The 230,686-nt window shown below is 56.1% G+C and carries 196 protein-coding genes, 4 tRNA genes, 1 other RNA gene and 1 pseudogene (1 of these 202 only partly in view); 87 read left to right on the top strand and 115 right to left on the bottom strand.

The window, feature by feature from the left end:
* Window positions 1-63 precede the first annotated feature (63 nt).
* Entirely contained in the window at window positions 64-1,269 is a 1,206-nt protein-coding gene (gene csdA, locus JOE09_RS13085) for a cysteine desulfurase CsdA (protein WP_205066064.1), read from the top strand.
* Between the two features lie 3 nt (window positions 1,270-1,272).
* Window positions 1,273-1,713 (top strand): cysteine desulfurase sulfur acceptor subunit CsdE, encoded by a 441-nt coding sequence (gene csdE / locus JOE09_RS13080; RefSeq protein WP_205066063.1) that lies wholly within the window; start codon window positions 1,273-1,275, stop codon window positions 1,711-1,713.
* Between the two features lie 85 nt (window positions 1,714-1,798).
* Here csdE and tcdA read toward each other — a convergent pair whose 3' ends face one another.
* Entirely contained in the window at window positions 1,799-2,602 is an 804-nt protein-coding gene (tcdA, locus tag JOE09_RS13075) for a tRNA cyclic N6-threonylcarbamoyladenosine(37) synthase TcdA (RefSeq protein ID WP_205066062.1), read from the bottom strand.
* A 51-nt stretch (window positions 2,603-2,653) separates the two neighbouring features.
* Complete coding sequence (gene mltA, locus JOE09_RS13070) at window positions 2,654-3,802, bottom strand: murein transglycosylase A (RefSeq protein WP_200547055.1); 1,149 nt, start codon at window positions 3,800-3,802, stop codon at window positions 2,654-2,656.
* Window positions 3,803-4,006: 204 nt separating this feature from the next.
* Between mltA and JOE09_RS13065 the strand changes: the two genes are divergently transcribed.
* The 3 genes from JOE09_RS13065 (at window position 4,007) to JOE09_RS13055 (ending at window position 4,358) form a co-directional block, all read left to right on the top strand.
* Window positions 4,007-4,083, top strand: a tRNA-Met gene (locus tag JOE09_RS13065).
* Between the two features lie 62 nt (window positions 4,084-4,145).
* Window positions 4,146-4,222: transfer RNA gene (locus JOE09_RS13060), tRNA-Met, on the top strand.
* 59 nt (window positions 4,223-4,281) lie between these two features.
* A tRNA-Met gene (locus tag JOE09_RS13055) sits at window positions 4,282-4,358 on the top strand.
* Between the two features lie 81 nt (window positions 4,359-4,439).
* On the opposite strand, the gene amiC is transcribed toward JOE09_RS13055, so the two are convergent.
* Window positions 4,440-5,684 carry an N-acetylmuramoyl-L-alanine amidase AmiC gene (amiC, locus tag JOE09_RS13050; protein ID WP_205066061.1) on the bottom strand — a complete coding sequence of 415 codons (1,245 nt, stop codon included), beginning with the start codon at window positions 5,682-5,684 and terminating at the stop codon, window positions 4,440-4,442.
* A gap of 213 nt (window positions 5,685-5,897) precedes the next feature.
* Here amiC and argA point away from each other — a divergent pair, with 213 nt between their 5' ends.
* Window positions 5,898-7,271, top strand: a complete 1,374-nt coding sequence (gene argA, locus JOE09_RS13045; RefSeq protein WP_200547057.1) for an amino-acid N-acetyltransferase — start codon at window positions 5,898-5,900, stop codon at window positions 7,269-7,271.
* Window positions 7,272-7,288: 17 nt separating this feature from the next.
* On the opposite strand, the gene recD is transcribed toward argA, so the two are convergent.
* From recD to JOE09_RS13005, 8 genes are all read right to left on the bottom strand, one after another.
* Window positions 7,289-9,118 carry an exodeoxyribonuclease V subunit alpha gene (gene recD, locus JOE09_RS13040; protein WP_205066060.1) on the bottom strand — a complete coding sequence of 610 codons (1,830 nt, stop codon included), beginning with the start codon at window positions 9,116-9,118 and terminating at the stop codon, window positions 7,289-7,291.
* Window positions 9,115-12,651: an exodeoxyribonuclease V subunit beta gene (gene recB, locus JOE09_RS13035; RefSeq protein WP_205066059.1), complete on the bottom strand. Its 3,537-nt coding sequence runs from the start codon at window positions 12,649-12,651 to the stop codon at window positions 9,115-9,117. Before recB ends, recD begins: the two co-directional genes overlap by 4 nt.
* Window positions 12,648-15,533 carry a pitrilysin gene (gene ptrA, locus JOE09_RS13030; RefSeq protein ID WP_205066058.1) on the bottom strand — a complete coding sequence of 962 codons (2,886 nt, stop codon included), beginning with the start codon at window positions 15,531-15,533 and terminating at the stop codon, window positions 12,648-12,650. Before ptrA ends, recB begins: the two co-directional genes overlap by 4 nt.
* Window positions 15,534-15,653: 120 nt before the next feature.
* Window positions 15,654-19,022, bottom strand: a complete 3,369-nt coding sequence (recC, locus tag JOE09_RS13025) for an exodeoxyribonuclease V subunit gamma (protein ID WP_205066057.1) — start codon at window positions 19,020-19,022, stop codon at window positions 15,654-15,656.
* A 91-nt stretch (window positions 19,023-19,113) separates the two neighbouring features.
* On the bottom strand, window positions 19,114-19,434 hold the full coding sequence (locus JOE09_RS13020) for a prepilin-type N-terminal cleavage/methylation domain-containing protein (protein ID WP_205066056.1): 321 nt from the start codon (window positions 19,432-19,434) through the stop codon (window positions 19,114-19,116).
* The gene (locus JOE09_RS13015) at window positions 19,415-19,837 is read right to left on the bottom strand and encodes a DUF2509 family protein (RefSeq protein WP_205066055.1); all 423 of its coding nucleotides are present in this window, start codon (window positions 19,835-19,837) and stop codon (window positions 19,415-19,417) included. The genes JOE09_RS13020 and JOE09_RS13015 overlap by 20 nt, the downstream gene beginning before the upstream one ends.
* Window positions 19,837-20,385, bottom strand: coding sequence for a prepilin peptidase-dependent protein (locus JOE09_RS13010; RefSeq protein ID WP_420830640.1), 549 nt, complete (start codon window positions 20,383-20,385; stop codon window positions 19,837-19,839). Before JOE09_RS13010 ends, JOE09_RS13015 begins: the two co-directional genes overlap by 1 nt.
* Window positions 20,376-20,843 (bottom strand): prepilin peptidase-dependent protein, encoded by a 468-nt coding sequence (locus tag JOE09_RS13005; RefSeq protein WP_205066053.1) that lies wholly within the window; start codon window positions 20,841-20,843, stop codon window positions 20,376-20,378. The genes JOE09_RS13010 and JOE09_RS13005 overlap by 10 nt, the downstream gene beginning before the upstream one ends.
* A 271-nt stretch (window positions 20,844-21,114) precedes the next feature.
* Here JOE09_RS13005 and ddpX point away from each other — a divergent pair, with 271 nt between their 5' ends.
* Window positions 21,115-21,684 carry a D-alanyl-D-alanine dipeptidase gene (gene ddpX / locus JOE09_RS13000; protein WP_205066052.1) on the top strand — a complete coding sequence of 190 codons (570 nt, stop codon included), beginning with the start codon at window positions 21,115-21,117 and terminating at the stop codon, window positions 21,682-21,684.
* A 38-nt stretch (window positions 21,685-21,722) separates the two neighbouring features.
* Here the strand turns inward: ddpX and thyA are convergent, their stop codons facing one another.
* The 4 genes from thyA to rppH all read right to left on the bottom strand — a co-directional run bounded on the left by thyA (window position 21,723) and on the right by rppH (window position 26,336).
* Complete coding sequence (gene thyA / locus JOE09_RS12995) at window positions 21,723-22,517, bottom strand: thymidylate synthase (RefSeq protein ID WP_105593898.1); 795 nt, start codon at window positions 22,515-22,517, stop codon at window positions 21,723-21,725.
* Window positions 22,514-23,392 (bottom strand): prolipoprotein diacylglyceryl transferase, encoded by an 879-nt coding sequence (gene lgt / locus JOE09_RS12990; RefSeq protein ID WP_200547066.1) that lies wholly within the window; start codon window positions 23,390-23,392, stop codon window positions 22,514-22,516. The genes thyA and lgt overlap by 4 nt, the downstream gene beginning before the upstream one ends.
* Before the next feature lie 157 nt (window positions 23,393-23,549).
* Window positions 23,550-25,796, bottom strand: coding sequence for a phosphoenolpyruvate--protein phosphotransferase (gene ptsP, locus JOE09_RS12985; protein WP_205066051.1), 2,247 nt, complete (start codon window positions 25,794-25,796; stop codon window positions 23,550-23,552).
* 12 nt (window positions 25,797-25,808) lie between these two features.
* The gene (gene rppH / locus JOE09_RS12980; protein WP_105593895.1) at window positions 25,809-26,336 is read right to left on the bottom strand and encodes an RNA pyrophosphohydrolase; all 528 of its coding nucleotides are present in this window, start codon (window positions 26,334-26,336) and stop codon (window positions 25,809-25,811) included.
* Between the two features lie 684 nt (window positions 26,337-27,020).
* On the opposite strand from rppH, the gene mutH reads away from it, so the two are divergent.
* From mutH to JOE09_RS12965, 3 genes are all read left to right on the top strand, one after another.
* A complete protein-coding gene (gene mutH, locus JOE09_RS12975) occupies window positions 27,021-27,707 on the top strand; it encodes a DNA mismatch repair endonuclease MutH (RefSeq protein WP_205066050.1) in 687 nt (228 codons plus the stop codon).
* 145 nt (window positions 27,708-27,852) lie between these two features.
* Window positions 27,853-28,068, top strand: coding sequence for a YgdI/YgdR family lipoprotein (locus JOE09_RS12970; RefSeq protein ID WP_205066049.1), 216 nt, complete (start codon window positions 27,853-27,855; stop codon window positions 28,066-28,068).
* Between the two features lie 220 nt (window positions 28,069-28,288).
* The gene (locus JOE09_RS12965; protein WP_105593892.1) at window positions 28,289-29,329 is read left to right on the top strand and encodes an NADP(H)-dependent aldo-keto reductase; all 1,041 of its coding nucleotides are present in this window, start codon (window positions 28,289-28,291) and stop codon (window positions 29,327-29,329) included.
* 116 nt (window positions 29,330-29,445) lie between these two features.
* Here JOE09_RS12965 and lplT read toward each other — a convergent pair whose 3' ends face one another.
* On the bottom strand, window positions 29,446-30,660 hold the full coding sequence (gene lplT, locus JOE09_RS12960) for a lysophospholipid transporter LplT (protein ID WP_205066048.1): 1,215 nt from the start codon (window positions 30,658-30,660) through the stop codon (window positions 29,446-29,448).
* Window positions 30,653-32,809, bottom strand: a complete 2,157-nt coding sequence (gene aas / locus JOE09_RS12955) for a bifunctional acyl-ACP--phospholipid O-acyltransferase/long-chain-fatty-acid--ACP ligase (protein WP_205066047.1) — start codon at window positions 32,807-32,809, stop codon at window positions 30,653-30,655. The genes lplT and aas overlap by 8 nt, the downstream gene beginning before the upstream one ends.
* A 477-nt stretch (window positions 32,810-33,286) precedes the next feature.
* On the opposite strand from aas, the gene JOE09_RS12950 reads away from it, so the two are divergent.
* Both JOE09_RS12950 and JOE09_RS12945 read left to right on the top strand, forming a co-directional pair.
* Window positions 33,287-33,538, top strand: a complete 252-nt coding sequence (locus JOE09_RS12950) for a hypothetical protein (protein WP_205066046.1) — start codon at window positions 33,287-33,289, stop codon at window positions 33,536-33,538.
* Window positions 33,539-33,814: 276 nt separating this feature from the next.
* Window positions 33,815-34,069: a hypothetical protein gene (locus JOE09_RS12945; RefSeq protein WP_205066045.1), complete on the top strand. Its 255-nt coding sequence runs from the start codon at window positions 33,815-33,817 to the stop codon at window positions 34,067-34,069.
* 123 nt (window positions 34,070-34,192) lie between these two features.
* Here JOE09_RS12945 and JOE09_RS12940 read toward each other — a convergent pair whose 3' ends face one another.
* From JOE09_RS12940 to JOE09_RS12920, 6 genes are all read right to left on the bottom strand, one after another.
* Window positions 34,193-35,596, bottom strand: coding sequence for an efflux transporter outer membrane subunit (locus tag JOE09_RS12940; RefSeq protein ID WP_205066044.1), 1,404 nt, complete (start codon window positions 35,594-35,596; stop codon window positions 34,193-34,195).
* A complete protein-coding gene (locus JOE09_RS12935) occupies window positions 35,586-38,711 on the bottom strand; it encodes an efflux RND transporter permease subunit (RefSeq protein WP_205066043.1) in 3,126 nt (1,041 codons plus the stop codon). Before JOE09_RS12935 ends, JOE09_RS12940 begins: the two co-directional genes overlap by 11 nt.
* A gap of 9 nt (window positions 38,712-38,720) precedes the next feature.
* Window positions 38,721-39,845 (bottom strand): efflux RND transporter periplasmic adaptor subunit, encoded by a 1,125-nt coding sequence (locus JOE09_RS12930; protein ID WP_205066042.1) that lies wholly within the window; start codon window positions 39,843-39,845, stop codon window positions 38,721-38,723.
* 212 nt (window positions 39,846-40,057) lie between these two features.
* Complete coding sequence (locus tag JOE09_RS26130) at window positions 40,058-40,246, bottom strand: toxin-antitoxin system HicB family antitoxin (RefSeq protein ID WP_123331027.1); 189 nt, start codon at window positions 40,244-40,246, stop codon at window positions 40,058-40,060.
* Between the two features lie 439 nt (window positions 40,247-40,685).
* Window positions 40,686-42,401 carry a penicillin-binding transpeptidase domain-containing protein gene (locus JOE09_RS12925; RefSeq protein ID WP_205066041.1) on the bottom strand — a complete coding sequence of 572 codons (1,716 nt, stop codon included), beginning with the start codon at window positions 42,399-42,401 and terminating at the stop codon, window positions 40,686-40,688.
* 397 nt (window positions 42,402-42,798) lie between these two features.
* Window positions 42,799-45,072, bottom strand: a complete 2,274-nt coding sequence (locus JOE09_RS12920; RefSeq protein ID WP_205066040.1) for a molybdopterin guanine dinucleotide-containing S/N-oxide reductase — start codon at window positions 45,070-45,072, stop codon at window positions 42,799-42,801.
* A gap of 229 nt (window positions 45,073-45,301) precedes the next feature.
* On the opposite strand from JOE09_RS12920, the gene galR reads away from it, so the two are divergent.
* On the top strand, window positions 45,302-46,303 hold the full coding sequence (gene galR / locus JOE09_RS12915; protein WP_205066039.1) for an HTH-type transcriptional regulator GalR: 1,002 nt from the start codon (window positions 45,302-45,304) through the stop codon (window positions 46,301-46,303).
* Window positions 46,304-46,354: 51 nt separating this feature from the next.
* Here the strand turns inward: galR and JOE09_RS12910 are convergent, their stop codons facing one another.
* The 5 genes from JOE09_RS12910 to JOE09_RS12890 are packed head-to-tail and all read right to left on the bottom strand — an operon-like array spanning window position 46,355 to window position 50,718.
* A complete protein-coding gene (locus JOE09_RS12910; RefSeq protein ID WP_205066154.1) occupies window positions 46,355-46,804 on the bottom strand; it encodes a GNAT family N-acetyltransferase in 450 nt (149 codons plus the stop codon).
* A 2-nt stretch (window positions 46,805-46,806) separates the two neighbouring features.
* Window positions 46,807-47,580 carry an FCD domain-containing protein gene (locus JOE09_RS12905; protein ID WP_205066038.1) on the bottom strand — a complete coding sequence of 258 codons (774 nt, stop codon included), beginning with the start codon at window positions 47,578-47,580 and terminating at the stop codon, window positions 46,807-46,809.
* A gap of 38 nt (window positions 47,581-47,618) precedes the next feature.
* On the bottom strand, window positions 47,619-47,936 hold the full coding sequence (locus tag JOE09_RS12900; protein WP_205066037.1) for a PTS sugar transporter subunit IIB: 318 nt from the start codon (window positions 47,934-47,936) through the stop codon (window positions 47,619-47,621).
* A gap of 10 nt (window positions 47,937-47,946) precedes the next feature.
* Complete coding sequence (locus JOE09_RS12895; RefSeq protein ID WP_205066036.1) at window positions 47,947-49,374, bottom strand: glycoside hydrolase family 1 protein; 1,428 nt, start codon at window positions 49,372-49,374, stop codon at window positions 47,947-47,949.
* A 9-nt stretch (window positions 49,375-49,383) separates the two neighbouring features.
* Window positions 49,384-50,718 carry a PTS sugar transporter subunit IIC gene (locus JOE09_RS12890; protein WP_205066035.1) on the bottom strand — a complete coding sequence of 445 codons (1,335 nt, stop codon included), beginning with the start codon at window positions 50,716-50,718 and terminating at the stop codon, window positions 49,384-49,386.
* 181 nt (window positions 50,719-50,899) lie between these two features.
* Here JOE09_RS12890 and JOE09_RS12885 point away from each other — a divergent pair, with 181 nt between their 5' ends.
* Entirely contained in the window at window positions 50,900-51,211 is a 312-nt protein-coding gene (locus JOE09_RS12885; protein WP_205066034.1) for a PTS lactose/cellobiose transporter subunit IIA, read from the top strand.
* A 95-nt stretch (window positions 51,212-51,306) separates the two neighbouring features.
* Here the strand turns inward: JOE09_RS12885 and lysA are convergent, their stop codons facing one another.
* A complete protein-coding gene (gene lysA / locus JOE09_RS12880; protein ID WP_200560084.1) occupies window positions 51,307-52,560 on the bottom strand; it encodes a diaminopimelate decarboxylase in 1,254 nt (417 codons plus the stop codon).
* 126 nt (window positions 52,561-52,686) lie between these two features.
* Between lysA and JOE09_RS12875 the strand changes: the two genes are divergently transcribed.
* Window positions 52,687-53,607, top strand: a complete 921-nt coding sequence (locus JOE09_RS12875) for a LysR family transcriptional regulator (protein WP_200548070.1) — start codon at window positions 52,687-52,689, stop codon at window positions 53,605-53,607.
* On the opposite strand, the gene JOE09_RS12870 is transcribed toward JOE09_RS12875, so the two are convergent.
* A complete protein-coding gene (locus tag JOE09_RS12870; RefSeq protein ID WP_200560085.1) occupies window positions 53,604-54,767 on the bottom strand; it encodes an MFS transporter in 1,164 nt (387 codons plus the stop codon). The genes JOE09_RS12875 and JOE09_RS12870 overlap by 4 nt on opposite strands.
* Before the next feature lie 464 nt (window positions 54,768-55,231).
* Here JOE09_RS12870 and JOE09_RS12865 point away from each other — a divergent pair, with 464 nt between their 5' ends.
* Entirely contained in the window at window positions 55,232-55,858 is a 627-nt protein-coding gene (locus JOE09_RS12865) for a serine protease (protein ID WP_205066033.1), read from the top strand.
* Window positions 55,859-55,874: 16 nt separating this feature from the next.
* Here the strand turns inward: JOE09_RS12865 and JOE09_RS12860 are convergent, their stop codons facing one another.
* The 12 genes from JOE09_RS12860 to xerD form a co-directional block, all read right to left on the bottom strand.
* Entirely contained in the window at window positions 55,875-56,567 is a 693-nt protein-coding gene (locus JOE09_RS12860; protein ID WP_200560086.1) for an amino acid racemase, read from the bottom strand.
* Between the two features lie 19 nt (window positions 56,568-56,586).
* Window positions 56,587-57,657, bottom strand: coding sequence for a ferric ABC transporter ATP-binding protein (gene fbpC, locus JOE09_RS12855; RefSeq protein WP_200548074.1), 1,071 nt, complete (start codon window positions 57,655-57,657; stop codon window positions 56,587-56,589).
* 11 nt (window positions 57,658-57,668) lie between these two features.
* Window positions 57,669-59,738, bottom strand: coding sequence for an ABC transporter permease (locus JOE09_RS12850; RefSeq protein ID WP_205066032.1), 2,070 nt, complete (start codon window positions 59,736-59,738; stop codon window positions 57,669-57,671).
* 63 nt (window positions 59,739-59,801) lie between these two features.
* Window positions 59,802-60,833, bottom strand: a complete 1,032-nt coding sequence (locus JOE09_RS12845) for an ABC transporter substrate-binding protein (protein ID WP_105593870.1) — start codon at window positions 60,831-60,833, stop codon at window positions 59,802-59,804.
* Between the two features lie 40 nt (window positions 60,834-60,873).
* Window positions 60,874-62,181, bottom strand: coding sequence for an MFS transporter family glucose-6-phosphate receptor UhpC (gene uhpC / locus JOE09_RS12840; RefSeq protein ID WP_205066031.1), 1,308 nt, complete (start codon window positions 62,179-62,181; stop codon window positions 60,874-60,876).
* 90 nt (window positions 62,182-62,271) lie between these two features.
* The gene (locus tag JOE09_RS12835) at window positions 62,272-63,810 is read right to left on the bottom strand and encodes an MASE1 domain-containing sensor histidine kinase (RefSeq protein ID WP_205066030.1); all 1,539 of its coding nucleotides are present in this window, start codon (window positions 63,808-63,810) and stop codon (window positions 62,272-62,274) included.
* Window positions 63,810-64,439: a response regulator transcription factor gene (locus JOE09_RS12830; protein ID WP_205066029.1), complete on the bottom strand. Its 630-nt coding sequence runs from the start codon at window positions 64,437-64,439 to the stop codon at window positions 63,810-63,812. The genes JOE09_RS12835 and JOE09_RS12830 overlap by 1 nt, the downstream gene beginning before the upstream one ends.
* Window positions 64,440-64,594: 155 nt before the next feature.
* Entirely contained in the window at window positions 64,595-66,115 is a 1,521-nt protein-coding gene (gene lysS / locus JOE09_RS12825; protein ID WP_205066028.1) for a lysine--tRNA ligase, read from the bottom strand.
* A 9-nt stretch (window positions 66,116-66,124) separates the two neighbouring features.
* Window positions 66,125-67,223, bottom strand: a protein-coding gene (prfB, locus tag JOE09_RS12820) for a peptide chain release factor 2 (RefSeq protein ID WP_200546343.1) whose coding sequence is annotated in 2 segments (ribosomal slippage) — window positions 66,125-67,147 and window positions 67,149-67,223 — 1,098 coding nt in all. Because the reading frame shifts where the segments join, the coding sequence is not laid out codon by codon here.
* Between the two features lie 641 nt (window positions 67,224-67,864).
* Window positions 67,865-69,586 (bottom strand): single-stranded-DNA-specific exonuclease RecJ, encoded by a 1,722-nt coding sequence (gene recJ / locus JOE09_RS12815; protein ID WP_205066027.1) that lies wholly within the window; start codon window positions 69,584-69,586, stop codon window positions 67,865-67,867.
* A 2-nt stretch (window positions 69,587-69,588) separates the two neighbouring features.
* Window positions 69,589-70,290, bottom strand: coding sequence for a bifunctional protein-disulfide isomerase/oxidoreductase DsbC (dsbC, locus tag JOE09_RS12810; RefSeq protein ID WP_105592332.1), 702 nt, complete (start codon window positions 70,288-70,290; stop codon window positions 69,589-69,591).
* 44 nt (window positions 70,291-70,334) lie between these two features.
* Window positions 70,335-71,228 carry a site-specific tyrosine recombinase XerD gene (gene xerD, locus JOE09_RS12805; protein WP_205066026.1) on the bottom strand — a complete coding sequence of 298 codons (894 nt, stop codon included), beginning with the start codon at window positions 71,226-71,228 and terminating at the stop codon, window positions 70,335-70,337.
* Between the two features lie 100 nt (window positions 71,229-71,328).
* On the opposite strand from xerD, the gene fldB reads away from it, so the two are divergent.
* Window positions 71,329-71,847 (top strand): flavodoxin FldB, encoded by a 519-nt coding sequence (gene fldB / locus JOE09_RS12800; RefSeq protein WP_200546353.1) that lies wholly within the window; start codon window positions 71,329-71,331, stop codon window positions 71,845-71,847.
* A 46-nt stretch (window positions 71,848-71,893) separates the two neighbouring features.
* Here fldB and creD read toward each other — a convergent pair whose 3' ends face one another.
* The 5 genes from creD to sdhE form a co-directional block, all read right to left on the bottom strand.
* Window positions 71,894-73,267 (bottom strand): cell envelope integrity protein CreD, encoded by a 1,374-nt coding sequence (gene creD / locus JOE09_RS12795; RefSeq protein ID WP_205066025.1) that lies wholly within the window; start codon window positions 73,265-73,267, stop codon window positions 71,894-71,896.
* A gap of 82 nt (window positions 73,268-73,349) precedes the next feature.
* Window positions 73,350-74,774 (bottom strand): two-component system sensor histidine kinase CreC, encoded by a 1,425-nt coding sequence (creC, locus tag JOE09_RS12790; protein WP_205066024.1) that lies wholly within the window; start codon window positions 74,772-74,774, stop codon window positions 73,350-73,352.
* On the bottom strand, window positions 74,774-75,469 hold the full coding sequence (gene creB, locus JOE09_RS12785; RefSeq protein ID WP_105592337.1) for a two-component system response regulator CreB: 696 nt from the start codon (window positions 75,467-75,469) through the stop codon (window positions 74,774-74,776). The genes creC and creB overlap by 1 nt, the downstream gene beginning before the upstream one ends.
* Window positions 75,462-75,875: a protein YgfX gene (locus JOE09_RS12780; protein ID WP_205066023.1), complete on the bottom strand. Its 414-nt coding sequence runs from the start codon at window positions 75,873-75,875 to the stop codon at window positions 75,462-75,464. Before JOE09_RS12780 ends, creB begins: the two co-directional genes overlap by 8 nt.
* Complete coding sequence (gene sdhE / locus JOE09_RS12775; RefSeq protein ID WP_105592339.1) at window positions 75,856-76,122, bottom strand: FAD assembly factor SdhE; 267 nt, start codon at window positions 76,120-76,122, stop codon at window positions 75,856-75,858. Before sdhE ends, JOE09_RS12780 begins: the two co-directional genes overlap by 20 nt.
* Before the next feature lie 210 nt (window positions 76,123-76,332).
* Between sdhE and ygfZ the strand changes: the two genes are divergently transcribed.
* On the top strand, window positions 76,333-77,319 hold the full coding sequence (gene ygfZ / locus JOE09_RS12770) for a tRNA-modifying protein YgfZ (RefSeq protein WP_205066022.1): 987 nt from the start codon (window positions 76,333-76,335) through the stop codon (window positions 77,317-77,319).
* 36 nt (window positions 77,320-77,355) lie between these two features.
* Here ygfZ and trhA read toward each other — a convergent pair whose 3' ends face one another.
* A complete protein-coding gene (gene trhA, locus JOE09_RS12765; RefSeq protein WP_200560095.1) occupies window positions 77,356-78,009 on the bottom strand; it encodes a PAQR family membrane homeostasis protein TrhA in 654 nt (217 codons plus the stop codon).
* 208 nt (window positions 78,010-78,217) lie between these two features.
* Between trhA and JOE09_RS12760 the strand changes: the two genes are divergently transcribed.
* Window positions 78,218-78,826, top strand: a complete 609-nt coding sequence (locus JOE09_RS12760) for an HD domain-containing protein (RefSeq protein ID WP_200546335.1) — start codon at window positions 78,218-78,220, stop codon at window positions 78,824-78,826.
* A 24-nt stretch (window positions 78,827-78,850) separates the two neighbouring features.
* On the opposite strand, the gene JOE09_RS12755 is transcribed toward JOE09_RS12760, so the two are convergent.
* The 8 genes from JOE09_RS12755 to JOE09_RS12720 form a co-directional block, all read right to left on the bottom strand.
* Window positions 78,851-79,594, bottom strand: coding sequence for an SDR family oxidoreductase (locus JOE09_RS12755; RefSeq protein WP_205066021.1), 744 nt, complete (start codon window positions 79,592-79,594; stop codon window positions 78,851-78,853).
* Window positions 79,595-79,663: 69 nt separating this feature from the next.
* On the bottom strand, window positions 79,664-82,537 hold the full coding sequence (gene gcvP / locus JOE09_RS12750) for an aminomethyl-transferring glycine dehydrogenase (protein ID WP_205066020.1): 2,874 nt from the start codon (window positions 82,535-82,537) through the stop codon (window positions 79,664-79,666).
* 117 nt (window positions 82,538-82,654) lie between these two features.
* Entirely contained in the window at window positions 82,655-83,041 is a 387-nt protein-coding gene (gene gcvH, locus JOE09_RS12745) for a glycine cleavage system protein GcvH (protein WP_205066019.1), read from the bottom strand.
* 95 nt (window positions 83,042-83,136) lie between these two features.
* The gene (gcvT, locus tag JOE09_RS12740; protein ID WP_205066018.1) at window positions 83,137-84,234 is read right to left on the bottom strand and encodes a glycine cleavage system aminomethyltransferase GcvT; all 1,098 of its coding nucleotides are present in this window, start codon (window positions 84,232-84,234) and stop codon (window positions 83,137-83,139) included.
* 1,134 nt (window positions 84,235-85,368) lie between these two features.
* Window positions 85,369-86,571, bottom strand: a complete 1,203-nt coding sequence (ubiI, locus tag JOE09_RS12735) for an FAD-dependent 2-octaprenylphenol hydroxylase (RefSeq protein WP_105592347.1) — start codon at window positions 86,569-86,571, stop codon at window positions 85,369-85,371.
* Window positions 86,572-86,584: 13 nt separating this feature from the next.
* Window positions 86,585-87,763 carry a 2-octaprenyl-6-methoxyphenyl hydroxylase gene (ubiH, locus tag JOE09_RS12730; protein WP_205066017.1) on the bottom strand — a complete coding sequence of 393 codons (1,179 nt, stop codon included), beginning with the start codon at window positions 87,761-87,763 and terminating at the stop codon, window positions 86,585-86,587.
* Complete coding sequence (pepP, locus tag JOE09_RS12725; protein ID WP_205066016.1) at window positions 87,760-89,076, bottom strand: Xaa-Pro aminopeptidase; 1,317 nt, start codon at window positions 89,074-89,076, stop codon at window positions 87,760-87,762. Before pepP ends, ubiH begins: the two co-directional genes overlap by 4 nt.
* Window positions 89,077-89,132: 56 nt before the next feature.
* A complete protein-coding gene (locus JOE09_RS12720) occupies window positions 89,133-89,711 on the bottom strand; it encodes a YecA/YgfB family protein (RefSeq protein WP_105592350.1) in 579 nt (192 codons plus the stop codon).
* Between the two features lie 172 nt (window positions 89,712-89,883).
* Here JOE09_RS12720 and zapA point away from each other — a divergent pair, with 172 nt between their 5' ends.
* The 3 genes from zapA to JOE09_RS12705 all read left to right on the top strand — a co-directional run bounded on the left by zapA (window position 89,884) and on the right by JOE09_RS12705 (window position 91,119).
* Window positions 89,884-90,213: a cell division protein ZapA gene (gene zapA, locus JOE09_RS12715; protein ID WP_105592351.1), complete on the top strand. Its 330-nt coding sequence runs from the start codon at window positions 89,884-89,886 to the stop codon at window positions 90,211-90,213.
* A 42-nt stretch (window positions 90,214-90,255) separates the two neighbouring features.
* Window positions 90,256-90,440: non-coding RNA, 6S RNA (gene ssrS / locus JOE09_RS12710), on the top strand.
* A 91-nt stretch (window positions 90,441-90,531) separates the two neighbouring features.
* Window positions 90,532-91,119, top strand: coding sequence for a 5-formyltetrahydrofolate cyclo-ligase (locus JOE09_RS12705; protein WP_205066015.1), 588 nt, complete (start codon window positions 90,532-90,534; stop codon window positions 91,117-91,119).
* 84 nt (window positions 91,120-91,203) lie between these two features.
* Here JOE09_RS12705 and serA read toward each other — a convergent pair whose 3' ends face one another.
* Both serA and rpiA read right to left on the bottom strand, forming a co-directional pair.
* Window positions 91,204-92,442 (bottom strand): phosphoglycerate dehydrogenase, encoded by a 1,239-nt coding sequence (gene serA / locus JOE09_RS12700; protein ID WP_123331111.1) that lies wholly within the window; start codon window positions 92,440-92,442, stop codon window positions 91,204-91,206.
* Window positions 92,443-92,786: 344 nt separating this feature from the next.
* The gene (gene rpiA / locus JOE09_RS12695; RefSeq protein ID WP_205066014.1) at window positions 92,787-93,446 is read right to left on the bottom strand and encodes a ribose-5-phosphate isomerase RpiA; all 660 of its coding nucleotides are present in this window, start codon (window positions 93,444-93,446) and stop codon (window positions 92,787-92,789) included.
* A 201-nt stretch (window positions 93,447-93,647) separates the two neighbouring features.
* Between rpiA and JOE09_RS12690 the strand changes: the two genes are divergently transcribed.
* Window positions 93,648-94,547 carry a LysR family transcriptional regulator ArgP gene (locus tag JOE09_RS12690; protein WP_105592355.1) on the top strand — a complete coding sequence of 300 codons (900 nt, stop codon included), beginning with the start codon at window positions 93,648-93,650 and terminating at the stop codon, window positions 94,545-94,547.
* Between the two features lie 67 nt (window positions 94,548-94,614).
* On the opposite strand, the gene JOE09_RS12685 is transcribed toward JOE09_RS12690, so the two are convergent.
* The 6 genes from JOE09_RS12685 to epd all read right to left on the bottom strand — a co-directional run bounded on the left by JOE09_RS12685 (window position 94,615) and on the right by epd (window position 100,784).
* The gene (locus JOE09_RS12685) at window positions 94,615-95,340 is read right to left on the bottom strand and encodes an oxidative stress defense protein (protein ID WP_199735040.1); all 726 of its coding nucleotides are present in this window, start codon (window positions 95,338-95,340) and stop codon (window positions 94,615-94,617) included.
* Between the two features lie 151 nt (window positions 95,341-95,491).
* Window positions 95,492-96,112, bottom strand: a complete 621-nt coding sequence (gene argO / locus JOE09_RS12680; protein ID WP_200560105.1) for an arginine exporter ArgO — start codon at window positions 96,110-96,112, stop codon at window positions 95,492-95,494.
* Between the two features lie 224 nt (window positions 96,113-96,336).
* A complete protein-coding gene (gene mscS, locus JOE09_RS12675) occupies window positions 96,337-97,209 on the bottom strand; it encodes a small-conductance mechanosensitive channel MscS (protein ID WP_205066013.1) in 873 nt (290 codons plus the stop codon).
* 181 nt (window positions 97,210-97,390) lie between these two features.
* Window positions 97,391-98,470: a class II fructose-bisphosphate aldolase gene (gene fbaA, locus JOE09_RS12670; protein WP_123331122.1), complete on the bottom strand. Its 1,080-nt coding sequence runs from the start codon at window positions 98,468-98,470 to the stop codon at window positions 97,391-97,393.
* An 82-nt stretch (window positions 98,471-98,552) separates the two neighbouring features.
* Window positions 98,553-99,716: a phosphoglycerate kinase gene (gene pgk, locus JOE09_RS12665; protein WP_205066012.1), complete on the bottom strand. Its 1,164-nt coding sequence runs from the start codon at window positions 99,714-99,716 to the stop codon at window positions 98,553-98,555.
* 21 nt (window positions 99,717-99,737) lie between these two features.
* A complete protein-coding gene (gene epd, locus JOE09_RS12660) occupies window positions 99,738-100,784 on the bottom strand; it encodes an erythrose-4-phosphate dehydrogenase (protein ID WP_205066011.1) in 1,047 nt (348 codons plus the stop codon).
* A 380-nt stretch (window positions 100,785-101,164) separates the two neighbouring features.
* Here epd and JOE09_RS12655 point away from each other — a divergent pair, with 380 nt between their 5' ends.
* The gene (locus tag JOE09_RS12655) at window positions 101,165-103,024 is read left to right on the top strand and encodes a sulfatase family protein (protein ID WP_205066010.1); all 1,860 of its coding nucleotides are present in this window, start codon (window positions 101,165-101,167) and stop codon (window positions 103,022-103,024) included.
* Between the two features lie 78 nt (window positions 103,025-103,102).
* On the opposite strand, the gene tkt is transcribed toward JOE09_RS12655, so the two are convergent.
* Entirely contained in the window at window positions 103,103-105,094 is a 1,992-nt protein-coding gene (tkt, locus tag JOE09_RS12650) for a transketolase (RefSeq protein ID WP_205066009.1), read from the bottom strand.
* A gap of 289 nt (window positions 105,095-105,383) precedes the next feature.
* On the opposite strand from tkt, the gene loiP reads away from it, so the two are divergent.
* Both loiP and JOE09_RS12640 read left to right on the top strand, forming a co-directional pair.
* Entirely contained in the window at window positions 105,384-106,142 is a 759-nt protein-coding gene (gene loiP / locus JOE09_RS12645; protein WP_205066008.1) for a metalloprotease LoiP, read from the top strand.
* Window positions 106,143-106,630: 488 nt separating this feature from the next.
* Complete coding sequence (locus tag JOE09_RS12640; RefSeq protein ID WP_205066007.1) at window positions 106,631-107,902, top strand: OprD family outer membrane porin; 1,272 nt, start codon at window positions 106,631-106,633, stop codon at window positions 107,900-107,902.
* A 75-nt stretch (window positions 107,903-107,977) separates the two neighbouring features.
* Here the strand turns inward: JOE09_RS12640 and speB are convergent, their stop codons facing one another.
* A complete protein-coding gene (gene speB, locus JOE09_RS12635) occupies window positions 107,978-108,898 on the bottom strand; it encodes an agmatinase (protein ID WP_105592366.1) in 921 nt (306 codons plus the stop codon).
* Between the two features lie 277 nt (window positions 108,899-109,175).
* On the opposite strand from speB, the gene JOE09_RS12630 reads away from it, so the two are divergent.
* Genes JOE09_RS12630 through JOE09_RS12615 form a run of 4 tightly spaced genes read left to right on the top strand, consistent with a single transcriptional unit; the run spans window position 109,176 to window position 111,044 of the window.
* A complete protein-coding gene (locus JOE09_RS12630; protein ID WP_205066006.1) occupies window positions 109,176-109,478 on the top strand; it encodes a DUF4258 domain-containing protein in 303 nt (100 codons plus the stop codon).
* Window positions 109,456-109,878, top strand: a complete 423-nt coding sequence (locus JOE09_RS12625; protein ID WP_205066005.1) for a hypothetical protein — start codon at window positions 109,456-109,458, stop codon at window positions 109,876-109,878. Before JOE09_RS12630 ends, JOE09_RS12625 begins: the two co-directional genes overlap by 23 nt.
* A 1-nt stretch (window position 109,879) precedes the next feature.
* Window positions 109,880-110,236, top strand: a complete 357-nt coding sequence (locus JOE09_RS12620; RefSeq protein ID WP_205066004.1) for a hypothetical protein — start codon at window positions 109,880-109,882, stop codon at window positions 110,234-110,236.
* Window positions 110,237-110,240: 4 nt separating this feature from the next.
* On the top strand, window positions 110,241-111,044 hold the full coding sequence (locus tag JOE09_RS12615; RefSeq protein ID WP_205066003.1) for a hypothetical protein: 804 nt from the start codon (window positions 110,241-110,243) through the stop codon (window positions 111,042-111,044).
* Window positions 111,045-111,143: 99 nt separating this feature from the next.
* Here the strand turns inward: JOE09_RS12615 and speA are convergent, their stop codons facing one another.
* Window positions 111,144-113,120: a biosynthetic arginine decarboxylase gene (gene speA, locus JOE09_RS12610; protein WP_205066002.1), complete on the bottom strand. Its 1,977-nt coding sequence runs from the start codon at window positions 113,118-113,120 to the stop codon at window positions 111,144-111,146.
* 863 nt (window positions 113,121-113,983) lie between these two features.
* On the opposite strand from speA, the gene metK reads away from it, so the two are divergent.
* The 8 genes from metK to ruvX all read left to right on the top strand — a co-directional run bounded on the left by metK (window position 113,984) and on the right by ruvX (window position 122,058).
* Window positions 113,984-115,138 carry a methionine adenosyltransferase gene (gene metK, locus JOE09_RS12605; protein ID WP_105592372.1) on the top strand — a complete coding sequence of 385 codons (1,155 nt, stop codon included), beginning with the start codon at window positions 113,984-113,986 and terminating at the stop codon, window positions 115,136-115,138.
* A gap of 1,155 nt (window positions 115,139-116,293) precedes the next feature.
* Window positions 116,294-117,691, top strand: a complete 1,398-nt coding sequence (locus JOE09_RS12600; RefSeq protein WP_205066001.1) for a sugar porter family MFS transporter — start codon at window positions 116,294-116,296, stop codon at window positions 117,689-117,691.
* Between the two features lie 69 nt (window positions 117,692-117,760).
* Window positions 117,761-118,273, top strand: a complete 513-nt coding sequence (locus tag JOE09_RS12595) for a SprT family zinc-dependent metalloprotease (RefSeq protein ID WP_105592374.1) — start codon at window positions 117,761-117,763, stop codon at window positions 118,271-118,273.
* A 120-nt stretch (window positions 118,274-118,393) separates the two neighbouring features.
* The gene (gene endA, locus JOE09_RS12590; protein ID WP_200546313.1) at window positions 118,394-119,107 is read left to right on the top strand and encodes a deoxyribonuclease I; all 714 of its coding nucleotides are present in this window, start codon (window positions 118,394-118,396) and stop codon (window positions 119,105-119,107) included.
* Window positions 119,108-119,189: 82 nt separating this feature from the next.
* The gene (gene rsmE, locus JOE09_RS12585) at window positions 119,190-119,921 is read left to right on the top strand and encodes a 16S rRNA (uracil(1498)-N(3))-methyltransferase (protein WP_205066000.1); all 732 of its coding nucleotides are present in this window, start codon (window positions 119,190-119,192) and stop codon (window positions 119,919-119,921) included.
* Between the two features lie 119 nt (window positions 119,922-120,040).
* Window positions 120,041-120,985, top strand: a complete 945-nt coding sequence (gshB, locus tag JOE09_RS12580) for a glutathione synthase (RefSeq protein ID WP_105592377.1) — start codon at window positions 120,041-120,043, stop codon at window positions 120,983-120,985.
* Window positions 120,986-121,075: 90 nt separating this feature from the next.
* Window positions 121,076-121,639 carry a YqgE/AlgH family protein gene (locus tag JOE09_RS12575; RefSeq protein WP_105592378.1) on the top strand — a complete coding sequence of 188 codons (564 nt, stop codon included), beginning with the start codon at window positions 121,076-121,078 and terminating at the stop codon, window positions 121,637-121,639.
* Window positions 121,639-122,058 carry a Holliday junction resolvase RuvX gene (gene ruvX / locus JOE09_RS12570; protein ID WP_205065999.1) on the top strand — a complete coding sequence of 140 codons (420 nt, stop codon included), beginning with the start codon at window positions 121,639-121,641 and terminating at the stop codon, window positions 122,056-122,058. Before JOE09_RS12575 ends, ruvX begins: the two co-directional genes overlap by 1 nt.
* Window positions 122,059-122,157: 99 nt before the next feature.
* Here the strand turns inward: ruvX and JOE09_RS12565 are convergent, their stop codons facing one another.
* Window positions 122,158-123,150, bottom strand: a complete 993-nt coding sequence (locus JOE09_RS12565) for a type IV pilus twitching motility protein PilT (protein WP_205065998.1) — start codon at window positions 123,148-123,150, stop codon at window positions 122,158-122,160.
* A gap of 15 nt (window positions 123,151-123,165) precedes the next feature.
* On the opposite strand from JOE09_RS12565, the gene JOE09_RS12560 reads away from it, so the two are divergent.
* From JOE09_RS12560 to hemW, 4 genes are all read left to right on the top strand, one after another.
* Complete coding sequence (locus tag JOE09_RS12560) at window positions 123,166-123,876, top strand: YggS family pyridoxal phosphate-dependent enzyme (protein ID WP_205066153.1); 711 nt, start codon at window positions 123,166-123,168, stop codon at window positions 123,874-123,876.
* 8 nt (window positions 123,877-123,884) lie between these two features.
* Window positions 123,885-124,424, top strand: a complete 540-nt coding sequence (locus tag JOE09_RS12555; protein ID WP_105592381.1) for a YggT family protein — start codon at window positions 123,885-123,887, stop codon at window positions 124,422-124,424.
* 86 nt (window positions 124,425-124,510) lie between these two features.
* Entirely contained in the window at window positions 124,511-125,104 is a 594-nt protein-coding gene (locus JOE09_RS12550) for an XTP/dITP diphosphatase (protein WP_105592382.1), read from the top strand.
* Window positions 125,097-126,233, top strand: a complete 1,137-nt coding sequence (hemW, locus tag JOE09_RS12545; protein ID WP_105592383.1) for a radical SAM family heme chaperone HemW — start codon at window positions 125,097-125,099, stop codon at window positions 126,231-126,233. Before JOE09_RS12550 ends, hemW begins: the two co-directional genes overlap by 8 nt.
* A gap of 99 nt (window positions 126,234-126,332) precedes the next feature.
* On the opposite strand, the gene JOE09_RS12540 is transcribed toward hemW, so the two are convergent.
* The 3 genes from JOE09_RS12540 to trmB all read right to left on the bottom strand — a co-directional run bounded on the left by JOE09_RS12540 (window position 126,333) and on the right by trmB (window position 128,195).
* A complete protein-coding gene (locus JOE09_RS12540; protein ID WP_200546308.1) occupies window positions 126,333-127,049 on the bottom strand; it encodes a YggN family protein in 717 nt (238 codons plus the stop codon).
* Between the two features lie 100 nt (window positions 127,050-127,149).
* Window positions 127,150-127,476, bottom strand: coding sequence for a YggL family protein (locus JOE09_RS12535; protein WP_105592385.1), 327 nt, complete (start codon window positions 127,474-127,476; stop codon window positions 127,150-127,152).
* A complete protein-coding gene (gene trmB / locus JOE09_RS12530) occupies window positions 127,476-128,195 on the bottom strand; it encodes a tRNA (guanosine(46)-N7)-methyltransferase TrmB (RefSeq protein WP_200546307.1) in 720 nt (239 codons plus the stop codon). The genes JOE09_RS12535 and trmB overlap by 1 nt, the downstream gene beginning before the upstream one ends.
* 299 nt (window positions 128,196-128,494) lie before the next feature.
* Here trmB and mutY point away from each other — a divergent pair, with 299 nt between their 5' ends.
* The 4 genes and pseudogenes from mutY (at window position 128,495) to JOE09_RS12510 (ending at window position 132,071) form a co-directional block, all read left to right on the top strand.
* Window positions 128,495-129,583 (top strand): A/G-specific adenine glycosylase, encoded by a 1,089-nt coding sequence (gene mutY / locus JOE09_RS12525; RefSeq protein WP_205066152.1) that lies wholly within the window; start codon window positions 128,495-128,497, stop codon window positions 129,581-129,583.
* Window positions 129,583-129,855 (top strand): oxidative damage protection protein, encoded by a 273-nt coding sequence (locus JOE09_RS12520; protein ID WP_200546306.1) that lies wholly within the window; start codon window positions 129,583-129,585, stop codon window positions 129,853-129,855. The genes mutY and JOE09_RS12520 overlap by 1 nt, the downstream gene beginning before the upstream one ends.
* Window positions 129,856-129,934: 79 nt before the next feature.
* The gene (gene mltC / locus JOE09_RS12515; RefSeq protein WP_205065997.1) at window positions 129,935-131,014 is read left to right on the top strand and encodes a membrane-bound lytic murein transglycosylase MltC; all 1,080 of its coding nucleotides are present in this window, start codon (window positions 129,935-129,937) and stop codon (window positions 131,012-131,014) included.
* Window positions 131,015-131,462: 448 nt separating this feature from the next.
* Window positions 131,463-132,071: pseudogene (locus JOE09_RS12510) on the top strand (TetR/AcrR family transcriptional regulator).
* Window positions 132,072-132,163: 92 nt separating this feature from the next.
* Here JOE09_RS12510 and JOE09_RS12505 read toward each other — a convergent pair.
* The gene (locus JOE09_RS12505) at window positions 132,164-134,314 is read right to left on the bottom strand and encodes an ornithine decarboxylase (protein ID WP_205065996.1); all 2,151 of its coding nucleotides are present in this window, start codon (window positions 134,312-134,314) and stop codon (window positions 132,164-132,166) included.
* Window positions 134,315-135,078: 764 nt separating this feature from the next.
* Here JOE09_RS12505 and JOE09_RS12500 point away from each other — a divergent pair.
* A tRNA-Phe gene (locus JOE09_RS12500) sits at window positions 135,079-135,154 on the top strand.
* Window positions 135,155-135,281: 127 nt separating this feature from the next.
* Here JOE09_RS12500 and JOE09_RS12495 read toward each other — a convergent pair.
* The 3 genes from JOE09_RS12495 to JOE09_RS12485 all read right to left on the bottom strand — a co-directional run bounded on the left by JOE09_RS12495 (window position 135,282) and on the right by JOE09_RS12485 (window position 137,708).
* Entirely contained in the window at window positions 135,282-136,211 is a 930-nt protein-coding gene (locus JOE09_RS12495; protein ID WP_205065995.1) for an alpha/beta fold hydrolase, read from the bottom strand.
* An 82-nt stretch (window positions 136,212-136,293) separates the two neighbouring features.
* The gene (locus JOE09_RS12490) at window positions 136,294-136,905 is read right to left on the bottom strand and encodes a TetR/AcrR family transcriptional regulator (protein WP_205065994.1); all 612 of its coding nucleotides are present in this window, start codon (window positions 136,903-136,905) and stop codon (window positions 136,294-136,296) included.
* A 173-nt stretch (window positions 136,906-137,078) separates the two neighbouring features.
* Window positions 137,079-137,708 (bottom strand): ECs1377 family protein, encoded by a 630-nt coding sequence (locus JOE09_RS12485; RefSeq protein ID WP_205065993.1) that lies wholly within the window; start codon window positions 137,706-137,708, stop codon window positions 137,079-137,081.
* Between the two features lie 410 nt (window positions 137,709-138,118).
* Between JOE09_RS12485 and JOE09_RS12480 the strand changes: the two genes are divergently transcribed.
* Window positions 138,119-138,751, top strand: coding sequence for an acyl-homoserine-lactone synthase (locus tag JOE09_RS12480; RefSeq protein WP_205065992.1), 633 nt, complete (start codon window positions 138,119-138,121; stop codon window positions 138,749-138,751).
* On the opposite strand, the gene JOE09_RS12475 is transcribed toward JOE09_RS12480, so the two are convergent.
* Window positions 138,723-139,472 (bottom strand): helix-turn-helix transcriptional regulator, encoded by a 750-nt coding sequence (locus JOE09_RS12475; protein WP_200546298.1) that lies wholly within the window; start codon window positions 139,470-139,472, stop codon window positions 138,723-138,725. The two genes, JOE09_RS12480 and JOE09_RS12475, sit on opposite strands and share 29 nt — an antisense overlap.
* Before the next feature lie 670 nt (window positions 139,473-140,142).
* Here JOE09_RS12475 and JOE09_RS12470 point away from each other — a divergent pair.
* The 5 genes from JOE09_RS12470 to JOE09_RS12450 are packed head-to-tail and all read left to right on the top strand — an operon-like array spanning window position 140,143 to window position 146,858.
* Entirely contained in the window at window positions 140,143-141,732 is a 1,590-nt protein-coding gene (locus JOE09_RS12470) for an ABC transporter substrate-binding protein (protein ID WP_205065991.1), read from the top strand.
* 57 nt (window positions 141,733-141,789) lie between these two features.
* The gene (locus JOE09_RS12465) at window positions 141,790-142,755 is read left to right on the top strand and encodes an ABC transporter permease (protein ID WP_205065990.1); all 966 of its coding nucleotides are present in this window, start codon (window positions 141,790-141,792) and stop codon (window positions 142,753-142,755) included.
* Window positions 142,752-143,639 carry an ABC transporter permease gene (locus JOE09_RS12460; RefSeq protein WP_205065989.1) on the top strand — a complete coding sequence of 296 codons (888 nt, stop codon included), beginning with the start codon at window positions 142,752-142,754 and terminating at the stop codon, window positions 143,637-143,639. The genes JOE09_RS12465 and JOE09_RS12460 overlap by 4 nt, the downstream gene beginning before the upstream one ends.
* A gap of 26 nt (window positions 143,640-143,665) precedes the next feature.
* On the top strand, window positions 143,666-145,192 hold the full coding sequence (locus tag JOE09_RS12455; RefSeq protein WP_205065988.1) for a Sapep family Mn(2+)-dependent dipeptidase: 1,527 nt from the start codon (window positions 143,666-143,668) through the stop codon (window positions 145,190-145,192).
* Complete coding sequence (locus JOE09_RS12450; protein ID WP_205065987.1) at window positions 145,179-146,858, top strand: dipeptide ABC transporter ATP-binding protein; 1,680 nt, start codon at window positions 145,179-145,181, stop codon at window positions 146,856-146,858. The genes JOE09_RS12455 and JOE09_RS12450 overlap by 14 nt, the downstream gene beginning before the upstream one ends.
* A gap of 81 nt (window positions 146,859-146,939) precedes the next feature.
* On the opposite strand, the gene JOE09_RS12445 is transcribed toward JOE09_RS12450, so the two are convergent.
* The 7 genes from JOE09_RS12445 to JOE09_RS12415 all read right to left on the bottom strand — a co-directional run bounded on the left by JOE09_RS12445 (window position 146,940) and on the right by JOE09_RS12415 (window position 156,181).
* Window positions 146,940-148,004, bottom strand: coding sequence for a fimbrial protein (locus JOE09_RS12445; protein WP_239553044.1), 1,065 nt, complete (start codon window positions 148,002-148,004; stop codon window positions 146,940-146,942).
* A gap of 10 nt (window positions 148,005-148,014) precedes the next feature.
* Window positions 148,015-150,612 carry a fimbria/pilus outer membrane usher protein gene (locus tag JOE09_RS12440; RefSeq protein ID WP_205065985.1) on the bottom strand — a complete coding sequence of 866 codons (2,598 nt, stop codon included), beginning with the start codon at window positions 150,610-150,612 and terminating at the stop codon, window positions 148,015-148,017.
* A gap of 12 nt (window positions 150,613-150,624) precedes the next feature.
* Window positions 150,625-151,311 carry a fimbrial biogenesis chaperone gene (locus JOE09_RS12435; protein ID WP_205065984.1) on the bottom strand — a complete coding sequence of 229 codons (687 nt, stop codon included), beginning with the start codon at window positions 151,309-151,311 and terminating at the stop codon, window positions 150,625-150,627.
* Between the two features lie 57 nt (window positions 151,312-151,368).
* On the bottom strand, window positions 151,369-151,914 hold the full coding sequence (locus tag JOE09_RS12430) for a fimbrial protein (RefSeq protein ID WP_105592418.1): 546 nt from the start codon (window positions 151,912-151,914) through the stop codon (window positions 151,369-151,371).
* A gap of 781 nt (window positions 151,915-152,695) precedes the next feature.
* Window positions 152,696-153,562, bottom strand: a complete 867-nt coding sequence (locus tag JOE09_RS12425; RefSeq protein ID WP_239553043.1) for a DUF3142 domain-containing protein — start codon at window positions 153,560-153,562, stop codon at window positions 152,696-152,698.
* Window positions 153,532-155,700: a PA5441 family protein gene (locus JOE09_RS12420; RefSeq protein ID WP_338049340.1), complete on the bottom strand. Its 2,169-nt coding sequence runs from the start codon at window positions 155,698-155,700 to the stop codon at window positions 153,532-153,534. The genes JOE09_RS12425 and JOE09_RS12420 overlap by 31 nt, the downstream gene beginning before the upstream one ends.
* Window positions 155,701-155,755: 55 nt before the next feature.
* On the bottom strand, window positions 155,756-156,181 hold the full coding sequence (locus tag JOE09_RS12415; RefSeq protein ID WP_205065983.1) for a GNAT family N-acetyltransferase: 426 nt from the start codon (window positions 156,179-156,181) through the stop codon (window positions 155,756-155,758).
* A gap of 363 nt (window positions 156,182-156,544) precedes the next feature.
* On the opposite strand from JOE09_RS12415, the gene JOE09_RS12410 reads away from it, so the two are divergent.
* The 3 genes from JOE09_RS12410 to yjiA all read left to right on the top strand — a co-directional run bounded on the left by JOE09_RS12410 (window position 156,545) and on the right by yjiA (window position 159,966).
* Window positions 156,545-158,698, top strand: a complete 2,154-nt coding sequence (locus tag JOE09_RS12410; protein WP_205065982.1) for a carbon starvation CstA family protein — start codon at window positions 156,545-156,547, stop codon at window positions 158,696-158,698.
* A 75-nt stretch (window positions 158,699-158,773) separates the two neighbouring features.
* A complete protein-coding gene (locus JOE09_RS12405; protein WP_105592421.1) occupies window positions 158,774-158,977 on the top strand; it encodes a YbdD/YjiX family protein in 204 nt (67 codons plus the stop codon).
* 11 nt (window positions 158,978-158,988) lie between these two features.
* On the top strand, window positions 158,989-159,966 hold the full coding sequence (yjiA, locus tag JOE09_RS12400) for a GTPase (protein ID WP_205065981.1): 978 nt from the start codon (window positions 158,989-158,991) through the stop codon (window positions 159,964-159,966).
* A gap of 128 nt (window positions 159,967-160,094) precedes the next feature.
* Here the strand turns inward: yjiA and JOE09_RS12395 are convergent, their stop codons facing one another.
* Window positions 160,095-162,125, bottom strand: coding sequence for an alpha-amylase (locus JOE09_RS12395; RefSeq protein WP_205065980.1), 2,031 nt, complete (start codon window positions 162,123-162,125; stop codon window positions 160,095-160,097).
* 313 nt (window positions 162,126-162,438) lie between these two features.
* On the opposite strand from JOE09_RS12395, the gene JOE09_RS12390 reads away from it, so the two are divergent.
* Window positions 162,439-163,266 (top strand): protein bax, encoded by an 828-nt coding sequence (locus JOE09_RS12390; protein ID WP_205065979.1) that lies wholly within the window; start codon window positions 162,439-162,441, stop codon window positions 163,264-163,266.
* A 35-nt stretch (window positions 163,267-163,301) separates the two neighbouring features.
* Here JOE09_RS12390 and btsR read toward each other — a convergent pair whose 3' ends face one another.
* The 5 genes from btsR to JOE09_RS12365 form a co-directional block, all read right to left on the bottom strand.
* Window positions 163,302-164,021 carry a two-component system response regulator BtsR gene (btsR, locus tag JOE09_RS12385; RefSeq protein WP_205065978.1) on the bottom strand — a complete coding sequence of 240 codons (720 nt, stop codon included), beginning with the start codon at window positions 164,019-164,021 and terminating at the stop codon, window positions 163,302-163,304.
* On the bottom strand, window positions 164,015-165,703 hold the full coding sequence (locus JOE09_RS12380; RefSeq protein WP_205065977.1) for a sensor histidine kinase: 1,689 nt from the start codon (window positions 165,701-165,703) through the stop codon (window positions 164,015-164,017). Before JOE09_RS12380 ends, btsR begins: the two co-directional genes overlap by 7 nt.
* 156 nt (window positions 165,704-165,859) lie before the next feature.
* Window positions 165,860-166,615 carry an amino acid ABC transporter ATP-binding protein gene (locus tag JOE09_RS12375; protein ID WP_200560139.1) on the bottom strand — a complete coding sequence of 252 codons (756 nt, stop codon included), beginning with the start codon at window positions 166,613-166,615 and terminating at the stop codon, window positions 165,860-165,862.
* Between the two features lie 12 nt (window positions 166,616-166,627).
* Window positions 166,628-167,296 carry an amino acid ABC transporter permease gene (locus JOE09_RS12370; protein WP_123331230.1) on the bottom strand — a complete coding sequence of 223 codons (669 nt, stop codon included), beginning with the start codon at window positions 167,294-167,296 and terminating at the stop codon, window positions 166,628-166,630.
* 4 nt (window positions 167,297-167,300) lie between these two features.
* Complete coding sequence (locus JOE09_RS12365) at window positions 167,301-168,098, bottom strand: transporter substrate-binding domain-containing protein (protein ID WP_205065976.1); 798 nt, start codon at window positions 168,096-168,098, stop codon at window positions 167,301-167,303.
* 228 nt (window positions 168,099-168,326) lie between these two features.
* On the opposite strand from JOE09_RS12365, the gene JOE09_RS12360 reads away from it, so the two are divergent.
* The 8 genes from JOE09_RS12360 to mdtI all read left to right on the top strand — a co-directional run bounded on the left by JOE09_RS12360 (window position 168,327) and on the right by mdtI (window position 173,462).
* Entirely contained in the window at window positions 168,327-169,655 is a 1,329-nt protein-coding gene (locus JOE09_RS12360; protein WP_205065975.1) for a CapA family protein, read from the top strand.
* A gap of 73 nt (window positions 169,656-169,728) precedes the next feature.
* Window positions 169,729-170,478: a hypothetical protein gene (locus JOE09_RS12355; protein WP_205065974.1), complete on the top strand. Its 750-nt coding sequence runs from the start codon at window positions 169,729-169,731 to the stop codon at window positions 170,476-170,478.
* A 67-nt stretch (window positions 170,479-170,545) separates the two neighbouring features.
* A complete protein-coding gene (locus JOE09_RS12350; protein WP_205065973.1) occupies window positions 170,546-170,860 on the top strand; it encodes a chorismate mutase in 315 nt (104 codons plus the stop codon).
* Window positions 170,847-171,650, top strand: a complete 804-nt coding sequence (locus tag JOE09_RS12345) for a helix-turn-helix transcriptional regulator (RefSeq protein WP_205065972.1) — start codon at window positions 170,847-170,849, stop codon at window positions 171,648-171,650. The genes JOE09_RS12350 and JOE09_RS12345 overlap by 14 nt, the downstream gene beginning before the upstream one ends.
* An 85-nt stretch (window positions 171,651-171,735) precedes the next feature.
* Window positions 171,736-172,371, top strand: a complete 636-nt coding sequence (locus tag JOE09_RS12340) for a LysE family translocator (protein ID WP_239553042.1) — start codon at window positions 171,736-171,738, stop codon at window positions 172,369-172,371.
* Window positions 172,372-172,567: 196 nt separating this feature from the next.
* A complete protein-coding gene (locus JOE09_RS26510) occupies window positions 172,568-172,666 on the top strand; it encodes a protein YdgV (protein WP_476703942.1) in 99 nt (32 codons plus the stop codon).
* 117 nt (window positions 172,667-172,783) lie between these two features.
* The gene (gene mdtJ, locus JOE09_RS12335; RefSeq protein WP_420830649.1) at window positions 172,784-173,146 is read left to right on the top strand and encodes a multidrug/spermidine efflux SMR transporter subunit MdtJ; all 363 of its coding nucleotides are present in this window, start codon (window positions 172,784-172,786) and stop codon (window positions 173,144-173,146) included.
* Window positions 173,133-173,462 (top strand): multidrug/spermidine efflux SMR transporter subunit MdtI, encoded by a 330-nt coding sequence (mdtI, locus tag JOE09_RS12330; protein WP_205065971.1) that lies wholly within the window; start codon window positions 173,133-173,135, stop codon window positions 173,460-173,462. Before mdtJ ends, mdtI begins: the two co-directional genes overlap by 14 nt.
* A 170-nt stretch (window positions 173,463-173,632) precedes the next feature.
* Here the strand turns inward: mdtI and JOE09_RS12325 are convergent, their stop codons facing one another.
* From JOE09_RS12325 to JOE09_RS12310, 4 genes are all read right to left on the bottom strand, one after another.
* Window positions 173,633-174,391 carry an ATP-binding cassette domain-containing protein gene (locus JOE09_RS12325; protein ID WP_205065970.1) on the bottom strand — a complete coding sequence of 253 codons (759 nt, stop codon included), beginning with the start codon at window positions 174,389-174,391 and terminating at the stop codon, window positions 173,633-173,635.
* On the bottom strand, window positions 174,388-175,284 hold the full coding sequence (locus tag JOE09_RS12320; RefSeq protein ID WP_205066148.1) for an iron chelate uptake ABC transporter family permease subunit: 897 nt from the start codon (window positions 175,282-175,284) through the stop codon (window positions 174,388-174,390). Before JOE09_RS12320 ends, JOE09_RS12325 begins: the two co-directional genes overlap by 4 nt.
* 70 nt (window positions 175,285-175,354) lie before the next feature.
* A complete protein-coding gene (locus JOE09_RS12315; RefSeq protein WP_205065969.1) occupies window positions 175,355-176,314 on the bottom strand; it encodes an ABC transporter permease in 960 nt (319 codons plus the stop codon).
* Window positions 176,315-177,259, bottom strand: a complete 945-nt coding sequence (locus JOE09_RS12310) for a siderophore ABC transporter substrate-binding protein (RefSeq protein ID WP_205065968.1) — start codon at window positions 177,257-177,259, stop codon at window positions 176,315-176,317.
* 405 nt (window positions 177,260-177,664) lie between these two features.
* On the opposite strand from JOE09_RS12310, the gene JOE09_RS12305 reads away from it, so the two are divergent.
* The 4 genes from JOE09_RS12305 (at window position 177,665) to lldD (ending at window position 183,727) form a co-directional block, all read left to right on the top strand.
* Window positions 177,665-179,800, top strand: coding sequence for a TonB-dependent siderophore receptor (locus JOE09_RS12305; protein WP_239553041.1), 2,136 nt, complete (start codon window positions 177,665-177,667; stop codon window positions 179,798-179,800).
* 347 nt (window positions 179,801-180,147) lie between these two features.
* The gene (gene lldP / locus JOE09_RS12300; RefSeq protein WP_205065966.1) at window positions 180,148-181,800 is read left to right on the top strand and encodes an L-lactate permease; all 1,653 of its coding nucleotides are present in this window, start codon (window positions 180,148-180,150) and stop codon (window positions 181,798-181,800) included.
* Window positions 181,797-182,561 carry a transcriptional regulator LldR gene (gene lldR, locus JOE09_RS12295; protein ID WP_205065965.1) on the top strand — a complete coding sequence of 255 codons (765 nt, stop codon included), beginning with the start codon at window positions 181,797-181,799 and terminating at the stop codon, window positions 182,559-182,561. Before lldP ends, lldR begins: the two co-directional genes overlap by 4 nt.
* Window positions 182,562-182,581: 20 nt before the next feature.
* Window positions 182,582-183,727: an FMN-dependent L-lactate dehydrogenase LldD gene (lldD, locus tag JOE09_RS12290; RefSeq protein WP_205065964.1), complete on the top strand. Its 1,146-nt coding sequence runs from the start codon at window positions 182,582-182,584 to the stop codon at window positions 183,725-183,727.
* Window positions 183,728-183,759: 32 nt separating this feature from the next.
* Here the strand turns inward: lldD and JOE09_RS12285 are convergent, their stop codons facing one another.
* Window positions 183,760-184,182, bottom strand: a complete 423-nt coding sequence (locus JOE09_RS12285; RefSeq protein ID WP_205065963.1) for a DUF2000 domain-containing protein — start codon at window positions 184,180-184,182, stop codon at window positions 183,760-183,762.
* Between the two features lie 155 nt (window positions 184,183-184,337).
* Between JOE09_RS12285 and JOE09_RS12280 the strand changes: the two genes are divergently transcribed.
* Complete coding sequence (locus tag JOE09_RS12280) at window positions 184,338-184,808, top strand: Lrp/AsnC family transcriptional regulator (protein WP_205065962.1); 471 nt, start codon at window positions 184,338-184,340, stop codon at window positions 184,806-184,808.
* Between the two features lie 99 nt (window positions 184,809-184,907).
* On the opposite strand, the gene JOE09_RS12275 is transcribed toward JOE09_RS12280, so the two are convergent.
* Window positions 184,908-185,948, bottom strand: coding sequence for an AraC family transcriptional regulator (locus JOE09_RS12275; RefSeq protein WP_205065961.1), 1,041 nt, complete (start codon window positions 185,946-185,948; stop codon window positions 184,908-184,910).
* 413 nt (window positions 185,949-186,361) lie between these two features.
* Between JOE09_RS12275 and JOE09_RS26425 the strand changes: the two genes are divergently transcribed.
* Together JOE09_RS26425 and JOE09_RS12265 are read left to right on the top strand one after the other, a co-directional pair.
* The gene (locus JOE09_RS26425; protein ID WP_146114129.1) at window positions 186,362-186,478 is read left to right on the top strand and encodes a small membrane protein; all 117 of its coding nucleotides are present in this window, start codon (window positions 186,362-186,364) and stop codon (window positions 186,476-186,478) included.
* 1,187 nt (window positions 186,479-187,665) lie between these two features.
* Window positions 187,666-188,670, top strand: a complete 1,005-nt coding sequence (locus JOE09_RS12265; RefSeq protein WP_205065960.1) for a substrate-binding domain-containing protein — start codon at window positions 187,666-187,668, stop codon at window positions 188,668-188,670.
* Between the two features lie 1,140 nt (window positions 188,671-189,810).
* Here the strand turns inward: JOE09_RS12265 and JOE09_RS12260 are convergent.
* The 4 genes from JOE09_RS12260 to JOE09_RS12245 form a co-directional block, all read right to left on the bottom strand.
* On the bottom strand, window positions 189,811-190,788 hold the full coding sequence (locus tag JOE09_RS12260; RefSeq protein WP_123332136.1) for an ABC transporter permease: 978 nt from the start codon (window positions 190,786-190,788) through the stop codon (window positions 189,811-189,813).
* A gap of 17 nt (window positions 190,789-190,805) precedes the next feature.
* On the bottom strand, window positions 190,806-192,293 hold the full coding sequence (locus JOE09_RS12255; protein WP_200546272.1) for a sugar ABC transporter ATP-binding protein: 1,488 nt from the start codon (window positions 192,291-192,293) through the stop codon (window positions 190,806-190,808).
* Window positions 192,294-192,347: 54 nt separating this feature from the next.
* Window positions 192,348-193,265: an ABC transporter substrate-binding protein gene (locus JOE09_RS12250; RefSeq protein WP_105592446.1), complete on the bottom strand. Its 918-nt coding sequence runs from the start codon at window positions 193,263-193,265 to the stop codon at window positions 192,348-192,350.
* Between the two features lie 74 nt (window positions 193,266-193,339).
* Window positions 193,340-194,407, bottom strand: coding sequence for an alcohol dehydrogenase catalytic domain-containing protein (locus JOE09_RS12245; protein WP_105592447.1), 1,068 nt, complete (start codon window positions 194,405-194,407; stop codon window positions 193,340-193,342).
* Window positions 194,408-194,818: 411 nt separating this feature from the next.
* Between JOE09_RS12245 and fecI the strand changes: the two genes are divergently transcribed.
* From fecI to JOE09_RS12205, 8 genes are all read left to right on the top strand, one after another.
* A complete protein-coding gene (gene fecI, locus JOE09_RS12240) occupies window positions 194,819-195,337 on the top strand; it encodes a ferric citrate uptake sigma factor FecI (protein WP_205065959.1) in 519 nt (172 codons plus the stop codon).
* Window positions 195,337-196,290 (top strand): ferric citrate uptake sigma factor regulator FecR, encoded by a 954-nt coding sequence (fecR, locus tag JOE09_RS12235; RefSeq protein WP_200546269.1) that lies wholly within the window; start codon window positions 195,337-195,339, stop codon window positions 196,288-196,290. The genes fecI and fecR overlap by 1 nt, the downstream gene beginning before the upstream one ends.
* Before the next feature lie 99 nt (window positions 196,291-196,389).
* Window positions 196,390-198,753: a TonB-dependent Fe(3+) dicitrate receptor FecA gene (gene fecA / locus JOE09_RS12230; RefSeq protein WP_205065958.1), complete on the top strand. Its 2,364-nt coding sequence runs from the start codon at window positions 196,390-196,392 to the stop codon at window positions 198,751-198,753.
* A gap of 95 nt (window positions 198,754-198,848) precedes the next feature.
* Entirely contained in the window at window positions 198,849-199,754 is a 906-nt protein-coding gene (locus JOE09_RS12225) for a Fe(3+) dicitrate ABC transporter substrate-binding protein FecB (RefSeq protein ID WP_205065957.1), read from the top strand.
* Window positions 199,754-200,746: an iron-dicitrate ABC transporter permease FecC gene (gene fecC, locus JOE09_RS12220; RefSeq protein ID WP_205066147.1), complete on the top strand. Its 993-nt coding sequence runs from the start codon at window positions 199,754-199,756 to the stop codon at window positions 200,744-200,746. Before JOE09_RS12225 ends, fecC begins: the two co-directional genes overlap by 1 nt.
* The gene (gene fecD / locus JOE09_RS12215; RefSeq protein ID WP_205065956.1) at window positions 200,743-201,720 is read left to right on the top strand and encodes a Fe(3+) dicitrate ABC transporter permease subunit FecD; all 978 of its coding nucleotides are present in this window, start codon (window positions 200,743-200,745) and stop codon (window positions 201,718-201,720) included. The genes fecC and fecD overlap by 4 nt, the downstream gene beginning before the upstream one ends.
* A 2-nt stretch (window positions 201,721-201,722) precedes the next feature.
* The gene (gene fecE / locus JOE09_RS12210; protein WP_205066146.1) at window positions 201,723-202,490 is read left to right on the top strand and encodes a Fe(3+) dicitrate ABC transporter ATP-binding protein FecE; all 768 of its coding nucleotides are present in this window, start codon (window positions 201,723-201,725) and stop codon (window positions 202,488-202,490) included.
* 194 nt (window positions 202,491-202,684) lie between these two features.
* Window positions 202,685-204,814: a putative bifunctional diguanylate cyclase/phosphodiesterase gene (locus tag JOE09_RS12205; protein WP_205065955.1), complete on the top strand. Its 2,130-nt coding sequence runs from the start codon at window positions 202,685-202,687 to the stop codon at window positions 204,812-204,814.
* 125 nt (window positions 204,815-204,939) lie between these two features.
* Here JOE09_RS12205 and JOE09_RS12200 read toward each other — a convergent pair whose 3' ends face one another.
* Window positions 204,940-205,848, bottom strand: a complete 909-nt coding sequence (locus JOE09_RS12200) for an AraC family transcriptional regulator (RefSeq protein WP_205065954.1) — start codon at window positions 205,846-205,848, stop codon at window positions 204,940-204,942.
* 108 nt (window positions 205,849-205,956) lie between these two features.
* Here JOE09_RS12200 and JOE09_RS12195 point away from each other — a divergent pair, with 108 nt between their 5' ends.
* The 4 genes from JOE09_RS12195 to JOE09_RS12180 all read left to right on the top strand — a co-directional run bounded on the left by JOE09_RS12195 (window position 205,957) and on the right by JOE09_RS12180 (window position 209,829).
* Window positions 205,957-206,982 (top strand): zinc-dependent alcohol dehydrogenase family protein, encoded by a 1,026-nt coding sequence (locus tag JOE09_RS12195; RefSeq protein ID WP_205065953.1) that lies wholly within the window; start codon window positions 205,957-205,959, stop codon window positions 206,980-206,982.
* Window positions 206,983-207,388: 406 nt separating this feature from the next.
* Window positions 207,389-207,799 carry a GNAT family N-acetyltransferase gene (locus tag JOE09_RS12190; RefSeq protein ID WP_205065952.1) on the top strand — a complete coding sequence of 137 codons (411 nt, stop codon included), beginning with the start codon at window positions 207,389-207,391 and terminating at the stop codon, window positions 207,797-207,799.
* Between the two features lie 23 nt (window positions 207,800-207,822).
* Entirely contained in the window at window positions 207,823-208,512 is a 690-nt protein-coding gene (locus tag JOE09_RS12185) for a helix-turn-helix transcriptional regulator (protein WP_105592457.1), read from the top strand.
* 18 nt (window positions 208,513-208,530) lie between these two features.
* Entirely contained in the window at window positions 208,531-209,829 is a 1,299-nt protein-coding gene (locus JOE09_RS12180) for a cytosine permease (protein ID WP_205065951.1), read from the top strand.
* Window positions 209,830-209,876: 47 nt separating this feature from the next.
* On the opposite strand, the gene wzz(fepE) is transcribed toward JOE09_RS12180, so the two are convergent.
* From wzz(fepE) to JOE09_RS12135, 9 genes are all read right to left on the bottom strand, one after another.
* Window positions 209,877-210,989, bottom strand: a complete 1,113-nt coding sequence (gene wzz(fepE), locus JOE09_RS12175; RefSeq protein WP_205065950.1) for an LPS O-antigen length regulator Wzz(fepE) — start codon at window positions 210,987-210,989, stop codon at window positions 209,877-209,879.
* 227 nt (window positions 210,990-211,216) lie between these two features.
* On the bottom strand, window positions 211,217-212,119 hold the full coding sequence (locus JOE09_RS12170; protein WP_105592460.1) for a MurR/RpiR family transcriptional regulator: 903 nt from the start codon (window positions 212,117-212,119) through the stop codon (window positions 211,217-211,219).
* Entirely contained in the window at window positions 212,116-213,039 is a 924-nt protein-coding gene (locus tag JOE09_RS12165; RefSeq protein ID WP_205065949.1) for a PstS family phosphate ABC transporter substrate-binding protein, read from the bottom strand. The genes JOE09_RS12170 and JOE09_RS12165 overlap by 4 nt, the downstream gene beginning before the upstream one ends.
* On the bottom strand, window positions 213,039-214,046 hold the full coding sequence (locus JOE09_RS12160; protein WP_205065948.1) for a substrate-binding domain-containing protein: 1,008 nt from the start codon (window positions 214,044-214,046) through the stop codon (window positions 213,039-213,041). The genes JOE09_RS12165 and JOE09_RS12160 overlap by 1 nt, the downstream gene beginning before the upstream one ends.
* On the bottom strand, window positions 214,043-215,182 hold the full coding sequence (locus JOE09_RS12155; protein ID WP_205065947.1) for a PepSY-associated TM helix domain-containing protein: 1,140 nt from the start codon (window positions 215,180-215,182) through the stop codon (window positions 214,043-214,045). Before JOE09_RS12155 ends, JOE09_RS12160 begins: the two co-directional genes overlap by 4 nt.
* 3 nt (window positions 215,183-215,185) lie before the next feature.
* Window positions 215,186-216,133, bottom strand: coding sequence for an iron-siderophore ABC transporter substrate-binding protein (locus JOE09_RS12150; RefSeq protein WP_105592464.1), 948 nt, complete (start codon window positions 216,131-216,133; stop codon window positions 215,186-215,188).
* 16 nt (window positions 216,134-216,149) lie between these two features.
* Complete coding sequence (locus JOE09_RS12145) at window positions 216,150-217,202, bottom strand: FecCD family ABC transporter permease (RefSeq protein ID WP_205065946.1); 1,053 nt, start codon at window positions 217,200-217,202, stop codon at window positions 216,150-216,152.
* Window positions 217,199-218,224, bottom strand: a complete 1,026-nt coding sequence (locus JOE09_RS12140; RefSeq protein WP_205065945.1) for a FecCD family ABC transporter permease — start codon at window positions 218,222-218,224, stop codon at window positions 217,199-217,201. Before JOE09_RS12140 ends, JOE09_RS12145 begins: the two co-directional genes overlap by 4 nt.
* Complete coding sequence (locus JOE09_RS12135; RefSeq protein ID WP_205065944.1) at window positions 218,224-219,063, bottom strand: ABC transporter ATP-binding protein; 840 nt, start codon at window positions 219,061-219,063, stop codon at window positions 218,224-218,226. The genes JOE09_RS12140 and JOE09_RS12135 overlap by 1 nt, the downstream gene beginning before the upstream one ends.
* A gap of 541 nt (window positions 219,064-219,604) precedes the next feature.
* On the opposite strand from JOE09_RS12135, the gene JOE09_RS12130 reads away from it, so the two are divergent.
* From JOE09_RS12130 to ftnA, 3 genes are all read left to right on the top strand, one after another.
* Complete coding sequence (locus JOE09_RS12130) at window positions 219,605-221,695, top strand: TonB-dependent siderophore receptor (protein WP_420830648.1); 2,091 nt, start codon at window positions 219,605-219,607, stop codon at window positions 221,693-221,695.
* Between the two features lie 105 nt (window positions 221,696-221,800).
* Window positions 221,801-223,423 (top strand): GMC family oxidoreductase, encoded by a 1,623-nt coding sequence (locus JOE09_RS12125; protein WP_205065942.1) that lies wholly within the window; start codon window positions 221,801-221,803, stop codon window positions 223,421-223,423.
* A 330-nt stretch (window positions 223,424-223,753) separates the two neighbouring features.
* Window positions 223,754-224,266, top strand: coding sequence for a non-heme ferritin (gene ftnA, locus JOE09_RS12120; protein WP_205065941.1), 513 nt, complete (start codon window positions 223,754-223,756; stop codon window positions 224,264-224,266).
* Between the two features lie 72 nt (window positions 224,267-224,338).
* Here ftnA and JOE09_RS12115 read toward each other — a convergent pair whose 3' ends face one another.
* The 6 genes from JOE09_RS12115 to JOE09_RS12090 all read right to left on the bottom strand — a co-directional run.
* Window positions 224,339-224,599 (bottom strand): hypothetical protein, encoded by a 261-nt coding sequence (locus tag JOE09_RS12115; RefSeq protein WP_205065940.1) that lies wholly within the window; start codon window positions 224,597-224,599, stop codon window positions 224,339-224,341.
* A 253-nt stretch (window positions 224,600-224,852) separates the two neighbouring features.
* Entirely contained in the window at window positions 224,853-225,980 is a 1,128-nt protein-coding gene (locus tag JOE09_RS12110) for an ABC transporter substrate-binding protein (protein ID WP_205065939.1), read from the bottom strand.
* Between the two features lie 115 nt (window positions 225,981-226,095).
* Window positions 226,096-226,596, bottom strand: coding sequence for a GNAT family N-acetyltransferase (locus JOE09_RS12105; protein WP_105592473.1), 501 nt, complete (start codon window positions 226,594-226,596; stop codon window positions 226,096-226,098).
* Window positions 226,597-226,749: 153 nt separating this feature from the next.
* The gene (locus tag JOE09_RS12100; RefSeq protein ID WP_205065938.1) at window positions 226,750-228,015 is read right to left on the bottom strand and encodes an acid phosphatase; all 1,266 of its coding nucleotides are present in this window, start codon (window positions 228,013-228,015) and stop codon (window positions 226,750-226,752) included.
* A gap of 142 nt (window positions 228,016-228,157) precedes the next feature.
* The gene (locus JOE09_RS12095) at window positions 228,158-229,876 is read right to left on the bottom strand and encodes an ABC transporter permease (RefSeq protein WP_239553069.1); all 1,719 of its coding nucleotides are present in this window, start codon (window positions 229,874-229,876) and stop codon (window positions 228,158-228,160) included.
* A 21-nt stretch (window positions 229,877-229,897) separates the two neighbouring features.
* Window positions 229,898-230,686 carry the 3' portion of an ABC transporter substrate-binding protein gene (locus JOE09_RS12090; protein ID WP_105592476.1) on the bottom strand. 186 nt of this gene lie beyond the right edge of the window, so only the last 789 of its 975 coding nucleotides appear in the window; the start codon falls outside the window, past its right edge — the gene reads right to left on this strand; it ends in the stop codon at window positions 229,898-229,900.

Here is a 230,686-nt window from a genome sequence, read left to right as displayed (position 1 = left end):
ACCGCGATTTTTTAAGCCTTATCCTAATTGAATCCACTAACCCGCAGGGTTAATGAGGAGTGTATGAAGTCATTTACCCCGCAGCAGTTCCGCCAGCAGTTTCCTGCGCTCAATGAAACCGGCTGCTACCTTGACAGCGCCGCCACTGCCCTGAAACCCCAGGCGGTTATTGCGGCAACGGAAGAGTTTTATCGCCTGAGCGCTGGTACCGTCCACCGCAGCCAGTTTGCCGCAGCACGGCGTTTGACCGAACGTTACGAAAATGCGCGGGGCCTGGTGGCTGGCCTGCTTAATGCAGCCGACGCTAACAGCATCATCTGGACAAAAGGCACCACTGAAGCCATCAACCTCGTTGCCCAGAGCTATCTGCGCCCCCGGCTACAACCGGGAGACGAGATCCTCGTCAGCGAGTCAGAGCATCATGCCAACCTGGTCCCCTGGCTGATGGTGGCAGAGCAGACCTGCGCTAAGGTGGTGAAGTGGCCAATTGGCCCGGACCGCCTGCCGGATATGGCGCAGCTTCCCGCACTGCTTAGCCCGCGCACTCGCCTGCTGGCCATCGGGCAGATGTCGAACGTGACCGGCGGCTGCCCGGACCTGGCGACAATCATTCCCCTCGCCCATGCGGCAGGCGCCAAAGTGATGGTCGACGGTGCACAGGGCGTCGTTCACTGTCCGCCGGATATTCAGGCTCTTGATATTGATTTCTATGCGTTTTCCGGCCATAAGCTGTATGGCCCGATGGGCATCGGTGCGCTGTACGGAAAACCCGACCTGCTGGCGGAGATGTCCCCGTGGCAGGGCGGCGGCAAAATGCTCACTACCGTCAGCTTTGACGGCTTTACGCCGCAGGCCGTGCCCTGGCGTTTTGAACCCGGCACGCCAAACGTCGCCGGAGTCGTCGGCCTGAGTGCGGCGCTGGAGTGGCTGGACGGCATTGATGTTGCTGCGGCTGAGCGCTGGTCCTGCGATCTGGCTGATTTAGCGGAAGCACGGCTCGCTTCACTGCCGGGTTTTCGCAGCTTCCGCAGCAGCGGTTCCAGCCTGCTGGCTTTTGATATTGCTGGCGTGCATCACAGCGATGTGGTGACTCTGCTGGCGGAAAGCGGCATTGCCCTGCGGTCCGGCCAGCACTGTGCTCAGCCTTTACTGGCGGCGCTGGGCGTCAGTGGTACACTGCGCGCCTCATTTGCCCCCTATAATACGCTTTCCGATGTGGACGCGCTGACTGCGGCCATGACCACCGCCCTGACACTACTGGCAGACTGATTAATGAGTACAGAAACACTTGCGCCACATCCTTTTGGCACACAGATTACCGCCGCCTCCCTGCTTGAGCAGTTCTCCGCCTTCAAACAGTGGGAAGATCGCTACCGTCAGCTGATTCTGTTAGGCAAGCAGCTCCCTGCTCTGCCGGAAGCCCTGAAATCCAGCAGCATTGAACTCAGCGGCTGTGAAAATCGCGTCTGGCTGGGGCATCAGCGCGCGGCCGACGGCAGGCTGCATTTTTACGGCGACAGTGAAGGCAGGATCGTGCGCGGTTTGCTGGCGGTACTGCTTACCGCCGTGGAAGGAAAAACTCAGCAAGAACTGTTGCAGAGCGATCCGCTTGAGCTGTTCAGCCAGCTGGGACTGAAAGATCAACTCAGTTCCTCACGCAGTGCCGGGCTTCAGGCACTGGCCGATGCAGCGATCGGCGCGGCGAAGGAATAAAGATAAAATGGGCTTTCCGGCGTCATCGGGTTGGACAGTATCGGCTTTGGAACATCCCGCCCTCTGATCGATAGAGCCGGGCACGCTATTTCGCGCGTTCGGCCTTCGCCATCATTTTTTTCAGCGCGTGCGAGACCGCAACGAAGCCGAAAGTGGCCGTCACCATCGTCGCCGCACCAAACCCGGCGGAGCAGTCCATACGCTTTGGCCCCTCGGCGGTGGTGCGCGAGGCACAGACCGAACCATCCGGCTGTGGATACTTCAGCGCCTCGGTGGAAAAAACACAGTCGATGCCAAGCTTGCCTTTACTGCCTTTGACGATATTAAAGTCACTTTTCAGCCGCTCACGCAGCTTGGCCGCCAGCGGGTCCTGAATGGTTTTCGCCAGATCGGCAACCTGGATCTGCGTTGGATCGATCTGCCCACCCGCGCCACCGGTGGTCACCAGCGGCACTTTATTACGGCGGCACCAGGCCAGCAGCGCCGCTTTGGGCCTGACGCTGTCAATGGCATCAATCACATAGCTAAACCCCTGCCCCATCAACGCTGCGGTATTGTCCGGGGTAATAAAGTCATCAACGCAGGTCACTCGACATTCCGGATTGATCTCCCGAATTCGTTCCGCCATCACCTCGGTTTTTGCCTTACCGACATTATCCTTTAGCGCGTGGATCTGACGATTGGTATTGGTCACGCAAACATCATCCATATCAATCAGGGTAATCGCGCCGATACCGGTACGCGCCAGGGCTTCTGCCGCCCAGGAGCCAACGCCACCAATGCCGACCACGCACACATGGGCGTCGGCAAACAGCTGCAGCGCGGACTGGCCGTACAGGCGCGCCGTACCGCCAAAACGTTGCAGCCAGGCGTCAGATAAAGCAGTCATTTATTCATCCTCGATAAAAACGTCGGGCCGGCAATCCGGCCCGTGATGGGTTTACTGGCTAACCAGTAACGAACCCTGAGTGCGATTTTGCGTGGAGGCAGAAGAGAACAGCGGCATACCGGTTCCCGGCGCGGCTTTCAGCACCCAGACGCGACCATAGTGATTATACCATCCCGCCATATGTCCGGCTTCCGGGCCAATGCCCTGGTACATATCAAAATGCTGCCCTTTAATTGCGCCGCCGACATCCAGCGACACCATCATACGCATCTCATATTTTCCGGTGAACTTACCGTTGTTGTCCAGCAGCGGGATCTCAGCCAGCAGTGCAGTACCCGGCGGGATCAGCGAACGGTCGGCCGCCACCGAGGCCTTCGCAATCAGCGGAACGGCGCTGGCTCCGCGGACTGGTGCAAAATTTTCCGGCTTAAAGAAGACAAACGAAGGATTCTGCTCCAGCAGTTCTCGCACCTGTTCCGGGCTATGTTCCTCGCCCCACTGGCGGATGGCCTGCATCGACATATCTTCACGCTTCACCTCACCGCGATCGATCAGCACCTTGCCGATACTGCGGTAGGCGTGACCGTTCTTGCCGCCATAGCCAAAGAACATCAGCGGGCGGCCGTCACCGTAGTCAACATAGCCGCTGCCCTGCACATCCATAATAAAGTTATCCATCAGCGAATTACTCCAGGCCGCAATATAGCGATCCCCGAGCGCGCCACTGTAGATCTGTGCCCGGCTGGGCAGCTTACCCTTGCCACGCGGCGGCATACGGTAAAGAGGATACTGGAATTCCCCCTGACGCGTATAACGAGCCTGAACGACCGGCGTGTAATAGCCGGTAAACTGCACGTTGCCGTAGTTATCTGCCCCTTCCATCTGATAGGCATCAAGGCCGAACTGGCGCAGCTGGCGAGTATCACCACCGGCCATCAGCCAGCTCTGAATCGCGCTGTAGGTGCCGGACTGGCGTGAATACATGCCGGAAGAGGTTGAGCGAATCTGTGAAACCTGGTCGGCAAAGTCTTTGCCGTTAACCGGGCGTCCTTTGGCATTGGGCTGGTTGACCAGAGCCAGCGGCTGATCCAGCTTACCGTCCTTATACTGCTGACCGCGATCGGTCGGTTTTGACGAACATCCAACCAGCAACGCCATCAGCGTACCGGTCACCAGATATTTAGCCCAATGTCCTTTCATCCTTTATCTACCTTTATGCAGAAACCCAGCGCGAAGATAGCAAAGCCACTGGCATAATTAAATGCGCCATCGGCTGTAGCGCTCTGATTTGTGCAACATTTCACCATCCGGTTCAAATAATGAGTGGAAGGCACGTTTTTTCCCACTTATCGTAAAAAATGGGTTGCAAGAAAAACCATGCGGCGTATAGTGCGCATCCACGGACGCGGGATGGAGCAGCCTGGTAGCTCGTCGGGCTCATAACCCGAAGGTCGTCGGTTCAAATCCGGCTCCCGCAACCAATTCGCAGCAGTCAGGCGAAAGAAAGAAAAAGAAAGTGTCGTGATGGAAGCGGCAACGCGGACGCGGGATGGAGCAGCCTGGTAGCTCGTCGGGCTCATAACCCGAAGGTCGTCGGTTCAAATCCGGCTCCCGCAACCATTCGCAGCGGTAATGCGAAAGAAGTAAAAGAAATGTCGTGATGGAAGCGACAACACGGACGCGGGATGGAGCAGCCTGGTAGCTCGTCGGGCTCATAACCCGAAGGTCGTCGGTTCGAATCCGGCTCCCGCAACCAATCAAACACCCTTAAGGGTGTTTTTTTGTATCTGCAGTTTGTTCGCTGATCTAAAGCGGACGGTTTCCCCGCCCCACTTCTCTATTTATGCGGGCTCAGCGATGCGCCGTTAGCAAAGTAAGCCTTAATCCCGGCAAAAATCGACTCCGCCACCTGCTGCTGAAAATGCGCGGTACGCAGCTTGCGCTCTTCTTCTATATTGCTGATAAACGCCGTCTCAACCAGTATTGACGGAATATCCGGTGCTTTGAGTACCGCAAATCCGGCCTGATCGACGCTGCGTTTATGCAGATGGTTTACCTTCCCCATTCGTGACAGCACCTCTTTACCAAACTTCAGGCTGTCGTTAATTGTCAGGCTCTGCACCATATCGAACATCGTATGGTCCAGATAGCGATCGCCACTCATGCTGACGCCGCCAATTAAATCCGATTCGTTTTGGGTTTGCGCCAGATAACGCGCGGCGGTGCTGGTGGCCCCTTTGGTCGACAGGGCAAAAACCGACGACCCACGAGCGGCGCGGCTGGTAAACGCATCGGCGTGGATCGAGACAAACAGATCCGCACGCTGCTTGCGCGCTTTCGCCACCCGCACCTTCAGCGGGATAAACACATCTTCATTACGCGTCATATAAGCACGCATGTTCGGGTGTTTATCGATTAGCGCTTTCAGGCGGCGGCCAATTTTCAGCACCACATCCTTCTCGCGGGTTTTATGCTTGCCGACCGCACCGGAATCTTCCCCACCGTGCCCGGGGTCAATCATAATCACGATGGGCCGGTCTTTCCCGGCCTTACCCGGCAGCGGTGCCGCGGCGGGCTGGCTGCGTTCCAGCTCGCCCTGATTGTAATCTTCCAGTAATGCCAGCAGCGGATCATCATCGTGCGGCTGTTTAACCGGGTAAAGATCCAACACCAGGCGGTTTTTGATCCCGGCAACCGGTGCCAGTGTGAAGGTCTTGGGCGAGACGTTTTGCTTCAGTTCCAGCACCAGTCGCACGGTGCTGGCATCAAACTGTCCCACGCGGGCATTTTTGATGTAGGGGTCGTCCTGACGCACCAGATTGCCGACGCCATTCAGCGTGCGATTGAGCTGAATATTTTCAATATCGATCACCACGCGATCGGGATTACTGAGCGCGAACTGCTTATACTTCAGTGGGATATTAGACTCAATGGTCAGGCGAGAATAGGTTGACGAGGGCCAGATGCGGATCGCCACAACATGGCCGCCGGCAGCCATACCTGCCCGGCTGACGCTGAGCAGCAATACGGCACCCGCTCCCTGTAAAAGCCGTCGTCGGTTGAGGGATGTTGAATCGGTCATGCCACTCCAGTTGCTGTGAATTGATTAATAAAAAGACAAACGTTCGTTTTTTGCAAAAACTTTAGCGAATCCCTTAACCTGTGTCACCCCAAAAAAGCGATTAAATGCAGCACATTAGCGAGAGCAAAAATCAGTACTGGGTGATAACTAAGGAAAAATGCCACTTGCGCCCGAAGCAATAAAAGAATAAAAATACACATTTACCGAATAATAATGCAAAGAGGGTTTGCCGTGAAGGAACGTAGTACCGAGCTGGTTCAGGGTTTTCGCCATACCGTTCCCTATATCAATGCCCACCGTGGTAAGACGTTTGTCATAATGCTGGGTGGTGAAGCCATCGAGCATGAGAACTTCTCAAGCATCGTTAATGATATTGGCCTGCTGCATAGCCTGGGCATCCGCCTGGTGGTGGTTTACGGGGCCAGACCGCAGATCGATGCCAACCTCTCCGAGCGAAATCTCGAGCCTGTTTATCACAAGCATACCCGCGTAACGGACGCACAATCGCTGGAGCTGGTCAAACAGGCCGCCGGCCGGCTGCAGCTGGATATTACCGCTCGCCTGTCGATGAGCCTGAACAACACTCCGCTGCAGGGCGCGCATATTAATGTAGTCAGCGGCAACTTTATTATCGCCCAGCCTCTCGGCGTGGATGACGGAGTGGACTACTGCCACAGCGGCCGTATTCGCCGCATTGATGAAGAAGCGATCCACCGTCAGCTGGACAGTGGTGCCATCGTGTTAATGGGGCCGGTGGCGGTTTCCGTTACCGGTGAAAGCTTCAACCTGACCTCTGAAGAGGTGGCAACCCAGCTGGCGATTAAGCTGAAAGCGGAGAAAATGATCGGTTTCTGCTCCGAGCAGGGTGTCACCAACAGCAGCGGCGATATTGTCTCCGAACTGTTCCCGAACGAAGCGCAGCAGCGCATTGAAGAGCTGGAAAATGACCAGGATTACCATTCCGGCACCGTACGTTTTCTGCGCGGCGCGGTAAAGGCCTGCCGCAGCGGCGTGCGTCGCAGCCACCTGATCAGCTATCAGGAAGACGGTGCCCTGCTGCAGGAGCTGTTCTCTCGTGACGGTATTGGTACACAGATTGTGATGGAGAGCGCCGAGCAGATCCGTCGCGCCACCATTAACGATATTGGCGGCATCCTTGAGCTCATCCGTCCGCTGGAGCAGCAGGGTATTCTGGTGCGCCGTTCACGCGAACAGCTGGAAATGGAAATCGACAAATTCACCATTATCGAGCGCGATAACCTGACTATCGGCTGCGCCGCGCTTTATCCATTCCCGGAAGAGCAGATTGGTGAAATGGCCTGTGTTGCCGTTCATCCGGATTACCGCAGTTCATCACGCGGCGAGGCGCTGCTTGAGCGTATCGCGCTACAGGCTCGCCAGATGGGGCTGAAAAAGCTGTTCGTGTTGACCACGCGCAGCATCCACTGGTTCCAGGAGCGCGGCTTCCAGCCGGTGGATGTGGAACTGCTGCCGAGCAGTAAGAAAGAGATGTACAACTATCAGCGCCGTTCCAAGGTGCTGATGGTAGATCTCCGGGAAAACAGCGTGCACGTGCGCCAGAGCTAACTGGCGCTGCGCTATTTTTACAATCGTTCCACCAAACCACTTCGGCGCTGAGTACGCATTTTCACCGCGCTGTTAAAAACGCGGGTATCAGCGTACAGCGTCAGCTGGCGCTTAGCGCGGGTAATGCCGGTATACACCAGCTCACGGGTTAATACCGGCATCACCTGATTCGGCAGCACCATCAGCGTGTGCTCAAACTCTGACCCCTGAGATTTATGCACCGTCATCGCATACGCGGTGTCGTGCGGCGGCAGTCGGCTGGGCTGCACCGCTTTGATGGAGCCATCCGGCAGCGGGAAAAAGACCTTCAGCGCCTGCTCACCATCCAGCATTGCAATGCCGATATCTCCGTTAAACAACCCCAGCAAGCGATCGTTTCGGGCAATCATCACCGGCCTGCCAACATACCATTTACCGTTTGCCAGCGTACCGCGACGAATCAGTCCGGCCTGGCGTAGCGTAGTTTCGATACGTTCATTCAGGCCGCTAACGCCGAATGGCCCCTCACGCAGTGCGCACAAAAGCTGGAAGCGCCCAAATGCCGACAGCACGTCAGCAGGAGAATCCCCTGCGGCAAGCCGCGAGAGATAATCACGGTAGCCTGTCGCACAGTCATTAAGCAGCTGCTGGTACTCTTCGCTGCTGCTTAAACCGTGTCGGCGGATATCGCTAAACTCACCGCCAAACACGGCGTCTGCGCGTTTCACATCCCCGGCATTCACCGCCATCGCCAGCTGGCCGATTCCCGAAGATTCGGTAAATCGGTAGCTTTTGCGCAGCAGACAAATCGCATCACGGACCGGCGGTGCGGCTTGATCCTCATTCCCCGTCACCTCACAGCCGGTGAGCCGGTCCAGTTCAGCGGCACGCGCCGGGCTGTAGCCAAATTCGGCGCACCGACAGATATCACCCAGTACGGCTCCCGCCTCTACGGAGGCCAGCTGATCGCGATCGCCAAGGAAGATAACCCGCGCCTGCGGCGGCAGCGCGGCAATCAGATTCGCCAGCATCGGCAGATCGACCATCGATGCCTCATCAACGACCAGCACATCCAGATGCAACGGATTACCGGCATGGTAGCGCATACGCTGGCTGCCGGGCAGCGCGCCCAGCAGGCGGTGCAGCGTTGTCGCCTCCGCGGGGAAGCGTTTCAGTACCGCATCGTCCAGCGCCAGCTGCTGCAGCGTTTTGCCCAGTGACTCAGTAAGGCGTGCCGCAGCCTTGCCGGTCGGAGCCGCCAGTTCAATACGTGGGGAACCCGGGTAAAGCTCAATCAGACAGGCCAGCAGTTTAGCCACCGTGGTGGTTTTACCCGTGCCCGGACCGCCGGAGATCACGGCAACCCGTCGGGTGATGGCAACCGCTGCCGCAATTTTCTGCCAGTCTTCCGGCTGCTGGCCGAAGTAGCGATCCAGCGTAATACGCAGCGCCGCGTCATCAACGGGTAAGGGCTGCTGCTGACGATGAATAAATTCGACGACTTGCCCTTCACTCTGCCACATGCGGTGCAGATAAAGCCGCTGCTGTTGCAGCACCAGCGGCGTGCCGCGCGAGCCATCGCTCACGGCCGAACTCTCAGACAGCAGCTGATTCCAGTTCGTTGGTGAACCGGCAGCCTGCCAGATTGCCTGAGAAAGTTCAGGATGGCGCCCGTCGAACATCTGGTCGGGATGCAGCAGCTCAAGCGGCAGACAAACGTGCCCTTCCCCGGCATCACGGCTGACTAAGGCCGCTGCCAGCATCAGTGCGGGCTGATGTTCACCGGCTACCATCAGCGCAAACTGCACGTCCAGCGTGCGCAGCAGGCGCTGGCGACACGCCAGCTGCAGGTGCTCGATTAGCGTCATGCTTCACTCTCCACTTCGGCAGCAAACAGCAGGTCAAGCGCGTTGACAAAGTCTGCCTGTGGCCGCGTACTAAAGATGCCGTTACTCCCTTCCGTCCCGTCCAGGCCACGCAGGAAAAGATAGATTACGCCACCAAAGTGTTGTTGATAGTCATAACCGGCAAGACGCTGCCTGAGGTAGCGATGCAGCGCCAGGCTATAGAGCTGATACTGTAAATCGTAGCGATGAGACTGCATCGCCTGCGCCATCGCTTCCTGGGTATAGGCGCTGCTCTCCTCCCCCAGCCAGTTCGACTTGTAGTCGAGCAGGTAATATTTCCCCTGCCAGCAAAACACCAGATCGATAAACCCTTTCAGCATGCCGCGGACCTGATAAAAATCGAGGGGCGGACATCCGGCGGAGAGCGGGTCCTGCCGTACCAGTCGATCCAGATCCTCAGCGGTAAGCAGGCGGGAAATCGGCAGATAAAATTGCAGCTCCACCCGGCACGTATCCGGTGAAAGTTGATTCAGGCTAACGCCACTGTCATTGAGCGGGGTTTGCAAAATGCGCTGCATCCATTCCGTCATCGTTGGCAGCCAGGCCATATCCAGCCCCTCGGCACTAAGCCGTTCTGCCAGCCACTGCTCATCAAGCGGCGCTGAAAAGTCCAGAGATTCAAACAGACTGTGCAGGAATGTACCCGGTGCTGCACCGCGCGGGAAGGTATGCGGCGTCAGCTGCGGCAGTAGAGAATCCTGCGCCTCACCGGCGGCATCGACATCCAGCCGAGGCAAAAGATCCAGTGCCGCTGCGTGGCCGTGCTGCTGTAAACCTGAATAGCTGGTCACGCGCCAGTCGTCACGCAGTGGACGCGTCAGCTGCTGGCTGCTCAGGATTAACTGCCCTTCTACCTCCGGCTGCCACAGCTCAGCTTCCGTCAGCGGTGCGGCAGCCAGTGCGGTATGATCGCTTTCCATCTCTTCCAGCAGAGCATGCAGCATTGCAGCATCGGCCGCCTCGCCGCGCTGGATAAGATATCCCGGCGCGCTGTGGTGCAGGTCGCTGTTGCCCTCTTTCTTGCGCGTACCTTTAATCAATGGAGCAATACCGACGCTACAGTGGTAAATCGAACGCGTCAGCGCTACGTACAGCAGCCGTAAGTCCTCGGCCAGCCGCTCTTCTTCTGCCAGGCGGGCGCTGTCCTCATCCTGCTGTAAATCCAGCAGCGCCTCGAAGGTCTCCCTGTCGTGATAGATGCCGTTTTCCGCCGCACGGTAGTTAGAGACGAACGGCAGCCAGACCAGCGGATACTGCAGGCCTTTCGATTTGTGAATAGTCACAATCTGCACCAGATGGCGATCGCTCTCCAGCCGCAGCTGCTGATTAGCCACCTGGCCGTCGGGCTGCACAACCTGCTGCGCCAGCCAGCGTACCAGCGCATGCTCGCTGTCCAGTGCGGTTGCCGCCTCCTGCAATAATTCACCCAAATGCAGTAGATCGGTCAGACGGCGTTCACCGCTGTCGGATGCCAGCAAATTCTCGGCGATTTGCCGCCGCATCATCAGATCGCGCAGCATCGGCAGCACGCCCCGTTTCAGCCAGCGCTGACGGTAGCGATCGAACTCATCGACCAGCTCATCCCATGCACGTTCATCGCGGCTCAGGGCATCCAGCGTTAGCGCATCAAGTCCAAACAGGCTGCTGGCCAGTGCGCTGCGCAAAATACGCTCCTGCTCCGGTGCCAGCACGGCCTGGAGCAGCAGCAGGACTTCGCGTGCTTCCGGTGTGGTAAATACGCTATCGCGGTTGGAAAGATAGACGGAGGGAATAGCCAGGCGATTCAGCGCTTCACGCATCACGGCCGCTTCGCTGCGGCTGCGCACCAGAATGGTAATATCTGAAGCCTGTAGCGGTTTAAGGTGCGGCATTTTTCCGATCAGCGCCAGCCCCTGCTGCCCCGCGGTCAGCCAGCGGCAGATTTCCGTCGCACACTGCTGCGCCATATAGTGCTGATAATCAGCCACTCCCACACCGTCGCCAGGCTGCAGCCAGAACTTCAGCGCGGGCTGCTCCACACCGTCCACACTGAAGCTCAGGGAGTGGTTGGGTTCCGCCGGGCTAACCTCAATAAACGGGATTTCCTGGAATACAAACGGGGCAGGATGACGCTGGAACAGCTGATTGACGCTGGCCACCATCGCAGGTGACGAACGCCAGTTGGTTTCAAGAGTATAGTGGGCACTGACCTCAGCCCGTGCCCTCATATAGGTAAAGATATCTGCGCCACGAAAGGCATAGATCGCCTGTTTCGGGTCGCCAATCAGCAGCAGAGCACTATCGGCCTGCCCCACATAGAGCGTCTGAAAAATTCGATACTGCTGCGGGTCGGTATCCTGAAATTCATCGATCAGAGCGACAGGGAAGCGCTGACGTACGGCAGCAGCTAACAGGTCGCCGCCGGGCTGTTGTAAGGCAGCATCGAAACGGCCAAGCAGATCGTCAAATCCTAACTGAGCGTGCAGGCGTTTTTCCTGACGGGTGACGGTACGGATTTCTTCCAGCGCACGGGCAACAATCAGGTCGCGCAGCGTGCGGGGCTGTGCCAGGAAAGTATCAATCTGTTCAAAGAGCGGATGAACGGGAGCGACACCTTTTTTCGTTTTCTCCATCAGCACACGCTGGCCGAAGCGTTCGAGATCTTTTGCCACGTCATAATCAAGCGTTTCGCTTTGCGCCCACTGGGTAATTTTATTCAGCCAGTTAGGTAAGTGCTTACTGTTGTAGCTACGCCTGTCGATACCTGACGCGTCAATCAGCTCAAACAGATTTCCCGCCGCCAGCCACGCCTGCTTCAGCGCAGCGATCTGGCCGATAATCGCCTCGTGCCGCTGTACCAGCGTTTCTTCCGGGTCCGGCGCTGATTTCAGTGAAGGAGCCTCGCCCCCCAGCCAGGGCGACAGGTCCCTGAGCAGCTGCTCAGGCCCATCCCACAGCTGGCGAACAACACGGGCAACCGGCAGCGGCAGCGGATAGCAGTGGCGTCGCCAAAAATCCGCCGCTGCACGGCGGCGCAGCGGCGTTTCATCTTCAATCAACTGCTGTTCGAACAGCATGCCGGATTCAAAGGCGTTCAGATTGAGCATCCGCTGACAGAAGCCGTGAATGGTAAAGATACCGGCTTCATCCATCTGCCGCTCGGCCGCCAGCAGTACTGATGCAGCCTGCCGCAGATCGGGAATTTGCTCAATCAACGCTTGCAGCATCGGATTACGGCTTTCACCACGCACACAGTCGATACGCAGCGCGTGGATGTTTTCACGAATACGCCCGCGAAGCTCAGCGGTGGCGGCCTCGGTAAAGGTCACCACCAGAATCTCCTCCACCGACAGCGGACGGCTGAATGCAGATTCTCCGCCTAATCCCAGCAGCAGTCGCAGATAAAGCAGGCCGATGGTAAAGGTTTTCCCCGTACCTGCAGACGCTTCAATCAACCGCTCACCGTGCAGCGGCAGGGTTAACGCATTCAGCCTTTCCGCAACCTGCTGACTCATGGTTTATCCTGGCTCACCGGGAACGACTGTTGCAGAGTAGACAGATTTTTCCAGGTCTTCCAGCCTGCCGGAGCCGCATAGTCCGCCTTACCGTGATGGCTGCCGGAAATCTGCGATAGTAGTGCCAGACCGGTTGGTGCGATAACCGCCTGATGGAAGAAATCAGCAATGCCATCCGGCGTCAGCGCCTGAATCTGCGCAATCACTTTTTCGCGCGTATCGAACTGATAATTTTCGCGATTAAAATCTTTGCTGTAACGACCGGCTTCTTCATCCAGAGTCTGCGGACGTTGTTTCAGCTCGTTGATCATCGCCGCCTGATACTGGGCAAAATCCTCTTTGCTCAGCGCACGCAGGCGCTTCTCGGCGGAAGGATAAAATGCCTCGAAGCGCTGCAGCAGATAGGCAGGCTGCTTGACGTTACTTTGCAACAGGAAGCCAATGCCCCACTGACGCCCTACCGGCATCTGGAAAGCAAACACCGCGTAGCCAAGCTGCTCTTCGGTACGCAGCTGGTTATAGAACCACGGCTGGATAATCTGGCTCAGCATGCTACTGCTGGCCATGCTTTGATGTTCATCAAAGCCAACCGGCACGTAGACCGCCGCCAGCGCCGAGTCCGTGCTGCTTCCCGCCTTCTGCAGGTTAGCCAGCGCCTTTTTATCCACTTTAATAAATTCACTGTGCCACCAGCTGTGGCCTTCACAGTTCAGCTGCTGTCTGACCTGTTCAGCCAGATTGTTTACCGCCTCAGGAGTCATATTGCCGACAACCAGCAGCTCGGGCGTGGACTGCTCCAGCAGCATTTTACGGTAGTCCAGTAACTGCTTCAGGGTGATAGCAGGCAGTAACTTACGGCGCTCGCTACGCTGGGTATAAGGCAGACGCGACAGCAGCTGCGCAGGCTGGATAGCCAGTTCAAATGCTTTGCCTTTTTCCGCCGAGTCCAGGCGTTCCAGATACCAGGATTTGGCCTGTTCCAGCTGCTGTTCAGTAGGTGTAAAGCTGGCATAGCCCTCCAGCAGCTGCTTCATTAACTTCGGCAGGCGCTGGGTAAAACCGCTGGCGCTGAACGTTACACCATCATCTTCCCCGGTGGAAAAACTAATGCCGCCGACCGATGCCTGCGAACTCAGTTCATCCAGCGCTACGCCGGCCAGATAATCATTGAGGGCAAACAGCACCTGGTTCTGCGCGCTGTCCACTGCTGCTTTGTTACGCAGCGCCAGGGTGATATTGGCCTTAGGCTCATCAGCATAGTACTGGCTGGGCATGTAGAAGACCCGCAGCCCAGGCTGATTGAGCAGTTCCTCCGGACGTTCATACTTCTTATCTGGCTTGATCAGGCTGAAGTCGTCAGGAATGTACGGGTTGAGCACCGGCAGAGACAGGGTTAATTTGTCGCTTTCTGCCTGCCATTTACTGAATCTTTCGCTGCTGATTTTATCCACCTGATAAGGCGCATCAACGAAGTAGGCCGTTTTGTTATGCGGCTCATTCGGGCTGATAAACCAGATGCGGGCATTCTGCGGGGTCATTCCCTCAAGGCGCGCTTTGATGGCCTGCGGATCGTAACGGTCTGCGATGTAAGGTGCATCCAGCACATCGGCAACCGGCACGCGCAGCATGGTATCCACCAGCCACTCGATGTAGTCCATATCGCGGGTGATGGAGGGATAACGGAAATCCAGGTCCAGCACGTGCGCCACTTCATCAAAGTAACTTTTATCGATGCCCTGCGTACGTAAGGTGTTCAGATAGCTGAAGACTGCGGCGATAACTTCATCACGATTGGCCTGGCCTTTATCCGTCAGCGAGACGGAAATCGAGAATACCCCACCGTTGCGGTCGATAACCGGATCGGCACCAGCACTGATAGAGTCAGCCAGCCCACGGCTTTGCAGCCAGTCTGATAAGGTGTTTTTGCTGCGGTTACCAATCAGATAACCAATAAGCGTATCGGTTTTACTGCGGAACTCGGCGCTGTTGTTATCAATGCGGAACTCAATGCGCAGCTGCTTGCGCGGCTGTGCAGGCACATAGTGAATGATGATGCCTTTCTGCTTATCGGTGACCACCGGCACGGTGATATCCGGCACCGTCGCCTGACGGTTTTCGACGCGGCCAAAGGTTTCGGCGGCTATTTTTTCCAGCTCGGGCAGCGGTTTATTACTGTAGATCACCGCTTTCATCAAATTGGCTGAGTAATAACGATGATAAAACGCCTTCAGGGCATCGTGCAGTTTACTGCCAGGCTTATCGCGCAGGGTTTCCAGATTCCCGCCGGAAAAGCGTGAGCTGGGATGTTCAGGGTTTAGCGTTTCAGCACCAACCTGTGCCATACGCAGGCCGTCACGGGATCGCGCCATGGTCAGCTCGGCGTTGACCGCATTACGTTCGCGATCGGCATTGACCGGGTCGAGCAGCGGTTCGGCAATGGCGTCGGCCAGCCTGTCGGCAGCCGGTTGCAGCGCATCGTTCTCCACTTCCAGATAAAACGCCGTACGATAGGATGCGGTACTGGCGTTGTGGCTCCCCCCGTGCTTTTTCAAAAATTCGGCAAGGTTATCCGGCTGCGGGTAACGCTTTGACCCCATCAGCACCATGTGCTCAAGATAGTGTGCCAGGCCAAGCTGATCGGTGGGATTTTCCAGCGATCCGACCGGCAGCGCCAGTGCGGCCAGCGACTTTGTGGCCTTATCATCGGAAACCAGCAAAACGGTCATGCCGTTATCCAGGCGGATCGCCTTGTACTGACGAGGGTCTTTTTCACTTTTACGAATAATGTCTGTGACCGGTTGCCATCCGGTTTCTGCCTGCGTCAGCGGGCTGAACAGGGCGAAAAAGACAAAGTAAACTAACCAGACTGCATAACGACGCATTCAAACTCCCTCAATTTTGCTGGTGTTTAATTGTTATAAAATAACACTACAGGAGATCATCCTGATTGTCCGTAAAACTTCCCCTATCTTCCTTGGGGAATGTGGGTACATCACCAAATACTATACAGAACGGTGCGCCTGAAGCAGCGGTAAAAGCCAGCGTTCGGCATTCTCGGTCATTGCCAGCAGGTACGTTTCATCCAGCGTACGGATCACCCGTTGCAGATAGGGATCGCTGCCTTCGCCCTCAATCTGATAATTTCCCTGCCAGCGCGCCAGCAGCTTGTTACGCGCTTTTTTCTGCACGGCATCATCTCGCAGCAGCTCACCGGATGATTCATCGTAACTTTCCTCCAGCCAGGCGGCACCTGATTCAGTCAGCAACAGCGGTGAGCACATGCCCTCGCGATAGCCCGCAACGTAACGAACCAGCTGATGCAGGGCGTCATCCGCCGTAATCGCCGGGAATCGCCATTCGCTATCGTTGCGACCCAGCATCAGACTGGTACCATTGCCGCCCGTCGCGCAGTAAACCAGGTGCTCCAGCCACAGGGTCAGGCCATCCTTAAAGTTAAGATTGCCCGGCCGCCAGCGTAACAGCCCACTGTCCTGCACCTGAGCAAGCCATCCGGTAAGCAAAACACCGTCAACCAGCAGCGAGATTTCCCGGCTTTCCGCCGCCGCACGCTGCTCGCGAACGCGGCTGGCCAGCACGTTCATTTCCTGCTCCTGCTCTTGCCAAACCAGTTCACCGAATGCGCCGTAGGGTAAAGCCCCTGAAGCACGCTGCCGGGCGTAAAGGCGGGAACTTTCTTCCCCCTCTATCAGGCTGTTAAGCAACTGCGCATTCATCTGATAACGCGTCAGGCCATCCAGTGCAAAAGGCTCGGCGTCTGGCAATTCCATCTCTTCCAGTCTGAAGCTGACGCCCAGCCGCATGCTGAAAAATGCCCTGACAGGATGCCGCCAGAAGCGCACCAGCCGTTCAAAGCTTAGTGAATCAAGCTTTTCCGCGGCTAAAGGCTGCATAAACGGCGGATGAGCAATACCCGATGCTGTAGCAGCAGGTAACCACTCGTCAGCAAAACTTCTGAACTCAGAAGTTGCACTGAAGTTTTCGGCCGCAAAGGGCATTCTGCTGTGCAGGTGATGCAGATGGCGCGCCACGTTTTGCGCACTGCGGTCAACATCCAGCGAACGGTCTTCGGGCAAGCAGAAACTCTGGCAGATGTACTCCACTAATTCACTGACCAGCACAGAGGGATATCGTTCCGTATTATCCTGAATTGAACGGGCGATATAGCTGATATACAGCTGCTGCTGCGCTGAATTTAGCGCTTCCAGGAACAGATAGCGGTCATCATCGCGGCGGCTGCGATCGCCTTTTTGCAACTGCTTACTCATTAAATCAAAGCCGAGCGGTGGCAGCGTTCGTGGATAAATACCGTCGTTCATACCCAACAGGCACACCACCTTGAAGGGGATGGAACGCATCGGCATCAGGGTACAGAAGTTCACCGGCCCCGCGAGGAAACGCTGGCTGATACGCTGCTGATCGAGCCGGGAAACCAGTTCATCGCGCAGTACGGTTAGCGGTACGGCCTGCTGATAACCGGCCTCAACGCCGTAGCCAATCACCTGCTTCCACTGATCTTCAATCAGCGTTAGCGCCGCTTCCGTTTCCGCATCGCAGATAAAGAAATCATCTAACAGCTGGCGACAGAGCGGCAGCCAGTGTGCCAAATCGCTGGTTTCATCCAGCCAGCGCCGCCAACGATGCAGCTGCATCAGTAACTCAGCCAGATTCCCAGCCAGTTCCGCGATCAAACCACTGGACTCATCATAAGGCAGGACCCCCTGCCACTCCCCGGCATCACTGTTCATCGCATAGCCCAGCAGCATTCGCGTCAGGCCGAAGTGCCAGGTATGCTGACCGGTAGCCGGCAGGTCCAGTTCGCGGACGTTATCATCATCCAGACCCCAGCGAATACCGGATTCAGCAACCCAGTGGCGCAACAGGCGTAGCCCCTCTTCATCAATTGCAAAACGCCCCGCCACCGCAGGAACTTCAAGCAGGGCCAGAACATCTTCAGCGGTGAAACGGCTGTCAGGCAGGCTCAGTAGCGAAATAAACGCCTGAAGCGCGGGGTGCGCCTGACTGGCGCGACGGTCGGAAATGGCAAACGGCAGCGCACGCTCCGGTGGTGCATTACCAAATACCGCCTGAATAAAGGGCGTATAGGCGTCGATATCAGCCACCATGACGATGATATCGCGCGGGGTCAGCGCCGGATCGTCGGCCATCATCGCCAGCAGACGATCTTGCAGAACTTCGACCTCGCGCTGCGGGCTGTGGCACTGATGGATCACAATTGAACGATCTTCCGGTTCCAGCAGGCGTTTGGCTTCACTGTTTTCCCATTCGCTTTTTTTCAACCCGATAACCGCGTTGTCTTCCAGCTCCAGCAAATCCCGTTTCAGGGTTTGCAGCAGGTTTACCGGCTCAAGATCGACAAAGGCGAAGACCTCATTAGGTTCAATCTGCGCCAGCAGGTAGAGATTATCGCGCCCCAGCTTGCCCCATGAAGCCAGCAGAGGATTACTCAGCTGCTGCTCACCTGCATCGTTGAACAAAGACGATGCGCTGTCAGCATCACGGAACTGGGAGATCTCATGATTATCCTGATAATGCCTGCGGTTGCGGTTTTGCAGCCTGGCCAGAAACGCGTAATCCTGAATATCTCCCCAGTAATGACGGCAGGGATTGGTAAACAGCAGATGAATATCGATATGTTTACCCAGCGCGCTAAGTGCCTGTAAATAAACCGGCGGCAGTGCCGAAATTCCACAAATAAACACCCGATCCGGCAGATTTGCCGGGCGCGTTGAGCTATTTTCCAGCCGGTGAATAAAACGCTGATAAAGGTTGGCACGGTGCCATTCAGGTTGCCCAAGCTGATGGGTATATTCAACCAGCGCCGCCCACAGCGGAGCCTGCCAGACCTGTGCCTCGCCAAGCCCCTCGGTCAGTTCGCCTTTTTCCCAGCCGTTAAGCCACTGCGGACGGTACACCAGATACTGGTCAAACAGGTCGGCGACTCTGGATGCCAACTGGAACAGCTTGCGCTTATCGTCGTCATCGCTGAGGTAATTACGCAGCGTTGCGAAGGCCTCTCCCGGCAGCATCTCAGGGAGGATCGCCATCAGTTTCCAGCTCATACCGGACTTGCTAAAAGCGCTCTCACGTGGAATATCCGGTAACACGCGAACAAACATGTCCCAGATAAAGCTGGCGGGTAGCGGAAATTCAATATTAGCCGCAATACCAAAATCTTCGGCCAGCGACATTTGCAGCCACTGTGCCATGCCGGGGCTTTGTACCAGCACCACTTCCGGGTTCAGCGGATTGGGCAAAGGCTGATTTTTTATCTGCCATGATGCCAGCGTCTTAAGCAGATCCAGCTGATTGGAGTGGTATACCGTGAACATAACCGACAGATTCTCAACGTAAGAGGGTTTAATTTCCTGAAGGGTACTCTACCCGCACAGGACGAACATTGGAAATGTAGCACTATAGCGGTCAATTACCCACCGCCGGGCAGCGTAGCTGAACCAGTTCGGCTCGGCGCCCCGAAGGGCTTACCGTTTTGGCGATTAACAACGGACATCCTTCCGGGCCATTCTTCTGCTGAACCTGTGCCTGCCAGCCCTCCAGCGGATTACCCTGCAGCAGTTGCCGGGCGTTACGCCATGCGCTGCGCTGCTGCCACTGTTGCTGGAACCCCTCTGCCAGCACCAGCTGATAGCGCATCAGAGCCATGATGCTAAGGCTAAACAGCAGTAGGGCAAACAGTGTTTCAACCAGGCTAAATCCTCGTTGATTACGACGAGGGATCGTCACACAGGCTCCTGTCGGGCAATGGGCAATAATCCAGCCAGCCCTGAGGGACCGCGCTAACTTTTCCACCGGTAAGGCTGCTAACCCAGCGATACAGAGACAACGTTCCACTGCCGCTGTCACCGCGCAACAGCATTCCGGAGGCGTGGCTTAGCAGGCAGGCGCGCCAGGTATACTGCGGCTGGATCTGACAGTACCAGCCTTCAGCAGCATTGAGCCACGTCAAACGCTCTCCCCACGCCAACGCGGATACCGCATCGGTGTACTCCAGGATATAGAGCCGTTCATCACTGACCAGGCTGAGATTATCACTCAGCTGCTGGCGTGTAGCGTGCAGCAATGCGGTGCCCATAAGCAAAATGATAATTACCATCAGCAGTGCGCCGCTTCCCTGTTGTCGGTGCATTATAAATTCTCCGCCACCAGCCAGTGCTCAATATGCTGGACCAGAGCAGGCCAGACGCTGGAACTCCCCTTCAACATGACTCGGACCTGCTGCCGATTGCGAACCACCCTGAACTCCTCAATGGCGATGACACGGGGATCGTTCAGCTTCTCCCAGCCGCCGCCTTCACAGCGATCAACGCCGCGCTGCATTTCCAGATTTTTCGATCTTAAGCGAAAGCCGTAGTAATCGCTGTCTTCTCGCCCGGTGCTCTCCCATTGTCCATTGCTGTTTTCATCCCAGCGCACCAGCAGGCAGCGACCTGCGTTCTGAATCTGCATCGCAGCCCCGTTACAGCGACCGTGGCAGTAGCCCGCGCGCCGGGCGGCCTTTTCCAGCGTCTGCATAATCTGCTGTAGCTCTTCATTAAGCTGAACCTGTATCTGCAGGCGCAAATTATGCTGCTGCAATAGCGGTAACGTTCGCGCAGCGCCGAGCATTATGACGCTTCCGATCGCCATCGCCAGCAGCGTTTCAAGTAAGGTAAATCCTCCCGTATTCATCGACATCCTTCCTCTGATACTGAGCAAATGCGCACTCTGCCACGCGAAGAGACAATGATTCGCCGTTCACCGGCATCACTTGCAATAGTGATATTGCCAGGGCGGGCGGTGTTCTTCACACCATAGAACCCGATCTCAGCGGTCATCGAGCGTATGCTGACTTCCGGCCACGGAGCCAATAGTGTAAAGCGGGCCTGCGGGGAACAGACATCAGGAATACTTCCGCCTCCCAGACACCAGTATCTGCCCGGCTTAAGCCAGATGACCCTGTCGGCGTTATGCCACCAGGCATCGCTGCGCAGGCGCAGAAGCAGCCGCTGGATCTGCTGCGCACTGTCATTAAGCTGACGTAGCTGCTGCCATCGCTGCCAGCCCTGCCATGACCCCAGGCTCAGTACAGCGATGAGCGCGATTACCATCATCAGTTCCAGCAATGTGAATCCCGCTGATTGCGTTATTTTCATCAGCCGAGTGTTGGCTTTTCTCCGCCGCGCCGCCAGCAGTACCTTGTGGGTTTACGCGTTATCTTCCAGGCTAAATACGTCTTCTCACCGGCTTTCATTGTCGCTGCGGGGCGCTACACATTTTTACCAACAAGTCTGATACCATCGCCGGATTTGCCTAGCACCAATAGTGAGAAAGGCTAAGATGCCTGAGCGGGTCAACGGTGACAGAGCCGAAAAAAACCTGAAAAAAGCCAGCGTGCCAGATTCGAGCAGAACCAAGAGAGAGAAAATGGATGAGATTCAAATGATCGATATTGCCACCTCGCTGCCGCAGGTGAAGATCGATTTAAAATATGCCACGGCGGATAACATTACCGGCCAGCCGATTTACTGCGAACACCGTTGCCTGTTGCACCCGGATGCTGCAGCAGCGCTGGCTCGCAGTGCGCATATCGCCGCTCTGGCAGGCTTTACCCTACTGGTCTACGATGCATACCGTCCGCAGAAAGCGCAAATGAATCTGTGGCTGGCCTGCCCAAATCCTGACTACGTTATCCCCGTCACTCAGGGCTCGAATCACTCCCGCGGAACGGCTGTTGACGTCACGCTGATGGATGAACAGGGAGCGATTGTGGATATGGGCAGTGGTTTTGACGAAATGCACGAATGTTCACATCCCTGGCATCCTTCGATCCCGACGCGGACATTACGTAACCGGCTGATGCTGAGTGCGATTATGCTTGAAGGAGGCTTCAAGGGGATTACGACCGAATGGTGGCACTTTGAGCTGCCTGGAGCGGCAGATTATCCGCTGCTGACGGATATTTTTGACTGTTATCCACCGCAATCCGCGGCGTAATGCTATCCCCGGCATTATGCATGCCGGGGATAGTATTTTTACACGGCTACCGGCGCTTTAATCGCCGGATGTGGGTCGTAACCGACGATTTCGAAATCATCGAAACGATAGTCGAAAATAGAGGCCGGTTTACGTTTAATCACCAGCTGAGGCAGCGCGCGCGGTTCACGGCTCAGCTGCAGGCGAGTCTGTTCCAGGTGGTTGCTGTACAGGTGGGTATCCCCCCCGGTCCAGACGAAATCACCCACTTCCAGATCGCACTGCTGTGCCATCATATGCACCAGCAGAGCATAACTGGCGATATTAAACGGCAGCCCGAGGAAAATATCGCACGAGCGCTGATAGAGCTGGCAGGAAAGCTTGCCGTCCGCGACGTAAAACTGGAAGAAAGCGTGGCACGGTGCCAGCGCCATCTCATCCAGTTCACCCACGTTCCACGCGGAAACGATGATACGGCGAGAATCGGGATCGTTTTTAAGCTGCTCAACAACCTTGCTCAGCTGGTCGATCTGGCGACCATCCGGTGCACCCCAGCTGCGCCACTGTTTGCCGTAGACCGGGCCGAGGTCGCCGTTTTCATCCGCCCACTCGTCCCAGATCGAGACGTTATTTTCCTTCAGATAAGCGATATTGGTGTCGCCATTGAGGAACCACAGCAGTTCATGAATGATGGATCGCAGATGGCACTTCTTGGTGGTAACCAGCGGAAAACCATCCTGCAAATTGAAACGCATCTGATGACCGAAGACCGACAGCGTACCCGTTCCGGTACGATCGTTTTTCGGTGTGCCCTGTTCAAGGACATGCTGCATTAATTCCAGATACTGTTTCATTTTTCCTCACGAAGTTGCTGCTGCGGGCGACGACGATACGCCCAGATCATCATAATCACGCCGGCCAGAATCATCGGCACGGAGAGGATTTGCCCCATGCTGATGCCGCTGAACAGACCAAGCTGCTGATCGGGCTGACGGAAGAACTCAATAATAATACGGAAGGCGCCATAACCAATCAGGAACAGGCCTGAGACGGCTCCCATCGGGCGCGATTTGCGGATAAACACATTCAGAATGATAAACAGCACGATCCCTTCCAGAATCAGCTCATAAAGCTGTGAAGGGTGACGCGGCAGTACACCGTAGGTCGCCAGCAGAGACTGCCATTCCGGATGAGTGGAAACCAGTGCGATATCTTCGCTGCGTGAGCCGGGGAACAGCATCGCCCACGGCAGATTTGGGTCAACGCGCCCCCACAGTTCTCCGTTGATAAAATTACCGAGGCGACCAGCGCCCAGGCCAAACGGGATCAGCGGAGCGATAAAGTCCGAAACCTGGAAGAAAGTACGCTTGGTGCGGCGGGCGAAGATCAGCATCACGACGATCACACCAATCAGGCCGCCGTGGAATGACATACCACCATCCCATACCTTAAACAGATACAGCGGATTATCGAGGAACAGCGGCAGATTGTAGAAAAATACATAGCCGATACGGCCGCCGAGGAACACACCGAGGAAACCCGCATAAAGCAGATTTTCAACTTCCTCTTTTTTCCAGCCGCTTCCAGGCTTATTAGCCCGGCGAACGGCCAGCCACATAGCGAAAACAAAACCAACCAGATACATCAGCCCATACCAGTGAAGAGACACAGGGCCGATAGAGAAGATCACCGGATCAAATTGGGGGAAAGCCAGATAGCCGTTATTCATCTTTCACCATTTTTAAATTCTGTCCTGACGGACAGGCGACGGAATATGTAGACGCGTGCGCACATGGCGCTGCTGCTTAAGGCTGCGCATGATAGCATAATGCGAATTATTCCGGCCCGGCGTAACTGTAAACTTTGTTAAGCACCGGATCGGATGACTATTTCCCGCCCCGGATCAAACCGCCCAGCCCTCTGCGCTCCATAAAAGCCGCAATCAGTTGACGGACTTCACTGGTGTGCGGCGCTTCCAGACCACGCTGCGCAAGTTCCCGGGCCTCTGACTGGTCGATATGGCGAAGTAAATACTTTACGCGCGCCACATTACGGCCGTTCATGCTGAGATGGTAGTAACCCATGCCGATCAGCATAACCACACACATCGGATCGCCCGCCATTTCGCCACAAAGGCATAGCTCTACCCCTGCACGGCTGGCCTCCTGTCCAATACTGTGCAATGCACGGAGTACGGCTGGATGCAGACTGTCGTAAAGGCTGGCAACCCGAGTGTTGTTACGATCCACGGCCAGCAGGTACTGGGTCAAATCGTTGGTGCCAACGGAAACAAAATCTACGCGACCCCGCAGATGGCTCAGCATAAAGATCATCGACGGAACTTCGATCATTACCCCGAGGCGCGGGCGCGGAATCGTATAGCCCAGCATTTCTTCCACCTCGCGCCCCGCCCTGTCGAGCAGGCGCCGTGCCTCGTCGATCTCCTCAAGGCTGGTGATCATTGGCAGCAGGATGCTCAGGTTTCCGCTGGCAACGTTGGCCCGCAGCATTGCGCGCAGCTGAACAAGAAAGATCTCGGGCTGATCGAGCGTCAGGCGAATACCCCGCCATCCCAACGAAGGGTTTTCTTCACTAATCGGCATATAGGGCAGCTGCTTGTCGGCACCGATATCCAGCGTGCGCAATGTGACCGGCTTGTCCAGAAACAGCTGCAGCATTCCCTGATACTGTGCAACCTGCTCTTCTTCCGAGGGAAAACCGTTCTGTAACATAAACGGAATCTCGGTACGATAGAGGCCCACGCCATCGACCCGGCTACCGATCGGATGCTCATGTTCAGCACTCAAACCCGCGTTAAGCATGACTTTCACCGGTTCACCGCTTTTAAGCGCTCCCGGTTGCTCAACCAGGCCTTCTGCCAGCTGGCTTAATTCATTTTCTTCACTGATCAGCCGCTGATATTCCTGCACCAGCACCGGTTCGGGATCGACCAGCAGTTCACCGCGATAACCATCGACGATGAGCAAGCGCCCCTTCATCAGGTCGGGCTGAATATCGGCTCCCATCACCGTTGGGATACCCATAGCGCGAACCATGATCGCCGCATGAGAGTTAGCGGCACCATCGCGTACGACAACCCCCGCCAGTCTTTCACGCGGCAGTTCTGCCAGAGTGGTAGCCGTCAGTTCGTCGGCCACCAGCACAAAGCGCTCAGGCCAGGTATTGGTGCCCTGAATCGTATCATCGAGGTGAAACAGCAGGCGCTGGCCGAGCACACGCAAATCACCCGCCCGCTCCCGCAGGTAGCTGTCCTGCAGACTGGCAAACTGGGCGGCGAATTTCTCAATAACCTTTTTTACTGCCCACTCAGCCACCGAACCGGCATCAATTTCCGCCAGCAGATCTTTTTTCAGTCGCGCATCGCTGAGCAGGTGCGAATAGAGGTCGAAAATAGCCGCGCTTTCTTTATGCATGCTGGCGGTGAAACGCTTGCTGTAGCGGCGAAATTCGTTCGATGCTTCAGCCATCGCCAGCGCCAGACGCTCACGCTCACGCACAGAATCCAGCGTTGAGGCGGCAGAAACATTCTCCAGTGAGGGCTGTGAGGAATCAACCCAGCCTTCGGCTATCGCTACGCCAGGTGAGGCCGCCAGCGCTTTGATTCGCGTCTGCCTGTACTGCCCAAAGAGAACATTAAGCTGCGACTGAGAAAGGATCGCCGCCATCTGAGTGGCAAGGGTAACCAGAAACGACTCTTCGCTCTCATCGAACTGCCGATGTTCGCGTTGCTGAACCACCAGAACGCCCTGCAGCTGGCGTCGGCTGATAATCGGTACGCCAAGAAACGAGCGAAAGCGCTCTTCTTTCACGGAGGGGATAAATTTAAAACTTGGGTGCTTTTGCGCATCGGCGAGGTTGATAGGTTCGGCAAGGCGGCCAACCAGCCCGACAATGCCTTCATCAAATGCAAGGGCGACAGTACGCCCACGCGGCTTTTTCAGCCCACGCGTTGCCATCAGGTAGTAACAGCGGCGTTCATGATCGGCCAGATAAACCGAGCAAACCTCGATATCCATGGCCAGACAAATCTCATTAACCAGAATATCCAGCGCCTCGGTAAGCCGGGGCGCTGCCGCCACTTTCTCAACTATTTCGCGTAGTTGTGTGAGCATAATCTACGTGGCTTAACCTCTCTTCCTTCGAAAGCCTTGCGTATTTCTCTGCGCGGTATTCTCCTGCAGGGGCATAACCACACCAGCAAATTCTTTCATTACGCGGCGGTAAACATCGCGTTTAAAAGAGACCACCTGGCGTACCGGATACCAGAAGCTGACCCAGCGCCAGCCGTCAAACTCTGGCGTGCTGCTGGTTTGCATATTGATATCCGCGTCATTGCACAACAGCTGCAGAAGAAACCACTTCTGTTTTTGGCCGATACAAACCGGCTTTGTGTCCCAACGCACCAAACGTTTTGGCAATTTATATCGTAACCAGTTACGGGTGGATGCCAGGATGCGAACATCCTTACGGCTCAAACCGACTTCCTCGAAAAGTTCGCGGTACATCGCCTGTTCCGCCGTCTCGCCAGGATTAATCCCTCCCTGAGGAAACTGCCAGGAGTGCTGGCCATAGCGCCTTGCCCACACAACCTGTCCCTGCCTGTTACAAATTACGATACCAACATTCGGGCGGTAGCCATCATCATCGATCACCGGACTACCTCAAACTAAAACTGGATGTTCTGATTGTTTCACACTCCTTACAGGCGGTAAACCACTGGTTTAAGCCTGCGAGTCCGCATTGAACTTGGATAACTACTACCGGTGGACAGAGTTATAAACAGAAACAGGGGCAAAAAGGCGATCTTATTCACGTTTTCTGTGGATAGCTTTGTGCAGAACTCAGTTAACAGATGGGGAAAACTTTATTCAACGTTTGGAGACACCTCGCAAAAAAAAGAAATAACCCCAAGTTAATCATAAGGTTTAACGCCATTTTTACGCTGAATCAGGCGTTGTCATGCTGCTGTCACAGACGGACTTCCGGCAACTGGCGAAAGATCGAGCACTTGATGATTTATCCACAGAATATGGTGATTAGTTGGACATGAAAGGGGCTAAAGTTGCCAAAACCCCCTGAGTCAAGGCTGTAAATCGAAACAGTATTATTTTTAAATGTGAGTTATCCCATTTTTCTGTGGATAACTATGTAGAAGATCCTGTTCACTGTCGGTGATAAGACGGGTAAAACTTGTCTGAGCAGTGTAAATCCCCTTCAATGGGGGGAATAAAAAACATGATTTATCATGCTATTATTATGCTTACCCCCAGAATTAGCGTTAGGCCGTATAACGCTGGAACTGAGAGGTCGTTTTTTAAACAGATCTGGATATCACAATGACAGGCGCTCCTTTCCTCGTTCCTCCCCCCCGTGATGAAGCCGAACTGCTGGACAGAGCTAACGCACTTGCCGGTTATACCCTCGGTGAACTTGCCCGGCGTATAAGTTTACCGATTCCCCGAGACCTTAAACGGGATAAGGGCTGGGTGGGGATGCTGCTGGAACGTTACCTCGGTGCCAGCGCAGGCAGTAAGCCGGAACAGGATTTTGCCGAAATTGGCGTGGAGCTGAAGACGATTCCCGTAGATGCCACCGGACGCCCGCTTGAAACGACCTTCGTTTGCGTCGCACCGTTGACCGGTAATAGCGGCGTCACCTGGCAGAACAGTCACGTGCGGCATAAGCTCGGACGCGTGCTGTGGATACCGGTAGAGGGTGAACGAGCTATTCCACTGGCAGAGCGCCATGTTGGCGCACCGCTGCTCTGGAGCCCCAATAGTGAAGAGGAACATCAGCTGCAGCGCGACTGGGAGGAGCTGATGGATATGATTGTGCTGGGTCAGGTTGAACAGATTACCGCTCGCCACGGCGAGGTTTTGCAAATTCGTCCCAAGGCAGCTAACAGTAAAGCGCTGACCGAAGGTATTGGCCGCCATGGGCAACCCATTATGACTCTGCCGCGCGGCTTTTATCTGAAAAAAACCTTTACGGCAGCACTGCTTGCACGCCATTTTTTACTGTAGTTTTCCTGCTGATTTGCGGAAGATTATACGAATGTCAAGAATATGCGCCTGATTGAGTCCATTTTCAGACTGATGAAATTATCACTACAGGGAAAATAGTTTATTACTACACTCAACAAAGTAATAAATATTAAGGGAGACAAGTATGAAGTGGATGTTAGGTATTGCGGCGCTAAGTGTATCAATGCTGGTAAGCGGCTGCAGTAGTGACTACGTGATGGCGACCAAAGACGGTAAAATGATTATGACCGACGGTAAGCCAAGTATTGATAAAGAAACTGGACTGGTGAAATACGTTGATGAATCCGGCCATGAAATACAGATTAACGGTGATGAAATCTCTTCGATCGTTGAGCGCTAAACCCTGCTTTGCCATCTGACGCTGATATTTCAGATGGCAAACGATATGCTTTCCTCTCTCTGATGGGTAATCCCTCTTTCACCTCCCGCGTCTGGCGGTTATAGTCGAAAACCGGGTTCTGGTTCTGTAAGCACAGACGCCGCAATCTATTGCCAGTATCCCCTGTTGCGGACGCAGCTGATGTCCCTGACCTTTTAATAATGAAAAAAGGAAGTCTGCTATGCATTATCACCGTATCCCCCACAGCACACTTGAAGTCAGCTCTCTTGGACTGGGTACTATGACGTTTGGGGAACAAAACAGCGAAGCCGACGCGCATGCCCAGCTTGATTTGGCGCTTAGCCGCGGCATTAATCTGATTGACACAGCGGAGATGTATCCGGTGCCGCCGCGCCCGGAAACACAGGGTTTAACTGAGAAATATATCGGCAGCTGGCTGAAAGCGCGCGGCTGCCGCGACAAAATCGTACTGGCTTCTAAAGTGGCGGGTCCGGTACGCGGTGCCGATGCCTCTATCCGACCCAATCAGGCATTGGATCGCAAAAATATTCGTGAAGCACTGGATGCCAGCCTGAAAAGGCTGAATACGGACTATATCGATTTATACCAGCTGCACTGGCCTCAGCGTCAGACCAACTACTTCGGCAAGCTGAACTATCAATACACCGATAACACCGCGCCGGTGACGCTGCTGGAAACACTGGAAGCACTGACCGAACAGGTGCGCGCAGGGAAGATTCGTTACATCGGGGTTTCAAACGAAACGCCATGGGGCGTGATGCGCTATTTGCAGCTGGCCGAAAAACATGAACTGCCGCGAATCGTCAGCATCCAGAACCCTTACAGCCTGTTAAACCGCAGCTTCGAGCTGGGACTGGCAGAAATCAGCCAGCATGAGGGCGTCGAACTGCTGGCCTACTCCAGCCTGGCGTTTGGTACGCTGAGTGGAAAATATCTGAACGGTGCGAAGCCTGCAGGCGCGCGTAATACGCTGTTCAGCCGCTTTACGCGCTACAGCGGCGAGCAGGCTCAGTTAGCAATTAGCGAATATGTTGCACTGGCGCAGCGCCACGGACTCGATCCTTCGCAAATGGCGCTGGCATTTGTACGTCAGCAACCGTTTGTTGCCAGCACGCTGCTGGGAGCCACAACGCTGGAACAGCTTACTGTGAATATCGACAGCTACGATCTGACTCTGGATGCCGAAATTATTGACGAGCTGGAAGCGATCCACCGCCGTTATACTTACCCTGCCCCGTGACGGATCTGCACAAATGTTTGCGGGGCCATCAGGCCCCGCATCAGCACATCAGCACATCAGCACATCAGCACATCAGCACATCAGCACATCAGCACATCAGTATCATAAGACACGGACTATGAGGCAACAGCTTTACGCTTCTGCGCCAGCTGCCAGCCCCAGAGAACGGCAATAGCCAGGGCAAACAGTGCGCCAAACCCGACGCCGGTTGCAACCGGTGGCGCGCCCAGCTTAATCGCCAGGGAATACAGCCCCAGCATCACCAGCATCGCCGTATTTTCACCCAGGTTCTGCACCGCAATCGCATTCCCGGCCCCCACCGTCTGCTTACCGCGCATTTGCAGCAGCGCATTCAGCGGTACCACAAAGAAACCGCCCAGCATTCCGATGATCGCCAGCAGCACGTAGGCGTTCAGCGCAGTATGCTGTAATGAGAAAGCCACCACCGCAACACCGATTAACACACCAGCAGGCATACAGCGCCCGACGGTTTTCAGCGTCACCAGTTTCGCTGCCGCTGCGGCACCAAACACAATGCCGACGGCAACCATCGCATTGAGCATCGTCGGGGTTTTATTGTCGGTAATGCCCAGCGCCACCGGCACCCACAGCACCAGCAGAAAGCGCAGCGTAACGCCAGCCCCCCAGAAAAGGCTGGTCCCCACCAGCGAGAAGCGGGTTTCACCGTCGCGCCACAGCACGCGGCAGGCGCGGAAGAAGCTGGCGGACATCGCGGCAGGTCGCCAGGACTGGCCGCTGCGGGCCGCTGCCAGTTTCGGGATCATCAGGTTAGCAACGACCGCCAGCGCATAGGCGGCGACACAGGCCAGCAGCGCACTGGTCAGGTTGAGGTCGGCAAGATACCCCCCGGCGACGGAGCCAAGCAGAATCGCGGCTATCGTTGAGGACTCCATCAGGCCGTTGGCTTTGACCAGCGTTTCACCATCAGTCAGCTCGCCGAGAATCCCGTACTTGGCCGGGGAATAGGCGGCCGCACCAATGCCCACCAGGCCATAGCCGAGGAAGGGGTCCAGCCCAACGCAGATTGTCAGTGCACCGAGCAGCTTGAGGCCGTTGGCAAACATCATCACCCGGCCTTTCGCAAAACTGTCGGCCACCTGGCCCACAAACGGAGCCAGAACGATATAGGTGGCAACGAACACCATCTGCAGAATCGGCTGGCTCCAGTCGGGATAGACCAGCTGTTTCAGCACCGCCAGAGTAGCGAACAGCAGGGCATTATCACCAAAAGCGGAGAGGAACTGGGCGGCAATCACCGCCATCATTCCCTTCGACAATAATGGTTTTGATCCGGCAGTCGGGCTATTCATGAGTCTCCTCTGGCCGTTCGGCCATTTCACGCAGCGTAACAAAATCCGGCTTGCCGCTGCCGAGCATCGGGAGCTGTTTCAGCACCCGAATATCGCGCGGGATCGCCAGTTCAGGGCTACCCAGTTCACGTGCTGCGCGCTGTAAACGTTCGCGGGTCAGCTCACTGTCGGTGGTAAACAGCACCAGAGCTTCACCGCGATTACCGTCCGGCTTGATGGTCGCCGCATGCTGTTTTTCAGCTGAGGCCTTCAGCGCAATCAGCTCTACGCTCTCCAGCGAAACCATTTCACCGGCGATTTTCGCAAAACGCTTCACGCGCCCCTGGATCTGGCAGAAACCGGCATCGTCAAAGCTGACGATATCACCCGTATCGTACCAGCCGCTCTCCATCCGCCCCTCGCCGTTATCCGCCTGTGGTGCTTCAAGAACGCCAGGACGCTCAACGCGCAGATAGCCTTTCATAATGTTTGGGCCACTAAGCTGCAGCAGCCCGCCTTCTTCAATACCGGGCACGGAAATCAGCCGTGAATCCATTCCCGGCAGGATGCGGCCAACGGTATGCGATCGCGCGGCCATCGGCACGTTAATCGCCACCACCGGCGCGCATTCGGTCACACCATAGCCTTCCAGAATGCGGATGCCGAACTTCTCAAACCAGGCATCACGCGTGCTCTGCTGTAGTTTTTCAGCTCCGGCCACCACGTAACGCAGGCGGGCAAAATCATACGGCTGAGCAAAACGGGCATAGTTACCAAGGAACGTCGATGTACCGAACAGCACGGTACAGTTACGATCGTAGACCAGCTCGGGCACAATGCGATAGTGCAGTGGGCTGGGATAGAGGAAGACCTCAGCACCGGTCATCAGTGGCGTAAACAGTCCCACGGTCAGACCAAAAGCGTGGAACAGCGGCAGCGCTGACATAAAGCGATCGCGCGGAGTGAAATCGGCGACCGTGCGGATCTGTTCCACGTTAGCCAGCAGGCTTTTATGGGAGTGAACAACGCCTTTAGGATGCCCCTCTGACCCTGAAGTAAACAGCACCATCGCGGCATCTTCAGGCTGCTGTTTTACTTCTGCCAGTGACGGCATCAGCAAGCGGCTGAGTATCCACAGTTTGTCCCGGGTAGTAACGGTATCTTTCAAATCTTCCAGAAAAATCCACTTAACGTCGGGGATACCTTCCGGCAGATGCCACAACTTGCCTTTATCGAGAAACTGGCGCGAGGTAAACACGGTTTTAACCTGAGCCGCCGTCAACGCACTGGTCAGCCCTTTGACTCCGGCGGTGTAGTTAAGCATTGCAGGAATACGCCCACGCAGGGTGGCCCCCAGGATCGCTGCTGCCGTGACTGTTGCATTGGGCAGCAGCAGGCCGACATATTCACCCTGCTGCGTATAACGCTGCAGAATACGGCCAACGCCCAGTGATTTTTTCAGCAGGCCGGTGTAGCTATCGGGCGTAAAGTTTACGTCCTCGATGCAGGGCTTGAAGTAGCCATAGCGCACACGTGCTGCAAGAAAGGCCTGATAAATCGTCTGACGAGGACGCACCGCCATGCGTGCTTCCATCATAATATGGTGCAGATGCTCTCCTGCCAGCCTGCGACGATCGCGGGCACGAGGGGCTTCCGGCATCGGAATCGTTGTTGCAGGTAATACGGTAAGAGAGATTTTTGGAAACAGGCGGCGTTTGAACACGCCGGCCAGGCGCCCGAAAGGCGTATATTCGGCGCCCTCAATGCGAATCGGAACTACCGTTGCCTGCGATTTCGCCGCAACAAAACCCGCTCCGTCGTAGATTTTCATCAGCGAGCCGGTAACGGTAATGCGCCCCTCGGGGAAAATCACCACCGGCCGGCCCTGAGCAATCAGTTTCACCAGGTGCTTAATCGACATCGGTTTCGTTGGGTCAAGCGGCACAAAGTCAATAAAACGGCTCAGCCAGCGCATGTACCACTGTTCACTGATCGAAGTGTAAACGGCAAACACCGGTTTAACCGGCAGGAAAACGGCTAACAGCATGCCATCAAGGAATGACATATGGTTTGGGGTGATTAACACCTTCTGCTTGTACAAACCCGAAAGATCGCCCGTTAGTTGGGCCCGAAAAATCAACCGGAAGAGTAACTTAAGGAAAGAGATCACGTTGCCAGCTCCGTAGCAGGTTGCAAGTTGAGTGTAACAATGCAAGATATACTAGCGTAACTCAACTTTTTAAACGTAAAATTAAGGTGTTAGCGGACAGAGCGTCATTATTCTCACCCGTGTGATTGAGGCACGCATTAAACACAAAATTAATCCCCCACTGCTCTGCAACACCTTGTGATGTCATTACAACCAAACCTCAGAATCAAAGATAAAGAAAAGAAAAAAACCTGAATTATTAGCTCAAGAAAAGAAATTAAAACCGCCAAAAACCACCAACAACCATAATATTTTTAACTAACGCACTCCAAAAAAAACCTTAAAACAGCAAAATAAATATGCATTTAAATAACCGATGGCATCATCATCATGAAAACAAAAATCCACAAAACCATTACTGACCAATCCATAGCGGGCATGTATAATTCACCTTCTGGCAGAGTCGCCAGACATTTATAGAAATAAGGACATATCATTATGAAAACATTAAACCAGGAACAAATGAACCATGTATCCGGTGCCGGAGCAATCTGCTCACCAGCAGAGCTGAACTATAAAAACTATAATGATTTTGCAGATTACTTAAGCTTTATGCAGGATAATAAATTTGATCCACTGAGCCCGAAAGTTCCTGGCCTGCAGGCTGCTTACAAAAGCTGGTGTAAAGAAATGAAAGTCAACCCATTACGCTCAGCCATTCTCAACGGTTGGTCTTACCGCGGTTGCTAATAAGCACGTTAAAAAGCCCGGAAACCCCGGGCTTTTTTGGCACTATTAAAATGGCAACTCAGCAACGATGATAGTGTGAATAGATAACCCCCCTAAAAATCCTCATATTACACCCCACTATAAAAATCAATTGAAAAACACACAAAACCACAAACACCAAGAAAAAAACAAATACATCTAATATAGACAAAACCACTATTATATAAAAACAAAAATCCTCATAGAATCACTCCCGCTGTGAGAACAGCGAAATTCATTAAATCAAGGAGAATAAAAATGAAGGAATTGTGCCAGTTTGAAATGAATAACGTATCAGGTGCGGGTTTTCTGGACGATATTATTTACACCAACTATGATGATTTTGGTCAGTACCTCCAGTGGATGAATCAACATCATATGAATCCGCTGACCGTGATAGATTGTAAAACCGGGCAATCCCCCAGAGGCCTGATCCCTGCATTCAATGCATGGTGTAACGAAACAGGTAACGATCCTGAAGTAATGGCAACCTCTATGGGTTGGAAAAAATAGTCTGGTTTAATATTCATACCTAATCCATGCCCGGGTTTCCCACCTCGAAACCCGGGCATAATGATAAACGCAATGCCTGACTAAAAATCGTTCATCACAGATGAGTTTAAAACAGGCTTGACGCTATGATTTCCATCCTCCGCCCAGCGCTTTATAGAGCATTATCTGCTGAGTCAGCTGACCCAACCTGGTAGTAATTAATAGCTGCTGCGAACTGTATAACGATCGCTGTGCTACTAACACATTCAGAAAATTATCTACCCCTTCACGATAGCGAATAGAAGCCAGATCGTAGTTTCGCTGACTGGCCTGTTCATCCAACTGACGTGCATACAGCTCATCTTTATAAGTTTCCTGACCAGCGAGTGCATCACCCACCTCTTTAAATGCTGTCTGAATCGTTTTTTCGTAGTCAGCAATTTCAATACGTTTTTGCAGCTTGGCAATATTCAGATTAGCGACGTTTTCTCCGCCTCGGAAAATCGGCAGATCAATGGCCGGACTAACAGCCCATGCCGCTGTACCACCGCTAAGCAAATCGCTCAGCCTGCCTGATGTCGATCCCCCCATTGCCGTCAGGCTGATACTGGGGAAAAATGCCGCTCGCGCTGCGCCAATATTCGCGTTCGCAGACAACAACGTATGCTCTGCAGCAATGATATCAGGGCGGTTGGTCAGTAGATCTGAGGGCAAACCGGCCGGCGTTGCCGGGAAGTTCCACTCTTTTTGCAGGCTGGCTCCCGCCAGTAATCCCGCAGGCAAATCGCTACCGACCAGCAATGTCAGCGCATTCACATCCTGTCGGACCTGTCGGCTGTAGGTCGCCACATCCGCCTGGGCAATACGCACGAGGGTTTCGGCCTGGACCAGATCCTGCTCGGTGCTGACGCCACCTTCATAGCTGCGTTTGATCAGATCGTAGGAGTCCTGCTGGCTTTGTGCCGTGCTCTGCGCCAGCTTGAGCAGTTCATTATCCGAACAGAGCGACAGATAACTGGCCGCCACCTGCGAAATCAAACTGATGCGTGTTGCACGCTGGGTGGCGTCCATCGCAAGATAACGTTCCAGTGCGCTGTGGCTGAGGCTACGCAGGCGACCAAAAAAGTCCAGTTCCCATGCGGTCACACCGAAGTTAGCATCAAACTGATGGTAGGTTACCCCTCCACCCGGCCCGGTGTTATACAGATTACCCGGCAGGTGAGCGGCGGTTTCACCGGCATTAAGATCGACAGATGGCATCAGCGCGGAACGAGCTACCGTTACCTGCGATCGCGCAACTTCAACATTCAGCGCCGCAACCCGCAAATCGCGGTTGTTTTCCAGCGCCTGGGCGATCAGCTTGTGCATCACCGGATCGGTGAAAAAGTTCTGCCACCGGATATCTGCACCATTGCCGTTCAGATGCTGTCCCTGCTCTGTATAATGACCGGCAACAGGCAATGACGGTCGATGATAGTCAGGTTCCATCGTACAACCAACCAGCATCAGTATCGGCAACAGCCCCATTGATAAAGTCTTATGCATCATGGTTCTGCACCTCTTTTTCTTTTTTATTCCTGCCAGCGAATAGCTGCGAAACGACGACGTAAAACATCGGCACAAAATAAATCGCCAGGAAAGTCGCCGTAAACATGCCGCCCACAACGGCTGTACCAATCGAGTGCTGGCTCCCTGCACCCGCACCGTGTGAAATCATTAGTGGCATCACACCGAGGATAAACGCCATCGAGGTCATAATGATTGGCCTGATACGAAGTTTTGCCGCCTCTGTCGCCGCTTCCACTAACCCCATCCCCTCTTTCTCATGAAGGTCTTTGGCAAATTCAACGATCAAAATAGCGTTTTTCGCCGCCAGCCCGACCGTCGTCAGCAGGCCAACCTGGAAGAACACGTCGTTTTCTAATCCCCGCATCAGCACGGCCAGCACGGTCCCCAATACCCCAAGCGGTACAACGAGGATAACGGAAAACGGTATTGACCAACTTTCATACAAAGCGGCAAGACAGAGAAACACGACGATCAGAGAGATCGTATACAGCGCAGGCGTTTGTGAACCCGACATCTGTTCTTCATATGACAACCCGTGCCACTCAACTTTAAATCCCGGGGGCAGTTTGGCAGCAATCTCCTTGACCGCTTTTACGGCTTCCCCTGAGCTGTATCCCGGAGCAGGCGATCCCATGATTTCTACGGCAGAAATACCGTTAAAGCGTTCATAGCGTGGAGAACCATACTGCCACTCTCCTTTACCGAAAGCCGTATAAGGCACCATCGTTCCGCTGCTGTTGCGGAAGTACCATTTTTTCAGGTCCTCCGGCGTTACGCGGGAACCGGCATTGCCCTGCACGTAAACTTTTTTAACGCGGCCGCCATAGGTGAACTGATTCACGTAACTCGACCCCCAGGCAATGGAGAGCGTGTCGTTGATATCACCAAGATTCAGTCCCAGCGCTCTTGCGCGCTCATCATCAATAATCAAGTGATACTGCGGTTCATCTTCCATGCCGTTAGGACGGGTGGCGAACAGGCGCTTATCTTTCGCCGCCATGGCCAAAAATTGATTACGTGCGGCCATCAATGCGGCATGACCTTTGTTTTGGGTATCCTGCAGGAAGAAGTCAAAACCGGTCGCGTTCCCCAACTCCATTACCGCTGGCGGCACAAGCGCATAAATCTTGGCGTCTTTTGATTTCGAAAAATGCGCCATCGCACGCGCTGCCAGCTTCTGGACCGACTGTTCGCTGTTACGTTCACTCCAGGGTTTTAACAGGACAAATGACATCGCGGTGTTCTCACCTCGCCCCGAGAAACTAAAGCCGTTAGGGGAGAATACGGACATGACTTCGGGGTTTTTCAGCAGCCACTCTTCCATATCATTAATCACTTCCTGAGTACGCTCTGAGGAGGCGTTACCCGGCAGTGTCACCTGCATCATTAAAACGCCCTGATCTTCATCCGGCAGGAATGAGGTTGGCACCCGCATAAACAGTACGCCAGTTGCAACAACCATCGCCAGATAGATAACCAGGAACAGGCTGCGGCGGGAAATCACCGTGCCGACACTCCTGGTGTACTTCAGCGTACCGGCATCAAATTTACGGTTGAACCAGCCGGCAATCCCTTTCTCTTTATGATCTTCAGAAGCGGGTTTTAAGATGGTTGCACAAAGCGCGGGAGTGAAAATCATCGCCATCAGCACCGAAAGCGCCATGGCGGAGACAATGGTGATTGAGAACTGGCGATAGATAACGCCGGTAGAGCCAGCAAAGAAAGCCATCGGCAGTAACACCGCCGAAAGCACCATGGCAATACCAAACAGGGCGCCCTGAATCTGCTCCATAGATTTGATTGTCGCAGCCTTGGGATCGAGCCCCTCCTCATGCATCACACGCTCAACGTTTTCCACCACCACGATCGCATCATCCACCAGCAGCCCGATGGCCAGTACCATCCCGAACATCGTCAGCGTGTTTATCGTATAACCGCAGGCCGCCAGCACGCCGAAAGTCCCCAGCAGTACCACGGGCACCACCATAGTGGTAATCAGCGTAGCGCGGAGGTTTTGCAGGAAAACCAGCATAACGATAAACACCAATACGATAGCTTCGAACAGCGTTTTCACCACCTCTTCAATCGATGCACTCACCACCGGGGAAGTGTCATAAGGATACTTAACGATCACGCCAGGCGGCAGCGACGGCATTGCATTTTCGACGGTTTGGCGCACACCATCGATGGCATCTAACACGTTGGCTCCGCTGGCCAGACGTAAAGCAATACCGGCGGAGGGTTTACCGTTATACGTTGCTGAAATGCTGTAATCCTGCGGCCCTAAATCCACACCGCCCACATCACGTATGCGCACCTGTGAACCATCGGGATTCACTTTCAGCAGGATATTTTCAAACTGTGCGACCTTTTGGAAACGTGTTTTACCCACGATAGTGGCGCTGAATTTTGCCCCCTCTACCGAAGGCAGCCCCGCCAGCTTACCGCTTGATACCTGGACGTTCTGTTTGTTGATAGCGTTAGTCACATCGCTTGGAACCAGCTGAAACTGGTACAGCTTGGCCGGGTCCAGCCAGATACGCATGCCGTATTCTGACCCCATGACGATAAAGTCACCCACGCCATTCGAACGCGCAATCGAGTCCTGGAGTTTTGATACCAGCAAATCGGCGAGGTCACCGTTACTCATTTGACCGCTGTCCGCAATCAGGCTGACCACCAGCATAAAATTGGCCTGATATTTACGAACGTTGATCCCCTGCTTAACGACTTCATCGGGTAGCTGCGACTCGGCGAGTGACACTTTGTTTTGCACCTGAACCTGAGCAATATCGGGATTGGTACCCTGATTGAAGGTCACGATAATTGTTGCGCTGCCGTCGCTGTTACTTTGCGATTCGATATAGCGCAGATTATCTATGCCGTTCAACTGCTGCTCGATAACCTGCACAGAGGTATTCTGAACCGTCTCGGCGCTGGCGCCAGGGTAGGTCACCTGTACAGAGATAGCAGGCGGAGAAATATTCGGATACTGGTTAATCGGCAGGGTAAAAATCGACAATCCCCCAATCAGCATCACCAGAATCGCCACAACCCAGGCAAAGACAGGGCGCTCAATAAAGAATTTAGACATCCGTTTTCCTTACTGCGCTGAGGGATCGGCAGTGGTTAAGTTAGCCCGCTTAAAGACTTTAGGCTGATGCTCACTGGGCGAAACCAGGCTGCCATTACGGACCAGCTGTAATCCATCAACAACAACCCGATCGCCCGACTTAAGCCCTTCAGTGACCAACCACTGGCCGTTAATCATCTCGCCGGTTTTAATAGCCTGCTCAACCACTTTATTATCTGCCCCAATTTTGTAGACATAAGGACGGCCTTTAGGGTCGTGCATAATGGACTGCTGCGGCGCCAGTATTCCCTGATGAGCAACACCCTGAGGCAGAACCGCGTGTACAAACATACCCGGCAGCAGATCACGATTGGGATTCGGGAAAAATGCACGCATCGTAATGCTGCCGGTAGTTTCATCGACAGTCACTTCCGAGAACTCCAACTTGCCCATATGGACGTAGTCCGAACCATCTTCCAGCGTCAGCTTAACGGCTGCGGCATTGTCCCCTACGGCCTGTAATCGGCCTTCAGCCAGCGCGCGCCGCTGACGCAGTAACTGCAACGACGATTCACTGACGTCTACGTAGATCGGGTCTAGCTGCTGGATAGTAGTGAGGTAATTGCTTTGGCCATTGGTCACCAATGCGCCCTCGGTATATAACGAGCGTCCAATTCGGCCGGTGATCGGCGAACGAACGTTGGTATAGTTGAGATTAACCTGAGCAATTTCTAACTCTGCCTTAGCCTGCTTTTCCGCGGCAACGGCATCGTCATAGCTTTGTTTACTGACGGCTCTGGCTTCCATCAGCGGTTTGTAGCGCGTCGCCAACTGGCGGGCATTTTCCAGTGTTGCCAGCGCCTTGTCGTAGGTCGCCTGGTAACTGGCGGGATCGATCAGATATAAGGGTTGCCCGGCCTTAACGTCACTTCCCTCAACAAACAGACGTTTGAGAATAATACCGCTAACCTGCGGCCGCACTTCGGCCGTCCTGACCGCTGTCGTCCTGCCAGGAAGTTGTGTAAATAGCGTTACCGGCTGACTTTTGAGTGTTGTAACACCAACATTGATCGGTTTTACCGTGGTGTCTTTGGTTCCCTGATCGCAGCCTGCAAGCATAAAAACCAGACATAGGGGAAGGATCGTTGATCTCATAATTTAATCTCTTACCATAACCTTTAAATTTAATAACGAGAGTGACTATTCTCAAGGTGAGTTAATAACATACCGGGGAGCTAAGCTAAGCCTTAACACGGCTGGGCTTACGTCAAATGTGTTTGCTTAATGCGTTGAATGGCCCCTTTAGCGCTGGGTCACCAGTACGTTGGTTACAGCCTGCTGGCTGACAATTAGCAGGCTGTATCTGATCAGCCTCTGGGCTCAATTCCCCGGCGACGCAGCTCTCGCCGGGCCAGTTCCTTGAGCCAACATGCAAGGGTAATGTTGTCATCATCCGTCAACGACTTAATCTGAGCATGAAGCTCAGGATGTATTCGCAGCTGAAAGGCTGCTGAACGTCCACCGACTTTAGGCGTCCTGTCTTTAAGTTTCGGCATAGTAATCAGCTCCTGGGAATAAGAACGCCCCTTGTCGCGCTACCAACACCATCAAGGGGCTGACACCGTTAACAGAATGCGATGCTGACGGTGCTGGGGGCAGCTTAGCCTCAATGCAATTATTTCTTTGGTGGATTCAGGTGAAAGATGTAAACAGAATATTGAAAGTTGTGAGCGTTCTTCTGGATTGAAACAAAGAGTAAGATTTTGAAGATACAGACAAAAAAAAACCCACGCATCCGCGTGGGTTGGTGCAACTGAACAGGGTGCAGTCCGCCGGGAGCAGACTGTATTCACACCAATCAATACCTCTGGGACTGCTATTGTCACCAGAAGCCGATCCTGAAACCAGCAAACAAAAGCAAATGAATGGCGCTAAATGCAACCAGTCATGACCGGCCGCTCATTTCTTTACATATTGAACATCCTGAGGTTTTTCCTAACCCGGGTTATAAAGTGCATCCGGCGCGATATTCATATGCTTCAGCACCGGACCAATAATATTGCCAAATACCGGTGCCGCCACCGAGCCACCAAAGTGATCCCCGGCGGTCGGGTGGTTAATCATAATCACCAGTGCCACCTGAGGATTGCTGGCAGGGGCCACGCCGGCGGTATAGTTGATATAGCCGCCGTCATATTTGCCGCTGTCACCCATTTTTTCCGCCGTACCGGTTTTAATTGCCAGCCGATAGCCCGGCACCGCCGCGCGCACCCCACTGCCGCCAGGGAGCGCATCACTCTCCATCATATGCACCACGGTTTTGACCGTATCCTGATCGGCAACCCGCGTACCTAACACCGGCGGTGTCACCTTGGTGATCGACAGCGGGCGATAAACGCCGAATGAACCCAGGGTGGCGTACTCGCGCGCAATTTGCAGCGGCGTTACACGTAAACCATAGCCGAATGAGAACGTTGCACGTTCAATGTCCGCCCAGCGCTGACGGTGCAGGGGGAAGTAGCCGACGCTTTCGCCGGTCAGCCCAAGGCCGGTCGGTTTACCCAGGCCAAACGACTGATAGGTATTCACCAGCACCTCTGCAGGCATCGCCAGTGCGATATGCGACACGCCGATATCACTCGATTTCTGCAGGATGCCGGTCATCGTTAATCGTGACCAGTGGCCAACATCGCGGATCAGATGGCCGTTAACCCGGTAAGGGGTGGTATCCAGCACTGAGTCCGGGCGAACCAGCTTGCGGATCAGCCCTTCCATTACCACCAGCGGTTTAACCGTTGAGCCCGGCTCGTAGCTGTCATTAATCGCCGTGTTACGCATCTGCGCGGGCGATACTTTGGCAAAATTGTTCGGGTTAAATGAGGGATAAGAGGCCATACCGAGGATCTCGCCGGTATCGATTTTGATCAACACCGCCGCACCGGAGTCCGCCTTATTCAGCAGTACGCCATCGCGCAGCTTGCTGTAAAGGGTGTACTGGTCGAACTTATCAATACTCAGCTGCACCGTCGGCGGCTGCTGAGGCGGCTCGTAGTTAATCATTGCCACAATATTGCCGTTGGCGTCCTGGCGATATTTCTCCACGCCGGGCGTCCCCTGCAGGACTTTATCGAATCCTTTCTCCAGCCCGGTCAGCCCGCTGCTGTCTGCACCAACGATACCAATAAGCGGCGCGGTGGCCTCACTCATAGGATAAAAACGGCTGTCGTCATAAACAGTGGTAATACCGGTAAGATGAAGTTTGGAGATATCTTTCGCGATACCCAGCTCGATTTTTCTGCCCAGATAAAGGAAGCGACGATTGGGATTAGCATTAATTTGTGCCGCGATCTCCTCCGGCCTGAGCTCCAGCGCATTAGCCAGATAGGCCCACTTGGCGCTGGTAAAGTCCGGATGCGCTTCTAAAACTCGTTGCGGATCGGCAATCACATCGCGCGAGGGCACGCTGAGCGCCAGCGCTTCACCGTTCCTGTCGAGCAGGGTCCCACGGTTGGTCGGTAAGGTAACGGTTCTCAGCGAGCGTTCATCCGCCTCTTTTTCCAGCATAGGATGGTTAATCAACTGTAAATCAGCCACCCGCGCGAGCAAAACACCCAGGCATGCCAGCACGCCCACACAGACAAGGCGGAATCGAACGGGATTTAACGTCGGGGCTGGCTGAGATTTGGTCAGCGATCTTTTCAAGGGAGGCATGTTTTTTCCAGAACAGGGTGCGTGATAACTCTCTGGCGTTTATACAAAAAATGATTCGGAGTTAACAGGCAAACAGTGTTTCAGATCGTGATTGAGCGAGAGGAGAAGTCATGCAGAAAGTTCAGAAAAAAAGATGAATAAAATCAGTAACCTGTAAGAAAACCCTTAGATTACAGGCAAAAAAAACCTGCGCATCTGCGCAGGTCGGTGAAACAAAGCGATAAATACTTTTTGATGTTCACCCATCAATACCTCTGGGATCTGAACTGTATCAATCCGCCGCATCGGCTCGCTACTCAGGAATCGCAACAGTTACCCGCAAAATGTAACCAGCTATGTGATTTGTAGGGGTTTTAGCAATGAATCGCCAACATTCAGGCTAACCCCCTTCATCCCGTCAGGCCACTTCAGCCAGTTTGCGAATCTCCACCAGGCAACTCATGGCGTTCGGTCCCTGAGTTAAAGACGAAGTACCAATATCCAGCGTCAGTACGTTAGGGTTTCCGGCACGATCGTAGTCCCGCCAGGCTTTGCCAAACCCGGGATCGAACCAGGCGCCGGTGGAAATCAGCACCACGTTCTGACTGACGCCTTCCGTCAGGCGCACGCCGGCCTGAATGCGGCCGCGATCGTTGCTGACTTCAATCACGTTACCGTCGCTGATACCGCGTTCCGCCGCATCCTGCGGATGCATCCACAGCGTTTCGCGCCCGGCCGTTTTGTTGGCCTGCACCGTTGGCGTCGCATCCAGCTGACTGTGCAGACGGTCGCCGGGTTGAATGGAAATCATATGCAGCGGGAAACGTTGTTTAACTTCCGATCCCAGCCACTCGGCTGGCTCGCGCCATTCGGGATGCGGACCAAAGTCAGCAAGCTGATAGCCCTCAATCGTTTCCGAAAAGAGTTCGATTTTACCGCTGGCGGTTTTAATCGGATTGGCCACCGGATTAGCGCGGAAATCAGCCATAAATACCCAGTCTTCCTTCGGCAGCGGGATCTCCACGTGCCCTTCCTCCCAGAATGTTTCGAACTCCGGGAAGTCGATGCCCTTGTGATTGTGGGCCACCGCGCAGCGCTGGTAGAGATGTTTGATCCACTCCATTTCATTGCGGTTTTCGGTAAAGGTGTCGCGATACCCCAGCCTCTCGGCCAGATCGGCAAAGATATCAAAGTCGTTGCGCGCCTGATGCTGTGGTGCAATCGCCTGATGCATCGCCAGCACGAAGCGATCTTTGGACGATCCGCCGATATCATTGCGCTCAAGGGTGGTGGTTACCGGCAGAACGATATCCGCCATCTGCGCCGCAGGGGTCCAGACGATATCCTGCACAATAACCGTATCCGGGCGCTGCCAGCCCTCGACCAGGCGGTTCAACTGCTGATGATGGTGGAACGGATTGCCGCCCGCCCAGTGGATCAGATGAATATCCGGATAGGTGTGCGTTTCGCCCTGGAAGGTATATTCCTCGCCGGGTTGAAGCAGCATATCGCTGATACGGGCAACCGGTATCGCCCGGTGCGCAATCGGGTTAACTCCGGTAGACATCAGGGGAGACGGGCCTTCAATACGCGGATTGCCGACGCTGTTCATGGAGCCGTGACCAAATGAGAAACCGGCCCCCGGCAGGCCCGGCTGACCCAGCATTGACGACAGGGCAATCATCATCCAGTACGGCTGTTCGCCGCGATGGGCGCGCTGAACCGAGTAAGAGCAGGTAATAAAGCTGCGCTTGCCGCTTAGCTGCTTTGCCAGCAGCGCGATGCGCGCGGCCGGGATACCGGTAATCTCGCTGGCCCACTGCGGCGTTTTCGGCTGGCCGTCGCTTTGCCCCAGCAGATAACTTTTGAGCTGTGGATAACCCACGCAGTGCGACTGCAGGAAGGCATTATCTACCGCACCCAGGCGCTCGATTTCAAATCCTAACGCCAGCATCAGCGCCACGTCGGTGTTCGGGCGGATCGGAATCCATTCAGCATTGACGAACTCCGGGCAGTCGTCACGCATCGGGCTGATGTTGATGACCGGTGTGCCCTTTGCCGCCAGCTGCTCTAGCGCGGGCTTCAGGCTGTGCTCGCCCGCTCCGCCGGAGGCAACCTGTGCGTTTTTCAGCGCCAGCCCGCCAAAGGCGATAAAAACTTCACAGTGTTTGACCACATCCGGCCAGTCGGTAACGCGACCGGTCAGCGGCATATAGGTGCCAATCACATAAGGTAAAAAGAATTGCGCGGCACCCCAGCTATAGTTGCCCTGCTGATCAATGCCGCCGCCGCCAAGGTTGTAAAAGCGGCGCACCAGCGTGCGGGCATGGTTAACGCGGCCCGCCGATGACCAGCCATAGGAACCGTCGAAGATCCCACTGGCGCCGTAGCGGTCGCGCACCCGACGGTTTTCCTCGGCAACCAGATCGAGCGCGGTTTCCCAATCCACTGCGACAAAATCCTCGCGTCCGCGCAGAGTACGATCGCTCTTCTCACGCGACTTCAGCCACGAGCGGCGCACCATCGGCTGGCGGATACGCTTATCCGAATAGACCAGTTCCGGAATGGTATTGAGCATCGGTGACGGGTCCTGGTCAGCGAAAAAGGGGTCACAGCGCAGCAGTTTGCCATTTTCAACAACGGCACTGAAGGCACCCCAGTGGGCAAGGTGAGGGAGTTTTTTTAACGTCATGCGAGGACCCGGTCATGGTGTCAGTTTTTCTGGAAACTCAGAATAGCATCGCTCAGTAACGGAGTGAAACCGTGTTCACTTTATCAGAACGAACGGCCTGCAATCAGGCGCACTCAAAGAGGAAAATCCTCAGCTTTGCGACATCCGGCGCATTCTCCAGGCTTGCAGTCACTGCGGCTTTCCGCAACACTACTGCAATGTAAACGCTTACCCAGAAAGGTTGGACCCTATGGCTACCATAAAGGATGTCGCCAGACTCGCGGGGGTGTCGGTAGCAACCGTTTCTCGCGTCATCAATAACTCCCCTAAGGCCAGTGAAAATTCGCGCCAGGCGGTGACGCAGGCGATGGAGTCGCTGAAATACCATCCGAATGCCAACGCCCGCGCGCTGGCGCAGCAGTCCACGGAAACCATTGGGTTAGTGGTCGGGGACGTTTCCGATCCCTTCTTTGGCGCAATGGTAAAATCTGTCGATGAAGTGGCATGGAATACCGGTAATTTTCTGTTGATCGGCAACGGCTACCATAATGAGCAAAAAGAGCGCCAGGCCATTGAACAGTTGATTCGCCACCGCTGTGCGGCGCTGGTGGTGCATGCAAAAAAAGTCCCGGACGAAGAGCTGATCGGCCTGATGAAACAGATCCCGGGAATGGTACTGCTGAACCGCGTGCTGCCGGGCTATGAACAGCGCTGCATTGCGCTGGATGACCGCTACGGCTCCTGGCTGGCCACCCGCCATCTGATCCAGCAAGGGCATAAGAATATTGCTTTTATCTGTTCTACCCACTCAATTTCTGACTCCAGCGACCGCCTGCAGGGCTACTACGATGCACTGAAAGAACACGGCCTGCCCTGCAACGATCGGCTGGTCGCTTTCGGTGAGCCGGATGAGGTGGGCGGTGAAACGGCGATGACCGAGCTGCTTGGCCAGGGAAAGACCTTCAGCGCGGTGGCCTGCTATAACGATTCGATGGCGGCGGGTGCGCTGGCGGTGCTGAGCGATAACGGCGTGCGGGTGCCGGAAGAGATTTCGCTGATCGGCTTCGACGACGTGCTGGTGTCACGCTACGTTCGCCCACGCCTGACGACCGTGCGCTATCCGATTATCACCATGGCGCAGCAGGCTGCCATGCTGGCGCTGGCCCTGGCTCACGGCCAGCCGCTGCCGGAAGTGACCCATCTGTTCAGCCCGACGCTGGTGCGCCGTCATTCAGTGGGAACGCCAGCCTGAACCAAAAGCGACTGCGACAGCGGTTCAGCGGTTCAGCGGTTCAGCGTCTGACTACAAAGACTTAGCGTAAAGATGTACGGTGGTCGCAGGATAGTCCAGCGCATCACCGATATAGCGCCAGCCGAACTTTTCGTAGTAACCCATGCAGGCAGAGTAGAGATAGAGATTTGCATCCCCGCGCTGTCTGCAGCAATCGACAATGGTTTGCTGCAGCCTCTCGCTTAGCCCCCGCCCGCGCCAGCTTTCATCAATGTACAGCGCTGCCAGCCAGGGAAACAGATCCTGGCGGCTGACCAGATCGCAGCGCCACAGCCCCACCGTTCCCACCGGGCGCTCACCGTCAAGAGCCACAAAGGTGATTGGCAGATCGCTTCCCGCAAGGCTGCTGTCGATGACGCTGGCAAAAAAGTCGCGGCTGTTATCGGTGCCAAACGCCTGCCAAAGCCAGTCGGTGATGATTTCGCGCGTTTCCGGCACCGCACTCAGCGGCACGATGCGCAGCGTCATACCAGCTTGCCCTGAAAAATCGGCACCGACTCAAACAGATAGCCGTCAAAATCTGGCGCATCGGCATCGGACAGTTCCAGCAGGCTGTGTTTGACATTTTCCAGATGCTGCCACATCGCCTGCCATGACCCCATCACATCACGACGGCGCAGCGCGGCGAGAATGGTTTGATGGTCGCCAAGCCACTTTAGCCGGTAGCTGCGGGTTTCAATATGGCCGCGCAGCTGCTGCCACAGCGGGCTGCTTTCATGATGACGCCAGATGCTGTTGACGGTATCCAGCAGCATCTGATTCTGCGTGGCCCCGGCCAGCAGCAGGTGGAACATCTTGTCGTTGTCCTGGCTTTTGTCATCCATGGCGATAGCGCGCTGCTCCTGCTCCAGCGTGCGCTTGAGGTTTTCAATATCCGCCTTCGTCGCCATCTTCGCGGCAAAAGCGGCGATATTGCTCTCCAGCAGCTGGCGGGCCTGCAGCATCTCGAACGGCCCGACGTCGCTGCGGAAGAAGGCCTCTTCTTCGTCGCTGCTCTCCGATGGGATGCGCATCACATAGACACCGGAGCTTTGGCGAATGTCCACCGTGCCCTCCAGCTCCAGCATCAGCAGCGCTTCACGCACAATGGTACGACTAACGCCCCAGGTTTCGGCAATGTTACGCTCCGGCGGCAAACGCGAGCCAACCGGATAGTGACCATCAATGATTTGCTGGCGCAGATCGTGGCCGATTTCCTGATACTGCTTTTTTTCCTGCGCAGGCGCACCTTTGTCCACAAAACCACCTTTTGAGCCATTATCCGTATTGATTGGCGCTAGTTTACCAAAGCCAGCGCCTGATCGAGTACTTTTACGCCGTTAAGGGTGCCATAAGCCACCGAATCAATGACCGCGATGGGGATCTGGTAGCTGTCGGTCAGTTTGCGGTTCTCTTCCAGCTTAAAGCGCACCTGTGGCCCGAGCAGCACCACCGCCACTTCACCCACGTTGTTTTCCAACTCGTCACGCAGGTTCTGTTCGGGAATAGCGTAGATCTGATACTCCAGTCCGCGTGCTGCTGCTTCTTTTTCCATCCGCGTCACCACCATGGAGGTAGACATGCCTGCTGCACAGGCAAGGACGATTCTTTGCATGATTAACTCCTTATTTGGCTTCATCATCCAGCTCAATGCTGAGCTGGCGGCTGTCACTGAGCTGGCGATACCAGTGCGCAGATTTCTTCATCCGCCGCTGGCGCTGGTTTTTCAGGTCGATCTCGATCAGTCCATAGCGGTTTTTAAACGCATTCATCGGCGATACGTTGTCAGTAAAGGCCCACAGCATATACCCCTGGCAGTTGATGCCTGCTTCACGGGCCAGCAGCGCCTGATACAGATGCTCGCCAATGAATTCGATGCGATAGTTATCCTGGATCTCGCCGTCGGTATTTTTAAACTGCGCTTCGTTCTCGATCCCCATGCCATTTTCGGCAATAAACCACGGGAAATTGTCGTACTCATTCTTCATACGCTGCGCCATATCCCAGATGATACGCGGCTGGATCTCCCATCCCCGTGATTTATTCATCCGCCGTCCCGGCAGTTCAAAATGCTCGAAGTAATAAGCCGGATGGAACGGGGTTTCCGGATGCCAGGCTCGTGAGGGCGCTTTCACGCGATGCGGATAGTAGAGGTTGATACCGACTTCATCGACGCGGTTGGCGCGAATAATGGCCAGTTCCTGCTCATCGACCTGCCAGTTCACACCATGTTTTTCCAGCAGCGCCAGCAGTGCTTGCGGGTACTCGCCTTTAATCGCCGGATCGAGAAATACACGGTTATAAAACAGATCGTAAATCTCCGCCGCCTGTACATCATGCGCGGCGCCGGAGCGGGGATAAGTCACTTCCGGGTTGAGGATTGTGCCGACGCTGCCCTGATAACCGTTCGCACGGAACAGCTGCACCACTTTCGCCGTGGCGAGATTTTTATGGTGGTTCCACTGCATCCAGGTGTCGGTACTTTGCTGATACGGCCAGCGCAGCGCATCAAGATAGACCCGCGTCTGTACCACCACCGGCTCATTAAACGCGAACCAGCGCGTGACCTTGTGCGCATAGCGGGCAAATACCTGTTCTGCATAACGCACGAACAGCTCGACCACATGTTTCGACGCCCAGCCGCCGTACTGCTCCAGCAGCGTGGCGGGCAGTTCGTAATGTTCCAGGCACAGCATCGGCTGGATGCCGTTGGCCAGCAGCTCGTCAATCAGGCTGTCGTAGTACGCCGCGTACTCTTCATCCACCACGGCGTTTTCATAGTCGGTGAGAAAGCGTGACCAGTTGATTGAGGTGCGGTAATGGGTCAACCCTGCCGCTTTCATCAATGCCGCATCTTCTTTATAGCGGTTGATAAAATCGGTCGCGACCGCCGGGCCGTAGCCGTCATGCCAGACGTGGCGGTCCTGCTGATACCAGGCATCAAGATAGGAATCCTGCCCCGCTTTCTTGCCGCTCCACCCTTCGGTCTGCCAGGCTGAGGCCGCAGCGCCGAGAATAAAATCAGCCGGGATGGGGATATTAACCTTACTCATTTTCACTCCTTAATTTTTCGCCAGCTCAGGCTGTAGCGTCTGCGCTTCAGCGGCTTCTGCGCGGCGAGCAGCAATTTTGACAAACGGGATATAGATGAGGATCGACACCAGGATACAAACGATCTGCGTGACGACCGCCCCCATCGACCCGGCGGTGGAGAGCCAGGCGTTGATGATTGGCGGCGTGGTCCACGGCACCATCACCACCGCTTTGCCGGCGAAACCGGTGACCGTGGCAAAGTAGCCGATAGACCCCGTGATCAGCGGAGTAATGATGAACGGTATCGCGAGGATCGGATTGAGCATGATCGGCATACCAAAAATCACCGGTTCGTTAATGTTAAACAGACCGGGGCCAAATGAGAGTTTGGCTATTTCGCGCATCTCTTTGCGTTTGGTTGCCAGCATCACCGCACTCAGCAGGCCGATGGTCAGTCCGGACCCGCCGATGCTCATATACACATCCCAGAACGGCATGGTGATGATGTTCGGCGCCTCTATTCCCTGTTCGAAGGCGTTCATATTCACCAGAATCGCTCCCAGCAGCAGCGGTTCGCGGATAGGTTTCACCATCTGGTTGCCGTGAATGCCAATCACCCAGAACAGTTGGGCAACAAACATCAGCAGCAGGATGCCCCACAGGCTCTGCACCACCGACTCCAGCGGCTCCTGCACTATTTTGTACACCGCGTCATACAGATACATGCCGGTAAAGCGGTGGAAGATAAAACCCAGGGTGGCGATAGCGGAAACGGTGATAATCGCCGGGATCAGCGCCGAGAAAGAAGCGGCAACATTGGGCGGCACGGTATCCGGCATTTTAATTTTCAGGCGGTCAACATGCTCAAGTCGGCAGTAGATCTCCACCGACAGAATGGCGATAAACATGCCCAGGAACAGGCTTTTGGTATCGGAGAACTGCTTTGCCAGCACATCGGTCACCAGCTGCATCTGGCCGTTGACCATCATGTTTAGCGTGGTGGGAGTGACGGCAATAAAGCAGATGATCGCCAGCAGGCCGGGGAACAGGGTTTTAATGCCGTTGATTTTCCCCAGCTCAATGCCAATCAGGAAGACTGCACCGATATTGAGGAAACTCAGCGTGGCGTAGTTGATGCTAGAGGTAATCGGCTTCAGTTCGGCCAGGAACGACAGTGCCTGAAAACTGGCGAGTCCATTCTTACCGTCGAGCACCATATTGGATATCAGCACCGAGAAGGCACCGACGATAATCACCGGCATCAGAGTAATAAACGATGCCTTGATCGCCATGATATAGCGATAGCTGTTGAACTTGGTGGCAAAACTCCCCAGAGAGTCGATTAGCCGATCCTGTAGAGACATGGGTGAATCCTCAAGGTAAGGGGTCAGGCATCCCGGCATTGATGTTTGTGCAACTTCCGCTGTAGTGGCATACCAAAAATAAACAACCGGTGATTATTTACTGTGATAAAACTCTCAGAAGCGATCACTGGTATTCCAATAGGATGTATAAACCAATTTTGGCATACCAATAGAGGTTGTGATGGATTTTGAACAGACGATGATGGAGCTGCTGATCAATGCAGGTGAAGCGCGATCCCACGCCATGAGTGCTATTCAGCTTGCACGCAAGCGCGACTGGCAGGGAGCAGATGAAGCACTGGCGGCCTCCACAGAGGCTTCACGCGGTGCGCATAAAATCCAGACGCAGTTAATTGGAGCGGATGAGGGCTGCGGCAAAGTGCCGGTGACGCTGATCCTTGTGCACGCGCAGGATCATCTGATGAATGCCATGCTGTGCCGCGATCTGGCCGAAGAGATTGTGCTGCTGAGGAAAGAGATGTTTGCGGGATGAAAACTGACGTGGGGCGAAAGTAAAAACGATCGCCCCCTTGTAGAACCACGCTGGCGCAGGGGCTGACCGGCTTTCCGGTCAGCCCACAGGCCGGATTACAGCTCCAGCGCCAGCAGCTCCGCCACGGTCTGCGCACGACGGATCTGCCGTGGCTGACCGTTCTCGAACAACACCTCCGGCAGCAGAGGACGGCTGTTGTAGTTCGACGACATCGACGCACCGTAGGCACCGGTATCATGGAACACCAGATAATCCCCTACCTTCACCGCCGGCAGCGCGCGGGTTTCCACCTTGCCGCCTTCCTGCTGGGTGAACACATCGCCCGACTCGCACAGCGGACCCGCTACTACCGTCTCGACGGTATTCTGCTCGTCCAGCTGACGGCCATCGCCGGCAATCGCGGAAATGTGGTGATAACTGCCGTACATGGATGGACGCATCAGATCGTTAAAGCCCGCGTCCACCAGCACGAAGTGACGGCTGCCCATCTCTTTCACCACGCGCACCTGGCTGACCAGCACGCCCGACTCGGCCACCAGGAAACGGCCCGGCTCGATCTCAAGTTTTACCGGGTGACCCAGATGTTTTGCCACGCGCTGGCGGGCGGCATCCCACAGGCCGAAATAGTGATCGGTATCGATCGCTTCTTCACCAAAACGATACGGAATCGACAGACCGCCACCGGCAGAAATCGCTTCCAGATCCTGACCGAAGCTGACCACCTGATCCACCATCGCGTCGCACACCTGCTCCAGATGGCTGTAGTCAACGCCCGAACCGATATGCATATGAATGCCGACCAGCTTCAGCTGATAGCGCTGAACCGCTTCCAGCGCCAGTGCCATATCGCCGAACCAGATACCGTGCTTGCTGTTCTCGCCGCCGGTGTTGGTTTTCTGGCTGTGGCCGTGGCCGAAGCCCGGGTTAACGCGCAGCCAGACCGGATGCCCGGCAGATACGGCACCCAGCTGGTGCAGCATGTCGACAGAACCGGCATTGACCGGCACCTTCAGCTCCGCCACGCGGGCCAGGGTTGGCTCATCCAGCAGATCGGCCGTAAAGACGATCTCGTCGCCGCCGGCCTGATAGCCCGCCGCCAGCGCGCGCTCAATCTCACCCAGCGATACGGAATCGACCTTCACACCCGCGGCACGCATCAGGCGCAGAATATGAATATTCGAACAGGCCTTCTGGGCGAAGCGCACCACGTCAAACTGCTGCAGCTGGGCAATGCGCTGCTCAATGATACTGGCGTCGTAAGCCCAGACCGGGCCGCCCGTCTGGCGAGCAAGGGCTAAAAGATTGTCCTGATTCAGGGCGGTAGTGGTGTCGGTCAGCAGGCGTGGCATAAGGGTTCTCCATAAGTGAATAACGCTATTACGCCACATCTCCTGACGGCATAAAAATATCTGTTTTATCGCAGTCTATTCATCCATGATATGGGTTAACTGAATTGTCTTCCCGTGGAGAAAGCGATGGCCGGAGTCTCCCTGCGCCACATTGAGATTTTTCATGCCGTGATCACCACCGGCAATCTCACCGAGGCGGCCGCACTGCTGCACACCTCGCAGCCGACCGTCAGCCGCGAGCTGGCACGCTTTGAAAAACTGATTGGATTACAGCTGTTTGAACGGGTGCGCGGACGCCTGCAGCCCACCGTGCAGGGCCTGCGGCTGTTCGAAGAGGTGCAGCGTTCCTGGTACGGGCTGGACAGAATTATCAGCGCCGCCGAGGGTCTGCGACAGTTTCGTCAGGGCGAGCTTTCCATCGCCTGCCTGCCGGTTTTCTCCCAGTCGCTGCTGCCACTGCTGTGCCAGCCGTTTATGCAGCAGTACCCGGAAGTCAGCCTGAATATCATCCCGCAGGAGTCGCCGCTGCTGGAAGAGTGGCTGTCGGCACAGCGTTACGATCTAGGGCTGACCGAAACCAGCCATACGCCCGCCGGGACCGAGCGCCGAGCGCTGTTCACGCAAAATGAAGTCTGTGTACTACCAAAGGACCACCCGCTGGCTCGTCGCGACTGCCTGACGCCGCAGGATTTTGCCGGCGAAAATTATATCAGCCTGTCGCGTACCGACAGCTATCGCCAGCTGCTGGATAATCTGTTTAACGAACAGGGCGTGCAGCGAAGGATGGTAATGGAAACGCACAGCGCGGCGTCGGTGTGCGCGATGGTCAGAGCGGGAGTGGGCGTGTCGATTGTGAATCCGCTGACGGCGCTGGATTACGCCGACAGCGGAGTAGTGATGCGGCGCTTCAGCGTGGAAGTGCCGTTCACCGTCAGTTTAATCAGGCCGCGCCACCGGCCCGCGTCGGCGCTGGTTGATGCCTTCAGTGAACATCTTCAGCAGCATATCGGCCTGTTCAGCCAGCGCCTGGAGCAGCAGCTGAATTAAGCGCTAACCGGCTGCCCCTGCGCGCGGGAACCGCGGAAGGTGACCAGGCAGATAATCAGGCCGATTGCCGCCAGCACCGCCGCAGAAACCGGCACCGCCGTCAGGCCATAGCCGCCGCCGATCACCGCACCGCCAACCCAGGCACCTAGGGCATTACCGACGTTAAACGCCGAAATATTCAGCGTAGACACCAGGTTCGGCGCATCCTTACCGTGGCGTACCACGTTAATTTGCAGCGCAGGCACGGTGGCAAAGGTGGCCATTGCCCACAGGAACAGAGTGATTTCCGCCAGCCACAACGCGTGAGAGGTCCAGCTGAACAGTAGCGAGAACACCGCAATCAGCGAGAAGCTGAGGATCAGGCTGAACGACACGCGCCAGTCCGCCAGCTTGCCGCCCAGGGTATTACCCACGGTCAGACCGGCACCGATCAGGAACAGGGTCCAGCTGACGCCGCGATCGGTAATTCCGGTCACTTCCAGCAGCAGCGGGGCGATATAGCTGAACAGCGCAAACATCGCGGCGGCGAAAAACACCGTCATCAGCAGCGACAGCCACAGCTTGCCGCTGCTCAGCGCGCTGAATTCGCTGGCCAGATCCACCGGCTTTTCATTGCGATTAGTCGGCAGGCTGACAATCAGGCCGATAAACGCCAGTACGCCAATCACCGACACGCCCCAGAAGGTGGCACGCCAGCCGAACAGCTGACCAAACCAGGTGCCCAGCGGCACGCCCAGCACGTTGGCCAGAGTCAGGCCGGTAAACATCAGCGCCACGGCGGACGCCTGCTTGCCCGGCGGCACCAGGCTTGCCGCCACTACGGCACCGATACCGAAGAAGGCACCGTGGCACAGCGCGGTAACCACGCGGGCGAGCATCAGCAGGTTATAGCTGTAGGCCAGCGCGCAGAGAATATTGCCGATGATAAAAATCACCATCAGCAGGATCAGCGTACGTTTACGCGGCAGTTTCGCCGTCAGCAGCGCCATAATTGGCGCGCCAATCGCCACGCCCAGCGCATAGCCGCTGATCAGCCAGCCCGCAGACGGGATCGATACCTGCAGATCGCTCGCGACCTCCGGCAACAGCCCCATAATCACGAACTCGGTGGTGCCAATAGCAAAGGCGCTCAGCGCCAGTGCCAGTAATGAAACAGGCATTTCACACACTCCCAGGATTGTCAGAATTCAGCCCTCTACGTGGAGAGCCATTATCGTCAGGTGAATATTTTTTACGCGATACGCGACGAAGGTCACAGAACGACATTAAAACACAGGCGAGGAATCGCTTACAGCACGGCGCAGGCAAGGGTGTGTTGCCAAATCAGCAATAATTAGCTCCCCAACATCCGCTGCAAACGTAAGCGAAAAAAACGCCGGATATTAATGACATGGCGAAATATTCACCTGGCGTGAACAAACACATAACACTAGCTAATGTTTTTTCCTGCGGAAAAGTCCTGGTTTTTGGAAATTCCATACCATTTCATTGCGATCTCCCCCGTTGCCGTTAGGCTTAATGAGTTCGTTAACAATATGAAATTACTGCTGTGGATAGCCGAAGGCGTTATGCAGAAACGCTTACTTCACCGGCTATCTTTTCAACTAATCATTGGGGATTATCGATGAGAGTGGTTATTTGCCTGCTAGCCGCCTGTCTGGGCGGATGTTCAGTAGGGAAGTATCAGTACAGCAGTGAAGCTGAAAAACGGGTCGATATGACGGTAACCGGCATCCCCACCATCCTGGGTGCCGGGGCATTGGGAACCACCATTCCGCTGACGGCGAACTACAGCCTGACCGCGGCTCACGTCGCCAAGCTTTCGCTTTATGAGGTGAAATCCTGGCACCCGGAGTGCGATCTGGCGGTGATTTACCACAAGAATGAGGGGCTGAAACAGGAACCGCGTTTCCGCAACGGTAAGATTGGCGACAAAGTGAATATGTACGGCTACAGCTTTATCTCCGCCATGCCGATGGCCTCCAGCGGAGTCAATCTGATTAATACCGGGCTGGTCAACGAATGGAACAAAAAACCCTGCGTGGTGGTCGCCACCAACGCCGGTGTGGTGCAGGGAATGTCGGGCGGCGCGGTGTATAACGCCTCCGACGATTCAATTGGTGGGGTGATTGTTGGCTACACGGACACCGTTAACGATCTGAAAACCGGCAAGCCGCGCTATCGTGATGTCTCGCTGTATGTTCCCTACTCACGCTTTAAAGACTGGCTGAATGATGCAGTGAAGTCCTGATCCGTCAGTCAGGAGCTCACCGCAGCATAAACTCCACCGCCGCCTGTGCATGAATGGCGGTGGTGTCAAACACCGGGACCGGGCAGTCGCTGGCGTTCAGCAACAGCCCGATTTCCGTACAGCCGAAAATCACGCCCTCTGCGCCTCGCGCCACCAGGCCGTCGATAATCGCCAGATAGCGCGATTTAGACTCGGCGGTAAACTGCCCCTGGCAAAGCTCATCGAAGATGATGCGGTTAATCTGTTGACGATCGGCTTCATCGGGTATCAGCGTGGTAATGCCGTGCTGCGCCAGCATCGGTCCGCGATAAAAATCCTGTTCCATGGTGTAGCGCGTCCCCAGCAGCGCAACCTGCGACATCCCCGCCCGCTTAATCGCCTCCGCAGTACCATCGGCGATATGCAGGAACGGCAGGCCGCTCTGGTCAATAATCGGCTGCGCCACCTTATGCATGGTATTGGTACAGAGCACGATCCCCTCGGCCCCTGCCCGCTTCAGCGCCACCGCAGCATCCGCCAGCATCTGGCCGGCTTTATCCCAGTCGCCGCTGGCCTGGCAGGCTTCTATCTCATAGAAGTCCACGCTCCACAGCACCAGCTTCGCCGAATGCAGCCCGCCCAGGCGCTGCTTGATCCCTTCGTTGATCGCCCGATAGTACGGCAACGTCGATTCCCAACTCATGCCGCCGATCAGTCCCAGTGTTTTCATTCCCGTTCCTCAGTCCGTGTTATTGATCCTGTAACACAAACATACCAAACGGATGGATCTGGAGATAGAACTCATCGCCCGGTGAAGGCTGGAGTTCGGTGGCGTTGACCTGCAACAGCAGCTGCTGCCCCTGCCACTCCACCAGCACCTCGTACTGCGGCCCCATATAGGCGACTTTTTTAATCGTGCAGCGCTGGCTGGCATCGCCCTGTAATCCGAGGGTGATAGCTTCCGGGCGCACACCGACGGTACAGTGCTGCAGGCCCGGCGCAAACCCTTCCGGGCGCGGGATGGCGTAACCGAGGATCTCCACGCGATTGCCGCTGATTTGCGCCTCGAAGATGTTGGCATCACCCATAAAGCTGGCCATAAAGCGCGAAGCCGGGAAGCGATAAAGCCGCTGCGGTTCGCCGATCTGCATAATCTGCCCCTTGTTCATCACCAGCACGGTGTCGGAAACCGCAAAGGCTTCGCTCTGATCGTGTGTTACGTACAGCGAGGTGATATTGAACTGCTGCTGCAGTTCGCGGATCTTCTCACGCATGCTGCGGCGCAGGTTGGCATCCAGGTTACTCAGCGGTTCGTCAAACAGCAGCACCTTCGGCTTGAGGATCAGCGCACGGGCCAGCGCCACGCGCTGCTGCTGCCCGCCGGAGATCTGATCGACGTAGCGATCGGCGAATCCGGCCAGATCCACCAGCTCCAGCGCCTCTTCCACGCGGTCGCGGATCTCGCCTTTCGGTTTGCCCAGCATCTTCAGGCCGTAGCCGATGTTCTCCCCCAGCGACATATGCGGGAACAGGGCATAGGACTGGAACACCATGCAGATGTCGCGGTGCTGGATCGAACGATGGGTGACATCTTCCCCGTCGATAAAAATCTGCCCGTCGCTGGGTTTTTCCAGCCCGGCGACCATTCTCAGCACGGTGGTTTTGCCGCAGCCCGACGGGCCCAGCAGCGTCACCATCTCCCCTTTCGGGATGGCGAGGCTGAGGTTTTCAATCACCGAGTTGCTGCCAAAGCGTTTTGCCACGTTGCGCAGTTCAACGAAGCTTTTCTTTTCCTGGGTTTGCGCGAAGTTAGTATTCATATGCACCTTAATTAACGGGTTTTCGCCCGCGAGCGGGCCACGCGCGCTTCACCCACCAGCGCATCGAAAATAAAGATAATTGCCAGCATCACCACGATCAGAATCGAACCGTAGGCGATCGCCATGCCGTACTCTCCGTCCTCAACGCGGTTAAGGATGTAGGAGGTGGCCACGCGCGTATCCGGCGTAACGAGGAAGATAATCGCACTGACGGTGGTGATCGCACGGACGAAGCTGTAGATCAGCGCCGAGAGGATCGCCGGGCGCAGCAGCGGCAGGATGATATACAGCACGGTGCGCAGCGATCCGGCGCGCAGGCTGAGCGAGGCTTCATCCAGCGATTTGTCCAGCTGGCCCAGCCCGGCGATCCCGGCGCGGATGCCGACCGGCACGTTGCGCATCACCATCGAGATAATCACAATCGCCGCGGTCCCGGTCAGATACACCGGCGCGCCGTTAAAGGCAAGGATGTAGGAAACACCCGCCACGGTGCCCGGAACGGCAAAGCACAGCATGGTGGAGAACTCGATCACCTTCTTACCGCGGAACTGCTGGCGCACCACCACATAGGCGATCAGCAGGCCGAAGATAGCGGTAATCGGCGCGGCGATCCCGGCGTACAGCAGGGTGTCGAGCAGCGATGGCCACGCGCCGTCACTGAAGCCCTGACCGAACAGCTTGCTGAAGTTATCCAGCGTCAGGGTGTAATCCACGCCCCAGTTCACGGTGAAGCTGCCGAAGAAGATGCTGCCGTACAGCAGCACGTTAAAGGCGATCCACACCCACAGCATCGCCGTCACCGACCACACCAGCGACACCGGCAGCGGCTGCACGTCGCCACGGGAGGATTTGCCCGAGATGGTGACGTAGGAGCGTTTACCGATCCACAGATACTGCACGCAGAACACCAGCAGTGAGAACAGCAGCAGGATCACGCCCAGCGTACTGGCCGAGGTGTAGTCCAGCTGTGCGCCGGTAATGTAGAAATAGATTTGCGTGGCCAGCACGTCAAAGTTGCCGCCCAGCACCAGCGGGTTACTGAAGTCCGCCAGCGACTGGACGATAACGATCAGGAACGAGTTGGCCAGCGCCGGTTTCAGCAGCGGCAGGAAGACGCGGCGGAAGGTTTGCAGCCGGCTGGCGCGCAGCGTGTAGGAAGCCTCTTCCAGCGACGGGTGCAGCGTTTTGATCGCACCGTCGAGGATCATAAAGGACATCGGGGTAAAGGCCAGCACCTGCGCCAGCCAGATGCCGGTAAAACCGTACAGCCAGTTGGTGTTGGTCAGGCCGAGGTAGTTAACCATAAACTCCGTGACGTAGCCGGAGCGGCCCATCATCAGGGTCACACCCAGACCGACAACGAACGGCGGGGTGACAATCGGCAGGATCGAGAACACCCGCCCCAGCAGCGCCGAGCGTTTGGCGATGCGCGTGGTGTAGATCGCCAGCACCATACCGAAGAAGGTACAGCCGATGCCAACCGCCGCGCTCAGCAGGAAGGAGTTCCAGATCACCTGCAGAATATGCTTCTGCCCCAGCACCGCCATAAACTGCAGCGGCGCAAAAGTACCGTCATCGGCGGTGATCATCGGTTTGAAGATCGCCAGGCTCGGCCAGATGATAAACAGGCCAATCAGCGCAACGATGGCAATCAGCGAGCCTAAAACAAAGCGGTCACCGCCCAGCCATTCCAGCCGCGACAGCGCCACGGTCATTACCCCGCCCAGGGCGCAGAAAATAACGATGCTGCCGTAGCCCAGGCCGCGTTCCAGCCAGGCGGCGCTGACCACCATAAAGACGGCGCAGCACAGCGCCCATGCCGCGTCGAAGCGGTGTCGCCCGCGTGAAGCCGTGCCGCGTACCGGCCGCAGCAGCAGAACCAGCGGCAGCAGCAGCCACGCCTGGCTGATATTGGCACCCGACCAGCCGTAGGCCGCGAGAATCTCGTCAGACGTTGATTCCAGCAGGCCGTAGTCGAGGCTGAAGATCGGCAGTAGCAGGTAACCTGCCACCAGTATCACCAGCCAGATAAAAACAGTATCCCGTCCCTGCGGCAGGCGCAGAGCTGTGGCATCACTCATAGTGTTCCCCGGAGGTTGAAGCGAAAGCGATTGCGCGGCAGCAGGCCGCGCCAAAGTTAAGAATTACTGCCCCATCTTCACGTCGTTAACCCACTTGTTGATCAGATGCTTACGCATCTCGGTGGCGCCGTATTTATCCATGTCGTAGTCGATCAGCTTCAGGTCATCCAGCTTGAGCGAGTTTGGTGAGGTTTCTGCGGTGGTGTTGGTCAGGATCTGGTAGGACTGCCCCTGCTTCCACGCCAGCTCCTGCGCTTCTTTCGACAGCGCCCAGTCCACGAACAGGCGGGCGTTGTCGATATTGCGCGCTTTCTTCAGGATGCTGACGCCGCCAACTTCATAGCCGGAGCCTTCACACGGAGAGATCAGGGTCAGCGGTGCGCCCTTGTCTTTTTCCAGCGAGTAGTCGTGCAGGAAGCCGATGCCAATCGCGGTTTCACCACGGGCGGCGTTACGCGCCGGGGCAATGCCGGACTTGGTGTACTGGGAGACGTTCGCGTTAAGCTTTTTCAGGTAGTCGAAGGCCTGATCTTCGCCCCACAGCTGGGTAAAGGTCGCCAGCGCGGTGTAGGCGGTGCCGGAACTTTGCGGATCGGCGATCTGGATCTCGCCCTTGTAGATCGGGTTGGTCAGATCCTTCCAGCACTTCGGCTCCGGCAGGTTTTTCTGCTTCAGGCGATCGGTGTTGACGCCAAAGCCGAGGATGCCGATGTAAATCGCCGAAGAGTAGTTGCCCTTCACTTTCGCCGGATCGCGGAACTGCGGCATGATCTGATCCAGCACCGGGGATTTATAGGCTTCCAGCAGCCCCATTTCACCGGCCTGAGACTGCGGATCGAGCGTGCCGCCGTACCAGACATCCGCCTGTGGGTTATTCTTCTCGGCATCGACCTTCGCCAGCGTGCTGCCGGAGCCGTTGCGGATAAAGCTGGTTTTCACATCATACTTCTCACCGAAGGCCTTCGCTTCGGTTTCACACATGGCGTTGGTGGCGCTGCAGTAGATCACCAGGCGGCCTTTGGCGTGTGCCGCACCGGACATCGCGCTCACTGCCAGCCCGGCAGCGATCAGGGTAGAGAGGGCTAAACGTTTCATCAGGTTATCCTTATCGTCGAGGGTCGGCAGACCCCGTCGGTTACGGAGCCTGTTTAAATCTCTGCCGGTTCAGTCCGGCAATCAGCAGCGGCATCAGCAGCACGCCGATACAGCCTGCGGCAGCGGTCAGCAGGGCAAAAAAGCCCGACCAGCCGTAGTGCTGCATCACCTGCGCCAGCGGCCAGCCCGCCAGCGCGGCGCCCAGGTAAGCAAACAGGCCGAGGAATCCGGTCACGGTTCCCGGCGCGGCCTTGTGGCTGTATTCCACCGCCGCCAGGCCAATCAGCATCTGCGGGCCAAAAACAAAAAAGCCCAGGCTGAAGAAGCACACCGAGAGCAGTGACCGGTGATGTACCGGTGCCAGCCACAGCGCCGCCATGCTGAGGAACAGACCTAAGGCAAACAGCAAAATCATCGGGGCGCGCTGGCCGCGAAACAGCAGATCCGATCCCCATCCGGCGAACAGCGCGCCGATCACCCCGCCCAGCTCAAACAGCGTCAGCGTGGTGTTGGCGCTCAGCAGGTTTACACCGTGGGCCTCGGTCAGCCACAGGTTGCCCCAGTCGTTGAGCGCGATGCGGATCAGGTACACCAGCACGTAAGAAACGCCCAGCAGCCAGATGGTGCGATTGGCCAGAATCTGCTGGCGCAAAATATCGCGCATCGACATCGCCGGGCTGTGCTCCTGCTGCCACAGCTCCAGCGGATCGCGCCGCCATTCCCCCACCGTCGGCAGTCCCTGCGCGGCGGGCTTATCGCACAGCCGCCAGCAGAGCCAGATGCCGATCAGAATGCCCATAATCCCCGGCAGCAGCAGCGCGGCCTGCCAGCCCCAGCGCATCGCCAGCCAGCCCGACAGCAGCGGCACCAGCGCGCCGCCAAGGTTGATCGAGGTGTTCCAGCAGCCCCACCAGAAGCCGCGCTCGTTGCGCGAATACCAGTGGGTGAGCAGCTTGGCACACGGCGGCCAGCCCCAGCCCTGGAAAAACCCGTTCAGCGTCCATACCAGCAGCAGCGCGCTCCATGAGCCGCAGAAGGTAAAGACGATATTCAGTACCCCGGTAGCGATCAGCCCGCCGCCCATAAACCACTGTGCGGGCGTGCGGTCGCTGATCGTGCCGGACAGAAATTTCGATGCGCCGTAGACCAGATAAAACAGCGTGCCCAGCAGGCCGATGTCGGCTTTATCCAGCCCCAGTTCCAGCTGCATCACCGGCATTACCTGGCTGATGCTGCGCCGCGTCAGATAAAACGCGGCATAGCCGATCACCATGGTGAACAGCAGTCGCGGTCGCCAATAACGGTAGCGCTGGCTAATCTGCTCTGGCGTCAGGGTGATGGCTGCCATGTAAACCTCCGGGTCATCACGGGCTAATATAGGGAAGGCATTACGCCGGGGCATGAGACAAAGTTGGAATGAACCAGGAATTATTCCTGGTCAGGGTGCAGTTTCGCGTGATTTTGTGGGCAAGTTAACAGTTATGCAGGTTCCCGGCGGCGGCAACAGCTGCCAGTCGCCGCCGAGCGCCCGCACCCGCTCCTCAATGCCGCGCAGGCCAAAACCGCCGCCGATGGGCTCGGTAATGCCGATGCCGTCATCGCTGACGCTCAGCGTCAGCAGGCCCGGCTGCTCTTCCAGCGTTACCACCACCTGCCGCGCACCCGCATGTTTGCTGATGTTGTTCAGCAGCTCCTGCACCACGCGATACAGCGTGAAGGTCAGGGTTTCATCCGTAGGAGAGGCGCTAAGCCGGTAATGAAGCTGGAAATCAATGCCGCGATCGGCGAAGGAGAACTCAGCGGCCAGATGCTGTAGCGCTTTGTCCAGCGCCATTTCGTCCAGCACCGGCGGGCGGATCTGCCGCAGCAGCTGCCGGGTCGTGTGATGAATGCGCCGCGACAGGTCACTAATCTGCCCCGCCGCCTGTCTGGCCGCCGGTGCATCGCTGCCGCGCTCCACCAGCATTGCCTGGATCTGGATGGCGGTAATGTTCTGGCCGATCTCATCGTGCAGCTCGCGGGCAATGGCTTTGCGCACCTGTTCTTCAGTGTCCACCAACTGTGCCATCAGCCGGTGCCGGGCCTGTAGCTCTTTTTCCAGCTGCTGGCGGTAGCGCTGTAGATGCTGGGCCAGCTGCTGCTGCCGGCTGACGGCAATCCCCAGCCCGATGCCGAGCAGCGCCTGGGTAGAGAGAAACAGCTCCAGCTCGCGCAGATCGTGAAACGCGCCGCTGGCCTGCCGGGTCAGGGTGATCAGCACGCTGCCGACGATCGCCGACAGCACCCCGCCCTGCCAGCCAAAGCGGTAGGCCATCACCACGTTGGGCAGGAAAACAAAGATCAGCAGCAGCCGCTCCATATCCGGGGCGATCGATACCTGCACGCAAACGCCGATGGCGAAAATCACCGAGCACCAGATCAGCAGCGAGGTGCGCAGCGGCGGATCGGGCATGCGCTGCGCCAGCATATCGCTGAGGTGCTGCTGTTTGAGATATTCATAAATCAGGTAAATAAACGGCGTAAGCAGTACCCCGCCGGTAAAGCTGGCCAGCAGAGTCTGAGTGACCGCTTCCTCCAGCCACGGGCCGATTATCGCACCCTGTAGCAGCGTGTTCAGGGTCACCGCCGCCAGCAGCAGGATCAGCCGCTGCCAGTAAAGCGTGTAGCGATGCCATTGAGACTGACAGATCCAGGCAGGCAGCACGCTCAGCAGCGGCGACAGCAGCATAACTGGCTGGGTAATAAGATGCTCCAGCTGCAGCCAGCTAATCAGCACCGCCTCCACCAGCAGCAGCGCCGCCCAGTAGCGCTTCGGCAGCAGGATCATCAGCGCCAGATGCAGTCCGGCAGGCAGCAGCAGCACCGCCTGCTGGCCGTTCTGGCTCAGCCACAGGCCGATAGTCCACAGCGCCAGCCAGCCGAGGGCGAAAAACAGCGCCAGCATCAGCGATAAAACAATATGGCGCGCCTGCGGCATCAGGTATGGCTCAGCAGCTGATGCTGAAGGGCAAAATGCACCAGCTCAACGGTGGTCTGGCAGTTTAGTTTGCCCAACACGTTGGCGCGATGAACGTGCACGGTTTTATGGCTGAGCGCCAGCTGGTCGGCAATCGCCTTTACGCTGATGCCGTTAATCAGCAGATCGAATACCTGCTTCTCTCTCGGCGTCAGCGAGGTCAGCTCTTTGGGCACCGGCCGGGTCTGGCGCAGCGCACGCAGCGCATCGGCACACAGGTAAAGCCCGCCGACGCTGACCGAACGCACCGCCTGCACCAGCTCCTCCGGCCCACAGCGCTTGGTCAGGTAGCCGCTGGCCCCGGCATCCACCGCGCTTTGCACAAAGGCGCTGGTGTCATAAATGCTGAGGATAATCGCCCGGAAGCCCGGACGCTGCTGGCGCAGGCGGGTCAGCAGGCTCAGCCCGCTCTCATCCGGCATGGCAATATCCAGCACCGCTACGTCGAAAGGCTCGCGCAGCAGATGCGGCCAGGCCTCGGCGGCGGAAGCAAACTGGCCGGTCACCTGGATATCGCTTTCCAGGGAGAGAAGCTGAGCAAAACCGGAACGCACCACGATATGGTCGTCGATCAGGGCTACGTTAATCATGATGGATAAACCTGCTGAAAATTTTGTGCATGATGCCCGCCGAACGGGGCGTTGAGCAAATGCGAGCGGGGAAAATGCTGGGGGGTTAACAGTTTAGGCTGAGGGACAAATAAAAACGGCCAGCAAAAGCTGGCCGTCGGGTAGGACAATAATACTTACTTGCTGCCCGGGCGCAGAGCCGGGAACAGGATCACGTCGCGGATGGTGTGGCTGTTGGTAAACAGCATCACCATACGGTCGATACCGATGCCCAGACCAGCCGTCGGCGGCAGACCGTGTTCCAGCGCGGTGACGTAGTCTTCGTCGTAGAACATCGCTTCATCATCACCGGCGTCTTTGGCATTAACCTGCTGCAGGAAACGCTCGGCCTGGTCTTCCGCATCGTTCAGCTCCGAGAAGCCGTTACCGATTTCACGGCCGCCGATAAAGAATTCAAAGCGGTCGGTGATTTCCGGGTTCTCGTCGTTGCGGCGCGCCAGCGGCGACACTTCAGCCGGATACTCGGTGATGAAGGTAGGCTGGATCAGATGTGCTTCGGCGGTTTCTTCGAAGATCTCTGTAACCAGACGGCCCAGACCCCAGCTCTTCTCAACTTTGATGCCGATAGACTGGGCAATCGCCACAGACTTGTCGAAATCGTCGAGATCGGCCAGGTTGGTTTCCGGACGATATTTCAGAATCGCTTCTCTCATCGTCAGCTTTTCAAACGGCTTGCCGAAGTCGAACTCCTGCTCGCCGTAAGGCACAACAGTGTTGCCCAGAATATCCTGCGCCAGGGTGCGGAACAGGCTTTCGGTCAGTTCGATAAGATCTTTATAGTCCGCGTAGGCCATATAGAGTTCCATCATGGTGAACTCTGGGTTATGGCGCGGCGAAATACCTTCGTTACGGAAGTTACGGTTGATCTCGAATACGCGATCGAAGCCGCCCACTACCAGACGCTTCAGGTACAGCTCTGGCGCAATACGCAGGTACATATCGATATCCAGCGCATTGTGATGGGTGATGAACGGACGGGCAGATGCGCCGCCAGGGATCACCTGCATCATTGGGGTTTCCACTTCCATAAAGTTGCGGTTAACCATGAAGCTGCGGATACCCGCCATGATTTTTGAACGCACAACGAAGGTATTACGGGAGTCATCGTTACTGATCAGATCGAGGTAGCGCTGACGATAGCGGGTTTCCTGATCGGCCAGTCCATGGAACTTGTCCGGCAGCGGGCGCAGTGCTTTGGTCAGCAGGCGCAGTTCGCTACAGTGGATCGACAGCTCGCCGGTCTTGGTCTTAAACAACTTACCGCGAGCGCCGACGATATCGCCGAGGTCCCACTTTTTGAACTGTTCGTTGTAGATGCCTTCAGCCAGATCGTCACGGGAGACGTATAGCTGAATGCGGCCACCGACATCCTGCAGCGTCAGGAAAGAGGCTTTACCCATGATGCGGCGGGTCATCATACGGCCAGCGACGCTGACCTCAACGCCCAGCGCTTCCAGCTCTTCGTTTTCCTTGTCGTCAAACTCGGCGTGCAGCGTATCCGAGGTGCGATCGCGGCGGAAGTCGTTCGGGAACGCCACGCCGGTTTCACGCAGCGCGCTGAGCTTTTCGCGACGCGCTTTCAGTTCGTTATTAAGCTCAACTGCTGCATCAGCGGCCTGCGGTTGTTGTTCAGACATGTGAGTTCCTTATAACCCTGCTTTCAAACTTGCTTCGATAAAACGATCCAGATCGCCGTCCAGAACCGCCTGCGTATTCCGCGTTTCTACACTGGTACGCAGATCTTTAATGCGTGAATCATCCAGAACGTAAGAGCGGATTTGACTGCCCCAGCCGATGTCAGACTTGTTGTCTTCCGCCGCCTGCTTGTCAGCATTTTTCTTCTGCATCTCGTATTCATACAGCTTGGCGCGCAGCTGCTTGAATGCCTGATCTTTGTTCTTATGCTGAGAGCGGTCGTTCTGGCACTGCACGACAATGTTGGTCGGTAAGTGGGTAATACGCACTGCCGACTCGGTTTTGTTAACGTGCTGACCACCGGCACCGGAGGCGCGGTAAACGTCAATGCGCAGGTCGGCCGGGTTGATTTCGATATCGATATCGTCTTCAACTTCCGGGTAGATAAAGACCGAGCTGAACGAGGTGTGGCGACGGCCGCCGGAGTCGAACGGGCTTTTGCGCACCAGGCGGTGAACGCCGGTTTCAGTACGCAACCAGCCGTAGGCGTAGTCGCCGATAATTTTGATGGTAGCGGATTTAGTGCCGGCCACTTCACCATCGGACTCTTCGATGATTTCGGTTTTGAAGCCTTTAGCTTCTGCCCAGCGCAGATACATACGCAGCAGCATGCTGGCCCAGTCCTGTGCTTCCGTACCACCGGAACCGGCCTGGATATCCATGTAGCAGTCGGCGCTGTCGTACTGGCCGGAGAACATGCGGCGGAATTCCAGCTCGGCGAGCTTTTTATCTAAGCCATCCAGCTCGGCAACCGCTTCGTTGAAGGTGTCTTCGTCTTCGGCTTCTACCGCCAGTTCCAGCAGGCCGGAAACATCTTCCAGCCCCTGCGACATCTGGTCGAGGGTTTGAACAATGGCTTCTAATGAGGAGCGTTCTTTACCCAGCGCCTGAGCGCGATCGGGTTCATTCCAGACATCAGGCTGTTCAAGCTCAGCGTTTACTTCTTCGAGACGTTCTTTCTTGGCATCATAGTCAAAGATACCCCCGAAGAACGCCGCTGCGCTCAGTGAGATCCTGAATTCGGTTCTTTACCGGATTAATTTCAAACATGGTTTTAGAATCTTTTTAGGTGATCGAAAAGGACGTGAATGTAACGGAGCAGTTTACCTGAAATAGCGTGCAGTTTGTAGTTTTGACCACGCTTTGGCAGCGTAATAATCCCAACTTGCTATAAATGGAGAAAGTAATGAGCGTAACCGGGGCTAAGATGGCATTAACTGTTACCGGGATGCGGGTGAACGTTACGTGGCGCACTATGTGGAGCATTTTTCTCGCTTCAAATGCGGAGGCCGGGCGACCGTCAGGGGGCAGAACGCCGGATCGCCGTGAACACGTCCGTGTGGGCTTGGCTGCGGCATCCCTGCCGCAGACATCCGGCTTATCTGCCCCCTGACGTTCGCCTTCCGAATTACCGTATCGCTTTGGGTATGCCCCGTTACGTTCACCTTTTCAGAAGTTCACGTCGCAGTTTTAAAGAATTGATTCGGTAACTGTTTACCCACAGCAAATCCATAGCCGATGGGCAATCGGTGACGGGCGGGTTCGCGGACCGTTGAGCGCAGGGATGCGCGAACCGAGCCCACACGGACGTGTTCACGGCGCGTCCGCGAACCCGCCCGACACCGATGCGCCAGACTCAGAATCTAAAGCGACATAAGCAACGCTGCCGCTACTGAGCCAAACCCGCCCCGCTATAACGCCCAGAGATGATCGATAATCAACTGCACATTACGATTACCGCGAAACTCATTCACATCCAGCTTATAGGCCAGCTCCACATGCCTCACGCTTGGATCGGGCCACAGCGCGGTATCAATATTAAACGCGATACCGTCCAACAACGGGCCTCCGCCCAGTGGTTCCAGCATAACCTTCAGATGGCGCTCGCCCACCAGCTTCTGCTGCAACAGCTTGAACTTGCCGTCAAACGTTGGCTCCGGGAACGCCTGACCCCACGGACCCGCGTCACGCAACAGCTCGGCGGTCGGCAGCGTCAGCTCCTGCGCCATCAGCTCACCGTCGCTCCACACCACGCCCTGTAACGACTCCGCATCCAGCAGATCGGCGACCAGATCGGCAAAACGCTGGCGAAACTCGTCGAACTTCGCTTCTTCCAGTGACAGCCCGGCCGCCATGGCATGGCCACCAAATTTGATAATCAGCCCGGGATTCAGCGTATCGAGCCGTTCGAGTACGTCACGCATATGCAGCCCCGAAATGGATCGACCGGAACCTTTTAGCGTACCGTCACCCGCCGGAGCAAACGCGATCACCGGCCGGTGGAAGCGCTCCTTCAGACGTGAAGCCAGAATGCCTACCACGCCCTGGTGCCACTCCGAATGGTACATGGCAATACCCAGCGGCAGCGCATCGCTACTCTGCTCAAGACTATTGCACAACGCCAACGCTTCGGACTGCATGCCCTGTTCAATTTCTTTCCGCGTCTGGTTCAATGCGTCCAGCTCAGCCGCAAGCATTCGCGCCTGGCCCAGATCTTCACTCAGCAACAGCGCAACACCGACCGACATATCATCAAGCCGACCGGCGGCATTTAAGCGCGGCCCCAGCGCGAAACCCAAATCGCTGGCTGCCAGCTTGCTTGCATCGCGATTGGCGATTTCCAGCAGGGCGCGAATACCCGGACGGCATTTACCCGCGCGAATACGGCTCAGACCCTGCCAGACCAGAATACGGTTATTGGCATCCAGCGGCACCACGTCGGCGACCGTACCCAACGCGACCAGATCCAGCCACTCGGCCAGATTCGGTAACGTTGCCACACCGCTGTCGCGCAGCCGCGCACGCAGAGCCAGCATTAAGTAGAAAGCAACACCGACGCCAGCCAGCGCCCGCGAAGGGAATTCGCAGTCGCTGAGATTGGGATTAACGATGGCATCCGCCGCAGGCAGCGATTCCCCCGGCAGATGGTGATCGGTGACCACCACCGGGATACCCTTCTGATGCGCCAGCTCCACGCCTGCGTGTGAGGAAATACCGTTATCCACGGTAACAATCAGCTGTGCACCACGGGCGGCGGCCTGTTCGACAACTTCCGGGCTGAGGCCGTAACCATCATCAAAACGGTTCGGCACCAGATATTTGATATTGCGCCCGCCCATAGCGCGCAGCGCCAGCACCGTCAGCGCCGTACTGGTTGCACCATCGGCATCAAAGTCACCAACGATCACAATGCACAAATCATCGGCCAGCGCCCGCTGGAGGATATCAACGGCGCGATCGATGCCGCTAAGCGAATGGAATGAATGCAGATTTTTGGCACCGCGCTCCAGGGCAACGGCTTCTGTCACGCCGCGCTGGGCATACAGGCGGCGCAGCAACGGGTTCAAATCGGCAGGAAGTGCAGCAGCATCCGCCGCCTGACGGCGACGGAGTTCGGTTTTAGCTTTGTGCAAAATCAGCCACCGTTTTTCTGGCTGTCGAGGTATTTCTTCATGTCCTGTGGCCCCTGGTAGCCAGGGATCATGGCACCGTTTTGCAGCAGAATGGCCGGAGTACCCTGAATACCGAACAGAATGCCGAGCTTGTACTGCTGGCCGATATCCACTTTGCAATCCGCAGGCTGCACTTCTTCACCTTTCATTGCGGCATCAAATGACTTACGACGATCGGCGGTACACCAGATCGACTTCATCTCTTTCGCTACCTGCCCGTTCATCCCTTCGCGCGGGAAAGCCAGATAGCGTACGGTAATACCCAACGCATTGTAGTCGGCCATCTGCTCGTGCAGTTTGCGGCAGTAGCCGCAGGTAATATCGGTAAAGACGGTAATGACGTGCTGCTCTTTCGCCGCCTTGTAGACAATCATGTCCTTGCTCAGCGCTTCGACTTTCTTTTCCAGCAGCTGATTGGTGACATTGACCGGCTGCGCGCCGCTGACGTCGTACAGAGGACCCTGCATAAAATGCTTACCGTCTTCGGTAACGTACAGCACGCCACTTTCCGACAGAACGGTTTTGAAGCCCGGCAGCGGCGACGGCTGAATTTCCGTTTGCTGCAGGCCAAGACGATTCAGCGACTGCTGGATTGCCGCATCGTCAGCGTGGGCCAGTCCAGCGATCGACGCGATCAGAAAAGAAAGTAAAAGGCGGGTCTTCATTTTATATCCTTATAGGCTCCTGAGAGGGCCATATTGTCAATCACTTAAGCACGCGGGTGATGCTGCTGATGCAGCTGGCGCAGACGTTCTGTCGCCACGTGCGTATAAATCTGGGTCGTTGAAAGATCGCTATGCCCCAGTAACATCTGTACGACACGCAAATCCGCGCCGTGGTTCAGAAGATGGGTCGCAAAAGCATGACGCAGCACGTGCGGCGACAGCTTTTCACTGTCGATCCCCGCCAGTGTGGCGTAATGTTTGATACGATGCCAGAAGGTTTGTCGGGTCATATGCTGCGCGCGGTTGCTGGGGAAAAGCACATCCAGCGCCTGTCCATTTAGCAGCCACGGGCGACCATATTCAATAAACCGTTCTATCCAGTATATCGCCTCTTCGCCCATCGGCACCAGCCGCTCCTTGTTGCCTTTACCGATCACCCGCACCACGCCCTGCCGCAGACTCACGTCGCTCAGCGTCAGTCCCACCAGCTCGCTAACGCGCAGACCGGTGGCGTACAGCAGTTCAAGCATGGCTTTATCCCGTAGCTCGATCGGCTGTTCTTCGCCGGGTGCCTGAAGCAGTCGATCAACCTGTTCCTCCGAAAGATCCTTAGGCAAACGCTGCGGCAGTTTGGGGGATGACAGCAGTGCGCTCGGGTCGTCAGCACGCAGCTTTTCACGATAGAGATACTGGAACAGGCGCCGCATGGCGCTCAGCAAACGTGCCGAGCTGCTGGCCTTGTAGCCGCCTTCCAGCCTTTCGGCGAGGAAACTTTGCAGGTTTACGGCATCCGCTTCCAGCAACGTCAGCTGCTGATGGGCAAGCCAGTCGGTCAACGATCGCAGATCGAGCCGGTAGGAGATGACGGTATTTTTCGCCAGATTGCGCTCGATCCACAGGGCATCGAGAAATTGTTCAATCAGATCGCTGTCCTGCACGCTATTTCCTCCAGGTCAGGGTTTACGGCGATTATGCCTTATTGTTACCCATATCTGGTATTATCGCTGCCATGCCTGAAGAAAAATGAGTTTTACTTCCATGAATATTGGTCTGTTTTACGGCTCCAGCACCTGTTACACCGAGATGGCGGCCGAGAAAATTCGCGATTTTATCGGCGAAGATTTGGTGACTCTGCATAACCTGAAAGATGATTCGCCCCTGCTGATGGAGCAGTATGATTTGTTAATTCTGGGTATCCCCACCTGGGATTTTGGTGAATTGCAGGAGGACTGGGAAGCGATTTGGACCGATCTGCCAAACCTGAATTTACGCGGTAAAATCGTCGCACTTTATGGCATGGGCGATCAGGGCGAATACAGCGAATGGTTCCTGGATGCGCTTGGCATGCTGCATGAAGTACTGGCACCGATTGGCGTTCAGTTCGTTGGCCGCTGGCCGATTGAGGGCTACGAGTTTACCAGCAAAAAACCTCTGACCGCCGACGGCCAGCAGTTTGTCGGCCTGGCGCTGGATGATGTGAATCAGTTTGAGCACACCGATGAGCGTATCGCCCAATGGTGTGAGCAGATCCTGACGGAAATGGCCGAACTGCTTTAACGCTTATCTGCGGGCCGACCGCTACGACGGTCAGCCCGTTACCGCGCTATTTCCACAGGCGGAAACGATCGTCCGGTTCCTTGTCGTCTTTCTCTGCGCCCTGTACCGCTTTCTTCGCGGTCGGCATAGACAGCCCGTACCAGTCAATATGACGGGTCAGAACCATCACCGCCGCCAGCGCAATCGCCAGTACCCCGGTTCCCAGCAGCAAGGCGCTGTCTTCCGATTGCAGCAGCTGCCATAACACGGCGTCCAGAACCAGCAGCCCGGCAACAAAGCTCAGACTGCGCCGCCATCCCTGCAATACCGCCTGTAAATAGAAACCGTTTATTGCTGCGCAGGTCAGGCTGGCACTGAGCCAGGCAAGGTTGAAGCCAATATGCTCTGAGAGCGCCAGCAGCACCAGAAAGAACATCACCAATGACAGACCAACCAACAGGTACTGCATCGGGTGTACGCGCAGCGCGGTCAGCGTCTCAAAAAGGAAGAATGACATAAAGGTCAGCCCAATCAGCAGGATGGCATATTTCACCGCGCGATCGGTCAGTTGATACTGGTCAACCGGGTTAATCACCATCGAACTAAAAGCAGGCAGCGTGGCGCTACGGACTTCAGCATCATCAGAAAAGCGCGAATTGAGATTATTGGCGAACCAGGAACTCTGCCAGCTGGCAGTGAATCCCTGCGATGTAATCTGGCGTTTCTCGGGCAGGAAGCTGCCGGTGAACCCCGGATGCGGCCAGTTACTTTGCAGTTCAAATGCGCTGTTTTTGCCTAGCGGTACGACTTCCAGCTCCCGCGTTCCCATCAGCTTTATTGAAAAACTCAGTGCCAGGCTTTTCTTTTGCAGCAGCGACTGTGGCAGCACGGCATGCAGCCCCTCGCCGTCCTGGCCAAACTGGCTGCCGGGCTGGAAATCAAGTTCCTGACCTTCAATTTGCAGCGGCGTTACGCTGGCTATGCCACGCGAATCGCCGAGCACAACGGTCAGCCAGGGCTGGCCCAACACGATTCCTGGTTTGTTTAACAGATCGCGGATGCGTTCACCGTCGAAACTGGCACTGACGGCCATACCTGAGCGCCACAGCTGCCCTTGATAGATCCCAACGCTGCGCGACTCCACCACCTGCTGTGCACCAATCTTCAGCTGTTCCGGCAAATAAAATCGGTGATGCTTTTCCTCAACCAGCACTTCCTTATCGCCCTTCATTACTTTACGTGTTTCCGTCCACGGCACGACAATCAGCGGGCCTAGCACGCGCTGCGGACCGCTGGTACTTTGGCTTAGCGTTTGTGCCACGCTGTCCCGCCAGCTGGCGCGCTCAGCAATGAGTGAGTTGAGCATACTGAGCGGCACCAGTAAAAGGAGTAAACAGCCGATCAGCGTGATGACCTTCCAGAACAAAGCAGATTTCAACATGGTTTTTTCTCCTGAGTTAAGGACGCAGAAGATAGGCCTGTCGTATGGGGAGAGAATGAAGTTGTGTGAAGAGAAGGTGAAGTCAGGGCTGTTTTTTTAACGTCAGGCTGGCACAAACGCCGCCCTCGGCTAAATTCAGCAACGTTATGCTGCCCTGATGCAGGCGAGCCACCTCGCGAACGAACGCCAGCCCAAGCCCGCTGCTTTTCTCACCGTTGCTGCGCGGCAGAGAATAGAATCGATCGAAGATATACGGCTCCGCGTACGCCGGTATGCCGCTACCGCTGTCAATAATCTGAATTGCCACCGTACTGTCCTGGTTCTCAGCACGCAGCACTACGTTTCCTCCCGGCAACGTGAAATCCAGTGCGTTATCCAATAGATTCGCCAACGCCTGCTCCAGCAGCAGCCGGTCGGCGAAAACCTCCAGGCCATCCAGGCTGTCGGTTTCAATATGCACATTTTTACCCTGTGACTGCACGACTCGGCTGTCACGCAATGCGTTCATTAACGGCAGTAAATCGATGGGCTGGCGTGAAATCTCAGGGCGGTTTTCCAGCCGCGCCTGGCGCAGAAGATTATCAATCAGCCGCTGCATACGGGCATTTTGCTGAAGAATATTGGCGGAAAATTGCCGGGTAACCTCTGGCGATGGCAGCTCCTGAATGATTTCCGCAGCCCCCCGAATTGCCGCCAGCGGGCTTTTCAATTCGTGGGTTAAGGCATGGGCGTAATGCTCAATATAGCGCTTGCCCTCCAGTTTGAGCCTCATGCTTTCCAGCGCCCGCGCCAGCTTACGCAGTTCGCTGCTGTTCATCGCGGGCAGCGGTAGCTGTTCACCGTCGGTGACTGAATCGGCATAGCGCACCAGCCTGCCCACCGAACGGTTAATCCACAAAACAAAAGCCAAACCAATCAAAAGGGCAATGCCTAAAAGAGCAGCCCCGGCCCAAAGAATGCGGCGCTCGCTGCGGCGAATCACCGGTTCCATCGTGCTGTTGGCTTTACCCACGCTGAGCACGCCAATCAACCGCCCATCTTCCCGCACCGGCGCAGCGACATACATTACCGTGCTGTTTTCATCTTTAGGATCGATCTGGCTGCTGCGTGCGCCATAGCGCCCGCGCAGGGTCAGCCAGACATCGTTCCATCGCGAATAGTCCTGCCCCAGAGCCACACCCGCGGAATCAAACACCACCATTCCTTTTGCATCAGTCAGATAAACGCGATACTCATTGCGGGTTTTGGTGATACCGCTGATGTTGGCCGCCACCCGGTAGTTAGCCAGCTGCGAAAAAGCCTGCGCCAGCTGACCATGCTGCGGATTCCCGCTCAGCATATCGGTACGGGCGAACTGAGCCAGAAGCGTGGCGGTATCCACCAGCATCCCTTCCGTTGCACGACGTACGCCGGGTTTAACCTCCTGCAGAAAAATATTCAGCACAAACCATGCCGCGATCGCCACAATCAGAAAGTAACCCAGCAGCAGGCGCATGCCGATTTTCATCAGCCAGCCACCAGACTGTAGCCAAGGCCCCGATGGGTCATCAGGACCGCTTCATTTGGATTAATGTCACGCAGTTTGGCCCGCAGCGTTTTAATGTGGGTATCGACGGTGCGTTCCATACTCTCCTCTGCACCCTGCCACACCAGATCCATCAACTGCTGGCGTGAAAAAACCCGACCGGGTGCGGTCAGCAGCGTTTTCAACAGTAGAAATTCGTAGCGCGTAAGTACCAGCGGACACTGGTGCCAGGTAATGCGGGCCGCAGGTTCATCAAGCACAAAGCGGCCAACGGTGCGCAGTCCTGACTGAGCAATGCGCTGCTGCTTTTGCAAACGCTTAAGAAGCGTGCGTACCCTGGCGCAGACTTCGCGAGGAGAAAACGGTTTGGCCACATAATCGTCGGCACCGATCTCTAACCCCAGCAGCCTGTCGTTCTCTTCACTCCTTGCGGTCAGAAACAGCACGGGAAGATCCGGCTGCTTTGCCAGCAGCTGACGGCAAAGCTCAAAGCCATTGATATCAGGCAGGCCAACATCAAGGATCACCAGATCGGGCGGCTGCTGTTGCAGCGCCTCCAGCAGCGGCAGCCCACGGGAAAACCAGCGCGGGGTAAAGCCTTCCTGCTGCAGTACATAGAGCAGGGTGTCCGCAATTGCGGCTTCATCTTCAGCCAGCCATACAGTGGCGCTACTCATTACCCGGTTCCTTCAGCATCAATAACTGCTGCCGCAGCAGACGCCACTCGGCGTTCTCCATACTGTCGATGCCAAGCCACAGCCACTCGCGCTTCCCCTCTGCTGAGCGTAACGGCAGTAGAATCGCCCAACGCCCAATCCAAGGTTTCGCAACGAGAAACCACTGTTTCCGCCGCCAGTGGAACTGTCTTGAGGACAGCAGTTCAATGGGCCCGACACGTGAAAGGATGCGCCGCTGACTGCGGATACTCTCCATAAGCACCAGCGTCAACAGCACGATCCAAACCAGGGTATAGCTGCCGGGCCAGGGGATCAGCAACAGCAGCAAAATCACTGCGCCGTGTATCAGCAAAGGCTGCCACTGTGCTGCCCAGGAGACCCTCAGTTCACATCGCCACAGGACCACGTTGCTGATTTCTCTCCTGAATCAGTGCCACCATTCGCCGAAGCTCAGGATCGGCCGGCGCTCCATGGTTCATCAGCCAGTTAAACAGGTCAGGGTCGTCGCTCTCCAGCAGACGAACAAACACCTTTTTGTCACCGTCGCTCAGCGAATCAAACTCATACTCAAAAAAAGGCATGATTGAGATGTCGAGTTCCCGCATGCCACGACGACATGCCCAGTGAATGCGTGATTTATTGGTAATATCCATGTTACTCAGCGTCAGTTAATCAAACAGGCTTTCAGTGTACCCCTTTTTACCCCGCTGTTGATGCAGCAATTTATAGCTTGCGAGACATCACGCAAAGCTTGCAGGGTTATCACGCCTTTTGTGCCGCTTTTGCCGGAAACTGGTTGCAAAGCAATGCGTCTCTCTTAACATGAGAAGTATTGTTAATATTTTTCAATTCAGGACTGAATCATGCCAATTATTGCTTTTCCGCCTCGCCAGCCACAGGCATCCGCGCAGCTTCCACTGACGCTGATTTCACTGGAAGAGTGGGCGCTGGTTACCGCCACGGGCCAGGACCGGGTGAGCTATCTGCAGGGGCAGGTGACGCTGGATGTGGCAGCGCTGGGAGCCGATCGCCATCTGCCTGCCGCCCACTGCGATGCGAAAGGTAAAATGTGGAGTACGCTGCGCCTGTTCCATCGCGGAGAAGGGCTGGCCTATATTGAGCGCCGCAGCCTGCGTGATAACCAGCTGATTGAATTGAAGAAATATGCCGTTTTCGCCAAAGTGACACTGGCCGCCGACGATGAGTCGGTGCTGCTCGGTCTGGCGGGCGAACAGGCGCGTGAAGCATTGACCGAGATTTTCGCGGTACTGCCGGACGCCGATGCCCCGGTCGTCCAGCAGGATGAAAGCACGCTGCTTTGGTTCGATCTGCCCGCCGAACGTTTTCTGCTGGTGACCAGTGAAGGCAAAGCCGCTGAGATCCAGCAAAAGCTGGCCGATAAAGCCGCATTGAACAACAGCAATCAGTGGCTGGCGCTGGATATTGAGGCCGGTTTCCCGATTATCGATGCGGCCACCAGCGCGCAGTTGATTCCACAGGCGACCAACGTTCAGGCGCTGAACGGCATCAGCTTTAAAAAAGGCTGCTACACCGGCCAGGAAATGGTGGCGCGCGCCAAGTTCCGCGGTGCCAATAAGCGCGCACTTTACTGGCTGGCTGGCAAAGCGGGTAGTGTTCCCGAGGCTGATAGCGCGCTGGAAATGCAGATGGGTGAAAACTGGCGGCGCACCGGTACGATTCTGGCAGCCTGCCAGCTTGAAACGGGCGAAGTCTGGGTGCAGGCGGTGCTGAATAACGATCTGGAAGCCGATACGATTCTGCGCGTACAGGGTGACGAAGGCGGCAGACTGACCATTCAGCCGCTGCCGTACGAAATCACCGCCGGCTGATAACGTACAGGCTGGCCGATTCCCGACCAGCCTGTTTTACATAACGTAAAGGTAGATAGCGAAGAAATGGCACAGGCTGCCGCCCAGAACAAAACCGTGCCAGATGGCATGATTGTAGGGTATGCGCTTCGCCACGTAGAAAATCACCCCCAGCGAATAAATCACGCCCCCCGCTGCTAAAAGCCACACGCTGCCCGCAGGCAGTTTCGTCACCATCTGGTAGATAACGATCAGCGACAGCCATCCCATCAGCAGGTAGGTCACCAGCGACAGCGCTTCAAAACGATGGGCAAAAGCCAGCTTAAAGACGATACCTGCCAGCGCCAGGCTCCAGATCACCACCATCAGGCCGTGAGCCAGCGGTGACTTCAGCCCTACCAGCAGGAAGGGCGTATAGGTGCCTGCAATCAGCAGATAAATCGCCGAATGATCGAGTTTTTTCAGCCAGTATTTTGCCCGCTGATGCGGAATGGCATGGTAGAGGGTTGAGGCCAGAAACAGCAGGATCATACTGCCGCCGTAGAGGCTGTAGCTGGTGATGGCCAGCGCACCGGCACGGCTTTCAATAGCCTGAGTCAGGAGTAAAACCAGGCCGATAATCCCGAAAAGGCAGCCCACGCCGTGACTGATGCTGTTGGCAATTTCTTCCGCCAGCGAGTAGCCACGCGTCAGTATTTTCTGATGAACCATATCAGTGAGTTCTCTCTTATTAATCATCATGCGGCCAGCAAAAGCCGTGGTCGATAAATCATCACCAGCCTAGCTGAGAATAATTTCAGAGTACACATGTAAGCTTAAAAAATTCTGTGAAACCATGTAACACACATTCTCCCGTGTGCCAGGCAAACGTTTCCCTTAAACTATCCGTGAACTTTTATCAGAGAATAAGCGAGTCATTATGTCTGACAGGGTAGCAGCCTTAGATTTCGGTGCGATGACCGAAGTCGTGCAGTTTTTAATGGAATTGGACAAGCTTAAAAGCGTTGAGCGCCGCACCCGGCTGCTCGACAATGCGCGGCAGGAGAACTCCGCCGAGCACAGCTGGCATCTGGCGATGGCCGCCATGAGCCTGGCACCTTTTGCCACCGAAACCATTAACGTGCAGCACGCCGTCCAGCTGGCGCTGGTGCATGATGTGGTGGAAATCGATGCCGGGGACGTACTGGTGTATGACCTTGCCGCGCGCGAAGCCGTGCAGGAACAGGAAATGGCCGCCGCCGAGCGCATTTTCGGCCTGCTGCCCGCCGCGCAGAGTCAGCAGTTCCGCGCGCTGTGGAACGAATATGAAGACGGGGACACTGCCGAATCGCGCTTTGCTAACATGCTCGACCGCGCGCTGCCGATTATGCTCAACCTGCACAATGAAGGACAGAGCTGGAAAGAAAACGGCATCCGTCTTGAGCAGGTAAAAGCGCGCAACGTGAAGCTGGCAGAGCAGTGGCCGGAACTGTGGAACCATCTGCAACATCACCTGGATAATGCCCACGCCAGAGGCTGGCTGCTGTAGTAACCGGCGCGGGATTGCCCGTCTTTATCGGCCCCCTGCGGCATCAACAATCGTCCCGGTCACGTAGGACGAATCGTTGCTCAGCAGCCAGGCGATAATACGGGCGATCTCTTCCGGCTGGCCGCCACGCTGCATCGGAATGCCCGGCGCCACGCGATCTACGCGGCCCGGCTCGCCGCCATCGGCGTGCATCTCCGTGTAGATAAACCCCGGACGCACGCCGTTCACCCGAATACCCTGCGCCGCCACCTCAAGAGACAAACCTTTGGTCAGCGTATCCATCGCGCCTTTTGAGGCCGCGTAATCAACATATTCTCCCGGTGAGCCCGTGCGAGCCGCGGCAGAAGAGACGTTAACAATCCCTCCCCCCTTACCGCCGTGATGAAAAGCCATACGTTTAACGGCTTCGCGACAGCAGATGAAGCTGCCGGTCACATTAGTGGCAAATACCCGGTTGATACGCTCCGCCGTCAGCTGTTCCAACGTCGCCTGCTGAAACAGTATCCCCGCATTGTTGACCAGCGCAGTCAGTTGACCCGGATGGCGATCGATTTCAGCAAACATCGCCATCACCTGCGCTTCATCAGACACATCGGCCTGGATGGCAAACGCACTGCCGCCCTGCCCGGTAATCTGTTCCACCACCTCTTCGGCGGCATCTGCCCGCCGGGCGTAATTAACCGCGACGGTCCAGCCCAGAGTGGCAAGCAGCAAAGAAGTTGAGCGGCCAATTCCACGACCACCGCCGGTAACCAGAGCGATATTCATTGAACCTCCAGAAAGCAAAAGGGACGACTCAGCGTCGTCCCTTAAGGCTATCACATCAGGCCATCAGCCTTATTCGTATTCACTCATCGGTACGCAGGAACAGAACAGGTTACGGTCGCCGTAAACATCGTCCAGACGCTTAACCGTTGGCCAGTATTTGTTGGCGCTGCCCGCCGGGAACACAGCCAGCTCGCGGCTGTAAGGATGCTCCCAGCTGCCAACGATTTCCATCTGGGTATGCGGTGCATTAACCAGCGGGTTATCTTCAGCGGGCCATTCGCCCGACGATACGCGGTCGATCTCATTACGGATGGAAAGCATGGCGTCGATAAAGCGGTCAAGTTCGACTTTGCTCTCAGATTCGGTTGGCTCCACCATCAGCGTTCCCGCCACCGGGAATGACATGGTCGGCGCGTGGAAGCCGTAATCGATCAGGCGCTTGGCGATATCCAGCTCGCTGATGCCGGTCTGTTCTTTGAGCGGACGAATATCCAGAATACATTCGTGCGCAACATGACCATCGCGTCCGGTATACAGAATCGGATAGGCCGACTTCAGGCGGGTTGCAATGTAGTTAGCGTTCAGAATCGCCACAGAACTGGCCTGCTTCAGCCCTTCTGCACCCATCATACGAATATACATCCAGCTGATGGGTAAAATAGAGGCGCTGCCGAACGGTGCTGCGGATACCGCACCCTGCTCGGTCAACATGCCTTCAATCTGCACCACGCTGTGACCCGGTACGAACGGTGCCAGATGCGCTTTTACGCCAATCGGCCCCATACCCGGGCCGCCGCCGCCGTGCGGAATACAGAAGGTTTTATGCAGGTTGAGGTGCGAAACATCCGCGCCAATGTAGCCCGGTGTGGTAATCCCCACCTGCGCGTTCATATTGGCACCGTCCAGATAAACCTGGCCGCCAAACTGATGAACGATCTGGCAGACTTCACGAATGGTTTCTTCATACACACCGTGGGTTGACGGGTAGGTGACCATAATGCAGGAGAGCGCTTCGCCCGCCTGTTCAGCCTTGAGGCGCAGATCGTGCAGGTCGATATTCCCCTGACGATCGCAGGCCACAACCACAACATCCATTCCCGCCATCTGCGCGGAGGCCGGGTTAGTGCCGTGTGCGGAACTCGGGATCAGGCAGATATTGCGACCGCCTTCGTTACGGCTTTCATGATAGCGACGGATCGCCAGCAGACCGGCATATTCGCCCTGCGCGCCCGAGTTCGGCTGCATGCACAGCGCATCGTAACCGGTCAGCTGCACCAGCCACTGGGAAAGCTGGCCGATCATCTGCAGATAGCCGGTGGCCTGCTCTGCCGGGCAGAACGGGTGCAGCTCGGCAAACTCCGGCCAGGTAATCGGGATCATCTCTGCGGCCGCGTTCAGCTTCATGGTGCACGAGCCCAGCGGGATCATTGCCTGATTCAGCGCCAGGTCTTTCCGCTCCAGGCTGTGCATATAGCGCATCATCTCCGTTTCGCTGTGATGACGGTTGAACACCGGATGCGTCAGAATGGCATCCTCACGCAGCATGGCTGGTGGAACCGAGTGGCTGTCAACGCTGAGCTGAGCATCCAGCGCATCGATGTCCAGACCGTGCTCTTCACCCAGCAGGATAGAGAACAGCGCCGCGACATCTTCACGACGGGTGGTTTCATCCAGGGTAATCCCTACCGCGTGCAGAATGTCGGTGCGCAGGTTAACGCCGAAGCTCAGTGCACGTTCCAGCACTGCCGCTTTATCGGATACTTCCACCGTCAGCGTATCGAACCAGCTGTGGTGGCGCAGGGTCAGACCGCCTTTTTGCAGTCCGGCCGCCAGGATATCGGTCAGACGATGGATGCGCCCGGCGATGCGCTTCAGCCCGGTTGGGCCGTGGAACACCGCATACAGGCTGGCAATATTGGCCAACAGCACCTGCGAGGTACAGATATTGGAGTTCGCTTTCTCGCGGCGGATGTGCTGCTCGCGGGTCTGCATCGCCATGCGCAGCGCGGTATTTCCGGCGGCATCGCGGGAAACGCCGATGATACGGCCAGGCATGGAACGTTTATGTTCGTCACGGGCAGCGAAGAAAGCCGCGTGCGGGCCGCCGTAGCCCATCGGCACGCCGAAACGCTGAGCCGAGCCAAAGACGATATCCGCGCCCTGTTTACCCGGCGCCTGCAGCAGCACCAGGGTCATAAAGTCAGCGGCCACGCTGACCACGATCTTTTTGCTTTTCAGCTCGCTAATCAGGCTGCCGTAATCATGCACTTCACCACCGGTACCCACCTGCTGTAACAACACGCCGAAGATATCCTGCAGCTCAAGCACTTTTTCCGCTTTATCGACCAGCACTTCGAAGCCAAAGGTTTCCGCGCGGGTACGCACCACATCCAGCGTCTGCGGATGCACATCGTCGGCTACGAAGAAGCGGTTAGCGTTTTTCAGCTTGCTGACGCGTTTCGCCATCGCCATGGCTTCCGCAGCGGCGGTCGCTTCATCCAGCAGCGAGGCGGAAGCAATGTCCAGCCCGGTCAGATCCAGCGTCAGCTGCTGGAAGTTAAGCAGCGCCTCAAGGCGGCCCTGAGAAACTTCCGGCTGATAAGGGGTATAGGCGGTATACCAGCCCGGATTTTCCAGCATGTTACGCAGGATCACCGGCGGTGTCAGAACCGGGGTGTAGCCCATGCCGATGTAAGATTTATAACGCAGGTTCTGCGCCGCAATCGCCTTCAGCTCGGCCAGAGCCTGATGTTCGGTCAGCGCATCGCCAATCGGCGGCGGGCTGGGAAGCTGAATATCTGCGGGAACAATCGACGAGATCAGGTCGGTCAGTGAATCTGCGCCGACAGCGTTCAGCATGGCGGCCTGCTGCTCTGGCGACGGTCCGATATGGCGTTCAATAAACGCGCCGTGATGTTCAAGCTGGCTGAGAGTCTGGGTCATGAGCGGTAAATCCTGCTTCGGGCTTAGTGCGACAAAAGGGTTACCGGTGATAGCTCACCGGCATCGTCAGCGGCGAAGGCGGAAATCGTTACGCCCTCGCCGCGACCGGTTAAGGCATTACTCTTCGATAGACGCCTGGTAGTCGGCGGCGCTGAGCAAATCATTCAGTTCGGACTCATTGCTGGCTTTGATTTTGAACAGCCAGCCATAGCTGTAAGGATCGCTGTTAACCAGCTCCGGAGAGGACTCCAGCTCGCTGTTAACTGCAATGATTTCGCCACTCAGTGGCGCATAGATATCGGACGCCGCCTTAACGGACTCCGCTACCGCACAGTCGTCGCCCTGGGCATAGGTATTCCCAACTTCCGGCAGGTCAACAAACACCATGTCACCGAGCAGTTCCTGAGCGTGTTCGGTGATGCCTACGGTGTAGCTGCCATCGGCTTCTTTGCGCACCCATTCATGGCTGTCACGATAATTCAGATCGGTTGGTACATTGCTCATCGACATTCTCCAAAAAAGATAATTCCGTTAAACGCTCATGCCGCGGGTGCGTTTGCAGCCCCTGCCCGGCACGGACAGGACGGGTAGATTCAGATTTATTTTGTTACCGGTTTACCGGCGCGGACAAAAACAGGTTTAGTGACCTGCACCGGCACTTCGCGGTTGCGAATTTGTACAATAGCCTGTTCACCGATTCCGGCAGTAACGCGTGCCAGCGCGATGCTGTAGCCCAGCGTTGGGGAGAACGATCCGCTGGTGATAATGCCTTCACGCAGGTTACCGTCAGCGTCGGTGAAGCGCACCGGCAGTTCATTGCGCAGCACGCCTTTCTCGGTCATCACCAGTCCAACCAGCTGCTCGGTGCCGGTTTTGCGCTGGGATTCCAGCGCTTCACGGCCAATAAACTCCCGGTCGGCAGGTTCCCAGGCAATGGTCCAGCCCATATTGGCCGCCAGTGGAGAGACGCTTTCATCCATCTCCTGACCGTACAGATTCATACCCGCTTCCAGTCGGAGCGTATCGCGCGCGCCGAGGCCTGCGGGCTTGACGCCTGCCGCCAGCAGCCGCTGCCAGAACGACACGACCTGGTCAGACGGCAAGGCAATTTCATAGCCCGCTTCGCCGGTGTAGCCGGTGGTGGCGATAAACAGATCGCCCGCCTGCACGCCAAAGAACGGCTTCATGCCGCTGACCGCCGCGCGCTGAGTATCATCAAAAAGCGTCTGCGCTTTCTGCTGGGCATTCGGGCCCTGCACTGCGACCAGCGCTAAATCATCACGTTCGTGGATTTCGATGCCGTAAGGTGCCGCGTGTTCAGAGATCCACGCCAGATCCTTTTCACGAGTGGCGGAGTTCACCACCAGGCGGAAGAAGTCTTCGCGCATAAAGTAAACAATCAGATCGTCAATCACGCCAGCGGAGGCATTCAGCATGCCGGTGTAAAGCGCTTTGCCCGGCTGAGTCAGCTTGGCCACGTCGTTCGCCAGCAGATAGCGCAGAAATTCCCGCGTACGGGCACCGTGCAGATCGACAATGGTCATATGCGACACGTCGAACATTCCGGCATCGGTACGTACCGCATGATGCTCATCAATCTGCGAACCGTAATGCAGCGGCATCATCCAACCGTGAAAGTCCACCATACGCGCACCGCAGGCTTGATGCTGTTCGAACAACGGGGTTTGCTGAGTCATAGTCTTCCTGTGCTGTCTGTCCGCCATCCTTGTGGATGCAGGGTGATTGACGCGCCCGTTTACCGCTCGTTAGCGGCCTGACGCAAACGTTATCTTGGCTTTGAAGTTACCACCGAAAATGGCAATTAACCATAAGTTAAAAGGGGTCGAAATCACAGTTCGGCAATAAAGCCCCCGCACTCACCACCAGTATCAATCGCTACTTAATTGAATAAATGCATACAAAAACAACAATAAACAACCTTTAACGCAGATGAATCGCAAAGATTCCGCATTCGATGTATAAAAAACGACTCCGGGAATTTTCTTATCGCATTATTAAAAGTAATGCGATTGCGAGCGTTAAATTAGAATAATTCAAACGAAGCACAATGATGGGGCGGCGGGTGCACCATTGGTGCAAGGGACGTTAAAACGAGGAAAAAGTAACTGGAAAACAACGGACAATTAGGGCTGAGTTAGTTGCGGGTATCACATGGGATTGATTTTGATGCGCTGCCAATTATACGATCGCTGACCCGCCGCTGCGCCTGCCGGTCGGTCCTCGCGCCACGCTTCGCGTGGTGCCTTCGGCTACGGCATCCGGCCTCCCGGACCGGCGGAGACGATACATCCATGTACCGACCCCGCCTGACGCCAGCTTCCCTGCTGGCGTCTCCTGGCCTGATGCCTCCACCTCAGCGCTGCGGATTGCCCGTCTGGCCCTGCGGTGGGTCATCTTTCCGGCTATGTGCTGGCTTTTTCATCAGGAATAAAACGAAGTTACCCCGTTGGAACTAACCAGAGTCTCAACCCATTATACGAAAACACCAGACTTTTCAGGCGACGCAGAAGTGACTAAGCGAACCGGCGGCTCCCTTGAACGGGCAATCCGCAGCGCTGAACGGAATGAGGAAGCTCGTATGAGCCAGCAGGACGCTGGCGAAAGGGGCAGCCGGGGCAGGACGCCCCGTCTGCACCGGTACGAAGGCTGACGAGTGAAGTAAAGGCATCGCGCAAAGCGCGGCGCGAGGACGCTCGGGCGAGGGAGCCGCCGGTTAGCGTGCTCACCGCATCCAGAAAACAACACGGTTAACCCCCCCACACAAAATTCAGCTCCATACCAGAATCGGAACTAACCAGAGCCTCTACCCATTAACGCAACCACTCGGGTAAATCATGCAGCCCCATCGCCTGCTTCAGCAGCTTCGGCTTCACGCCCGGCAGTTTATCCGCCAGCGCCAGCCCGACATCACGCAGCAGCTTCTTCGCCGGATTATCACCGTTAAACAGCTCGCGGAAACCCTGCATGCTGGCCAGCATCAGCGCCGCGCTATGTTTGCGGCTGCGCTCGTAACGACGCAGATACAGATGCTCACCAATATCCCGACCCTGCTGATGCAGGCGCCGGATCTCACCAATCAACTCCGCCGCATCCATAAAGCCAAGATTCACCCCCTGGCCCGCCAGCGGATGGATAGTGTGGGCAGCATCGCCCACCAGCGCCAGACGGTGCGCGGCAAAACTGCGCGCAAAGCGCCCCATCAGCGGGAAGACCTGACGATCGCTTTCCAGCTCGCACAGCCCCAGACGCAGATCAAAATGCACCGACAGCTGCTGGTTGAATACCTCTTCCGGCATTGATTGCAGACGAGTGGCTTCCTGCGGCGGTAAAGACCAGACAATAGAACAAAGATGCGGATCGCTCAGCGGCAGGAAGGCCAGAATACCTTCGCCGTGGAATACCTGCCGGGCCACCGCATCATGCGGTTTTTCGGTGCGGATATTGGCCACCAGCGCATGATGCTCATAATCCCAGAAGGTGAGCGGGATATCCGCTTTGTTCCGCAGCCACGAGTTCGCGCCATCGGCGGCCACCAGCAGACGAGCGGTCATCATGCTGCCGTCTTTCAGCGTGACAAACGCTTCGTTGTCGCCAAAAGCAACCTGTTGCAGTTCAGCCGGGGAAATCAGGGTGATATCGCTCAGGCTCTCAGCCCGCTGCCACAGCGCCTGGTGGATCACCCGGTTTTCAATAATGTGCCCCAGATGCGACAGCCCCTGCTGCTCATCGTCAAAGGCGATATGACCAAAGCTGTCGCGATCCCAGACTTCCATGCCGTGATAGGCGCTGGCACGCGTGGCAAGGATCGTGCTCCAGACGCCAAGATGCTGCAGCAACCTCTCGCTGGCGGCGTTAATCGCCGAAACGCGCAGCGCATGGGGCGCATCTGCCGCAGCGGCAACCGGCGCTTCGCGCTCAAGCACCGCCACGCGCAGGCCGCTCCCCTGCAGGCCACAGGCCACCGCAAGACCGACCATACCGCCACCGGCAACGATGACATCAAATGTTTGCATTACAGCTTTCTCCTCAACGCTTAACCCAGCCTAACGTGCGCTCGGCCAGCAAATTACGTAACGGCGGCAGATGATCCATTGCCAGCAGCCCCAGGTTGCGCCCCACCGTTAAAGGCAGATAGCGATTGGCAAACAGCCGAACCAGACCATCTGTCACGCCAATCGTGGCCTCAACGTCCGGCTGACGGCGCTGCTGATAGTGATGCAGGGTAGCGTATTCGCCTACGCCCTGCCCGCTGCGCCAGGCGGCGGCCACCGTTTCGGCCAGCGACATTACGTCGCGAATTCCCAGATTGAACCCCTGTCCGGCAATCGGATGCAGCGTCTGGGCAGCATTACCCACCAGCGCAAGGCGATGAGAAATATGCTGCGCAGCGGTTTGCAGCTGGAGCGGATAGCTGTGGCGCTGACCCACCTGAGTGAATCGCCCAAGACGCCAGCCGAAGGCACGCTGTAGTTCGCTGAGAAAGCGATCGTCGCTCCAGCCGTCAACTGCGCTTTTCTGTGCCAGCGGATGACACCAGACCAAAGAACTGCGCCCGCCCGACATCGGCAGCAGCGCCAGCGGTCCGTGCTCGGTAAAGCGCTCGAAAGCCTGCCCGCCGTGCGGTAGCTGGGTAGCGACATTGGCAATCACCGCCACCTGCTGGTAATCATCGCTGCTCCACTGCATCCCGCAGGCCGCCGCGACCTTTGAACGCGTCCCGTCTGCCGCCACCAGCAGGTCCGCATTCAGCACTTCACCGCTGTCCAGGGTTACGCTGACCTGCTGCTGGCTTCGTTCGACGTCCGCCACGGTATTCGGGCAGCGCAGCGTGATGCCGGGTGCCTGCTTCAGTCGGGCAAACAGCCGCTGCCCGACGTCGTGCAGTTCCACCACGTGGCCCAGCGCGGGAACGCCAAAATCAGCGGCATCCAGCGAAACGAAAGTGGCATGACCACGATCGCTGACGTGAACGTGGGTAATCGGCGTGGCGCAGGACTCCAGCGCCGACCATAAATTGATTGCCGCCAGCTGCTGACTGGTGCCTTCCGCCAGCGCAATCGCCCGCCCGTCGAAACCGGGATGCGCCCGGCTTTCAGGTTCCCTGGCTTCAACCAGCGTCACCGCCAGCTGTCCCTGTGTCAGATGGGAGATCGCCAGAGCCAGCGTTGCGCCGGCCATTCCTCCCCCTGCAATTATTATGCTCATTGCTGCTTCGCTGCCGCCATCAGTGCTTCAATTTCATCGGCATCTTTTACCACCGTATCGGTCAGATTTTCGTTGCCGTCCACGGTGATAATGATGTCATCCTCAATACGAATGCCGATACCGCGATACTGAACGGGGACATCGGCATCCGGTGCGATATACAGACCCGGTTCGATGGTCAGCACCATCCCCGGTTCGAGAGGCCGATCGCGGTCCACGCCGTAATGGCCGACGTCATGCACGTCCAGACCCAGCCAGTGGCTGAGGCCGTGCATAAAGAACGGGCGATGCGCCTGTTCGGCAATCAGCGTATCAACGTCACCGTGCAGAATGCCCAACTCCACCAGCCCACTGACCATGATCGACACCACTTCCGCTGTCACTTCACGAATGCTGGTGCCGGGGCGATACAGCGCCAGCGCCTTATACAGCGAAGCCAGCACGATGTCATATATCTCGCGCTGCGGTGCGGTAAATTTACCGCCAACCGGGAAGGTGCGGGTGATATCACCGGCGTAGCCCTGATATTCACAGCCCGCATCAATCAGCACCAGCTGACCTTCGCGCATCTGACTTTCGTTTTCGGTGTAGTGCAGGATGCAGCCGTTTTCTCCGGCTCCAACGATGGTGTTGTAGGACGGGAAGCGTGCGCCGTGGCGATTGAACTCATGATGAATTTCGCCTTCCAGCTGGTATTCGTACATCCCGGGGCGTGACTGCTCCATTGCACGGGTATGAGCCAGCGCGCTGATGCGACCGGCCTCGCGCAGCACCGCCTGCTCTTCAGCCGATTTAATCAGGCGCATTTCATGTACCCACGGCCGCCAGTCGGTCAGCGTTGCCGGAGCGGAAAGATTCTGCCGCGAACCGCGACGCAGTTTCTCAAGGGCGCTAAAGACGATTTCATCCATCTGAGCATACTGGCCCTGCGCGTGGTACACCACATCGAGTCCGTTAAGCAGCAGATGAAGCTGTTCGCCCATCTCGCCCCACGGCAGCGCACGATCCACAGAGAGCGCCTGCGGTGCCGCATCCTGACCCAGACGACGACCAAACCAGATCTCAGCGGTGAGATCGCGCACGCGGTTAAACAGCACGCTGTGGTTATGGCTCTCGTTGCTTTTAATCAGGATCAATACCGCTTCCGGCTCGTTAAATCCGGTGAAATACCAGAAATCACTGTTTTGCCGGTAGGGGTATTCGCTGTCATTACTGCGCGTCACTTCCGGCGCGGCAAAAATCAGCGCCGCACTGCCGGGGGCCATTTTCGCTAACAGCGCCTGGCGACGGCGTAAAAATTCCTGCTGGGTCATTTGCTCTCCTTAAGTTACGGATTCACCGCTTGCAAGCCTTCAGGGCACACTTTTGCTTAATGCAGTGTTGGCTTTTGCACGACCACGTTGGTCGGTGACGATCGGGTAAAGGTATCGTGGCACAGCAGCGCGGCAACGCGCACGTACTCGATCACCTCTTCCAGAGACTGCTCCAGCTCGTCCTGATCTTCATCTTCGTCGTAGCCCAACTGAGCGATGGTACGCAGATCGTCGATGGCCTCGCCGGTTTCACCCTTCACTTTGTCCAGCTTAGGCTGAGTCACGCCCAGCCCCAGCAGGAAATGGTTGACCCATCCCGCCAGCGCGTCGGCGCGATCGAATACGGTAATATCCTCATCGTCCGGCAGATAAAGCTGGAACATAAAGCCGTCATCTTCCAGAGAATCGCCAATGGCCTGATGCAGCTCCTGCAACGGCAGCGACAGGGACTGGGAGAAAGCCATGCCTTCGTTAGTCAGGTCATGAACCAGCGCCTGCCAGCTGCTGTCCTGGTTACCGCCGCAGAGCAGACCGCTGATCAGACCGTGCATTTCGGCAGGGGTCATACCCACGCCCTGCTGTGTAAGTGCTGAAGCCAGAGTGTTGTATCCCGGCATTACGTTAGATAGTGACATTCGTTTTCGTCATCGTTGGCTGAATAAGTTCGTGTTATGCTACCACCAGGTACCTCAAGGATTCCATTAAAGGGGTTGTTGTTTCTCTCAGGGGTAGTTTATAGTGTCGCCCCTCCCGACCCATTGCGTGGTAAGGGTATTTGCGGGCGCAGTATTCAGTCAGGAAGGTGGCATGTCTGCACAACCGGTAGATCTTCAAATTTTTGGCCGTTCATTAAGAGTAAATTGTCCGCCCGAACAGCAAGATGCGCTGAATCTGGCTGCCGAAGACCTTAATCAACGGTTGCAAGACTTAAAAGTTCGCACTAGAGTCACAAATACAGAGCAGCTGGTATTTATCGCGGCACTGAATATTTGCCATGAACTGGCGCAGGAAAAAGTCAAAACACGTGACTATGCGTCTAACATGGAGCAGCGTATTCGCATGCTGCAGCAGACCATTGAACAGGCATTACTTGAGCAAGGTCGCATTACTGAACGTACTGGTGCGAAGTTCGAATAACACTTTATCGTTACCTGTGATACAGTGACGGTGAAGCACAAAATTTCTCTGAGATGTTTGCAAGCGGGCCAGTCCCCTGAGCCGATATTTCATACCAAACAGAGTGTGGCGCTCTGTAACCTGTGTGCATGCCCGGCCCGTCCGGGAAGCCTGATGGTTACGACGGCATACTCACCTTGAACCAAGGGTTCAAGGGTTACAGCCTGCGGCGGCATCTCGGAGATTCCCACTTTTTATCTGCAGTACTCTTCCTTCTGTTCGGTTTCTTTTCTACGCTAACGGCACTCAACGGCATCGTTTAACGGAGTCAGCCTCGCGATGAGCCTCAATCTTTCCGACCGTCAGGATATCCGTACCCACGTCCGCCATCTTCGCCGTGCGCTTAGCGATGAGCAGCAGCAGCTGGCCGCGGTGCAGGCTGCAGAACACGCGCTGAGCTTCGCTCCGCTGGAGCGGGCCAAAAATATCGCGCTGTTCCTTTCCGTTGACGGTGAACTGAATACCCGACCGCTGATTGCCAAACTGTGGCAGCGAAAGCAGCGGATCTATCTGCCCGTACTGCATCCCTTCTCTCCCGGAAACCTGCTGTTTATCCGCTATGACGAAAACACCGAACTGAAAAAAAACCGCCTGCGCATTCCGGAGCCGCCGCTGGATATTCGTCATCTGCTGCCGCTGAGCGAGCTGGACGTGCTCTTGGTGCCGCTGGTAGCGTTTGATGCGCAGGGCCAGCGCCTGGGTATGGGCGGTGGGTTTTATGACCGTACGCTGCAAAACTGGCAGCAGCACGGTTTTTTACCGGTAGGACTGGCTCACGACTGTCAGCAGGTGGAAAAAGTCCCGACCGCCGCGTGGGATATTCCGCTGCCCGCGCTGATCACGCCGTCGAAGATCTGGCAGTGGTGAAATGAAAAAAGGGCGACCCGAAAGTCGCCCTTAATGTCGTTTACTGCATCAATCTACGGCGAACCCTGCGGCTCGCCAGAGGGATTAGTACAGCAGACGCGCGCGGATAGTACCAGGAATTGCCTTCATCAGCTGCAGCGCTTTATCCGCCACTTCCTGCGTTGCATCAACGTCGATCACCACATAACCCATCAACGGCGTCGTTTGCAGATACTGCGCCGAAATGTTGATGCCCTGATCGGCAAAGATCAGGTTGATTGCAGTCAACACGCCAGGACGGTTTTCGTGGATATGCAGCAGACGGCTGACGCTGGCGCCGTGCATCGGCAGAGAGGCTTCCGGGAAGTTAACCGCAGACAGCGTTGAACCGTTGTCAGAGTATTTCGCCAGCTTACCGGCCACTTCAATACCGATATTTTCCTGCGCTTCCTGAGTCGAGCCACCGATATGCGGGGTCAGGATCACGTTGTCGAACTCGCACAGCGGTGAGTTAAACGGATCGCTGTTGGTCGCCGGCTCTTCCGGGAAGACGTCGATTGCCGCACCCGCCAGATGTTTATCGGCCAGCACTTTGCACAGCGCAGGGATATCCACCACGGTGCCGCGCGAGGCGTTGATCAGCAGAGAACCCGGCTTCATCAGCGCCAGTTCTTCTGCACCCATCATGTTCTGCGTGGACTGAGTTTCAGGAACGTGCAGGCTGACTACATCGCTCATGTTCAGCAGGTCTGAGAGATGCTGAACCTGGGTCGCATTGCCCAGCGGTAGCTTGCTTTCGATATCGTAGAAGAACACGTGCATGCCCAGGCTCTCGGCCAGCACGCCCAGCTGCATACCAATGTGGCCATAGCCGATGATGCCCAGCTTTTTACCGCGCGCTTCAAACGAACCTACCGCCAGTTTATGCCATACGCCACGGTGTGCTTTGGCGTTGGCCGCCGGCACGCCGCGCAGCATCAGCAGCAGCTCGCCGATAACCAGTTCAGCTACGGATCGGGTATTGGAGAAAGGTGCATTAAACACCGGGATACCGCGAATTGCAGCGGCATGCAGGTCAACCTGGTTGGTCCCGATACAGAAGCAGCCTACGGCAACCAGCTTTTCAGCGGCGGCGAAGATCTCTTCGGTAAGCTGAGTACGGGAACGCAACCCGATAAAGTGTGCATCGCGAATGGACTCTTTCAGAGCCTCGCTATCCAGTGCACCTTTGTGAAATTCAATGTTGGTGTAACCTGCAGCGCGGAGATTATCGACCGCACTCTGATGTACGCCTTCCACCAGCAAGAACTTAATCTTGTCTTTCTCCAGTGATACTTTTGCCATTTCCCGACCTTTATTTAGCAGACTTCAGATGTGGCTGAATCCCTTTACCGTTCATTTTGCCACCGCGGCATCGCGAAGCGAGATGAACAGTGGCGGGGATATAAGATTGCCTTCTGTCAAAATAACAAAATTTACGCTGGCAGCAATACAAACGATTGCCTGCCCCACAGCACGGCGGTGCCTTCTGCCAGAACAAACCGATAGAAAATCATGATGCGTTGCATAGCTTCAGGAGGATCGCGCGGCTGAGTCATCTACTGTGACATAAGTCACTAAATTTTGACCGTAAAAGAAAAGATGTTTTTTAGATCAAAATAACAGGCACCGCACGGGTGCCTGACAGATCATTTGGTAATAGTCTTCACGCCGTTTGCAGTGCCGATGAGCGCCACGTCCGCACCACGAGCAGCAAACAGGCCGACGGTGACCACACCCGGCAGCGCGTTAATAGCCACTTCCAGCGCAATCGGGTCAAGGATCTTGAGGTTGTAGACATCCAGAATGATATTGCCGTTGTCGGTGACCACGTCCTGACGGTATTCCGGCAGGCCGCCCAGTTTCACCAGCTCACGGGCAACGTAGGAACGCGCCATGGGGATCACTTCAACCGGCAGCGGGAACTTGCCCAACACGTCAACCTGCTTAGTAGCATCGGCAATACAGATAAAGCGCTCGGCCACTGCCGCAACGATTTTTTCACGGGTCAGCGCGGCACCGCCGCCTTTGATCATCTGCATCTGGCCGTTAATCTCGTCGGCGCCGTCAACATACACCGCCAGAGAGTCAACTTCGTTAAGATTGAAAACGTGAATGCCTAAGCCTTTCAGCTTCGCGGTAGAAGCCTCAGAGCTGGAAACCGCGCCCTCAATCTGGTGTTTAATCGATCCCAGTGCATCAATAAAATGCGCGGCGGTAGAGCCGGTCCCTACGCCAACAATGGTGCCGGGAGTCACGTAGTCGAGCGCTGCCCAGCCAACGGCTTTTTTCAGTTCATCCTGCGTCATGATATGTTTAAACCTGTGAGTCACTGTGTGCGCGTAGTATAAAGCAATGACTGCAAAAATAATCGCCCATGAGAGTGACAGATGAGCAGGAATGGAAGCTGGCCCACAAAGTGGTTGATTCACAAAGTGACGTTTGCCCGCGCAAAAGATAAAAACTGTGGCATAGTGCTTAGACCACACCTGAGAAGAGTATAACGATTAATGAAACGTCCCGATTATCGAACGCTTCAGGCGCTGGATGCAGTGATTCGTGAACGCGGCTTTGAACGCGCCGCACAAAAGCTCTGTATTACCCAGTCAGCGGTTTCACAGCGTATCAAACAGCTGGAAAATATGTTTGGCCAGCCGCTGCTGGTGCGTACCGTCCCGCCTCGCCCAACCGAACAGGGGCAAAAGCTGCTGGCGCTGTTGCACCAGGTTGAGCTGCTGGAAGAGGAGTGGCTGGGTGATGACAGCGGTGGCACAACGCCACTGTTGCTGTCGCTGGCGGTGAACGCCGACAGTCTGGCAACGTGGCTGTTACCGGCGCTGAAAACCGTGCTGACCGACTCTCCGGTCCGCCTGAATATTCAGGTAGAAGATGAAACGCGAACCCAGGAACGCCTGCGCCGCGGTGAAGTGGTGGGCGCGATCAGTATTCAGCCACAGCCGCTGCCGAGCTGCCTTGTCGATCAGCTGGGCGCGCTGGATTACCTGTTTGTCGGCTCGAAAGAGTTTGCCGCGCGCTACTTCCCGAATGGCGTCACCCGCTCCGCGCTGCTGAAAGCACCGGCGGTGGCGTTTGACCATCTGGATGATATGCACCAGGCATTTTTGCAGCAGAACTTCGATCTGTCGCCGGGCAGCGTTCCGTGCCATATCGTGAACTCGTCGGAAGCCTTCGTGCAGCTGGCGCGTCAGGGAACCACCTGCTGTATGATCCCACATCTGCAAATTGAGCGCGAGCTGGCGGAAGGTGAGCTGATCGATCTGACGCCGGGCCTGTTGCAGCGCCGTATGCTCTACTGGCACCGTTTTGCCCCGGAAAGCCGCCTGATGCGCAAAGTTACCGATGCGCTGCTGGCTCACGGCCATCGCGTTCTGCGTCAGGATACGGTTTAGGCGGGAAACGTTTTGAGTCAGCTGCGGGCGGGCCAGTTGTTCTGGTCCGCCCGCAGTGCGTTATGGCTTACGGGTTGCGCTGCAATTCAAAGACCACATCAACCTGATCGTCGAAATGAATGCTCTGCTGTTCATAAGTTTGCGCTGCAGAAGTCATCGGCGCTGCGTCCGCCGCTTTATACATCCGCGCCATTGGCATCGGCTGGTAGTTGGCAACGTGATAGCGCACGCTGTAAACCGGGCCAAGCTTGCTGCCAAAGCCCTGGGCTAGCTCGCCCGCCTGCTTAATCGCATCATCAATTGCCGCTTTACGCGCCTTCTGACGATACTGTTCAGGATCGGCCACGCCCAGTTCAACGGAGCGGATCTCGTTCAGGCCATTTTTCAGCGCGCCGTCCAGCAGCTCGTTGAGTTTATCCAACTGACGCAGCGTAACCTGCACCTGACGAACAGCACGATAGCCTTTCAGCACCGATTTGCCATCTTTCAGGTAATCGTACTCCGGCTGAGTACGCAGGTTGGCGGCGTTGATATCTTTCTTTTCAATGCCGCTTTTATTCAGGAAATCAAAATACTGCTGAACGCGGGTATCGGCCTGCTTTTTGGCTTCAGCAGCATCTTTCGCGGTGATATTAACTTCAATCGCCAGGGTAGCAATATCCGGCGCGGCGTCCACGCTGGACTGGCCTGAAGTGACCACGTGCGGGCCAGCAGGCAGTTCATCAGCCTGCGTCACCAACGGTAAACTACCCAGAACAATCATTGCGGCCAGAGCCAGTTTAGTGAGCTTCACTGCGTCCTCCATGGGGGTGTCATATGTATCGGATCGGACGCTACCGGAGCCGGATGCTGCGGCAGCGCAATGTTCCGTCTATTCGTCACGATACAGTGTAGAGCGCCGTATCCCGTCACGCTATGACCTGAATTCTGGAAGTGAGTTCCCGTTAATAGAAATGCAGCGCCTGCATCGCCAGCTTCAGCGCAATCACCCACATTACGCCACCGACCAGCAGATTGATAATGCGCTGCGCGCGCGGCGTGTTCAGTACCGGAGCCAGCCAGGCGGCTAATATCGCCAGGCCAAAAAACCAGACGATTGAGGTACTGATCGAACCAAAGGCGAACCAGCGCCGCGCCTCTTCCGGCAGCTGTCCTCCCAGGCTACCCAGCAGCACGAAGGTGTCGATGTAAACGTGCGGATTGAGCCAGGTTACGGCGATCATAGTGACAATAATCCGCCAGCGGCTCTGCTTCATCGCTCCGGCGGCAGCCAGTTGGACATCCCCGCTGAACGCGGTGCGCAGTGCGCCCCAGCCATACCATAACAGGAACGCCACACCCGCCCAGGTGACCAGATTCAGCAACAGAACTGACTGGCTGAGCAGCGCGCTGCCGCCAAAAATACCGCCGCAGATCAGCAGAATATCGCTCAGCGTGCAGAGCGCGGCGGTCATCAGATGATACTGGCGGCGAACGCCCTGGTTCATCACAAATGCATTTTGCGGCCCCAGCGGCAGTATCAGCGCTGCGCCCATTGCAACACCCTGAAAATAAACGGATAACATAAAAAAGACCTCATCTACACTCAATTTTCGGCAAGTGTATAGCGGCCGCATCATTAGGGGAAACTTTATAATTTAATGCCCCATCACTTTCGCTAATATTCCGTAATGGCGAATCGCAACACGGCGTGAGGATGTAAAACCGCAGGTGCAGTCGCCATCATGTGGCAGTTGAGCAAAAAAAAGCCCCCCACCAGCATCTGGCAGGGGGCTTTACTGATAAAGCGTTACGCCGGTTTAGTCAGATCGACTTCAGGCGCTTTGGTCTGATGCAGATGAACATCCATCTGCGGATAAGGGATGCCGATTTCTTTCGCATCCAGGGCGTTTTTGAACTCCTTCATCAGATCCCAATAGACCTGCTGCAGGTCCCCTGCCTTGCTCCAGCAGCGCACGACGAAGTTCAGTGAGGAAGGCGCCATTTCGTTCAGGCCAATCTGCACGCCGCGCTCCTGCAGCACCCGCGGTTCCGCCTCAACAATGCCACGCAGCAACGTAATCACATCATCTACGTCCGCATCGTAGGCCACGCCGATAATAAACTCATTGCGGCGCTCCGGCTCGCGGGAGAAGTTGGTGATATTCCCGGCGATGATTTTACCATTTGGCACCACGACGATTTTGCCGTCGGCGGTTTTTAAGGTGGTAGAGAAGATCTGCACGTTCTGCACCGTTCCCATCACGCCGATATCAATAAACTCTCCGGTACGGAACGGGCGGAAGGTCACCAGCAGCACGCCGGCCGCCAGGTTAGAAAGCGAGCCCTGCAGCGCAAGGCCGATGGCCAGACCGGCGGCGCCGAGTACGGCAATGACCGATGCGGTCTGCACCCCAACCCGCCCCAGCGCCGCAATCAGCGTAAAGGCAATAATGCCGTAGCGCACCAGCGCAGAAAGGAAATCAGCCACCGTCGCATCAAGGTGGCGGGCACGCATCAGGCGATTGATAGTATTGGAGACAATACGCGCAACCAGCATCCCGACGATGATGATCGCAATCGCTGCCACAATATTTACCGCGTAGCTCAGCAGCAGGGCCTGGTTGCGCACCAGCCAGCCCCCCGCGTTACTGATGCCATCGACCACGTTTAAATCTTCCATTTTCCCATCCTGTTGTTTGCCCAAAAGAGGCGTTCAAAACTCTGCCGCCTGCCGGCAGCCTGAACATTAAGGGTAAGCAACAGTGGGAAGATCTGCCAGGTTTCTGGCGTAATTAGCTGGAATTTATGGGAAAGTTGCATAAAAAAAGGCCCTTTCGGGCCTTTTTTGCACAGCGGACAAATTACAGAACGTCGATTGCGTTCAGTTCTTTGAAAGCCTGCTCCAGACGAACAACCATGGACGCCTGAGCTGAACGCAGCCACACGCGTGGGTCATAGTATTTCTTGTTCGGGCTATCCACGCCATTTGGGTTACCCAGCTGGCCCTGCAGATAGTCTTCGTTCTTTTTGTAGAACTGCAGAATACCGTCCCATGTTGCCCACTGGGTATCGGTATCGATGTTCATTTTGATCACGCCGTAGCCGATAGATTCTTCGATTTCAGCAGCTGAAGAACCGGAACCACCGTGGAACACGAAGTCCAGGGAGTTGTGCGGCAGGTTGTGTTTCTTGCTAACGTAATCCTGAGAGTCGCGCAGGATAGTTGGGGTCAGTTTCACGTTGCCTGGCTTGTACACGCCGTGTACGTTACCGAAAGAGGCAGCGATAGTGAAACGCGGGCTGATTTTGCTCAGCTCGGTGTAAGCGTAATCAACGTCTTCTGGCTGAGTGTACAGGGCAGATGCGTCCATATGGCTGTTGTCCACGCCATCTTCTTCACCACCGGTGCAGCCCAGTTCGATTTCCAGAGTCATGTCGAGTTTCGCCATGCGCGCCAGATACTTGCTGGAGATCTCAATGTTCTCTTCCAGAGACTCTTCAGACAGGTCAATCATGTGAGAAGAGAACAGTGGCTTACCGGTTTTAGCGAAGTGAGCTTCACCCGCGTCCAGCAGACCGTCGATCCACGGCAGCAGTTTCTTCGCGCAGTGGTCGGTATGCAGGATAACCGGCACGCCGTAGTGCTCTGCCATCAGATGCACGTGATGTGCACCAGCGATCGCACCCAGGATTGCAGCAGCCTGTGGCTTGTCAGATTTCAGGCCTTTACCAGCGATAAAAGCAGCACCGCCGTTAGAGAACTGAACGATGACCGGAGATTTTACTTTAGCAGCAGCTTCCAGCACGGCATTGATTGAGTCGGTACCGACACAGTTAACCGCTGGCAGAGCGAATTTGTTCTCTTTCGCTACTTTGAAGATCTTCTGCACGTCATCGCCGGTGACAACGCCTGGTTTTACGAAATCAAAAATTTTAGACATGTTAGCTTGTCCTGTTTCTTCGGTCGTATTAAAGGATTCTGTTCTCATGCGGAGCCTCACGCGGCTCCGCCCAGAGGTTTAATTACTGCTTAGCACGTTCTTGCAGCATAGCTACTGCTGGCAGAGTTTTGCCTTCCACGAACTCCAGGAAAGCACCGCCGCCGGTAGAGATATAGGAAATTTTATCTTCGATACCGAACAGATCGATAGCGGCCAGCGTATCACCACCGCCTGCGATGGAGAATGCTTCGCTGTCTGCAATCGCTTTAGCAACGATTTCGGTACCTTTACGGAAGTTAGGGAATTCGAACACGCCAACCGGGCCGTTCCACAGGATGGTTTTGGCTTCTTTCAGCAGTTTAGCCATCGCCAGTGCGGTTTCGTCGCCGAAGTCCATGATCTCTTCGTTATCCTGAACTTCGCTCACTTTCTTCACGGTTGAAGGTGCGGTTTCAGAGAACTCGGTACCCACGCGTGAATCGGTAGGAACCGGGATTTTGAACTCGTCGCGCAGTTTTTTCGCCGCTTCAACGAAATCTGGCTCATACAGAGACTTGCCGACGTTGTTGTCGATAGCCACGAAGGTGTTGGCGATGCCGCCGCCGACGATAACGGTGTCGGCAATTTTCACCAGCGAGTTCAGCACGTCGAATTTAGTGGAAACTTTAGAACCACCGACAACGGCAACCATTGGGCGCGCAGGATTAGACAGGGCTTTACCTAATGCTTCCAACTCAGCTGACAGCAGTGGGCCTGCACAGGCAACCGGAGCAAATTTGCCCACGCCGTGAGTAGAGGCCTGAGCACGGTGCGCGGTACCGAAGGCATCCATCACAAAGATGTCGCACAGCGCGGCGTATTTTTTAGAGAGGGCTTCGTCGTCTTTCTTCTCACCTTTGTTGAAGCGAACGTTTTCCAGCACCACCAGCTTACCGGCTTCCAGCTCAACGCCGTCCAGGTAATCTTTCGCCAGAGAAACGGTATCCGCGCCCAGTTTGTCTTTCAGGTAGTTAACCACCGGCAGCAGGGAGAACTCTTCGTTGTATTCACCTTCAACCGGACGGCCCAGGTGGGAGGTAACCATCACTTTTGCGCCCTGCTTCAGAGCCGCTTCGATAGTCGGCAGAGAAGCACGGATACGTGCGTCCGACGTCACTTTCCCTTCTTTTACCGGCACGTTCAGATCGGCACGGATCAGAACACGTTTACCAGCAAGATCCAGATCGGTCATCTTAATTACAGACATGGTGAACCCTCTCGTTGATTCTCAAAGTTTTACAGACGCTGCTGCGTCCTGACTGAAACCGATATCGGCCATCGCTAACGTGGTATCCAGCATTCTGTTAGCAAAGCCCCATTCGTTATCACACCAGACCAAGGTCTTAATCAGGTGCTGACCACTGACCCGCGTCTGCGTGCCGTCAACGATGGCACTGTGCGGGTCGTGATTAAAATCAATAGAGACTAACGGTAATTCCGTGTAGTCAACTATACCACTAAAAGCCCCTTCTGACGCACTTTGCAGCAGGGCGTTGACCTCGCAGGCCTTAACCGCATCCCGCACGCTGACGCTGAGGTCAATCGCCGTCACGTTAATCGTCGGCACGCGTACGGCAATCGCTTCGAAACGGTCATTAAATTTCGGAAAAATGCGGGTGATGCCCGCGGCCAGACGCGTATCAACCGGAATAATCGACTGGCTGGCCGCTCGGGTGCGCCGCAGATCGGGATGATAGGCATCAATCACCTGCTGATCGTGCATTGCTGAGTGGATGGTGGTTACCGTACCCGACTCTATCCCCCACGCATCATCCAGCAGTTTGATTATCGGAATAATACAGTTAGTGGTGCAGGAAGCGTTCGATACCAACAGATGTTCCGGCAGCAGCTCTTGCTCATTCACACCGAAAACGACCGTGGCATCCAGGTCATTGCCTCCAGGATGGGAGAACAACACTTTTTTTGCCCCTGAAAGCAGATGCGCTTCGCCGTCGGCACGGCTGCCGTAGACGCCGGTGCAGTCCAGTACGATATCCACATTCAGTTCGCGCCACGGCAGCGAGGCAATATCGGCGTGATGCAGCAGGCGGATAGTGTCATCGCCAACCGACAGCAGATCGCGCTCCTGGCGCACATCCCAGGCAAAACGGCCGTGGCTGGTGTCGTATTTCAACAGATGGGCCATCCCGGCAGCGTCGGCCAGCTCATTAATGGCAACCACCGTAATTTCAGCACGACGTCCGGTTTCATAAAGCGCACGCAGCACGTTGCGCCCAATGCGACCGAATCCGTTAATGGCAATGCGAACCGTCATATTACTCCTGCATCAGAATTCTCTATGAAATCGGACGATTAGCCTGAGCCAGACGCCGCGATTTGTACAGGAAATTCTTGCGCCGCCCCCGCGGCAAACCTGCGGTTGCATCGGCGGTGACAATCAAACTGAAACGCTTCAGCTAGAATAATAGAAGAGAGGAATAATAGGAATGACTACGATCAATTACCGCGCTTAACTTTCGATCTGCGTCACAAAATTACGTAAAAAACGGCACCTTTTGACGCATATTTATCCGGCCAATCGCGCATCACGATGAAATTTTAGACGAATACCACTTTATGTAAACCGCCTCCCGATAATGCGCTTAATCTGGGATTTCACTTTCTAATAACACCACAATAAGAAGGGAGATCACCATGCCGGACAACGTTTCAGATAAAGACGGAATTTCACGCCGTACATTGCTGAAAGGAGCCGGGGCAATCGCCACCAGCCATTTGATTCCATCGGCCCTCGCCTCCCCCACGGCACAAAACGAGTCAGCGGCCGCTCATCCGCCGTTTACCGCACCGGAAAAGTTGCCTGATGGCTACAATATTCTGCTGATTACTTCCGATCAGGAGCGCTACTTCGAGCACTACCCTTTTCCCGTTCCTGGCCGTGAACGCCTGATGAAAACGGGGACAACGTTTGCCCGCCACTACATCAACAGCTGTGTGTGTACCTCATCGCGTTCGGTCATGTATACCGGCCTGCATATGCCACAAACCCGCATGTTCGATAATGTAGGGCTCCCCTGGATGCCGTGGAGCCTCGATCCCAAACTGGGTACCGTGGCCAGCATGATCGATAAACTCGGCTATTACGCCGCCTACAAAGGAAAATGGCACCTCTCCCGCCCGCTGGAACTGTCGCTAAAAGATGTACCATCCAAAGACATTGACGATATTGACCATGCCCCGCTGCATCAGGATATGCAGCAATATGGCTTTCAGGACTACTCCGGCATTGGCGATTTAATTGGCCTGCGCAAAGGGGGATACGTCTACGACTCACTGACCCTGGCGCAGTCCGTCAGCTGGCTGCGCAGTAAAGGAAGAAATATGAGCGATAGCCAGCGACCGTGGCTGCTGGCGGTGAACCTCGTGAATCCGCACGATGTGATGTTTATCGATACCGATGCGCCGGGAGAACGTATTCAGTGGCACTCGAAGCTAAACGAAAACCAGCCAATGAGCCCCAGCCAGCCGCCGGAAAATGCGCTGTATGCTGCGCGCTGGGATCGGGTGCCTCTGCCCGCCAGCCGTCATCAGCCGTTTGAGCAATCGGGCAGGCCGGCCGCGCAGCTGAACTATCAGCAGGCACGGGCCATGCTGGTTGGGCAGTTTCCTGACGAGGATCGCCGCTGGCGCAAGCTGCAGGATTACTATTTTAACTGTATCCGCGATAACGATACCCATGTCGTCGCCCTGCTGAACGAGCTGGATGCGCTCGGCCTGACGGAAAAAACCATTGTGGTGATGACTTCCGATCACGGCGAGTTACAGGGATTTCACCAAATGCACGGCAAGGGAACCTGCGTTTACCAGCAGCAGGTACAGGTGCCGATGATTATCAGTCATCCCGCCTATCCCGGAGGAAAGGTCTGCAACGCACTGACCAGCCACCTGGATCTGACGCCAACCCTACTCGGCCTGACCGGGAAGCCCGCAGAGCAGATCGCCCCGCTGCTGCACGACCGAAAAGGTAAAGATTTTAGCGCGTTAATCAAAGATCCTGAGCAGGCCAGCCTGCACCAGATCCGTGACGCCAGCCTCTATTGCTACGATATGATGCTGTACATCGACGATAACTACCTGCGGAAAGTCTTTGATGTGCGGGATAATCCCAACCTGAACACCGCCGAAAAGCAGAAACAGATTCAGCGACTTGCACCGGACTATCACCGACGCAGCGGCGTACGCATGCTGTTTGATGGCCGTTATAAATTTGCCCGCTACTATTCACTGCGCCAGCACAACATGCCGGAGAATTGGGAACAGCTGCTGGCGATGAACGATCTGGAGCTTTACGATCTCGGCAGCGATCCGCAGGAGATGAATAATCTGGCCCGCGAACCCGAACAGCATCGCGACCTGATTATGGCCATGAACCAAAAGCTCAACGCCAGGTATCGCCAGGAGATTGGAGAGGATGACGGCAGCTTCCTTCCCGACAGCCAGGCACACAGCTGGCATCTGGATAGCGCGCATTTTGAGAAGATGATTCAGGACTGACCGTCTGGCCGAAAAAAAAGCACCGCTAAGCGGTGCTTTATCGGTAAACCAGCCCGGTTAAGAGCCGGTTGCGATGGATTACAGCAGGCCTTTCGCTTTAGCGACCACGTTATCAACGGTGAAGCCAAACAGATCGAACAGCTGCTCAGCCGGTGCAGATTCACCGAAGCTGGTCATGCCAACGATAGCGCCGTTCAGACCGGTGTATTTGAACCAGTAGTCCGCGATACCCGCTTCAATGGCCACGCGAGCGCTAACCGCTTTCGGCAGCACGGATTCACGGTAGGCTTCATCCTGCTTGTCGAAGGCGTCGGTAGACGGCATAGACACCACGCGAACCTTGTGGCCTTCCGCAGTCAGTTTGTCGAACGCGCCAACCGCCAGCTCAACTTCTGAACCGGTCGCAATCAGGATCACATCAGGCGTGCCCGCGCTGTCTTTCAGCACGTAACCACCGCGAGCGATGTTAGCCAGCTGCTCAGGCGTACGCTCCTGCTGTGCCAGGTTCTGACGGGACAGGATCAGTGCGGTAGGACCGTCGTGACGCTCGATACCGTATTTCCAGGCCACTGCTGATTCAACCTGGTCACATGGACGCCATGCGCTGACGTTTGGCGTAACGCGCAGGCTGGCCAGCTGCTCAACAGGCTGGTGAGTTGGGCCATCTTCGCCCAGACCGATAGAGTCGTGGGTGTAGACCAGCACCTGACGGATTTTCATCAGTGCCGCCATACGCACTGCGTTACGCGCGTATTCCACAAACATCAGGAAGGTAGCGGTGTAAGGCAGGAAACCACCGTGCAGGGTGATACCGTTAGCGATCGCGGTCATACCGAATTCGCGCACGCCGTAATGGATGTAGTTACCCGCTGCATCTTCGTTGATTGGTTTAGAACCGGACCACATGGTCAGGTTGCTTGGCGCCAGGTCAGCGGAGCCGCCCAGGTATTCCGGCAGCAGTTTGCCGAACGCTTCGATCGCATTCTGAGACGCTTTACGGCTGGCGATTTTCGCCGGGTTAGCCTGCAGCTGTTCAACAAATTTCTGCGACTCTTCTGCCCAGTTAGCCGGCAGCTCGTTGCTTACGCGGCGTTTGAACTCGGCTGCCAGCTCAGGGAAGGCTTTCGCGTAGGCGGCAAACTTCTCATCCCACGCGGATTCTTTCGCCTGGCCTGCTTCTTTCGCATCCCACTGAGCGTAGATGTCCTGTGGAATTTCGAACGGTGCGTGGGTCCAGCCCAGCTGCTTGCGGGTCAGTTCGATTTCAGCATCGCCCAGCGGCGCGCCGTGGGAATCGTGAGTACCGGCTTTGTTCGGTGAACCGAAGCCAATGATGGTTTTGCACATCAGCAGTGAAGGCTTGTCGGTCACTGCTTTGGCTTCTTCAACTGCTTTTTTGATCGCTTCAGCGTCGTGGCCGTCGATGCCGCGCACCACATGCCAACCGTAAGACTCAAAGCGCTTCGCGGTATCGTCGGTGAACCAGCCTTCGATATGGCCATCGATAGAGATGCCGTTGTCATCGTAGAACGCCACCAGTTTGCCCAGCTTCAGGGTACCCGCCAGCGAGCACACTTCGTGGGAGATACCTTCCATCATGCAGCCATCACCCATGAACACGTAGGTGTTATGGTCAACGATGTCATGGCCAGGACGGTTAAACTGTGCGGCCAGCGTGCGCTCGGCAATCGCAAAACCAACGGCGTTAGCGATACCCTGGCCCAGAGGACCGGTGGTGGTTTCTACGCCTGCAGTGTAGCCGTACTCTGGGTGACCTGGGGTTTTGGAATGCAGCTGACGGAAGTTAGCCAGTTCGCCAATTGGCAGATCGTAGCCTGTGAGGTGCAGCAGGCTGTAAATCAGCATTGAACCATGGCCGTTGGACAGCACGAAGCGGTCACGATCGGCCCACAGCGGGTTAGTCGGGTTGTGGTTCAGGAAATCGCGCCACAGCACTTCAGCGATATCAGCCATACCCATTGGGGCACCCGGGTGGCCGGATTTAGCTTTCTGAACCGCATCCATACTCAATGCGCGAATGGCGTTGGCAAGCTCTTTACGAGAAGACATTTTCTACTCCAGGTCGGATTTAACGCTTCGCCGTACTTAACCTATTGTAATTAATGAGTTATCAGGCAAAGCCGAAGGAAAGTCGCCCATCAATGTACATGAAATATGGGTAACATGTACATGGCGCAGGATGTAAAAATAATCACATAAGTTGCACTTTGGGAATCTCCCGACTAGGCAAAGACGACAGCAAAGACTATAACTCAACTATCTGGCGGATCTTTCATCTCTCTTTCATCCGCTAACCTTATGATTTAATTACCTTGTTACCACTAATGGATAAAACGGAATGAAGAAACGCATTTCTTTTGCCGCGCTGGCGCTGGCAACCCTTGTTTCAGGCTGTCAGAACTTCGACAGCAATGGACTGATGCAGTCCGGCGCACAGGCTTTCCAGGCTGCCACGCTGAGCGATGCGCAGGTAAAAGAGCTCAGTGAAAAATCCTGCCAGCAGATGGACAGCAGCACGCAAATCGCCGATGCCAACAGCACCTATACCAAGCGATTGAACAAAATTTCTGCCGCACTGGGCGATAACATCAACGGCACGCCGGCTAACTATAAGGTTTACCTCACTAAAGACGTCAATGCGTGGGCGATGGCTAACGGCTGTATTCGTGTATACAGCGGCCTGATGGATATGATGACCGACAATGAAGTTGAGGCGGTGCTGGGCCACGAAATGGGCCACGTTGCATTAGGCCACTCGCGCAAAGCCATGCAGGTGGCCTACGCGACGACCGCTGCACGCACCGCTGCCGCGTCTGCCGGTGGCATTGCCGCTTCACTTTCCCAGTCGCAGCTTGGTGATATTGGGGAGAAACTGGTGAATTCACAGTTCTCACAGCGCCAGGAGTCTGAAGCGGATGATTATTCCTACGATCTGCTGCGCAAGCGCAACATCAACCCGGCAGGACTGGCCACCAGCTTTGAAAAACTGGCGAAACTGGAAGCCGGCCGCCAGAGTTCAATGTTTGACGATCACCCTGCCTCTGAAGCACGCGCGCAACATATCCGCGAGCGGATGGCGGCAGACGGGATCAAATAAATTTAAAGCGGGCTGACCGTCACTCCAGGCAGAAAGCCCGCATGACCATTTCGCAAAAATCTACTATTCGCCGACGGGACAATGAGCAGCAAACTCAGGCTGACTGCCCACGCATTGAAAAAACGTTGAAGATAATTCGATTAATAGCAAACATAGCTTATAAATTTAATAAAAATATTAACAAAGCATAATTTGCCGACTAAATCGCACGACCTGTTAATTATTTAAATTACAATCCAGACTACCCGACAGATTCATCTCCGCCAGAAATTATAAAAAATCATAACTCATCCATTTATGCGTTTTATTATTCCTGCCTCAGGAAAGATCAAATCAAACATTGCAGGCAATCCGACTACAAAGTCCTTGCATAGCGACCTGAGCCTGGGCCTAATAGGTATTTAACGATTGCAATCGCTTAACGCCATGGTAAATACCACCACGGTAACGTTTATATTTCCTTTTCTTCAGCCAGAGAAATAACGCCAGTGAAAAAAGAACTATTATTAATTACATTAAATTTATGCGCCGTAATACCGGCCTTCGCCAGTGAGCAAGCAGACAGCAAAGGTTTTATTGCCGACAGCCATTTAGACCTGCTATTACGTAACGCTTATATTGATCGCGATTACCGCAACGGCGTGCAGGATAAAGCTGAATGGGGCCAGGGTGCTATCACTAAATTCCATTCAGGCTATACCGAAGGGCTGATTGGTTTCGGCGTTGACGGCATCGCGCAGTACGCCGTACGCCTTGACGGTGGCCGTGGACGCAGCGGCGCCAGCGGCATCGATTTCTTCAAACAGGGTAGCGACGGCGGTCGCGCTAAACACGATCTGGCAAAATTTGGCGCAACGGCCAAAATGCGCATCTCAAACACCGTATTAAGTTACGGTAATCAGTACCCCATTTTGCCGATTCTGTATGCCGATGATTCACGCCTGCTGCTGGAAACCTATACCGGGGCGATGTTGACCTCGAAAGAAATAACCGGGCTGGAGATTAACGCCGGTTATTTCACGGACGAGCAGCGTAAAAGCGACGATCGCCACAACAGCGGCCTGAAAAGCCTGTCATTCGGCGGTGCCAGTTATCAGTTCAGCGATCGATTCAGCGGCTCGGCCTATGCTTCCGATGTCAAAGACGTGCTGAAAAAACAGTATCTCGGCATGAACTACAATCAGCCATTCAGCAATAAACAAAAGCTGATCCTCGACTTCAACGGCTATAACTCGCGTCTTGATTCTGACTATGCGCGCAGGCTCGATACCGGCCGCAATAACACCATCTGGAGCCTGGCGGCGAGCTACATCTGGGATATTCAAACCTTCGAACTGGCTTATCAGCACAGCAGCGGCAGCACCGGTTATCAATACGGCGGCTATCGCAATGCTGATGGCACCGGCGACGGCGGTAACACTATCTGGCTGTCCAACTCCTACTGGTCGGATTTTAATGGTGAAGGCGAGCGTTCATGGCAAGCTTCTTACGGGCTGGATTTTTCCGGTGTGGGCGTGCCGGGGATGAGCTGGACTACCGCTTACGTTCGCGGGGATAACATTAAAACCGCAGAAACCAGCAACGGCAAGGAACACGAGTGGTTTAACCAGATTCAGTATCAGGTGCAAAACGGCCCGGCGAAAGACCTGAAGCTGACCCTGCGTTATTCCATACTGCGGGTATCCAGCAACACCAGTGATTATAACGTCGGGGGTAACGAGGTTCGCGTATACGTTGATTACCCGTTTAGCGCGTTTTAACGATCTTATCTCATCGCTAAATGACAGAAGAAAAGACGACTGCCGTACGCCACTGTGCGGCAGTCGTTATCGGGCTTAGCCTTTGTTAGCTGCCTGAACGTGCAGCATATCTAACGCCAGCGTTGCCGCTGCCAGAGCAGTGATATCCGACTGGTCGTAGCCCGGTGCCACTTCCACCAGATCCATCCCCACAATATTCATTCCCTGCAGGCCGCGGATCAGTTTGGTCGCTTTATCGCTGGTCAGCCCACCGATAACCGGCGTACCGGTACCCGGCGCGTGAGCCGGATCGAGGCAGTCGATATCAAAGGTCAGATAGATTGGTAGATCGCCGACGATCTGTTTCACCTGAGCAAGAATATCGTCCACGCTGCGATCGTTAACCTGTGCAGCATCCAGCACATTAAAGCCCAGCGACTTGTCGAACTCGGTACGAATACCGATCTGCACCGAATGCTCCGGCGAGATCAGGCCCTCTTTCGGCGCGGTATGGAACATGGTGCCGTGATCGAAGGTTGGACCGTTGTCATAGGTATCGGTGTGGGCATCGAAGTGCACCAGCGCCATCTTACCGAAGGTTTTCGCGTGCGCGCGCAGCAGCGGCAGCGAGATATAGTGATCGCCGCCGAAGGTCAGCATGCGCTTGCCGTTCGCCAGCAGTTTTTCCGCATGCGCCTGCAGCTTATCGCTCAGGTCCTGAGAATCACCGAAGGCATAAACCAGATCGCCGCAGTCAATGACGTTAAGACGCTCACGCAGATTGAACTGCCACGGCCAGCGGCATCCTTCCCACGCCAGATTGGTAGAAATCTGGCGGATAGCGCCCGGCCCCAGACGGCTGCCCGGGCGGCCGGAAGTCGCAGCATCAAAAGGTACGCCGGTGATCACCCACTCGGCATCGCTGTCGTACGGCTGGAAGTTGACCGGGAAACGCATAAATCCAAATGCATTTGAAACCAGAGAGTTATCATACTGATTACCCAAAGTGTTGTGCATAACGACTCCTTAATTGACTGTTCAGCCAGCGCTGACGGCTCGCTACAGATGAAAAAAAATCCCCGCCGCGTCGTTAGGCCCGACGAGAAAGGGATTTGGGGTTGGTGAGCGAAATATCACACCAGATTATGCCTTTATTTTAGCATGTTCAGGGGAACGCGTGTGAAGCGCTTACCCCATTCCGTCCTAAAAAATCAGCCATTATAAAATAGTCAAAATTAGACTATTGACGAAAGCAACAAATGACCTCATACTCGTTTCATCATCTGGAGGCGCTATGAATCTGACACGACATGCTTACAAGCGAATGAATGAGAGAGGTATTCAGCAGGCTTTAATTGATATCGCACTTGAATTTGGTTCAGATTCAGGCGATGGAGAGAAAGTTATTCTGGATAAAAAAACGATTACCGCAATGATGGGCACATTATCTGGTCTTCTTCGGCAACTTGAAAAACTGAAAGGGCGAGGTGGACTCACAGTTGTTGAAGTGAACGAGATGCTTATCACTGCTTACTATAATAATTCGTTCGATGCTAAAAAGAGAAAAAACAGCGATGAAAAACGTTACGATAAATGAAGAGCATTTTGGTCAGGGATCTTTAGGCCAGACTAAAAACACCCCAACTAAATTAAATATAAAAATCAATAAAGTTGACCTGACGATTCTGGATGAACTGGCTGCGCTGACCGACGATACGCGTTCTCAGGTCGTTAATGCAGTGATTGAAACCCTGGTATATAAATTCTTCAATCAGGACGTGGAAAATTTTGATACTCGCTACCTGCTGGCATCAGAGGCGGACAAACGTAATCCTGAATTAAATAATTCATTATCCATTGATAAAAGCTGGCTATACGAAATCGATCCAAATGGACAGATCGGTCACGTGGAAAATAACTATTACCAGCAACAGAATTTTTATTCTCAAGAACATGATGATATCAAGTCAATCCTTTCCTCCAGTGTGAAAAAATAAAATGAAAAAATTGTCTCAGGTTATCAACGAACGTTTGGCTAACAGCAACAGCAGTGAATATGTCACTATCAGCTATCGACCAAATCATAAAGTTGCAGCCATGATCGATGTGATGTGTGATATTTACGGCCAGAACAAAGCAAATTTGTTTTACGATAAGATCAGTGAACTACTGTCAGAATATCTTCTTACTTCGAAGGAAAGCATTCCACTGATTAAGAAAACTGCCGAGGAGTACAGCGAGGACGAGCTTTCCCGCTCATGCCTGGGAATATTAATGGAAAGAGGTACTCTCTCCGTAGACTGGCCCCAGGATGAAAAAATTCGCCAACAGATTGTTGATGCTTTAAAGGGATGAGCCTGTGAACAATCATACTGACGTAGAAAAATACTTTATTACTCAGGGCTCCTATCGTGGCCTGACCTACCAGTTTGGCATCAATTTTTCAGATGTTACCGTATCATTATGCCAGCAGTATTATGATAATAATAATTTAAGATTCTTGCTCACCGATCGCGATATTTCACTACTTTGGTTAACGCGGGCTCTGTTCAAAGAACTGGATAATCGTTTTATTCATCAGGCACGCCAGAAAACTCAGAATATGAGTTTATTATTTGATAATAAGACGACACCAAAATATCATAAATCCGAACATTGCAATGCATTGCTTAACAACTATATTAATTTTGAAGCCCCCCCGGAAATCACCGCGCGTGGGGAAAGCGAAGTACTAAAATGCAAAAAATTCGCCCATGACAACCGACATCTTTTACAGGAGGATGAAGAGAAATTTATCCTGCGCCTCTCCGCGCAGTTTGCATTGAAAAATCCACCAGTGAAGCTACAGAAAAACAACTCCGGACGCTATCAGTTTAGTTCGCTATCTCTGGAAGAGATAAAAATAGTTGTTGATGAAAAAGTTGAAAAAGCAAAGGCGCTGATGGCTGAACACCAGGATGTGTGTAACAAGCGTTATAAGCCTGCGCGCAATATGCAAAATGATTCAGAGGCGTTGAAATTATGGCTACAAGAGTTAAAGCCGGCGCTGATGGAAGCACTGTTTCAGTACGGTTTGAGAAAATTTGGCCCGAAAAATTTTAGCTTCGAAAAATCATTTCTGGAAAAGTTTGGCTTTGAGCCTTGCATGATGTGCTGTAAATAAAATGGCTGCGATGAGATATTCTTTACTGCTTGAAATTTTACCTGTGGTAAATAAAGCTCAGATAAGGCTGAACGGATAACCGTTCAGCCTGATTATTACTTACTCATCTTCTAAATAAGTATACCCGTACAGGCCCGCTTCGAACTCTTCCAGGAACTGCGCGCGCAGGTCGTCGTCGAGATCGCTTTCTTTGATCTGGTTACGGAAATGCGTCAGCAGCTCGGCAGGATTCAGCTGCACGTACTCCAGCATATCCGCCACGGTATCCCCTTCGTCAGACAGCTGAACTTCCACGCTGCCGTCGGAGAAGGCGAACACGTCAACCGCTTCGGTATCTCCGAACAGGTTATGCATGTTGCCGAGGATCTCCTGATACGCACCAACCATAAAGAAGCCCAGCATCGGTGGATTATCCACGTCGTACTGCGGCATCGGCATGGTGGTGGCAATCCCGTCACCGTCAACATAGTGATCGATGGTGCCGTCCGAGTCACAGGTGATATCCAGCAGCACCGCACGGCGCTCCGGCACTTTGTTCAGCCCTTCCAGCGGCAGTACCGGGAACAGCTGATCGATACCCCACGCATCCGGCATTGACTGGAACAGAGAGAAGTTGACGTAAATCTTATCCGCCATCCGCTCCTGTAGTTCATCAATAATCGGACGGTGCGCGCGGTTGCTCGGGTCCAGATGCTGCTGAATATAGTTACAGATGTTGAGATACAGCTGCTCGGCCCAGGCGCGTTGAGTCAGATCGTAGGTGCCCTGCGAATAGCCGGTGTGGATATCGTGCAGATCCATCTGGCTGTCGTGCAGCCATTCGCGCAGCGAGCGGCGGTTGTTCGGCTCGTGCATCTCCTGCCAGGTATCCCACATGCTGACGATCGGGCGTGGGGCATCTTCAGACGGTGGCTGCGGCGTGCTGAATTCGTTGCGCTCTACGCCGATGATGTTGGAAACCAGTACGGTATGATGCGCAGTCACCGCACGACCGGATTCGGTGATCACCGTCGGGTGCGGCAGGTTGTGCTCTTCACAGGCATCGCCAATCGCCCAGATAACGTTGTTGGCGTATTCGTTCAGGCCGTAGTTCACCGAGCAGTCGCTCTGGGAGCGCGTGCCTTCATAGTCAACGCCCAGACCGCCGCCGACGTCAAAGCACTGAATATTCACGCCGAGCTTCGCCAGCTCAACGTAGAAACGCGCCGATTCACGTACGCCGGTGGCGATATCGCGAATGTTGGCCATCTGCGATCCCAGATGGAAATGCAGCAGCTGCAGGCTTTCCATCCGCCCGGCTTCGCGCATGATCTCAACCAGCTTCAGCACCTGAGTCGCCGACAGACCGAACTTCGATTTCTCACCGCCGCTCGACTGCCACTTGCCGGAACCCTGTGAAGCCAGGCGCGCACGGATACCGAGGCGCGGCACGACGTTCAGGCGTTCAGCCTCTTCCAGCACCAGCTGGACTTCGGTCATTTTTTCCAGCACCAGATAGACCTTGTGGCCCATCTTTTCGCCGATCAGCGCAAGGCGGATATATTCACGGTCTTTATAGCCGTTACAGACGATCACTGAACGGGTCATCCCGGCGTGCGCCAGTACCGCCATCAGTTCGGCCTTGGAACCGGCTTCCAGCCCCAGCGGTTCGCCGGAGTTGATCAGGGATTCAATGACGCGCTTATGCTGGTTCACCTTAATCGGATAAACCAGGAAGTAGTCGCCGCGATAGCCGTAGGATTCGCGCGCACGCTTGAAGGCTGCGTTAATTGAACGCAGGCGATGTTGCAGGATCTGAGGGAAGCAAAACAGCGCCGGTAAACGCTGGCCGTTGGCTTCGCGTTCTTTTACCAACTTCGCCAGGTCAACGCGCGCTTCAGGGACGTCGGGGTCCGGGCAAACGCTGATGTGGCCCAGTTCATTGACGTCATAGTAGTTATTGCCCCACCAGGCAATATTGTAAGTACGCAGCATTTTGCTGGCTTCTTGATCGCTCATGGCCACCTCCTGCATGGAGCGGAGAACACCCTGTTCGCCCGCTGACGAACCCATCACATTCTTTATGTCGTCAGACATTGCGAACCTCAAATTGTAGTAAAGCAAAACAGCAAGCCGCCGCAGAATTAACCTGTGACGATGACCCATCAATTACCGGGATGTTCAGTCTGGCAGACTGAAGTACCGCTAAAATCGGTTTCTGAAGTATAACATTGTAAAACACGTCGCGGACTCCGTATAACGGGTCAGAAAACCAATAGAGACAACTCTCAGGTAAATCTGAGAGAACCTGGTCACAACGTCAGAAGCAGATTAACCGGCGCTGGTGTCGGGATTGTTACCAACACGCACAAAATTTCGGCGAACTGTACAGGGAGTCGTACCGCATGAGGGGAAATTGAACACGCCGGGATGGCGTAACTGAACGAGTGAAACACCGTGGTTCATTACTGTTGTCACCTCCACACACACCGACCGGCGCGTGGAAAAACCAAAAACTGCGGGTGAAAGCCAGCGCGTATTTTTCATTGCTGGCGGGTCAGTTGCATGCCTGAGAAAGCGGTCAAAGGCAGCGCCGTTTTATACAGCTACGCCACTAAAATTGCAAAATCTAAATGTGCCGGATGCGATATCTGTCAGGATAATTTTCCACTTTTTACAAATGATAAAACGCCACTCGGCAAAAAATGCTGGCAATCCGCTTAACGTGTAACCTAAAATAGCCATCCAGATGTTAATCCATCTATACTGGTTAACTTCTAAGCGTCTTTGATTTACCTCCGTTACTACGGGGGCGATATCCCTGAAAAGGATAATCACTGCTCATGGCTTTGCCTGAGGGGGGCGCTAAGAACAGATATCTGTCCTGGATTTCAGGCTAATCTCCAGTTTTTGCGCTATGCAGTCGATCTTCAACCCGTATTAGTAAGGTAAAGAATATAATGGCTAAACACCTGTTTACTTCCGAGTCCGTATCAGAAGGACATCCTGATAAAATCGCCGACCAGATTTCCGATGCCGTGCTCGATGCAATTCTCGAGCAGGACCCGAAAGCACGCGTGGCCTGCGAAACCTATGTAAAAACCGGCATGGTGCTGGTTGGTGGTGAAATTACTACCAGTGCATGGGTTGATATCGAAGAGATCACCCGTCAAACCGTGCGCGATATCGGCTATGTTCATTCCGATATGGGCTTTGATGCCAACTCCTGCGCCGTACTGAGCGCAATTGGTAAACAGTCTCCTGACATTAACCAGGGCGTTGATCGTACCGATCCGCTTGAGCAAGGTGCCGGTGACCAGGGCCTGATGTTCGGCTATGCCACCAATGAAACCGACGTGCTGATGCCCGCTCCGGTAACTTACGCACACCGTCTGGTGCAGCGCCAGTCTGAAGTCCGTAAAAGCGGTAGCCTGCCATGGCTGCGCCCGGATGCGAAAAGCCAGATCACCTTCCAGTACGATGACGGCAAAATTGTCGGTATCGACGCAGTGGTACTGTCTACTCAGCATTCCGAAGACATCTCGCAGAAAGATCTGCAAGAAGCCGTGATGGAAGAGATCATCAAGCCGGTTCTGCCCGCTGAGTGGATCAATGCCAGCACCAAATACCACATCAACCCGACCGGCCGTTTCGTTATCGGTGGTCCAATGGGTGACTGTGGTCTGACCGGTCGTAAAATCATCGTTGATACCTACGGCGGCATGGCTCGCCACGGCGGCGGTGCGTTCTCCGGTAAAGATCCATCAAAAGTTGACCGTTCAGCGGCGTACGCGGCGCGTTACGTAGCGAAAAACATCGTGGCTGCCGGTCTGGCCGACCGCTGCGAGATTCAGGTTTCCTACGCTATCGGCGTTGCAGAGCCAACGTCCATCATGGTGGAAACGTTCGGCACAGAGAAAGTCTCTACCGAGCAGCTGACTCTGCTGGTGCGCGAGTTCTTCGATCTGCGCCCTTACGGCCTGATTCAGATGCTGGATCTGCTGCATCCGATCTACCGCGAAACTGCGGCCTATGGTCACTTTGGTCGCGAGCATTTCCCATGGGAAAAAACCGACAAAGCCGCTCTGCTGCGCGATGCTGCCGGTCTGAAATGAGTTTTCTGCCGCTGTGCTGAGGGTGCTTTCGGGCTGCCCTCCAGCGTGATTAAGCCGCCGTCTTTTAGATGGCGGTTTTTTTTGCTTCGCTTTATCGTGTGTGCGAGGGTTCCCAGCCTCTGCCGCGGGTACCGGGCGTCCTCGCGCCACGCTTCGCGTGGTGCCTTCGGCTTCGGCATCCGGCCTCCCGGACCGGCGAAGACGGGCGTCCTGCCCGGCTTCGCCTGACGCCAGCTTCCCTGCTGGCATCTCCTGGCCTGCTGCCTACGTCTCAGCGCTGCGGATTGCCCGGTACCCGCGGCAGAGGCTGTTCCCTATGACCTTCAGAGTCGCGGTTTTACAAACAACTATTCCCTTCAGAACGTTTATTGCAGGTGTTCAGGCATATCTGGACTGCAACCTGCCCCCCTCCATCGAGCGTCGTGCTCGCTGTCTATCTTATCTGGCATGCATCACGGAAGCAGCACAGCAGGCTGACTGTTCACCCGACCGGATAATCCGCAGCGCTGAGCGGAGAAAGGAAGCCAGGATTCGGCCGCATGGACGCGGACGAAAGACAAAGCCGGGCCATGGACGGCCCGTCTTTGGCGGTCCGACAGGCTGACGAACGTAGCGAAGGCACCACGCAAAGCGTGGCGTGAGGACCATCCGGGCGGGGGAACAGCCAGCCAGCGCAATCTCCATAGTAACCAACGTCCATCAGCTCATCAGCTCATCAGCTCATCAGCTCATCAGCTCATCAGCTCATCAGCTCATCAGCTCATCAGCTATTTTCGACATCCACATACATATTCCGCAACCAAAAATTAACACCCGCACAACCAGCTACACTCTAAGTAACCCAATGCGCTAAATTGGTATCGGTTACACAAACAAACACTCTATATTTCCTATATTTAAGACATCAGCTCATTGCCATAAATATACAAAATATTATATTTTCAGAAACATCCGGCAACCATTAATCACAGTGAGAAAAAATACAACAAAACATCGTTAAATACTGATTAAAAGGCCGGTTTATGCACCTTGCCTAAGCTTTAACCTAACACAGCAAGTGTAACCGATTACACTGATGTGACCTAACGCACAGTCTGATGGAAGCAGGTTGTCTAACATTGACCGCAACAATAAGCAGTCATTAATGGAGGCATCATGCCTGGAACAAAAACTCACAGCAGAACATCGAACAAGGCTATGACCCTTTTCGTCTGTTTCCTTGCTGCCCTGGCCGGCCTGCTGTTTGGCCTGGATATCGGCGTGATTGCCGGTGCCCTGCCGTTTATCTCGAAAGATTTCAACGTCACCGCTCACCAGCAGGAGTGGATCGTCAGCTCCATGATGTTTGGTGCCGCCATCGGTGCCATCGGCAGCGGCTGGCTGTCGTCTTATCTTGGCCGTAAAAAAAGCCTGATGATCGGCGCCGTTCTGTTCGTTATCGGCTCACTCTGGTCAGCCTTTGCGCCGAACGCGGAAATGCTGATTATTGCCCGCGTACTGCTTGGCCTGGCCGTTGGCGTAGCGTCTTATACTGCTCCGCTTTATCTGTCTGAAATCGCGCCGGAAAAAATCCGTGGCAGCATGATCTCGCTCTACCAGCTGATGATTACCATCGGTATTCTGGGTGCGTACCTGTCCGATACCGCCTTCAGCTACAGCGGCGAATGGCGCTGGATGCTGGGCGTGATCACCATTCCCGCCCTGCTGCTGCTGGTTGGCGTGTTCTTCCTGCCAAACAGCCCGCGCTGGCTGGCGGCGAAAGGTAACTTCCGCGATGCGCAGCGTGTGCTGGATCGCCTGCGTGACACCAGCGAACAGGCAAAGCGCGAACTGGATGAAATCCGTGAAAGCCTGAAGATCAAGCAGTCCGGCTGGGAACTGTTTAAAGACAATAGCAACTTCCGCCGCGCGGTGTGGCTCGGCATCCTGCTTCAGGTAATGCAGCAGTTCACCGGCATGAACGTGATCATGTATTACGCGCCGAAAATCTTTGAAATTGCCGGTTTCGCCAACACCACCCAGCAGATGTGGGGGACGGTTATCGTCGGCCTGATCAACGTACTGGCGACATTTATTGCTATTGGTCTGGTAGACCGCTGGGGCCGTAAGCCAACGCTGATCCTCGGCTTTATGGTGATGGCGCTGGGTATGGGCATTCTGGGGACCATGCTGCATATCGGCATTAACTCCGCAGCGGCGCAGTATTTTGCGATTGGTATGCTGCTGATGTTTATCGTTGGCTTTGCAATGAGCGCCGGTCCGCTGATCTGGGTACTGTGCTCCGAAATTCAGCCGCTGAAAGGCCGCGATTTCGGTATTACGGTTTCCACCACCACCAACTGGATCGCCAACATGATCGTCGGGGCCACCTTCCTGACTATGCTGAATACGCTGGGTAACGCCAACACCTTCTGGGTGTATGCCGCACTCAACCTGTTCTTTATCGTGCTGACGCTGTGCCTGATCCCGGAAACGAAAGGCGTTTCTCTGGAACATATCGAGCGTAACCTGCTGAGCGGTAAAAAACTGCGTGATATCGGTTCCCGCGACTGATCATCCTACGGCCGGAGCAATCCGGCCGTCTTATTGCTTCTCTCTTCCCGCCACCGTATTCTCTGCGCTATGAAATCCCAACGACTCCCCATCGCTCTCCAGCAGTCCGTTATGCGCACGCTGCGTGAAAAACTGCAGCTGGCGAATCAACGGCTGGAACGCAATTATCCCGAACCTCGGCTGGTTTATCAGCAGCGCGGCACGGCGGCCGGCACTGCCTGGCTACAGGACTGGGAAATCCGCCTTAATCCGGTACTGCTGCTGGAAAATCAGCAGGCATTTATTGATGAAGTGGTTCCACATGAGCTGGCGCATTTACTGGTCTGGAAGCACTTTGGCCGCGTAGCGCCCCACGGCAAAGAGTGGAAATGGATGATGGAGAGCGTGCTGGAGGTTCCGGCCCGCCGCACGCATCAGTTCGCTATCGCTTCCGTGCGCAGCCAGGCCTTCCCCTATCGCTGCCGCTGCCAGCAGCATCAGCTGACCATTCGGCGACATAATCGCGTGGTTCGCGGCGAAAGTGAGTACCGCTGCCTGCACTGCGGTGACATTTTGCAGCCGGGTGAATTTAAAAGCGCCTAAAAGTGCGAAAATCCAGCAAGCACCTGACAGTATCAGGCTAATTTATAAGCTAATTATTCGCTATTATTGGAACTTCTGTTACTCTCCGGGCTTTCTCACGGATCACAGAATTTCTGGAATATGTCTCGCAAAATTTTGGCCTCGCTGGCTTTTTCACTGTTGCTTCCCGTCTTTTCTTCACAGGCGTTGAGTCTGGACAACTATCATCAAAATAACTTCAGTCAGGCAAAAGCCTATGCGGCACAGATCAATGCCGATGCGCCTGGATCTTTCTACTGCGGCTGTAAAATCACCTGGCAGGGCAAGAAAGGCGTTCCCGACCTCGCCTCCTGCGGCTATCAGGTTAGAAAAAACGCTAACCGGGCCGAGCGCATCGAGTGGGAACATGTGGTTCCGGCATGGAGCTTTGGCCACCAGCGCCAGTGCTGGCAGGATGGCGGGCGCAAAAACTGCGCAAAAGATGATGAATACCGCCGAATGGAAACCGATCTGCATAATCTGCAGCCCGCCATCGGTGAAGTTAACGGCGATCGCGGCAACTTTATGTACGGCCAATGGAACGGTGGCGAACAGCAGTACGGCCAGTGCGCGATGAAGGTCGACTTCAAAAACAAGCTGGCAGAGCCGCCCGCCCGCGCCCGTGGTGCGATTGCCCGCACCTGGTTCTATATGCGCGATACCTATAAGCTGCAAATGTCACGACAGCAAACGCAGCTGATGACCGCCTGGAACAAGCTTTATCCGGTTAACGCATGGGAATGCGAACGCGACAATCGGATTGCCCGTGTGCAGGGAAATCACAACCCCTATGTACAGCAGGCTTGCCAGCGGTAAAATCACTGACCTAAACTGCACAACAGCCGTTCTTAAGGGGCCGGATAGTGAGGCTCCCACTTTTACAGGATTATCGATTGCTATGCGAGTACCGCGCATTTATCACCCCGAGCCGCTACAGGCAGGAAGCGAAGTTGCCCTCTGTGAAGATGCGGCGAACCACGTTGGCCGCGTACTGCGCATGGGACCGGGCCAGGCCGTAGAGCTTTTTGATGGCACTAATCTGACTTTTTCTGCTGAGATTATCCATGCGGATAAAAAGAGCGTGCGCGTTAAAATCACCGAAAGCCGCGCGGACAGCCGCGAATCCCCGCTGCATCTGCATCTCGGCCAGGTGATGTCGCGCGGCGAGAAGATGGAATTCACCATCCAGAAAGCCGTTGAGCTGGGCGTTAATGTCATTACCCCCTTGTTTTCTGAACGCTGTGGCGTAAAGCTGGATGCGGAAAGGCTGGCGAAGAAAATCCAGCAGTGGCAGAAAATTGTCATTGCCGCCTGTGAGCAGTGTGGCCGCAATAGCGTTCCTGAAGTGCGCAACGCGATGACGCTGGAAGCCTGGTGTGCAGAGCAGGATAGCGGCCTGAAGCTAAATCTTCATCCGCGTGCGGAGCACAGCATTAATACGCTGCCGCTGCCTGTAGAACGCGTACGCCTGCTGATAGGCCCGGAAGGCGGTCTTTCTGCTGATGAAATCAGCATGACGACAGGCTATGGCTTTACCGATATTCTGTTAGGACCGCGCGTGCTGCGCACCGAAACGACCGCCCTGACGGCAATTACCGCGCTACAGGTTCGATTTGGCGATCTGGGCTAAGCCCATTGTGCTTAACAACCGCGGTATCGAAACCGATATCCTGGCGAGCCTGCAAGCGACAATGACGCTGCAGAGCCGAAAACTATGACACGGCACGTTAGCTACCACTGGAGAGAAGAATGATTAAGCTTGGCATCGTGATGGACCCGATCACCTCCATCAATATTAAAAAAGACAGCAGCTTTGCGATGCTGCTGGAAGCACAGCGCCGTGGTTACGAAATTCACTACATGGAGATGAACGATCTCTATCTGCGCGGCGGCGAAGGCCGGGCGCGTACCCGTCTGCTGAGCGTTGAGCAGAATTACGACAAATGGTTTGAATTCGGCAGCGAGCAGGATATCGCGCTGGCCGATCTGAACGTGGTGCTGATGCGTAAAGATCCGCCGTTTGACACCGAGTTTATCTACGCCACCTATATCCTTGAGCGTGCGGAAGAGAAAGGCACGCTGATCGTGAACAAACCGCAGAGCCTGCGCGACTGCAACGAAAAGCTGTTCACCGCCTGGTTTGCCGAGCTGACGCCGGACACGCTGGTCACCCGCAACGCCAGCCAGATCCGCGAGTTCTGGCAGCAGCACGGTGATATCATCCTCAAGCCGCTGGACGGCATGGGCGGCGCATCGATTTTCCGTATCAAGCAGGAAGACCCTAACCTGTCGGTGATTATCGAAACGCTGACCGAGCACGGTAACTTTTACTGCATGGCGCAGAATTATCTGCCAGCGATTAAAGACGGTGACAAACGCGTTCTGGTGGTGGACGGCGAGCCGGTGCCTTACTGCCTGGCGCGTATTCCTAAATCCGGTGAAACACGCGGTAACCTGGCTGCCGGTGGTCGCGGTGAAGCACGTCCGCTAACCGAAAGCGACTGGGAAATTGCCCGCCGCGTAGGGCCAATCCTCAAGCAGAAAGGCCTGATTTTTGTCGGTCTGGACATTATCGGCGACAAGCTCACCGAAATTAACGTCACCAGCCCAACCTGCATTCGCGAAATTGAGTCAGCGTTCCCGATTTCGATTACCGGAATGCTGATGGATGCCATTGAAAAGCGTCTGGCCTGACCGCCACGCCGGGGCAGGATGCCCCACGGCTCACCCATTAACCATCCGACGGCAGCAGCGGATGGTTAATCCAATAACAGAATATAAAGTATGAATTTACAGCATCATTTTTTGATTGCCATGCCGGCCTTACAGGACCCTCTGTTTAAGCGCTCCGTCGTCTATATCTGCGAGCACAACGATGATGGCGCGATGGGGCTTATCGTCAATAAACCGATGGAAAACCTGACGGTTGATGGCATTTTGCAAAAATTAAAGATTATGCCTACACCGCGCGATCCCGAGGTTAAACTGGATAAACCGGTCTTTTCCGGCGGCCCGCTGGCGGAGGATCGCGGTTTTATACTGCACTCCGCGCAAACCACTTTTGCCTCCAGCATTCGCGTTTCAGATAACACCATCGTCACCACCTCGCGTGATGTACTGGAAACTCTCGGCACGCCGGATCAACCTGAGCAGGTGCTCGTTGCGCTGGGTTACTGCTCCTGGGAGAAAGGCCAGCTTGAAGACGAGCTGCTGGAAAACGCCTGGCTGACTGCTCCGGCGAACAGCAACATTCTGTTCCGCACGCCAATCGCCGAACGCTGGCGAGAAGCGGCCAAAAGCATTGGCATCGATATCCATAAGATGACCAGCGAAGCAGGACACGCCTGATGAGCTCAATGACACTACTGGCGTTCGACTTCGGCACCAAAAGCATTGGCGTGGCCATTGGACAGCAGCTGACCGGCACCGCCCGTCCGTTGACCGCGCTGAAAGCACAGGACGGCATCCCGGACTGGAACAAAATTGAAGCGCTGCTGAAAGAGTGGCAGCCGGACCGCGTTGTCGTTGGCTTGCCGCTGAATATGGACGGCACCGAACAGCCACTGACCGCCAGAGCACGCAAGTTTGCCAACCGCCTGCATGGCCGCTTTGGCGTGCAGGTCGATCTGCACGACGAGCGCCTCAGTACGGTGGAAGCTCGTGCCGAACTGTTCGAACGCGGCGGCTTCCGCGCGCTGAGCAAGGGCAGCGTGGATTCACTTTCAGCGGTGATCATTTTAGAAAGCTGGTTTGAGAATAACTATTAACCCGCTCGCACAGCCCCTGAACATCATCCAGGGCAGAGCATCCAGCTGCCAGCAATGCTGATGCTGATGCTGATGCTGATAATGACGCTGAAGCGTACTCTACTCCGGTAATAGCCCCTGCCGCCGACGTTCCGCCAGGCTCTGTTCAAAGGTTTGCATTCCCAGCTGGCTGCCGGTTTGCAACAGTGCGGGCAGCTGGTGCGTTTTCCCCTCGCGGATCAGATTGGCCGCGGCCGGGCAGTTAACCATCACTTCAAACAGTCCCACCCTTCCCCGCTCCGCCGCCACCAGCCGCTGGGCTATTACGGCTTTCAGGCTACCTGCAAGCTGGCTGCGGATCAGGTTTTTCTCCTCACCGGGAAAGACGTCCACCAGCCGCTCAACCGCCTGCGCTGCACCGCGCGCGTGCAGCGTGGCCAGCACCAGGTGGCCGGTTTCCGCCGCCGTCAGCGCCAGTCGGATGGTTTCGCTGTCGCGCAGTTCACCCAGCAGAATAACGTCCGGATCTTCGCGCAGCGCGGCACGCAGCCCGTCGGCAAAACAGGAAAAGTGCGCTCCCAGCTCGCGCTGCTGGATCAGCGAACGCCGGCTGGTATGTAGAAACTCAATCGGATCTTCCAGCGTCAGGATATGGCGCTGCTGCTGCTGATTAATACTGTCAATCAGCGCCGCCAGCGTGGTGGATTTACCGCTGCCTGTCGCACCGGTGATCAGGATAAGCCCCTCGCTCTGCTGTTCCAGCGAGGCAACCACCGCAGGCAGATGCAACGAAGCCGTACTCGGGCACTCACTGGCAATCAGCCGCAACGCCAGCGACAGCCCGCCGCGCTGGCGAAACAGGTTGGCGCGCAGCCGAACTCCGGCCTGCGTCAGTGCAAAATCCAGCTGGCCTTGCTGTTTCAGCTCCTCCCTCTGCGTTTTGGTCAGGGTCGTTTCCGCAAACTTTTCCAGGCTGGCATTGCTGACTTCTGCCCAGTCGCTTAGCGGTTCCAACAGCCCATGCTTTCGCCAGAATGGCGAATAGCCACTACAGAGATGCAGATCTCCTGCATTATGCTTTACACTAAGGGCCACAATTTCTTCAATATCCATATTTTTTCCCTGACTATGACTTCGATTGAGCACAACTTACAGCAAGTCCGCCAGCGGATCTCAGCGGCGGCAAGCCAATGCGGCCGCGATCCACAGGACATTACGCTGCTTGCAGTGAGCAAAACCAAACCTGCGAGCGCCGTCGCAGAAGCCGCCGCGGCCGGGCAGCGCTGCTTTGGTGAAAACTACGTGCAGGAAGGGGTGGATAAGATCCAGCTGCTGGCCGATCTCAATCTGGTATGGCACTTTATCGGTCCCCTGCAATCCAACAAAAGTCGGCTGGTAGCGGAGAATTTTGACTGGTGCCATACGGTCGATCGTCTGCGCATCGCCACCCGACTGAATGAACAGCGACCTGACAATACCGAGCCGCTGAACGTGCTGATTCAGGTCAACATCAGCGATGAACAAAGTAAGTCCGGTATTACGCTGGCAGAATTACCGGCGCTGGCCCAGGCCGTGGCACAATTGCCGCGCCTGCGTCTGCGTGGGCTGATGGCCATCCCCGCACCGGAAGCGGAGTACGCGCGTCAGCTGGCGGTGTGCCAGCAGATGGCGGCAGCGCTCAAAGAGCTGCAAAGTGATTATCCTGAGGTGGATACACTTTCTCTGGGAATGAGTGACGACATGGACGCCGCGATTGCGGCGGGCAGTACCATGGTGCGTATTGGCACCGCAATCTTCGGCGCGCGCGATTATGGCAGCGTCGCTAATCACAACAACTGAGGAACCTCATGCTAGCGTTGATTTTTCTGGTAACAACGGTGATTGCCATATACATCAAAGTGTTGTTACTGCGCATCTGGATGCAGTGGGCGCGATGTGACTTCTATAACCCATTTTCACAGTTTGTGGTGAAAATCACTCAACCCATTATTAAACCACTGCGGCGCATTATTCCGTCCATCGGGCCGATTGATACCGCCTCGCTGCTGGTTGCCTATATCATTAGCGTCCTGCTGGGGCCGCTGGCGCTGCGCCTGTTCTACCCGGACCCGATCTTCCTCTACCTGGGCCTGGTAATTCTGGTGAAGGCCGCAGGCGTACTGGTGTTCTGGGTGATTATTATTCGTTCCCTGATGAGCTGGTTCAGCCAGGGGCGCAACCCGGTTGATTTTGTGTTGATGCAGCTGACCGAGCCGCTAATGGCACCGTTCCGCCGCATTATCCCGCCAATGGCCGGTATCGATTTCTCGGCAATGGTGGTGATTCTGATTCTGTATGCTCTGAACTTCATCGGTCTGGAATATATTCCGGGCTGGGCGCAGTTCTGATTGAGTCTGCAACGCTGATGCTGCCTGCTACCGGCTGCATCAGCGCCTCAGCTTTGATAGTTTCTGATTAATTTTCTGGATGTAATATGCAAAAAGTCGTACTCGCCACCGGTAACCCCGGTAAAGTTCGTGAGCTGGCACATCTGCTGGCTGAGTTTGGCCTGGATATCGTGGCACAGACGGAACTGGGCGTGGAGTCAGCCGAAGAAACCGGCCTGACCTTTATTGAAAACGCCATTCTTAAAGCACGCCACGCGGCGGAAATCACCGGCCTGCCGGCGATCGCCGATGACTCCGGGCTGGCGGTAGATGCCCTTGGCGGCGCACCCGGCATCTATTCCGCGCGCTACGCGGGCCTGGACGCCAGCGACCAGCAAAATCTCGATAAACTGCTGGTTGCGCTGGAAAACGTGCCGGACGGGCAGCGCCAGGCGCAGTTCCACTGCGTGCTGGTCTACGTGCGCCACGCGGCCGACCCGACGCCGCTGGTGTTTCACGGCAGCTGGGCAGGTGAAATTGCACGCAGCGAAGCGGGCCAGGGTGGCTTCGGCTACGACCCGATTTTCTATGTGCCGGAGCTGGGAAAAACGGCAGCAGAACTGAGCAAGGACGAAAAGCGGGCGGTTTCTCATCGCGGTAAAGCGTTGAACCTGCTGCTGGACGCCATGAAGAATGGCTAATCTCCCACCGCTGAGCCTGTATATTCACATTCCGTGGTGCGTACAGAAGTGTCCCTACTGTGATTTCAACTCCCATGCGTTAAAGGGTGAGGTGCCGCACGAAGAGTACGTGCAGCACCTGCTCAACGATCTGGATGACGACCTGCCGCTCACCTCCGGGCGTGAAGTCGGCACCATCTTTATCGGTGGCGGCACGCCCAGCCTGCTGAGCAGCGAAGCGATGCAGATGCTGCTGGACGGCGTACGTGCGCGTCTGCCGCTGTCGCCGACGGCGGAAATCACCATGGAAGCCAACCCGGGTACCGTTGAGGCCGACCGCTTTAGCGGCTATCAGCGCGCCGGGATTAACCGAATTTCCATCGGCGTGCAGAGCTTTAGTTCGCAGAAACTGGAGCGGCTGGGGCGCATTCATGGCCCGGGCGAAGCCAAACGTGCGGCAAAGCTGGCCGAAAGTCTGGGCCTGCGCAGTTTCAACCTCGATCTGATGCACGGCCTGCCTGACCAGTCGCTGGAAGAGGCGCTGGACGATCTGCGCCAGGCGATTGAGCTGAATCCGCCGCATCTGTCGTGGTATCAGCTGACCATCGAGCCGAACACGCTGTTCGCCTCACGGCCGCCGCGCCTGCCGGACGATGATGACCTGTGGGATATTTTCGAGCAGGGCCACCAGCTACTCAGCGCGGCGGGCTATCAACAGTATGAAACCTCGGCCTATGCCAAACCTGGCTATCGCTGCGAGCACAACCTCAACTACTGGCGCTTTGGCGACTATCTGGGGATTGGCTGCGGCGCGCACGGCAAGTTAACCCAGCCGGACGGCACGATTATCCGTACCACCAAAACCCGCCATCCGCGCGGTTTTATGGCAGGAAAATATCTGGATAAGCGCCACGACGTAGCGGATGCCGATAAGCCGTTCGAGTTCTTTATGAACCGCTTCCGCCTGCTGGAAGCCGCACCGCGCGCGGAGTATCAACGCTATACCGGCCTGCCGGAAAGCAGCGTGCGCGCGCAGCTGGATGAGGCGCTGGCGAAAGGGTATCTGACGGAAACGGCGGAATACTGGCAGATTACCGAGAAAGGAAAGCTGTTCCTGAACTCGCTGCTTGAGCTGTTCCTGGCGGAATAATTTCTTCAGGAAAAATGATGGATACCCGCGCATCCGACGGCGGGTATCCATGCTGATGCTGGCCGGGCAGGCACTTTCGGTCAACCTGCCCGCCAGCGGTTAATTCAGCGCGGCTACCAGCGACTTGCGCTGCGTTTCCAGACTGGTAACGCGATTACAGACTTCGTGGCCGAAGTTCTGGAAATCCTGCTCCTGATTGCTCCATTCGGCCTGAATCGCCTGCTGTAATCCTCCCAGATTGCCCATAATCGCCTGCAGCGGGTTATCGTTGCCGCTGGCCTGCTTGCGGCCCATTTCATTCAGGCTGTCCTGCACCACGCCGCCCATCGCGCTCTGTACCAGCCGCTCGCCGTCCTGGCGCACCTGCTCAATTGCCTGATGGTGGAAAGTCAGACCGTCGCTGCGATGCTCAATAATACGGTTCATCTGCTGTTTAAGCTGGCCGTCCAGCGTGGTCAGACGCTGGCGCACGTTGCTGTTTTGACCCAGTTTTTCCACAATCACCCGATCCAGCGCCACGCGGCCTTTCTCAAGACGCTGCTTCGCACCATTATCAATCCACGGCAGGTCGCGGCGCAGCGCACTCTGGTAATCAATGGCTTTCTGACGAGTGGCATTATCCACGCTGACCGGCTGGCCGTTGCGCTGTACCTCGCCCTGCGGCGTAATCACCAGATTTCCATTGGCCCCGACCACCTGCACCTGCGCAGGCGAGATAACAACATCATCCTGAGGATTAACGCTGCACTGATAATCCGCCTGCGCCTGACCGGCTGCCAGCAGCAGTAGTGCGCCGCCAATTAGCGTTTTTCGCATGAATTTTGCTCCTTAAATGACAAAGGGCGACCGGTAAACGCGATCGCCCTTGATTCGATGAGCGATGTTATCCGCCCGTCGTTTGGTTAACCCTGATCTTTTAGTCCCACCAGACGTCGAAAAGTTCGGTGACTTTCACGTCATTCAGCTTACGCGCTTCCAGCCAGTTACGGACCAGTTCGCGGTGCTCATCGGTGCATTTACCGATTTTTTGCAGGCAGATCAGGCCTTCCCACTGCAGATAGCCGCTGCCGTCAAACGCCAGGCCGTTAGGTTCGATCACTTCTTCGATCAGGGCATCAACGGTGCTGTCGATGCTCTCTCCGCTGGTCCCTTCTGCGAAGCTGAAGCCCACGGAGAAACCTAACTCCTGGAACTCATCAATGTGCATTTTCTTACGAAGACGACGACTGCGTTGTGTAGCCATTATTTAACCCTCTCGAACATCAGATCCCACACACCGTGGCCAAGACGCTGGCCGCGCTGCTCAAATTTCGTTAGCGGACGCGACTCCGGGCGTTCCACCCAGTTAGCCGTTTCCGACAGATTCTTATAACCGTCAATGCTGCTCATCACTTCCAGCATATGCTCGGCGTAGGCTTCCCAGTCGGTTGCCATATGGAACACACCGCCCAGCTTCAGCTTGCGCATTACGCGCTCGGCAAACGGTACCTGCACGATACGGCGCTTATTGTGGCGCGCTTTATGCCACGGGTCCGGGAAGAACAGCTGCACCATGCGCAGGGAGTTATCCGGGATCATATTTTCCAGCACTTCCACCGCATCGTGACACATCACCCGCAGGTTGGTCACGCCAGCTTCTTCCGCCGTCGCCAGACAGGCGCCCACGCCGGGTGAATGCACTTCAATACCGAGGAAATTCTGATGCGGATTACTCGCCGCCATACTGACCAGCGACGCCCCCATACCAAAACCGATTTCCAGCACGACCGGCGCATCGCGACCAAACAGAGTGGTGAAATCGATCGGCTCCGGCTGATATTCCACGCCCATTACCGGCCACAGCGTATCCAGCGCCTGCTGCTGACCTTTGGTCAGGCGGCCCTGGCGGCGCACAAAGCTGCGGATACGGCGCATTGCGCGGCCATTTTCATCGAATTCCGGTGAGATAACATCATTTTTCATCGTTCTGCCTGCCGCTGTGCACTTTGGAAAGCGGGCATTATGCCTTCAGCAGGTGAAAACATAAAGATCGCCCTGCCAACGGAACGGTATTGCCCGAATGGCTGCCAGTATAGCTGCTGCCAGCCTTTCAGCCAGTGGAGATCGCCCGGTGAAGGCGCTTCGTTTCGCTTAAGGGCAAGAAAGTGGCACAAAGCCCCTGTCCAATAACAAAATGCAGCGATTATCCGGTTTACACACCCTTTGGTCTGTGCTGGAATTCCTGCCTGATTTAACTGAAACAAGAGATCGTGGTTTACATGATGCAAGCGTCGCAGTTCGCACAGCAGGTACTGGACTGGTATCAGCTCTATGGCCGTAAAACCCTGCCGTGGCAGCTGGATAAAACTCCTTATACCGTCTGGCTCTCTGAAGTGATGCTGCAGCAGACGCAGGTGGCCACGGTGATCCCCTACTTCGAGCGCTTTATTGCGCGTTTCCCCACCGTCAGCGATCTGGCCGCCGCGCCGCTGGATGAGGTCCTGCATCTGTGGACCGGCCTCGGCTACTATGCGCGCGCCCGCAATCTGCATAAGGCGGCAAAAACGGTAGTGGAAAAACACGGCGGCATCTTCCCGCAAACCTTTGAGGAAGTCGCCGATCTGCCGGGCGTTGGCCGCTCCACCGCCGGGGCGATCCTTTCCCTTTCGCTGGGCAAACACTTCCCCATTCTCGACGGCAACGTGAAACGCGTGCTGGCCCGCTGCTACGCCGTTGACGGCTGGCCGGGTAAGAAAGACGTGGAAAAACGCCTGTGGCAGGTCAGCACCGAGGTGACGCCAGCGGTTGGGGTCAGCCAGTTTAATCAGGCGATGATGGATCTGGGCGCGATGGTTTGCACCCGTTCCAAACCCAAATGTGAGATCTGCCCACTGAAGAACGGCTGCATCGCCACCGCCCACGGCAGCTGGGCAAAATACCCCGGTAAAAAGCCGAAACAGACCATCCCTGAGCGCACCGGCTGGCTGCTATTGATGCAGCAGGGCCAGCACGTGTGGCTCGAGCAGCGCCCACCCGTCGGTCTTTGGGGCGGGCTATACTGTTTCCCACAGTTCGCCACCGAAGAAGAGCTGCGCAAGGCGCTGCGCCTGCGCGGCATTGACGATCGGCATCTGCGGCAGATGATCGCCTTCCGCCATACCTTCAGCCATTTCCATCTGGATATTGTGCCTATGTGGCTGGATCTGCCATCGCCCCGTGCGGCAATGGATGATGGTCCGGGTCTCTGGTATAACTTAGCGCAGCCGCCCTCCGTGGGGCTGGCCGCGCCGGTAGAGCGCCTGCTACAGCAGCTGCGCCAGCCACAACAAATGGTGCTGAGTGCTCGCGCTACAGAAGAAGAGGAAGAGTAATGAGCAGAACTATTTTTTGCACGTTCCTGCAACGTGACGCCGATGGGCAGGATTTCCAGCTTTACCCGGGCGATCTGGGTAAGCGCATCTATAACGAGATTTCAAAAGAAGCTTGGTCAAAATGGATGGCCAAGCAGACCATGCTGATCAACGAAAAGAAACTCAGCATGATGAATCCTGAAGACCGTAAGCAGCTGGAGCAGGAGATGATCAAATTCCTGTTCGAAGGTAAAGAAGTGCATATCGAAGGTTACACACCGCCAGCAGAGTAACGCAACCTGACTGGCGAAGCAGGCATACGTTGGGCCTTGATGATGAGGCCCTTCTACATTGTGGGCAATACACTGAAAGATGAATAAAAAACTCCTGAGTTTGCTGATTATCGCACCGCTGCTGATCTCCTGTTCCGGCAAGAAGCAGAATGCCAGCCATGAAGAATGGGTAAAGGACACCAACGGCTTTGATATTTTGATGGGACAGTTTGCCCACAACATCGAAAATATCTGGGGTATGAATGAGGTACTGATTGCCGGTCCGAAAGACTACGTGAAGTACAGCGATCAATACTACACCCGCAGCCACATCAACTTTGACGCCGGTAGCATCACCATTGAGACGATCGCCGGTACCGATCCGATGGCCAGCCTGCGCCAGGCGATTATTACCACCCTGCTGATCGGTGACGATCCGGGTAATGTCGATCTCTATTCCGACGCCAACGACATTCAGATCAGCCGCGAGCCGCTGCTTTACGGCCAGGTGCTGGATAACACCGGCCAGCCGATTCGCTGGCAGGGCCGCGCCGGAAACTTTGCAGACTATCTGATTAAGAACAAGCTCCAGCGCCGTACCTCGGGGCTGCACGTTATCTGGTCCGTGACCATTCCGATGGTGCCGAACCACCTCGATAAGCGTGCGCACAAATACCTGCCGCTGGTACGTCAGGCCGCTGAAAAATACGGCGTTGATCAGTCGCTGATTCTGGCGATTATGCAGATCGAATCGAGCTTCAACCCCTATGCGGTCAGCCACGCCGATGCGCTGGGACTGATGCAGGTGGTGCAGCACACCGCGGGCGTTGACGTGTTCCGCATGAAGGGTAAATGGGGCAAACCAAGCCGCAGCTACCTGCTCGATCCGGCCAATAATATTGATGCCGGTACGGCGTATCTGTCACTGCTGCAGGGTAACTACCTTGCCGGTATCAGCAACCCGACCTCGCGCCGCTATGCGGTCATTACCGCCTATAACGGCGGTGCGGGCAGCGTGCTGCGAGTGTTCTCCAGCGATAAAGACACCGCCTTCAGCAAGATTAACAATCTGTCGCCGTCGGACGTTTATCAGCAGCTGACTACCAACCACCCTTCCGCTGAGTCTCGTCGTTATCTGTATAAAGTGAATAACGCGCAGAAGAGCTATCACCGCTACTAGCCTTATCCCACGGGGCGCACGCTGCTGCGCCCCGCACTCCTTACCGTCGCCTGTCGCTACCATCAACTCTTCGCATTAAATCACCAGATTTCGTTAATATCCCTCATGAATTAAATGTATTTTTCGTGCGCCATTTTCTCATTTTCATTTTGAGACGATGTTATTTAGATTAATAACGAATTGATTAAACTGAATTAAAAACCTTAAATAGCAATAAACAGACAAAGATGGCCTGATTGACACTTTCGCCAGGCCTTAAAATATTGTTAAATCAATCGAATGAAACTGAGATACTCATAACGTATTGATAATCCATAACGTTCGTGAGGAATAGTACGCTCCTCAGACTGTTTACGCCGGTTCACGGTACGGTTTGCCGCCCGGTCCAATATTAGGCAGGTTTATACCAAGAGATGAGGTCACTGTGGAGCAAAGGGATTCCGCCGGGATGTTAGGACTAACATCTACACGCGCAAGAACGCGTCGCTTACTGATTGAAACCGCTATGCGATTATTTGATAGCGGTGCATTCCCTTCTATTACCTAAGTCGCCCATGAGGCGCAGCTTTCGCGGGCAACCGCCTACCGCTATTTTCCTACTCAGAGTGCGCTGGTGTCGGCGATTGTTTCCGAGACGCTTGGCCCGATTAAAAACTGGCAGCCGACCCGACAGGATGCCACCGGGCGCATTGATGAGCTGTTCAGTTTCGCCTTCCCCCGCATGCTGCAACACGAGGGTACACTGCGTGCTGCGCTTCATCTGTCGCTAACCCAGTGGGCGCAGGAACAGGCTACCGACGCCTTTCCGGTTAAGGAGAAGCTGGTGCGCGGCAACCGCAAAGCTATTCTGACTCAGGTGGTGAAACCGCTAAACGATGAACTCCCGCCGGAGCTGATGGATCGGGTTATTCGCTCGCTGTCGCTGGTTTATGGCTCAGAGATTTTCGTGGTAATGAAGGATATCTGGGGCTGCCAAAACGACGAGCTGGAGGATATTGGTAAATGGATCGCTAAAGCGATTGTGCGCCAGGCGCGGGAAGATGCGCAGACAGCCTGAGCCAGCCAGCCAGCCAGCCAGCCAGCCAGCCAGCCAGCCAGCCAGCCAGCCAGCCAGGATAATCATTTATCCTGGCTGGCTGCCGTCAACATTTACTCGGTAATGACATAGCCATACAGGCGCTTAATCCCGTTTTCATCGGCCTCGGCATACACGCCCTGCAGTTCCGGCGAGAAGCCCGGCAGCAGGTTAAGCCCCTCTTCCAGCGCCAGGAAGTAGCTCTGCACCGCGCCGCCCCAGACTTCGCCGGGTACCACGCACAGCACGCCCGGTGGATAAGGCAGCGCGCCTTCGGCGGCAATACGCCCTTCCGCCTGAGCAATCGGCACCAGCTCAACGTTGCCACGGATAAATTCGATGTTGGCATCCTGCGGATTCATCACCACTTTCGGCAGGCTCTGCTGGCGGAACATCGCCTTCTGCAGATCCTTCACCCCGTAGCTGACGTACAGCTGGTGCATTTCAAGGCAAAGACGACGCAGGGTATAACCGGCGTAGCGCTTAACGTTTTTACGGTAGATGGTCGGCAGCACGTCGCTCAGCAGCGCATCTTCCTTCACGTGCTGTTCAAACTGCGCCAGCTTGGCCACCAGGTGCGCCATCTTCTCCACGCTTTCAGCCGGAGTCAGCAGGAACAGGATTGAGTTCAGATCGCACTTCTCCGGCACCACGCCGTTTTCACGCAGGTAGTTAGCGAGAATCGTCGCCGGAATGCCGAATGACGCGTACTGACCGCTGGTGGCATCAATGCCCGGCGTAGTCAGCAGCAGCTTGCAGGGATCGATCAGATACTGATCTTTCTCATAGCCGGCAAAACCGTGCCACTCCGCCCCCGGCGCAAAGCTGAAATAGCGCGGGTCGCGGGCGATGGTTTCGGTTGGCGCATCCTGCCACGGCTTGCCGTCAACGTCATCCGGGATAAACGGGCGGATCATTTCGCAGCGCGAGAGGATTGCCTTGCGGGTATCAATCCCCAGCGTAACGCACTCGTGCCACAGGCGGCGGCCCGCCTCGCCCTGATGCATTTTGGCGTTAACGTCCAGCGCAGCAAACAGCGGATAAAACGGGCTGGTTGAGGCATGCAGCATAAAGGCATTGTTCAGCCGCTTATGGCTGCAAAAACGCTGCTGGCCGCGAATGTGGTTATCTTTTTTGTGGATCTGCGAAGTTTGCGAGAACCCGGCCTGCTGCTTATGCACCGACTGGGTGACGAAGATCCCCGGATCTTCCGACTTCAGATCGAGCAGCAGCGGCGAACAGGCTTCCATCACCGGAATAAACTGCTCGTAGCCGACCCACGCAGAGTCAAACAGGATGTAGTCGCACAGGTGCCCGATGCTGTCGATCACCTTACGGGCGTTGTAAACCGTGCCGTCGTAGGTGCCCAGCTGGATCACCGCCAGGCGGAACGGACGTTCCTGCTGCGCGCGGTCTGGCGCTACCTGACGGATCTGATTGCGGATATAGGTCTCATCAAAGCAGTGCGCATCAATACCGCCAATAAAGCCGAACGGATTGCGCGCCGTTTCCAGATACACCGGCGTGGCCCCGGCCTGGATCAGCGCGCCGTGGTGGTTCGACTTATGGTTATTGCGATCGAACAGCACCAGATCGCCGCGCGTCAGCAGCGCGTTGGTCACCACTTTGTTTGCGCTGGAGGTGCCGTTCAGCACAAAGTAGGTTTTGTCGGCGTTAAACACCTTCGCGGCAAACTTCTGCGCGTGCTTGGCCGACCCTTCGTGGATCAGCAGATCGCCGAGCTTCACGTCGGCATTGCACATATCGGCGCGGAAGACGTTTTCACCGAAGAAGTCGAAGAACTGCCGCCCCGCCGGGTGCTTTTTAAAGAACGCGCCGCCCTGATGGCCGGGACAGGCGAAGGTGCTGTTGTCCATCGCCACGTACTTGGTCAGCGTATTAAAGAACGGCGGCAGCAGCCCGGTCTGATACTCCGCGGCAGCGGCTTCCAGGCGGATAGCATCGTCGGCGGCACCGTTCAGAATACCGGTCACTTCCGGCAGCTCCTGTTCCTGGGCCTGCTCCGGGTAATCCAGCGCGATAAACACCGGCAGGTTAAAGCCGGTGTGGCGCAGCAGCGCCAGCATACCGCTGCGCGAGTCTGCAACGGAGACGACCACGGCCGCTACGTCGGTAAAGTCGGTTTTCTCCAGCGTAACGACTTCGCGCCCGGTCTGGAGGTGGATGGCAACGGTAGTACTGGCTGCAATTTTTAATGGTGTCATAACACAAATCCTCAGGCGGCAAGGATGAGTGGGTGCCAGAGGCACACAATAGGAACGCGAGCAGAGCACGGCATTCCCGGCGAAAGGTGTCAGAGAGCTGTCAGCAGAATGGGTATCCGCTTCGACCGCCAGACATCAGTAAAATCAGATCACACCTGTTTTTACTGATGGCTAAAAGTAAAGCGTATGAAAACCTCACCGCATGGTGAGAGATTTTATCGACAAGGTGTGACAAAGCGGAGATCGGCAGGCGCACGGCATCATCAGATGACGGGTAACATTGCTGATATGCAGCAGTGAACCTTTCATGGCGGCGACCTCAAAGTTGAATGGATGCGGCTAACGCAAAATTTGCGCAATAATGGCATCTTTTAGAGGCAGGTACAACCCGCTCCGGGCAGTTAATTATGCATAAAAAGTGAGGAAACATTCAGTCATAAATAGCTCGCGCGATCGACAAAAGAGACGAGGTTGTAAGGGGAAAAGGTAGCGGATGAAAAATAGCCATGCGTTAAGTAAGGATTGGACGCCCGGTCAGCAGAATAAAAAGCGCCCTGCCGCAGGTTAAAGCGTAATCCTTGCATCCTCCATCCATACTGCATGCTGTAATCTTTCGATCCAGCCCCAACTTACGCAGAGCTTGGATGCTAAATCGCCGGAAAGGTTATATTTTGCCATCTTTGATGAAAAAGAGTGCAATCAGTCTGATTTCCAACATAAAGCCATTGACGCCGCAGGCCGGTTACGGTTTAATGCGCCCCGTTGCCCGAATAGCTCAGTCGGTAGAGCAGGGGATTGAAAATCCCCGTGTCCCTGGTTCGATTCCGGGTTCGGGCACCACATTCAAAGAACCCGCCTAACGGCGGGTTTTTGCTTTTTGGGGTTTGGTGGATTTGAGTTGTAATGAACGTCAATTTCATCATTCTGCTATGCCCTGTACCTTAAGGCTTAATCTGCTTCCTAATCATCACCCCCTAAAAAACGCCTCCAGCTCCCGCGCAATCCTCGGCCCCGCCTCTTCAGGCAGATAATGCCCTGCCCCCTCAACAACCACACCGGTAACATCGATACCTAGCGGCTTCAGCGCTTCCAGCATGGTGGCTCCCACGCTGCGCTCGGCGCCAAATACCCTGACCGGCATCGTCAGTTGAGTTTCAGCGCGCTGACGATTGGCCGCCAGCCCCTCTGCACCAAAAGCCGCGCGGTAGTAGCAGCCTGCGGCGCGCAGAATTCCCGGCACCGCCATCTGACGGGCGTAAAAGGCGATATCTTCGGCGGCGATGGCCGACGTATTTTGCGATTTGGCGCGGAAAAACCACGTCAGGAACGCTTCTTCCCTGCCGGATATCAGTATCTCCGGAAGATCGTTCAGGCGGTTAAAGGCGAAGTGCCAGTTTCGCAGGGCGATCTCCTCGGAGGGAAGATCGCTGCGCGGCACCGACAGGCCCGGGATCAGCGCATCGAGCAGTGCGATTTTACGGATGTCCTGCGGCCAGTCGGCGGCATACGCGTAGCCGATCCACGCACCAACATCGTGACCGGCCACGTCGATTGGCCCCCGTTCGGTCAGCTTCATCGCGGTCACGAAACCGTGGATATCCGCCGCCGCCGTGGTCAGATCGTAGCCGTCCAGCGGCGCATCGCTGTCCCCCATGCCGCGCGGGTCCAGCGCAATCACTCGCCGCCCGGCCTTTACCAGATCGTCCATCACGTAGCGCCACGTATACCAGCTCTGCGGCCATCCCGGGATCAGCAGTATCGGCTCGCCTTCACCGCCCTCGACATAGTGCATTTTGATTTCGCCAACGCGGATATGACCGTGGCGGAACGTCTGCCAGAAGTTGCTGCGGTTGAAAAATTCCTTGCCAACGTGGCGGGGTTTGTCCTGTTCCTGCATGTTTTCCTCCGAATGGAAATGTTCATTTCCTAATCAGGTCAAAATAAACCCCGATGCGGTCATCGAGGTTTAACGGATTGGGCTAGTGCTGAAGCAGCGAAATCGCCTTATCGGCAATCCCCTGCATTCGCTCACGCGAGCTGCCGGATTTACCCAGCACGCGCATTCCCTGGGTCATGGCAATCAGCAGGTCGGCGCAGCTGGCGATATCATCCTGTTTTGGCAGCGAGCCGTCGCGCTCCGCCTCCTGCAATAGCGCCGTAAACTGGGCCCGGCGGCTGGCTTCCTGGCGGGCCAGCCGTGCGGCAATGACCTCATCGCTTGCCGACAGCTCCATGGCCGTTTCCACCACCAGGCAGCCGACCTCACCGGAATTTCCACTGCTGATATCGGCGTAGTGGCCGAGCAGCGCCTCAAGCTTTGCCAGGCCGTTGGGCGCAGCGCTGAGCAGTTGCCCCACTGCCGCCGAGCGCAGCTCGATGTAGCGTTCCAGGGCGGCCATCAGCAGCCCGTGTTTATCGCCCCAGGCTTTATAAATACTGCCCGTGGTCAGCCCCAGCGCCGCGTTCAGGTCGCTGATTGAGCTGCCATGATAGCCATGGACGCTGAAATGATGGATGGCATTCTCAAGCGCGAGGTCGGTGTTGAACTCGCGCGGGCGGCCAGCAGTGATGGTTCGGGATTTTTTTTGCATAGCGCATCATAGGAAACAATCATTCCCTAACCAATGATGAATTTCCGTCGCGACATGGATACCTGTAAACTGGAAGATTGCACGATATGTTCAGGAGCAGGCACAACATCAGGACTGGCGATTTCCGATTAACTCAGCCAGGCCATGATTACGCTCGCAAAAACGTTGAATTATCAGCCCGCCAGCCGATACACCGGCACCCGACGCAGCGTGCCGGTCAGGCTGTCAAAGATCTCGGTTTCCCCCGTCGCAATCCTCATTCCGCTCTTTCTCAGCCGCTGAATATCCGCCGCCATACGCTGAATGCCGAACCAGAACATGCCATCAAGCACCGTGACCTGTAGCCCGCTTTCCAGCGCGGCCCTCAGGCGATCGCGCGGTGCTTTGGTGTCTTTGGCAATCTGCTGAAAGGGTGCCGCCGAATTACCTGTGGCATCTTCACGCCGGATGCGCGTTGATAAGCGGTACTGGAATGCGTCCGGGATCGCGCTCAGTTCGGTTTTGAGGCTGTAAACACAGCCGAATCGCTTGCCGTTGAAAATGACGTTTTTCTGCCGTACGGGAAGCGTTTCGCGCACGCTGGCGATCAGCTGCGGGGCGCGGATCAGCAGCAGCCGGAACGGCAGTTCGAAACTGGTAACGTAGTCCACGTTTTGCAGGGCCAGCCGCAGTCGTTCTTCAACCCCGGCGTGTACCTCACGGCATTGTTCAGTGACTTCAGCCCACTGCCGGGTAAGATGCGGCGGCTCGTTAAGCTCGGTAAAGCTGTATTTTTCAATCTGATAATCTATTCTTCCGGCCACTCTGAATTCCCTTCTGGCTACGTTTCAGCATCGGTTGTTCACTTTACCAACAGCGGGGTACAAGCGGAAGCTTGGCTGGCGGAAAATCCCGCCGCAACCGGGGTTGGACGATAAAAAACGTTAATTTTTTTCGTTATAGCGCTTAGCCATTTTTCAGCAGGTTAGCCCTTTCTCCTGCCCAAAAAGCCGAGCGTCAGCCATGGTTTATACCTGTTTCCTGACGTTCTGCGTCTGAAATTTAAGGTTTTTGCTGCAGGAACACTCGCAGTGGGTTAAACATCTATCTTCGCTAGCATAAAATCACTTTTACGCCATAAATTGTTTTTACACTGAACGGAACGTTAAAAAATTTGTAGAATCCTGTGGGAAGCGGCAAGAAGAGCTGCGGATTTTTTTTAGGGGGATAAGGAATGCTTGAACTGTTTGACGTTAGTTATGAAGAGTTGAAAACCACTCGCTCTGAAGAGCTCTATAAACTGAGGAAAACAACCTTCAGCGATCGCCTTGGGTGGGACGTTGTGTGCAGCCAGGGAATGGAATCAGATGAGTTTGATGAGCCGGGAACCCGTTATATTCTCGGTGTTTATCAAGGTCAGCTGGTGTGCAGCGTACGCTTTATTGCCCTTAAGCGCCCGAATATGATTACGCACACCTTTAATGCCAGCTTTAACACTGTCGCACTCCCCGAGTACGGTACTGAATCCAGCCGATTTTTTGTTGATAAAGCCCGTGCGCGCCAGCTGCTGGGTGAACACTATCCGGTGAGTCAGGCGCTGTTTTTGGCGATGGTTAATTGGGCGCAGCGTCATGATTATGCCAGGATTTATACCATCGTAAGCCGCCCGATGCTGACGGTTTTACGGCGCTCTGGATGGGATATCACCGTACTCAAGGAAGCGTATCTCAGCGAAAAAGAGCGGATTTATCTGTTAACGCTACCCGCAGAAAACAAGGACAGAGCAATGTTGTCGAAAAAGTTTCTTAGCCGCGCGGCCTGCGATGAACAATCCCTGGCTATCTGGCCGCTGAAGCTGCCGGTCTGATGAGATCCAATTCAACGCCCAGCCGGATAGCCTGCCGGGCGTTACTGACCCCAAGCTTGGCCACTACATTTTTTATATGAAACTTTACCGTACTGACCGAAATGCCGGTGATAGCCGCAATCTCTGCATACGTTTTTCCCATGCTCGACCAGTAAAGCACCTCGTTCTCTCGCAGAGTAAACATCGCCCGCTCTGCGCCCTCACGCTTTGCCTGGGTCCTCTCGGCATTTAAGCCAGCCAGCCGGTACATCTGCTCATTAAAATCAATCAGCAGCATCTGTAGCTCGCCCTGCCCGGTGGACAGGCGCTGCTCCAGCGCTCCCTGATCGTTACCGTCAATGATCAGCGACAGCAGCGCAAGGTTATTCATATGATCGTGCAGTACGAAGGTGAAGCCGTTCAAAATATTGTACTGCTTTGAGAGTGAGAAAATTTTTGTGAACCTGAGATCTGACATCAGGGTAATGTTCTCATCCCAGGCAAAAGGCGAAGTTCGTTTAAAGGCACTAAGGATAACCGGGTCCGTAAGCTGGAAGTTATTGGAGCGATACAGATTCACCCACTCATCGGGATAGCTGGAAATAATAAGGACATCTGAAGGGTTTTTCTTACTGACAACGGTAAAGGCATACGCAGGGTTGCCGTAAGGAAAGAGTTTTCTCTGTATATAGGCCTGAAGAGTATCCGTTACTGTTTGGTTTTCATCGAAGAAAGAAAACATTCGAGCTCCATGCGAATTCTGAGGCAGCGTTAGAACAGTACCTGCACTTTAGTATAGGCATTACAATACTTAAGAACCAATTACAAATAAACCCCTAAAGGTTACACTCATCCCCGTTGTTAAAGCATTAAAAAACCTGACCTATTGGGCCAGGTCGCTAAGACAGCCAACACCAGGAAAAAATTCCGGTCAGACGAGGCATCAGTATAAAGTCATCGCTGACCGGAAATCCCATGCTATCACCGCTTAAAAGCCCGATCAAACCACCATCAGACTGCTCATCATCCTAAACACCTCATGCCCGAGCAGATGATCGTGATTCTCACGTATACCCGGCGTATTCTGCTACACCAGCGGCCTGCTATGGCTGAATTTTGAACGCTTTCATATCGCTGTAATCAGCAGAAGTCTCCTCCTGCCAGGTTACCCCCTAATCCAATTATCAGATATTTTAAGCCTTTTTCCGCATTTGCCTGCATCCCTTCCCTTCTGTTAGTTTTAATTACAGCACCATGCTTTTATGTCTCTTATTCAGGAGTTTGAACATTCGGCACCTGAAAAATTAACCAATCAACTTCAGGCGACTTCAAATAATCACCTGAAAGTTATTCCCATTGATGAAACACTTTGCGTTATTAAAAAATAATAAATAACACCATCCGGGGTTTTAATGAAAGCATTATCAAAAGCCATTTTTATTGCTGCTGTAGGAATAAGCGCATTTAACGCCTCCGCCGCCAGCGACAATAGCGTGATTCGCTATGCCATCTGGAGTAATCCGAACGGAACCTTTAACCCGACGCTTTATTTCACCGACTACGATCGCGCGGTCATTTTTAACGTCTTTGGCCGCCTGTTTACCCTGGATAAAAAGCAAAATCCACAGCCGTCACTGGCCGAGCGCTATGATTATTCTGACGACGGAAAAACGCTGACGCTGCACCTGCGTCAGGGCGTGAAATGGCACGACGGCAAACCGTTTACCGCCGAGGATGTCGCCTTTACCTATGGCTCAGAGGCGGCACCAGACTTCCCACGCGACCAGCCTGATTTCGTTAAGCATCTGGTCGGCTATGAGGATTACCATAGCGGTAAAAGTGCCGATCTCGCCGGAATAAAGGTCATTGATCCGCAAACGGTCAGCTTCTCCTTCACTGCGCCGTACGCCGCGGCCTTTGCCCACTTCGCCGATCGCCCGGTGCTGGCGAAACACATCTGGAACGCTATTCCGGTAAAAGAGTGGAATACCGCGACCTCACTGCTGCGTAATCCGGTCGGAACAGGGCCGTATAAATTCGTTGAGTTCGTCTCCGACCAATATGTCAAACTGGAGCGTAATGACGATTATTTCGGCGGTGCACCGAAGATTAAAACCTTTATTTTTAAAGTCTCCAATGCCCAGACGGTACAGAATGAATTAATCAACGGCGATGTCGATATTGCGGAGCTGTCATCGTGGAACAAACGTGATGTAGAAACGTATCAGAAAGCAGGAATCCGTATTGTTGAACAGCCTGGCGTCACCGCACAATATTTAAGCCTGGATACGCGAAACCCTAATCTCAGCGATCCGCGCGTGCGCCAGGCGCTGGCTTACGGCATCGACCGCCAGCTGATTGTTGATAAATTACTTTTCGGTCATGGGCTGGTATTTAATACCAAAGATCATCCGCAGAGTCAGTATTATCCGAAGGACCTTAACACCTATTCTTACGATCCGAAAAAGGCACAGGAATTATTAAAAGAAGCGGGCTGGAGCGATACTAACGGTGATGGCATCGTGGATAAAAATGGCCAGAATCTGACCTTTACCCTGAATTATCCGACCGGCAACCGCACCCGCGAATTAACCGCGCCGATTATCCAGCAGAACCTGAAAAAGATCGGCATCAACGTGGTGCTGAACGTAGCGGACTTCAATGCCACGCTGGCCATCCTGCAGGATAAAAACAAAGTTTACGACGGCGTGCTGATGGGCGGCACCTTCAGGCCGGGGCTGTATGAAAACAACTTCTGGTGGGAACGTTTCTCCACGCCGAAGCTGGATGCCCTCGCAGAGCAGTTTAATACCACCGTGGATGCCGAAAAGCTGAAAACCAGCATCGGTGACTGGCTGAAAGAGGTTAATCAGCAGGTGCCGCACGTGTGGCTTTATATCCCGAATCAGGGCTACGCGCTCAGCAAGCGGGTCAGCCACTACAGCGCTTACCCCTACGAGCCGTTTGCCGATGTCACGCAGTGGACGGTTAATCAGCAATAACGCCCGCCGCAGCCGTGGCACCCCAAGCCACGGCATCAACGCTAATCAGGAATCGCTATGCTGCGCTACGTATTACACCGACTGTTGATCCTCATTCCCGTGCTGATCGGAATTTCGGTGGTGGTGTTCTTCCTTATTAAGCTTCAGCCTGGCGATCCGTTCGTCGGTATGATCGCACCGGAAACCACTCCGGAACAGAAGCAGGAGCTGCTGCGTCAGGCGGGCTATCTCGATCCGATCTGGATTCAGTACCTGCGCTGGGCATCGCACGCCTTTGTGGGTGATTTTGGTTACTCAACGCAGAGCGGTGCGCCGGTCCTGATGCTGATTCAGGAACGGATAGTGAATACGGTGTTACTGGCGGTCAGTTCGCTATTTTTAACCCTGCTGATCGCTTTTCCACTGGGTATTTACCTTGGACTACACCGTGGTGGAAAGGTGGATACGGCCATTTCACTGCTCTACTTTGTTGTGGTGTCCGTCCCGGTGTTTTTTATCGCCATTCTGCTGGTTAAGGTTTTTGCCATGAATTTGAAGTGGTTCCCGGTATCGGGGGCCACCACGCTGGGCAGCAGCTACAGCGGCGTACAGCACCTGCTGGACGTGCTCAGCCATTTGTTCCTGCCTGCAATGGCGCTGGCCGTTGCCAATATCGGGATATTCAGCCGCTATCTGCGTTCGGGCATCAGTGAGTTAATCAATCAACACTTTGTGAAGGCGCTGTTTGCACGTGGGGTAAGCCGCTCGCGGGTGATTTTCCCCCATCTGGTTAAAAACGCCGCCAGGCCGCTGATTACCGTGGTCGGCATGGAAATCCCTTCGCTGCTGTCGGCCACACTGCTGACGGAAATCATCTTTAACTGGCCCGGTATCGGCCGCCTGAGTTTTGATGCGATCCAGGCACGCGACTACTCGCTGCTGATGGGTATCGTGCTGTTTCTGGCGGTGATTACTCTGGTGACCAATTTCCTGGTCGATATTCTCTATGCGCTGGTCGATCCGCGCATCAGGCTCAGCCAATGACGACACCCGATACCCTGAACCTTACCGCTGGTCGCGCAGGCCATCCCCTGCTGCGCGATTGCTATTTCCTCACCGGACTGGTGATTTTGCTGCTGCTGACTCTGGCTTCGCTCAGTGCGCCGTGGCTGGTCGCCTTCCATCCGGACGATATCGACCTGATGGCAATCGAAGCACCACCGGGGGACGGGCACCTGCTTGGCACCGATGAAATCGGCCGTGATGTGCTGTCCCGCCTGCTTTACGGCGGCAGAGTATCGCTATTTGTGGCGCTGGCGGCGGTCATTTTTCAGGGTGCAATCGGCATTACCCTGGGCAGCCTGGCCGGATATAAAGGCGGCGTGGTGGATACGCTGATCATGCGCCTGACCGATATCATTATGTGCTTCCCGTTTTACGCTCTGGCCATCACCCTCGCGGCGATTATGGGTGCCAGCTCGTGGAACGTGATTTTTATTATCGGCATCCTGCACTGGACCGGCATTGCCCGCCTTGTACGTGCAGAATTCCTCTCGCTGCGCGAAAGCGGCTACGTCTTTGCGGCGAAATCGATCGGCGTCAGCGGCGTCACGGTTGTATTCCGCCATCTGCTGCGTAACGCCTGTGCCCCGCTGATTATCAACCTCACCCTCGCCGTGGCGAATGCGATTCTGGCGGAAGCCGCGCTGAGCTTTATCGGCCTCGGCGTTAAGCAGCCGCAGCCCTCCTGGGGAAATATGCTGGCGGCCGCGCAAAGCATTCGGGTTATCGACTACGAATGGTGGCTGTGGGTGCCGCCCGGCCTGACCATTGTGCTGATGGTACTGGCGATCAACTTTATCGGCGAAGGGCTTTCCCGCGTACTGAATCCACGACCGGCGGTGCCGGTAAAAGACATCTTAAATTAAACCGATTCCCCAAACAGGAGTGTGTAATGGCGACTGACAACTATCACCATCTGAGCCAGGACGAACTGGCGCTGAGCGAGAAACTGGAACACTGGTTCGATCAACATCGTGCGGAATTCGTGCAGGATCTGCTGGAGCTGGTCGCCTTTCCCAGCGTTGGGGATGAGAAGCTCGCCGCACCGGGTAAACCGTTTGGTCAGGAAGTGGAGAACGTCTTCCAGCATGTGATCCGCAAGGCGCAGAGCTACGGTTTCACCACCGAACAGCACGACGGCTACGCCATTTCGGTACTGGCCGATACGCGGGATAGCGTGCCGGAGCTGGGGCTGATTTCCCATCTCGACGTAGTGCCGCCGGGGGATAACTGGACCTTCGAGCCGTTTAAACCGTTTGAGAAAGACGGTTTTGTCATTGGCCGTGGATCGTCAGACAACAAAGGCCCGGCGCTGCTGGATCTTTATCTGCTGCGCGCCTTCCGCGATCTCGGCGTGCCGCTGCATCACAAGCTGCGCATCGTTTACGGCGGAGCGGAAGAGATCGGCATGGCCGACATTAAATACTTCGCCGAGCACGGCCCGGTTCCGCGCTTTTCGATCATTACCGACGGCGCGTTCCCGGTGAACCACGCGCAGAAAGGCGGACTGAATCTGGTGCTGCATATTCCGGTGGGATCGGTGCTTACAGGCGTGAACGCGGGCGTGGCGGAGAATGCCGTTCCCGCTACGGCAACGCTGACGCTGCCCGCCAGCGAGGCGGCGCGGCTGGAGCAGGCGATTGCCGCCCTGCCGGAAGAGCAACGTCAGGTGCTGGCAATTGCTGCCGTTGAGCAAAACGTCCAGCTGACGGCGCGCGGCCAGTCCGGCCACGCCGCGTTCCCGGAAAATACCCGCAACGCAATCCCGCTGCTGCTGGATGCGCTGCTTGCCGCGAACCTGCTGGAGGGGGACGATCTGACCGCTGCACGAATTATCAGCCAGCTGCTGGCCGATCCCTGGGGCATCAGCGCCGGTTTTGCGGCCGAAGATGCGCCAACCGGTAAGCTTACGCTCAACGGCGGCCTGCTTACCCCACATCACAACGGCCTGAATCTGCATCTGGATATCCGCTATCCGCTGGCGACCGACAAAGACGCACTGCTGGCAACCCTGCGCGAAGCGATTGCCCCGCTGAACGGCACCCTGAGTATCACCAGCGATGCGTCGCCAATCCACGTCGATAAAGAAAGCGAGCTGGTGAAGCGCCTGCAGCAAACCTACGACACTATCGCCGAGGTGATTACTGAGCCTTACTCCATGGGCGGCGGCACCCACGCGCGCTACCTGCCGAACTCGATCACCTTTGGGCCGGGCTTCCGCCGCATTGAAGGCGAACTGTTCCAGGGCGAGTCGGTTCGCACCAAACCGGCGTTTATTCCGGCCGGTCACGGTTCTCCCCACGGTCCGGATGAGTTTGTGGTGATTGAAAACCTCAAGCGCGCGTTTAAGGTGTACGCGGTAGCGATACCCCGCCTGGACAGCTGGCTGGAGCAGGGACTGATTGATGGCGTCCACTAACTCCGTACCGCTGTTAGCCGTTAATCAGCTGTCGGTCATTTATCCGGGCCATCAGGGTGAGGTGAAGGCGGTGGACGGCGTATCGTTTACCCTGGCCGCCGGTGAAATTCTGGCGGTGATCGGTGAATCCGGCGCGGGTAAATCCGCCATTGCGCAGGCCATCCCCGGCCTGCTGCCGGGGAACGCGCAGCTGTCCGGGCAGATTCTTTACCAGAATCGCGACCTGCTGAATCTGGACCGCCGATCGCTGGCGGCACTGCGCGGCCGGGAAATTGCCATGATTTTCCAGGACCCTTCCGCATCGCTGGACCCGGTATTTTCCATCGGCAGACAAATGGATGAAGCGATTGCGCTGTACGAACCGCAGCTTTCCGCCGCGCAGCGCCGCTCCCGGGCGGTTGAGCTGCTGACGCTGACCGGTATCCCCCAGGCGGAAAAACGCCTGCGCAGCTACCCGCATCAGTTCTCCGGCGGCCAGATACAGCGCATCATGATTGCCGTTGCGCTGGCCGGAAGGCCAAAAATCCTGATTGCCGATGAGCCAACCACCGCGCTGGATGTCACTACCCAGCAGGAGATCCTCGATCTGCTGTTTAGCCTGAATCGGCAGTATCAGATGGCGGTGTTGCTGATCACCCATGATATGGGCGTGGTGGCGGATATCGCCCACCGCGTGCTGGTTATGCGCCATGGCAGAGTCGTGGAACAGAACGCGGTTGAGCCACTGTTCTCGGTGCCAGCTCATGCCTATACCCAACAGCTGCTTGCCGCCGTGCCTTCTGCGGCGGGAGGACATCACGCGGCCGCATCGCCGCCCGAGCCGCTGCTGCAGGTTGAGCATTTGCACATTAGCTATGCGTCCACGCTGGGCAGACGGCATCCGGTGGTTAACGATGTCTCTTTTGCTATCGGCAAAGGGGAATTTCTAGGCCTGCTGGGTGAATCCGGCTCGGGGAAAACGACCATCGGACGCAGCCTGCTGGGCATGATCAAACCGGACGGCGGCACCATCCGCCTGGCGGGAGAGCCGCTTTACGATGCAAAGCACCGTACCACAAAGGCCAGCCGGGCCAAAATTGGGGCGATCTTCCAGAACCCCGCAAGCTCTCTCAATCCGAAGATGAGCATCAGCCAGTCGATCGCCGAGCCGCTGATAACCCACACCTCGCTGGATCGCGCCGCGCTCGATAAACGGGTCAGCACGCTGATCGACCTGGTCGGTTTGCCTGCCGCCTGGCGGGACAGATATCCGTATGAGCTTTCCGGCGGCCAGTGCCAGCGTATTGCCATTGCGCGGGCCATTGCGCTACGGCCACAGCTCCTGATTGCCGATGAACCGACTTCGGCGCTGGATGTTTCTATTCAGCAGGCAATTCTGGCCCTGCTGCGCAATCTGCAGCAGGAATATCAGTTTGGCTGTCTGTTTATCAGCCATGATCTGGCGGTGGTACGCAGCCTGTGCCGGTCAATTGTGGTACTGAAAAACGGCGAGGTGGCGGAACGGGGCAGCGTGGAACGCATCTTCACGCGGCCGGAAAGCGACTACACGCGCAGGCTAATCGACAGTATTCCACTGGCCGATCCACGTTATCAGCAGGATAAACGACGGCTGCGCACGGAATTTCAGGAACTGCCGGTAACCGCATTACAGGTGGGTTTTGTCTGACTCTACAAATTTATTCAGGCCATTATGAATGCTCATAACGGCCTGTTTATGCTGGTAGCGCTGATGCTGGTATGACGATGATTACTTGAAGGTGACGTCAACATTCGCCGTTGCGCTGAAGATCCCTGGCGTCGGGTTATCCGTCAGCCACTTCAGGTTAGCGAGAAAAGTTTCTGTCACTTCCGTCTGTTTTTCCTGCAGTTCCTGGCCGAAATCAACCGTGGTCTGCATCGGAATCGGCGTTCTGGACATATCACTCTGCTTTGTCAGGAAAATCGCCACGCCGGGCCGGGTAGCCGGCAAAATATAGGTGTCGTTGGCCGGGTCTGCATTCGTGCTGCTAAAACTGGCCTGTAACGACTGCCCGGCACAGTCTCCGCCGGTCAGGGTGGCTTTAATATTAAAAGGCACCTGCTTCGCCACTGAGCCGGGTTTCGCCCCGGAAGAGTTCAGCAAACCAAAATCGACGCTGGAACCGCTGTTCGCCTTCACGGTAATTTGTGGATTGCACTGCACCACCCGAATTTTATCCAACCCTTTTAGTCGGGCGTTAAAAGCCTGGCCCTGAACGGGATTTAGTCCGCTATCGCCGTCAATCTGGAATAATGACGCCTGCGGCAGCGGTGCAAAATTACCCGCAGGAGGGCGAATACCGGTCGCCTTAAGGTACACCGAGTAACTGAGGGTGATCGCCTGCGGCTCAGCCGTACCGCTCCCGTTCGCCACCGTCCCCCACCCGAGGTTCGGCCCGGTTGAGCGTTCCACGCTTTGCTGATGATTAATTGCATCGTAATCAATACCATTAATCGAAACGCCAACGGCAAGCGAAGGGTCGAGCGCACTAAAACCGTTTTTCGGGTTCCAGTAAATCCAGGCATGCTCGCCCTGAGCCTGACCGCCGGTGTCCCAGCAGGTAAAGGTTGTAGTGAAATTTTGCGAGCGCCAGATAACGTTGTTGGCAACAAAGTCGCTGGAGGCCAGTACGATCGGTCGCCCGATGTCGATGTCCTGGCTTACGCCGCCGCTCGGCATGCTGCTGCCCGTCGCGTTGCCGTAGCGGCACTGCATCGCCGAAGCCTGCTGCATCGTCAACAACCCTGCCAGCCCCAGCAGGGTCAGAAAGGCATTACGCCTGAATCTGGTCATGTTTTGCACCTTAACGTCCCTGGCATTCTAACGAGATATCCTGATAACCCCTGGTCACCTGCTGATTACCGATACTCTCAGGTATCGGTAATGCACACTGCCTGTCGGCCGCTGTGCCCCATCTGACGGTCAGTGTCTCGCCGGGTTTCACCCCAGAAACGTAGACGTCGCCGTTAAGGCCAACGGTACCGCTGTTGCGGCCTTCAGCATTAAACACACTGGCGCCTATCGCGGGATAGTCACCGTTAGCCAGCCGCGAGTGAATTAACAGGCTGACCCCTTTAAACGTATCAAAAGCCACTTTCACAATCGCTTTCTCCACGGGAACAACCTGCTTACTGGCCACCGGCACATCCAGCCCCGGCCCGAAGTCGCTGGTGCGGAGGGCGACATAGTTGAGGCGATACGGGTTAGCGGAAGGCACGACCGCGTAGCCAAAGCTATCAATCGCCACGCCGGGCTGGTTTTCCAGCCGCACGCCTTTGGCATCCTTCGCTTCGATCAGCATAAAGGTGTTTTGCAGCGGCTGAGTCAGGGTTGCGCCGCCGGAATGCAGCAGCAGGCCGCCGGCAATGCCCACGCCCATCTGCTGGTATCTGCGGCTGTAAGAGTAGCTGCCGTCGACGTTAGCCACGCTGCTGTTGTAGCCCAGATTCAGGTTGCTGTTCTGACCCGAAGAGCGCGTATGACCGGTGGAGACCGCATAATTCATACGATGATCGTCGAGCAGCGTGCCGCTTATGCCCGTGTTATAGCTGTTTCCGCTTTGCTTACTGTGCGCCATGCTGACGTTAGCGGTCGTTGAATTACTGTCATTGCCCCAGCCCAGCGGAATAGAAACGATGAAATTGATACTGTGGTCAGAGTAACCGTACTGGCTATGCGTATCCTGCCAGTAAGCACCGTAGGAAATATTTTTATAAACGTCGTTGTACCCCACCTGGATCGTACGGTCGCTGCCTGAGTCACCCCAGTAATTTTGATGGCTCACGTTTGCATACAGGCTGGCACCGGTCCACAGCTGCTGATTCAGAGAGAGCTCAACCCGCTGACGTTTATTACCATAGCGCGAGGAGTATCGGGTTCGTTTCTTACTCTCCTGGTGAGTCGCTTCCCCCGGCTTCACGTCGGTGGGGTCCCAGTAGTCATCGGCATAAATGCCGTTTTTCCAGTTGCTGCGTTCCCTCACGGCATCGCTGAGATCGTAATAACCCGAGGTAGCATAGCGATAGCCCGCCAGCTGGAAGGTCGTACCCACCTGGTTCAGCGACTTGGAATACAGGAAACGGAAACTCTGCCCCTGCTTGCTGTCGCCGTTGGCCAGATCGGTATCGGAGATCGAACCGTCGACCGAAACCGCGCCCAGATCTCCCAGGTTTTTCCCAACGCCGACGGCAGCGGAACGATAGTGCTCGGCAAGAATCACCCCGCCATAGGGAGTCAGGTTGTACTTCGTACCCAGAGCAACGGTCCCCTGAAGCAGTTCGGGCTGATAGCCGCCGTTGCCGCTGTGATATTTCCCGGCGGTGAACTGGAAGTTCCAGATCCCTTCGCGCAGCATATTCGCCACCGACGAATAGGCTACCGTAAAGTTTTTATGCGTACCGTCGGCTTCATTAACCGTTACGCTCAGGTCACCGTTATTGCTGTAGGGGAAAATATCGTTGAATTCAAACGGCCCCGGAGCAACGTTAGCGCTATAGATGATGTAGCCGTTCTGGCGTATTTCGACGCGGGCATTGGTTGCCGCCACGCCGCGCACCACCGGCGCATAGCCGCGCAGACTGTCCGGAAGCATTTCGTCAACACTGGACAGCTGGACGCCGCGAAACTGGAAGCTGTTAAATACGCTGTTGCTGGTACTTGCCTGCCCCGCTGCTAAACGGCTGCGCCACGGCACAATATCGGTTTCGGCCCAGGTGGCAATACTGTTCCAGTTCCCGCTGCTGCCGCTTTGCTTATCAAACGTCGAGTTATTACGCAGGCGCAGGGGACCCACGTTCAGGCCGCTGTCTAATCCCGCAAACGTATATTCAGTGTCGTCAGTATCTTTGTGCCGGTAATTGTTTTTACTGTAGTTAACCGTGTAGTTGGCAAAGAGGGCATTAATGCCTTCATCATACAGACTGACCGGAACCGCACCGCGCGCGCGCTGTTCCATCATGTTCTGCGGCACCGAAATATCAATCTGCTGAATCGCGGCATCATAGGTTACGCTGGCTCCGGGAATAACCGCAGGTAAATCCACGCAGCGGTCTTCAGGAAGCGTTTTCGGCAGTTTAATCGCATAGCTCAACAGATCCCCGGCCTTCAGACAGGGCAGTGATGCTGCCTTTTCACCCACGTGGTGAAAAGTGATACGCTTATGATCGACCTGGCTCAGGTTGAGATAAATATCAAAAGGATAGGTCCCAGGTGGCATGGATTCACCCTGAGCGACAGCCCTGGCGCTACTGCGGTTTTCACTACCGTGAACAAATGACATATTAAAAGTATCTGCCGTAGCAATCTTGCTCCACAGCAGCGGTAAGCTGGCAACCGCGATCGCAATGTGGATCGACTGCGCCAGCGTGTTTATTCCATTGGTCCCGTTTCGTTGAGATGCCATTCCCTGTCTCTCTTATTGTACTGCAACGTCCCTGACTTCTGTTTTCCCGCCGAAGTCATTGATATAGCTAAAGGAAACACCTTTACTCAGGCTGACATCTGCCGGTAATTTAAACGACAGGCGGCCGCCGGGTTTCATCATATTCGCCTCAACGTTAACCGTTTTTCCGGCGCGATTTTTCAGCTTCAGAACACCGAAGGTAATATGCAACGGCCCATCGTTAATCACCTGCAAACCTGAATCGGTTCGCTGCCAGCGTAATTTTTTCACCTGTTTTTCAAGTGAAGTATTCAAAGAATCCGGGCGATAAAAAAGTTTGATTCGGGTACGTACCGCAATCTGCAGAACATTATCCAGTTTGGGACTGGGTGGAATTTCCTGAACGTTAATCCACAGCAGCGTTTCTTTATCCTGAGGTAAACCTGTTCCTGAATAGATAAAACGCAGGATGGCCGTCTTTCCCGCGTCCATTTTCAAAATGGGCGGCACGACCACGATGGGCAGGTTTTTAGGGACCTGACTTTTATCTCCCGTATCCAGCCAGGTTTGCACCATATAAGCTTCAGAAGCATCGTTCTGGATGGGTAATGAAGCCGATTTATCAGCGCCTTTGTAAATCACGCGGGTGGCATCGACCTGGATACCGGCGTAGCTGCTGAAAGCGCCCAGCATCAGCAGAGCAACGAAGAACTGTTTCATCGCTTTCCTTGCGTTTATTAATGGGCCATCCCTGGCCCGGGTTGTCCTGGAGAGGAGTTATTTATATTCGATGGTGAATGAGCTGGTTGCGTTAGCCAGTCCGGGAGTTACAACGCCAAATGAACGGTAGCGCGCCTGAAAATTAAATACGGCGGTGGTCTGTCCAACAGGAACATTCACTTTTGCTACGCTATCGCTAATGTTAGAACCGTCCGCGATAGGCAATACATTGCCGTTGTTGTCAGTGATCTCAATACCAATACCCGTTGCGGCTGAAGTCCCCTCATTGCCTTCGGCGCTTACGGACAGCAGTTCAAAGTGACCTGGAACAGTATTACCGTCAAAACGCATGGTGTAATCGCCCGGATCGCAATCTTTAATCGAAACCTGGAAACCTTTAGAGGCGGATTTATCGCCAATATTCTTAAATGCCGATGTTGGGTAGGTCCCTAAATACACTTCTTTATTTTGAGTATCGGCGGTAACTTCACAAGCAGAACGCTTGATTTCTCCGGTGAATTTAACAGTGCCGTGAGAGGCCATTGCATTGTAAGTGGTTGCAGACAATACCATCGCCATTAAAGGCAGTAATACTTTTTTCATGTACAGCTCCATAGAACAATAAAATATCGATTCAGTAACGGTAATTTTTCCCGCACCGAGCATACACTCAGCGATAGCACTCCTTGCCTTAAAGGGGTATTGCTTCGATGAACTTATTGCCGGGCGCAATATAGACCAGATGGTCAACAGAAGTTAAATCGTTTAAATCGAGCATATTGTTAATCATGATAGAGAAAAGCAATCAACAGCCATAGTTAAATGCCAGATTCAGGATGATATTTGGAATATTCAGCCGACCACACCCAACCAAAAAACAAACTCCTTACTTCTTGCAAAGATTGAAATAACAAACCAGTAAAGCGAACCTGTTATCAATCGTAATAATCAGCATAATAATTCCTGAAAATCAGATCCCATCCATTTTTTAAACACTCTGTTGCGATGTAAAACCGGTCAATCACGACTAAATATCAGAATAAAAACCATTGAAACAACAATAAAAAAAACAAACGACATCAACCCGGAAAAATTACAGCTTTTAAAAAAAACCAAACAACGTGAGAAACGAGACTGAAAAATCACAATAAAAACTTTTAAACAGAAGCAGTAAAATCCCATTCGCACCAGCTCAACAGCAACATACCTCAGAACAAAACATAACCATCACATGTAAAACAGAAGCGAAAAAAATCATAAAAAGCATCAATCGGTGCTAATTAAATTAAAGACAAAAAAACACTACGAAGTTGTTAAACATCTCATTCGTTTAAAGTGGCCCGGAACGTTAAGGTGCATTGTGGAGAGAGATTCTCGCTCCCATTTATCGCCCAGGACGCAGCATAAACACCACGGTTCCGCGATACCAGCGTGAGGCGGAAAGCTCACGCTCATAGCGCGGTTCCCATTTGCCGTGCTGAACCAGCCCGATACGGAAAGGGATTTCCAGCTTCCTTAGTGCGGGCAAATAGCTGGCATAGCCCTGCACACTTTGCCGCCCCTGATAGGTCTGCACCACCAGCTCATCCACCGGCAGGCGGTTCAGCGTGACGATGTCCCCGGTACTGGCCCAGTCAAGCAGCCCGGTCACACCCAGGGCATACTCCCGCGGCAGCTTTTGCCGCAGCGCGGTCAGGAACTGTGCGTAATCATCCAGCTTTCGGGTTGCCGCATCGAAGTCGATTTGCAGGCCGACAACGTGATTACCGCTCTGGCTCCAGCGCATCATCAGGCCGATGATTCTTGCCGAGATATCGTCCGGCATCTCCAGCGTGGTTAAGCGCACGGTTAGCCAGATACGGGGGAAGCTAAGCCTGCTGACAGGCAGGCCCACGCGTTCGAATACCGGCCTGCCGCGATACAGGTTCACCTCGCCCTGGTGCAGATAGACCACCTCTGCCCTGCGCATCTCCGCCGAGCTGCCGACCCCGGACCACAGCCAGAATGCACGGTGATCGGCGGCACGAACGCGATAGCTATCGGCGGATGAAACAGCGGCACCCGGTGAGCTGGCGATAGCACGGAGAGGTTTATTTGGGTGACCATCAGCGCGAATCACGCACGCGTTATTATTCGCAACGGCACCTGGATTTTCCTCACCGGCATCAGCACAATCGTTCGCGCTGACACTACCAAAGGCCACCAGACTGTACAGCATCATTACCAGTAGTATTTGAGCCGCTGCGCCCATGGCCCGCCCCGATAGTCCGCTTTCAGACGGTTAAACCAGCCTTTACGCGCCGCCGGTTCAGCATCCTTACCGCCGCAGTCGTTATAGCCCGACGGCGCATAGCACATCACCGCACGGTAAAGCGCAAAGCTTTTATCTTCCGGCTCGGCACGCGGATTCTGGATCACCTGCGTATAGTACGCCTGCCGATTGGGCGCCCCACCGCTGCCCTCACCCACTGCGGCTCCCAACGCCAGCGTCCCATCCTGCTCCGGCCAGCTGTCCACCTTCGCCTGCGTGGTGCGGAAAAACTCGCCCAGGCAGTTCAGCGCGTGGGGGTCGTCGGAGCGGGCGTTCAGCGTGCTCACCGTCTGCTCCAGCGAGGCACAGTGATATCCCGGCTCGGCTTTTTCGCCCGTCCAGTTAAACACCGTCAAATCGACGTCGGAAAAGCTATTGTCCACCAGCGGCTGCGTGATATGGCTGCCCAGCGCCTTATCCTGTAGCCAGTCGCCGTAGCGCCCGGCAATCAGGTCTTTTACCAGCAGAGTGTGCAGCGCGATGGTCTTCTCTTCGCTGCTGCTCCCCGCTTTTACCTGCTGACGCAGCAGGTCGGGGGTCGCCAGCTTCTTCAATACCAGCGAGCGGTAGCGCAGGTTGGTCACCTTGCTGTCGGCGGCAAAGATTTGTTCGGTCTGCCCGCTGTTGACCAGCGTTGCCGCCAGCATCGCCTGTAGCATCTGCTGTTGCTCTTTATCTTTCGCTATGGTGAGCAGATGCAGCCAGTGCTGGCGCGCGGCATCCCAGTTTTTCTGATCCATCAGCACATCGCCGTACAGCACCTGCTGACTGAAGGCCAGAATGTCATGCTCGGGCAGGGATTCCACGGGTTTAATGGCGTCGAGTACCGTGGCGTAATCCTGCTTCTGCTCTGCCAGCAGCAGCGTCAGGTACTGCCACAGCGGCAGCTGCTGGCCCCTGTCGAAAATCGGTTTGATCTGCTCAAGATACGCCCGATCCACACAGGGCGCTTTGCCGTCGCATTCCGTGCTGCGCATCAGGCGCAGCGTCTGGGTAAAGGTCAGCAGCGGGGCATCCGGCGCATTGAGGAAATACGCCTCGTTGCGGGTCAGATCCTTACTGAGCAGCTTATCGTCGACCTCGGCTATCAGTGAAATGAGCGATTCCACGCTGCCCGCCTGCTTCAGCGCCTGCTCGGATTCCTGCGCCAGCGAGTCCCAGCCCTCAAGATACCAGTTGATGCGCCTAAGCATGCCGCGTGCCGATTCGGCATACAGGCCATCCGGCCATTTTTGCAGATACGCCTGCGCCTGATTAAGCGCCTCCGTTGCGGCGGCTTTATCAATGTTTTTCACATCAAAATCACCGTACATGCCGCTGGCGTTGGCGCTACTGCGGTTCAATCCTGTGCGCATCAGCATGTAGGCGGCCGTTTCAGCCAGCCACGGCTGCTGGCCTGCGCTCAGCGCGTTGAAGGCAGTGGCCGCCGTCGCATAGTCACCGGCATAGAACTGGTTTGCCGCCAGCAGATAGCGCTGAAACTGCCCGGCCACGGTGTTTTCCGGGTAGTTCAACGCCGCAATAGCAGCCTGCGCTTCTGCGCTGCCGTTGACCTTGAGCCGCGCCTGAGCGAGCGACTGGCGCTGTTCCGGGGTCAGCGAGGTTTCCGCCAGCAGCGCGCGGTAAAACTGTTCGACGGAGTCGAGCGTGTTGGACACGTGGCGATCTTCCAGGCCGTCGTTCTGCTGGCGGAAGCCGTCCAGCAAGCCATCATCTACGCCTATCTGTCTGGCCTGCATCGCCAGCGGCAGCTCGGCAACCGAGGCATCCTGCGCCGCCTCATCCTGCATATGGTCATACCATTCCGACAAATGCGGTGCAAAATAGTAGTTACGACTGTGAACAACATCGATAGATTCCGGCAGTACCGGCAGCGGGAAGGCCTTTTTCTCACCCAGCAGCCGCAGCAGGTTATCGCGAGTATCATTACCAATATCGAGCACCGGCGGGCTGCTTATCAGGCACCCTTTAGCGCTCCAGGGGCAGCTCCCCATATCCGATGAAGCCTGCGCCCACTGACTGAACAACCCCACGCTGCCTGCTGCCAGCATCCATCCCAACACTTTGTTATGTTTCACTATCGGCTCCTTTCCTGCCAAATCACGCATTATCATCCTGAAGAGTAGTACCTATTTAAGCAGGAAACTCACCGGCCTTAATCGTCCAGGCGCTGTGGTGGTGCTCCATGCCGATTTTCGGGTAGTAGCCTTCTGCCAGCGGTGCCGCTATCAGTATCAGGCGACAGGCGGCATCAAGCTGGCGGCAGGTTTCCGCAATCAGCGCCTTGCCGATGCCGCCCTTCTGTACCTTTTCGGACACGGCGAGGTCGGACAGGTAGCAGCAGAAGGTGAAATCCGTCACCGAACGGGCAACGCCAACCAGCGTCTCACCCTGCCACGCGGTCACCGTCAGGTTGGCATGCTTCAGCATCTTCGCAATGCGCTCGTCATCCGCCAGCGGCCTTCTTGCGCCTAACGAGGTTTCACTCAGCAGATCGATAAACTGCTGCGAAGCGATCGGATAATTCACCCGATAAACAATATCTGCGTCGTTTTCCATAGTCCGGCCATCCCCTGTTCGATTACACATATCTTTGTGAAACATCACCTTATGCCAGTTATTTCTGCTTAGCAACGTCGCTCAGATTAGCACTTGCCGGTGACACACGCATGAAGCTGCACCGCTTTCGCCGTCAGCGAGATCTGCATCACATAATTCAGTAGGTTAGCTTCAGAGCGAAACCGCTCAGCCCCTCAAGCAACCGCTCACTGCTGCATATGACCGCTTAACCACTCTTTCCACCGCTCAGGGGGAAAAATTGCCACCATATACCCAGCATGATTTTGTGCCCTTCGATAAAAACTCAGAGGCTCAGCCGGGATGCTGAGATCGTTTTCATCAATTATAAAAACCAGGTTTCCTATGAATAAAAACTCATTATTCAAACATATCCCCTGGATGATTCTTGGAATCATCGGGGCATGTTGTCTGGCCGTCGTCGCCCTGCGGCGCGGCGAGCATATCAGTGCACTGTGGATCGTCGTCGCTTCCGTGTCGGTCTATCTTGTCGCCTACCGCTACTACAGCCTGTATATCGCCCAGAAGGTGATGAAGCTCGATCCAACGCGATCGACACCGGCGGTGATTAATAACGACGGCCTGAACTACGTACCGACCAACCGCAACGTGCTGTTTGGTCACCACTTTGCGGCCATTGCCGGTGCCGGTCCGCTGGTTGGTCCGGTGCTGGCGGCGCAGATGGGCTATTTGCCCGGCGTGCTGTGGCTGCTGGCGGGGGTGGTGCTGGCCGGTGCGGTGCAGGACTTTATGGTGCTGTTTATCTCTTCCCGCCGTAACGGCGCCTCGCTTGGCGAGATGATCAAAGAAGAGATGGGCCCGGTCCCCGGCACCATTGCGCTGTTTGGCTGCTTCCTGATTATGATTATTATCCTCGCCGTGCTGGCGCTGATCGTCGTGAAGGCGCTGGCGGAAAGCCCGTGGGGCGTATTTACCGTTTGCTCGACGGTGCCGATCGCGCTGTTTATGGGCATCTACATGCGCTACCTGCGGCCCGGCCGCGTGGGTGAAGTGTCGGTGATCGGTATCGTGCTGCTGGTCGCCTCTATTTACTACGGCGGCGTGATTGCGCACGACCCGTACTGGGGCCCGGCGCTGACCTTTAAAGACACCACCATTACCTTCACGCTGATCGGCTACGCGTTCGTTTCCGCCCTGCTGCCGGTGTGGCTGATTCTGGCACCGCGCGACTATCTGGCTACCTTCCTGAAAATCGGGGTGATCGTTGGCCTGGCTATCGGCATCGTGATCCTCAATCCTGAGCTGAAAATGCCGGCCATCACCCAGTATATCGACGGTACGGGTCCGCTGTGGAAAGGTGCGCTGTTCCCGTTCCTGTTTATTACCATCGCCTGCGGCGCGGTGTCCGGCTTCCACGCGCTGATCGCTTCCGGCACCACGCCGAAGCTGCTGGCCTGCGAAACCGACGCACGCTTCATCGGCTACGGTGCCATGCTGATGGAGTCCTTCGTGGCGGTAATGGCGCTGGTAGCGGCGTCGATTATCGAACCGGGCCTCTACTTTGCGATGAACACCCCGCCGGCCGGTCTGGGCATCACCATGCCTAACCTGCACGAGCTGGGCGGTGAAAACGCGCCGATGATTATGGCGCAGCTGAGAGACGTCACCGCGCACGCGGCGGCAACCGTCAGCTCCTGGGGCTTCGTGATTACCCCGGATCAGATCCTGCAAACGGCGAAAGATATCGGTGAGCCTTCGGTACTGAACCGCGCCGGTGGTGCACCAACGCTGGCGGTCGGTATCGCCCACGTCTTCCACAAGATTGTGCCGGTGGCCGATATGGGCTTCTGGTATCACTTCGGGATTCTGTTTGAGGCGCTGTTTATTCTGACCGCGCTGGATGCCGGTACCCGTTCAGGCCGCTTTATGCTGCAGGATCTGCTGGGCAACTTCGTGCCGTTCCTGAAGAAAACCGACTCGCTGGTGGCGGGGATTATCGGCACAGCAGGCTGCGTGGGACTGTGGGGCTACCTGCTGTATCAGGGCGTGGTTGACCCACTGGGCGGCGTGAAGAGCCTGTGGCCGCTGTTCGGTATCTCTAACCAGATGCTGGCCGCCGTGGCGCTGGTGCTGGCGACCGTGGTACTGGTGAAAATGAAGCGCACAAAATACATCTGGGTGACCGTGCTGCCAGCAGTCTGGCTGTTGATCTGCACCACCTGGGCGCTGGGCCTGAAACTGTTCAGCAACAACCCGCAGATGGAAGGCTTCTTCTATATGGCCGGACAGTATAAAGAGCGTATCCAGGCAGGCGGTGCCGAGCTGACCCAGCAGCAGATCGACAATATGCATCATATTGTGATCAACAACTACACTAACGCCGGACTGAGTATCCTGTTCCTGATTGTGGTGTACAGTATTATCTTCTACGGCATTAAAGCGTGGATGAAGGCGCGCCAGACAGATCAGCGCACCGACAAAGAAACGCCTTATGTCCCGGTGCCGAAAGAAGGGGTGAAAGTCTCTTCCGGCCACTGATAATCTCTGAATCTCAGCCCCGCGATGCGGGGCTGTCTCCTGCCTGAAAGCGGGGGATCACTTAAGGAGCGGCGTATGTTTGATAACTTAGGCGCGGCAAAAAAATACCTCGGTCAGGCGGCAAGAATGCTGGTAGGCATCCCCGATTACGATACCTACGTCCTGCATATGCAGACCAATCACCCGGACAAACCGGTGATGACCTATAAGGAATTTTTCCGCGAACGCCAGCAGGCCCGCTACGGCGGCGACGGCAAAGGCGGAATGCGCTGCTGTTAACAGGAACGATTATGACCCCGATTGCAGTCACCGTTTTAACCGGTTTCCTCGGCGCAGGTAAAACCACCCTGCTGCGCCATATCCTGCACGAACAGCAGGACTACAAAATCGCCGTCATTGAAAATGAGTTCGGCGAAGTCTCGGTAGATACCCAGCTGATTGGCGATCGCGCCAGTCAGATTACCACCCTGACCAACGGCTGTATCTGCTGCACCCGCTCTAACGAGCTGGAAGATGCGCTGCTGGATCTGCTCGATGGCCTGGACAACGGCGACCTGAGCTTTGACCGGCTGGTGATTGAATGCACCGGCATGGCGGACCCCGGCCCGATCCTGCAAACCTTCTTCTCCCACGAAATTATCTGCGAGCGCTATCTGCTGGACGGGGTGATTACCCTGGTGGATGCGGTGCATGCCGACCAGCAGTTAAACCAGTTCAGCCTGGCGCAGTCACAGATCGGCTACGCGGATCGCATTCTGCTGAGTAAAACCGACGTCTCCGGCGATAACACCGAGCTGACCGAACGCCTTCAGCGCATCAACGCCCGCGCGCCGATCTATCCTGTGATCCACGGCCAGATCGACCTCGCTCTGCTGTTTGATACCCGCGGCTTTATGCTGGAGGAGCAGGTGGTGGTGGCGAAACCCCGCTTCCAGCGCATTCACGAGGCGCAGAACGCCATCTCGTCGATCGTGGTGGAGTTTGACTACCCGGTGGTGCTGGGTGATGTGTCGGCGGTCATGGAAAACCTGCTGGGCAGCTTTGCCGAAAGCCTCCTGCGCTATAAGGGAATGCTGTGGATCGCCGACCAGCCGTGCCGCCTGCTGTTCCAGGGCGTGCAGCGGCTCTACAGCGCCGACTGGGATCGCCCGTGGGAAGCGGACGAACAGCCGCACAGCACGCTGGTGTTTATCGGCGTGAACCTGCCGGAAGCGGAGATCCGCAGCGCCTTTGACGGGCTGAAAACGAACCCGCCTGCCGCACAGTAGCCATTTCAATCTGTTCAGTTAGCGACGGCGAACCGCCATGGTTAAGCCGTCGCGCAACGACAGAGCATCCCCTCTACTGCCTTGCCGCTACCCGCCAGCGCTCGCTGCATCATCGCCGGGCAAGCGCCTCACTTTTCCCGGCCAGCCCACACCACCATCACCCGATCATCGCCCTTTTCGCGCACAAAGCCGTAGCTCTGCGGCAGCGTCAGCGCGGTCTGCTTCCCGGCACCCAGCGCCGGATGGCGGGCGCGAAACTGCCCGATCCGCTGCCAGTGCCGCAGGCTGGCCGCCGCGCTGCCGTTGAGATCCTGCCAGTTCATGTCCGATCGTGTGCCCTGTAGCGGGTCCGATCCGGTCGGGCCAAACGGACGTGCGGACTCATCACCGTAAAAGATCTGCACGGCGCCGGGTGCCAGTAGCAGCAGCTCTGCCGACGTTGAGCCACCTTTGCGGAACAGGCGGGTATCGTGCGAAGACAGATAGCTGAGGACGTTGAAATCCTGGAGTTTTTCCGCCATCTGCTGCCAGACACCGTCCATATTCGCCAGACAATTCGCCGCGCTGGCGGCCTGATCCTGGTAATCAAAATTGATCATCGCATCGAAGCCGTGCTGGTAGTAGGCGCTTTGCATCACGCCGTGCCCCCAGGATTCACCGGTCATCCAGAACGGCGCATCATCGATTTTTTTCTGCGGATTGGCCTGCTTCCACGCCGCCAGCGCCTCGCTGGCCTGCGTTTTTAGCTGCTGCCAGGCTTCCAGCTCAACATGTTTGGCGGTATCCACGCGGAAACCGTCGATGCCGTAGTCGCGCACCCACTGGCTCAGCCAGTGAGTCAGGTAATCGCGCGGCGTGGCTCCGGCAATTTCCCGCGCGGCGGTATCGGGCTTATGGCGATAAAACAGCGGCAGCCCGGAAGGCGCGGTGGATTCGGTTTTCAGATCCGGTAAAAAGGCCAGCGACATCGTCAGGTCGTCAAAACCGGGGTTGTCGTAATCGCCAATATCGGTGCGTATCCACTTTTTCCCCCACCAGTTTTGCCAGGCGGTTTTGTCGCTGAAGTTGATGTAGTCGTTAAAGCTGTGCCAGTTCTGCCCGGCGGCGGGCTGCCAGTCGGTCCAGCGTTCACCGAGGATCTTGCGGCGCTCGGGCTCGTTCAGATAGAGCGCGCCGAACTGATAAGTTTGCATATCCGCCAGCGTCGCGTAGCCCGCGTGATTCATCACCACGTCAAACAGCACGCGGATGCCGCGCCGGTGTGCCTCATCCACCAGCGTACGCAGGTCGTTTTCATCGCCCATGTTGGCATCCAGCCGCGTCCAGTCCTGGGTGTAATAACCGTGATAGGCATAGTGCGGGAAATCGCCTTTCGTGCCGCCGCCCACCCAGCCGTGGATCTGCTCCAGCGGCGAGCTGATCCACAGCGCGTTAACGCCCAGCTGCTGCAAATAATCGAGTTTGCCGGCCAGGCCTTTCAGATCGCCGCCGTGAAAGGTGCCGATCTCCTGCATGCCGTCTTTATGCCGTCCGTAGCTGTTATCGTTTGACGGATCGCCATTGGCAAAACGGTCGGTCAGCACGAAATAGACCGTGGCGTTGTGCCACTGAAACGCTGCTGCCTGATGGGTTTTCTCTGCTTCCAGCAGCAGGAGTCCGTTACTTTCCGCCGCCGGCTGCAGGGTAATTTTTCCGTCGCGGACGGTGGCAGTTTGCTGGCTGTAAAAGTCCCGCACCACGCTACCTTCGGCAAAAGTTTGCCCGACGGGGATAGTCAGCGGTTTCCCACTGCTCACCGGGCACTGGCGAGCCACGACGGCAGGCGCATCGCTCGCGCCCTTCACACTCAGCAGCAGCGTAGGCGTGCCGGAACGGGTATCCAGCTGCACCTGATAATCGCCGTCGCGGAACCGTCGCCACTGCGGCGCGCTGCCGCTACAGGGCTTCAGCGACAGCATCTGATTAAGCCTGATGTCGCCCGATGGCTGCCAGCACTGCTCCCCCTGCTTCAGAGTTATCGGCTGCACGCCTTTTTTCAGCGCGGCCTGGCTGCGCCAGACGCCGGTACCGTCGTCGGTCAAAGGAGGGAAGTCAGACGCTGTCCAGCTGGCGCAGGCAATACCAGGCAGTAAGAGCAGAAGTAACGCTGAGTGTTTCATTAAAGAGCCCCGTCATGGCGATTTTCCCCAGTGTGCCGCTGAAGCCAAACAGGTGAATCATCCCCTTTAAAAATCCGCAGGGAGGAGAGGCAGGGATGAGAAAACAGACCGTTTCGCGACATTCTGCAGGGCGAAAAACACTATTTGCATCAATATTTGATCGATTTTCAACCGATTTAGCGTGACATGATTTCGGAATTGGACTATTTCTGTACGTGCCCTGTGAGGTTATTTTTGGTACAATTTCCGATTCATCCGACAAAAAAGCGCATAACGAAAGGATTGGAATGCTTACATTCGACCAGGAGAGCTAATGATATCGATACCCAAGCGACGACCTGGGGCGGCGATACTCATGTTTTTCACCCTGATGTTTTCAGGGGGCGTGCTGGCAAAAACGCACGCAGAAACAACGAGTCACAAAGCCCATGTCGTTAAGACCAGCGTTAAGAAACAGGCAAGCAGTAAACAAGAGTATTCTCGCAATAGTGTTAAGAGTAGTTCACTTCCTGATTTGCGAAAATACCCTTCCGGAACCCCAAGGAAAAAAGCGTTTCTCCGGACGGTTATGCCTTATATCACCAGCCAGAACGCGGCGATTACCGCCGAGCGTAACTGGCTGCTCAGCAAACAGTACAATGGCCAGTGGTCGCCTGCGGAACGCACGCGTCTGAAGGATATTACCCAGCGCTATAAAATAAGCTGGTCCGGCAATACGCGCCGTATTCCGTGGAACGCGCTGCTTGACCGTGTAGACATCATCCCCGACAGCATGGTCGCCACTATGGCGGCGGCAGAAAGCGGCTGGGGCACCTCGAAGCTGACGCGCAGCAACAACAATCTTTTCGGCATGAAATGCGCGAAAGGGGGCTGTAAAAATGGGCCAGGCAAGGTGAAAGGCTACTCCCGCTATGATTCCGTGCAGGAGTCAGTTGCGGCTTACGTGGCTAACCTGAATACCCACGCGGCCTATGCGTCGTTCCGTAAATCCCGCGCTCAGCTGCGCAAAGCGGATCAGGAAGTGACGGCAACGGCGATGATCCACAAGCTGAAGGGCTATTCCACCCGCGGTCAGAGCTATAACAACTACCTGTTCGCCATGTATCAGGATAACCAGCAGCTGATTGCTGCACATATGTAACTTCCCGCCTTTAACGGGCTGTCGGGCCAGCTGGCCTACAGCCCCAGCGCTTCCTTCAGACTTTTCAGATAGCGACGGCTTACCGGTACGGTATGGCCGTCGCGCAGCAGCAGCTCCGCCTGGCCGTTATCCTCAAGGCGAATTTCCTTTAGCTGAGTCATATTCACCAGATACTGCCGATGGCAGCGCAGCAGCGGCGTGCGGCTCTCCAGCGTGCGCAGCGTCAGCTCGGTAAAGCCCTCTTTGCCATCCTGGCTGGTGACGTAAACGCCACTCATGCGGCTGCTGACGAACGCCACCTCATCCATTTGCAGCAGCCAGATGCGGCTGTGCCCACTACAGGGAATATACTTCAGCGGCTGCTGGTTCTCCGGCAGCAGAGTAATATCCTGTACCTGCCGCTCCTGGCGCAGCCGCGCCAGCGTTTTGCCCAGCCGCTGCTGCTCGATGGGCTTTAGCAGATAGTCAAAGGCATGTTCCTCAAACGCCTGGATCGCGTACTCATCAAAGGCGGTCAGAAACACAATATAGGGACGATGCCGCCGATCGAGCATCCCGGCCATCTCCAGCCCGCTGATGCGCGGCATCTGGATGTCCAGAAACAGTACGTCCGGCCGCAGATTATTCACCGCGCCAATCGCCTCAATCGCATTGCTGCATTCGCCGACAATCTCGATATCGCTCTCGTCCTGCAGCAGGAAGCGCAGGTTTTCGCGCGCCAGCGGCTCATCATCCACAATCAGCACTCTTAACATGCGGTTTCCTCCATCGGCAGGCGCAGCGTCACGCGGGTAAAGCAGTCCGGCTCGCAGCTGACCGTCAGCCCGTAGCCGTCACCAAATCGCGCGCGCAGACGCTTATCCACCAGGCTCATGCCTAATCCATTGCCGCTGCTTTTCGGCTGATACAGCCCGGCATTATCCTCTACTTCGACGATCACATGTTGCCCTTCACTGCGGGCGCGGATGGTAATCGCCCCACTGCCCAGCAGCTGCGAGGTGCCGTGCTTAATGGCATTTTCCACAATCGGCTGCAGCGTGAAGGCCGGTAAATGCTGATGCGCCAGCGCCTCCGGCACCTGCATCTCTACCCGCAGCTGCGACTGGAAGCGCGCCAGCTCAATTTGCAGATAGGCGTTGATGTGCTCAATCTCATTGTCCAGCGTGACAATCTCGGAAGGCCGCTTGAGGTTTTTACGGAAAAAGGTCGACAGATATTGCACCAGCTGCCCGGCGCGATCGCCGTCGTGGCGGATCACCGCCTTCAGGGTATTCAGCGCGTTAAACAGGAAGTGCGGGTTAACCTGGGCATGCAGCAGCTTGATCTCCGACTGCGCCAGCAGCGCCTCCTGCCGCTCGTATTTCCCCGCCAGGATCTGCGCCGACAGCAGCTGCGCAATCCCCTCCCCCAGCGTGCGGTTGATCGAGCTGAACAGGCGGTTACGCGCCTCATACAGTTTGATGGTGCCAATCACCCGCTGATTCTCTCCGCGCAGTGGGATCACCAGCGTAGAAGCCAGCTTGCAGTTAGGGTGCAGCGAACAGCGGTAAGGCACTTCGTTGCCGTCGGCATAAACCACCTCACCGCCTTCAATGGCGCGCCAGGTATAGCTGGAAGAGATCGGTTTACCGGGAAGATGGTGATCGTCGCCGATACCGGTAAACGCCAGCAGCTTCTCCCGATCGGTGATCGCCACGGCGCTGATATCCAGCTCTTTGTACAGCACCTGCGCCACCTTCATGCTGTTTTCTTCGTTAAAGCCCTGCCGCAGTATCCCTTCGGTGGAAGCCGCCACCTTCAGCGCGGTGGCGGAAAACGCCGAGGTATATTTTTCAAACATCGCCCGCTTATCGAGCAGGATGCGCATAAACATCGCCGCACCGAGGGTATTGGTCACCACCATCGGCGCAGAAATACTCCCCACCAGGTGCAGCGCGTCCTGGAACGGCCGGGCGATCAGCAGGATAATCAGCATCTGCACCACTTCGGCGACAAAGGTGATTGCGCCCGCGGTCAGCGGGTTGAACAGCTTATCGATGCGACCCCGGCGGATCAAAATACTGTGCAGCAGCCCACCGAGCAGCCCTTCGGTAATGGTGGAAACCATACAGCTCAGCGCGGTCATCCCCCCCATCGAATAGCGATGCAGACCGCCGGTCAGCCCGACCAGGCCACCGACCACCGGGCCGCCGAGCAGGCCGCCCATTACCGCGCCGATCGCCCGGGTGTTGGCGATGGAGTCTTCGATATGCAGACCAAAGTAGGTGCCCATAATGCAGAACACGGAGAAGGTGATATAGCACAGCAGCTTGTGCGGCAGGCGTACCGAAACCTGCATCAGCGGGATAAACAGGCGGGTTTTGCTCATCAGCCAGGCAATGACCAGAAACACACACATCTGCTGCAACAGCAGTAAAACTAAATTGAACTCGTACATGCCCTGCCGTCCACAACCGTTAAGGCGGATAACATACCGCTATTAGCGAAACGTTTCTTTGCCACAGGCCAGAAAAATGCGATCGCGCAGGTCACTTTTTACGTTGAGAGGGAAAATCGGGCAGCACCGGCGGCGCTGCCCGTTAAGGAGAGTCGCTTACGGGCGATGCCCGCTGACGTCATTTTGATAGCTGAGCAGGAAGCGCTGGGTGCGCTGATGCTGCGGCCGGGTAAAGATCTGCTCCGGCTCGCCGTCTTCCACAATCGCGCCGTCGGCCATAAAGATAATGCGGTCGGCAATATCGCGGGCAAACGACATCTCGTGGGTCACCAGCAGGATGGTGGTCTGATGATCGATAATCGAACGGATCACCTGTAGCACCTCCTGTACCAGCTCCGGGTCCAGCGCCGACGTCGGCTCATCCAGCAGGATCACCTTCGGCTTCACCGCCAGCGAACGGGCAATCGCCACGCGCTGCTGCTGGCCGCCGGAAAGCATTGCCGGATAGCTGTCGGCCTTCTCACGCAGACCCACTTTCTCCAGCAGATTCAGCCCAATGGCATCCGCTTCCGCCTTCGGCATTTTTTTGCCGATAATCAGCCCTTCGGTGATGTTTTGCAGTGCAGTTTTATTTTTAAACAGGTTGTAGTGCTGGAACACCATGCCGGTTTGCTGGCGCAGGGCGTTTTCCTGTTTGGTACTGATTTTGGCGACATCCACCGTAAGATCGCCGATGGTCAGCGTACCGCTTTCCGGCTTCTCCAACAGATTGATGCAGCGCAGCAGCGTTGATTTCCCCGAGCCGGAAGGCCCGATAATCGCCACCACTTCCCCCTGCGCCACCGAAAGATCTACGTCCTTCAGCACGTGGGTTTTGTCATAAAATTTATTCAGCTTGCTAATCGTCAACATCGGCTGGGTTCCTTAGCGATAAGGCCGGTTAAGGCGCTTTTCCAGACGCTTTTGCAGCATGGTCAGCAGAATGGTCACGGCCCAGTAGATCAGCGCCACCGCGATATAGCTTTCCAGGAAGCGGAAAGAGTTACTCGCCAGGATCTTGGTCTGCGAGAAGATCTCGGTTACGCCCACGGTAAAGGCCAGCGATGACTCTTTAATCAGCATAATCAGATAGTTGGCCATACCCGGCACAGCCACGCGAATGGTCTGCGGCAGAATAACCCGGCGGAACCCCTGCCAGCGGGTCAAGCCCACAGACAGGCAGGCTTCCATCTGGCCCGGCTCGATGGCGTTCATCGCGCCGCGGAACTCCTCGGCTAGGTTGGCGGCGTTCTTAAAGCTGAGCGCAATAATGGTCGCAGAGATCGCGTTCATCATGCTGATGCCGGGGAACAGCTGCGGGATACCGAAGTAAAAAATAAACAGCGTCACCAGCGTCGGCACCGAGCGGAAAAACGAGATATACAGCTCAGCCAGCGGAGTCAGGATCATAATGCGGTTGCGGATCAGCAGCGCCAGGCCAACGCCCATCACCGAGGCGATCACCATCGAGGTGACCGCCAGGAACAGCGTCATCGGTAAAAAGCTGAGCAGCGAAGGAAACGCCTCCAGCATAAAACGCAGATCGAAATTCATCGGCTTACTGTTCCTTGCTGACGTCCTGTTTCAGATACTGCTCGGACAGTTTGGTCAGCGTACCGTCGGCGGCCAGTTCTTTCAGCGCTTCATCAAATTTGGTCCGCAGCTCGTCACCCTGGGCATTTTTCACAAACGGGAACGCTTCCTGATAGCGATAGACCGGGTTACCGGACAGCTTCAGCGGCAGGCGGGAGTTATCAATCAGCAGCTGTGCACCGGCGCGGTCCATGATGTAGGCGTCAATACGGCCCAGCGCCACATCCTGTACGATAGCGCTTGGCTCTTCGTAGGTGTGAATGTTGATACCGGCATCCGGGTAGTTTTTACGCAGGAAGTTCTCTTTGCTGCTGCCCACATCCACGCCCAGACGTTTGCCTTTCAGATCGTCGATGGTGTGGATAGAGTCGTCATCTTTGCGGGTCACCAGCTGCGCGCCGGAGTAGATGTAAGTCTGGGAGAACTGATATTTCTCGCGGCGTTTTTCGTTGGCTTCCACCTGGTTGGCAATGGTGACGATTTTGCCGGAATCCAGCATACCGAACAGGCCGGTCATATCGGCAGTGGTTAATTCCACACGGGAATAACCCAGCTTTTTCGCCACTGCGTTTACAACCGCAATATCATAGCCTTCTAAATCCTTGCCGTTTTGACGGTAGGAGAAACCAATACTCACGCCGAATGTACCGACCTGAAGGACTTTTTCTGCATCGGCGGCTTTCTCTTTATTATTATCACAGCCTGCAACCAGTACTGATAACCCCAGAACCAGTGCGAGAATACCTTTATTTGTAGATTGCATTATTTACCCTGATTTAAATTTTCTAGAAATAACAATATTATAGAGGCGAAGACGTATAACGCGGCGCCGGGATGCTTGCTACCAACAAAAAGGAATAAGATATAACAGAAGGTTATATAAAATTCCCAGATGAAACAGGATAGCAGTTGCACCGCCGGTATAGTTAATAAAATAATAAGAACCATCTTAATCCGCAAAATAACGGATTTTCTAACCAGAGAGAGAATTATGCGTATTGTAGCCTGTGGTGACCTGCTATTTTCCAGCCGTAACCTGGTCAACCGCCTTGATAAAAGAATTATTAACTTACTTCAGGGGGCAGATGCAGTGTTTGCTAATGCTGAATTCAGCTGCCCGCAGCCGAATATTCCCCCTGCGGCAGGGCGTGGCTACATCACGGCGGTCAAACCGGCAACGCTGGATGAGTTTGTCGATCTGAACATTAAGCTGGTTTCCTTCGCCAACAACCACACCGGCGACTTTGGCTGGGAAGGCGTACTGAGCACCATCGACGCGGCGGAAGCGCGCGGACTGGTTCCCTGCGGCGTGGGCCGCAACCTCGACGATTCCCGCCTGCCGCGCTTCCTCGACACCGCCGCCGGCCGCGTGGGCGTGGTGGCACTCGGCTCAACCCGTTCAGAAGTGTTCCTGGCCGCCAACGGCGGCGCGGGCACCGTACCGCGTCCGGGCCTGAATCCGCTGCGCTGGGGCCGCGCCTACGTGCTGCCCGACGAACAGTTTGAACAGCTGAAAAACATCACCCGCCTGCTGGGCACCGATGAAAGCGTGCGCGAAGGCATGCGCGTTGAGGTGATGGCCGATAAAGGGCCGGACGAGTTTAAATTTGGCTCGCTGTTCGAAAGCTCGCTGCAAATTGAGCGCGGCGAGAAAGCCGGTGTACGCACCTGGTACAACGAACAGGACTGCCAGGAAAACGAACACAGCGTGCGCGATGCCGCCAACCGCAGCGACTTTACGCTGGTCAGCCTGCACACCCACGAAGGCGATAAAGACAGCTGGTACAGCCCGGACGCGCCGGAGTTCGTTGAATCCTTCGCCCATCGCGCGGTAGAGGTCGGTGCCGATGCGGTAGTCTGCCACGGGGCGCACTTTATGCGCGGGGTGGAAATCTACAACGGTAAGCCGATCTTCTATAACCTCGGCAGCCTGCTGATGGAATTCGAAGCCGGTGAATCGATTATCGGCCCGGAAATGTACCAGGCCTACGGCCATAAAGTGGATGCGCGCCCGTCGGATCTGCACCGTGCCCGCGCCAAAAACAGCGCTGGCGAGTTCACCGGCTTCAATGCCGAAGCGCGCTTCTCACAAAACGCTCTGGCGGTGTTTGACGTGGAAGGCAGCAATATTCGCGTGCAGCTACTGCCGCTGGATCTGGGTATGGACAGCCCGCGTGTACTGGATCGCGGCCTGCCACAGATCGTCAGCCACCAGCAGGGCCACGAGATTGCCGCACTGCTGACGCGCATGAGCGAACGCTACGGCACCGAGTTCAGCTACCAGGAACAGGACGGTATGATCGCCTTTAACGCCCGTTAAGCGTCATTAAATACATCCGGTCGCCGACCGGATGTATACTTTGACTATTGATAAATAAAGGAACCGGGCCGAAATGGATGTAATACACCCCCACCCACAGCGTAAAACGCGGCTGGCAGCCTTCATCTTCGCCGCCACCTCACTGTTCTCTGCCGCCGCTAACGCGTGGCAGCCGATTGATATTGATGACGACAGCGTGCTGCGTTCCCCGCCTTCGATTGCGGTGCGTAACGGCACGCTCTACTTCGACGGCAAAATCATCGAAGGTTCCGCCGAGAAACTGCATCGCCAGCTGGAGATGCGGCGGGTGGAAAAAGTCTCGTTCAACAGTATCGGCGGCGATGCCAAAGAAGCGATGGAGATGGGCCGTGAAATTCACAAGCGCAAAATGGATGTGGAAGTCAGAAACGTCTGCGCCTCCGCCTGCGCTAACTATATCTTCCCCGCCGGGAAAAATAAGTTCATTACCCAAAACGCTTATTTGCTGTGGCACGGCAGCCTGCACAGCCCGACCGATGAAATCGCGCTGGAGTCAAACGACCAGGGTCAAACGCGCGAGATGCTGGTGACTTCAACGTTTTTCACCGCGTTAAAGCAGCAGGAAGCGGAATTTTATCAGCAAATCGGCGTTAATGGCGATTTCGCCTGGTGCCCGCAGCGGCAGTCGGACTACCACGAAAAATTCCCGGAAAAATGGTTCTCCTGGTCGCAGGCTAATCTGGCGAAGTTCGGCGTCAGCAACGTTCGCTTTGCCACCAGCGCCGCCCGCTGGCAGAGCACCATGAGCGGCAAAGGCGTGATATTTGCCGACTACTGCCAATAATTTCCTCGCCAGGCTGCGGAAAATCCACTAGCTTATGTACTCCTGTACTAGCAATGGAGATCAATCAATGGATTTTACTTCTCTCGCTCAGGTGAGAACGCGCATTGATGAGTTGGATAATCAGCTGGTCGCGTTGATTGCCGAACGCGGAAAGTGCGTAAAGGCGGCTGCGGCGTTTAAAACCGACGACGCTGCGGTTCGCGCTCCCGATCGGGTTCAGCAGGTGGTTGATCTGGCCCGCCGCCGTGCGTCAGAGCATGGGCTGCCGGAAGAGATTATCGAAAGCGTATACCGCGCGATGATCGGTGCATTTATTGACTACGAGCTGCGCCAGCATCAGCAGCTAACGCAGCAAAAATCACGCACAGATGCGCCAGCATAAAATCCAGCCGCTCGCCTGCCGCCTGCCGGGCATTGAGGCAGTGACTGCGGACAGCAGCTTTTCCTTTGGCCGCCACAGCCATGACTGCTTCGGTATCGGGCTGATGGATCGCGGTGCGCAAAAATCCCATAGCGGCCGCGGTCACGTTGAGTCCGCTGCCGGAAATATCATTACCGTGAATCCTGGCGAGGTCCATGACGGTGTGCCGCTAGGGGAATCGCGGGCGTGGCGCATGCTCTATTTCCAGCCCCCGCTGATGGCGGAATACTTCGACCATCTTTCCGATACGGCCAACTCGCTAACCGAATTTATCCGTCCGGTTTTTCACGATCCCCGTCTGGCAGCCCACTTCAACCGCCTGTTTTATACCCTCACCGCCTGCGAAGATCGTCATTTCAGGCTGGCAGTCGATGAAGCCTTGCTGTCCCTGAGCGGGGCACTGACGCAGATCTCCCGGCGAGAACCCAGCCTGGCAAATGATGTTATCCACCTCACGCGGGAACGGATGGATGACGATCCGACAAGCCCGATCACGCTGGCCGAAATGGCTTCGGCTGCGGGGTTAAGCCCATTTCAATTGCTGCGAGGATTTTCACGCCGTATGGGCATCACGCCGCATGGCTATCTGATGCAGCGCCGCCTGGGGCTGGCCCGCCAGCGGATCGTACAGGGCTGCTCGCTGGCGGAAGCCGCTGCCGATGCCGGTTTTACCGATCAAAGCCATATGACCCGATTATTTGTGCGCAGCTTCGGCTACACGCCAGGGCTGTTTGCACGCAGTCTAAACTGATCGACTCCCTGCAATTTCGTTCAAGATCTCCGCGTACGCCCCCGGCACACTGCCTCCTCGTTTCATTTGCGTAAAGGGGCATAGCATGCTGATTTCCATGGGTTCTACCGTTAGCGCTGATTATCTGATGACATCACTATTGATCGTTATGTCTCCCGGAACCGGGGCGCTGATTACGCTCTCCGCCGGCCTGAAACAAGGGTCACGCAGCGCGCTGCTTGCCGCTGTGGGATGCACGCTTGGCGTCGTGCCGCATATGCTGGCGGCGATAACCGGGCTGGCGGCACTCCTGCACGCCAGCCCGACGGCTTTCGCGGTGGTCAGGTATGCTGGCGTCTGTTATTTACTGGTGATGGCCTGGCAGACAATGCGTGAATCTGGCCCACTGTCAGTCTCGGCAGAAAATCTTCAGACGAACGGCAGGAAACTGGTCCTGCAGTCGATAGTCGCAAATATTCTTAATCCTAAACTGTCACTCTTCTTTCTGGCCTTTCTGCCGCAGTCTGTCAGACCTGATGCAACGTCGCCGCTGCAGAGCATGCTGCTGCTTTCTGCCATTTTTGCCGCAATGACTTTTGCCGTCTTTGCGCTCTATGGCCTGTTCGCCGCAGCACTCAGCCAGCGTATTCTTGCCAGCCAGCGCATTATGGCGCTAATACGCTGGTCGGTGGCCCTGGCCTTTATCGCCATCGCCCTGCGCCTGGCAACCGCCAGCCTGTAAAAACCAGATAATTACGCCAGTTAAAGACAGATAAAAGGTCTGATTAACTGGCTTTTCACCTCTAAGTAGCGTAAAGAATTGCAAATGACGAGCTAAAAAACATGCCGCGTGGTAGAAATATCAGGTGTTTAACTCCCGAGGACAATTTCCTTTCCGCATCGACGAGAAGCAACAACGCGGATAAGTTGTAAAAATTATGGACAATCAGTTCAGAAACGAACGCTCTACCCCCACTGTCGTACTTGCTTTCCCCCACGCCCTTTCCGGTGAACAACACTGGCGCAACGGGCTTTAGTCCCGATCTTCCGTTTTGGCATCACGCACGCCGTGCGGTCATTTGCCCTGTTTAATTTCAGCCTGCGTCGGTTTATCCACGCTTTCAGGCTCGCTATTCACATCTTACGGAAGATGCATCATGATTTACTGGCTATTACTGGCGCTGGCCATCGCCTTTGAAATTACCGGCACCCTGCTGATGAAGTGGTCCGGCGTCAGCGGCAATCCGCTTGGCTATTTTTTAATGCTGCTGATGATCGCCCTCTCCTACATCACCCTGTCGTTTTCGATTAAGAAAATCGCCCTCGGGGTGGCCTACGCGATGTGGGAAGGGATCGGCATTCTGTTTATTACCCTGTTCAGCGTACTGCTGTTTGAAGAGTCGCTGTCGCTGACTAAGCTGCTCGGCCTGACCACGCTGGTGGTCGGTATTGCGCTGATTAAGTCCGGGACCCGCGCGGCGAAGAAAACCGTGGAGGTGCAGCATGCAGGCGTTTGAATGGGGGCATGCGGCATGGCTGGCGGGCGCCATCGTTCTGGAAATCGTCGCTAATATTTTCCTGAAACTATCCGACGGCTTCCGGCGCAAGGTTTATGGCGTGCTGTCGCTGGGCGCGGTGCTGGCGGCGTTCAGCGCGCTATCTCAGGCGGTGAAGGGCATCGATCTGTCGGTAGCCTACGCGCTGTGGGGCGGCTTTGGTATTGTCGCTACCGTCGCCGCGGGCTGGGTGCTGTTCGGCCAGCGCCTGAACCGCAAAGGCTGGGCCGGTCTGCTGCTGTTGCTGGTGGGGATGGTGCTGATCAAGCTGGCGTGATGACTATCCAGAACGGTGCCGCGCCGCGCAAAGCAGCACGGCACCCGCCGCAGGAGGCGAATAAACGCCGTTGCATCATACGGCGATTAAACGCCGCAGATCCGCGAGGCAGAGCAGCGAAGAGACAGCGTGCAGCACCAGCGTTGATGCCAGCCTGAACGCCAGAATAATCAGCGGTAGTACACCGCGATGCGCTGGCCGTTCAGCTCTTCGATGGTGACCGGCAGATCGAAGATATCCTCAATCACCTGCGGCACCATCACCTCCTGCGGCGTACCGCGAAACACCAGCCTGCCGCCCTTCATCGCCAGAATGTAGTCCGACCACGCAGAGGCAAAGTTGATGTCGTGGATCACCAGCACAATCGACTTCTCCAGCTCGTCCGCCGCGCGACGCAGCTGGCGCATCATCGCCACGCTGTGCTTCATATCCAGGTTGTTCAGCGGCTCATCCAGCAGCACGTATTTCGTGTCCTGGCATAACACCATCGCCACAAAGGCACGCTGGCGCTGCCCGCCGGAAAGCTCATCCAGATAGCGGTTTTGCAGCGGGATCAGATCCAGAAAGCCCAGCGCCTGCTCAACGTGGCGGCGGTCGTCGGCGTTCAGTCGCCCTTTGCTGTAGGGATAACGGCCAAAGCTGACCAGATCGTACACCGTCAGGCGGCTGGTGAAATGGTTCTCCTGGCGCAGTACCGACAGCACCTGCGCCAGCTTTTCGCTGTTGGCATCGCTGACGTCCAGCGCATCGACGCTGACGCTGCCGCTGTCCGCCAGCAGCAGGCGGCTGATCACCGACAGCAGCGTGGACTTGCCCGCGCCGTTGGGGCCGATAATCGAGGTCACGCCCGAGGAAGGCAGAGTGGCACAGATATCCTGCAGAACCGGCTGCTGGTCATAGTGTTTACTGACGTTTTTTACTTCAATCACTTTTTGGCCTTCTTCAGCAACAGGTAGATAAACAGCGCACCGCCGGTAAATTCGATCACCACCGACAGCGTTCCGGCCATATCCAGCAGGCGCTCCAGCACCAGCTGGCCGCCAATCAGCGTGACCATGCCAATCAATACGCTGCCGGGTAGCAGATAGTGATGCCGCCAGGAACCGATCAGCGGATAGGTCAGGTTGACGATCAGCAGACCGAGGAACATCATCGGCCCGACCAGCGCGGTCGAGGTAGCGACCAGCAGCGCCACCAGCAGCAGAATGCCGGTCACGTTACGGCGGTACGGCACGCCCAGCGCGGTGGCGGAATTGGCCCCCAGCGCGATCACGTCCAGCCGGTGGCGCATCCGCCAGACCACCAGCGACACCAGCGCGACAATCAGCGCGCAGACCATCAGCACGCCGCCGTCGGCGCGGGTAAAGGTGGCGAATATCCGGCTTTGCAGCACGGCAAATTCGCCGGGCGACATCAGCCGCTGCATCAGCCCGGAGGCGCTGCGGAACAGCGTGCCGCACACCAGACCAATCAACAGCACGCGGTGCAGATCCATCCCGGAACCGCTCAGTAGCCAGCGATAGAGCAGCGTGGCAAAGGTCACCAGCAGCGCGCCCTCCGCCAGGAAGCGGCCCACGCTGCCCAACATGCTCAGCCCGCCGATATCCAGCGCGAAGATCAGCACGGTTTGCAGCAGGACAAACAGCGACTCCAGCCCCATCACCGACGGGGTCAAAATGCGGTTCTGCGTCACCGTCTGGAACAGCAGCGTACCGATGCCGGAGGCAAACGCCACCAGCACCATGGTGGCCAGAATCTGCCCGCGGTGCTTAAGGATGTAGGCGATATTGCCGTGGAGCTGGATGGTCATAAAGATCGCCATCAGCACCAGTACCAGCGCGCTCAGCAGCAGCAGGCGGCGGCCCGGCGTGAACCGGCTGGCGGTTGAGTTCTCAGTGTACACGGCGTTTTGACCTCACAATCAGCACGAGGAAAATCACCGCGCCCAGCACGCCGAGCAGCGCACTGACGGGAATTTCAAACGGATGGATAATCAGGCGGCCGATAATATCGCAGGCCAGCACCAGCATCGCCCCCAGCAGCGCCACCCACGGCACGGTGCGCCGCAGGTTATCGCCCAGCGCCAGGCTGACGATATTCGGCACGATTAAGCCGAGGAATGGCAGCACGCCCACCACCACGATCACCACGCCGCTAATCAGCGCGATCATCGCCATGCCGATCAGCATGGTCTGCTGGTAGCGCAGGCCAATATTCACCGAGAAGTCGCGGCCCATACCGGCAACGGTAAAGCGGTCGGCAATCAGCGCGGCCAGCAGGGTGATAATCCCCACGCCCCACAGCAGCTCGTAACGGCCCTGCATCACGCTGGAAAAATCACCGGACTCCCAGGCACCCAGCGCCTGCAGCAGATCGAACTTCATCGCCAGGAACGTGGTGACCGCGCTGAACACCGCGCCGAGCATAATGCCCGCCAGCGGCACCATCAGCGACGATTTCATCCGAATGCGGTTAATCAGCAGCATAAACAGCGCGGTGCCGAACAGCGCAAACAGCGAGGCTACGCCCATTTTCAGCATAATCGGCGCGGCGGGGCTGACGATCATCACCAGCAGCAGGCCAAGGCTGGCCGACTGGGTAGTACCGACGACGGAGGGTTCAACAAAGCGGTTCTGCGTCAGCATCTGCATAATCAGACCGGCAACGCTCATGGCGCTACCCGCCAGCAGCAGCGCGGCAGTACGGGGGAAACGACTGATAAGCAGGATCTCGCGCATTTCAGGATCGGTCCACAGACTGATCAGGGTAACGCGGCTGACGCCCACAAACAGGCTAAAAACAGTAAGGCCCAGCAATAATGCCAGGCCTGCGGTAAAGGCGAAGGATTTCATTTACGGCTGGGTTTTCGACTTATCCAGTACCTGCTTCACCTGGGTCATCAACAGGCTGTAGCTTTGCAGACCACCGGCGATATACAGCGAACCGGAGTCCAGGTAAACCACCTGCTGTTTTTTCCAGGCGTTGGTTTTTCGCACCAGCGGGTTATCCAGCACCTGTTGCGCAGAGCTGCCCTCTTTACGGCCAATCGCGCTGTCGCGATCCAGCACGAACAGCCAGTCCGGGTTAGCTTCCATCACGAACTCGGGTGATACCGAGTTGCCGTGGTTGCCGGTTTCCGCAAAGGTGGTAGCCGGTTTAAAGCCCAGCACATCATAGATAAAGCCAAAGCGGGAACCCGGTGAGTAAGCGCTGAGCTTGCCGCCGTTAACCATCAGCATCATCGCGCTACCGGCATTGGCGGACTCTTTACGAACGTCGGCGATCTGGGCGTTAAACGCGGCCAGCACCTCTTTGGCTTTCTCCTGCTTGCCGAAGATTTCACCCAGCTGCTCGGTGCGTTCGGTCATGCTCGCGAGGAAGTTGTGCGGGTCGAGATCGGGAGAGATGGTCGGTGCAATTTCACTCAGTTTGCCGTAGGCATCACGCGCGCGGGCACCGGCAATAATCAGGTCAGGCTTGGCGTTGCTCAGAGCTTCAAAGTTTGGCTCAAACAACGTACCGGCATCGAAATAGTCCTGGCCATTATATTTTGCCAGGTGCGCCGGGTAGTGGGCGCTGGTTTTCGGTACGCCAATCACCTTCACGCCAAGCGCATCGGTAATATCCAGCGCGGCCGGGCTAAGAACCACCACACGCTGCGGATTTTTCGGTACCGCCGTGGTGCCCTGGGCATGAACGATGCTGACCGTTGCGCCTTCGGTGGCAGCAAACGCAGCGGGTGAACAAACCAGGGACAGCGCAAACAGAGATGACGTAATGGCCTGAGGGAAACGCATTTTCTCTCTCCTGAGAATCAGAAAACTGATATAAATGAGAACTATTCGTATTAAATTTTGTTGCGGGATAATAACGGCAAAAGACTGAAATGTGTAGTGTTTGAGATCAACACATCGTGCTAAAGCCAGAGTTCTACACAAAATCTGCACAATTTCGCGGAATGTAAAGGCGAAAATGACACTTAACGAACTGAAAAATCCGCATTTACTGGAATTTAACTGATAAAAACTGACAAAAGTAGCCAATTGTGGAGATATTGTGAATTCGTCCTTACAGGTCTTTAAGTGATAACAATTCTCGTTATCATACACATCATCTTACAATCCTCCACAATTTGAGATTATTTGATGAACAGATATGGACGTTTTCGGATTCACCCTCTGGCTCTGCTTCTTACCGGTTTAATGGCGACCACAGCCAGTGCAGCGGAAGACGCAGAAACTAACGACAGCGACGCCGTGATGACGGTCCAGAAAACCGCTGAACAGGAACTGAAACAGCAGCCCGGCGTTTCGATCATCACCGCCGACGATATTGCCAAAAGCCCACCGGTCAACGACCTCTCCGACATCATCCGCAAAATGCCCGGCGTCAATCTGACCGGTAACAGCGCCAACGGCAGCCGCGGCAACAACCGTCAGATCGACATTCGCGGCATGGGCCCGGAAAACACGCTGATCCTGATCGACGGCGTACCGGTGAATTCCCGCAGTTCGGTGCGCTACAGCTGGAAAGGCGAACGCGATACGCGCGGCGACACCAACTGGGTGCCTGTCGAGCTGGTTGATCGTATCGAAGTGCTGCGCGGCCCGGCGGCGGCGCGTTACGGCTCCGGCGCGGCGGGCGGGGTGATCAATATCTATACCAAGCGCCCAACCAAAGACTGGCACGGCTCGCTTTCCCTGTTCACCAACCAGCCGGAAGACAGCAAAGAGGGCGATACCAAACGCGCCAACTTTAACCTCAGCGGCCCGCTGGCCGGTGATGCGCTGACCATGCGCCTGTACGGCAACATCAACAAAACCGACGCCGATGCCGCCGATATCAACAACGCACAGAACGGCTCTTATGCCGCCGGTCGTGAAGGGGTGCGTAATAAAGACATTAACGCCCTGCTCTCCTGGAAACTGACGCCGTCGCAGATCGTTGATTTCGATTACAGCTACAGCCGCCAGGGCAATATCTACGCAGGAGACACGCAGTACAGCAACGGCAACCTCAGCCCGAATGGCCTGGTCGACTCGCTGTATGGCTCTGAAACCAACCGCCTTTATCGCCAGTCCTACGGCCTGACCCACAACGGCTTCTGGGAATGGGGCACCTCGAAATTCACCGCGTCGTATGAAAAAACCAACAACACGCGCCTGAACGAAGGCTCCACCGGGCGTGTGGAGGGGATGATCAACAGCGACGAGTTCAGCACCAGCCGTCTGGAAAATTACCGCACCAGCGGCGAAGTGAATATCCCGATTGAGCAGTGGCTATCGCAAACCGTCACCCTCGGCGCGGAGTGGAATCGTGAAGAGCTGAACGACCCGGCGTCAATCAGCGCCACCGACGCCGGCGGCGTGGCCGTGGGCGGCCAGTCGGGCAATCCGGCGGACCGTAATGCGAAAAACAGCGCCACCACCGCGGCCGTCTACTTCGAAGATAACATCGAACCGTGGGTCGGCACCTTCCTGATCCCGGGCCTGCGCTTCGACCACCACAATCAGTTCGGTAATAACTGGAGCCCAAGCCTGAACCTGTCGCAGGATCTCGGCGAGTTCTTCAAGGTGAAGGCCGGTATCGCCAGAGTGTTTAAAGCGCCGAACCTGTATCAGTCCAGCGAAGGCTATCTGCTCGGCACGCGCGGCAACGGCTGCCCGAAAACCATCTCCAGCGGCAGCTGCTACCTGTTGGGTAACACCGACCTGGATGCCGAAGTCAGCGTGAACAAAGAGCTGGGGCTGGAGTTCGCCGCCGAGGGCTACTCCGCGGGTATCACCTGGTTCCGCAACGATTACAAAAACAAAATCGTCGCCGGTACCGACATTATTGCCACCACCACGACCAACTATAACGTGCTCCAGTGGGAAAACGGCGGCAAGGCGCTGGTGGAAGGACTGGAAGCTAACCTGACCGTACCACTGCTGCGTGACGTGCTCGACTGGCGCACCAACGCTACCTATATGATGGAGTCGAAGAGCAAGGAAACCGGCAACCCGCTGTCGATCATTCCGAAGTACACCATCAACACCATGCTGGATTATCAGGTGACCGATAAGCTTTCCACCGCGGTAAACTGGACGATGTACGGCCGTCAGAAGCCGCGTGAGTACAGTGAAACCCGACTGGAAGTGGAAGGAATGTCCAGCACTGAAATCGGCGCGTACTCGGTGGTTGGCATCAGCCTCAACTACGAGCTGACCAAAGATCTGCGCCTGAACGGCGGCGTCAGCAACCTGCTGGATAAACAGCTGTACCGCGCCAACGACGGCGCATCGACCTATAACGAACCGGGCCGCGCGTACTACGCTGGTGTCACCATGTCGTTCTAAGTCCTGCTTTAAGTCTCTACCTGTAACGGGCGGCCTGGCTGCCCGTTACTATTACGGATAACTCCGACCCGCTCCCCATTTCCCGGCTCGAACTTTTTCATCGTCATGTCGTACGGATTTAAATCAATTCCTCACTTCTGAATACCCGCATTTTCCCTGTCAGAACTCCACAATTTGGCCAGACCAATTTAAATAAAATGTGAATACCACGCACAGAAAGACAAAATAAACATCACATCTGTTGTTTTATACTAACAAAATATTAACCATCAGCGGCAGCACACACGAAATCGCCATTTTGGTCAGACCAATCTGGTTATAAAAAGAATGTTTTTGGAGACGCCGCCATGCAATCCTGGCAACAAGTTTACGATCCGCTCGGCAATATCTGGCTGTCCAGCCTGATCGCCGCCATTCCGATCATCTTCTTCTTCTTCGCCCTGATTAAGCTCAAGCTGAAAGGGTACGTTGCCGCGACGATCACCGTTGCGCTGGCGCTGCTGGTCGCGCTGTTCCTCTACCGGATGCCGGTCGATCGCGCGCTGGCTTCGGTGGTTTACGGCTTCTTCTACGGGCTCTGGCCGATCGCCTGGATCATCGTCGCCGCGGTGTTCGTCTACAAAATCTCGGTGAAAACCGGGCAGTTTAATATTATCCGTGCCTCGATCCTGTCGATCACCCCGGACCAGCGCCTGCAAATGCTGATCGTTGGCTTCTCGTTTGGTGCCTTCCTGGAAGGCGCCGCCGGATTCGGCGCGCCCGTGGCGATCACCGCCGCGCTGCTGGTAGGACTGGGCTTTAACCCGCTCTACGCCGCCGGTCTGTGCCTGATCGTCAACACCGCGCCGGTAGCCTTTGGCGCAATGGGCATTCCGATTATCGTTGCCGGGCAGGTTACCGGACTGGACAGCTTTGAAATTGGCCAGATGGTCGGCCGCCAGCTGCCGTTCCTGACCATCATCGTGCTGTTCTGGATCATGGCGATCATGGACGGCTGGCGCGGGATTAAAGAAACCTGGCCAGCGGTGATTGTGGCGGGTGGTTCGTTTGCCCTGGCACAGTACCTCAGCTCTAACTTCCTCGGCCCGGAACTGCCGGACATTATCTCGTCGCTGGTTTCACTGGTGTGCCTGACGCTGTTCCTGCGCGTGTGGAAGCCGGTGCGTATCTTCCGCTTTGCCCCCACGGAGAACGCCACCGTGCAGCCGCTGGTGGTGGAAAAGTATCGCCCAGGGCAGATTATCCGCGCCTGGATGCCGTTCCTGTTCCTGACCGCCACCGTTACTCTGTGGAGCATTCCGCCGTTTAAGGCGCTGTTCGCTCCGGGCGGCGAGCTGTATAACCTGGTCGTGAACATCCCGGTTCCGTTCCTCGACAAGCTCGTGGCGAAGATGCCGCCGGTAGTCGCGGCCATCACGCCGTATGCCGCGGTCTACAAGTTCGACTGGCTGTCCGCGACCGGCACGGCGATTATCGTTGCCGCACTGATCTCTATCGTTTATCTGAAGATGAAACCGGCCGACGCGCTAAGCACCTTCACCAGCACGCTGAAAGAGCTGACGCTGCCGATTTACTCTATCGGGATGGTGCTGGCCTTCGCCTTCATCGCCAACTACTCCGGTCTTTCCGCCACGCTGGCGCTGGCGCTGGCCCATACCGGCCACGCGTTTACCTTCTTCTCGCCGTTCCTCGGCTGGCTGGGCGTGTTCCTGACCGGTTCGGATACCTCATCTAACGCCCTGTTCGCCGCACTGCAGGCCACCACAGCGCAGCAGATTGGCGTGTCGGACCTGCTGCTGGTTGCCGCCAACACCACCGGCGGCGTGACCGGCAAGATGATCTCGCCGCAGTCGATCGCCATCGCCTGCGCCGCCGTGGGCCTGGTGGGCAGAGAATCTGACCTGTTCCGCTTTACGGTGAAGCACAGTCTGATTTTCACCTGTATGGTAGGGGTCATTACCACCTTACAAGCCTACGTGCTCACCTGGATGATCCCATGACCCTTGCGCCATCGCCTTCCGGCACCCTGCTCCTTGCCGGACGTATTAAAACCCTGATCCATCAGCGCCAGCTGGAGCCGGGGGCACGCCTGCCCGCCGAGCGCCAGCTGGCGCAGGAACTGGGTGTTTCACGCTCTTCACTGCGCGAGGCTATTCGCTCGCTGATTGGTGAAGGCGTGCTGCACAGCAAACGCGGCGGTGGCACCTGGCTCTGTGATGAAAATACCCGCTGGTCGGAGGAACGCATCGTGCAGCCGCTGAAGGTGCTGGTTGCCGATGACCCGAACTATCACAACGATATTCTGGAGGCGCGCCACGCCATCGAGGCCAGTACCGCCTGGTATGCCGCGCTGCGGGCAACGCCCGCCGACAAAGAGCGGCTGCAAAACTGCTTTGATGCCATCCAGCAGCAGGAGAGCATTTCAGCCGATATGGCCAACCAGGCCGACGTGCGCTTCCACCTGGCGGTTGCGGAAGCCTCACACAATGTGGTGCTGCTGCAAACTATGCGCGGCTTCTTCGACCTGCTGCAAAGCTCGGTAGCGCGCAGCCGCGAACGGATGTACACCGTCCCAACCATCTTTGCTCGCCTGACTGAACAACATGAAGAGCTGCTGCTGGCGATCCTCGCCAGCGACCCGGAACGGGCGCGTAAAGCGGCTCAGCACCATTTAGGGTTTGTCCTCACCACGATGAAAACCCTGCATGAAGATGAAGCCCGACAGCAGCGGATTACCCGGCTGCCGGATGACAGAGAATGATGTAACAAAGGATAGATCTGATGATTATTTCGGCAGGAACTGACTATCGCGCGGCGGCCAAACGTATGCTGCCGCCCTTCCTTTTTCACTATATCGACGGCGGTGCCTACGCCGAGCATACGCTGCGGCGCAACGTTGAAGACCTGGCGCAAATCGCCCTGAAGCAGCGCGTGCTCAACGATATGTCCGAACTGAGCCTGCAAACCACGCTGTTTAACGAAACGCTTTCAATGCCGGTGGCGCTGGCCCCGGTGGGGCTGACCGGAATGTATGCCCGCCGGGGTGAAGTTCAGGCGGCGCGGGCAGCGGCGGCGAAAGGTATTCCCTTTACGCTCTCCACCGTTTCCGTCTGCCCGATTGAAGAAGTGGCTCCAGCGATCAACCGTCCGATGTGGTTCCAGCTCTACGTGCTGAAGGATCGCGGCTTTATGCGCAATGCGCTGGAGCGCGCCAAGGCCGCAGGCTGCACCACGCTGGTGTTTACCGTTGACATGCCAACGCCCGGCGCGCGCTACCGCGATGCCCACTCCGGCATGAGCGGCCCGAACGCGGCGATGCGCCGCTATATGCAGGCCGTGCTGCACCCGCAGTGGGCGTGGGACGTCGGCCTTAACGGTCGCCCGCACGATCTTGGCAATATCTCCACCTACCTCGGCAAGCCGACCGGGCTGGAAGATTACATCGGCTGGCTGGCAAACAACTTCGATCCGTCCATCAGCTGGAAAGACCTGGAGTGGATTCGCGAGTTCTGGGATGGCCCGATGGTGATTAAAGGCATTCTCGATGCTGACGATGCCCGTGATGCCGTGCGCTTCGGTGCAGACGGCATCGTGGTATCCAACCACGGCGGACGTCAGCTGGATGGCGTGCTGTCTACCGCGCGGGCGCTGCCGCAGATCGCCGATGCGGTGAAGGGCGACATCACCATTCTGGCCGACAGCGGCATCCGCAACGGCCTTGACGTGGTGAGGATGATTGCGCTCGGTGCCGACAGCGTGCTGCTGGGCCGCGCCTTTATCTATGCGCTGGCCACCGCCGGGCAGGCTGGCGTCGAAAACCTGCTGACGCTGATTGAGAAAGAGATGCGCGTGGCGATGACACTGACCGGAGCGAAAACGATCGCCGACATCACCCGCAGCTCGCTGGTGAATAACGGCCTGGCGTAAATCAGGACGGGGCCGGGCTGACGTCTGCCCCATCACTTATACAGCGGCAGATTACCGGTCAGGCGGCTAATTTTCTTTTTCGGTCCAATCAATCCGATTGCCACCAGCTCAATCTGCTGGCTGTTCACCGGGGAAATGCGCTCGCCGTACTCCTCGTAGGTTCTGCACGACTGCGCCAGCGCACTAAACGGCATGGCGTAGATCTCTTCATCCTCGCTGGCGATATGCAGCAGCTGCTGCACGTAATCATCTCCGGCCAGCAGCACCGGTAGCGGAGCATAAATTACCCCCGGATAGTTCACGCCGTCCGCACTTTGCAGGTCCGGCCCCACCAGATTCTCAACCGTACGGCCAAAGCTGATACCGATCACGCTGGCGGCATTCATCGCCAGCCCCGGGCTGAGCTGGTCATTAATCACGATGGTACAACGGTGCTGACTGGCATCAAATTTCATCTTATTTCCATACGCTCAGGCGTTTAACAGATCAATATTCAGGCCTTTATTATGCGCCGACGGGCCGGGAAAAAGTTGTCTTAATCAGTTGAAAATTGACCAGATAAGGGCATGATTTACCTTTAACAACCCAATAGAAGACAGAGTCTGCCCCTATGAGCTTAGGCCCCACCGAAATAAAAATTCTTTCACTGCTGCAGCAGGATGCCCGCACGACCAATCAGACCCTTGCCGATGAAATTGGTCTTTCGGCTTCGCCCTGCTGGCGCAAAGTACGCAAGCTGGAAGAGGACGAGGTGATTCAGGGCTACCGCGCCGTGCTGAACCGTAAAAAAATTGGCCTGGGGGTGATGGTTTTTGTTCGCGTCTCCATCGACAGCCACAGCGAGTCCGAAGCGCGTCGGTTCGAGAAGGAGGTCGCGGAACTGGAGCACGTGGTAGCCTGCTACAGCATCGGCGGCGATGCGGATTTTCTGTTACAGGTGGTGGCCCGGGATCTGGACGCCTACGCAGATTTCGCGATGGCGGTTATCCGTCGCCTGCCGGGAATCAAAGAGATGCAAAGTATGTTTGTGCTTAAGGAGATCAAACCGCTGGTCAGCTATCCAATCGTTAAACAGGGATAAATCGTCAGATTAAAGAGGTGGCCTCATCCAGAGGCCGTGCTGCTGTCCACATTGGTCTTTACAGGTCAGGGACAGCACGATGAGCAGCCGGGCGTTTAATCAGCCGCAGGCGTTACTCTCTTCCGCAGGGTAAAAAGAATAGCTGTTAATAAAAGCCTGACGCCATGCCTTAGGCGACATGCCGAAACGCAGTTTAAAGAGCTTACTGAAAATACTGGGGCTGCTGAACCCACACTGGTAAGCAATGGTATCAATACGCTCTTCCGCAAAATTTTCTAAACGGTATCGGGCTGCTTTAAGACGCACTTCCTGCAGCACACGCATCACGGACGTATGCTGTTCAAGAAACGCACGATCCAGGCCCGAACGCGAACAGCGCAGCGCAACGGCAATCGCATCCGGCGACAGATTCACCTGAGCATAGTTCTGCTCGATGTAGCGCTTGGCGGCGGAAAAAATAAAGTTCTTGCTGCCTTCGATACGGTTGCCGCGCTCCCTGCCAATATCCGCCAGCATCAGCAGCGAGACGTTATACAGCCCGTCCAGAATGCTGGAGATGGCTTTAGTGCTCAGATGGGCCGCGTGGGCATCCAGCAGCATCATCTGCGAGCGAATAAACGGAGCCAGCGGCTGATCGTCAAGGGATAACGCCAGCTCATCCAGACCACCGCCCAGCGCAGCACGTGCATCGGCATAGGGCAGGATCAGAAACAGCTGCTTCACGTGGCCGCTGTTGTAGTGCAGCGGTTTATCCCGTTCGTACAGCGCCAGCGATCCGGCCGTCATCACCTTGGTTTCTAACAAGGTCCGCCCGGTCAGCTCCACGGTGCCCTGTAATAGCAGGGAGATAAACAGGCTGTCAGAGTCCGGTTTATACGGGTTGAAAATGGCGTTGCTCGTGCCACCCAGTACCGAACTGAAGCTCCCCTGTGCGGCGTCCGTTGCCCGCTGAGTGGCCTTCCGATCTCCAGCCCGACGGTTGTGCGCAGTATCCGTTGTATAAGGTTTACAATTAGTTGTTAAAAATTCGTAACGCAATTCACTTTCTATTTCGGCAGTATCAACCGTATGGAACTGATACAGTCCCTCAGGTCTTGGTAACACTATCGAAATGGGTCGTTTAATCAGTTGCTGATTCATTTGGTTTCACCTGCTGTATTAAATACGCAGAATCCTTTCCCACGCACGAAATCTAAACAAAAAAAGCAATTAAAAAAAGACTCTGATCTTTCTTTTTCGGCCTGTGAGGGAGAAAAACAAAAAATGACGGGCAAAGATATTTGATAGAATAGTTATTTTACTTAGTATTGTCGTAACCAGTAGCATACCTTAACAGTTTAGAAAGCCCCAATTTTACACTTTCTTTACGGTCTTATGTCGCTCTCAGGGCATAGGATGTTGAGCTAATGGTGAAACGCACACACAGCAAAGCATTAGATTGTTTTATACATGATGATTTTTTTCGAAAACCTATGAGTTGAAAGTATAAATCCACTTTATATTTTCTTTTTTGCTCTGAAAAAATTAATAAAAGATCTTTTGAGGAACGTATAATGAGCGACCTGATATTAATGACAGTAGCGATACTATTAATTGTCGTTTCTGCATATAGTCTTTTTTCTTATATTAAAGACAGAAAGACCTCGTCTTTCCCTAAGAAAAAACGCTAGTTTATTTAAGTATTTTTTAACTTTTTATTATCATTTCAAGCCCGGTCATTTCGGGCTTATTGCTTCACTTTGGTCTAAAATCAGCGCAAAGGATTGCGCCGATCGCTACAGCTGCCACCACCTATCTATCTGATTCACGCCGTAATGTCGATCCCTGCTCCGATTAACCCGTTGTTTTCGCGCCTGCCGGCAAAACATTCCAGTGCCCACCATCAGCGTGGAAAACCTTTCTGCCAGCACATCGCTTGCGCCCAACGCACTGCGCATGTCCCACTTTTCCGGAGTCGCTGCTGCCCAAATAGGATGGTAGGCCAGAGTGATATTTAGCCAACATTGGAGCGTGTTGCATTTCGATAAGCACGCTATTGGGTGCAAATCGGCCGTATATACACCCAGACATTCGCACTAATTGACACAAATAAGGGGTTTACAAAATCTCATGTAGCTTAGTGCATTTTCACGGCATCTTAAGTGAGCAGGAGTAACTTCTATTCTTAACCGAATCTTCAGTAAGATTCTGCCAAAACCGGGGTACCCCTGGCGATAGAAACGATATTCTTAACTGTTCCGCTTGTAAGGTTAAAACAGCGTATTCCGATTGGATGATAAACGGATACTTCAGCATCTGAAGATTTCACCTCCGGGCCGGGTGCGCAAAGCAACAAAACGCGAGGATAAATGATTTGTGACGCCCACAGAGACATGCAAAAGAACAGAATGCCATGCCTCGTTCTATACATATATACATAACGCAACCACCGATGCGTATACTTTGCTATATACAGATATACATAGTGAAAGCACGAATGCACCTGCCTGCTACACACCGAAAGAGATAGCTACGTTGGGAATGCGGGCTTTACCTCGTGCAGAGATGCGTACCTGAAGTTTGCATAAACGCCCTAATTCTTCTCAAAGCAAGCAGGCACGATGAGGTGTAAAACACATCACGGCCTGGTCCTGAAAATTTCCAGCCCCTGACAAGCAAGCCAGAGCCTCAGCCGATGCCGTCTTTTTATACGATGACAGCCCCTCGACCCAACGGCTTAACCTTAAGTCAACCGGCAGTCCGAGCGCAAAAATGCGCTTTATCCGGAACAGGATCGTCACCCTGCGTTACATCTGGCTTATTTGAAAGCGCTTCCTTACAATAAGGGATCTGTTCACAGCAAATGCAAGGAATGACGGTGCCGAAAGCTATTCCAAATTCCACTATCGTGGATATTGCCCGACGAGCTGGCGTCACTAATATCACGGTATCACGCGCGTTTAATAAACCTGAACTGGTTAAACCCGCTACTCGTGAAAAAATCCATGCGATAGCCAAAGAACTGAATTATGTCCCGAACGCGTTTGCCCAGGGATTAAAAAGCAGCAGCAGCCAGATTATTGGTATTGTCACCAGCAGCCTGTATAACCCCTTTTATTCCTCGCTGATTCAGAGGGTGTCACGCATTGCCCGTAAACAAGGTTATCAGATTATGTTATTTGATACAGACGGCAGCGAAGAGGCGGAGAACCAGGCAATACAGGCACTGTTCAGCTATAAGGCACGGGGTATTTTACTCTCGGCAGTACGAGATGATAAACAGTATCAGCCCGCCTATCTTGAGCAGGCCGAAGCCTACCATATCCCATTGATTCTTATAGACAGGGATATTTTTAACCGACAGTTGAGCGGCGTTTTCCTGAATAACAATGAGATAGGTCTGCTGGCCGGGGAATATCTTGCCGCTCAGCCGGAATCTAAGATGCTTATTCTCGGCGGTCCGGCGAACTCTGAAATCACGCTCAGCCGAACCGCAGGTATTTTGGATGCGCTGTACGGCAAGAAAAATCACATCACTATTATAAACGGTGATTATGATTTTATATCACAGGAGCAGGAAGTCAGAAGCTGGCTGATGCAGGAAGAGAACCAGCCGGAATATATCATCGGTCTGAACGGGATCATTACGCTGGGCGCAATGTCCATATGTCATGAGTTAAATATCTATCCTCGAGTGAAATTTTTCTCCGTGGATAAGCCGCCAGGCTCGGCCAGTTATGGAATGCGTATTGCCGGGGTTTATCATGATACGGAAATGCTGGGAGAGATTGCGGCGGAATTATTGTTTAACGCGATAAAAACGGCGGATAGCGATCGGGTTATACGGCGGGAATTCTTCACCGGGAGTTTGCTGGTTCCTTGAGTTCATGCAGAAGCCAGATATGGTGCTCCGGTGAACGTTTGGGAACGGACTTATCGCTGCTAGTCCAGCGCTCAGGCGAGCGTTTAGGGGCGTGAATTCTGGGACATCTTTTTCGCTGCCAGCGCGGAGTCCGGGCGACCGTTACGGGGAATAACGCCGGGTCGCCGTGAACACGTCCGTGTGGGCTTGGCTGCCGCATCCCTGCGGCAGACACCCGGCTTATCTTCCCCGTAACGTTCGCCTTATCAATCAATGCGTTGCTTCGAATGCCCCAAAACGTTCGCCTTATCAGCATCGCGCTGTTTTACTCACAGCGAAACCACAGTCTGTGGGCAATCGGTGACGGGCGGGTTCGCGGACCGTTGAGCGCAGGGATGCGCGAATCGAGGCCACACGGACGTGTTCACGCCGAGTCCGCGAACCCGACCGACACCGATACGCCAGACGACGATCTCTCCGCGACACCAACCCGACAGCGATACGCCATATACATCACCCGCAGCGACACCAACAGGCCAGACACCGATACGCCAAACAACGATATCCCCGCGACACCAACCGGACACCGTTACACCAGACTCAAACCATTCAGCCCCCGGTCAGATACTCCAACCCGCGCCTGTTTGACTCGCAGCGAAACCGTAGCTTATGGGCAATCGGTAACGGGCGGGTTCGCGGACCGTTGAGCGCATGGACGCGCGAATCGAGGCCACACGGATGTGTTCACGCCGAGTCCGCGAACCCGACCGAAACCGTTAAACCAGACTCAAACCATTCAGCCCTGGTCAGATACACCAGCGCACACCCTGTTTGACTCGCAGCGAAACCATAGCCTGTGGGCAATCGGTGACGGGCGGGTTCGCGGACCGTTGAGCGCAGGGATGCGCGATTCGAGGCCACACGGACGTGTTCACGCCGAGTCCGCGAACCCGACCGACACCGATAAGCCAGACAACGGTCTTTCCGCGACAAAATCCCACACCGATACGCCAGACAACGATCTTCCCGCGACACAATCCCGGCACCAATACGCCTGACGACACTATTCCCGCGATACCGAAAGGAAAAAATGGGCTGCCCCATACGGAACAGCCCTCCCCGCCCCAGGCGGCACGGCCAGATGCACCTGGCCAAACGACACTACTTACGCCTTACTGAACTCAAATAAATCGCCGCAAGAATAATTCCGCCCTTCACCACATTCTGAATATACGGCGACACACTCATCAGATTCAGCCCGTTGTTCAACACGCCCAGCATCATCGCGCCCACCAGCGTACCGATGATCGCTCCGCGACCGCCGGAAATCGCCGCACCGCCCAGCACCACCGCCGCAATCGCATCCAGCTCAAAACCTTCACCGGCATTCGGCTGGCCGCTCATCAGGCGAGAAGTCAGCACCAGACCGGCCAGTGCCGCCGTCACGCCGCTGATCACATACACCAGCATCTTATAGCGCTGCACGCGGATACCGCTCAGCCGCGCGGCCTCTTCATTGCCGCCGATGGCATAAACGTAACGACCAAACGACAGGTGGTGCAGCATGATCCACGCCACCACGTACACTGCCGCCATCACCAGAATCGGCACCTGAATGCCCAAGACCGTGCCGCGCCCCAGGAAGGAGAACACATCCGGCAGGCCGGAGATCGGATAACCGCCGGTGTACAGCAGCGCCAGGCCACGGGCGATGCCCATTGATGCAAGGGTGACGATAATCGGCGGCATCCGCAGCCAGGCGATACAAGTACCGTTCGCCAGACCAAACAGCACGCCGACCAGCAGCGCGGCCAGCACAGCCAGCGGTACAGGAACGGCGGCCATCATCAGTCCGGCAGCAACGGAACCGGCCAGCGCCATTACCGGACCAACGGACAGATCGATACCGCCGGTCAAAATCGCGCAGGTCATCCCCACGGCGATAATGGCGTTAATGGACACCTGACGGGCGACGTTGGTCAGGTTATTCACCGTCAGGAAGCTGTCGTTCAGCAGGCTCATCAGCACAAACAGCACCACAAAGCCAATAAACGGCAGCACGGCAGGATGATGAAGCAGTTTTTCCCAGCGCTTCGCCAGCCCTGGTCCCGCAGCGCGGGGAGTTGAGGTAGATGACATCTGTTCGATTCCGCTCATTATGCGCTCCCGGTGGCATGTAGCATGATGTTGCCAGATTCAATTTCATTCCCGGCCAGTTCGGCGACGATGTGCCCACCCCGGAATACCAGCACCCGGTCGCAAACGCCGATAATTTCCGGTAGCTCGGAAGAAATCATGATGATGGAGATGCCTTTTGCAGTCAGTTGCTGCATCAGCTGATAGATTTCCGATTTCGCGCCCACGTCGATACCGCGCGTCGGTTCATCAAAGATCAAAATATTACAGTCGTTGTTCAGCCAGCGAGCGATCACCACCTTCTGCTGGTTGCCGCCGCTGAGGGTTGATACCGCGGTATCGGCGTCAGGCGTTTTCACCCCCACCGCGCGGATCAGCTTTTGTACGATGTCACGCTCTTTACCGGCATGAACAAATATCTTGCCGCGCTTTTCATGGCGGTTCAGCGTGATGTTCTGCGCCACGGAAAACGGCAGCACCAGACCTTCGGTTTTGCGGTTCTCCGGCAGCAGGCCAATGCCCTGCTGCAAGGCATGTGCCGGGCTGCTCAGCCTGCCGTCCTGGCCATTAAGCTTGACGCTTTTACGGTAGCAGGGGCTGGCACCAATCAGCGCGGAGATGGTTTCGGTACGCCCGGAACCCACCAGCCCGGCGAAGCCGAGGATCTCTCCGGCGTGCAGATGGAAATGATCCGTCTGGCTCTGCTTCGTGCGCTGAACGCTGGCTTCCAGCAGTCGCTTAGTCCGATCCGGCACGTGCGATTTAACCGGGAAGGTGTTCTCAATTTTGCGGCCTACCATCAGCTTCACCAGTTCGTCAATATCGGTGTCGCTGGTGGGCAATGTTTCGATGTAGCAGCCGTCGCGCAGCACGGTGATGCGATCGCATACGGCGAAAATCTCATCCAGATGGTGCGAGATAAACACCATGCCCACGCCCAGCAGGCGCAGATCGTTCATCACGCTGAACAGGTGCTCGGCCTCGCCCGGCGTCAGTGTGGCGGTGGGTTCATCCAGCACCAGCACGCGCGCGTCCAGCGACAGCGCTTTGGCAATTTCAACGAACTGCTGTTGCGCCACGCTTAACTGCTCCACCGGGCAGTCCATATCGATATCCACCGCCAGGCGTTTAAAGACACTGCGCGCCTTGCGGCGCATCTCACGACGATCCAGCAGCCCCCAGCGATTTTTTATTTCCCGGTTGAGGAAAATATTATCGACCGCGCTCATATAAGGGATCAGCGAGAACTCCTGAAATATAATGCCAATGCCCGCTTCAATGGCGTGGCGATAATTAGGAAAACTACAGTTCTTCCCCTGTAAGATAATTTCCCCTGCATCCGGCTGGTGAATACCGCACATAATTTTCACCAGCGTTGATTTACCCGCACCGTTTTCTCCAAGCAGCGCATGTATTTCTCCGGGCTGCACCGTCAGGTTAATACCGTCCAGCGCTTTCACTCCGGGAAAGGATTTTTTAATCTGTTTTAATTCCAGTAAAGGTGTCATCAGCATCGCTTCCGGGTTATCGCTCTGCTCGCGCAGAGCGAATATTTCACGCTATTACCAGCTAAAGCCTTTCGCATTGCTGTGGTCGATCAGCTTAACTTTTACCGGTACGGTTTTCGGAATATTGGCACCCCAGTGGCGGGCCAGCGCAATTCCCAGCGCGATGCGCAGCTGGTCACGCGGGAACTGTGCCGAGGTGGCGATAAACGGTGAATCCGCCTTTTCGATCTCTTTAATTGCTTCCGGCTGGCCGTCAACGCTGACCAGTTTCACCTTGGCACCGCTGCTCTGAATTGCCGCCAGTGCACCCAGTGCGCCGGTATCGTTAACGCTGAAGATACCGTTCAGATCCGGGGCGGATTGCAGCATGTTTTCTGTTACGGTCAGTGCGGTATCACGCTCCTGCTTGCCGTTCTGCTTGGTGACGATCTTGATATCCGGGTATTTTTTCATTGCGTCCTCAAAGCCGCGTACGCGCTCAAGGATGGGCACCACCGGAATACCGTCGAGGATGGCGACCTTGCCTTTCCCACCGATAGATTTCGCCAGATACTCCCCGGCCTGTAACCCCGCGTCATAGTTCTCGGAGCCGACAAACGAGTCCACCGGACCTTCTGCCTGGGCATCAATCGCCACCACCACCGCGCCGGCTTTATGGGCAGACATAACGGCGGACTGCACGCCCACCGTATCCGTCGGGTTAATAAGCAGAATATCGACTTTCTTTTGCAGCATGTCTTCAACGTCATTAATCTGCTTGGAAACATCATGGTGAGCGTCGGCAACGTACACCTTCGCGCCAATTTCAGCGGCAGCCTGTTCCAGCGACTGTTTCATCGTAACGAAATAATCGTTATTTAATTCCTGGAAAGAGACGCCAATGGTTAATTGCTTAGCCACTGCAGCGTTTGCAGCCAACAACATTCCGCCCGCGATAATAATCGGCAGCGTTTTTTTGACGAATGAAAACATGGATATTCTCCTGTAGGGGGAAGTATTTTTATTGATTTATTAGCAACGGTATAAATAACATCGGTAAAAATAAACTACGGAACCAGAACGACCTTAATTGAATCGGTAGAGTCGGCCAGCGCAAATGCCTCATCCCATTTTTCGAGTGAATAACTGTGGGTCACCACGCCTTTCGATGTCACCAGCCCGCGTTCAAACAGGTCGATGGCAATTTCATAGCTGTAAGGGGCCAGATGCGCACCGCGAATATCCAGCTCTTTGCGGTCGCCGATAATCGACCAGTCAACGGTGGTTTCTTTGCCGAACACGCTGAACTCCACGAAGCGGCCCAGCTTGCGGATCATTTGCAGACCCTGCGTTACGCCCACCGGGGAGCCGGTTGCCTCGATATAGACATCGCAGCCGTAGCCGCCGGTCAGCGACTTAACAATTTTGTCGGCGTCTTCTTTCAGCGGGTTGATCACCACATCGGCACCGTACTCTTTCGCCAGCGCCAGACGATCGTCCATCGCATCGATAACAATCAGTTTTTTGGGCGTTTTCAGCCGCGCTACCTGCACCATGCACAGGCCCAGCGGTCCGGCTCCGGCCAGCACCACCACATCATCCAGCTGAATATCGCCGCGCGCCACGGTGTGGATCGCACAGGCCATTGGCTCAATCAGTACCGCATCTTCATGGCTCAGGCTTTCCGGGATTTTGTGGACGATGGCGTTGGCCGAGAAACGCATATATTCCGCCATGCCGCCTTCGGCCACGTCTTTCTGGAAGCCGTAAATATTGTGGGTTTCACACATCCAGTAGCTGCCGGATTTGCAGTAGCGGCAGTCCCAGCAGGGAACGATCTGCTCGGCAATCACCCGCTCGCCCACGCGGAATTTCTTCTCGCTGCCCTCGCCCAGCGCGGCAACGCGGCCGTAGAATTCGTGCCCCGGGATCACCGGCGGCTTCACCCACGGGTTTTCTCCCCAGAACATCTGTGCACCGTTTTTGCACTTACAGTCACCGGCGCAGATGCCGCAGCCTTCTACTTTGATCACCAGTTCGTTGGCCTTCGGCAACGGCACCGGAACCTGCTCAAAGCGATAATCCTGGGGGCCGTGGCAGACTACGGCGCTCATCTTCTCGGGCAGCTGACTCATTTCTCTCTCCAGTAGCAATATTGATCGTCACATAGGCAAAATGTTGACGTTGTCATTATTCGGTAAATAAAAAATACGAATTTTCTATTCAAACCTAAATTAATGATTTATCCATAATTTCTTCTGACAAAACAAAATGACAACGTAAACATTGGTTATCATATAATCAAAAGCCCAAAACAAAATCTTTGAGCGATATCACATATCATTAACAAGCCGGTTTCAGGGTTAACAACTTCGATCTCAGTCTCATTCACAACGCGTCGGAATGACCGTTTGTGCCCGTCTGGCCCCGTTTACGATCGCAGACCTTGATCGGGCGGATAATCGAACGATTTTTGGTCATTGAAATGATAACTATTATCAATTATCATCCCGGCGTCATTTTTTTGCCGGGATGTGTAACTCGTTATGTCAACGCCAGCCGCGTCTACCGATATGTTCGCCAGCCTCTACCAGACACATCACCGGTGGCTGCGCTCCTGGCTACAGCACAAACTGGGATCGGCCAGCGACGCCGAGGATCTGGCGCAGGATACCTTCCTGCGGGTGCTGCTCGGCAACGGCGTGGCGGAGATCCGCGAACCTAAATCCTTCCTCTGCACAATTGCCAAACGAGTCATGGTGGATTTCTTCCGCCGCAACGCGCTGGAGCGGGCCTGGCTGGATATGCTGGAACAGCTGCCGGAAGAATATGTCCCCTCCCCGGAACAGCAGCACGCCCTGCTGGAAACGCTGCAGCAGATCGATGCCATGCTCGATGGCCTTGGTGCCAAAGTTCGCCAGGCATTTCTGCTGTCGCAGCTGGAAGGGCTTACCTATCCGCAGATTGCCGAACGGCTGGCGGTATCGGTCAGCTCGGTAAAAAAATATATGGCTAAAGCCACCGAGCACTGCCTGCTGTTTCGCCTGATGCAGGATCTGGCGTAATGGCCGAACGGGTCAGCGAGCAGCAGCGTCAGGCGTTAAAAATGGCCGCCAGCTGGTATGCCACTTTCTGCGCCGGGGACACCACCGCGCAGCAGCACGCCCGCTGGCAGCAGTGGCTACAGCAGCATGAAGACCACCGCTGGGCATGGCAGCGCGTTGAGTCCCTGCAAAACCAGCTGCAAACCCTGCCGGGGCATCTCAGCTATCAAACGCTGAATCAGGCAAACCTTACCCGCCGCCGCGTGCTGAAAAGCCTGCTGGTGCTGCTGGGCGTCGGCAGCGGCTGGCAGCTCTGGCAGTCGCCGCTGGGCCTGAGCCTGCGTGCCGATTACAGTACCGCTACCGGTGAAATGCGCAGCGTGCGGCTGAGCGACGGTTCGCAGATGACGCTCAATACCGCCAGTGCGGTGCAGGTGGAATTTACCGGCAGCCAGCGGACCATTCATCTACAGCGCGGGGAAATTGCGATTACCACCGCCGCCGATGCGCAGCAAAGGCCGTTCCGGGTGGCCACCGCCGACGGCATGCTACGTGCCCTCGGCACTGAATTCAGCGTGCGGCTGTGGCCGGATGCCACCGAGCTATCGGTGCAGCAGCATGCGGTAGAGGCCACGCTGGCCGACGATGCGCGGCAACTGCGCGTGGTTCAGCAGGGGCAAACGCTGCGCTTCAGCCGCAGCAGCTTCGGTGAAATCTTACCGCTGGTTGCCAACAGCAGCAGCTGGACCCGTGGCCTGCTCAGCGTCAGCAACCGCCCGCTGGGCGAGGTGATTGCAGAAGTGGCGCGCTACCGCCTCGGCATGCTGATCTGCGACGACAGCGCCGCTGAACTGCGGGTCAGCGGCACCTTCCCGCTGCAGGATACCGACCGTCTGCTGGCCGTGCTGGCGCAAACGCTGCCGATAAAAATTCAGACCCTCAGCCGCTACTGGGTGAAGGTCAGCGCGGCATAGCGAAAAAAATAAAAAAATTTCAAATTGCATTGTCCCTTTTGCCCAGCTCATTCGACTCCTTAGTACACAAGATAAAAAATGCTCACTCTGGAGACGGTCATGTCTGATTCCTGCGCCCGCATCAAGCGCGCTTTTAGCAAAACAACACCTCTGGCTTTCGCTATTCACTGTGCGCTGGCACCGCTGGCGCTGGCCGCTCCTGCGCTGGTCAGTGCGGCAACCGCTCCGGCAACGGCTGACTATCAGATTGCCGCCGCCGATCTCGACCAGGCGCTGAACCAGTTCGCCGCCCGCTCCGGCATTACGCTGTCGGTCAACTCGGCGCTGACCCAGGGCAAAAAGAGCCCGGGCCTGAACGGCAGCTACTCGCTGGAACAGGCGCTGCAAGCGCTGCTGAGCGGCAGCGGCCTGCAGGCGAAATCGCTGGGCAATAACGCCTTTACGCTGGAGCCGGTGCCGGTGGTGGCAGGAACCGCCACGCTGACCGTGGTCGGTGACTGGCTGGGCACCGCGCGCGAAGACGATGTGTTCGAACACGCCGGTGCGCGTGATGTGCTGCGCCGCGAAGACTTTGCACGTACCGGTGCCACCACCATGCGTGAAGCGCTGAACCGCATTCCGGGCGTCAACGCCCCGGAAAATAACGGCACCGGCAGCCACGATATGGCGATGAACTTCGGCATTCGCGGGCTGAATCCGCGCCTTGCCAGCCGCACCACCGTGCTGATGGACGGCATTCCGGTGCCGTTCGCCCCGTACGGCCAGCCGCAGCTGTCGCTGGCTCCGGTGTCACTGGGCAATATGGATGCGGTGGACGTGGTACGCGGCGGCGGTGCCGTGCGCTACGGACCGCAGAGCGTTGGCGGCGTGGTCAACTTTGTGACCCGCGCCATTCCGCAGGATTTCGGCATTGAAGCGGGAATGGAAGGGCTGCTGACGCCCACCTCAACCCAGAACGATCCGAAAGGCAGCGGCAACTTTATGATCGGCGGCACCGCCGATAACGGCCTGGGCGCGGCGCTGCTCTACTCCGGCACGCGCGGCAGCGACTGGCGCGAACACAGCTCGACCAAAATCGACGATGTGATGCTGAAAACCCGCTACGCGCCGAATGAGGTCCATACCTTCACCAGCCTGTTGCAGTATTACGAAGGTCGCGCCCAGATGCCGGGCGGGCTTTCCCGCGCGGACTACAACGCCGATCGCTTCCAGTCTACGCGACCTTACGACGAATTCTGGGGCCGCCGCCAGCTGGCCAGTCTTGGCTATCAGTATCAGCCAGATACCCAGCACAAATTCAATATCCTGACCTTCTACACCAACACCCTGCGCAGCGGCTATCTGGACCAGGGGAAAAACATCACTCTGTCGCCGCGCGAATACTGGGTGCGCGGTGTGGAACCGCGCTACAGCCAGAGCTTCACGATTGCCAACACCGCGCATGAAGTCGGCGTCGGTTATCGCTACGTCAGCGAATCCACCCATGAACTGCGCTACACCAGCCCGGCCAGCAGCGGAAAACTGCCTACCGGCAGCAGCCCGTACGATCGCGACACCCAGTCAGGCACCGAGGCGCACGCCTGGTATCTTGATGACCGCATCGACATCGGCGACTGGACCATTACGCCGGGCATGCGCTACGAGCATATCCAGTCCTACCAGAACAACTTCATCAAGGGTGAAAAGCAGGAAATCGGCTACAACGCGCCGCTGCCCGCGCTTAACGTGCTCTATCACCTGAACGATGCCTGGAACCTGTATGCCAACACCGAAGGGTCGTTCGGCACCGTACAGTACAGCCAGATCGGTAAAGCGGTCAGCAGCGGCAGCGTCGAGCCGGAAAAAGCCCGCACCTGGGAGCTGGGCACGCGCTATGACAATCAGGTATTGCAGGCCGAAGCGGGTCTGTTCCTGATTAACTTCAGCAACCAGTACGATTCAAACCAGGTAACCGACAGCGTCACCGCTCGCGGTAAAACCCGCCATACCGGGCTGGAAAGCAAGCTGCGCTATGACCTCGGCGACCTCTCCCCGGCGCTGGAAAATCTGTCGGTTTCCGCCAGCTATGCGTACGTCAATGCGGTGATCCGCGAGCAGGGCGACTACCACGGTAATCAGGTGCCGTTCTCGCCGAAGCACAAAGGCACGCTGGGGCTGGATTACCTGACCGGCAGCTGGACCTTTAACCTCAACAGCGAGTATCAGTCTTCGCAGTTCGCCGATAACGCCAATACCCGTGAGGAAAGCGCCGACGGCAGCACCGGCCGCATCCCCGGCTTTATGCTGTGGGGCGCGCGCGCCAACTATGACTTCGGCCCGCAGTACGCCAACCTCAACCTGGCCGTCGGCGTGAAGAATATCTTCGACCACGAATACTTCACCCGCGCCTACGATGACAACAACAAAGGCATCTACGCCGGGCAGCCGCGCACCGTCTATCTGCAGGGCTCCGTTAAGTTCTGATGTTCCCGATGGCCGGTGCAATAACCGGCCGTTGTGGATTACGTGGCGGGTGCCGGTGGCAGCCCGCTTTGTCGTTTCTGGCAGTTGGAGAATCTATGTTCACGCTTATTCCTCGTCTTCTGTCCTGCGCCCTGCTGTTGGTCGCATCGGCCGCATCGGCGGTGACCGTGCAGGACAGCAACGGCACCTTCACCCTCGAACATGCCCCGCAGCGGGTGGTGGTACTGGAACTGTCCTTTGTTGATGCACTGGCGGCGGTGGACGTCAGCCCGGTTGGCGTGGCCGACGATAACGATCCGCAGCGCATTCTGCCCGCCGTGCGTCAGCGCCTGGCACCGTGGAAATCGGTCGGCACCCGCGCCCAGCCGAGCCTGGAAGTGATTGCCGCGCTGAAGCCCGACCTGATTATTGCCGACAGCGCCCGCCACGGCGGCATCCTCGGCCAGCTGAAAAGTATTGCCCCCACGCTGATGCTGAAATCCCGTAATGAAACCTGGGAAGAAAATCTGCAATCGGCGGCGATTATCGGCAAAGTGTTGGGCAAAGATGCCGAAATGCTGCAGCGGCTGGCGCTGCATCATCAGCGAATGAAGGATTTTGCCAGTCAGCTGCCCAAAGGGCTGAAGCTGGTGTTCGGCACCTCGCGCGAGCAGCAGTTTAATCTGCACAGCCGCGACAGTTACACCGGCAGCGTGCTGGCCGCGCTGGGGATGAACGTGCCGGAGTCCGCAGGGCAAAGCCCGATTGCCAGCATCAACCTGGAACAGCTGCTGGCAATCAACCCCGACTGGCTGCTGGTGGCCCACTACCGTCAGCAGAGCATCGTGCGCGACTGGCAGCAGGACCCGCTGTGGCAGATGCTAACCGCCGCGCAGAAAAATCAGGTGGCTGAAGTGGACAGCAACGGCTGGGCGCGGATGCGCGGGCTGTTTGCCGCCGAGCAGATCGCCCGCGATCTGGTGGCGATCCTGCATCATCAGCCGGTGGCCGTGCAGCCATGATGTCAGGCCGACCGCTGCTTGCCTGGGGGCTACCGCTGCTGCTGCTGGCGCTGGCCTTCTGGCTGTCACTGTTCAGCGCGTCGGCGCTGCCGATCGGGCCTGGGCAGGCGCTGAGCGCGCTGCTGCCGGGTAAGGCCACCGCGCTGCCGCAGGCGCTGGTGTTTAACCTGCGACTGCCGCGCAGCCTGGTGGCGATGCTGCTGGGGGCAAGCCTGGCGCTGGCGGGCTGCCTGCTGCAAACCCTGACGCGTAATCCGCTGGCTTCCCCTTCCCTGTTGGGCATTAACGCCGGTGCGGCGCTGACAATGGTGCTGGCCAGCGCCTTTAATCCCGGCTGGATCGCCGGTTACAGCCTCGCACTTCTGGCGGCAGCGGGCGGCGGTATCAGCTGGGGAATGGTGATGCTGCTGGGCAAAGGCTGGCGGTCTGCCGGTGACCGCAGCCGACTGATTCTGGCGGGGGTGGCCGTGTCCGCACTCTGCGCCGCGCTGACCCGCGCCACGCTGCTGCTGGCGGAGGATCACACTTACGGCATCCTGCACTGGCTGGCCGGGGGCGTGTCCCACGTGCGCTGGCGCGAGTTCTGGCAGCTGCTGCCGTTCAGCGTACTGCTGATGCCGCTGGCCTGGCTGCTGGCGGCGCGCCTGAACCTGCTGCGGCTGGGCGACGACAGCGCACACACGCTGGGAGTCAATCCCGGGATGCTGCGCACGGCGGTCAACCTGCTGGTGGTGGTGCTGGTCGGCAGCTGCGTCAGCGTTGCCGGACCGGTGGCCTTTCTCGGCCTGCTGGTGCCGCATATGGCCAGGGCATGGATCGGCCACGATCTGCGGCGTCTCCTGCCCGCCTGTATGTTGTTCGGCGCGCTGCTGATGCTGCTGGCCGACGTGATTGCACGCTGGCTGGCGTTCCCCGCCGAGCTACCCGCCGGAGCGGTGGTAGCACTGATCGGCGCGCCGTGCTTTGTCTGGCTGGTTCGGAGGCGGATATGAAACATCAACGGGGACGGCAGCCGCTGGGCGCCATGTTGCTGCTGCTGATTTTCACCCTGCTGGTGCTGCCGCTGTCGCTGCGCTACGGCAGTGAAACCCTCAGCTTTCACGCGCTGTATCAGGCGCTGAACCCGGCGGACGATCGCTACTTTGCCCTGATGGAGTATCGCCTGCCGCGCACCCTGCTGGCGATGCTGGTGGGCGCGGCGCTGGCGGTGTCCGGCGTGCTGGTGCAGGGGGCCATTCGCAATCCTCTGGCCTCGCCGGAAATTCTCGGAGTGAATCACGCCGCCGGACTGATGTCGATTGCCGGACTGATGCTGTTCCCGGCGCTGTCGGCGACCTGGCTGCCGCTGCTGGCCTTTGCCGGTGCGCTGCTGGCCTTCCTGCTGCTGCGGCTGCTGGCCGGCGGCAGCGCTCCTCTGCGGCTGGCGCTGCTCGGCGTGGCGCTGACCGCCTTTTACGCCAGCATCACCGACTATCTGATGCTCTCCCGCCCGCTGGAGATCAACCAGGCGCTGCTGTGGCTGACCGGCAGCCTGTGGGGGCGCAGCTGGCCGTTTGTCTGGCTGGCGCTGCCGTGGCTGGTTGTGCTGCTGCCGCTCAGCCTGCTGCTGTGCCGCAGCCTCGATCTGCTGGGGCTGGGCGATGAGCAGGCGGCGACGCTCGGCGTGGAGGTTCCCCGTGCACGGCGGCGCATTCTGCTGCTGGCACTGGCGCTGGCCGCCGTCAGTGTGGCCGTCTGCGGACCGCTGAGCTTTATCGGACTGGTTGCCCCGCATCTGACGCGGCGGCTGGTGGGCGGCCGCCACCGCTGGCTGATCCCGGCGGCGATGCTGACCGGCGCACTGCTGCTGATGCTGGCCGATCTGCTGGCACGCACGCTGCACCCGCCGCTGGAGCTGCCCGCCGGGGTGCTGACGGCGGTGATTGGCGCGCCCTACTTTTTCTGGCTGTTAATGAGAACCCGCTAATGATGCCATTATCCGTCGACGGGCTGAGCGCCGGTTATACCAGCGCGCCCATTCTGCATAACCTCTCGCTGACGCTGCCCGCCGGGAAGATCACCGCCCTGCTTGGCCCCAACGGCTGCGGTAAATCCACGCTGCTGCGCTGCTGTTCGCGGCTGCTGAAACCCAGGCAGGGACGGGTAATGCTGGGGGATGACGATTTGTCCGGGCTGAGCGCCCGCCAGCTGGGGCAGCGTCTTGCCCTGCTTCCGCAGCAGCACAGCGTGCCGGAAGGAATCAGCGTACGGGAGCTGGTGGGCTACGGCCGCAGCCCGTGGCTTAATCTGTTTGGTCGCCCGGGCCCGGCTGACCGCCAGCGGGTACAGGCGGCCATCGACGAAGTGCAGATCGGCACTCTCGCTGAAAAACAGGTCAGTACGCTGTCCGGCGGCCAGCGCCAGCGGGCGTTTCTGGCAATGACGCTGGCACAGGACACGCCGCTGCTGCTGCTGGATGAACCGACCACCTGGCTGGATATCAATCATCAGGTTGAGCTGCTGCTTCTGCTGCGCCGCCAGCAGCAGCAGGGAAAAACCGTGGTGACGGTGCTGCACGATCTAAACCAGGCCAGCCGCTACTGTGACCATCTGGTGCTGATGATGGCCGGTCAGGTGGTCGCCAGCGGCACGCCAGAACAGGTGATGACTCCGGAACTTTTGCATCGGGTTTTCAGCATCAATGCAGAAATCCATGCCGATCCGGTGTGTGGACGCCCGATGTGTGTGGTGCTTTAATTGATCAATTCGCCTGGATAACTGGCACTTTCAGGAAACCCCATTTCACCCAAAACCCTTGATACAACAATAACTGACCTATTCATGACGTTATCCAAGGGTTTATCTTTGCCAAAAATGGTCAATGAGGTAATGTTTGCTATCTCAAGATCGGTGGTTTCCTGGGACTACAACGCGTCTATCCTGGAAGGTCAATGAAAAACAAACACAGCACGGTTGCCAGTTTGCGCCGGGAGTTCACGCGTAATGTTATCGCGCCAGTGGTGGCGGTGGTGCTGTTTTCTCTGCTGGGGTGTGGGCTTACCGCCTGGTGGGTTACGGCACAGAGCAACGATAAGGCGCTGGAAAAACAGCAGCAGGTGATCAAAAACCTGCTGGCTCAACATTTGGAAGAGTTCAGCCAGCAGCACCGCAATCTGCTGCGGGAAACACAGCCGGTTTCACTGTTGCTACAGTCAGATGCGGCCGCCCCGTGGCTATTTCGGCTGATTGGCGATGACGAAGTTTATCTGGTGGATGCCCACCAGCGCCCGCTGGCTGCCTGGTTTTCAGACGCCCCTGCGCCCGTTGAGCGCTACCATGAGATAGCCCAACAGCTGGCGCCAGGCCTGCGTGCCTCCAATACGCTGACCAGCGATTTTATCCGCCTGCGCGAACGCGTGGCAGAAGTGGCCGTTGCCAGCCTGCCCGGCGACGATCGCGGCTATCAGCTGGTGTTTATCCGCTATCTGCGCAGCAGCTTTGTTGATTTTCTCACTCATCGTGGCGTGGTGAGTAATTTCAGCTTCAGCGCCAGGCAGCCGGACCAGCCAAACAGCGCAGGCTTCCTGCTGACCTCACATCAGGGCACGCCGGTCAGCGATGTCTCCTGGGAGCCGATGCGCCCCGGCAGTCAAATGCTGCTGTTTACCGGCCCGCTGATTGCGCTGGCCATCCTCAGCATTGCCCTGATGTGCCTGGTGATGACCCGCCGCCTGTGGCACTCCTCGCTGAATCTGACGCGTTCGATGCAAAAACTGGCCACCAGCGAAGCCCGTTCCCGTCATATCGCGCTGCATGACATTTTAACCGGCCTGCCCAACCGCAAATGGATTGAGGAGCAGCTGAATCATCGACTCAGCGTGCTGGAGACCGACCGCGATAGCCTTGCCCTGCTGATGTTGGATCTCGACCATTTCAAGATCGTCAACGACACCTGGGGTCACCACACCGGCGATGAGCTGCTGATGGAAGTCAGTAAACGGCTGTCCAGCCTGCTGCCGATTAAAGATTCGATTGGCAGACTGGGCGGCGATGAGTTTGTGATCATAATGGCCAACGTCACGGATCGGCAGCAGGTTGACCAATTGTGCCAGCAGATTATTGCTCACCTGTCGCAGCCGATGCAGCTGAACGGCAATGCGATGTGGATCGGCGTCAGCATCGGCGTGGCGCTGGCCCCGCTCGACAGCACCGACCGGCTGGAGCTGATGCGCAAAGCCGATATCTCGCTTTATGCCGCGAAAGCCGAAGGCGGCGGGCAGTATCGCCTGTTTATTCCGGCGATGGATGAAGCCCTGCAAAAACGTCAGAGGCTGGCACAACAGCTGCGTCTTGCGCTGGAAAATGACAGCGGACTGACCCAGTTGTATCAGCCAATTTTTGATATCAACGGGAAAAAAACGGTCGCCGTTGAAGCGCTGCTGCGCTGGCACCACCCGAAGCTCGGTCCTATCTCTCCGGCTGACTTCGTGCCGCTGGCGGAAGAAACCGGGCTGATTATCCCGCTCGGTGACTGGGTGGTGGAGAAAGCCTGCCAGATGGCCACCACCTGCCCGCAGCTTATTGTGGCGATCAACGTCTCACCGCTTCAGTTCCTGGCTGAAAACTTTATCAGTACACTCATGACGACCGTGGCGCGTCACGGCATCAATCCCCGCCAGATCGAACTGGAGATCACGGAAGGCGTGCTGCTGGAAGATAAAGAACGCGCCTTGCAGAATATCAATACGCTGCGCGAAGCCGGATTCAGCATCGCGCTGGACGATTTTGGCACCGGCTATTCCAGCCTCAGCTACCTGATCCAGTTCCCGGTTGATACCATCAAAATCGATCAGACCTTTACCCAGTCGCTGGGAGTGCGCGACAACTCGGCGACCATCGTCGAATCGGTGATCACTCTCGGGCACAGCCTGGGGATTACCGTGACGGCGGAAGGGGTGGAAACCGACGCCCAACGCGCGATGCTCGAAGCCGCTGGCTGCGATCTGCTACAGGGCTTTTTATTCAGCAGGCCGCTGACGGCGGATAACCTGCACGCCCTGCTGGATCAACAGCGCCCGTAAAGAGCTGAACGTTCCGCTTATCCAGCCCGACTGCACAAGTGGGCGAATGTAGCATCAAGCCATAACGTTTGCACAAGCACCAGCCCCGGCACTTGCGCAAGCGTTCAGAACGCGGGTAACTTCAGCTACGTTGCCAGCGCGCGCCGATATTCCCCCGGCGTCTGCCCTTCATGGCGCTTGAATGCCCGGCCAAAAGTGATGGCGGAATCGTAGCCCACCTGCCGGGCGATAGCTTCCAGCGCCAGCTCGGGGTGGCGCAGCAGGCAGCGCGCACGCCAGATGCGCCAGCGGGTCAGATACTCACCCGGGGTTTCGCCGGTCACCTGCTTGAAATGCACGGTAAACGCCGAGCGCGACATACCCGCCTGCTTTGCCATTTCGCTCAACCGCCACGGAAAGTCTAACTGCTGATGGATTTGCCCAATCAGCGGGCGCAGGCGGCCGTCGGCCAGCGCCGCCATCCATCCCTGCTGCGGCTGCATTTGCTGGTAGTGCGTACGGATGGCCTGCACGAACAGCACGTCCGCCAGCCGACTGACCACAATCTGCGAACCCAGATGCGGAGCATCGGTCTCCAGCGCCAGCAGCTGCAGCGTGGCGGCCAGCAGCGGCGAACGCTCCGCATCCGCCGGGATCACCACGCAGTCTGGCAGCAATGACAGCAGCGGTTGAGCGCCACCGGCATCAAAGGTCAGCCAGCCGCACAGCAGTTCGGCCTTCTCCCCTTCTCCGCCAAAAACGGCACTTTTACCCGCGCAGTCGGCAAAAACCTCCTCACAGGGGCGAGTGGGCGTTTGCGGCTCGTCGCTCAGCGACAGCAGCACGCCCGGTCTGGCAATAAATCCCTCCCCGCTGCGCAGGCGGTTCGGGGGCTGGCCGTTAACCGTCAGCCAGCCCTGGCCTTCCAGCATAAAACCAAAGCGAATCGACATGCTTTTAATAAATCTGACGCCCCAGGGCGCACGCGGCCGCAGGCGCGAATGGAGTGCGCTGTTCACGTGCATTGCGGCAAAAACATCATCAAGCAGAGCCATCTCATGACCTTTTCTGGACGATAAGTCAGTAAAAATACCTGTTCAGTCATTATCTGTACAGCGGCAGACGGATAAGGTAGCGGCATTACATCAGCAGAGGGCACAACCATGTACAGCTATCGTCTTAATCATTTTGGCAGCATCGACCATCTTCATCGCATTGAAGAACCCCGCCCGCGGCCGGGACGTAAACAGGTGCTGATCCGCGTGGCCGCCGTCAGCCTGAACTATCGCGATCTGGCCATTTTGCATGGCAAGAGCACGCTTGCACCGCAGGCAGGGCTGATCCCGCTTTCGGACGGCGTCGGCTACATCGTGGAGTGCGGGGAAGAGGCCACGCGTTTTGCCTGCGGCGAACGCGTGGCGGGGATCTTTTTTCCGCAGTGGCTGGGCGGCAGCCTGACGCGGGGTAACAGCGGCGGCGCATGGGGAAGCCGGGCGGACGGCTGGCTCACCGAGTATAAGGTGATAGATGAAGCATCGCTGGTCGCCGTCCCGTCTTATCTGAGCGACGAACAGGCCGCGACCCTGCCCTGTGCGGCGGTAACCGCATGGAACAGTCTGGTACAGTCGCGCCCGCTGCTGCCCGGTGAAACGGTGCTGACTCAGGGCACCGGCGGCGTAGCGCTATTTGCCGTACAGTTTGCCCGACAGATGGGTCTGAAGATTATCTCACTCACGTCCAGCGACAAAAAAGCGGCACTGCTACACCAACTCGGCGCGACGCATACCATTAACTACCGCCAGCATCCCGACTGGCATCAGCAGGTCAGAGCGCTGACCAACGGCGAAGGGGTACAGCGGGTGGTAGAGATTGGCGGACCGGGAACGCTGAACAATTCGCTGAAGTCGACCGCATCCGGTGGCGAGATCGCGCTGCTGGGCTTCGTTGCCAATGGGGAGCAATCCGTTGATTTTATGACGCTGTTTACCAGCGGTGCCACCGTTCGCCCCTTCAGCGTGGGCAGCCGCGACGATTTTGAGCGTATGAACCTGGCGCTGGAACAGAGTCTGCTACAGCCGGTTATCGACCGGGTATATTCCTTTTCGGAAACGTTAGAAGCGTGGCGTTATTTCGATAGTCAGCAGCACTGTGGCAAAGTGGTGATTACGATGTCTGGCGGGTTGCGGTAACGAACGGGGAAGCCTGAGAAAAACTCAAGGGACCCGAAACTCGCGGTCCTTTGAAAAGATACAGCTATCTTTGAAAAGATTTCCTGAACTTATTTGTTTTTAAATTATCAGTTATCTTTCTTTATTATCACTCCATTCGCGTCAATCGTGGCGAGAAATGGGTGTGTACCATCGAGAAATGGCCCTGGTGAGGCGCAAAGAAACCTTGTCAAACTACCCGGCAAATTGATAATAGTGTGATCTGCATAGCGGCATTTCCCAGTAATCACTACAGTAGATGTTTTTTTACCTCGGGGGAACGGGAGAAAAACACTCTTGTTTGCTGAAAACCAAAATGATAATTACCCATTGTTAATGCGCAACTTATCTTATTAATTTTACTTCATATAATGATATCGGACTAACAATGAAAATTACTATTACTGACAAACCCGCCGCCGCAGATGAAGAGTATGTCATCGACAGCCTGTGGACCCACAACGCTAAAACCACCCCGGTAGACATCCATCCCCTCTTTCTGACTCTGCGCGATGAGCAGAACCAGATAATGGCCGGTCTTGTTGCCCGCACGTGGTGGGGAGGGCTGGAGGTGCAGTATTTGTGGGTCAGCGATGACTGTCGCGGCAAAGGTGTCGGGCGCGATTTAATGCAAAATGCGGAACAGGAAGCCAGAAAACGCGGCTGCCATATGGCCTATGTCGACACGTTTGATTTTCAGGCGCGAGGCTTTTACGAAAAGTTAGGCTATTCCGTCTACGGCGAACTGGGTGATTACGCCCATCAACATACCCGGCACTATCTGGCGAAAAAGCTCTGATAGTGGGGTTACAGGGGGAAGATATGAACGTTTCAGATGCAAAGCAGCAGTTAAATCTGAACGCAATGATTGCCATGATGGAACACTTAACTGAACCCTGGGGCATCAAAGATGCAGAGTCACGCCATATCTATATGAATGATATGGCGTATCGCTATACCAACACGCCAAAGGAGTTTGCCGTTGAGGGAAAGTTCGACAGTGAGTTTCCCGCCTCCTGGGCGGAGTGTGAAGAGGAACTGATCGAGCACGATCGCCGCACCGAAGCCTGCCACGGCCGGGTGGCGGTGATTGAAACTCACTTCTGGTTTGGCCAGGACAGTCTGACACCCTACGTCAGCGAAAAAATCCCTTTGTACGGCGACGGTGGCGTATTTATTGGCGTGGCATGGAATGCCCGGCTGCTCGACACCCTGTCGCCGCTGAAATATATCACCCAGCAAAAACCAGGGGTGCTGACCACCGAAGTCAGCACCGATCTGTTTACCCGTTCGGAGCTGGATACGCTGTTTTTACTGCTACAGCGTTTATCCACCAAGGAGATCGCCCGTATCTATAACCTCAGCCATCGCACGGTAGAAAACCGGATTTACAGCATCTACCAGAAGGCCGGGGTGCACACGCTCAATCAGTTTGAAGAGTATTGCCGTCACGCAGGGTTAGACAATTTTATTCCGGACCGCCTGATCGAAAAGGGCATCCAGTTTATTTAATTTTCAAGGAAACAGATCGTGATAAAAATAGAAGACTATCCGCTAAGCCGCGTTCCCGAGAACAAGCGCGTCTCGTTCCTGAGCGTTGCCGTGGTGCATATGGGCATGCTCACCGCGTTGGATCAATTTATGCTCGGCTCGGTGCTGGGTGACTCGATGGATTTGGCCAGCGCGTTTCTGGCGATTTTAGCCGGTAGCGTTATTTTTGGTATCGTGACTTACGGCCTGGGCTATGCCGGGATGCGTGAAGGGATCTCCGGTAGCCTGCTGGCACGCTGGTGCGGCTTTGGCCGTATCGGTTCCGTGCTGATTGGCCTGGTGGTGGCCGTCAGCCTGCTCGGCTGGTTTGGCATTCAGAATGCCATCTTCGCTAAATCGCTGAACTTTGCGCTCGGCGACAGGTTAGGCTTCCCGCTTGCCGCCAGCCTCTCCGGTCTGCTGCTGACCGTGCTGGTGACCTATGGCTTTAAGGCACTGCGCGTGACCGCACGCATTGCCGTACCGCTGTTTATCTGCCTGGTTGCCTTTATTTCATTCCATACGCTGTCCGGCCACACCCTGCAGCAGATTATCGATCTGCCACCGACCGGTTCCCCGCTGACCATCAGCGCGGCAATTACGATGGTGGTGGGCGGTGCAATCGTGGCCAGCCTGATGACCCCGGACCTGACCCGCTATTCGAAATCGTCTAAGCACGTGGCGGGCATTACCCTGCTGACGATTATTGCCGGTGAGTTTATCGTCAACGGTCTGGCCATTCTGATCGCCCGTACGCTGCAAACCGCGGACGTGGTGACGATTATGTCGCAGGCCGCGGGCGGTGTGGGGCTGCTGGTGGTGATCCTCTCTACCCTGCGCGTTAACGATCTGAACCTCTATTCCTCATCGCTGGGGGTGATTAACGCCGTGGAAGGGATCAGCGGTAAAAAGCTGAAGTATCGCAGCACGACGCTGGTGATCGGCCTGCTCGGCACCCTGCTGTCGGTGCTGGGCATCCTCGATCGCTTCGTCGATTTCCTGACCGTGCTGGGCGTAGTTTTCCCACCGATCCTCGGCATTATGCTGGTGGATTATCTGCTGCTGCGCAGCCACCGTGGTCTGCTTGACCGCAGCCGTCTGCTGGGTGAACTGCCGAAAGACAGCGAAACGCCGGTGATTGGCTGGGTCGCGATTATTGCCACCCTGGTGGGCAGTGCAGTGGGCCTGTTAACCGAATGGGGTGTACCAACGATTAACTCACTGCTGATTTCATGCGTGATTTATTACGTGGTTAAACTGGCGCAGCAACGCAGCCGTCCTGCGGCGGCATCAGCCTGAAACCATTAAGGCGGACATTGTCCGCCTTCTTTCCCCTTTAATAACATTCACTTCACCGCGCGACTCGCCATCACACTCTTCGCCAGAACATAACCGCAGCCTACAACCAGCCCGATCAGTGCAAACAGCAAGACCATCAGTGTACGCCTGGGGGCATCACGGGTCAGCGGTTCAGAGGGGGTACTCATATATTTGAAGGGCATATCATCCGTTGGCTCGATCTTGAGTGCGTTCAGTTTTTCAATATACACCCGGCGATTTTGCAGCTCGTCATTCAGCGATCCCACCGGCAGTGATTTCTCAATGTCCAGCTTGCGCGCCAGGCCATCAGCGCCAAGGGTGACCGAAAAATCCGGATCGTCCTGAATCACACCACCGTTACTCCAGGATGGCTTTTGGATACCTGCCGATCTGGCAATATCCAGCGCGTACTGCAAACGTTCAATCTTGCTGCGGTGTTTAATTTGCTCCTGCATCATCTCCAGGTTATAGAGATCGCTCTCTTTCATTTTGGCTTGCTTGATCTTATTTTCCAGGCGCCGATACAGTTCATCGTTAACTTCACGGGCAACATAGTTGATATAGCCTTCCAGCAGATCGCGGGCGTCAACGGCGGTTTCTGCACTATATTCAACATCGTAATAGAGATACTCTTTCTTGTTCGCCTCTTTATTTTTAATTGAACTGCGTGACTCAATATTTCCATGCAGTATGTCGTTAATCAATCGATCACGTGATTCGTCATCACCGGCCGTCAGCGCTTCCAGTTTCTTAAAGTAGCGCGTATTAACCAGATATTTCTCACGCAGCCGCTGCGAGTCAAAATCACGCATAAAATCCGCCAGCAGAGAGTCTGCCGTAATATCCGTTTTAATATCCAGAACCGACATTTTAGTCAGCGCGTCGTTGATATTTTTCAACTGTGAGGACTCAGCGGGTACGAGCACCGCCTTGCTGGTCCAGCGCTGCGGCATCATGAAGCTCACCGCCACAGCAATCAGCGCTGCAACGATAATAAAAGCCAGAATGGTAAACTTTTTCCGAAGAATAATAGTAAGAACATCGATCAAGTCCAGCTCGGTGTTTTGATCGATAAAGTGAGGTATGGCAGAGGACACATGAGAATGCGTCGCCGTACGAGCTGGCGTATTACTATCCATTGAAAACTCCTGCAGCACAATATGAAGATAAAATCACAAATTATCCGCATCGCAATCCGTTGCGGCCGCCGGATTTTAAACTAAAACATCCGCTTTTTTTTAGCATTTGATGAATATAAGTATATTTTTATCTAAAAAAAACGCTGACAGCTCTGATTCAAGATTAATAATGCACCGGAAAAATTAGCGCGACTATTCCGGGAATACTGGAATTCACCGGAATATTCTTACGCTTTTTTTGCGCCTGATTTACCAATCGCCCGATACAGCTCCTGAATGCGCTTCATCGACTTAATTGTGCGCTGCGGAGCCGTGGAGGCCACCGACAGAATAATCATCTCCAGGCATACCAGCACCGTGCCGTGCAGCGGCACCTTGCCATTCTCCCCGCCGCGCGGCACGTTGATCACCACCTGAACCTCTTTACTGAAGCGGGAATCAATGGAGTGAGTCAGCAGAATCGTCGGAATACCCAGCCGCTTTGCCTCACGCAGCGTCGTCAGTCCTTCACGGTGCGCCGACTTCTGCGCCATCATAATCAGTACATCGCCGCGCTGCAGGTTGATCAGCTGCTCGGCCAGCATCACCCCGGTACGGTTCAGGGGAACGCCGGGAATGCCGTTGCGGCTGAACAGGCGCGCGGCGTATTCAGCCAGGATGCTGGAGGCACCAATGCCAAAAATCCCCACCTGGCGGGCCTCCGCCAGCAGCGCCACGGCGCGGGACATGGCGGCACGATTGTGCGGTTCCGACAGCACTTCGCAGGCGCGCTGATGCCCTTCAAGAACGAAGTCGATGCTGGAGTTCACGTCGCAGGAGAGCGCATTCACCGTTGAACTCATTTTTTCCGCCGACGAGATCCCCGGCCCGAACCAGCTTTCCATGGTCTGCTTGAGATCGCGCAGTCCGGCAAATCCCAGCGCCTGAATCGCCCTGACTACCGTGGCGTCGGAAGTTTGCGTCGCGGCGGCGATCTCCATCGCCGTGTGCTCCAGCACCACCTCGCGGTTATCGTTAATATAGCTGGCCACCGCCAGCAGCCGCGGCGACAGCCCCGGCCCCCGGGCGCGAAAGCGCTCGCCGTAGATATCCACGCGCGTTTTCGTTTTTTTCGTCAGCAATCTGTTCATCCCTGAGTTTCTCCGTTAATTAGCCGCTCCAGTCGCTGACGCTGCGCCAGCAGCATCGGCTGATTCAGCGGCAGATAGCCCTCCGGCGATGCGCTTTGTGCAGCCACCACCTGCTGTCCGGCATCGGACAACGCCAGCTGCAGAAATTCCGCCAGACGCGGCTCAGGGATGCCGCCAGGCGGCAGATCGATCCACAGCATAACGGCGCTGCCCAGCGGATAGTCCCCCGCCTGCACCGCCCCGGCGGTTGGCAGATGATAATGCCCTTCATGATGGCCCAGCGGCAGTACGCGCACTGCGTCACCCAACGCGGCTGCGTTAAACCAGCCAACGGCCCCCAGCGAGAAAGGATCGGCGGCCACCGCTTCCAGCACCGCGCGGCGGTCCGGCAGCGGCTCGTAGTGGCGCGGGAATTGCCGATTGCCGAGATGAGCGCGGCGGAAAGCACTGGCATACTTGCCGTCGTCGCGCAGGCCGTAAAGGTGAATGCGCCGGTGCTGCCAGGCCCCGCCCAGCCCTAACTGGGACCAGCAGGTGATATCCCCCTGCGGCGAGCCGGAAGAGAACACCGCCGCCAGCTGTGCCATGCTCAGACCGGCCAGCGGGTTATCGCGGTGCAGCCAGATGGCCGGCGGCGTTTTCGCACCCGCGCGCGGGCCGTGGCCGCACCAGCCAATCTGAATGCCCGTCGGCTGATAGCCCTTAACGTTGCGAAACGCCGCCAGCTCCTGCGCCCAGGGCGCGCGCGACATCGGGGCCAGCAGGCAGGCATCCGCCGCCAGCGCCATGATGGCGGTGGATGAACCGGCCAGGCTGAGCTGAAACTGCTGCTCCGGCCGCCGTGCGGAGAGCATCTCGCACCACGGTTCGATCAGCGACGCCATGCCGTCATTGCCGGTAATACAAAATAACTCAGACATCAGGCTCCCTCCGCCAGATCCAGCTGTAACAGCTCCGCCCGGGCATCCGCCGCGCTAAGCGGCAGATAGCCATCGGGCTGGGAGGCAATAATCTGCTGCCCCTGCCGCGACAGCGTGAAGCGCAGAAACGCCCGCTGTAGCGCATCCAGCCCGCCGCCGTGGCGGATTGCCGGATAAAACCACAGGTAGCGCCCCAGCGCGTAGTCACCTGCCGTCATCTCATCCACGGTGCCGTTCAGCCACGGACCCGCGTCATCTACAGCCAGCGGCAGCGCGCGCAGCAGGGCCGTTTCCCGCCCGATGGCCGCCACGCATATCGCCGACGGCTCCTGCTCCAGCCGTTCCAGCAGGCGATCGGTGCCGACCAGATATTCGCAGTCGGCGCTGAGCGCCCGCCCGCCAAAGTGGTGTTTCTGCATATAGCTGCCGAAACCGCTGTACTGCTGGGTAGTCAGTGGCACAATCCGCCGATCCGCCCAGTCACCGCCCAGCCCCAGCTGCCCCCAGCGGCTGTAATCGCCACCGACATTGCCTGCGGTAAAGATCCGGGACAGCTGGCTGAGGCTTATCCGCGCCAGCGGATTGGCGTGATGCACATAGACCGCCAGCGAGGTTGCCAGATGCTGGCGGGTATCCAGCGCAGCACCCGCCACCCGAATGCCCAGCGGCTCTGCACCGCGCTGCTTGCGCCAGGGGACGCTTTCCATCGGGGTGATTTCACGCCCCATCACGCTGAACATCGCCTTATCGTTAATGGCGAAGGCCATCGCGGTCGGCGTGCCCTTCAGCTCAATGGCAAAGCGAGCCTGCGGGTGGTAATGCGCAAACGCGGCGGTCAGCTTTTCAAGAACATAGCGCGCGTGGCCGGACCCGCTCAGGCGCACGGCACCGTCAGCGGTCAGCCAGCCGACGTTGACTTCCGCCGTCAGCGGCTGCGGCAGATAGTCGGTCAGTTCAGCATCCAGCGGGCGTGGAGCCCACCCGGTGCGTTCGGTTGATAAATTCACAAATGCTCCTCAGAAGATGCCGGATTTTTGCGGCGCTGCCGCCGCTTCCAATACATCAGCAGCCCGGTGACAAAAAACAGCGGCATGCACAGGCTGGAAATCGTTATCGCTATGCGGCCCGGAATGCCAAACAGCGCCCCGGTATGGATCGGGTCCATGTCGGTTAAAATTCGTTCCCCGGTGGGCAGGCTGCGGTACAGCGTCTGCCGGGTGACGTTCAGAGTGCGGGGATTGATGCTCAGCTCATCCAGCGCGCGGGCGTGCGGGGCATCCAGCGGCAGGACGCGCACGCGGATCGCCTTCCCCGGCGCAGGAAGAAACAGCAGCGCCGACTGGTACTGACTGCCGTAGCGCTGAACCACCTGCTGCCAGACCCGATCCCAGTCCGGCTCCGCGGGCTTCACCGCCGTTTTCTTCACAGTTAAGGGCTTCTTCACCACTTCTGCCGGTGTGCTGCCGAGCAGCCAGGTGACGCTCTGGCGATACCACTGCGATGACCACCACAGGCCGGAGAGCGCACTGACCAGATAGAGCACGGTCAGCCAGGTCCCCGCCACCTGATGCAGCATGCGGTACAGCGCGCGACCGCTGAGGCGAAACTCCGGGCGCAGCCACTCCCGCGCACTGCGGCTGCCCGCCGTCCAGCGCAGCCACAGCCCGGAGAGGGCAAAGAAGATCAGGCTGACGGCGCTGGCACCGGTAATCGTTCGTCCGATGGCGTTATCCCCCTCAGGGGAGAGAAAGCGATGCAGATTACGCACCGTGGCAAAAAAGGCCGCGCCGGTCGCTTCCCCGAGGATCTGCCCGCTGTACGGATTCACCAGCACCCGCTGATTGCGCTGCCCTTTCCCCTGCTGGAAAGCGGCGGTCCAGGCACGATCGTCCTGCTGCTCAATCTGTAACGACATCAGCCGCTCGCCGGGGCGCTGCTGGCGGAGCGCAGCAATCATCGCCGCCGCCGACATTGGCTCACCGCCCTGCGGCGGGCTGACCGTCATCTGCGGGCTGAGGGCCTGCATAATTTCATCTTCAAAACTCATCGTCACGCCGCTCAACGCCATAAACGACAGGCTGGCACCGAGGGTAATCCCCAGCAGCCAGTGCAGTTTCAGCAGGATCAGGCGCGAACGCGTCATCGATTATTTCGCCACTGGCATCGGGCGCCCGGCGATATGCGACTGTACCTGCGCCACCATCAGGCTCAGCGCCGCAAAGGAGTTGGAGATGGTCTCTTCACGCGGCAGCAGAATGTAATGACCGCTGCGGCAGGCGTTCAGGAACTCGCACCAGCCGGGCATAATCGCGTTCATCGCGTCCAGCTCTTCCTGCGGTTTCCCACCGGTGTCGGAACGCCAGGTATCGAAAATATAATCAGCGTCCAGCTCCGGCAGCCGCTCGGCGCTGACCTCAATACGGTCGCCGTCCGGGATGCTGTCAATCAGCGGCGGGAAGCGGAATCCGGCATCGCGCAGTACGCGGCCCAGCGCACGATAGGTATGATGAACGGTTATTTTGCCCTTGTTTGCCTGGATCACCGAGACGGTGATGTGCTGAGTATCCACCATCAGCTTCAGCTGTTTGATCTGCTCCTGGTAGCGGCGCTCGAGGATTGCCAGCTGCTTCTGACTGCCGGTCAGCTGCGCCAGCTTGCTGTAGATACGCGGCGCGCCGCCTACCAGATGGTCAATACTGACCGTTGGGGCAATCTTTTCCAGCTGTTCAATGGCGGTGTTGCGGCTGGGTTCGGTGATGATCAGATCGGGCTTTGCGGCGGCGATGGCTTCAATATCCATATCGGCGGTGCCGATAAACTGGATCGATGAATTGTCGAAGTCCACCCCGGTCAGCAGCCCGCTGGAACGCAGGAAATGCGAGCCGTCCGCGCGGGTTCGACCGTGGCTGGCGACCGGCGGCACGCCCAGCTCGATTAGCGGAATAGTGATATCCAGATCGTGCAGTGAAACGATACGCTGCGGATGCAGCGGCACGGTGACGGTACGGCCCAGATCGTCGGTAAACTGCTGCGTCGGTTCGGCAGCGGTGGCGCTCAGGCAGGTCAGAAACAACAGGGAAAGTAGCAGGCGCATAGCCATCCTCAGGGTTTTACAACGCGTCACGACGACGCCACAGCAGCAGAAGAAAGAACGGACCGCCCACCAGCGCCATCACAATCCCCGCCGGAATTTGCAGCGGGGCAAATGCCAGCCGCCCGATAGAATCCGTCAGCAGAACCAGCAGTGCGCCCAGCAGCGCGCTGCCGCTGAGCAGCGCTACCTGGCCGCCGCGCAGCAGAAAGCGCGCCATGTGCGGTGCGATCAGCCCGACAAAACCCAGGCTGCCAACGCAGGATACGCTGGCGGCGGTCAGCAGCACCGGGGCGCAGAAGCGTATCAGCGACAGCCGCCTGAGCCTTACCCCCAGCCCGGTAGCGGACTGGTCACCGAGCAGCGCCACGTCCGATGCACGGGCGGTCAGGAACAGGATCAGCGCCCCCGGCAGCGCCCAGCAGAACGCCACCGCCAGCAGCGACCAGGTGGCGGCGTGCAGGCTGCCCGCCATCCACACCAGCGCGGTCTGCACGTCGCGCACGTCGGCGGTGGTCATAAACACCCCGATTCCGGCAGCAAACGCCCAGGAAACGCCGATGCCGATCAGAATAAAACGCGGCCGCGAGAAGTCGCGCGCCAGCAGCACCACGATCAGCGCCACCAGCAGCCCGCCCGCCATCCCGGCCAGCGGCCGCCACAGCAGGCTAAGGGAAGGAAACAGCAGGATCAGCACCAGCACCACCGCGCTGGTCCCCTCCTTCACGCCGATCAGCCCCGGATCGGCCAGACCGTTACGGGTGATCGACTGCATCGCCGCCCCGGCCATCCCCAGCATCGCTCCGCTCAGCAGCGCCATCAGCAGGCGCGGCAGGCGAATATCCCAGACGATATAGTGCTGCTGCGCACTCAGCTGCTGCGGGTAAAACAGCGCCCGGCCAATGTCCGAAGCGGGAACGGGCAGCGATCCCTGAGTGATGCCGAACACCGCCAGCAGCAGCGCCACGGCTGCCAGCAGCAGGCCCAGCAGCAACAGACGCGGGCGCAGCAGCAGCGTGAACTGCCCCAGCCTCAGGCGATGAAACCCCAGCCGTTGCGCGGTAATTTTCATTTGAAGTACCTGGCAGCAATAAAGATAAATACCGGTGCACCGACCAGCGCGGTCATCACGCCGGTTGCCAGCTCCTGGGGAGCGATCAGCACGCGCGCCACCAGATCGGCCAGCAGCAGCAGCAGCGCCCCGCCCAGCGCCGAGAGCGGCACCGCCAGGCGGATATCATCGGTCATCAGCCTCCGCACGACGTGCGGCACCACCAGCCCGATAAAGCCAATCGGACCGGCCACTGAAACCGCCGCTCCACATAGCAGAGCGGCCGCGATCAGTCCGATTAAGCGGGTACGAGCGATATTCACCCCCAGCCCGCTGGCCACCTGATCGCCCAGCGCCAGCACGTTAAGCCGTGGTGCAATCGCCAGCGCCAGCAGCATACCAACCAGCGCAGGCAGCGCGGCGGCGGCGGTCACGGACCAGCTCAGCCCGGCGAGATCGCCAGCCAGCCAGGTACGCATTTCCAGCAGCGTCTGCTCGTCCAGGATCAGGATTGCGGCGGTCACCGAGGAGGCAAAAGCAGAGAGCGCAACGCCGCACAGCGTCACCTTGAGCGGCGTCAACCCGCTGCGCCCGGCGGAGGCCAGCAGCATCACCACCGCAAACAGCGCGGCGGCACCGCAGGCGGCCACCAGCGGGCGGCTGGCCAGCAAACCGCCCCAGCCGCCGCCAATCGCCGAGGCGATCACCACCGCCAGCGCCGCACCGGCGTTCAGCCCAAGAATATGCGGCTCGCCCAGCGGGTTACGGATCACCGCCTGTAGCAACAGCCCGGCCACACCCAGCGCCGCGCCGGTCAGCAGGGCCGCGACCAGCCGCAGCAGCCGCAGCTCCACAATCACCTTATGGTCGAAGCTGCGCGGATCGAAGTGCAGTAGCGCCTGTAGCACGGTTGAGGGGCCGATGTAACGCGCGCCAAGGCCCAGATGTATCACCGCGCCGATCAGCAGCAGGCAAAGCAGAATCGGCAACGCCAGCGCGGGGCGCAGCGGGTGGCGATGAATGGAATGGGGCCGACTACGCATCAGCGCTGGCCATCGCGACGGCGGAACGGCATAAAGAACGGTTTCTGCGTCAGCGGGTTGATCGACATCTGCACATCGACATCAAAGGCAGCTTTAATCATCTCCGGCGTGCAGTTTTCATCTTCACCGGTCACGCCGAGCAGACGCCCCTGCTTCATAAACACCAGCATGTCGGCGTAGTTCACGGCGAAGTTAAGATCGTGCAGCACCACGACCACGGTACGGCCATGCAGCCGGGTCAGATCGTGCAGCAGTTCGAGGATCTCCACCTGATAGCGCAGATCGAGGAAGGTGGTGGGTTCATCCAGCAGAATGGTTTGGGTTTGCTGCGCCAGCGCCATCGCGATCCAGCAGCGCTGCCGCTGACCGCCGGAGAGGCTGTCCACCGACTGATGGGCAAATTCGGCGGTGCCGGTAAGCTGTAACGCCTGCTCAACCGCCGCTTCATCCGCATCCGACCACTGGCGCATAAAGTTCTGCCACGGGTAGCGGCCACGGGAAACCAGCTCAAACACCGTCAGCCCTTCCGGCAACAGCGGCGACTGCGGCAGCATGCCCAGCTGACGGGCAACGGCTTTAGTCGGCTGCTGGTGAATGCTTTTGCCATCCAGCAGCACGCTGCCGCCAAGGGGAGTCAGCATCCGTGCAATGGTGGTCAGCAGGGTAGATTTCCCCGAACCGTTAGCGCCGACCAGCACGGTCATTTTCTTCGCCGGGATCGTCAAACTGATATCATCAACGATTATCTGCTTTCCGTATCCGGCCGACAGCCGATCCAGCTCGATCCCCTGCTGCCGGGCTATATTCTCGCCCGCACTCTGCTCCACCCGCTGTGGCATTGACTACTCCTGCACCGCAACGGCGTGGCTCCCGGCCAGCGCGCGCGTAAGTCTCAAATAAAAATAACTCTCATTATCTTTCTCGATCATGCGTAGAATGAATGTAGTAGTCAAGAATTAATGCGGTGCTTATTAAAACATCTCACTTCGTGATTTTATGGAATTTTCAGGAAAGATAAATTTTTTAATTAATCACTATTATCAATAAATTAAAAAATAATAACCGGACAGGAAATGTGACAACCCGGCGTTAAAAATCCTGCATGATTTTTTCCTTATTTTTGCGTTTACTACTACATATCAGCATGTTTGAATGATTCTCAATTACATATCCGGCCCCATTCAACGGGCTAACGGGTAGGCAGCGTTAATCGCAATCAATCGGGCAATGAATACGAAAACTCCTCTCATCTCAGCAACGCAGATGAGACACGTGCAGGGTAAAAATTAAATGACTGAGTTAAAGCCTTCTTTTCTGGGGAAAAAGGGTTATGCGCTGTTTTCAGCGATCTTCATCGGCACGCTGGCCTCTTCGGTAGCAATGGCGGCAGAAGCCCCCGCTGCGGCCAGCAGCAGCGACAAAACAACGAAGGATGCGGGAACGATGACGGTGGAGGCCAGCGTTGCCGATGCCGACAAAACCATGACCTCAGGCTATCAGCCACTGAATTCCACTACAGCCACCCTGACCAATATGCCGCTGCTGGATATCCCGCAGGTGGTGAATACCGTCAGCGATCGCGTAATTGAAGATCAGCACTCCACCACGCTGGATGAAGTGCTTAACAACGTCAGCAACGTGGTGCAGACCAACACTCTGGGCGGCACGCAGGATGCCTTTGTGCGCCGTGGCTTCGGCAGTAACCGCGATGGTTCCGTGCTGACTAACGGCCTGAAAACCGTCCTGCCACGCAGCTTCAACGCCGCTACCGAACGGGTTGAAGTGCTGAAAGGCCCGGCTTCAACGCTTTACGGCATCCTCGATCCGGGCGGGTTGATAAACGTGATCACCAAGCGCCCGGAACGCACCTTCGGCGGCTCCGTTTCGGCAACCTCCACCAGCTTTGGCGGCGGCACCGGTACGGTGGACCTGACCGGGCCGATCGAAGGCACTAACCTGGCGTATCGCCTGATTGGTTCCTATCAGCACGAAGATTACTGGCGCAACTTCGGCAAGGAGCGCAGCAGCTTTATTACCCCGTCCCTGACCTGGTTTGGCGACGATGCGACGGTCAATGTCTCTTATGCCCATCGTAACTACAGCACGCCGTTCGATCGCGGCACCATCTTCGATCTCAATACCGGCCACGCGGTGAATGTAAGCCGTGAAACCCGCTTTGATGAAGAGTACAACATCACCGACGGTGAATCGGATCTTGCGCAGCTGAACGCCGAATACCGCATCAACAATCAGTGGACGGCGAAGTTTGACTACAGCTTCAGCCAGGATAAATACAGCGATAATCAGGCACGCGTGATGGCCTATGACGCCACCACCGGCAACCTGACCCGCCGCGTTGACGCCACGCAGGGATCGACCCAGCGTCAGCACTCGGCGCGCTTCGATCTGCAGGGCGACGTGGTGATTGGCGGCCTGTATAACGAGATCCTGACCGGGGTGGCGTACGAGAACTACGATCTGCTGCGCACCGATATGATCCGCTGTAAGAACGTGCAGGACTTCAATATCTACAATCCGTCCTACGGTTCGACCGGTAAATGCACCACGGTCTCCGCCTCGGACAGCGACCAGACCATTCAGCAGGTCAGCTACTCGGCCTACGTGCAGGACTCTCTGTATCTGACCGATAAATGGATTGCGGTCAGCGCCCTGCGCTATCAGTACTTTACCGAATACGCCGGTAAGGGCCGTCCGTTTAACACCAATACCGACAGCACCGACAATGCCTGGGTGCCGAAGTTTGGCCTGGTGTATAAAGCCACGCCGGGTATCTCGCTATTCGCTAACGTCTCACGTTCGTTTATGCCGCAGTACTCGATTGCCAGCTACATTGGCGAGCTGCCGCCGGAAACCGCCACCGCGTGGGAAGCCGGTGCCAAGTTCGATCTGTTTGACGGCGTAACGGCTAACGTCACCCTGTTTAATATTAATAAAAACAACGTGCTGTATACCGAAACCATTAACGATGAGAGCGTAGCGAAAACCGCCGGACGGGTGCGTTCACGCGGGGTCGAGGTGGATGTCGCCGGTGCGCTGACGCAGAATATTAACGTCATCGCCAGCTATGGCTATACCGATGCCAAAGTCATGGAAGATCCGGATTACAAAGGGAAAATGCTGCCTAATGTGCCGCGCCATACCGGATCGCTGTTCCTGACTTACGACTTCCACAACGTGTATGACGGCAATACGCTGACCGTTGGCGGTGGGGGCCATGCTGTTAGCCGTCGCTCCGGCGACAACGGCGAGGATTATTCCCTGCAGGGATATGCGGTTGCCGATGCATTTGCTTCTTACAAAATCAAAGCAGAACATCCTGTCACGCTGCAGGTTAACGTCAAGAATATCTTCGACAAAACGTACTACACCTCGTCTATCGCGACAAATAATCTCTCTAATCAGATTGGCGATCCGCGCGAAGTGCAGTTCACGGTAAAAATGGATTTCTGATCCGCACGTTTAAATTAGCCATTCACCCCGAGTGAAACGTAGTTTAACTCCTGAAGTACATCGGATGTTTTGACGACGCAAATCGTCGCTTTCAGGAGATAAACTATGGCAGAGCAGCAATTTGACTACATTATCATCGGTGGCGGTTCCGCAGGATGCGTGATCGCCTCACGATTGATTGAGGCCCAGGCAGGCAGCGTCCTGCTGCTGGAAGCGGGCGGCCGTGATAACAGCCTGTTCCACAAAATGCCCGCCGGATTGGTAAAACTCTCCCCTAAAACCCGCTGGCCCTACCGTACGCTTCCCCAACAGCATGTTAATAAACGCGTGATGCAGGTCGCTCAAGGCCGCGTGCTGGGCGGCGGCAGCTCCGTCAACGGTATGATTTATCTACGCGGCCAGCCGCAGGATTATGACGACTGGGCGGAGGAATATGGCTGCCGTGGCTGGAGCTTTAACGATCTGCTCCCCTTCTTTCGAAAAGCAGAAAACAATGAGTGCCTGAGCGGAACCTATCACGCTCAGCGGGGGCCGCTAAGCGTCAGTGAAAACCAGTTTCGCCATCCGCTGACGGATGCTTTTGTCCGTGCCGGACAGGAACAGGGCCTGCCCTACGTGAACGACTTCAACGACGGCGCGCCCGCAGGCGTTGGCCTGTGGCAGACCACCACTCACCATGGGGAACGCGCCAGTACCTCGCGCGCTTATCTCGATCGAGTAAAAAACAATCCGCAATTGACCACGATTACCGATGCTGAAGTACAGCATCTTATTCTGGAAGGCAGCCACGCAAGCGGAGTGGTTTACCATACGCACGGTAAACAGCAATGCCTGGCCTATGCCCGCCGGGAGGTGATCCTCAGTGCCGGAGCCTTCGGCAGCGCAAAAATACTGATGCTATCCGGCATTGGGCCGCAAAAACATCTCGACAGCGTGGGCATTGTTACCTGTGCCGATCTGCCAGTCGGTAAGTATTATCAGGACCATCTGCATATGTCGCTGAACGCTACCGTCACCACCGGTAACAGTATGTGGGGCGAGGACAAAGGTCTGCGGGCGGTAAGAAACTTCGCCCAGTGGCAGTTCTTCCGCGGCGGCCTGCTTACCAGCAACATCCTGGAGGGCGGCGCGCTGATAGACACCACAGGCAGCGGTCGCTCCGACGTACAGGTGCACTTCCTGCCGGTTCTGGATAATTTTGAAAACGGACCGGGGGCAAACCCCGCCGGTAGCGAACACGGCATTACGTTGAAGGTCGGCTATTTACCGAGTAAATCGCGCGGAGAGGTCCGGCTGAACAGCAGTAATCCGAGCGATGAACTGGCGATTGATGCCGGTTATCTTAGCGATCCGGCGGACCTGGCAGGACAGATTCGGGCCGTTCAGACAGGGCTTCGCCTGCTGCGCAGCCCGTCACTGCAATCGATTGTCGGGCATATTTTACATCTGAACGAGGTGAAAGAAGACGACATCAACGCCATCACCAATTTCATCCTCGACGACATTAAAACCGTCTATCATCCGATTGGCACCTGCCGAATGGGCCCGTATCCGGCGACTTCAGTGGTGGATTTAAAGCTGCGCGTTCACGGCATCAGCGGGCTGCGCGTTGCGGATTGCAGCATATTCCCGCAGATCCCCAGCGGCAATACCAATGCGCCGACCATTATGATCGCAGAACGCGCTGCCGATCTGATCCTTAAGGATATTTCTAGCACCGTCTCTTAGCGGCGATAATACCTGGCTTCTGCCCTGTGGCAGAAGCCTCTTATTCAACTAGAATTAATCCATGCACAGAATATTCTTAAAGATATTAATTCTCATTTCGCTACCAACAAGTTATGTAATTATTAATAAGAATGGTTATCAAACTTATTTAAAAAACTGAACGAATTATATTTAAAGTAAAAATAAAACATACACAAAATCATTGAGTTAGATCATCTAAAATAAATTTAGCTTTTGCTATAATAAACGGTTTTTATTTTCTATGGATGGGTGCATAATGCGCAGAAATCACCTGTCATCCACAGTTAATAATAATTTTAAGGAGTCACCATGCTGACCAATGAAATGACCGCCAAGCTGAACGATCAGCTGAATCTGGAATTCTACTCTGCCAACCTCTACCTGCAGATGAGCGCCTGGGCCAACGATAAGGGTTTTGACGGTGCCGCCGCATTCCTGCGTGAGCACTCTGTAGAAGAGATGCAGCACATGCAGCGCCTGTTTAATTACCTGAGCGATACCGGTGCGATGCCGGTGCTGGGCACTATTGATGCACCTCCAGTTACCTTTAACTCACTGGGTGAAGTGCTGGAGCAGGCCTATCAGCACGAGCAGCTGATCACTTCGAAGATCAACGAACTGGCCCATGCGGCGATCACCACCCAGGATTATTCAACCTTTAACTTCCTGCAGTGGTATGTTGCCGAGCAGCACGAAGAAGAGAAGCTGTTCAAATCCGTGCTGGACAAACTGGCTCTGGTTGGCAACAGCGGCCAGGCACTGTTCTTCCTCGACAAAGATTTGAAAAAAATGGGCGAGCCGGGCGCGCACACTGCCGACTGATCGACGGTATTAAGCGGATCAAGCACATCCGCGAACAGACTCACAGGCCACTCTCATTGAGAGTGGCTTTTTTTATTCTGCATAATCGCTTTCAACTGGCGAAGAAGCAGGAGGAGCGTCACTGACCAGGCTTTTCAAATATACCGCTATCGCTTTCAGATCCACCTTGCCAGGATGCTGGCTGGTCTGCGGAACGGGCTCGCTGGGATCGCCACAGACCATAAGGCCATCGTCGTGCAGCAGCTCTTCCTCCTGCGAATCGCTTCCCGCATGCAGAGTGGCCGATACGATGATGAACAGAGCTGATAACCATCGCCGGATAGAGATTTTCATGGCTCACTCCCTGTTAAACCTGTCCATAATGCCTGAAACGACACCGTTCTCCTGCCGGGTATAGTAAGCAGCAGGGAGAGAACAGTGACATCGTCCTGGAGATAAAATAGGGGAGAAAAAGGTGGCAGTTCAGTGCGAAGTGTTAATGGATATGAGCGGAATAACGATAATAAAGAATTTCCCTGCCAAGATATTGATTTCTAAGTTATTGAACAAAAGGTGCCAAAAGCACCCTTTGTTTAGTGGCCGCTAATTAGTGGCTGGCAGGTAACGTCACCCAATAGCCCGGTTTGTAAGCTACCGGCAGGAAACGCTGATGGAATTCACGGAAGGTGGCATCCGGATCGATATCCTTGAACAGCTCAGGGTGCAGCCATTTCGCAATCGCCTGGATCGCCACAAACTGATAAGGGCTGTCGTAGAACTGGTGCCAGATCGCGTGCGCATTGCCGTTGGTGGCCACCGGCAGAGTATGGAATGCCGGACGCGCCATCAGCGCCGTTAAGCGTTTTGTTGCTTCCGCGATATCCGCCCCCGGACCCACGCCTACCCAGCCACCGGCGGTGTTGTAATTCTTCCAGTTAGCGCCGGTCACAATCACCACATCAGGGCGCGCGGCGATAATCTGCTCGGGGTTCAGGGTACCGAAGGTACCGGGGATCAGCCCTTTGGCAATATTGATGCCGCCAGCCACTTCAACCATGCGGCCAAAGTTCTCATCGCCAAACGACATGCAGCACTCTTCGGTGTAGCCACCGGCGCGATCCAGCATCACCTTCGGACGCTTACCGGTGAAGTTTTTCAGGCGGTCGGTCACGATATCGATCTGCTGCTGGCGGAAGGCGACGATCTCTTCGGCGCGCTCGGGTTTACCCACCAGCTGGCCCATAATGCGAATGCTTTTTTCGGCATTCTCAAACGGCTTTTCGCGGAAGTCGATAAACACCACCGGGATGCCCAGCTTGTCGAGTTTTTCGGTCAGCTTCGACTCGTCGGTTGCCGCTTTCGATTCCAGGTTCATCAGCACCAGATCGGGCTTCAGGGTCAGCGCCTGCTCAACGTTAAACGTACCGTCCTTTGCCCCACCAAAGGTCGGCAGCTTTTTAATCTGCGGGTATTTCTCTGCATAGATCTGGTAGCTGTCGAAATCCGCCTTCGGCAAATCGTCACGCCATCCCACTACGCGCTGAAAAGGCGCCTCGGTATCGAAAGCCGCCAGCAGATAGATCTGCCGCCCTTCACCCAGGATCACCCTCTTCACTTCCGATTTAATTTCAACCTTACGGCCACTAACATCTTCAACCACAAATGGCGCAGCCCACAGGCTGGCAGAGGCGATCAGCCCGGCCAGCAGAATGCCCGTTTTACCCCAAATCGTCATGATAAACCCCACAAGGAAAATGATAATTATTCTCAATTTAAGTCTTGCAGGGGCATGCTACGTGGCGATGAAAGTTAAAACAAGATGTGTCAAAAAATTTCATTAGATGACGGTATTAAAAGGTGTAGCGATAGAATTTAGTGTCCACCTTCATTACCGGGAAGGAAGCTGGCAGCTCGGGCACGGTGATTTCCGTAAAACCGTTTTTCTCATAGAAGCGATGTGCGGCAAGGAACAGCGCGGTGGTGCCGAGGAAGATATCGCTTAAGCCCTGCTCGCGGCCATAGGCCAGTAATACATTCAGCAGCGCCAGCCCGGTCCCGTAAGCCTTACCGCGATATTCAGCCGCCACAAACATTTTGCGCAGCGCCGCCTGGCGATTGCCAATATCCTTCAGCGCAATACAGCCAACCACGCGATCGTCCACCAGCGCCAGCCAGAACTGGCCGTGGCCCTGCTGATAGAAGTTTTCGATATCGTTAAGATCGGGCTGCTGCTCTGCGGTAATCGGAATGCTGAATTCGTTAGTCTGAATCGGCAGGATTAAATCAATAACTGCTGCCTGATGTTTTGCACTGTAGGGTTCGATACGGAGGGTTGTGCCGGATTCGCTCATTGATGTTGTACTCTCTCTGGCGGCCACGGACCGCATTAGGGTTAGTCAATGCAGACAACAACAACAGGTTGCCGTCTGCATTCTCTGCCCATTCAGACTACATCATTAGCATGATAAAACATCAGGTTAATTCGTATCCGGTGCTCGGCAGACTTACCGGCCCGCCGCCTTCACCGCGTCATGCAGATTCAGACGCTGCCAGAAGCTCTGCGACGCGTCGCCGGAGAGAGGATAGCCATCCGCCAGCGCGGTGCGTACCATCAGCTGGCGGCGCTGGGCGGCGCTAAGGTTCGGCAGCGGCGCTTCCAGCAGAACTTCAGCCCCTTCAGGAACAACGAGCGGCGAGGCTTTCACCTTCGCGGCAGGCAGATTATAAGTCATCGTAAAGCGATAGAAGGTCTGCATCGCTTTAGCGGCATACGGGTCATCCTGTGCTGGCACCTTCGCGCACTCGCGCAGCGACGTCCCGCACTCTTTCTCCAGCGCGCTGCGCAGCTGCTGCTTCGCGGCATCGAACAGTTCGCGGTAGCGCGGATCGTTGAGGTAGTGCGCCACGTTGCGCTCCGCCACCATTCTTGAACCCATCACATCCAGCGGATAGTGAACGCCCAGAACAATGCGCGAATAACCGTAGCGCGCACCGCGATCGATCAGCGGCACATAGCGCTCCGGCAGCATCTGTGCCATCAGCAGCGCATCGGTGTAGCCGGTATTGGTATGACCGCTGGGGAACGAGCCGCCGTCGGCGGTGTAAGGATGGCCGTCTTTGGCAACCGCGCTGTCCGGCACCAGGTGAATGGTGTTGCCGGGGATCAGGAACGGGCGCTTATAGTCAAAGTGCTTCTTCGCTTCGCTGGTACTGACTTCACTGGCCTTCAGCAGCGCCGCCGCCTTGCCCAGCTCGCCTTTATCATAGGCGCGGATAAACGCCTCACCCAGCTTTGGCCCCAGCGCATCGGCGAGGAAATAGAGGTAGTTCTGCCCTTCGGCATCCACCAGCGCCTGGCGGCGTGCGCCGTCGGTGGCGTTCAGGTTGATGTTTTCTACCGTTGCCAGGTTCTGTGCCAGCGTCGCCTCCGGCAGCGTGCTGAAGGCGCTCAGCAGCGCAATCCCCGCCTGCTGATTGGCCTTTTTACCGAAGTCATAGCCGCTGGCCTGCAGCCAGGCTTTATCGACCTGCTTACCGCCCTGCTTTGCCGTTTCCAGCTGGCTACGCGCCAGAGTACTGCTATCACCCTTGATGCTGTTAATCAGCGCGGTCTGTACCGAGCCTTCCAGGGCGACGACCGCCGGGCTGCTGCTGGCCGGGGTTGTGGTGTTGGCGATGGCCGCAATCTGCGGCAGCTCTGCGGCGGTTTTGGCCTGTGCCAGCGGGCCAATCAGTAGCGAAGCGGCAAGAAGCGTAAGACGAAAGCGCATAAATCATCCTCATTATCATCAATAAGTTAACCCTGTCGCCCGCAGACTAGACCCGCTATATGGCACTTTTATGGCAAAACATATTCCGATACAGATTCCCGCATCCTGTCATAAATCTTGTCAAAAACCGGCCGCGTTAGCTTTAAACCTGCCACGGCAGAACGCCCTTGTGCCTGCGCGCACACCAGGAGGCCAGCAGCATCAGCCCCACCACCACCAGGATCATCAGGCAACCCACCGCCGCCGCCAGCGTCGACGATCCGCCTTCATCCAGGAAGACGATGGTCGGCCCCAGCGTCTGGGTGGAGGACGTCACCAGCAGGATAGAAACCTGGATTTCGTTCAGCGCGGTAAGAAACACCAGGATCGCCCCGGCAATCGCCGACGGTGCCACCAGCGGCAGCAGGATGTCGCGCATGCGCCGCAGGAAGCCCGCCCCGGCCAGCTGTGCCGCCTCATCCAGCGAGCGCTCCACGCGGGCAAAGCCCGCCAGCGTCGGGCGCAGCACCAGCGCAAGGAAGTTGGAAAGATAGGCGGCGAGGATAATCCACACCGTGCCGTACAGGCTGACGTTGACCAGCGGCAGCGGCCGCAGGAAGAACAGCAGCGCGGCAATCCCGGTCACCACGCCCGGCAGCGCATAGGCCAGTTCGCTGGAGAGATGCAGCACCCGCACCAGGCGGCTGCGCCGCCAGCTGAGGTAGCAGGCCATAAACAGCGCCATCAGGGTCAGGATCGCCGCCGCAACCGCCGTCAGCCACAGGCTGGTGAAAAAGGCGTGGCGCACTGCCGGATAGTCAAACAGCGCGTTGCGGTAGTTAATCAGCGTCAGCGTCTGCCAGTTCAGCGCCTGGCCGAAGCCCTGGGTCAGCGAGGTAGTCAGCAGCGCCGACAGCGGCAGCAGCAGGATCAGCGCCATCAGCAGCCAGGCAATCGCTTCTACCGGCAGTCGCCAGCGGCCAAGAGACTGAGTGAGCGCATGCGCCGTGCCGCTAACGCGAACATCGCGCCGACCGCCCAGCAGACTGCTGATCAGCATTCCGGCCAGGGTGATTGCTGCCAGCAGCAGCGACAGCACCGCCATATCGGGCAGCGCGCCGGGGCCGGTGCTGTTGAGCTGCTGATAGATCAGGGTAATCAGCGTGGGAACTTTGGCAGGAATCCCCAGCATCGCCTGAATGCCGAAGTTACCGGCGGCGGCCACGAAGGAGAGCGCAGCCCCGGCGAAAATGGCCGGGCGCGCCAGCGGCAGGATTACGGTTAACAGCACCCTGAGCGGTGAGGCTCCGGCTATCTTTGCCGCTTCCACCAGATCGGACGGCAGACGCTGTAATCCAGCCCGCACCGCCAGAAACACCAGCGGCGCATTGTGCAGCCCGAGTAAAAGGATAATACCGCTCATCGAGTAGAGCGGCGGCGGACCGGCAAAGGGAGGCACTCCCAGCCCGGCCAGCAGTTTCATCAGCGGTCCGGAGGGCGACATCGCTTGTACCCAGGCCAGCGCGGTCACCTGCGGCGGGATCATCAGCGGCAGAATAAAGGCAAAGACCCACGCCGCCCTGGCGCGAATATCACTCAGCGCCACCAGCCACGCCGCCAGGGTTCCCAGCAGCAGTGAGATCGCGGTGGCACCCAGCGCAATAAACAGCGTATTACCGGTAGCGCGCAGCACCCGGGGCGTATTCAACAGCCGCAGCAAACGCTCGGTGTCGGGTACCCCCTGCGGCGCAATGGCCGCCCAGATCAACCGCGCCAGCGGCGCAATGGAAAGCAGGCCAATCATTATCGCCAGCAGCCAGAGTATCCACCGCTCGCTGCCGGGCCAGCGGATCGCACGGGGGTGACGGGCGCTGCGCATCATACCGGGCAATACGCTCATCGGTTAACCGCCAAAGATTTCAGTGAATTTCTCACGCACCTGGGCGTCATCGTTAACGGCTTTATCGCTGTCCAGCGTCAGCAGTTTGATCGAATCAATCGGCGCAAAGCCTTCCGGCGCCGCCACGCGTTTATCGATCGGGCGGTTGCCCTGCTGTGCTACCAGCTGCTGGCCTTTTTCCGACAGCATAAAGTCAACGAAGGCTTTGGCGGCAGGCACGTTATGCGCACCGGCAAGGATCGCCACCGGTTCGGTCACAAACGACGCGCCTTCCTGCGGATAGACCAGATCGACCGGCGATCCCTGTTTCTTCGCGCGGATCAGATCGGCATCGGTAATGATCCCGTACTTAGCGACGCCGCTGGCTACCGCTTTCAGCGCCGGGCCGTTACCGCCTTCCGGGGTGATGCCGTTAGCAGCCAGCTTTTTATAAAATTCCCAGCCGATGGTCGGGGTGTTGATGGCGGTATGCAGATGGTAGAGCGCCGCGCCGGAATAGAGCGGGCTGGGTACCGCCACCTGGCCGCGATTGCTGGCATCGGTCAGCGCCATCCAGCTGTTAACCGGTTTCGCATTCTGCGTGTTGTAGCCAATCACCGTGGCGATGATTTTAGTGCCGAACCAGGTCTTATCTTTATCGTAGAAATTCGGGCTGATATTGCTGACCGGCGCATCCGCGTAGGCCATCAGCTTGCCCTCTTTCTTCAGCGCGCCCAGGTTGATGGAGTCCGCTACCAGCAGCACATCGGCTTTCACGTCACCGCTCATCATCTCGGTACGCAGCACGTTCAT

Origin of the sequence: Pantoea coffeiphila (assembly GCF_016909495.1) — a bacterium.
GTDB classification, from domain to species: domain Bacteria; phylum Pseudomonadota; class Gammaproteobacteria; order Enterobacterales; family Enterobacteriaceae; genus Erwinia; species Erwinia coffeiphila.
This window is presented reverse-complemented; position numbering and strand designations above follow the sequence as displayed.

What these genes read in the sequence shown, in the direction of transcription:
- csdA (WP_205066064.1), top strand. Translation starts at nt 64, where the DNA reads ATGAAGTCATTTACCCCGCAGCAGTTCCGCCAGCAGTTTCCTGCGCTC.
- csdE (WP_205066063.1), top strand. Translation starts at nt 1,273, where the DNA reads ATGAGTACAGAAACACTTGCGCCACATCCTTTTGGCACACAGATTACC.
- tcdA (WP_205066062.1), bottom strand. Translation starts at nt 2,602, where the DNA reads ATGACTGCTTTATCTGACGCCTGGCTGCAACGTTTTGGCGGTACGGCG.
- mltA (WP_200547055.1), bottom strand. Translation starts at nt 3,802, where the DNA reads ATGAAAGGACATTGGGCTAAATATCTGGTGACCGGTACGCTGATGGCG.
- amiC (WP_205066061.1), bottom strand. Translation starts at nt 5,684, where the DNA reads ATGACCGATTCAACATCCCTCAACCGACGACGGCTTTTACAGGGAGCG.
- argA (WP_200547057.1), top strand. Translation starts at nt 5,898, where the DNA reads ATGCAAAGAGGGTTTGCCGTGAAGGAACGTAGTACCGAGCTGGTTCAG.
- recD (WP_205066060.1), bottom strand. Translation starts at nt 9,118, where the DNA reads ATGACGCTAATCGAGCACCTGCAGCTGGCGTGTCGCCAGCGCCTGCTG.
- recB (WP_205066059.1), bottom strand. Translation starts at nt 12,651, where the DNA reads ATGAGTCAGCAGGTTGCGGAAAGGCTGAATGCGTTAACCCTGCCGCTG.
- ptrA (WP_205066058.1), bottom strand. Translation starts at nt 15,533, where the DNA reads ATGCGTCGTTATGCAGTCTGGTTAGTTTACTTTGTCTTTTTCGCCCTG.
- recC (WP_205066057.1), bottom strand. Translation starts at nt 19,022, where the DNA reads ATGTTCACGGTATACCACTCCAATCAGCTGGATCTGCTTAAGACGCTG.
- JOE09_RS13015 (WP_205066055.1), bottom strand. Translation starts at nt 19,837, where the DNA reads ATGCACCGACAACAGGGAAGCGGCGCACTGCTGATGGTAATTATCATT.
- JOE09_RS13010 (WP_420830640.1), bottom strand. Translation starts at nt 20,385, where the DNA reads ATGTCGATGAATACGGGAGGATTTACCTTACTTGAAACGCTGCTGGCG.
- JOE09_RS13005 (WP_205066053.1), bottom strand. Translation starts at nt 20,843, where the DNA reads ATGAAAATAACGCAATCAGCGGGATTCACATTGCTGGAACTGATGATG.
- ddpX (WP_205066052.1), top strand. Translation starts at nt 21,115, where the DNA reads ATGGATGAGATTCAAATGATCGATATTGCCACCTCGCTGCCGCAGGTG.
- thyA (WP_105593898.1), bottom strand. Translation starts at nt 22,517, where the DNA reads ATGAAACAGTATCTGGAATTAATGCAGCATGTCCTTGAACAGGGCACA.
- lgt (WP_200547066.1), bottom strand. Translation starts at nt 23,392, where the DNA reads ATGAATAACGGCTATCTGGCTTTCCCCCAATTTGATCCGGTGATCTTC.
- ptsP (WP_205066051.1), bottom strand. Translation starts at nt 25,796, where the DNA reads ATGCTCACACAACTACGCGAAATAGTTGAGAAAGTGGCGGCAGCGCCC.
- mutH (WP_205066050.1), top strand. Translation starts at nt 27,021, where the DNA reads ATGACAGGCGCTCCTTTCCTCGTTCCTCCCCCCCGTGATGAAGCCGAA.
- JOE09_RS12970 (WP_205066049.1), top strand. Translation starts at nt 27,853, where the DNA reads ATGAAGTGGATGTTAGGTATTGCGGCGCTAAGTGTATCAATGCTGGTA.
- JOE09_RS12965 (WP_105593892.1), top strand. Translation starts at nt 28,289, where the DNA reads ATGCATTATCACCGTATCCCCCACAGCACACTTGAAGTCAGCTCTCTT.
- lplT (WP_205066048.1), bottom strand. Translation starts at nt 30,660, where the DNA reads ATGAATAGCCCGACTGCCGGATCAAAACCATTATTGTCGAAGGGAATG.
- JOE09_RS12950 (WP_205066046.1), top strand. Translation starts at nt 33,287, where the DNA reads ATGAAAACATTAAACCAGGAACAAATGAACCATGTATCCGGTGCCGGA.
- JOE09_RS12945 (WP_205066045.1), top strand. Translation starts at nt 33,815, where the DNA reads ATGAAGGAATTGTGCCAGTTTGAAATGAATAACGTATCAGGTGCGGGT.
- JOE09_RS12940 (WP_205066044.1), bottom strand. Translation starts at nt 35,596, where the DNA reads ATGATGCATAAGACTTTATCAATGGGGCTGTTGCCGATACTGATGCTG.
- JOE09_RS12935 (WP_205066043.1), bottom strand. Translation starts at nt 38,711, where the DNA reads ATGTCTAAATTCTTTATTGAGCGCCCTGTCTTTGCCTGGGTTGTGGCG.
- JOE09_RS12930 (WP_205066042.1), bottom strand. Translation starts at nt 39,845, where the DNA reads ATGAGATCAACGATCCTTCCCCTATGTCTGGTTTTTATGCTTGCAGGC.
- JOE09_RS26130 (WP_123331027.1), bottom strand. Translation starts at nt 40,246, where the DNA reads ATGCCGAAACTTAAAGACAGGACGCCTAAAGTCGGTGGACGTTCAGCA.
- JOE09_RS12925 (WP_205066041.1), bottom strand. Translation starts at nt 42,401, where the DNA reads ATGCCTCCCTTGAAAAGATCGCTGACCAAATCTCAGCCAGCCCCGACG.
- JOE09_RS12920 (WP_205066040.1), bottom strand. Translation starts at nt 45,072, where the DNA reads ATGACGTTAAAAAAACTCCCTCACCTTGCCCACTGGGGTGCCTTCAGT.
- galR (WP_205066039.1), top strand. Translation starts at nt 45,302, where the DNA reads ATGGCTACCATAAAGGATGTCGCCAGACTCGCGGGGGTGTCGGTAGCA.
- JOE09_RS12900 (WP_205066037.1), bottom strand. Translation starts at nt 47,936, where the DNA reads ATGCAAAGAATCGTCCTTGCCTGTGCAGCAGGCATGTCTACCTCCATG.
- JOE09_RS12895 (WP_205066036.1), bottom strand. Translation starts at nt 49,374, where the DNA reads ATGAGTAAGGTTAATATCCCCATCCCGGCTGATTTTATTCTCGGCGCT.
- JOE09_RS12890 (WP_205066035.1), bottom strand. Translation starts at nt 50,718, where the DNA reads ATGTCTCTACAGGATCGGCTAATCGACTCTCTGGGGAGTTTTGCCACC.
- JOE09_RS12885 (WP_205066034.1), top strand. Translation starts at nt 50,900, where the DNA reads ATGGATTTTGAACAGACGATGATGGAGCTGCTGATCAATGCAGGTGAA.
- lysA (WP_200560084.1), bottom strand. Translation starts at nt 52,560, where the DNA reads ATGCCACGCCTGCTGACCGACACCACTACCGCCCTGAATCAGGACAAT.
- JOE09_RS12875 (WP_200548070.1), top strand. Translation starts at nt 52,687, where the DNA reads ATGGCCGGAGTCTCCCTGCGCCACATTGAGATTTTTCATGCCGTGATC.
- JOE09_RS12870 (WP_200560085.1), bottom strand. Translation starts at nt 54,767, where the DNA reads ATGCCTGTTTCATTACTGGCACTGGCGCTGAGCGCCTTTGCTATTGGC.
- JOE09_RS12865 (WP_205066033.1), top strand. Translation starts at nt 55,232, where the DNA reads ATGAGAGTGGTTATTTGCCTGCTAGCCGCCTGTCTGGGCGGATGTTCA.
- JOE09_RS12860 (WP_200560086.1), bottom strand. Translation starts at nt 56,567, where the DNA reads ATGAAAACACTGGGACTGATCGGCGGCATGAGTTGGGAATCGACGTTG.
- fbpC (WP_200548074.1), bottom strand. Translation starts at nt 57,657, where the DNA reads ATGAATACTAACTTCGCGCAAACCCAGGAAAAGAAAAGCTTCGTTGAA.
- JOE09_RS12850 (WP_205066032.1), bottom strand. Translation starts at nt 59,738, where the DNA reads ATGAGTGATGCCACAGCTCTGCGCCTGCCGCAGGGACGGGATACTGTT.
- JOE09_RS12845 (WP_105593870.1), bottom strand. Translation starts at nt 60,833, where the DNA reads ATGAAACGTTTAGCCCTCTCTACCCTGATCGCTGCCGGGCTGGCAGTG.
- uhpC (WP_205066031.1), bottom strand. Translation starts at nt 62,181, where the DNA reads ATGGCAGCCATCACCCTGACGCCAGAGCAGATTAGCCAGCGCTACCGT.
- JOE09_RS12835 (WP_205066030.1), bottom strand. Translation starts at nt 63,810, where the DNA reads ATGCCGCAGGCGCGCCATATTGTTTTATCGCTGATGCTGGCGCTGTTT.
- JOE09_RS12830 (WP_205066029.1), bottom strand. Translation starts at nt 64,439, where the DNA reads ATGATTAACGTAGCCCTGATCGACGACCATATCGTGGTGCGTTCCGGT.
- lysS (WP_205066028.1), bottom strand. Translation starts at nt 66,115, where the DNA reads ATGTCTGAACAACAACCGCAGGCCGCTGATGCAGCAGTTGAGCTTAAT.
- dsbC (WP_105592332.1), bottom strand. Translation starts at nt 70,290, where the DNA reads ATGAAGACCCGCCTTTTACTTTCTTTTCTGATCGCGTCGATCGCTGGA.
- fldB (WP_200546353.1), top strand. Translation starts at nt 71,329, where the DNA reads ATGAATATTGGTCTGTTTTACGGCTCCAGCACCTGTTACACCGAGATG.
- creD (WP_205066025.1), bottom strand. Translation starts at nt 73,267, where the DNA reads ATGTTGAAATCTGCTTTGTTCTGGAAGGTCATCACGCTGATCGGCTGT.
- creC (WP_205066024.1), bottom strand. Translation starts at nt 74,774, where the DNA reads ATGAAAATCGGCATGCGCCTGCTGCTGGGTTACTTTCTGATTGTGGCG.
- creB (WP_105592337.1), bottom strand. Translation starts at nt 75,469, where the DNA reads ATGAGTAGCGCCACTGTATGGCTGGCTGAAGATGAAGCCGCAATTGCG.
- sdhE (WP_105592339.1), bottom strand. Translation starts at nt 76,122, where the DNA reads ATGGATATTACCAATAAATCACGCATTCACTGGGCATGTCGTCGTGGC.
- ygfZ (WP_205066022.1), top strand. Translation starts at nt 76,333, where the DNA reads ATGCCAATTATTGCTTTTCCGCCTCGCCAGCCACAGGCATCCGCGCAG.
- trhA (WP_200560095.1), bottom strand. Translation starts at nt 78,009, where the DNA reads ATGGTTCATCAGAAAATACTGACGCGTGGCTACTCGCTGGCGGAAGAA.
- JOE09_RS12760 (WP_200546335.1), top strand. Translation starts at nt 78,218, where the DNA reads ATGTCTGACAGGGTAGCAGCCTTAGATTTCGGTGCGATGACCGAAGTC.
- JOE09_RS12755 (WP_205066021.1), bottom strand. Translation starts at nt 79,594, where the DNA reads ATGAATATCGCTCTGGTTACCGGCGGTGGTCGTGGAATTGGCCGCTCA.
- gcvP (WP_205066020.1), bottom strand. Translation starts at nt 82,537, where the DNA reads ATGACCCAGACTCTCAGCCAGCTTGAACATCACGGCGCGTTTATTGAA.
- gcvH (WP_205066019.1), bottom strand. Translation starts at nt 83,041, where the DNA reads ATGAGCAATGTACCAACCGATCTGAATTATCGTGACAGCCATGAATGG.
- gcvT (WP_205066018.1), bottom strand. Translation starts at nt 84,234, where the DNA reads ATGACTCAGCAAACCCCGTTGTTCGAACAGCATCAAGCCTGCGGTGCG.
- ubiI (WP_105592347.1), bottom strand. Translation starts at nt 86,571, where the DNA reads ATGCAAACATTTGATGTCATCGTTGCCGGTGGCGGTATGGTCGGTCTT.
- ubiH (WP_205066017.1), bottom strand. Translation starts at nt 87,763, where the DNA reads ATGAGCATAATAATTGCAGGGGGAGGAATGGCCGGCGCAACGCTGGCT.
- pepP (WP_205066016.1), bottom strand. Translation starts at nt 89,076, where the DNA reads ATGACCCAGCAGGAATTTTTACGCCGTCGCCAGGCGCTGTTAGCGAAA.
- JOE09_RS12720 (WP_105592350.1), bottom strand. Translation starts at nt 89,711, where the DNA reads ATGTCACTATCTAACGTAATGCCGGGATACAACACTCTGGCTTCAGCA.
- zapA (WP_105592351.1), top strand. Translation starts at nt 89,884, where the DNA reads ATGTCTGCACAACCGGTAGATCTTCAAATTTTTGGCCGTTCATTAAGA.
- JOE09_RS12705 (WP_205066015.1), top strand. Translation starts at nt 90,532, where the DNA reads ATGAGCCTCAATCTTTCCGACCGTCAGGATATCCGTACCCACGTCCGC.
- serA (WP_123331111.1), bottom strand. Translation starts at nt 92,442, where the DNA reads ATGGCAAAAGTATCACTGGAGAAAGACAAGATTAAGTTCTTGCTGGTG.
- rpiA (WP_205066014.1), bottom strand. Translation starts at nt 93,446, where the DNA reads ATGACGCAGGATGAACTGAAAAAAGCCGTTGGCTGGGCAGCGCTCGAC.
- JOE09_RS12690 (WP_105592355.1), top strand. Translation starts at nt 93,648, where the DNA reads ATGAAACGTCCCGATTATCGAACGCTTCAGGCGCTGGATGCAGTGATT.
- argO (WP_200560105.1), bottom strand. Translation starts at nt 96,112, where the DNA reads ATGTTATCCGTTTATTTTCAGGGTGTTGCAATGGGCGCAGCGCTGATA.
- mscS (WP_205066013.1), bottom strand. Translation starts at nt 97,209, where the DNA reads ATGGAAGATTTAAACGTGGTCGATGGCATCAGTAACGCGGGGGGCTGG.
- fbaA (WP_123331122.1), bottom strand. Translation starts at nt 98,470, where the DNA reads ATGTCTAAAATTTTTGATTTCGTAAAACCAGGCGTTGTCACCGGCGAT.
- pgk (WP_205066012.1), bottom strand. Translation starts at nt 99,716, where the DNA reads ATGTCTGTAATTAAGATGACCGATCTGGATCTTGCTGGTAAACGTGTT.
- epd (WP_205066011.1), bottom strand. Translation starts at nt 100,784, where the DNA reads ATGACGGTTCGCATTGCCATTAACGGATTCGGTCGCATTGGGCGCAAC.
- JOE09_RS12655 (WP_205066010.1), top strand. Translation starts at nt 101,165, where the DNA reads ATGCCGGACAACGTTTCAGATAAAGACGGAATTTCACGCCGTACATTG.
- tkt (WP_205066009.1), bottom strand. Translation starts at nt 105,094, where the DNA reads ATGTCTTCTCGTAAAGAGCTTGCCAACGCCATTCGCGCATTGAGTATG.
- loiP (WP_205066008.1), top strand. Translation starts at nt 105,384, where the DNA reads ATGAAGAAACGCATTTCTTTTGCCGCGCTGGCGCTGGCAACCCTTGTT.
- speB (WP_105592366.1), bottom strand. Translation starts at nt 108,898, where the DNA reads ATGCACAACACTTTGGGTAATCAGTATGATAACTCTCTGGTTTCAAAT.
- JOE09_RS12630 (WP_205066006.1), top strand. Translation starts at nt 109,176, where the DNA reads ATGAATCTGACACGACATGCTTACAAGCGAATGAATGAGAGAGGTATT.
- JOE09_RS12625 (WP_205066005.1), top strand. Translation starts at nt 109,456, where the DNA reads ATGAAAAACGTTACGATAAATGAAGAGCATTTTGGTCAGGGATCTTTA.
- JOE09_RS12620 (WP_205066004.1), top strand. Translation starts at nt 109,880, where the DNA reads ATGAAAAAATTGTCTCAGGTTATCAACGAACGTTTGGCTAACAGCAAC.
- speA (WP_205066002.1), bottom strand. Translation starts at nt 113,120, where the DNA reads ATGTCTGACGACATAAAGAATGTGATGGGTTCGTCAGCGGGCGAACAG.
- metK (WP_105592372.1), top strand. Translation starts at nt 113,984, where the DNA reads ATGGCTAAACACCTGTTTACTTCCGAGTCCGTATCAGAAGGACATCCT.
- JOE09_RS12600 (WP_205066001.1), top strand. Translation starts at nt 116,294, where the DNA reads ATGCCTGGAACAAAAACTCACAGCAGAACATCGAACAAGGCTATGACC.
- JOE09_RS12595 (WP_105592374.1), top strand. Translation starts at nt 117,761, where the DNA reads ATGAAATCCCAACGACTCCCCATCGCTCTCCAGCAGTCCGTTATGCGC.
- endA (WP_200546313.1), top strand. Translation starts at nt 118,394, where the DNA reads ATGTCTCGCAAAATTTTGGCCTCGCTGGCTTTTTCACTGTTGCTTCCC.
- rsmE (WP_205066000.1), top strand. Translation starts at nt 119,190, where the DNA reads ATGCGAGTACCGCGCATTTATCACCCCGAGCCGCTACAGGCAGGAAGC.
- gshB (WP_105592377.1), top strand. Translation starts at nt 120,041, where the DNA reads ATGATTAAGCTTGGCATCGTGATGGACCCGATCACCTCCATCAATATT.
- JOE09_RS12575 (WP_105592378.1), top strand. Translation starts at nt 121,076, where the DNA reads ATGAATTTACAGCATCATTTTTTGATTGCCATGCCGGCCTTACAGGAC.
- ruvX (WP_205065999.1), top strand. Translation starts at nt 121,639, where the DNA reads ATGAGCTCAATGACACTACTGGCGTTCGACTTCGGCACCAAAAGCATT.
- JOE09_RS12565 (WP_205065998.1), bottom strand. Translation starts at nt 123,150, where the DNA reads ATGGATATTGAAGAAATTGTGGCCCTTAGTGTAAAGCATAATGCAGGA.
- JOE09_RS12560 (WP_205066153.1), top strand. Translation starts at nt 123,166, where the DNA reads ATGACTTCGATTGAGCACAACTTACAGCAAGTCCGCCAGCGGATCTCA.
- JOE09_RS12555 (WP_105592381.1), top strand. Translation starts at nt 123,885, where the DNA reads ATGCTAGCGTTGATTTTTCTGGTAACAACGGTGATTGCCATATACATC.
- JOE09_RS12550 (WP_105592382.1), top strand. Translation starts at nt 124,511, where the DNA reads ATGCAAAAAGTCGTACTCGCCACCGGTAACCCCGGTAAAGTTCGTGAG.
- hemW (WP_105592383.1), top strand. Translation starts at nt 125,097, where the DNA reads ATGGCTAATCTCCCACCGCTGAGCCTGTATATTCACATTCCGTGGTGC.
- JOE09_RS12540 (WP_200546308.1), bottom strand. Translation starts at nt 127,049, where the DNA reads ATGCGAAAAACGCTAATTGGCGGCGCACTACTGCTGCTGGCAGCCGGT.
- JOE09_RS12535 (WP_105592385.1), bottom strand. Translation starts at nt 127,476, where the DNA reads ATGGCTACACAACGCAGTCGTCGTCTTCGTAAGAAAATGCACATTGAT.
- trmB (WP_200546307.1), bottom strand. Translation starts at nt 128,195, where the DNA reads ATGAAAAATGATGTTATCTCACCGGAATTCGATGAAAATGGCCGCGCA.
- mutY (WP_205066152.1), top strand. Translation starts at nt 128,495, where the DNA reads ATGCAAGCGTCGCAGTTCGCACAGCAGGTACTGGACTGGTATCAGCTC.
- JOE09_RS12520 (WP_200546306.1), top strand. Translation starts at nt 129,583, where the DNA reads ATGAGCAGAACTATTTTTTGCACGTTCCTGCAACGTGACGCCGATGGG.
- mltC (WP_205065997.1), top strand. Translation starts at nt 129,935, where the DNA reads ATGAATAAAAAACTCCTGAGTTTGCTGATTATCGCACCGCTGCTGATC.
- JOE09_RS12505 (WP_205065996.1), bottom strand. Translation starts at nt 134,314, where the DNA reads ATGACACCATTAAAAATTGCAGCCAGTACTACCGTTGCCATCCACCTC.
- JOE09_RS12495 (WP_205065995.1), bottom strand. Translation starts at nt 136,211, where the DNA reads ATGCAGGAACAGGACAAACCCCGCCACGTTGGCAAGGAATTTTTCAAC.
- JOE09_RS12490 (WP_205065994.1), bottom strand. Translation starts at nt 136,905, where the DNA reads ATGCAAAAAAAATCCCGAACCATCACTGCTGGCCGCCCGCGCGAGTTC.
- JOE09_RS12480 (WP_205065992.1), top strand. Translation starts at nt 138,119, where the DNA reads ATGCTTGAACTGTTTGACGTTAGTTATGAAGAGTTGAAAACCACTCGC.
- JOE09_RS12475 (WP_200546298.1), bottom strand. Translation starts at nt 139,472, where the DNA reads ATGTTTTCTTTCTTCGATGAAAACCAAACAGTAACGGATACTCTTCAG.
- JOE09_RS12470 (WP_205065991.1), top strand. Translation starts at nt 140,143, where the DNA reads ATGAAAGCATTATCAAAAGCCATTTTTATTGCTGCTGTAGGAATAAGC.
- JOE09_RS12465 (WP_205065990.1), top strand. Translation starts at nt 141,790, where the DNA reads ATGCTGCGCTACGTATTACACCGACTGTTGATCCTCATTCCCGTGCTG.
- JOE09_RS12460 (WP_205065989.1), top strand. Translation starts at nt 142,752, where the DNA reads ATGACGACACCCGATACCCTGAACCTTACCGCTGGTCGCGCAGGCCAT.
- JOE09_RS12455 (WP_205065988.1), top strand. Translation starts at nt 143,666, where the DNA reads ATGGCGACTGACAACTATCACCATCTGAGCCAGGACGAACTGGCGCTG.
- JOE09_RS12450 (WP_205065987.1), top strand. Translation starts at nt 145,179, where the DNA reads ATGGCGTCCACTAACTCCGTACCGCTGTTAGCCGTTAATCAGCTGTCG.
- JOE09_RS12445 (WP_239553044.1), bottom strand. Translation starts at nt 148,004, where the DNA reads ATGACCAGATTCAGGCGTAATGCCTTTCTGACCCTGCTGGGGCTGGCA.
- JOE09_RS12440 (WP_205065985.1), bottom strand. Translation starts at nt 150,612, where the DNA reads ATGGCATCTCAACGAAACGGGACCAATGGAATAAACACGCTGGCGCAG.
- JOE09_RS12435 (WP_205065984.1), bottom strand. Translation starts at nt 151,311, where the DNA reads ATGAAACAGTTCTTCGTTGCTCTGCTGATGCTGGGCGCTTTCAGCAGC.
- JOE09_RS12430 (WP_105592418.1), bottom strand. Translation starts at nt 151,914, where the DNA reads ATGAAAAAAGTATTACTGCCTTTAATGGCGATGGTATTGTCTGCAACC.
- JOE09_RS12425 (WP_239553043.1), bottom strand. Translation starts at nt 153,562, where the DNA reads ATGGGCGCAGCGGCTCAAATACTACTGGTAATGATGCTGTACAGTCTG.
- JOE09_RS12415 (WP_205065983.1), bottom strand. Translation starts at nt 156,181, where the DNA reads ATGGAAAACGACGCAGATATTGTTTATCGGGTGAATTATCCGATCGCT.
- JOE09_RS12410 (WP_205065982.1), top strand. Translation starts at nt 156,545, where the DNA reads ATGAATAAAAACTCATTATTCAAACATATCCCCTGGATGATTCTTGGA.
- JOE09_RS12405 (WP_105592421.1), top strand. Translation starts at nt 158,774, where the DNA reads ATGTTTGATAACTTAGGCGCGGCAAAAAAATACCTCGGTCAGGCGGCA.
- yjiA (WP_205065981.1), top strand. Translation starts at nt 158,989, where the DNA reads ATGACCCCGATTGCAGTCACCGTTTTAACCGGTTTCCTCGGCGCAGGT.
- JOE09_RS12395 (WP_205065980.1), bottom strand. Translation starts at nt 162,125, where the DNA reads ATGAAACACTCAGCGTTACTTCTGCTCTTACTGCCTGGTATTGCCTGC.
- JOE09_RS12390 (WP_205065979.1), top strand. Translation starts at nt 162,439, where the DNA reads ATGATATCGATACCCAAGCGACGACCTGGGGCGGCGATACTCATGTTT.
- btsR (WP_205065978.1), bottom strand. Translation starts at nt 164,021, where the DNA reads ATGTTAAGAGTGCTGATTGTGGATGATGAGCCGCTGGCGCGCGAAAAC.
- JOE09_RS12380 (WP_205065977.1), bottom strand. Translation starts at nt 165,703, where the DNA reads ATGTACGAGTTCAATTTAGTTTTACTGCTGTTGCAGCAGATGTGTGTG.
- JOE09_RS12375 (WP_200560139.1), bottom strand. Translation starts at nt 166,615, where the DNA reads ATGTTGACGATTAGCAAGCTGAATAAATTTTATGACAAAACCCACGTG.
- JOE09_RS12370 (WP_123331230.1), bottom strand. Translation starts at nt 167,296, where the DNA reads ATGAATTTCGATCTGCGTTTTATGCTGGAGGCGTTTCCTTCGCTGCTC.
- JOE09_RS12365 (WP_205065976.1), bottom strand. Translation starts at nt 168,098, where the DNA reads ATGCAATCTACAAATAAAGGTATTCTCGCACTGGTTCTGGGGTTATCA.
- JOE09_RS12360 (WP_205065975.1), top strand. Translation starts at nt 168,327, where the DNA reads ATGCGTATTGTAGCCTGTGGTGACCTGCTATTTTCCAGCCGTAACCTG.
- JOE09_RS12355 (WP_205065974.1), top strand. Translation starts at nt 169,729, where the DNA reads ATGGATGTAATACACCCCCACCCACAGCGTAAAACGCGGCTGGCAGCC.
- JOE09_RS12350 (WP_205065973.1), top strand. Translation starts at nt 170,546, where the DNA reads ATGGATTTTACTTCTCTCGCTCAGGTGAGAACGCGCATTGATGAGTTG.
- JOE09_RS12345 (WP_205065972.1), top strand. Translation starts at nt 170,847, where the DNA reads ATGCGCCAGCATAAAATCCAGCCGCTCGCCTGCCGCCTGCCGGGCATT.
- JOE09_RS12340 (WP_239553042.1), top strand. Translation starts at nt 171,736, where the DNA reads ATGCTGATTTCCATGGGTTCTACCGTTAGCGCTGATTATCTGATGACA.
- JOE09_RS26510 (WP_476703942.1), top strand. Translation starts at nt 172,568, where the DNA reads ATGGACAATCAGTTCAGAAACGAACGCTCTACCCCCACTGTCGTACTT.
- mdtI (WP_205065971.1), top strand. Translation starts at nt 173,133, where the DNA reads ATGCAGGCGTTTGAATGGGGGCATGCGGCATGGCTGGCGGGCGCCATC.
- JOE09_RS12320 (WP_205066148.1), bottom strand. Translation starts at nt 175,284, where the DNA reads ATGGCGATCTTTATGACCATCCAGCTCCACGGCAATATCGCCTACATC.
- JOE09_RS12315 (WP_205065969.1), bottom strand. Translation starts at nt 176,314, where the DNA reads ATGAAATCCTTCGCCTTTACCGCAGGCCTGGCATTATTGCTGGGCCTT.
- JOE09_RS12310 (WP_205065968.1), bottom strand. Translation starts at nt 177,259, where the DNA reads ATGCGTTTCCCTCAGGCCATTACGTCATCTCTGTTTGCGCTGTCCCTG.
- JOE09_RS12305 (WP_239553041.1), top strand. Translation starts at nt 177,665, where the DNA reads ATGGCGACCACAGCCAGTGCAGCGGAAGACGCAGAAACTAACGACAGC.
- lldP (WP_205065966.1), top strand. Translation starts at nt 180,148, where the DNA reads ATGCAATCCTGGCAACAAGTTTACGATCCGCTCGGCAATATCTGGCTG.
- lldR (WP_205065965.1), top strand. Translation starts at nt 181,797, where the DNA reads ATGACCCTTGCGCCATCGCCTTCCGGCACCCTGCTCCTTGCCGGACGT.
- lldD (WP_205065964.1), top strand. Translation starts at nt 182,582, where the DNA reads ATGATTATTTCGGCAGGAACTGACTATCGCGCGGCGGCCAAACGTATG.
- JOE09_RS12285 (WP_205065963.1), bottom strand. Translation starts at nt 184,182, where the DNA reads ATGAAATTTGATGCCAGTCAGCACCGTTGTACCATCGTGATTAATGAC.
- JOE09_RS12280 (WP_205065962.1), top strand. Translation starts at nt 184,338, where the DNA reads ATGAGCTTAGGCCCCACCGAAATAAAAATTCTTTCACTGCTGCAGCAG.
- JOE09_RS12275 (WP_205065961.1), bottom strand. Translation starts at nt 185,948, where the DNA reads ATGAATCAGCAACTGATTAAACGACCCATTTCGATAGTGTTACCAAGA.
- JOE09_RS26425 (WP_146114129.1), top strand. Translation starts at nt 186,362, where the DNA reads ATGAGCGACCTGATATTAATGACAGTAGCGATACTATTAATTGTCGTT.
- JOE09_RS12260 (WP_123332136.1), bottom strand. Translation starts at nt 190,788, where the DNA reads ATGTCATCTACCTCAACTCCCCGCGCTGCGGGACCAGGGCTGGCGAAG.
- JOE09_RS12255 (WP_200546272.1), bottom strand. Translation starts at nt 192,293, where the DNA reads ATGACACCTTTACTGGAATTAAAACAGATTAAAAAATCCTTTCCCGGA.
- JOE09_RS12250 (WP_105592446.1), bottom strand. Translation starts at nt 193,265, where the DNA reads ATGTTTTCATTCGTCAAAAAAACGCTGCCGATTATTATCGCGGGCGGA.
- JOE09_RS12245 (WP_105592447.1), bottom strand. Translation starts at nt 194,407, where the DNA reads ATGAGTCAGCTGCCCGAGAAGATGAGCGCCGTAGTCTGCCACGGCCCC.
- fecI (WP_205065959.1), top strand. Translation starts at nt 194,819, where the DNA reads ATGTCAACGCCAGCCGCGTCTACCGATATGTTCGCCAGCCTCTACCAG.
- fecR (WP_200546269.1), top strand. Translation starts at nt 195,337, where the DNA reads ATGGCCGAACGGGTCAGCGAGCAGCAGCGTCAGGCGTTAAAAATGGCC.
- fecA (WP_205065958.1), top strand. Translation starts at nt 196,390, where the DNA reads ATGTCTGATTCCTGCGCCCGCATCAAGCGCGCTTTTAGCAAAACAACA.
- JOE09_RS12225 (WP_205065957.1), top strand. Translation starts at nt 198,849, where the DNA reads ATGTTCACGCTTATTCCTCGTCTTCTGTCCTGCGCCCTGCTGTTGGTC.
- fecC (WP_205066147.1), top strand. Translation starts at nt 199,754, where the DNA reads ATGTCAGGCCGACCGCTGCTTGCCTGGGGGCTACCGCTGCTGCTGCTG.
- fecD (WP_205065956.1), top strand. Translation starts at nt 200,743, where the DNA reads ATGAAACATCAACGGGGACGGCAGCCGCTGGGCGCCATGTTGCTGCTG.
- fecE (WP_205066146.1), top strand. Translation starts at nt 201,723, where the DNA reads ATGCCATTATCCGTCGACGGGCTGAGCGCCGGTTATACCAGCGCGCCC.
- JOE09_RS12205 (WP_205065955.1), top strand. Translation starts at nt 202,685, where the DNA reads ATGAAAAACAAACACAGCACGGTTGCCAGTTTGCGCCGGGAGTTCACG.
- JOE09_RS12200 (WP_205065954.1), bottom strand. Translation starts at nt 205,848, where the DNA reads ATGGCTCTGCTTGATGATGTTTTTGCCGCAATGCACGTGAACAGCGCA.
- JOE09_RS12195 (WP_205065953.1), top strand. Translation starts at nt 205,957, where the DNA reads ATGTACAGCTATCGTCTTAATCATTTTGGCAGCATCGACCATCTTCAT.
- JOE09_RS12190 (WP_205065952.1), top strand. Translation starts at nt 207,389, where the DNA reads ATGAAAATTACTATTACTGACAAACCCGCCGCCGCAGATGAAGAGTAT.
- JOE09_RS12185 (WP_105592457.1), top strand. Translation starts at nt 207,823, where the DNA reads ATGAACGTTTCAGATGCAAAGCAGCAGTTAAATCTGAACGCAATGATT.
- JOE09_RS12170 (WP_105592460.1), bottom strand. Translation starts at nt 212,119, where the DNA reads ATGAACAGATTGCTGACGAAAAAAACGAAAACGCGCGTGGATATCTAC.
- JOE09_RS12165 (WP_205065949.1), bottom strand. Translation starts at nt 213,039, where the DNA reads ATGTCTGAGTTATTTTGTATTACCGGCAATGACGGCATGGCGTCGCTG.
- JOE09_RS12155 (WP_205065947.1), bottom strand. Translation starts at nt 215,182, where the DNA reads ATGACGCGTTCGCGCCTGATCCTGCTGAAACTGCACTGGCTGCTGGGG.
- JOE09_RS12150 (WP_105592464.1), bottom strand. Translation starts at nt 216,133, where the DNA reads ATGCGCCTGCTACTTTCCCTGTTGTTTCTGACCTGCCTGAGCGCCACC.
- JOE09_RS12145 (WP_205065946.1), bottom strand. Translation starts at nt 217,202, where the DNA reads ATGAAAATTACCGCGCAACGGCTGGGGTTTCATCGCCTGAGGCTGGGG.
- JOE09_RS12140 (WP_205065945.1), bottom strand. Translation starts at nt 218,224, where the DNA reads ATGCGTAGTCGGCCCCATTCCATTCATCGCCACCCGCTGCGCCCCGCG.
- JOE09_RS12135 (WP_205065944.1), bottom strand. Translation starts at nt 219,063, where the DNA reads ATGCCACAGCGGGTGGAGCAGAGTGCGGGCGAGAATATAGCCCGGCAG.
- JOE09_RS12130 (WP_420830648.1), top strand. Translation starts at nt 219,605, where the DNA reads ATGGCGGCAGAAGCCCCCGCTGCGGCCAGCAGCAGCGACAAAACAACG.
- JOE09_RS12125 (WP_205065942.1), top strand. Translation starts at nt 221,801, where the DNA reads ATGGCAGAGCAGCAATTTGACTACATTATCATCGGTGGCGGTTCCGCA.
- ftnA (WP_205065941.1), top strand. Translation starts at nt 223,754, where the DNA reads ATGCTGACCAATGAAATGACCGCCAAGCTGAACGATCAGCTGAATCTG.
- JOE09_RS12115 (WP_205065940.1), bottom strand. Translation starts at nt 224,599, where the DNA reads ATGAAAATCTCTATCCGGCGATGGTTATCAGCTCTGTTCATCATCGTA.
- JOE09_RS12110 (WP_205065939.1), bottom strand. Translation starts at nt 225,980, where the DNA reads ATGACGATTTGGGGTAAAACGGGCATTCTGCTGGCCGGGCTGATCGCC.
- JOE09_RS12105 (WP_105592473.1), bottom strand. Translation starts at nt 226,596, where the DNA reads ATGAGCGAATCCGGCACAACCCTCCGTATCGAACCCTACAGTGCAAAA.
- JOE09_RS12100 (WP_205065938.1), bottom strand. Translation starts at nt 228,015, where the DNA reads ATGCGCTTTCGTCTTACGCTTCTTGCCGCTTCGCTACTGATTGGCCCG.
- JOE09_RS12095 (WP_239553069.1), bottom strand. Translation starts at nt 229,876, where the DNA reads ATGATGCGCAGCGCCCGTCACCCCCGTGCGATCCGCTGGCCCGGCAGC.